At 67.7% G+C, this 225579-nt stretch carries 209 protein-coding genes and 1 pseudogene (2 of these 210 cut by a window edge); 74 read left to right on the top strand and 136 right to left on the bottom strand.

The window, feature by feature from the left end:
* On the bottom strand, positions 1-774 hold the 5' portion of the coding sequence (locus ACVN9Z_RS19545) for a Glu/Leu/Phe/Val family dehydrogenase (RefSeq protein WP_006385312.1). 516 nt of this gene lie to the left of the window's left edge; the window shows 774 of its 1290 coding nt (coding positions 1-774); its start codon is at positions 772-774; its stop codon lies beyond the left edge, outside the window.
* Between the two features lie 493 nt (positions 775-1267).
* Between ACVN9Z_RS19545 and ACVN9Z_RS19540 the strand changes: the two genes are divergently transcribed.
* Positions 1268-2941, top strand: a complete 1674-nt coding sequence (locus ACVN9Z_RS19540) for a BBE domain-containing protein (RefSeq protein WP_458212535.1) — start codon at positions 1268-1270, stop codon at positions 2939-2941.
* A 79-nt stretch (positions 2942-3020) separates the two neighbouring features.
* Here the strand turns inward: ACVN9Z_RS19540 and hutG are convergent, their stop codons facing one another.
* The 10 genes from hutG to mltG form a co-directional block, all read right to left on the bottom strand.
* A complete protein-coding gene (gene hutG, locus ACVN9Z_RS19535) occupies positions 3021-3971 on the bottom strand; it encodes a formimidoylglutamase (protein WP_024068666.1) in 951 nt (316 codons plus the stop codon).
* A complete protein-coding gene (locus tag ACVN9Z_RS19530; RefSeq protein ID WP_020927398.1) occupies positions 3968-4750 on the bottom strand; it encodes an amino acid ABC transporter ATP-binding protein in 783 nt (260 codons plus the stop codon). The genes hutG and ACVN9Z_RS19530 overlap by 4 nt, the downstream gene beginning before the upstream one ends.
* A complete protein-coding gene (locus ACVN9Z_RS19525) occupies positions 4747-5415 on the bottom strand; it encodes an amino acid ABC transporter permease (protein WP_006385307.1) in 669 nt (222 codons plus the stop codon). The genes ACVN9Z_RS19530 and ACVN9Z_RS19525 overlap by 4 nt, the downstream gene beginning before the upstream one ends.
* The gene (locus ACVN9Z_RS19520) at positions 5412-6155 is read right to left on the bottom strand and encodes a transporter substrate-binding domain-containing protein (RefSeq protein ID WP_458212534.1); all 744 of its coding nucleotides are present in this window, start codon (positions 6153-6155) and stop codon (positions 5412-5414) included. Before ACVN9Z_RS19520 ends, ACVN9Z_RS19525 begins: the two co-directional genes overlap by 4 nt.
* A gap of 122 nt (positions 6156-6277) precedes the next feature.
* Entirely contained in the window at positions 6278-7015 is a 738-nt protein-coding gene (locus ACVN9Z_RS19515) for an IclR family transcriptional regulator (RefSeq protein ID WP_006385305.1), read from the bottom strand.
* 261 nt (positions 7016-7276) lie between these two features.
* Positions 7277-8200, bottom strand: a complete 924-nt coding sequence (locus tag ACVN9Z_RS19510) for an ankyrin repeat domain-containing protein (protein ID WP_024068665.1) — start codon at positions 8198-8200, stop codon at positions 7277-7279.
* Positions 8201-8239: 39 nt separating this feature from the next.
* Positions 8240-9010, bottom strand: coding sequence for a TatD family hydrolase (locus ACVN9Z_RS19505; protein ID WP_006385303.1), 771 nt, complete (start codon positions 9008-9010; stop codon positions 8240-8242).
* 75 nt (positions 9011-9085) lie between these two features.
* Positions 9086-10135, bottom strand: coding sequence for a DNA polymerase III subunit delta' (gene holB, locus ACVN9Z_RS19500; RefSeq protein WP_020927395.1), 1050 nt, complete (start codon positions 10133-10135; stop codon positions 9086-9088).
* Entirely contained in the window at positions 10132-10755 is a 624-nt protein-coding gene (gene tmk / locus ACVN9Z_RS19495; protein WP_006384542.1) for a dTMP kinase, read from the bottom strand. The genes holB and tmk overlap by 4 nt, the downstream gene beginning before the upstream one ends.
* A gap of 5 nt (positions 10756-10760) precedes the next feature.
* Positions 10761-11864 (bottom strand): endolytic transglycosylase MltG, encoded by a 1104-nt coding sequence (gene mltG, locus ACVN9Z_RS19490; protein WP_458212533.1) that lies wholly within the window; start codon positions 11862-11864, stop codon positions 10761-10763.
* A gap of 157 nt (positions 11865-12021) precedes the next feature.
* On the opposite strand from mltG, the gene ygfZ reads away from it, so the two are divergent.
* Positions 12022-13020 (top strand): CAF17-like 4Fe-4S cluster assembly/insertion protein YgfZ, encoded by a 999-nt coding sequence (ygfZ, locus tag ACVN9Z_RS19485; RefSeq protein WP_038503390.1) that lies wholly within the window; start codon positions 12022-12024, stop codon positions 13018-13020.
* Positions 13021-13026: 6 nt separating this feature from the next.
* Here the strand turns inward: ygfZ and ACVN9Z_RS19480 are convergent, their stop codons facing one another.
* The 7 genes from ACVN9Z_RS19480 to ACVN9Z_RS19450 form a co-directional block, all read right to left on the bottom strand.
* Positions 13027-13716, bottom strand: a complete 690-nt coding sequence (locus ACVN9Z_RS19480; protein WP_024068661.1) for a VIT1/CCC1 transporter family protein — start codon at positions 13714-13716, stop codon at positions 13027-13029.
* Positions 13717-13773: 57 nt separating this feature from the next.
* Positions 13774-14211: a PaaI family thioesterase gene (locus tag ACVN9Z_RS19475; protein ID WP_020927391.1), complete on the bottom strand. Its 438-nt coding sequence runs from the start codon at positions 14209-14211 to the stop codon at positions 13774-13776.
* Position 14212: 1 nt separating this feature from the next.
* Entirely contained in the window at positions 14213-15103 is an 891-nt protein-coding gene (gene mmsB / locus ACVN9Z_RS19470) for a 3-hydroxyisobutyrate dehydrogenase (protein ID WP_047992735.1), read from the bottom strand.
* A gap of 80 nt (positions 15104-15183) precedes the next feature.
* Complete coding sequence (locus ACVN9Z_RS19465; protein WP_047992736.1) at positions 15184-16359, bottom strand: enoyl-CoA hydratase/isomerase family protein; 1176 nt, start codon at positions 16357-16359, stop codon at positions 15184-15186.
* Positions 16356-17510 carry an acyl-CoA dehydrogenase family protein gene (locus ACVN9Z_RS19460; protein ID WP_458212532.1) on the bottom strand — a complete coding sequence of 385 codons (1155 nt, stop codon included), beginning with the start codon at positions 17508-17510 and terminating at the stop codon, positions 16356-16358. The genes ACVN9Z_RS19465 and ACVN9Z_RS19460 overlap by 4 nt, the downstream gene beginning before the upstream one ends.
* Before the next feature lie 210 nt (positions 17511-17720).
* Complete coding sequence (locus tag ACVN9Z_RS19455; protein ID WP_020927387.1) at positions 17721-18068, bottom strand: RnfH family protein; 348 nt, start codon at positions 18066-18068, stop codon at positions 17721-17723.
* Positions 18058-18492, bottom strand: a complete 435-nt coding sequence (locus tag ACVN9Z_RS19450; RefSeq protein WP_458212531.1) for a type II toxin-antitoxin system RatA family toxin — start codon at positions 18490-18492, stop codon at positions 18058-18060. Before ACVN9Z_RS19450 ends, ACVN9Z_RS19455 begins: the two co-directional genes overlap by 11 nt.
* A 105-nt stretch (positions 18493-18597) precedes the next feature.
* Here ACVN9Z_RS19450 and smpB point away from each other — a divergent pair, with 105 nt between their 5' ends.
* A complete protein-coding gene (gene smpB / locus ACVN9Z_RS19445; RefSeq protein WP_006385177.1) occupies positions 18598-19065 on the top strand; it encodes an SsrA-binding protein SmpB in 468 nt (155 codons plus the stop codon).
* Positions 19066-19099: 34 nt separating this feature from the next.
* On the opposite strand, the gene ACVN9Z_RS19440 is transcribed toward smpB, so the two are convergent.
* The 3 genes from ACVN9Z_RS19440 to ACVN9Z_RS19430 form a co-directional block, all read right to left on the bottom strand.
* On the bottom strand, positions 19100-20290 hold the full coding sequence (locus tag ACVN9Z_RS19440; RefSeq protein WP_006385178.1) for a GGDEF domain-containing protein: 1191 nt from the start codon (positions 20288-20290) through the stop codon (positions 19100-19102).
* A 26-nt stretch (positions 20291-20316) separates the two neighbouring features.
* Positions 20317-21243 (bottom strand): SPFH domain-containing protein, encoded by a 927-nt coding sequence (locus ACVN9Z_RS19435; protein WP_006385179.1) that lies wholly within the window; start codon positions 21241-21243, stop codon positions 20317-20319.
* Positions 21244-21373: 130 nt separating this feature from the next.
* Positions 21374-21814 carry an NfeD family protein gene (locus tag ACVN9Z_RS19430; protein ID WP_006385180.1) on the bottom strand — a complete coding sequence of 147 codons (441 nt, stop codon included), beginning with the start codon at positions 21812-21814 and terminating at the stop codon, positions 21374-21376.
* Positions 21815-21981: 167 nt separating this feature from the next.
* Here ACVN9Z_RS19430 and ACVN9Z_RS19425 point away from each other — a divergent pair, with 167 nt between their 5' ends.
* Together ACVN9Z_RS19425 and ACVN9Z_RS19420 are read left to right on the top strand one after the other, a co-directional pair.
* On the top strand, positions 21982-22719 hold the full coding sequence (locus tag ACVN9Z_RS19425) for a glutamine amidotransferase (RefSeq protein ID WP_024068655.1): 738 nt from the start codon (positions 21982-21984) through the stop codon (positions 22717-22719).
* 93 nt (positions 22720-22812) lie between these two features.
* The gene (locus ACVN9Z_RS19420; protein ID WP_024068654.1) at positions 22813-23655 is read left to right on the top strand and encodes a bifunctional transcriptional activator/DNA repair enzyme AdaA; all 843 of its coding nucleotides are present in this window, start codon (positions 22813-22815) and stop codon (positions 23653-23655) included.
* Positions 23656-23745: 90 nt separating this feature from the next.
* On the opposite strand, the gene ppsA is transcribed toward ACVN9Z_RS19420, so the two are convergent.
* The gene (gene ppsA, locus ACVN9Z_RS19415; RefSeq protein WP_035181771.1) at positions 23746-26112 is read right to left on the bottom strand and encodes a phosphoenolpyruvate synthase; all 2367 of its coding nucleotides are present in this window, start codon (positions 26110-26112) and stop codon (positions 23746-23748) included.
* A gap of 191 nt (positions 26113-26303) precedes the next feature.
* Between ppsA and ppsR the strand changes: the two genes are divergently transcribed.
* Positions 26304-27131, top strand: a complete 828-nt coding sequence (ppsR, locus tag ACVN9Z_RS19410; RefSeq protein ID WP_006385184.1) for a posphoenolpyruvate synthetase regulatory kinase/phosphorylase PpsR — start codon at positions 26304-26306, stop codon at positions 27129-27131.
* 62 nt (positions 27132-27193) lie between these two features.
* On the opposite strand, the gene ACVN9Z_RS19405 is transcribed toward ppsR, so the two are convergent.
* From ACVN9Z_RS19405 to rpsB, 20 genes are all read right to left on the bottom strand, one after another.
* A complete protein-coding gene (locus tag ACVN9Z_RS19405; protein ID WP_242608173.1) occupies positions 27194-27568 on the bottom strand; it encodes a DUF2846 domain-containing protein in 375 nt (124 codons plus the stop codon).
* 125 nt (positions 27569-27693) lie between these two features.
* Positions 27694-28161 carry a DUF2846 domain-containing protein gene (locus ACVN9Z_RS19400; protein WP_109433516.1) on the bottom strand — a complete coding sequence of 156 codons (468 nt, stop codon included), beginning with the start codon at positions 28159-28161 and terminating at the stop codon, positions 27694-27696.
* Positions 28158-28553 carry a hypothetical protein gene (locus ACVN9Z_RS19395; protein WP_223821396.1) on the bottom strand — a complete coding sequence of 132 codons (396 nt, stop codon included), beginning with the start codon at positions 28551-28553 and terminating at the stop codon, positions 28158-28160. Before ACVN9Z_RS19395 ends, ACVN9Z_RS19400 begins: the two co-directional genes overlap by 4 nt.
* Positions 28554-28700: 147 nt before the next feature.
* Positions 28701-29162 (bottom strand): DUF2846 domain-containing protein, encoded by a 462-nt coding sequence (locus ACVN9Z_RS19390; protein WP_054497156.1) that lies wholly within the window; start codon positions 29160-29162, stop codon positions 28701-28703.
* Between the two features lie 118 nt (positions 29163-29280).
* Positions 29281-30069 (bottom strand): TrmH family RNA methyltransferase, encoded by a 789-nt coding sequence (locus ACVN9Z_RS19385; protein ID WP_054497157.1) that lies wholly within the window; start codon positions 30067-30069, stop codon positions 29281-29283.
* The gene (gene rnhB / locus ACVN9Z_RS19380; RefSeq protein ID WP_006385187.1) at positions 30066-30674 is read right to left on the bottom strand and encodes a ribonuclease HII; all 609 of its coding nucleotides are present in this window, start codon (positions 30672-30674) and stop codon (positions 30066-30068) included. The genes ACVN9Z_RS19385 and rnhB overlap by 4 nt, the downstream gene beginning before the upstream one ends.
* Positions 30661-31857: a lipid-A-disaccharide synthase gene (gene lpxB / locus ACVN9Z_RS19375; RefSeq protein ID WP_020927377.1), complete on the bottom strand. Its 1197-nt coding sequence runs from the start codon at positions 31855-31857 to the stop codon at positions 30661-30663. Before lpxB ends, rnhB begins: the two co-directional genes overlap by 14 nt.
* Entirely contained in the window at positions 31854-32648 is a 795-nt protein-coding gene (gene lpxA / locus ACVN9Z_RS19370) for an acyl-ACP--UDP-N-acetylglucosamine O-acyltransferase (protein WP_006385189.1), read from the bottom strand. Before lpxA ends, lpxB begins: the two co-directional genes overlap by 4 nt.
* Positions 32649-33104, bottom strand: a complete 456-nt coding sequence (gene fabZ, locus ACVN9Z_RS19365) for a 3-hydroxyacyl-ACP dehydratase FabZ (RefSeq protein ID WP_006385190.1) — start codon at positions 33102-33104, stop codon at positions 32649-32651. It lies immediately after the preceding gene.
* 72 nt (positions 33105-33176) lie between these two features.
* Entirely contained in the window at positions 33177-34274 is a 1098-nt protein-coding gene (gene lpxD / locus ACVN9Z_RS19360; RefSeq protein ID WP_054472212.1) for a UDP-3-O-(3-hydroxymyristoyl)glucosamine N-acyltransferase, read from the bottom strand.
* A 14-nt stretch (positions 34275-34288) separates the two neighbouring features.
* Entirely contained in the window at positions 34289-34849 is a 561-nt protein-coding gene (locus tag ACVN9Z_RS19355; protein ID WP_024068647.1) for an OmpH/Skp family outer membrane protein, read from the bottom strand.
* A gap of 107 nt (positions 34850-34956) precedes the next feature.
* Positions 34957-37302 carry an outer membrane protein assembly factor BamA gene (gene bamA / locus ACVN9Z_RS19350; protein ID WP_047992747.1) on the bottom strand — a complete coding sequence of 782 codons (2346 nt, stop codon included), beginning with the start codon at positions 37300-37302 and terminating at the stop codon, positions 34957-34959.
* 53 nt (positions 37303-37355) lie between these two features.
* Positions 37356-38687 (bottom strand): RIP metalloprotease RseP, encoded by a 1332-nt coding sequence (gene rseP, locus ACVN9Z_RS19345; RefSeq protein ID WP_006385194.1) that lies wholly within the window; start codon positions 38685-38687, stop codon positions 37356-37358.
* Positions 38688-38747: 60 nt separating this feature from the next.
* The gene (locus ACVN9Z_RS19340; RefSeq protein ID WP_458212530.1) at positions 38748-39947 is read right to left on the bottom strand and encodes a 1-deoxy-D-xylulose-5-phosphate reductoisomerase; all 1200 of its coding nucleotides are present in this window, start codon (positions 39945-39947) and stop codon (positions 38748-38750) included.
* On the bottom strand, positions 39944-40801 hold the full coding sequence (locus ACVN9Z_RS19335; RefSeq protein WP_006385196.1) for a phosphatidate cytidylyltransferase: 858 nt from the start codon (positions 40799-40801) through the stop codon (positions 39944-39946). The genes ACVN9Z_RS19340 and ACVN9Z_RS19335 overlap by 4 nt, the downstream gene beginning before the upstream one ends.
* 61 nt (positions 40802-40862) lie before the next feature.
* Positions 40863-41627 carry a polyprenyl diphosphate synthase gene (uppS, locus tag ACVN9Z_RS19330; protein ID WP_006385197.1) on the bottom strand — a complete coding sequence of 255 codons (765 nt, stop codon included), beginning with the start codon at positions 41625-41627 and terminating at the stop codon, positions 40863-40865.
* Positions 41628-41796: 169 nt separating this feature from the next.
* Positions 41797-42357 carry a ribosome recycling factor gene (gene frr, locus ACVN9Z_RS19325; protein ID WP_006385198.1) on the bottom strand — a complete coding sequence of 187 codons (561 nt, stop codon included), beginning with the start codon at positions 42355-42357 and terminating at the stop codon, positions 41797-41799.
* Between the two features lie 15 nt (positions 42358-42372).
* Complete coding sequence (pyrH, locus tag ACVN9Z_RS19320; protein ID WP_006385199.1) at positions 42373-43089, bottom strand: UMP kinase; 717 nt, start codon at positions 43087-43089, stop codon at positions 42373-42375.
* Positions 43090-43186: 97 nt separating this feature from the next.
* Positions 43187-44065: a translation elongation factor Ts gene (gene tsf / locus ACVN9Z_RS19315; RefSeq protein WP_006385200.1), complete on the bottom strand. Its 879-nt coding sequence runs from the start codon at positions 44063-44065 to the stop codon at positions 43187-43189.
* 182 nt (positions 44066-44247) lie between these two features.
* On the bottom strand, positions 44248-44997 hold the full coding sequence (rpsB, locus tag ACVN9Z_RS19310; RefSeq protein WP_006385201.1) for a 30S ribosomal protein S2: 750 nt from the start codon (positions 44995-44997) through the stop codon (positions 44248-44250).
* Positions 44998-45842: 845 nt separating this feature from the next.
* On the opposite strand from rpsB, the gene map reads away from it, so the two are divergent.
* The 5 genes from map to ACVN9Z_RS19285 all read left to right on the top strand — a co-directional run bounded on the left by map (position 45843) and on the right by ACVN9Z_RS19285 (position 51240).
* Positions 45843-46664 carry a type I methionyl aminopeptidase gene (gene map, locus ACVN9Z_RS19305; RefSeq protein ID WP_006385202.1) on the top strand — a complete coding sequence of 274 codons (822 nt, stop codon included), beginning with the start codon at positions 45843-45845 and terminating at the stop codon, positions 46662-46664.
* A 19-nt stretch (positions 46665-46683) separates the two neighbouring features.
* Positions 46684-49290 (top strand): [protein-PII] uridylyltransferase, encoded by a 2607-nt coding sequence (locus tag ACVN9Z_RS19300; RefSeq protein ID WP_006385203.1) that lies wholly within the window; start codon positions 46684-46686, stop codon positions 49288-49290.
* A gap of 74 nt (positions 49291-49364) precedes the next feature.
* Positions 49365-50078, top strand: a complete 714-nt coding sequence (locus ACVN9Z_RS19295; RefSeq protein WP_006385204.1) for a MarC family protein — start codon at positions 49365-49367, stop codon at positions 50076-50078.
* A 66-nt stretch (positions 50079-50144) separates the two neighbouring features.
* Positions 50145-50630 (top strand): disulfide bond formation protein B, encoded by a 486-nt coding sequence (locus ACVN9Z_RS19290; protein WP_458212529.1) that lies wholly within the window; start codon positions 50145-50147, stop codon positions 50628-50630.
* Positions 50631-50727: 97 nt separating this feature from the next.
* Complete coding sequence (locus ACVN9Z_RS19285) at positions 50728-51240, top strand: M48 metallopeptidase family protein (RefSeq protein ID WP_006385206.1); 513 nt, start codon at positions 50728-50730, stop codon at positions 51238-51240.
* A 77-nt stretch (positions 51241-51317) separates the two neighbouring features.
* Here the strand turns inward: ACVN9Z_RS19285 and purF are convergent, their stop codons facing one another.
* The 4 genes from purF to folC form a co-directional block, all read right to left on the bottom strand.
* Positions 51318-52838 (bottom strand): amidophosphoribosyltransferase, encoded by a 1521-nt coding sequence (purF, locus tag ACVN9Z_RS19280; protein ID WP_006385207.1) that lies wholly within the window; start codon positions 52836-52838, stop codon positions 51318-51320.
* A gap of 30 nt (positions 52839-52868) precedes the next feature.
* Complete coding sequence (locus ACVN9Z_RS19275; RefSeq protein WP_006385208.1) at positions 52869-53357, bottom strand: CvpA family protein; 489 nt, start codon at positions 53355-53357, stop codon at positions 52869-52871.
* Entirely contained in the window at positions 53357-54196 is an 840-nt protein-coding gene (locus tag ACVN9Z_RS19270; protein WP_054438308.1) for an SPOR domain-containing protein, read from the bottom strand. The genes ACVN9Z_RS19275 and ACVN9Z_RS19270 overlap by 1 nt, the downstream gene beginning before the upstream one ends.
* A gap of 91 nt (positions 54197-54287) precedes the next feature.
* Positions 54288-55598 carry a bifunctional tetrahydrofolate synthase/dihydrofolate synthase gene (folC, locus tag ACVN9Z_RS19265; protein ID WP_026385330.1) on the bottom strand — a complete coding sequence of 437 codons (1311 nt, stop codon included), beginning with the start codon at positions 55596-55598 and terminating at the stop codon, positions 54288-54290.
* 163 nt (positions 55599-55761) lie between these two features.
* On the opposite strand from folC, the gene ACVN9Z_RS19260 reads away from it, so the two are divergent.
* The 4 genes from ACVN9Z_RS19260 (at position 55762) to ACVN9Z_RS19245 (ending at position 59623) form a co-directional block, all read left to right on the top strand.
* Positions 55762-56178, top strand: a complete 417-nt coding sequence (locus tag ACVN9Z_RS19260; RefSeq protein WP_035181776.1) for a cupin domain-containing protein — start codon at positions 55762-55764, stop codon at positions 56176-56178.
* A 78-nt stretch (positions 56179-56256) separates the two neighbouring features.
* Positions 56257-57228, top strand: a complete 972-nt coding sequence (locus ACVN9Z_RS19255; RefSeq protein ID WP_006385212.1) for a Bug family tripartite tricarboxylate transporter substrate binding protein — start codon at positions 56257-56259, stop codon at positions 57226-57228.
* A 2-nt stretch (positions 57229-57230) separates the two neighbouring features.
* Entirely contained in the window at positions 57231-58457 is a 1227-nt protein-coding gene (locus tag ACVN9Z_RS19250; RefSeq protein ID WP_241064305.1) for a CaiB/BaiF CoA transferase family protein, read from the top strand.
* Entirely contained in the window at positions 58457-59623 is a 1167-nt protein-coding gene (locus ACVN9Z_RS19245) for an acyl-CoA dehydrogenase family protein (RefSeq protein WP_020927365.1), read from the top strand. The genes ACVN9Z_RS19250 and ACVN9Z_RS19245 overlap by 1 nt, the downstream gene beginning before the upstream one ends.
* 37 nt (positions 59624-59660) lie before the next feature.
* Here ACVN9Z_RS19245 and ACVN9Z_RS19240 read toward each other — a convergent pair whose 3' ends face one another.
* Positions 59661-60398 (bottom strand): IclR family transcriptional regulator, encoded by a 738-nt coding sequence (locus tag ACVN9Z_RS19240; protein ID WP_006385214.1) that lies wholly within the window; start codon positions 60396-60398, stop codon positions 59661-59663.
* 143 nt (positions 60399-60541) lie between these two features.
* On the opposite strand from ACVN9Z_RS19240, the gene ACVN9Z_RS19235 reads away from it, so the two are divergent.
* The 7 genes from ACVN9Z_RS19235 to ACVN9Z_RS19205 all read left to right on the top strand — a co-directional run bounded on the left by ACVN9Z_RS19235 (position 60542) and on the right by ACVN9Z_RS19205 (position 65788).
* A complete protein-coding gene (locus ACVN9Z_RS19235) occupies positions 60542-60919 on the top strand; it encodes a flagellar protein FlaG (protein ID WP_006385215.1) in 378 nt (125 codons plus the stop codon).
* A gap of 144 nt (positions 60920-61063) precedes the next feature.
* Positions 61064-62452, top strand: coding sequence for a flagellar filament capping protein FliD (fliD, locus tag ACVN9Z_RS19230; protein ID WP_006385216.1), 1389 nt, complete (start codon positions 61064-61066; stop codon positions 62450-62452).
* Between the two features lie 18 nt (positions 62453-62470).
* Complete coding sequence (gene fliS / locus ACVN9Z_RS19225) at positions 62471-62899, top strand: flagellar export chaperone FliS (RefSeq protein WP_006385217.1); 429 nt, start codon at positions 62471-62473, stop codon at positions 62897-62899.
* Between the two features lie 48 nt (positions 62900-62947).
* Positions 62948-63301 carry a flagellar protein FliT gene (locus tag ACVN9Z_RS19220; protein ID WP_006385218.1) on the top strand — a complete coding sequence of 118 codons (354 nt, stop codon included), beginning with the start codon at positions 62948-62950 and terminating at the stop codon, positions 63299-63301.
* The gene (locus ACVN9Z_RS19215; RefSeq protein ID WP_054443504.1) at positions 63298-64656 is read left to right on the top strand and encodes a flagellar hook-length control protein FliK; all 1359 of its coding nucleotides are present in this window, start codon (positions 63298-63300) and stop codon (positions 64654-64656) included. The genes ACVN9Z_RS19220 and ACVN9Z_RS19215 overlap by 4 nt, the downstream gene beginning before the upstream one ends.
* Positions 64656-64979 (top strand): EscU/YscU/HrcU family type III secretion system export apparatus switch protein, encoded by a 324-nt coding sequence (locus ACVN9Z_RS19210; protein ID WP_006385221.1) that lies wholly within the window; start codon positions 64656-64658, stop codon positions 64977-64979. The genes ACVN9Z_RS19215 and ACVN9Z_RS19210 overlap by 1 nt, the downstream gene beginning before the upstream one ends.
* An 11-nt stretch (positions 64980-64990) precedes the next feature.
* Positions 64991-65788 carry a flagellar brake protein gene (locus ACVN9Z_RS19205; RefSeq protein ID WP_049054048.1) on the top strand — a complete coding sequence of 266 codons (798 nt, stop codon included), beginning with the start codon at positions 64991-64993 and terminating at the stop codon, positions 65786-65788.
* A 136-nt stretch (positions 65789-65924) separates the two neighbouring features.
* Here the strand turns inward: ACVN9Z_RS19205 and fliE are convergent, their stop codons facing one another.
* Positions 65925-66257 carry a flagellar hook-basal body complex protein FliE gene (fliE, locus tag ACVN9Z_RS19200; protein WP_006385223.1) on the bottom strand — a complete coding sequence of 111 codons (333 nt, stop codon included), beginning with the start codon at positions 66255-66257 and terminating at the stop codon, positions 65925-65927.
* 348 nt (positions 66258-66605) lie between these two features.
* Between fliE and fliF the strand changes: the two genes are divergently transcribed.
* The 13 genes from fliF to fliR all read left to right on the top strand — a co-directional run bounded on the left by fliF (position 66606) and on the right by fliR (position 77909).
* Positions 66606-68282, top strand: coding sequence for a flagellar basal-body MS-ring/collar protein FliF (fliF, locus tag ACVN9Z_RS19195; RefSeq protein WP_458212528.1), 1677 nt, complete (start codon positions 66606-66608; stop codon positions 68280-68282).
* Positions 68272-69282, top strand: coding sequence for a flagellar motor switch protein FliG (fliG, locus tag ACVN9Z_RS19190; RefSeq protein WP_006385225.1), 1011 nt, complete (start codon positions 68272-68274; stop codon positions 69280-69282). The genes fliF and fliG overlap by 11 nt, the downstream gene beginning before the upstream one ends.
* Entirely contained in the window at positions 69275-70018 is a 744-nt protein-coding gene (gene fliH / locus ACVN9Z_RS19185; protein ID WP_006385226.1) for a flagellar assembly protein FliH, read from the top strand. The genes fliG and fliH overlap by 8 nt, the downstream gene beginning before the upstream one ends.
* Positions 70015-71490 (top strand): flagellar protein export ATPase FliI, encoded by a 1476-nt coding sequence (gene fliI / locus ACVN9Z_RS19180; RefSeq protein ID WP_020927356.1) that lies wholly within the window; start codon positions 70015-70017, stop codon positions 71488-71490. Before fliH ends, fliI begins: the two co-directional genes overlap by 4 nt.
* Positions 71483-71932: a flagellar export protein FliJ gene (gene fliJ / locus ACVN9Z_RS19175; RefSeq protein WP_006385228.1), complete on the top strand. Its 450-nt coding sequence runs from the start codon at positions 71483-71485 to the stop codon at positions 71930-71932. The genes fliI and fliJ overlap by 8 nt, the downstream gene beginning before the upstream one ends.
* A 20-nt stretch (positions 71933-71952) precedes the next feature.
* Complete coding sequence (locus ACVN9Z_RS19170; protein WP_020927355.1) at positions 71953-73323, top strand: flagellar hook-length control protein FliK; 1371 nt, start codon at positions 71953-71955, stop codon at positions 73321-73323.
* A 170-nt stretch (positions 73324-73493) separates the two neighbouring features.
* Positions 73494-74105: a flagellar basal body-associated FliL family protein gene (locus tag ACVN9Z_RS19165; RefSeq protein WP_026385346.1), complete on the top strand. Its 612-nt coding sequence runs from the start codon at positions 73494-73496 to the stop codon at positions 74103-74105.
* 2 nt (positions 74106-74107) lie between these two features.
* Positions 74108-75115 (top strand): flagellar motor switch protein FliM, encoded by a 1008-nt coding sequence (gene fliM, locus ACVN9Z_RS19160; RefSeq protein WP_006385231.1) that lies wholly within the window; start codon positions 74108-74110, stop codon positions 75113-75115.
* Entirely contained in the window at positions 75108-75665 is a 558-nt protein-coding gene (gene fliN / locus ACVN9Z_RS19155; protein WP_038503373.1) for a flagellar motor switch protein FliN, read from the top strand. The genes fliM and fliN overlap by 8 nt, the downstream gene beginning before the upstream one ends.
* Before the next feature lie 13 nt (positions 75666-75678).
* Positions 75679-76002: a flagellar biosynthetic protein FliO gene (fliO, locus tag ACVN9Z_RS19150; RefSeq protein ID WP_006384758.1), complete on the top strand. Its 324-nt coding sequence runs from the start codon at positions 75679-75681 to the stop codon at positions 76000-76002.
* 22 nt (positions 76003-76024) lie between these two features.
* A complete protein-coding gene (gene fliP, locus ACVN9Z_RS19145; protein WP_020927351.1) occupies positions 76025-76807 on the top strand; it encodes a flagellar type III secretion system pore protein FliP in 783 nt (260 codons plus the stop codon).
* 9 nt (positions 76808-76816) lie between these two features.
* A complete protein-coding gene (fliQ, locus tag ACVN9Z_RS19140) occupies positions 76817-77086 on the top strand; it encodes a flagellar biosynthesis protein FliQ (protein WP_006385233.1) in 270 nt (89 codons plus the stop codon).
* A gap of 34 nt (positions 77087-77120) precedes the next feature.
* Positions 77121-77909, top strand: coding sequence for a flagellar biosynthetic protein FliR (gene fliR, locus ACVN9Z_RS19135; RefSeq protein WP_006385234.1), 789 nt, complete (start codon positions 77121-77123; stop codon positions 77907-77909).
* Between the two features lie 103 nt (positions 77910-78012).
* Here the strand turns inward: fliR and ACVN9Z_RS19130 are convergent, their stop codons facing one another.
* The 16 genes from ACVN9Z_RS19130 to flgB all read right to left on the bottom strand — a co-directional run bounded on the left by ACVN9Z_RS19130 (position 78013) and on the right by flgB (position 97042).
* Positions 78013-79608: a methyl-accepting chemotaxis protein gene (locus ACVN9Z_RS19130; RefSeq protein ID WP_006385235.1), complete on the bottom strand. Its 1596-nt coding sequence runs from the start codon at positions 79606-79608 to the stop codon at positions 78013-78015.
* Positions 79609-79931: 323 nt separating this feature from the next.
* Positions 79932-81662, bottom strand: coding sequence for a methyl-accepting chemotaxis protein (locus ACVN9Z_RS19125; protein WP_006385236.1), 1731 nt, complete (start codon positions 81660-81662; stop codon positions 79932-79934).
* Positions 81663-81798: 136 nt separating this feature from the next.
* Positions 81799-82272 (bottom strand): hypothetical protein, encoded by a 474-nt coding sequence (locus ACVN9Z_RS19120; RefSeq protein WP_006385237.1) that lies wholly within the window; start codon positions 82270-82272, stop codon positions 81799-81801.
* Between the two features lie 29 nt (positions 82273-82301).
* On the bottom strand, positions 82302-84173 hold the full coding sequence (locus ACVN9Z_RS19115; RefSeq protein WP_458212527.1) for a methyl-accepting chemotaxis protein: 1872 nt from the start codon (positions 84171-84173) through the stop codon (positions 82302-82304).
* 114 nt (positions 84174-84287) lie between these two features.
* On the bottom strand, positions 84288-86204 hold the full coding sequence (locus tag ACVN9Z_RS19110; RefSeq protein ID WP_458212526.1) for a methyl-accepting chemotaxis protein: 1917 nt from the start codon (positions 86202-86204) through the stop codon (positions 84288-84290).
* Between the two features lie 140 nt (positions 86205-86344).
* Positions 86345-87604, bottom strand: a complete 1260-nt coding sequence (gene flgL, locus ACVN9Z_RS19105) for a flagellar hook-associated protein FlgL (protein ID WP_429928186.1) — start codon at positions 87602-87604, stop codon at positions 86345-86347.
* 48 nt (positions 87605-87652) lie between these two features.
* Positions 87653-89329 (bottom strand): flagellar hook-associated protein FlgK, encoded by a 1677-nt coding sequence (gene flgK / locus ACVN9Z_RS19100; protein WP_020927343.1) that lies wholly within the window; start codon positions 89327-89329, stop codon positions 87653-87655.
* Between the two features lie 73 nt (positions 89330-89402).
* Positions 89403-90386 carry a flagellar assembly peptidoglycan hydrolase FlgJ gene (flgJ, locus tag ACVN9Z_RS19095; RefSeq protein WP_054473800.1) on the bottom strand — a complete coding sequence of 328 codons (984 nt, stop codon included), beginning with the start codon at positions 90384-90386 and terminating at the stop codon, positions 89403-89405.
* Positions 90387-90391: 5 nt separating this feature from the next.
* Positions 90392-91528: a flagellar basal body P-ring protein FlgI gene (locus ACVN9Z_RS19090; protein WP_006385242.1), complete on the bottom strand. Its 1137-nt coding sequence runs from the start codon at positions 91526-91528 to the stop codon at positions 90392-90394.
* A gap of 2 nt (positions 91529-91530) precedes the next feature.
* The gene (locus ACVN9Z_RS19085; protein ID WP_006385243.1) at positions 91531-92223 is read right to left on the bottom strand and encodes a flagellar basal body L-ring protein FlgH; all 693 of its coding nucleotides are present in this window, start codon (positions 92221-92223) and stop codon (positions 91531-91533) included.
* On the bottom strand, positions 92223-93008 hold the full coding sequence (gene flgG, locus ACVN9Z_RS19080) for a flagellar basal-body rod protein FlgG (RefSeq protein ID WP_020927340.1): 786 nt from the start codon (positions 93006-93008) through the stop codon (positions 92223-92225). The genes ACVN9Z_RS19085 and flgG overlap by 1 nt, the downstream gene beginning before the upstream one ends.
* Positions 93009-93077: 69 nt before the next feature.
* Positions 93078-93839 carry a flagellar basal body rod protein FlgF gene (locus ACVN9Z_RS19075; protein ID WP_458212525.1) on the bottom strand — a complete coding sequence of 254 codons (762 nt, stop codon included), beginning with the start codon at positions 93837-93839 and terminating at the stop codon, positions 93078-93080.
* A 38-nt stretch (positions 93840-93877) separates the two neighbouring features.
* Positions 93878-95365 carry a flagellar hook-basal body complex protein gene (locus ACVN9Z_RS19070; protein ID WP_053499788.1) on the bottom strand — a complete coding sequence of 496 codons (1488 nt, stop codon included), beginning with the start codon at positions 95363-95365 and terminating at the stop codon, positions 93878-93880.
* A 71-nt stretch (positions 95366-95436) separates the two neighbouring features.
* Positions 95437-96132 carry a flagellar hook capping FlgD N-terminal domain-containing protein gene (locus ACVN9Z_RS19065; RefSeq protein ID WP_238878894.1) on the bottom strand — a complete coding sequence of 232 codons (696 nt, stop codon included), beginning with the start codon at positions 96130-96132 and terminating at the stop codon, positions 95437-95439.
* Between the two features lie 60 nt (positions 96133-96192).
* On the bottom strand, positions 96193-96612 hold the full coding sequence (gene flgC / locus ACVN9Z_RS19060; RefSeq protein ID WP_006385248.1) for a flagellar basal body rod protein FlgC: 420 nt from the start codon (positions 96610-96612) through the stop codon (positions 96193-96195).
* A 22-nt stretch (positions 96613-96634) separates the two neighbouring features.
* Positions 96635-97042, bottom strand: coding sequence for a flagellar basal body rod protein FlgB (gene flgB, locus ACVN9Z_RS19055; protein ID WP_006385249.1), 408 nt, complete (start codon positions 97040-97042; stop codon positions 96635-96637).
* Between the two features lie 168 nt (positions 97043-97210).
* Between flgB and flgA the strand changes: the two genes are divergently transcribed.
* The 3 genes from flgA (at position 97211) to ACVN9Z_RS19040 (ending at position 98858) form a co-directional block, all read left to right on the top strand.
* On the top strand, positions 97211-97924 hold the full coding sequence (flgA, locus tag ACVN9Z_RS19050; protein ID WP_241131865.1) for a flagellar basal body P-ring formation chaperone FlgA: 714 nt from the start codon (positions 97211-97213) through the stop codon (positions 97922-97924).
* Between the two features lie 127 nt (positions 97925-98051).
* Positions 98052-98345 carry a flagellar biosynthesis anti-sigma factor FlgM gene (gene flgM / locus ACVN9Z_RS19045; RefSeq protein ID WP_006385251.1) on the top strand — a complete coding sequence of 98 codons (294 nt, stop codon included), beginning with the start codon at positions 98052-98054 and terminating at the stop codon, positions 98343-98345.
* A 36-nt stretch (positions 98346-98381) separates the two neighbouring features.
* Positions 98382-98858, top strand: a complete 477-nt coding sequence (locus tag ACVN9Z_RS19040; protein WP_026385116.1) for a flagella synthesis protein FlgN — start codon at positions 98382-98384, stop codon at positions 98856-98858.
* Between the two features lie 81 nt (positions 98859-98939).
* Here ACVN9Z_RS19040 and flhF read toward each other — a convergent pair whose 3' ends face one another.
* From flhF to flhD, 16 genes are all read right to left on the bottom strand, one after another.
* Positions 98940-101717, bottom strand: coding sequence for a flagellar biosynthesis protein FlhF (gene flhF / locus ACVN9Z_RS19035; RefSeq protein WP_458212524.1), 2778 nt, complete (start codon positions 101715-101717; stop codon positions 98940-98942).
* Positions 101714-103834: a flagellar biosynthesis protein FlhA gene (gene flhA, locus ACVN9Z_RS19030; protein ID WP_006387521.1), complete on the bottom strand. Its 2121-nt coding sequence runs from the start codon at positions 103832-103834 to the stop codon at positions 101714-101716. The genes flhF and flhA overlap by 4 nt, the downstream gene beginning before the upstream one ends.
* Positions 103835-103837: 3 nt before the next feature.
* The gene (gene flhB, locus ACVN9Z_RS19025) at positions 103838-104992 is read right to left on the bottom strand and encodes a flagellar biosynthesis protein FlhB (RefSeq protein WP_006387520.1); all 1155 of its coding nucleotides are present in this window, start codon (positions 104990-104992) and stop codon (positions 103838-103840) included.
* Between the two features lie 196 nt (positions 104993-105188).
* A complete protein-coding gene (locus tag ACVN9Z_RS19020; RefSeq protein ID WP_223308555.1) occupies positions 105189-106736 on the bottom strand; it encodes a methyl-accepting chemotaxis protein in 1548 nt (515 codons plus the stop codon).
* A gap of 205 nt (positions 106737-106941) precedes the next feature.
* Entirely contained in the window at positions 106942-107574 is a 633-nt protein-coding gene (gene cheZ, locus ACVN9Z_RS19015; RefSeq protein WP_006387518.1) for a protein phosphatase CheZ, read from the bottom strand.
* A gap of 8 nt (positions 107575-107582) precedes the next feature.
* The gene (gene cheY, locus ACVN9Z_RS19010; RefSeq protein ID WP_006387517.1) at positions 107583-107972 is read right to left on the bottom strand and encodes a chemotaxis response regulator CheY; all 390 of its coding nucleotides are present in this window, start codon (positions 107970-107972) and stop codon (positions 107583-107585) included.
* Positions 107973-108022: 50 nt separating this feature from the next.
* Positions 108023-109081, bottom strand: coding sequence for a protein-glutamate methylesterase/protein-glutamine glutaminase (locus ACVN9Z_RS19005; protein ID WP_006387516.1), 1059 nt, complete (start codon positions 109079-109081; stop codon positions 108023-108025).
* A 45-nt stretch (positions 109082-109126) separates the two neighbouring features.
* Entirely contained in the window at positions 109127-109963 is an 837-nt protein-coding gene (locus tag ACVN9Z_RS19000) for a CheR family methyltransferase (RefSeq protein ID WP_020927331.1), read from the bottom strand.
* A 26-nt stretch (positions 109964-109989) separates the two neighbouring features.
* Entirely contained in the window at positions 109990-111696 is a 1707-nt protein-coding gene (locus ACVN9Z_RS18995) for a methyl-accepting chemotaxis protein (protein ID WP_458212523.1), read from the bottom strand.
* A gap of 137 nt (positions 111697-111833) precedes the next feature.
* The gene (cheW, locus tag ACVN9Z_RS18990; RefSeq protein ID WP_006387513.1) at positions 111834-112334 is read right to left on the bottom strand and encodes a chemotaxis protein CheW; all 501 of its coding nucleotides are present in this window, start codon (positions 112332-112334) and stop codon (positions 111834-111836) included.
* A gap of 15 nt (positions 112335-112349) precedes the next feature.
* Positions 112350-114491 carry a chemotaxis protein CheA gene (gene cheA, locus ACVN9Z_RS18985; protein ID WP_458212522.1) on the bottom strand — a complete coding sequence of 714 codons (2142 nt, stop codon included), beginning with the start codon at positions 114489-114491 and terminating at the stop codon, positions 112350-112352.
* Between the two features lie 29 nt (positions 114492-114520).
* Positions 114521-114901: a response regulator gene (locus ACVN9Z_RS18980; protein ID WP_006387511.1), complete on the bottom strand. Its 381-nt coding sequence runs from the start codon at positions 114899-114901 to the stop codon at positions 114521-114523.
* Between the two features lie 2 nt (positions 114902-114903).
* On the bottom strand, positions 114904-115893 hold the full coding sequence (gene motB / locus ACVN9Z_RS18975) for a flagellar motor protein MotB (RefSeq protein ID WP_006387510.1): 990 nt from the start codon (positions 115891-115893) through the stop codon (positions 114904-114906).
* An 11-nt stretch (positions 115894-115904) separates the two neighbouring features.
* Positions 115905-116774: a flagellar motor stator protein MotA gene (gene motA / locus ACVN9Z_RS18970; protein WP_006387509.1), complete on the bottom strand. Its 870-nt coding sequence runs from the start codon at positions 116772-116774 to the stop codon at positions 115905-115907.
* 117 nt (positions 116775-116891) lie between these two features.
* On the bottom strand, positions 116892-117473 hold the full coding sequence (gene flhC, locus ACVN9Z_RS18965; protein ID WP_006387508.1) for a flagellar transcriptional regulator FlhC: 582 nt from the start codon (positions 117471-117473) through the stop codon (positions 116892-116894).
* 31 nt (positions 117474-117504) lie between these two features.
* On the bottom strand, positions 117505-117828 hold the full coding sequence (gene flhD, locus ACVN9Z_RS18960; protein WP_006219025.1) for a flagellar transcriptional regulator FlhD: 324 nt from the start codon (positions 117826-117828) through the stop codon (positions 117505-117507).
* 431 nt (positions 117829-118259) lie between these two features.
* Here flhD and ACVN9Z_RS18955 point away from each other — a divergent pair, with 431 nt between their 5' ends.
* From ACVN9Z_RS18955 to ACVN9Z_RS18935, 5 genes are all read left to right on the top strand, one after another.
* Positions 118260-119021, top strand: coding sequence for an RNA polymerase sigma factor FliA (locus ACVN9Z_RS18955; RefSeq protein WP_006387507.1), 762 nt, complete (start codon positions 118260-118262; stop codon positions 119019-119021).
* A gap of 207 nt (positions 119022-119228) precedes the next feature.
* Positions 119229-120827, top strand: a complete 1599-nt coding sequence (locus ACVN9Z_RS18950; RefSeq protein WP_054448662.1) for a methyltransferase regulatory domain-containing protein — start codon at positions 119229-119231, stop codon at positions 120825-120827.
* Between the two features lie 215 nt (positions 120828-121042).
* Positions 121043-122704 (top strand): flagellin N-terminal helical domain-containing protein, encoded by a 1662-nt coding sequence (locus ACVN9Z_RS18945; RefSeq protein WP_368931842.1) that lies wholly within the window; start codon positions 121043-121045, stop codon positions 122702-122704.
* Between the two features lie 401 nt (positions 122705-123105).
* Complete coding sequence (locus ACVN9Z_RS18940) at positions 123106-123978, top strand: hypothetical protein (RefSeq protein WP_054471498.1); 873 nt, start codon at positions 123106-123108, stop codon at positions 123976-123978.
* Between the two features lie 113 nt (positions 123979-124091).
* Entirely contained in the window at positions 124092-124286 is a 195-nt protein-coding gene (locus ACVN9Z_RS18935) for a putative motility protein (RefSeq protein ID WP_006387491.1), read from the top strand.
* A gap of 126 nt (positions 124287-124412) precedes the next feature.
* On the opposite strand, the gene ACVN9Z_RS18930 is transcribed toward ACVN9Z_RS18935, so the two are convergent.
* The 5 genes from ACVN9Z_RS18930 to aceE all read right to left on the bottom strand — a co-directional run bounded on the left by ACVN9Z_RS18930 (position 124413) and on the right by aceE (position 132710).
* Entirely contained in the window at positions 124413-125321 is a 909-nt protein-coding gene (locus ACVN9Z_RS18930) for a LysR family transcriptional regulator (protein WP_006387490.1), read from the bottom strand.
* Positions 125322-125492: 171 nt separating this feature from the next.
* A complete protein-coding gene (locus tag ACVN9Z_RS18925) occupies positions 125493-126266 on the bottom strand; it encodes an SDR family oxidoreductase (protein WP_006387489.1) in 774 nt (257 codons plus the stop codon).
* 267 nt (positions 126267-126533) lie between these two features.
* Complete coding sequence (gene lpdA, locus ACVN9Z_RS18920) at positions 126534-128306, bottom strand: dihydrolipoyl dehydrogenase (protein ID WP_049055696.1); 1773 nt, start codon at positions 128304-128306, stop codon at positions 126534-126536.
* Positions 128307-128318: 12 nt separating this feature from the next.
* Complete coding sequence (aceF, locus tag ACVN9Z_RS18915) at positions 128319-129989, bottom strand: dihydrolipoyllysine-residue acetyltransferase (protein ID WP_054444260.1); 1671 nt, start codon at positions 129987-129989, stop codon at positions 128319-128321.
* Positions 129990-130001: 12 nt separating this feature from the next.
* Entirely contained in the window at positions 130002-132710 is a 2709-nt protein-coding gene (gene aceE / locus ACVN9Z_RS18910; RefSeq protein WP_054497833.1) for a pyruvate dehydrogenase (acetyl-transferring), homodimeric type, read from the bottom strand.
* A 432-nt stretch (positions 132711-133142) separates the two neighbouring features.
* Between aceE and ACVN9Z_RS18905 the strand changes: the two genes are divergently transcribed.
* The 4 genes from ACVN9Z_RS18905 to ACVN9Z_RS18890 all read left to right on the top strand — a co-directional run bounded on the left by ACVN9Z_RS18905 (position 133143) and on the right by ACVN9Z_RS18890 (position 138711).
* A complete protein-coding gene (locus ACVN9Z_RS18905) occupies positions 133143-134897 on the top strand; it encodes a PAS domain-containing sensor histidine kinase (protein WP_020927319.1) in 1755 nt (584 codons plus the stop codon).
* Complete coding sequence (locus ACVN9Z_RS18900) at positions 134894-135520, top strand: response regulator transcription factor (protein WP_006219003.1); 627 nt, start codon at positions 134894-134896, stop codon at positions 135518-135520. Before ACVN9Z_RS18905 ends, ACVN9Z_RS18900 begins: the two co-directional genes overlap by 4 nt.
* Positions 135521-135575: 55 nt before the next feature.
* On the top strand, positions 135576-136427 hold the full coding sequence (gene folD, locus ACVN9Z_RS18895) for a bifunctional methylenetetrahydrofolate dehydrogenase/methenyltetrahydrofolate cyclohydrolase FolD (RefSeq protein ID WP_020927317.1): 852 nt from the start codon (positions 135576-135578) through the stop codon (positions 136425-136427).
* A 217-nt stretch (positions 136428-136644) separates the two neighbouring features.
* Entirely contained in the window at positions 136645-138711 is a 2067-nt protein-coding gene (locus ACVN9Z_RS18890) for a M3 family metallopeptidase (protein ID WP_112957514.1), read from the top strand.
* Between the two features lie 59 nt (positions 138712-138770).
* Here ACVN9Z_RS18890 and ACVN9Z_RS18885 read toward each other — a convergent pair whose 3' ends face one another.
* The gene (locus ACVN9Z_RS18885; protein WP_081004612.1) at positions 138771-139502 is read right to left on the bottom strand and encodes a class I SAM-dependent methyltransferase; all 732 of its coding nucleotides are present in this window, start codon (positions 139500-139502) and stop codon (positions 138771-138773) included.
* A 222-nt stretch (positions 139503-139724) separates the two neighbouring features.
* Between ACVN9Z_RS18885 and ACVN9Z_RS18880 the strand changes: the two genes are divergently transcribed.
* Both ACVN9Z_RS18880 and ACVN9Z_RS18875 read left to right on the top strand, forming a co-directional pair.
* On the top strand, positions 139725-140339 hold the full coding sequence (locus tag ACVN9Z_RS18880; RefSeq protein ID WP_047992772.1) for an SCO family protein: 615 nt from the start codon (positions 139725-139727) through the stop codon (positions 140337-140339).
* Positions 140340-140482: 143 nt separating this feature from the next.
* Positions 140483-140734, top strand: coding sequence for a GlsB/YeaQ/YmgE family stress response membrane protein (locus ACVN9Z_RS18875; protein ID WP_006387478.1), 252 nt, complete (start codon positions 140483-140485; stop codon positions 140732-140734).
* Between the two features lie 79 nt (positions 140735-140813).
* Here the strand turns inward: ACVN9Z_RS18875 and adeC are convergent, their stop codons facing one another.
* From adeC to ACVN9Z_RS18860, 3 genes are read right to left on the bottom strand one after another with little or no spacing between them, the layout of a single operon-like run.
* Complete coding sequence (gene adeC / locus ACVN9Z_RS18870; RefSeq protein ID WP_458212521.1) at positions 140814-142304, bottom strand: AdeC/AdeK/OprM family multidrug efflux complex outer membrane factor; 1491 nt, start codon at positions 142302-142304, stop codon at positions 140814-140816.
* Positions 142301-145483 (bottom strand): efflux RND transporter permease subunit, encoded by a 3183-nt coding sequence (locus ACVN9Z_RS18865; protein WP_054438943.1) that lies wholly within the window; start codon positions 145481-145483, stop codon positions 142301-142303. The genes adeC and ACVN9Z_RS18865 overlap by 4 nt, the downstream gene beginning before the upstream one ends.
* A gap of 14 nt (positions 145484-145497) precedes the next feature.
* Positions 145498-146691 (bottom strand): efflux RND transporter periplasmic adaptor subunit, encoded by a 1194-nt coding sequence (locus ACVN9Z_RS18860; protein ID WP_458212520.1) that lies wholly within the window; start codon positions 146689-146691, stop codon positions 145498-145500.
* A gap of 315 nt (positions 146692-147006) precedes the next feature.
* Here ACVN9Z_RS18860 and ACVN9Z_RS18855 point away from each other — a divergent pair, with 315 nt between their 5' ends.
* The gene (locus ACVN9Z_RS18855; RefSeq protein ID WP_026382680.1) at positions 147007-147912 is read left to right on the top strand and encodes a LysR family transcriptional regulator; all 906 of its coding nucleotides are present in this window, start codon (positions 147007-147009) and stop codon (positions 147910-147912) included.
* A gap of 89 nt (positions 147913-148001) precedes the next feature.
* On the opposite strand, the gene ACVN9Z_RS18850 is transcribed toward ACVN9Z_RS18855, so the two are convergent.
* A complete protein-coding gene (locus ACVN9Z_RS18850; protein ID WP_020927307.1) occupies positions 148002-148733 on the bottom strand; it encodes a pseudouridine synthase in 732 nt (243 codons plus the stop codon).
* A 129-nt stretch (positions 148734-148862) separates the two neighbouring features.
* Here ACVN9Z_RS18850 and ACVN9Z_RS18845 point away from each other — a divergent pair, with 129 nt between their 5' ends.
* On the top strand, positions 148863-149483 hold the full coding sequence (locus ACVN9Z_RS18845; protein WP_038504796.1) for a chorismate--pyruvate lyase family protein: 621 nt from the start codon (positions 148863-148865) through the stop codon (positions 149481-149483).
* Between the two features lie 82 nt (positions 149484-149565).
* Here the strand turns inward: ACVN9Z_RS18845 and ACVN9Z_RS18840 are convergent, their stop codons facing one another.
* From ACVN9Z_RS18840 to ggt, 9 genes are all read right to left on the bottom strand, one after another.
* Positions 149566-150990: a DHA2 family efflux MFS transporter permease subunit gene (locus ACVN9Z_RS18840; RefSeq protein WP_054448714.1), complete on the bottom strand. Its 1425-nt coding sequence runs from the start codon at positions 150988-150990 to the stop codon at positions 149566-149568.
* Between the two features lie 56 nt (positions 150991-151046).
* The gene (locus tag ACVN9Z_RS18835) at positions 151047-151745 is read right to left on the bottom strand and encodes an SDR family oxidoreductase (RefSeq protein WP_054444257.1); all 699 of its coding nucleotides are present in this window, start codon (positions 151743-151745) and stop codon (positions 151047-151049) included.
* A 125-nt stretch (positions 151746-151870) separates the two neighbouring features.
* Positions 151871-152470, bottom strand: coding sequence for a TetR/AcrR family transcriptional regulator (locus ACVN9Z_RS18830; protein ID WP_053500795.1), 600 nt, complete (start codon positions 152468-152470; stop codon positions 151871-151873).
* A gap of 164 nt (positions 152471-152634) precedes the next feature.
* A complete protein-coding gene (locus ACVN9Z_RS18825) occupies positions 152635-153171 on the bottom strand; it encodes a YaeQ family protein (protein WP_006387468.1) in 537 nt (178 codons plus the stop codon).
* 122 nt (positions 153172-153293) lie between these two features.
* A complete protein-coding gene (locus tag ACVN9Z_RS18820; protein ID WP_109442100.1) occupies positions 153294-155153 on the bottom strand; it encodes a dipeptide ABC transporter ATP-binding protein in 1860 nt (619 codons plus the stop codon).
* A gap of 14 nt (positions 155154-155167) precedes the next feature.
* On the bottom strand, positions 155168-156046 hold the full coding sequence (locus ACVN9Z_RS18815) for an ABC transporter permease (protein WP_006387466.1): 879 nt from the start codon (positions 156044-156046) through the stop codon (positions 155168-155170).
* Complete coding sequence (locus ACVN9Z_RS18810; protein ID WP_006387465.1) at positions 156043-156987, bottom strand: ABC transporter permease; 945 nt, start codon at positions 156985-156987, stop codon at positions 156043-156045. Before ACVN9Z_RS18810 ends, ACVN9Z_RS18815 begins: the two co-directional genes overlap by 4 nt.
* A gap of 129 nt (positions 156988-157116) precedes the next feature.
* Positions 157117-158631: an ABC transporter substrate-binding protein gene (locus tag ACVN9Z_RS18805; protein WP_006387464.1), complete on the bottom strand. Its 1515-nt coding sequence runs from the start codon at positions 158629-158631 to the stop codon at positions 157117-157119.
* Positions 158632-158704: 73 nt separating this feature from the next.
* Entirely contained in the window at positions 158705-160333 is a 1629-nt protein-coding gene (gene ggt, locus ACVN9Z_RS18800; RefSeq protein ID WP_006387462.1) for a gamma-glutamyltransferase, read from the bottom strand.
* Between the two features lie 105 nt (positions 160334-160438).
* On the opposite strand from ggt, the gene ACVN9Z_RS18795 reads away from it, so the two are divergent.
* Entirely contained in the window at positions 160439-161353 is a 915-nt protein-coding gene (locus ACVN9Z_RS18795) for a LysR family transcriptional regulator (RefSeq protein WP_458212519.1), read from the top strand.
* A 90-nt stretch (positions 161354-161443) separates the two neighbouring features.
* On the opposite strand, the gene ACVN9Z_RS18790 is transcribed toward ACVN9Z_RS18795, so the two are convergent.
* The 3 genes from ACVN9Z_RS18790 to ACVN9Z_RS18780 are packed head-to-tail and all read right to left on the bottom strand — an operon-like array spanning position 161444 to position 165855.
* Positions 161444-163624 carry a phosphocholine-specific phospholipase C gene (locus ACVN9Z_RS18790; protein WP_458212518.1) on the bottom strand — a complete coding sequence of 727 codons (2181 nt, stop codon included), beginning with the start codon at positions 163622-163624 and terminating at the stop codon, positions 161444-161446.
* A gap of 36 nt (positions 163625-163660) precedes the next feature.
* Positions 163661-163840, bottom strand: a complete 180-nt coding sequence (locus ACVN9Z_RS18785; protein ID WP_020927293.1) for a hypothetical protein — start codon at positions 163838-163840, stop codon at positions 163661-163663.
* 20 nt (positions 163841-163860) lie between these two features.
* Positions 163861-165855, bottom strand: coding sequence for an alkaline phosphatase family protein (locus tag ACVN9Z_RS18780; protein ID WP_109442198.1), 1995 nt, complete (start codon positions 165853-165855; stop codon positions 163861-163863).
* Positions 165856-166104: 249 nt separating this feature from the next.
* Here ACVN9Z_RS18780 and ACVN9Z_RS18775 point away from each other — a divergent pair, with 249 nt between their 5' ends.
* The 11 genes from ACVN9Z_RS18775 to ACVN9Z_RS18725 all read left to right on the top strand — a co-directional run bounded on the left by ACVN9Z_RS18775 (position 166105) and on the right by ACVN9Z_RS18725 (position 174904).
* Positions 166105-166551: a general secretion pathway protein GspC gene (locus ACVN9Z_RS18775; RefSeq protein ID WP_047992781.1), complete on the top strand. Its 447-nt coding sequence runs from the start codon at positions 166105-166107 to the stop codon at positions 166549-166551.
* 132 nt (positions 166552-166683) lie between these two features.
* Positions 166684-167055: a type II secretion system major pseudopilin GspG gene (gene gspG, locus ACVN9Z_RS18770; protein WP_054418624.1), complete on the top strand. Its 372-nt coding sequence runs from the start codon at positions 166684-166686 to the stop codon at positions 167053-167055.
* The gene (gene gspH / locus ACVN9Z_RS18765; protein ID WP_006387454.1) at positions 167027-167515 is read left to right on the top strand and encodes a type II secretion system minor pseudopilin GspH; all 489 of its coding nucleotides are present in this window, start codon (positions 167027-167029) and stop codon (positions 167513-167515) included. The genes gspG and gspH overlap by 29 nt, the downstream gene beginning before the upstream one ends.
* The gene (gene gspI / locus ACVN9Z_RS18760; RefSeq protein ID WP_047992782.1) at positions 167502-167906 is read left to right on the top strand and encodes a type II secretion system minor pseudopilin GspI; all 405 of its coding nucleotides are present in this window, start codon (positions 167502-167504) and stop codon (positions 167904-167906) included. The genes gspH and gspI overlap by 14 nt, the downstream gene beginning before the upstream one ends.
* Positions 167903-168517, top strand: coding sequence for a prepilin-type N-terminal cleavage/methylation domain-containing protein (locus ACVN9Z_RS18755; protein ID WP_006387452.1), 615 nt, complete (start codon positions 167903-167905; stop codon positions 168515-168517). The genes gspI and ACVN9Z_RS18755 overlap by 4 nt, the downstream gene beginning before the upstream one ends.
* Positions 168514-169458 carry a type II secretion system minor pseudopilin GspK gene (gene gspK, locus ACVN9Z_RS18750; protein ID WP_409142740.1) on the top strand — a complete coding sequence of 315 codons (945 nt, stop codon included), beginning with the start codon at positions 168514-168516 and terminating at the stop codon, positions 169456-169458. Before ACVN9Z_RS18755 ends, gspK begins: the two co-directional genes overlap by 4 nt.
* The gene (gene gspL / locus ACVN9Z_RS18745) at positions 169455-170447 is read left to right on the top strand and encodes a type II secretion system protein GspL (RefSeq protein WP_148319437.1); all 993 of its coding nucleotides are present in this window, start codon (positions 169455-169457) and stop codon (positions 170445-170447) included. The genes gspK and gspL overlap by 4 nt, the downstream gene beginning before the upstream one ends.
* The gene (gene gspM / locus ACVN9Z_RS18740) at positions 170444-171031 is read left to right on the top strand and encodes a type II secretion system protein GspM (RefSeq protein ID WP_054438933.1); all 588 of its coding nucleotides are present in this window, start codon (positions 170444-170446) and stop codon (positions 171029-171031) included. The genes gspL and gspM overlap by 4 nt, the downstream gene beginning before the upstream one ends.
* Entirely contained in the window at positions 171031-171786 is a 756-nt protein-coding gene (gspN, locus tag ACVN9Z_RS18735) for a type II secretion system protein N (protein ID WP_038503329.1), read from the top strand. The genes gspM and gspN overlap by 1 nt, the downstream gene beginning before the upstream one ends.
* A 443-nt stretch (positions 171787-172229) precedes the next feature.
* A complete protein-coding gene (locus ACVN9Z_RS18730) occupies positions 172230-174383 on the top strand; it encodes a TonB-dependent receptor plug domain-containing protein (RefSeq protein ID WP_054444276.1) in 2154 nt (717 codons plus the stop codon).
* Positions 174383-174904, top strand: a complete 522-nt coding sequence (locus ACVN9Z_RS18725; protein ID WP_047992786.1) for a TlpA disulfide reductase family protein — start codon at positions 174383-174385, stop codon at positions 174902-174904. Before ACVN9Z_RS18730 ends, ACVN9Z_RS18725 begins: the two co-directional genes overlap by 1 nt.
* Positions 174905-174934: 30 nt before the next feature.
* On the opposite strand, the gene gspE is transcribed toward ACVN9Z_RS18725, so the two are convergent.
* Together gspE and gspD are read right to left on the bottom strand one after the other, a co-directional pair.
* Positions 174935-176362 (bottom strand): type II secretion system ATPase GspE, encoded by a 1428-nt coding sequence (gene gspE, locus ACVN9Z_RS18720; protein ID WP_020927279.1) that lies wholly within the window; start codon positions 176360-176362, stop codon positions 174935-174937.
* Complete coding sequence (gene gspD / locus ACVN9Z_RS18715; protein ID WP_054444248.1) at positions 176359-178971, bottom strand: type II secretion system secretin GspD; 2613 nt, start codon at positions 178969-178971, stop codon at positions 176359-176361. The genes gspE and gspD overlap by 4 nt, the downstream gene beginning before the upstream one ends.
* 173 nt (positions 178972-179144) lie before the next feature.
* Between gspD and gspF the strand changes: the two genes are divergently transcribed.
* The gene (gspF, locus tag ACVN9Z_RS18710; RefSeq protein WP_020927277.1) at positions 179145-180350 is read left to right on the top strand and encodes a type II secretion system inner membrane protein GspF; all 1206 of its coding nucleotides are present in this window, start codon (positions 179145-179147) and stop codon (positions 180348-180350) included.
* A 565-nt stretch (positions 180351-180915) separates the two neighbouring features.
* Here the strand turns inward: gspF and ACVN9Z_RS18705 are convergent.
* The 3 genes from ACVN9Z_RS18705 to ACVN9Z_RS18695 all read right to left on the bottom strand — a co-directional run bounded on the left by ACVN9Z_RS18705 (position 180916) and on the right by ACVN9Z_RS18695 (position 184884).
* Positions 180916-181254, bottom strand: coding sequence for a P-II family nitrogen regulator (locus ACVN9Z_RS18705; RefSeq protein ID WP_006386376.1), 339 nt, complete (start codon positions 181252-181254; stop codon positions 180916-180918).
* Between the two features lie 138 nt (positions 181255-181392).
* A complete protein-coding gene (locus tag ACVN9Z_RS18700; RefSeq protein WP_458213517.1) occupies positions 181393-183459 on the bottom strand; it encodes an NAD(+) synthase in 2067 nt (688 codons plus the stop codon).
* Positions 183460-183552: 93 nt separating this feature from the next.
* On the bottom strand, positions 183553-184884 hold the full coding sequence (locus ACVN9Z_RS18695; RefSeq protein WP_054448720.1) for a mechanosensitive ion channel family protein: 1332 nt from the start codon (positions 184882-184884) through the stop codon (positions 183553-183555).
* Between the two features lie 211 nt (positions 184885-185095).
* Between ACVN9Z_RS18695 and argH the strand changes: the two genes are divergently transcribed.
* A complete protein-coding gene (gene argH / locus ACVN9Z_RS18690) occupies positions 185096-186514 on the top strand; it encodes an argininosuccinate lyase (RefSeq protein WP_054482408.1) in 1419 nt (472 codons plus the stop codon).
* Positions 186515-186604: 90 nt separating this feature from the next.
* Here the strand turns inward: argH and ACVN9Z_RS18685 are convergent, their stop codons facing one another.
* Together ACVN9Z_RS18685 and ACVN9Z_RS18680 are read right to left on the bottom strand one after the other, a co-directional pair.
* On the bottom strand, positions 186605-187024 hold the full coding sequence (locus tag ACVN9Z_RS18685; protein ID WP_006386380.1) for a type II toxin-antitoxin system HicB family antitoxin: 420 nt from the start codon (positions 187022-187024) through the stop codon (positions 186605-186607).
* A 75-nt stretch (positions 187025-187099) separates the two neighbouring features.
* Complete coding sequence (locus ACVN9Z_RS18680) at positions 187100-187285, bottom strand: type II toxin-antitoxin system HicA family toxin (RefSeq protein WP_006386381.1); 186 nt, start codon at positions 187283-187285, stop codon at positions 187100-187102.
* A gap of 246 nt (positions 187286-187531) precedes the next feature.
* Between ACVN9Z_RS18680 and ACVN9Z_RS18675 the strand changes: the two genes are divergently transcribed.
* On the top strand, positions 187532-189571 hold the full coding sequence (locus ACVN9Z_RS18675) for a PEP/pyruvate-binding domain-containing protein (RefSeq protein ID WP_238876483.1): 2040 nt from the start codon (positions 187532-187534) through the stop codon (positions 189569-189571).
* Between the two features lie 174 nt (positions 189572-189745).
* On the opposite strand, the gene lpdA (ACVN9Z_RS18670) is transcribed toward ACVN9Z_RS18675, so the two are convergent.
* The 7 genes from lpdA (ACVN9Z_RS18670) to ACVN9Z_RS18640 form a co-directional block, all read right to left on the bottom strand.
* Positions 189746-191149, bottom strand: a complete 1404-nt coding sequence (gene lpdA, locus ACVN9Z_RS18670) for a dihydrolipoyl dehydrogenase (RefSeq protein ID WP_107316537.1) — start codon at positions 191147-191149, stop codon at positions 189746-189748.
* A gap of 2 nt (positions 191150-191151) precedes the next feature.
* The gene (locus tag ACVN9Z_RS18665; RefSeq protein ID WP_238876482.1) at positions 191152-192507 is read right to left on the bottom strand and encodes a dihydrolipoamide acetyltransferase family protein; all 1356 of its coding nucleotides are present in this window, start codon (positions 192505-192507) and stop codon (positions 191152-191154) included.
* 1 nt (position 192508) lies between these two features.
* Positions 192509-193552: an alpha-ketoacid dehydrogenase subunit beta gene (locus ACVN9Z_RS18660; RefSeq protein WP_020927269.1), complete on the bottom strand. Its 1044-nt coding sequence runs from the start codon at positions 193550-193552 to the stop codon at positions 192509-192511.
* A gap of 3 nt (positions 193553-193555) precedes the next feature.
* Positions 193556-194788, bottom strand: coding sequence for a 3-methyl-2-oxobutanoate dehydrogenase (2-methylpropanoyl-transferring) subunit alpha (locus tag ACVN9Z_RS18655; RefSeq protein ID WP_054432036.1), 1233 nt, complete (start codon positions 194786-194788; stop codon positions 193556-193558).
* Between the two features lie 241 nt (positions 194789-195029).
* The gene (locus ACVN9Z_RS18650) at positions 195030-197432 is read right to left on the bottom strand and encodes a TonB-dependent siderophore receptor (protein ID WP_458212517.1); all 2403 of its coding nucleotides are present in this window, start codon (positions 197430-197432) and stop codon (positions 195030-195032) included.
* 61 nt (positions 197433-197493) lie between these two features.
* Positions 197494-198465, bottom strand: a complete 972-nt coding sequence (locus ACVN9Z_RS18645; protein ID WP_054444273.1) for a FecR family protein — start codon at positions 198463-198465, stop codon at positions 197494-197496.
* Positions 198462-198974, bottom strand: a complete 513-nt coding sequence (locus ACVN9Z_RS18640) for a sigma-70 family RNA polymerase sigma factor (protein ID WP_458212516.1) — start codon at positions 198972-198974, stop codon at positions 198462-198464. The genes ACVN9Z_RS18645 and ACVN9Z_RS18640 overlap by 4 nt, the downstream gene beginning before the upstream one ends.
* A gap of 168 nt (positions 198975-199142) precedes the next feature.
* On the opposite strand from ACVN9Z_RS18640, the gene ACVN9Z_RS18635 reads away from it, so the two are divergent.
* Entirely contained in the window at positions 199143-199469 is a 327-nt protein-coding gene (locus ACVN9Z_RS18635) for a hypothetical protein (protein WP_024068585.1), read from the top strand.
* Between the two features lie 65 nt (positions 199470-199534).
* On the opposite strand, the gene ACVN9Z_RS18630 is transcribed toward ACVN9Z_RS18635, so the two are convergent.
* Positions 199535-200128, bottom strand: a complete 594-nt coding sequence (locus ACVN9Z_RS18630; RefSeq protein ID WP_006386391.1) for a nitroreductase family protein — start codon at positions 200126-200128, stop codon at positions 199535-199537.
* 125 nt (positions 200129-200253) lie between these two features.
* The gene (cadR, locus tag ACVN9Z_RS18625; RefSeq protein ID WP_024068584.1) at positions 200254-200688 is read right to left on the bottom strand and encodes a Cd(II)/Pb(II)-responsive transcriptional regulator; all 435 of its coding nucleotides are present in this window, start codon (positions 200686-200688) and stop codon (positions 200254-200256) included.
* A gap of 97 nt (positions 200689-200785) precedes the next feature.
* On the opposite strand from cadR, the gene ACVN9Z_RS18620 reads away from it, so the two are divergent.
* Positions 200786-203215 (top strand): heavy metal translocating P-type ATPase, encoded by a 2430-nt coding sequence (locus tag ACVN9Z_RS18620; protein ID WP_458212515.1) that lies wholly within the window; start codon positions 200786-200788, stop codon positions 203213-203215.
* 170 nt (positions 203216-203385) lie between these two features.
* Here ACVN9Z_RS18620 and speG read toward each other — a convergent pair whose 3' ends face one another.
* Together speG and ACVN9Z_RS18610 are read right to left on the bottom strand one after the other, a co-directional pair.
* On the bottom strand, positions 203386-203970 hold the full coding sequence (speG, locus tag ACVN9Z_RS18615) for a spermidine N1-acetyltransferase (RefSeq protein ID WP_006386394.1): 585 nt from the start codon (positions 203968-203970) through the stop codon (positions 203386-203388).
* Between the two features lie 226 nt (positions 203971-204196).
* On the bottom strand, positions 204197-205135 hold the full coding sequence (locus ACVN9Z_RS18610) for a LysR family transcriptional regulator (protein WP_373862798.1): 939 nt from the start codon (positions 205133-205135) through the stop codon (positions 204197-204199).
* 191 nt (positions 205136-205326) lie between these two features.
* On the opposite strand from ACVN9Z_RS18610, the gene ACVN9Z_RS18605 reads away from it, so the two are divergent.
* Together ACVN9Z_RS18605 and ACVN9Z_RS18600 are read left to right on the top strand one after the other, a co-directional pair.
* Positions 205327-206628: an MFS transporter gene (locus ACVN9Z_RS18605; RefSeq protein ID WP_054472504.1), complete on the top strand. Its 1302-nt coding sequence runs from the start codon at positions 205327-205329 to the stop codon at positions 206626-206628.
* Positions 206629-206646: 18 nt separating this feature from the next.
* Positions 206647-208140, top strand: coding sequence for a M81 family metallopeptidase (locus tag ACVN9Z_RS18600; RefSeq protein WP_006386397.1), 1494 nt, complete (start codon positions 206647-206649; stop codon positions 208138-208140).
* Between the two features lie 52 nt (positions 208141-208192).
* On the opposite strand, the gene ACVN9Z_RS18595 is transcribed toward ACVN9Z_RS18600, so the two are convergent.
* Positions 208193-208897: a riboflavin synthase gene (locus ACVN9Z_RS18595; RefSeq protein ID WP_006386398.1), complete on the bottom strand. Its 705-nt coding sequence runs from the start codon at positions 208895-208897 to the stop codon at positions 208193-208195.
* 110 nt (positions 208898-209007) lie between these two features.
* Entirely contained in the window at positions 209008-210441 is a 1434-nt protein-coding gene (locus tag ACVN9Z_RS18590; protein ID WP_006386399.1) for an aldehyde dehydrogenase family protein, read from the bottom strand.
* Between the two features lie 329 nt (positions 210442-210770).
* Here ACVN9Z_RS18590 and ACVN9Z_RS18585 point away from each other — a divergent pair, with 329 nt between their 5' ends.
* The 4 genes and pseudogenes from ACVN9Z_RS18585 to ACVN9Z_RS18570 all read left to right on the top strand — a co-directional run bounded on the left by ACVN9Z_RS18585 (position 210771) and on the right by ACVN9Z_RS18570 (position 214302).
* The gene (locus ACVN9Z_RS18585) at positions 210771-211574 is read left to right on the top strand and encodes a FadR/GntR family transcriptional regulator (RefSeq protein ID WP_020927258.1); all 804 of its coding nucleotides are present in this window, start codon (positions 210771-210773) and stop codon (positions 211572-211574) included.
* 106 nt (positions 211575-211680) lie between these two features.
* Positions 211681-212455, top strand: a pseudogene (locus tag ACVN9Z_RS18580) (3-oxoacyl-ACP reductase).
* 359 nt (positions 212456-212814) lie between these two features.
* Complete coding sequence (locus tag ACVN9Z_RS18575; RefSeq protein ID WP_458212514.1) at positions 212815-214071, top strand: tyrosine-type recombinase/integrase; 1257 nt, start codon at positions 212815-212817, stop codon at positions 214069-214071.
* Between the two features lie 12 nt (positions 214072-214083).
* A complete protein-coding gene (locus ACVN9Z_RS18570) occupies positions 214084-214302 on the top strand; it encodes a hypothetical protein (RefSeq protein WP_458212513.1) in 219 nt (72 codons plus the stop codon).
* Here ACVN9Z_RS18570 and lysC read toward each other — a convergent pair.
* The 14 genes from lysC to ACVN9Z_RS18500 all read right to left on the bottom strand — a co-directional run.
* Complete coding sequence (gene lysC / locus ACVN9Z_RS18565) at positions 214299-214478, bottom strand: Rz1-like lysis system protein LysC (protein ID WP_421429010.1); 180 nt, start codon at positions 214476-214478, stop codon at positions 214299-214301. The genes ACVN9Z_RS18570 and lysC overlap by 4 nt on opposite strands.
* Positions 214408-214800 carry a hypothetical protein gene (locus tag ACVN9Z_RS18560; RefSeq protein ID WP_458213531.1) on the bottom strand — a complete coding sequence of 131 codons (393 nt, stop codon included), beginning with the start codon at positions 214798-214800 and terminating at the stop codon, positions 214408-214410. Before ACVN9Z_RS18560 ends, lysC begins: the two co-directional genes overlap by 71 nt.
* Entirely contained in the window at positions 214797-215288 is a 492-nt protein-coding gene (locus tag ACVN9Z_RS18555) for a hypothetical protein (protein WP_458212512.1), read from the bottom strand. The genes ACVN9Z_RS18560 and ACVN9Z_RS18555 overlap by 4 nt, the downstream gene beginning before the upstream one ends.
* Entirely contained in the window at positions 215285-215563 is a 279-nt protein-coding gene (locus ACVN9Z_RS18550; protein ID WP_045952776.1) for a hypothetical protein, read from the bottom strand. Before ACVN9Z_RS18550 ends, ACVN9Z_RS18555 begins: the two co-directional genes overlap by 4 nt.
* A 2-nt stretch (positions 215564-215565) precedes the next feature.
* Positions 215566-215874, bottom strand: a complete 309-nt coding sequence (locus ACVN9Z_RS18545; RefSeq protein ID WP_458212511.1) for a hypothetical protein — start codon at positions 215872-215874, stop codon at positions 215566-215568.
* A gap of 63 nt (positions 215875-215937) precedes the next feature.
* Positions 215938-216327, bottom strand: a complete 390-nt coding sequence (locus tag ACVN9Z_RS18540; RefSeq protein ID WP_458212510.1) for a hypothetical protein — start codon at positions 216325-216327, stop codon at positions 215938-215940.
* On the bottom strand, positions 216328-217380 hold the full coding sequence (locus tag ACVN9Z_RS18535; protein ID WP_458212509.1) for a hypothetical protein: 1053 nt from the start codon (positions 217378-217380) through the stop codon (positions 216328-216330).
* A gap of 104 nt (positions 217381-217484) precedes the next feature.
* Positions 217485-220277 (bottom strand): lytic transglycosylase domain-containing protein, encoded by a 2793-nt coding sequence (locus ACVN9Z_RS18530; protein ID WP_458212508.1) that lies wholly within the window; start codon positions 220275-220277, stop codon positions 217485-217487.
* Positions 220277-221653 (bottom strand): hypothetical protein, encoded by a 1377-nt coding sequence (locus ACVN9Z_RS18525; RefSeq protein WP_458212507.1) that lies wholly within the window; start codon positions 221651-221653, stop codon positions 220277-220279. The genes ACVN9Z_RS18530 and ACVN9Z_RS18525 overlap by 1 nt, the downstream gene beginning before the upstream one ends.
* A gap of 1 nt (position 221654) precedes the next feature.
* Positions 221655-222425, bottom strand: coding sequence for a hypothetical protein (locus ACVN9Z_RS18520; protein WP_458212506.1), 771 nt, complete (start codon positions 222423-222425; stop codon positions 221655-221657).
* 9 nt (positions 222426-222434) lie between these two features.
* On the bottom strand, positions 222435-223472 hold the full coding sequence (locus ACVN9Z_RS18515; protein ID WP_458212505.1) for a hypothetical protein: 1038 nt from the start codon (positions 223470-223472) through the stop codon (positions 222435-222437).
* Positions 223469-223879 carry a hypothetical protein gene (locus tag ACVN9Z_RS18510; RefSeq protein WP_458212504.1) on the bottom strand — a complete coding sequence of 137 codons (411 nt, stop codon included), beginning with the start codon at positions 223877-223879 and terminating at the stop codon, positions 223469-223471. Before ACVN9Z_RS18510 ends, ACVN9Z_RS18515 begins: the two co-directional genes overlap by 4 nt.
* The gene (locus ACVN9Z_RS18505) at positions 223879-224205 is read right to left on the bottom strand and encodes a hypothetical protein (protein ID WP_458212503.1); all 327 of its coding nucleotides are present in this window, start codon (positions 224203-224205) and stop codon (positions 223879-223881) included. Before ACVN9Z_RS18505 ends, ACVN9Z_RS18510 begins: the two co-directional genes overlap by 1 nt.
* Positions 224202-225579: the 3' portion of a hypothetical protein gene (locus ACVN9Z_RS18500; RefSeq protein WP_458212502.1), read on the bottom strand. It continues 71 nt past the right edge of the window; the window shows 1378 of its 1449 coding nt (coding positions 72-1449); the start codon falls outside the window, past its right edge; the stop codon is at positions 224202-224204. Before ACVN9Z_RS18500 ends, ACVN9Z_RS18505 begins: the two co-directional genes overlap by 4 nt.

The raw sequence follows: 225579 nt of genomic DNA, 5'->3' as shown, positions 1-225579 counted from the left end.
GCCGGTGTGGTCCTGCGCCGCGATGACCTTGGCGCCGGCTTCATGGAACAGGCGGGCGGCGGTGCCACCCACGTTGCCGAAGCCCTGCACCACCACGCGCGCCTTGGACACGTCGATGTTCAGGTCGCGCGCGGCTTCGCAGCCGACCACGAACACGCCGCGGCCGGTGGCCTCGACGCGGCCCAGGCTGCCGCCCAGCGCGATCGGCTTGCCGGTCACGACGCCGGTGGCGGTCGAGCCTTCGTTCATGGAGTACGTGTCCATCATCCAGGCCATGGTCTGGGCGTTGGTGTTCACGTCAGGGGCGGGAATGTCCTTGGACGGGCCGATGATGACGCCGATTTCCGAGGTGTAGCGGCGCGTCATGCGCTCGATCTCGGACTGCGACAGCTTGCGCGGATCGACGCGGATGCCGCCCTTGGCGCCGCCGTACGGCAGGTTGACCGCGGCGTTCTTGACCGACATCCAGGCGGCCAGCGCCATCACTTCCGACAGCGTCACGTCCTGGTGGAAACGCACGCCGCCCTTGCCCGGACCGCGCGAGGTGTTGTGCTGCACGCGATAACCCTCGAAGTGGGCCACGCTGCCATTGTCCAGCTCGATCGGCACATCGACGATCAGCGAGCGCTTCGGACGCTTCAGGGTCTCGACCCAGCGCGCCAGCGAACCGAGGTACGGCGTGACCCGGTCGACTTGTTGCAGGTAATTACCCCAGGGGCCGAGTTCGTCGGCATTCAGATAAGACGGCAAGGCATGGGTGGGAGTTTGAGACATGAACATGCTCTCCTGACAAAGTTGCGCCATTTTATCCATATCCTTATTGTGTCCCCATATTTTATGGAAAAATATTAATTGGGGACGCAATATGGAAATGAAGACCGTGAGCGTCACCGAGCCTGCCGAAACGCTGCGCCTATCCTAGCCCCGCTCGTCGGCAGCGTCCACCCCGTGCGCGCCCGCTCCGCCCACTCGACTCGCCCGGCCCCAGCCCAGGCATCCGCGCCAGCAAGGCCCTGCGTACCGCGCCCCGGCCTCCCCCCTCCCCCTCTTGCTTGCGCCCCGACGCCACATCACATTCGCGTGTCAGTCCGGCCCGGGGCGCCTGTCGCACCTTGCTTGAAAGCGTCATCCAGTTGAATCAGAATCAACCGGCCCCGGTTTTAGCGGTACCCGGCACCGGCGGCTTCCAAAGCTTGTCATCCCGCGTTGCCGGCGGGCGCCCCCCGCTTGCATCCTGCACTTATGAAAATCAACCATAGAGGTGCGCATGTCGGATTTTTCCCTGATTGACAGCAATGACCCGCGTTACGCAACCCTGCAAAAGGGTTTCAACCTGCGCTTCCCCACCACGGGCCAGGGCGCCAACGCCATCTATGTCTGCAAGACCCCGCAGGACGTGCTGGACGCGGCCAACGCCGCGCTGGCCCAGGGCTGCCGCATCACGGTGCGCAGCGGCGGCCACTGCTACGAAGGTTTCGTCGCCAACAAACTGCCCGAGGACCACGGCCAGCCGCTGGCCATCATCGACCTGAGCCTGATGACCGGCCTGCGCTACCGCGAGGCCGGCGACATTGCCTCGCCCTGGAACCCCGCCGCCCGCTACCGTTTCGCGGCCGCGGCGGGCAACCAGAACTGGGACGGCTACCTGGACCTGTACAAGACCGCCAACCGCACCGTGCCCGGCGGCTCGTGCTATTCGGTCGGTTCGGGCGGTCACATCGTCGGCGGCGGCTACGGCCTGCTGTCGCGCCTGCATGGCCTGACGGTGGACTGGCTGTCGGGCGTGGACATCCTGGTGCCGCAGGGCCCGGGTTCGCGCAAGCTGGTGCCCAAGCATGTCAACCTGCACAGCGCCGGCGCCGACCGCGACCTGTTCATCGCCTGCCGCGGCGGCGGCGGCGGCAACTTCGGCATCATCCTGACCTACTACTACGCCGAACTGCCGGTCGCGCCGCAGGAGGCCTACTGGCTGTCGCTGTCCTATCCCTGGGCCAGCTTCGGCACCGGCACGGCCGGCCGCGCCAACTTCGCCCGCTTCATGCGCGCCTACTGGCAATGGTTCGCCGACCATGACGCGGACTGGAACAGCCCCGATCCGGCCAAGGCCAACGGCGGCCTGTTCACCTTGCTGAAGGTGCAGCACCGTTCCACCGGCGACGTGGTGCTCAGCATCCAGTACACGGGCAAGGACGGCAAGGTGGGCGGCGCGCGCGACCAGCCGTTCCTGGATTTCGTCGCCACCATGAACGCGGCGGCCGGCGCGGCGCCCGGCGTCAACCTGGCCACCAGCTGGCACGGCCCGTCGCACCGCATGGCCGAACCGGCCCCGCGCCTGCTGGCGCACGCCGTGAACGATGCGCAGAAGATGGACTGGCTGTGGCTGACGCAAAGCATCAACGGCTCGGGCAGCAACCAGCGCGGCAAGTACAAGTCCGCGTATCACAAGGCCAATTTCAGCGACGTCGAAATCATGGCCATGTGGGAGTACCTGAACGGCTCGGACGACCCGCGCCTGAACCAGGCGCTGGTGCAGATCGACTCGTACGGCGGCCGCATCAACCGCAACGACGAAGCCGCCAACCCGACCAGCGTATGCCAGCGCTCGTCGCTGCTGAAGTCGCAGTTTCAGGTGTACTGGACCGACCCGGCCCAGGACGCCTTCCACATCAAGTGGATCGCCGACCTGTACGACGAGTACTTCGCGCAGTACGGCGGCAAGCCCAGCAACCAGCCGGGCTCGCCGTTCGAGGGGTGCTACATCAACTACCCCGACACCGACATGAAGTACACCGACGCCAGCCACACCCAGGTCGACCCGCAATGGCTCGACCTGTACTACGGCAACAAGACCGCCGCGCTGATCGCCACCAAGCGCAACGTCGACCCCGACAATCTCTTCCATCACGAGATGTCGATCCCGCTGGTTGCGCCGCAGGCGTAAAAAGGCCCGCCGTCACGCTCGCCCCGGCGGGCATGACGGCGGGCCCGGATGCGCGGCGGACGTTGCGCCGCGCACCGTGTCATGCGGACAGCAGTTGCCAAGCCAGGCGCGCCGCCGCGCGGGCGCCATGGCCGTCGATGTCGAAGCGCGGGTTGTACTCGGCCATGTCGGCCAGGCGCAGCTTGCCGCTGGCCTTGACGCGCAGCACGATCTCCTCGATCACCGCCATCGGCACGCCATAGGGCGCCGGCGCCGACACGCCCGGCATCACCGCCGCCGGCAGCACGTCCAGGTCGATGGTCAGGTACACGTGGCGGGCCCGCGCCAGCAAGGCATCGACATTGGCCAGGCGCGCCGCCAGGTGGCGTTCCTGCATGTCGCGGTCCTCCACCCACACCGCGCCCACTTCCGCCGCGCGCGCATACAGCGCCGGCGTATTGGCCAGCCGCGACACGCCCAGGCAGGCGTATTGCAGCGCCAGCCCGTGCGCCTCGCAGTAATGCGCGATCTGGTCGAACGGCGTGCCGGAACTGCCCGGCCGGCCGGTGCGCAGATCGAAATGCGCGTCCAGGTTCAGCACCAGCACCGGGCCGTCGTCGCCGCGGTCGGCCAGCCAGCGCGCCAGGCCCTGGAAGCTGCCCCAGGCGATTTCGTGGCCGCCGCCCAGCACCAGCGGGCGGGCGCCCTGGCGCAGCAGGTCGGCCACCGCCAGGCCCAGGCGCTCCTGCGCGTCCTCCAACTGGTCCCCCTCGCAGGCCACGTCGCCCGCGTCCAGCAGGCGCGTCAGGCCGTGCGCCGGCAGGCCGGCCATGTACTTGCGGATGCCGGCCGGGCCGGCGGCCGCGCCGACGCGACCTTGGTTGCGGGCCACGCCCGCATCGCAGGCGAATCCCAGCAGCACCGGCTCGCCCGCGGCCGGCGCCTGGCCCGCGGCCGGCTCGACGATGTGCGCCAGGCGGCGCGTGTCGCCGCGCTCGGCGCTGTCGTCGCGCGCGGTCCACAGGCTCTTGTCGAATTGCGCCGCCGTCATGCCGCCCCCTGCCCCGCGCTCAGCACGGCCTGCAGGAATTCGCGGGTGCGGGCCTCGCGCGGCTGGCTGAAGATGACCTCGGGCGCGCCCGACTCCAGGATCACGCCGCCGTCCATCACCGCGACCACGTCGGCCACGTCGCGGGCAAAGCCCATTTCGTGGGTCACGACCATCATGGTCATGCCTTCGCGCGCCAGCAGCTTCATGACCTGCAGCACTTCGCCCACCAGCTCCGGATCCAGCGCCGAGGTCGGTTCGTCGAACAGCATGACCTTGGGCTGCATCGCCAGCGCGCGGGCGATCGCCACGCGCTGCTTCTGGCCGCCCGACAGGCTGGCCGGCATGGCCGACATCTTCTGCGCCAGGCCAACCTTGCGCAGCAGGTCCTCGGCCAGCGCGTTGGCCTCGTCGCGCCCCATGCCGCGCAGCTTGCGCGGCCCGACGGTGACGTTGTCCAGCACCGACAGGTGCGGGAACAGGTTGAAGCCCTGGAACACCATGCCGACCTGCATGCGCAGGCGGTTCAGTTCGGCCTCGGGCAACAGCTCGCCTTCGTTCTGCAACGTCTGGCCGCAGATCTCCACGGTGCCGCCCTGGGCCACTTCCAGCCCGTTGCAACAACGCAGCAAGGTGCTTTTGCCCGAACCGCTGGGGCCGATCACCACCACCACCTGCGAGGGCAGCACATCGAAGTCGATGCCGCGCAGCACGGCGTGGTCGCCGTAGGATTTCTGCAGGCCGCGGATGCGGATCATTTCTTTCGGATTCGCGGCGTTCATTGCACCATCCCCCCCGCGCGCAGGCGTTGCTCGATCCTGCGCAGTATCAACATGGCGGCCGTGGTCAGGACCAGGTAGATCAGCGCCACCACCAGATAGGTTTCCAGCGAGCGGTACGACACGCTGATGATCTTCTGCCCTTCGTGCATCAGGTCATGGATGGTCAACAGCGACACCAGCGCCGAATTCTTGATCAGCGCGATGAACTCGTTGCCCAGCGGCGGGATCATGCGCACCACCGCCTGCGGCAGGATGATGATGCGCATGGCCTGGCCCGACGACATGCCCAGCGAGCGGGCGGCCTCGGTCTGGCCGCGGTCGACCGACTGGATCGCGCCGCGCACGATTTCCGACACATAGGCGCCGGAATACATGCCCAGCCCCAGCACGCCGCAGGCGAACGCCGGCAGCGTCACGCCGAACTGCGGCAGGCCGAAGAACCAGATGAACAGCTGCACCAGCAGCGGCGTGCCGCGAAAGAACAGCAGGTAGACGCTGCACAGGTTGTAGATGATGCTGCGCTGCGGGTTGAGCCGGCCGACGCCGACCAGAAGGCCGATGACACAGCCCAGCAGCAAGGCACCGGCGGTCACCTCGATGGTGACCACCGCGCCGCGCACCAGCGCGTCGAAGTCGGCGAAGACGGGAGCAAAATCCAGGTTCATTTCGCGGGCGCCTCGAACCACTTGTTGACGATGGCCTGGTAGCTGCCATCGGCCTTGATCTTCTGCAGCGCCTCATTCAGGCCGCGCGTCAGTTCCGGCTTGTTCTTGGGCACGGCGATGCCGTAGTCCTCGGTGGTGATCTGGTCGGCCAGCACGGTCAGGTCGGTGGTGCTCTGGGCGAACAGCTTGGCGGCCGGCTTGCCGGTGACGGCGGCATCGGCGCGGCCGATCTGCACCAGGTTGAACATCTCCTGGTTCTTCTCGACCTCGACGCGCTGCACCGACGGGTAGTGTTCCTTCAGGTAGTTGACCGACTTGGTGCCGACCTGCACCGACACCTTGCGGCCGTCCAGGTCCTTCAGGGTCTTGACCAGGCCGTCCTTCTTGGTCAGCACCACCAGACCGCCGGCGTAGTACGGGTCGGTGAAGTCCACCACCTTGCTGCGCTCGGGCGTGATGTAGATGGCGGACACGGCGATGTCGGCGCGGCCGGCCTGCAGGGCGGGAATCAGGCCCTTGAAGTCGATGTCGATCCATTCGACCTTCTTGCCCATGGCGGCGGCCAGGGCCTCGACCAATTCGATGTCAAAGCCGGTGCGCTTGCCGTCCTTGACGAACTCCATGGGCGGGAAGGTGGCGTCGGTCACGGCGCGGATGGTTTCCTGGGCGTGGGCGGTGCCCATGCTCCAGGCCAGGCCCAGGGTCAGGGCGGCGGTCAACAGGGTGCGGCGAGTAGTCATGGCGAATCCTGAAAGAAAAAGTGGATGCGGATACGGCGATCGGAGCGGCGTAACGGGTGTGGCGGTGTCTAGAGATGAGGCGGGAATGGCGGGGACAACGAGGAATCCGGGTACGAAATAGGTCAGTGCGCCTGCAACTTGCCCGAGATGCGGCGGGCGGCGGCGACGGTCAGGTCGATGAAGGCCTGCGGCCGCTGGGCGGCGCGGGTGGACGGCGCCATCAGCGTGATGGAGGCCACCGCCTGGTTAGCGCGCTGGAAGATCGGCACGCTCACGCCCCAGACGCCGGCGTCGACTTCGCTGTCGGTCACGGCATAGCCCTGGGCGCGGATGGCCTCCAGTTCGTCGGCCAGGCGCGCCGGGTCCAGGCCCGATTCCCTGGCCAGCACGGCCAGCGCAGCCTGCAGCCGTGCCGCCGGCATGAACGCCAGCAGCGACTTGGCCGAGGCGCCCCGCGCCAGCGGCAGGCCGCGGCCCTTGGTGAAGGAGCACCGCAGCGGGTGCTGGCTTTCGACCATGTCCAGGCATACCGCCTGGTCCTTGACGGCCACCAGCAGGCCGATGGTCTCGCCCGACGCCGCCGCCAGGGCGGCCATGTCCGGCTGCGCTTCGTGGATCAGGAACGAAGACTGGTCGAAGCCCCAGGCCAGTTGCACGCACAGCGGGCCGGGGCCGTATTCACCCTCATGCTCGGCGACGAAGCCCCAGCGCTTGAGCAGCGCCACCTGGCGGTACAGGGTGCTCTGGGCCAGGCCGGTCTTTTCCGCCAGCGCGGCGATGCTCAGGGGGCCGTCGTGCCGGGCCAGCGTGGCCAACACGTACAGCACGCGGTCCGCGCCCGCCCCTACCGACTGATCCATCGAAAAGCACTCCAGATGTTGATGGCCGCCAGATTATCAATTTATGGTGTAAAAACGGCCAACATTTCCCACCCATTGAGAATAACAAGGGAAAACCCCGAACAAAGGATGCGAAAAATCCGACGCGGCACGGCTTGAGCCGTTCTCGCGGGGCCATGCGCGGGAGGCCGTCGATCCTCGCGCCCTCCCCGCGCACCGGCCGGACGGCCAAGAAAAAACCCGCCATCGGGCGGGTTTGCAAGGAAGCGGGACCGCAGGCGCTCAGGGCGCCGCAGGCTGGTCGTAGTTGTTCAACCGCACGCCCGACACGCCACCGACGCTGGGCGCGGACTTCGGGCTGGCGTCCTGCGCGGCGGGGGCTGGCGAGGACGCCTGCGCCGGCGCGGCGGGCGTTGCGTCCGTGGCAGCGGGCATCGCGGCGCCCGCGACGTCGCCGTCCGCGGCTCCCGGCACCGGCGCCTCGGGTTCGGGCGGCGTGCTGGCGCGGCGGGCCCGTTTGGCGTCCTCCTGCTGGGCGATCAGGGTCTTCAATTCCGCGGCCAGCTTGGCGGACTTGCCCGTGGTCGCCCAATCGGACGCGTCCTGGCCCTTGGTGTCGCGCGTGGTGACGTCGGCCCCTGCCTTCAACAGCAGGTCCACCATTGCCCTGTTGCCCGACAGCGCCGCCATCATCAACGGCGTCTCGCCGTTGGGCGCGGGTGCGTTCACCATGGCCTTGTTGTCCAGCAACAGCCGCGCCATCGCCAGCTGGCCCTTGGACGCGGCGTAGTGCAGCGGCGTCCAGCCCAGGCGATTGACCTGGGCCCCGCGCGCCATCAGGCTGCGGGCGCGGTCGACCTGGCCGGCGATGGCCAGGTACATCAGCGGGGTCTCGCCCGCCGGATTCTCGGCATTGACGTCGGTGCGCGGATTGGCCGCCAGCGCGTCGAAGACCTTCCAGGCGCCATCCACCACCGCCCGCATCAGGGCCGGCTGGCCGTTGCGGTAGCGCACGTTGGGATCGGCGCCCCGGGCCAGCAGTTCATTGATCTCGTCGGGGTAATCGTTGGCAACGTAGACCCACCAGTCCGAGGGATTGGCCGCCGCCTGGGCGGCCGGCGCCGCCACGGCGACACACAGCGCCAGCAGCGCGCCGCGGCAATGGGAAACAAGGCGGTGACGGGAGAACGCGTTGCGGGCAGCCATGGTCATCCTGATAAATTACTTTAGATATTTGACTTTAGATTATCTCTTTATCTTACTGAAAAGATTAAAGAAATTATCGGTTGACGCCCGCGCCACCTCGGCCACGCTGACACCCTTGAGCTCGGCGATCTTCTCGGCCACGTGGATCACCTTGGACGGATCGTTGAGCTTGCCCCGGTACGGCACCGGCGCCAGGTACGGCGAATCGGTCTCGATCAGCAGCCGGTCCAGCGGCACCTTGGCGGCGACCTCGTGCACCACGTGGGCGTTCTTGAAGGTCACGATGCCGGACAGGGAGATGAGGAAATTCTGGTCGAGCGCGGCCTGGGCCACTTCCCAGGTCTCGGTGAAACAGTGCATCACGCCGCCGACCTCGGCCGCGCGTTCCTCGCGCAGCATCCGCACCGTGTCCTCGGCCGAGGAACGCGTATGCACGATCAGCGGCAGCCCGGTGTCGCGCGCCGCGCGGATGTGGCGGCGGAAACGCTCGCGCTGCCAGTCCAGCGGCTCGGACAGGCGGTAATAGTCGAGCCCGGTCTCGCCGATCGCCACCACCTTGGGATGCGCCGACAGGCGCGCCAGTTCCTCCGGCTCCGGATCGGGCGTGTCTTCGTAGTCGGGATGCACCCCGACCGAAGCCCACAGGTTGGGCTGCGGCTCGACCAGCGACATCAGGCCGGGCCATTCGGGCATGTTGACGCTGACCACCAGCGCGTGGGTCACCTGGTTGGCGGCCATGCGATCGAGGATCGCGGGCAGGTCGGCCGCCAGCTCGGGAAAGTTCAAATGGCAGTGTGAATCGACGTACATGAGGCTTGGATCAGGGATGGCGCGACGCCGCCGCGGCCACCCGGGCGGGGTGGCAGGCGGCGGCGTCACGACGGGTTATGCCTGACAGGATAGCACCACGCGCTGCAGCGTCGCATGGGCGAAAAGCTTGCCGTTCAGGGGATGCGTGGCCAGCGCGCGCTGGCGCGTGAGCCAGCGCGCCGCTTCGGCGGCACGCGCGGTGTTCATGCGCCCCGCCACCTCGGCCACGGCCGCCGCCAGCGTCGGGAAATAACGCACCGGCGCCCCGGCGGCGGCCAGCATCAGATCGGTGTACAGGCGCTGCAAGGCGTCGATCCACTCGGCGGGCGCGGCCTTTTCCAGGGCCTCGGCCAGGGTGCCGACGTCCGGCGTCTGGCCCTTGGCCAGGGGGCCGACCAGTTGCGTCAGCCATGGCGGGCAGGCCGTTTCCGCATGCTGCGCCAGGCGCAGCGCCGCCAGCGGCGCGCCGCCCGCGGCGGCCAGCCATTCGCGCGCCGGCTCCACGTTCTGGTCGCGCAGCCATTGCAGCGCGGTGTCGGGATCGGGCGCCGGCAGCGGCAGGCGGCGGCAGCGCGACACCAGCGTCGGCAGCAGGCGATCAGGCGCGTCCGCCACCAGCAGGAACACGGTGTGCGGCGGCGGCTCTTCCAGCACCTTGAGCAGGGCATTGGCCGACACCACGTTCAGCGCGTGCGCCGGATACAGCAGCGCCACGCGCCAGCCGCCCCGGTGCGTGGCGGTGTTGAACCAGGATTCCAGCGAGCGGATCTGGTCGATGCGGATTTCCTTGGACGGCGCCTTCTTGGCCGCGCCGGCGGCGGGTTCGGCGTCTTCCGAGACCTCGGCGGCGTCGGCCCCCTCCTCGACCGCCACGGCCTCGGGCCGGATGCGGCGCAGGTCGGGGTGGTTGCCGCTGGCGAACCAGGCACAGGCGGCGCAATGGCCGCAGGCCAGGCCGTCCTGCGGCGTCTCGCACAGCAGGCTGGCGGCGGCGGCCACCGCGAAATCGAGCTTGCCGATGCCGGCCAGGCCATGCACCAGCCAGGCATGGGCGAAGCGCTCGCGGTTGCCGAGCCAGGCGCGCGCCGTCTCCATCTGCCAGGGCAGGAACTGGGGCGCGCTCATGGCCGGACCGCCACCAGTTCGCGCAGCCCGGCTTCGAGTTCGGCGCGGATCGCGGCAATCGCGCGGGTCGAATCGATCACGCGGATGCGGTCGGGCTCGGCCGCGGCGCGGGCCTGGTAGGCCGCGCGGGTGCGTTCGAAGAAGGCGGCGCCTTCGCGCTCGAAGCGGTCCGGCTCGCGGGCGTCGGCCAGGCGCGCGCGCGCCACCTCCAGCGGCACGTCGAACAGCCAGGTACGGTCGGGCCGGCCCGCCTGCATCCAGGTTTCCAGCGCGGCCACGCGTTCGGCGCCCAGGCCGCGGCCGCCGCCCTGGTAGGCGTAGGTGGCGTCGGTATAGCGGTCGCACACCACCCACGCGCCGCGCGCCAGCGCCGGCTCGATGACCTGGTGCAAGTGCTCGCAGCGGGCCGCGAACATCAGCAATGTTTCGGTGTCCAGGCCCATCGGGTCGGTCAGAACCAGCGCGCGCAGCTTTTCGCCCAGCGGCGTGCCGCCGGGTTCGCGCGTGGACACCACCTCCAGGCCCTGGCCGCGCAGGAACTCGGCGATCCACTCGGTGTGGGTGCTCTTGCCGGCGCCGTCCACTCCCTCCAGCGTGATGAAACGTCCGCGTGAGGTCATTGCTCTTATCCTTCTGCTGGCGCCGGATCGCTGTCCGGCGCGGGGGTGGATGCGGGTTCCGGGGCCGGTGGCTTGCCGGCGGGGGCCGGCCGCGCCGCCGGGGTCTGGCCCAGGATATAGCGGGAGACGTTGCGATTGTGCTCGGACAGGTTCACCGAGAACTCGCTGGTGCCATTGCCGCGCGACACGAAAAACAGGAATTTGTGCTGCTCGGGCTGCACCGCGGCCAGCAGCGCCGCGCGGCCGGCGGCCGCGATCGGCGTGGGCGGCAGGCCCGGACGCGTGTAGGTGTTCCAGGGCGTGTCGGTCTGCAGGTCGCGCTTGCGGATGCGGCCCTGGTAGGCATCGCCCATGCCGTAGATGACGGTGGGGTCGGTCTGCAGCAGCATGCCGATCTTCAGGCGGTTGGCGAACACGCCCGCGACCCGGCGGCGGTCCGGGCCATGGCCGGTTTCCTTCTCGATGATGGACGCCAGCACCAGCGCCTCGTACGGCGTGGACAGCGGCAGGCCGGACTGGCGCTTGGCCCAGGTGTCGTCCAGGATGCGCTGGCCTTCCTGGTAGGCGCGGCGCAGCAGGTCGTAATCGGTGCTGCCCGGCGTGAAGACGTAGGTATCAGGAAAGAACAGGCCTTCCGGATGCTTGATGTCCGAACCCAGGCGTTCCATCAGCGCCTCGTCGCTGATGTCGCCCAGCGTCTGCTTGACGTCCGGGTTCTCGCGCAGCGCCTGGCGGATCTGGCGGAAGGTCCAGCCCTCCAGGAAGGTGATCTGGCGCTGGGTCATGTCGCCGCGCGCCATGCGTTGCAGCAGCAGCCACGGCGTATCGCCGTTGATGGCCTGGTAGCCGCCCGCCTTGAGCAGCTTGTCCTGTTCCGACAGGCGCGCCATCCACACGAACCCCGGCTCCCAGACCGGCACGCCGGCCGCATTGAGCGCGCGCGCGACCGTGCGCGGGCTGCTGCCCGGGTCCACCACGAAATCGATCCTGTCGGCCGACAGGGGAATGGGTCGGTGCATCCAGTGCCAGGCCGCGCCGACAGCCGCGGCGGCGGCCAGCACGATGAGCAGGAAAGACCACAGGACGTAAAAACGGAGTCGCTTCTTCATAAGTGTGGGAAGTTTAATGGATCGCGCGCCCCTGTCGCTGCAAAACAAGGGCCGGAGCGCGTCACGCGCCCCTTTGCCCGTCGCGGGCATGGGCCTGCCGGAATGAGAACACAGCTATCATCAAGCCTTTGATGACGAGTCTCGGGCCTACCCAGCCATGCATGCTTTCTTTGCTTCGATCCCGGCGCGCGCCGAAGGTTGCGCCCAATGCGCCCCCCTGGAGGATTTCGCGGTTTTCGGCGCCAGCGGCGCCGACGCGCTGACCTTCCTGCACGGCCAGCTGACGCAGGACGTCACCGGCTTGCCGGCCGACGCCGCCCGCCTGGCCGGCTACTGCACGGCCAAGGGCCGCCTGCTGGCCACGCTGGTCATGTGGCGCGGCGCCGATCCGGCCGAAGACGCGCCGCGTCTCTACGGCCTGGTGCGCCAGGACCTGGCCGCGGCCCTGGTCAAGCGCCTGTCCATGTTCGTGCTGCGCGCCAAGGCCAGGTTGGCCCCGGCCGCCCTGCACGTCGCCGGCGTGCAGGCCGCGCCGGCCCAGGTGGCCGCGCTGGAAGCCGCCGCCGGCGCGCTGCCGCGCACCCCGTGGCAGCGCGCCGAGCTGCCCTCGGGCACCTGGATCGCCGCCCCCTCGGCCGACTCCGCGCTGCGCTGGTGGTGGATCGCCTCCGACGCGCAGCTGGCGGCGGCCGCGCCGCTGGCCGCCGTGCTCGGGCTGGCCCCGGCCGCCCAATGGCACGCCGCCGACCTGGCCGCCGGCATTCCCTGGATCACCACCGCCACCCAGGATGTCTTCATCCCGCAAACGGTCAACCTGGACCTGATCCAGGGCGTCAGCTTCACCAAGGGCTGTTATCCGGGCCAGGAAGTGGTGGCGCGCAGCCACTACCGCGGCACGGTCAAGCGCCGCATGGCCTTCGGCACCATTGCCGGCGCCGACCTGCCAGGCGCCGAGCTGGCCGGCAAGGACGTGTTCGACGCCACCCAGCCCGGCGAACCCGCCGGCCGCATCGTCGACGCTTCCCGCGCGCACGACACGGTATCGGTGCTGTTCGAAACCACGTTGGCCGCCCTGCCGGAAGGCGACCTGCGGCTGGGCGCGGTTGACGGCCCGCGCATCGCCACGGCGCCGCTGCCCTACGCCATCACGCCGTAACGGGCGTCAGACCACGGTGCCGAACAGGGCGCCGACGCCGGCGGTCACCGCCATCGCCAGCGCCCCCAGCACGGTCACGCGCAGCGCCGCCGGCGCCTTGGGCGCTCCCCCGGCCCCGGCGGCCAGGGCCCCCAGACAGGCCAGACAGGCCACCGACGCGGCGATCACCGAGCCGATCAGCGGCGCCCCCGGCACCAGCGCGGCCACCACCAGCGGCAACGCGGCGCCGCCGGCAAAGGAAGCCGCCGACGCCACCGCCGCCTGCACCGGCCGCGCGCGGTTGTGCATCGAAATGCCGAGCTCATCGCGCGCGTGGGCATCGAGCGCATCGTGGCGCGTCAACTGCCGCGCCACCTGTTCCGCCAGGTCGCGCGACAGGCCGCGTTCAACATAGATCTCGATCAGTTCCTCCAGCTCTTCGCCCGAATTGCGCTTGAGCGAACGCTGCTCCATACGCAGGTCGGCGGCCTCGATGTCCGATTGCGACCGCACCGAGACGTATTCACCGGCCGCCATCGACAGCGCGCCGGCCACCAGGCCGGCCAGGCCCGAGGTCAGCACCACCTCGTGCGCGGCCTGGGCGGCCGCCACGCCGGTGATGAGGCTGGCGGTGGACACGATGCCGTCGTTGGCGCCCAGCACGGCGGCGCGCAGCCAGTTGCTGCGGAAAATCCGATGGTGTTCTTTGGAAGGCATTGCCGTAGACCCGATCAAGGTGCGACAAGGCTTGCGGCGGCCCCCGCCGCAAGCGGCTCAACGCGGCGTCACGCGCACCGCGGTGAGCAAGCCTATCACGCAAAGCGTGGCCTGTTCGCCCTCGTAGGCATGCACTTCGACCTGGCAGATCGACAGGCGCTTGCCCGGCTTGACGACGCGGCCGCTGGCCACGTAGCGCTCGCCCTTGGCCGGCGCCAGGAAGTTCATCTTGAATTCCGAGGTCAGCACGTCCTCGCCCGGCTGGAACAGGCTGAAGGCGGCGTAGCCGCCGGCCGAATCGGCAATGGTGGTGGAGATGCCGGCATGCAGGAAGCCGTTCTGCTGGCACAGGTCGGCGCGGTACGGCAGGACGATGTCCACCCTGCCCGGCTCGACCACGTCCAGGCTGGCGCCGAGCAGCCGCATGATGCTCTGCCGCTCGAAGCTCGCCTGGACCCGCCCGGCCGGATCGGCGCAAGTGGCGGGCGTGGCCATGTCAGTCCTGGTCGCGCTTGACCAGGTTGACGATGCTGGAGAAATCCAGCCGGCCAGAGCCGCCCGCGCTGTGCAGCGAATACAGGTTGCGCGCCAGCTCGCCCAGCGGGATCGAGGCGCGCGCCGACAGCGCCGCCTCGGCCGCCAGGCCCAGGTCCTTGAGCATCAGGTCGACGCCGAAGCCGCCGGCATAGCCCTTGGAGGCCGGAGCATGCTCCATCACGCCGGGCCACGGGTTGTACAGCTCGGTGGCCCAGTTGCGGCCCGAGCTCTTGGCGATGATGTCCGACAGCACCTTGGGATCGAGGCCGTTGGCCACGCCCAGCGCCAGCGCCTCGGAAGTCCCGGCCATGAGGATGCCGAGCAGCATGTTGTTGCAGATCTTGGCGACCTGGCCGGCGCCCGCGGGGCCGGCATGGAAGATGTTCTTGCCCATCTTCTCCAGCACCGGGCGGGCGCGCTCCAGCGCCGCGGCCTGGCCGCCGACGATGAAGGTCAGCGTGCCGGCGGCGGCGCCGCCAGTGCCGCCCGAGACCGGCGCGTCGATCATGGCGATACCGCGCACCTCGGCCGCCTGGGCCACCTTGCGGGCCGAGTCCGGCGCGATGGTGCTGCACTCGATCACCAGCGCGCTGGACGGGATCTTGCCCAGCAGGTCCTGGTCCAGGTACAGGCCTTCGACGTGCTTGCTGGCCGGCAGCATCGAGATCACCACCTCGGCGCCCTTGACCGCCTCGGCGGCCGAGGCCGCCGACTTGGCGCCCGCGTCGGTCAGCACCTTGACCGCCGCCGGCACCAGGTCGAACACCGCCAGGCTGTGGCCGGCCTTGACCAGATTCAACGCCATGGGCGCGCCCATGTTGCCCAAACCGATAAACGCGATACTGCTCATAATGTCCTGTCTCCTGTTGCTATTGCTGTAGGTATGAAATCAGTGTTGCGACGCGATGCCGGCCCGCTTCGCGGCGGGCGTCAGCGGCCTTCCTTGCCCAGGTCGTCCAGCGGATGCGGCTGGCCCTCGGGCCAGGGCTCATCGAAGAACTTCTGCACCCAGGCCTCGGTGGCCATGTCCAGCACCGCGGGGTTCCAGCGCGGCTTCTTGTCCTTGTCGATCAGCAGCGCGCGGATGCCCTCGGCGAAATCGCCATGCGCGGTGCAATGCAGCGCGGCGATGTATTCGGCGCGGAACACGTCGTCCAGCGACCGCAGCCGCATGCGCTGCTGCAGCGCGAACGACAGCCGCAGCGAGCCGGGCGAGCCGGCCAGCATGGTGCTGGCGGCGCGCGCCAGCCACGGATCGGCGTGGTCCTTCAGGCCGGCCAGTTCCTCGTAGATCTCGTCCAGGCGGTTGCCGCTGCACAGGCTGTTGATCAGGAACGAATGCTGGCGCAGGTTGCCGCCTTCCAGCGGCGCCTGCGGCTCCAGCGCAGTCAGGGCCCGGCGCAGCAGGCCGTCGTTGATCGAACGCGGTGGAATCGCGTCCTCGGCGCCGCCGCTGGCCTGGCCGGCCCAGGGTTGCTCTTCGAGCGAGGCCAGCAGCTTGGGCCAGTCTTCGTGGTTCAGGCGGAAATCCGCCAGCCCGGCGAAGAACGCGTCGGCGGTGTTGATCTGCGCGCCCGTCAGCGCCAGGAACACGCCAGTGCGGCCCGGCATGCGGTTCAGCAGCCAGCTGCCGCCCACGTCCGGGAACAGGCCGATGGAGACCTCCGGCATCGCCAGCCGCGAGGTCTCGCTGACCACGCGGTGGCTGGCGCCCATCATCAGGCCGATGCCGCCGCCCATGACGATGCCATGGCCCCAGCACAGCACCGGCTTGGGGTAGCTGTGGATGCGGTAGTCCAGGCGGTATTCGTGTTCGAAGAAGCGGCGCGCGTAGGCATTGCCCCAGGCGCCCTTGCCGGCGTTCTCGGTCATGCTGCGGTACAGGCCGTGCAAGTCCCCGCCGGCGCAGAAGGCCTTTTCGCCGGCGCCCTGCAGCACCACCAGCGCCAGGCCCGGGTCACGCGCCCAGGCGTCCAGGCGCTCGGCCAGCAGGTCGACCATCTCCAGCGACAGGCCATTCAGGGTCTGCGGCGAATTCAGCGTCGCGATCCCGAAGCGCATTCCATTGGCGGCGGCCCTTTCTTCGAACAGCACCGGTGCATTCATCTTATGTCGGCTCCTTTTTCCAACAATTGGCGGGCGATGATCACGCGCATGATCTCGTTGGTCCCCTCCAGAATCTGATGTACGCGAGTATCGCGCACCAGACGCTCCAAGGGATAGTCCCGCAGGTACCCGTAGCCGCCATGGATCTGCTGCGCGTCCAGGCAGATCTGGAAACCCATGTCGGTGGCAAAGCGCTTGGCCATGGCGCAATAGGTGGCCGCGTCGGGCGCGCCCGCATCCAGCTTGCAGGCCGCCAGCCGCACCATCTGGCGCGCCGCCACCAGGTGGGTGGCCATGTCCGCCAGCTTGAACTGCAGCGCCTGGAATTCCGCCAGGCGGCGATTGAACTGGCGCCGCTCGTCCATGTAGCGGCGGGCCGCGTCGAGCGCGCCCTGGGCCGCGCCGACCGAGCACGTGCCGATGTTGATGCGGCCGCCGTCCAGGCCCTTCATGGCGATCTTGAAGCCCTCGCCTTCTTCACCCAGCAGGTTGCCGGCCGGCACGCGCACGTTCTCGAACACGATCGGGCGGGTGGACTGGCTGTTCCAGCCCATCTTCTCTTCCTTGCGGCCGTAGCTGATGCCCTCGCTGTCGGCCGGGACGGCAAAGGCGCTGATGCCGCCCGCGCCCTCGCCGCCGCTGCGCGCCATCACCACCAGCAGGTCGGTGTCGCCGCCGCCCGAGATGAAGGCCTTGGCGCCGTTGAGCACGTAGTGGTCGCCCTGGCGCTGCGCCCGGGTCAACAGCGAGGCGGCGTCGGAGCCGGCGCCCGGTTCGGTCAGGCAGTACGAGGCCAGCTTCTGGCCGCTGGCCAGCAGCGGCCCCCAGGCCTCGCGCAGGGCCGGCTGGCCCCACTTGCCGACCATCCAGGTGGCCATGTTGTGGATCGTCAGGAACGCGGTGGTCGACGGGTCGACGGCGGCCATTTCCTCGAACACCAGGGTGGCGTCCAGGCGCGGCAGCCCCAGGCCGCCGATGTCCTCGCTGGCGTAGATGGCGCAGAAGCCCATCTCGCCGGCGCGCGCGAACGCCTCCTTGGGGAAGATGCCCTCGGCGTCCCAGTGCGCCGCGTGCGGCGCCAGTTCGCCTTCGGCATAGTCGCGCGCGGCCTGCGCGAACGCGCGCTGCTCGTCGGTCAGTTCCAAGTCCACAGCCTGTCTCCTGATGTAATCGGTATTGTCTGTTGGCGTTGCTGCCGTCTCGTGAACGCCAGCCAGGCCATTTTGACATGACGTTGACGTAAACGTAAGTGTGCGGCGCAGTAAATCTTACGCCGGAAGCGCCGGCGCGATTTGTCCTATTGATGACAATGTGGCGGCGTCGACCTGCCGCCGCCGGGCACGGCCGCCCCGTCGCGCCGGCTACAGCAGCCCGGCCGGGCGCACTCGCCCGTTGCGGGCGGTCCTGGCGCGGCGGTGCTCGGCGCGGCGGCGCCGCGATTCCTTGGGATCGAAGCTCAGCCCGCGATAGATCTCGACCCGGTCGCCGTCACGCAGCGGCGTGCCGGCCTCGACCACGCGGCCGAACACGCCCACGCCCCGCTCCCAGGGCTGGACCACCGGGAAGGCCTGGGCAAAGCCGCTCTCGCGCAGGGCGTCGGCCACCGTCGCGCCCGCCGGCAAGCGCAGTTCGCGCAGCCAGACCTGGGCTGGCAAGGCATAGCAGACCGACACCGCGATCCGCCCGTCCGCGCACGCCTCATTCCCCATACTTGGCCTGCGCGCGCTTGGTGAAGGAATCGATGAAACTGGTGGCGATGCGGTTGAACACCGGCCCCACCACCATTTCCAGCGCCCGGTTGGAGAACGCGTATTCCATGGTGAACAGCACCTTGCAGGCGTCCTCGGCCAGCGGCTGGAACTCCCAGTGCCCCACCAGGCTGGAAAAAGGCCCGTCGACCAGTTCCAGGTCGATGCGGTTGGGGTAGACGTGCCGGTTGCGCGTGGTGAAGCGCTGCTTCATGCCCGCGAAGCTGATCAGGATGGACGCCTGCATGCCGTGCTCGTCGCGCGTCTGCACCTCGGCGCCGCCGCACCACGGCATGAACTCGGGGTACTTCTCCACGTCGGCCACCAGGTCGAACATCTGGGCGGCGCTGTAGGGCACCAGGACGGATCGCTGTACTTTGTGCATCGACTATCGCAAATGGCTAGAATGATAGGATTTTACCGGCACCGCGCCATCCGGGGCGCAAACGGGCACAAACGAAGAACAAACGGGCATATTGGGCCCCACAAGATGAGCATTATCGATAACCGCAAGGCCACGCACGACTACTTCATCGAAGACCGCTACGAAGCCGGCCTGGTTCTCCAGGGCTGGGAGGTCAAGGCGATCCGCGACGGCCGCGTGCAGCTCAAGGAAAGCTACGTCATCGTGCGCGATGGCGAACTGTTCCTGCTGGGCATGCACGTCAGCCCCCTGCCCACCGCTTCCACCCACATCCACCCCGACGCCATGCGCACGCGCAAGCTGCTGCTCAAGGCCGAGGAAATCAGCAAGCTGATCGGCAAGGTCGAGCAGCGCGGCTACACGCTGGTGCCGCTCAACCTGCACTACAAGAACGGCCGCATCAAGCTGGATTTCGCGCTCGGGCGCGGCAAGAAGCTGTTCGACAAGCGCGACACGGCGCGCGAGAAAGACTGGCAGCGCGAGAAAGAACGCATCATGAAGCACGATACGCGCGCCTCGCGCAAGGACAGCTGAACCGTATCGCCGCCCCGCCGGGCGCGACGCCAGGTCAGGCGGCCACCGGCAGCGGCGCGCGCTCGGCCTGGTGCATGCCCGGCCCCAGCACGCGATTGCGTCCGGCCTGCTTGGCCGCGTACAGCATGCGGTCGGCGCGCTCGAAGAATGCCTGCAGGTTCTCGCCCGGCAACCAGTCCACCACCCCGGCACTGAAGGTATACGCAATGGTACTGCCGCCGTGGGCGCAGGGCGTGCGCCGCACCGAATCCAGCAGCCGTTGCGCCACCTCCAGCACCGCGTCGCTGCGCATGTCGGCGAACAGCACGCTGAATTCCTCGCCCCCCACCCGGCCCAGGTGATCGCCGGTGCGCAGCGTGGCCGTTGCCAGCAGGCCGAAATGGCGCAGCACGGCGTCGCCGGCGGCGTGCCCGTGGGTGTCGTTGATGCGCTTGAAATGATCGATGTCCAGCAACAGCAGCGACAGCGGCCGCCGCGTACGCAGCGCCTGGGCGCAATAGCGTTCGGCCTGCAGCCACCAGGCCTTGCGCGACATCAGTCCGGTCAGGAAATCGGTGCTGGCCTCGTGCTCGCGATCGGCCAGCATGCGGTCATGGATGATCATGATGGTGCCCAGCGTCAGGCATGGCATCGCCAGCACGCCCAGCGTCATGAACACGATGTTCCAGGTGGTCGGTTGCAACAGGAAATCGGCCTGCGCCACGCCCGTCGCGAACAGTATCGAACGCAACGCGCAGGTCAGGCCCGAGATCATCGCCACCGACCAGACGAAGTAATAGCTGTAGCGTGAGCGGTTGGCCGGCACGCCGCGCGCCACCGCCACCGCCACGGCAAACATGAAGCCCATCTGCAACGTCGACATGGCGACGATGCGCGGCGCCACCTGGCTGTCCAGGTAGGTGTATCCCACCAGCGCCAGCCAGGCCGCGGCGCATGCCACGCCCATCAGGCGCCGCGGCACCCGTTGCCCCAGCAGGCGCCGCACGCCCGTGTAATAGGCGCACAACGCCAGGCTGATCAGCATATTGGGCAGGAGGATCGAAGCCCAGCGCGGCGCCTCGGTGGCCTGCAGCCCGAACAGAAAAAACGCCAACAGCGTGAGCAGGTTGGCGCGTATGGTCTCGCGGATGCCAGCCATGCCGCTGCGCGCCAGTGACCCCAGCACGCAAAGCGACAGCACTCCCGTCAGTACTGCGATCGACAGCAAATGCACGGGAGCGATCATGGGCGGTGCGCCTTGCGGCGCGCGGTTCAGCTGTTGCGGGTGGATTTGACGATGGTCATGGCCGAGGCGATCATGCCGCCCACATCCGACAGGTTGGCCGGCAGGATCAGCGTGTTGCCTTCCTTGGCCACGTTGCCGAAGGCCTCGACGTAGCGCTCGGCCACCTTCAGGTTGACCGCTTCCATGCCGCCCGGCTGGCGCACCGCGTCGGCCACCTGGGTGATGGCCTTGGCGGTGGCCTCGGCGATCGCCAGCACCGCCGCGGCCTCGCCCTGGGCCTGGTTGATCTGCGCCTGCTTCTCGCCTTCGGAGCGGGCGATGGCGGCTTCACGTTCGCCGGTGGCGATGTTGATCTGTTCCTGGCGGCGGCCTTCCGAAGCCGCGATCAGCGCGCGCTTCTCGCGTTCGGCGGTGATCTGCGCCTGCATCGAGCGCAGGATCTCGTTGGGCGGCGTCAGGTCCTTGATTTCGTAGCGCAGCACCTTCACGCCCCAGTTCAGCGCCGCCTCGTCCAGCGACGACACGATGGTGCTGTTGATGGCGTCGCGTTCCTCGAAGGTGCGGTCCAGTTCCATCTTGCCGATCACCGAACGCAGCGTGGTCTGCGCCAGCTGCGTGATGGCCGAGATGTAGTTGGACGAACCGTAGGACGCGCGCATCGGGTCGGTCACCTGGAAATACAGCACGCCGTCCACCTGCAACTGGGTGTTGTCGCGCGTGATGCAGACCTGGCTCGGCACGTCCAGCGGGATTTCCTTGAGCGAATGCTTGTACGACACGCGCTCGATGAACGGGATCACGAAACCGGCGCCCGGCGACAGCACGCGGTCGAACTTGCCCAGCCGCTCGACCACCCAGGCGTGCTGCTGGGGAACGATGGCGATCGCCTTGATGACGATCAGGATCGCCAGCGCGACGATGACGAGCAGGACGATAGTGGAAGTGTCCATCATGGTGTAGTGCCTCTTCTGGGTGAATGCGGTGACGCGCCTGCCCGCGAGAGCCAGGGCGCCTGCTGCGGCCGGCCCGCGTACCACCGGGCCGGGTCCTGCGCGGGGAATGCGAAGTCCGCTTCCCCTTTTGTCAGCGCGGGGCGCCGGCCGCGCCGCCCTTGGGCGTCAGGACCAGGCGCGTGCCGCGCAGTTCGGTAATCGTGTGTTCGCCGCCATGGGCCGGCTGACCGGCCGCCAGCTCGGCCTGCCAGTGCGCGCCGCGGTACCAGACGCGTGCCGTGCCGTTGTCGGCCCACGCCTCGACGTTGACCGTCTGGCCGATGTCCAGGTTGACGTCGGCATTGCTGGCCGCATCGACCTCGCGTTTTTTTAGCACGCGCGTCTTGCGCAGGACCAGCAGGCCCAGCAGCAGCACCGCGCCGCAAGCGACCAGTTGCCATTCCAGGCCCGCCAGCAACCACGCGGCGATGCCGCCGGCGGCCAGGCCGAGCGCCACCAGCAGCAGATAGAACGTTCCCGTCGCCAGTTCGCCGATGAGCGCCAGCGCGGCAAGCCCAAGCCAGATCCACATAGTTGAGTTTTACCTGAAAGGATGAGTCGGTCAGCGGATTGTACGTATTTCCATGACGCAGCGGTGACACCCGGCCCGCGCCTCGGACAATCGCCCTGGATTATGATGTGCCCTGGCATCCCGTCCGACCCGGTCGCGGCGCCCGGCATTTTCAACGCACATACCCCATGACCGCTGCAACATCCCCCGTCCGTCCCGTCCTCATCCTGCACACGGGAGACCCGGACGACACGCTCAAGAGCCAGTTCGGCGGCTATGCCGAACAACTGGCGCGGGCCTCGGGCCTGGCGCCGGACGACCTCGAAGTCGTCGCGGTGCACGCGGGCCAGCGTCCGCGCGCACCGGACCAATACCGCGCCGCCCTGATCACCGGCTCCCCGGCCATGGTCACCGACCTGGAACCCTGGAGCGAAGACACCGCCGCCTGGCTGCGCGAGGCCGCCGCCGCGGGCCTGCCCATGTTCGGCATCTGCTACGGCCACCAGCTGCTGGCCCATGCCATGGGCGGCAAGGTCGGCTACAACCCCGCCGGCCGCGAAGTCGGCACCCAGACGGTCGAACTGCTGCCCGCGGCCGCCGGCGACAAGCTGCTGGCCGGCCTGCCGCCCACCTTCCCGGCCCAGATGCTGCACGCGCAGACCGTGCTGCAGCCGCCGCCCGGCGCCGCCGTGCTGGCGCGTTCCGACCTCGACGCGCACCAGATGATCCGCATCGGCCGCAATATTTTCTCGACCCAGTTCCATCCCGAATTCGGCCCGGATTTCGTGCGCGCCCACCTGGAGCGCTTCGGCCGCCGCTACGCCGCCGAAAACCTCGACGTGCCGGGCCTGTCGGCCAACGTGCGCGCCACCCCGGTGTCCGGCGACCTGGTGCGGCGCTTCCTGGACGCCTACGCGCCCGCCTGAGGCGCGCGCCGGGCAAAAACCGGAGTGCGGCGGCGGCCGGTCCCTGAGAACATTGCCGAAAGCGCGCGAACCTGCGCGCCCCAGGAGCCAGACATGACCCACGCCGCCCCCCTGAGCAAACAGCACGCCGCCGCCGTCGAACGCGCCTGCCGGGCGCTGGAGGCCGAACAGCCGCCCGACCTGAACACCCTGGCCGAACAGGCCGGCATGAGCCGCTTCCACTTTCACCGCATCTTCAAAGCGGCCACCGGCATCACGCCCAAGGCCTACGCCAACGCGTTGCGCGCCGACCGCGCCCGCCAGCAGCTGCGCCAGAGCGCCAGCGTCACCGACGCCATGTACGGCGCCGGCTTCAATTCCAGTGGCCGCTTCTACGAAGCCGCCCCCGCCATCCTCGGCATGACGCCCACCGCCTTCCGCAAGGACGGCGAAGGCGTCGAGATCCGCTTCGCCGTGGGCCAGTGCGCGCTCGGCGCGCTGCTGGTCGCGGCCAGCGACACCGGCATCTGCGAAATCGCATTGCACGAGGATCCCGAACAGCTGGTGCGCAACCTGCAGGACCGCTTCAAGGCCGCCCGGCTGATCGGAGCCGACCGCGAATTCGAGCAATGGATGGCCGCGGTGGTCGGTTTCGTCGAAAACCCGTCGGTGGGCCTGCACTTGCCGCTGGACGTGCGCGGCACCGCGTTCCAGCGCCGCGTCTGGGAAGCGCTGCGCGAGATCCCCGTCGGCACCACCGCCACCTACACCGACATCGCCGAACGCATCGGCTCGCCGCGTTCGGTGCGCGCGGTGGCGCGGGCCTGCGCGACCAACAACATCGCGCTGGCCATCCCCTGCCATCGCGTGGTGCGCACCGACGGCTCGCTGGCCGGCTACCGCTGGGGCATCGAACGCAAGCGCGAACTGATCGAGCGCGAGGCCAAGGCGGCCTGACACCGCCTCCAGGCCCGCCGCCATCGCGGCGGCCCGAAAAAAAAGCCCGCGCCATCCCTGGCGCGGGCTTTTTGCGTCAACGCGGGCGACTTACTGCTTCGCCAGGCGCTGCCAGGTGTCGACCACGGTGTCCGGGTTCAGCGACATCGACAGGATGCCTTCGTCCTTGAGCCACTGCGCGAAATCCGGATGATCGCTGGGGCCCTGGCCGCAGATGCCGACGTACTTGTTGGCCGCCAGGCAGGCCTTGATCGCGCGGCGCAGCATGAACTTCACGGCGTCGTCGCGTTCGTCGAAATCGGCCGCCAGCAGTTCCATGCCGGAGTCGCGGTCCAGGCCCAGGGTCAGCTGGGTCATGTCGTTCGAACCGATCGAGAAGCCGTCGAAGTACTGCAGGAACTCGTCGGCCAGGATGGCGTTGGACGGCACCTCGCACATCATGATCAGCTTCAGGCCGTTCTCGCCGCGCGCCAGGCCGTGCTTGGCGAGCAGGTTGACCACCTTTTCCGCCTGGCCCAGGGTGCGCACGAACGGCACCATGATTTCGACGTTGGTCAGGCCCATTTCATCGCGCACCTTCTTGAGCGCTTCGCATTCCATGCGGAAGCACTCGGCGAAGTCGTCGGCGATGTAGCGCGAGGCGCCGCGGAAGCCCAGCATGGGGTTCTCTTCCTCGGGCTCGTAGCGCGAACCGCCGACCAGCTTGCGGTACTCGTTGGACTTGAAGTCCGACATGCGCACGATCACGGGCTTCGGGTAGAAGGCCGCCGCGATGGTGGCCACGCCTTCGGCCATCTTCTCGACGAAGAAGGCGCGCGGGCTGGCATGGCCGCGGGCGGCCGATTCCACGGCCTTCTTCAGCTCGCCGTCGACGTTCGGGTAGTCCAGCACCGCCTTCGGGTGGATGCCGATGTTGTTGTTGATGATGAATTCCAGGCGCGCCAGGCCGACGCCGCCGTTGGGGATCTGGGCGAAGTCGAACGCCAGCTGGGGGTTGCCCACGTTCATCATGATCTTCAGGTCGATGGCGGGCATCTCGCCACGGCGCACTTCCTCGACCTCGGTCTCGATCAGGCCGTCATAGATGCGGCCTTCGTCGCCCTCGGCGCACGACACGGTCACGGCCTGGCCTTCCTTGAGCAGGTCGGTGGCGTTGCCGCAACCCACCACGGCCGGAATGCCGAGTTCGCGCGCGATGATGGCCGCGTGGCAGGTACGGCCGCCACGGTTGGTCACGATCGCCGAGGCGCGCTTCATGACGGGTTCCCAGTTGGGGTCGGTCATGTCGGTGACCAGCACGTCGCCGGGCTGCACCTTGTCCATGTCGGAGATGTCGCCGACCACGCGCACCGGGCCCGAGCCGATCTTCTGGCCAATGGCGCGGCCGGTGATCAGGACCTGGCCGGTGGCCTTCAGGCGGTAGCGCTGCTGCACGTCGTTGGCGCCCTGCTGCGACTTCACCGTTTCCGGGCGCGCCTGCAGGATGTAGATCTTGCCGTCGACGCCGTCGCGGCCCCACTCGATGTCCATCGGACGGCCGTAGTGCTTCTCGATGATGACGGCGTAGCGCGCCAGTTCATTGACCTCGTCGTCGGTCAGCGAGTAGCGGTTGCGCTCGGACACCGGCACGTCGACCGTGCGCACGGCGCGGCCTTCCGGACGCTCGGGGTCGAATTCCATCTTGATCAGCTTGGAACCGATGCGGCGGCCGACGATGGGGAAATGGCCCTGGGCCAGCGTGGGCTTGAAGACGTAGAACTCGTCGGGGTTGACGGCGCCCTGCACCACCGTTTCGCCCAGGCCGTACGACGAGGTGATGAACACCACGTCCTGGAAGCCCGATTCGGTGTCGATGGTGAACATCACGCCGGCGCTGCCCTTGTCCGAGCGCACCATGCGCTGGATGCCGGCCGACAGGGCCACATCGGCGTGGGCATAGCCCTTGTGCACGCGGTAGGAGATGGCGCGGTCGTTGTAGAGCGAGGCGAACACGTGACGGATCTTGTCCAGCACGTCGTCGATGCCGACGACGTTCAGGAAGGTCTCCTGCTGGCCGGCGAACGAGGCGTCGGGCAGGTCTTCGGCGGTGGCGGACGAGCGCACGGCGAACGAGCCCTTGCCATCGGCGTCGAGCTTGGCGAAGGCGTCGCGGATCTGGGTTTCGAATTCGGCCGAGAACGGCGCCTCGACGATCCATTGGCGGATCTGCGCGCCGGCGTTGGCCAGCTCGCGCACGTCTTCGGGGTTCAGCGTGGTCAGGCGCTCGGCGATGCGCTTGTCCAGGCCCGAGGCCTTGAGAAAGTCGCGGAAGGCGTCAGCGGTCGTGGCAAAGCCGCCCGGCACGCGGACACCCGCGCCAGACAGCTGGCTGATCATTTCGCCTAATGATGCGTTCTTGCCTCCTACCGAGTCCACGTCCGTCATGCGGAGCTGCTCGAACAAAACAACATACGACATTGAAGTCACCTTTTACAATGGAATGAAAGCGAGTTTGGTCAATGCAGATTCGACGCCGGCTACCGCCTGGATTTCGCCGATCCGCCTGCGCTGACCAAACTGGCCTTGGACCGCCCTTGGGGTGACTTATAGGGGCCTGATTGTACTCGGAGGAGCACATCCGGCCATCCGCCTGGTTGGAATTTTTACATATGACATCTACCCCGATCGTACGCACGGTATACATCGTTTCCGACAGTACCGGCATCACTGCGGAAACCTTCAGCCAGTCGGTGCTTTCCCAGTTCGAGGAAGTCGATTTCAAGCCCGTGCGGCTGCCGTTTGTCGACACGCTGGAAAAAGCCGCCGAAGTGGCCATGCGCATCGACCGCAGCGCCCAGGAAGCCGGCGTCCCGCCGATCGTCTTCAGCACCCTGGTCAATCCCGACATCCTGGCGCGTGTTCGCCAGGCGAACGGGATTTTCCTGGACCTGTTCGGCACCTTCGTCAGCCATATCGAGCAGGCGCTGGGACTGAAATCCAGCCATTCCATCGGCCGCTCGCACATGCAGGCCAATTCTGAAAAGTACCGCAACCGGATCGACGCCATCAACTTCAGCCTGGCGCACGACGACGGCCAGTTCGTCAACCAGCTCGACCAGGCCGACGTCATCCTGGTGGGCGTGTCGCGCTGCGGCAAGACCCCGACCAGCCTGTACCTGGCCATGCAGTACGCCATCAAGGCCGCCAACTTCCCCCTGACGCCGGACGATTTCGAGCGCGGCACCCTGCCCTCGACCATCGCGCCGCACCGCGCCAAGCTGTTCGGCCTGTCGATCCAGCCCGAACGCCTGGCCGAGGTGCGCAACGAACGCCGTCCCAACAGCCGCTATGCGCAGCTGGAGCAGTGCCGTTACGAAGTGGCCGAGGCCGAGCGCATGATGCGCCGCGAGGGCATCTCGTGGCTGTCCACCACCACCAAGTCGATCGAGGAAATCTCGACCACGGTGCTGCAGGAAGTGGGCCTGGACCGCGGCTGAAAACGCCAAGGGCGCGCCACCGGCGCGCCCTTGTCTGGCGAAAAACGGGCCGCCCGCAGCGGTCAGCGGCGCAGCTTGACCCGCTCGCGCGAACCGGCGCCCCAGTACTTCAGCGACGCCATTTCCTGCTGCGCCAGCGTTTCCGAATCTTCCATGCGCATGACCTGGGTGCCAACGCTGGACGAATTGCCGCCGACGCCCTCGATGCTCAGACGCACGTAGCGCGTCTGTCCCGGCGCCAGGTCGAAGGTCACGAATTCGTTCTCGCGCATCGTGTCGACGCGATAGGTACCGGGCGGACGGTTGATGAAAAAGAAACTGCCCGGCTTGGAACGCCCCACCTTGGCGCCGTTGACCCGCAGGTAAGGTTGGCTCGACAGCACGCTGCCCGGCGCCGGCGGCTGGTAGAAGTAAATCCGGCCGGTATCCGGCACCATGATCGGAATGTTCGCCGCCACATCCCGGTAACGCGCGCCACCGCACCCCGCCAACAACCCTACCGCGATCGCGGCGCTGGCCAACATCCTGATGCCGCGCTTCATATCCTTCCTTGTTTTGAGATTTACAGGCCTGACACCTGCTCCGACGAGGCCGCGCCCCAATAACGCAACCGGCGCATTTCACGCTCGGCCATCTCGGGAGGATCGACCAGCTCCATCATCAGCTTGCCCGACGCGCTGGTGCTGCCGAGCGACTCGGCCACGATGCGCACGTAGCGCGTCTGCCCGGCATCCAGCATGAAGCTCACTCCATCGCCGGTCCAATACAGGTTGGTCACCGTGTAGCTGCCCGCCGGCCGGTCGACGAAGAAGAATGCGCCCGGCTTGTTGCGGCCCACCACCACCCCATTGACGCGCATCTTCTGCTGCACCGACGACATCATTTCGGGCTGCGGCTGATAGAAATAGATGCGGCCCTTGTCCTGCGGGACCGGCGGGAACCGCGTGACGGCGTTTTCGTACTTGGATCCGGCACACCCAACCAGGACCATTGCCGCCAGCATCATGGCGGCCATTCTCACCAGGCTCATTGGCGCATCTCCACCGGCAGGGTGACAGGGCGCGACAGCGCGATATAAGACCCCTCGCCGGGCAGGTAGAACCCCACCAGCTTGCCCGAAGAGGCCACCGGGTAGGCTTCGTTCTGCCGGCGTGTCTGGATCGTGAACAGGCGCCCCTGCGCACGGTAGACATCACCCTGCAATATGGCGCCGACTCGCTGCCATTGCGATCCCGACGGCAACGTCACCGCCCCCTCGTTGGGCAGCGTCGCGATCACCGCCCGCGACAGCTGGATCGTGCTGACAGGCTCCGAGGCGGCAACAGGCACCAGCGACACTCGTTCCGACCTCACGGCCATGCAGCCGCCCAGCACGATCACGCATGCGCCCACGACAAACCACACACGGACCATGTGGTCCATGTGGCCCAATATCCCGCCCTTGACCTGAGATGACGCCATGAATACCTCGAATGGCAAAAGCTCCGAGTATATATAAACGCGACATATTTTTACAGAATTTAGCGCCTCTTCCGACGGTGCAGTCGACAGCGAGCGCCCTACCCTACGTTAGTAGCGCAGCTTCTCGCGGTCGCGCCAGCCCGCGCCCCAATAGCGCAGGCCGCTCATGTCCTGCTGCGCCGTCTCGGCCGAGTCCTCCAGCCGCAGCACCTGAGTGCCGCTGACAATGTCCGTGCGCACATAGCGAGTCTGGCCGGCTTCCAGCGGCACCGGCAGCTCAGCCCTGCCCGCCCTCTTGTCGTGCGCTGTGGCGAGCGTGTGCGCTCCGGCCGGCCGGTCGACGAAGAAGAAGCGCCCCGGCTTGGAACGGCCGACCTTGCGGCCATCAACCAGGATTGGAGGCTCTGCCGCGCTGGGGCCATCGGCCTGGGCCGGCTGGTAGACGTAGATCCGTCCATTGCCGGCCTCGATCGCCGGGATCTGGGCCGCGATCTCACCGTAGCGCGGTCCGGCGCAGCCTGCCAGCAACAACGCGGCGGTCGACATCACAAGCATCCTTCCGATCTTCATGCGGGCTCCTGGGGCTGTCGTGTTCGGAAGCCGATAGCGGCATCCGCATCATGAATATCGCGAAAGTATATGCGGGGACGGGCCCCGTTAGCGGCGCCGCGGTGAAGGTGGGACGGTATCAGCGCGCGCTGGCCGCCAGCGCCTGGCGGCGCTGTTCGAACAGGCAGATGGCGGCGGCCGCGCCCACATTGAGCGATTCGACCGCGGTCATGTCGTGGGGAATGCACAGCTTGAGCCGCGCCGCCGCCAGCAGATCGGCCGCCACGCCCTGCCCTTCATGACCGAAAACCCAAGCGCAGCGCTCGGGCAGGCTTCCCGCGTACAGGTCCCGGGCCCCATCCAGCGCAGTCGCCACCAGCGGCACGCGCAGGAGCCGCAGCAGCGCCTGCAAGTCCACGTGCTCGTGGATCGCCAGCGCGAAATGCGCCCCCTGGCCGCTGCGCAGCACCTTGGGCGACCAGGCGGCCGCGGTGCCGGTGGCCAGGAACACGCGCTTGATGCCGGCCGCGGCGCAGGTGCGCAGCAAGGTGCCGACATTGCCGGGATCCTGGATGCGATCGAACAGCACGCAATTCTCGTCCACCGCGGCGGGCAGGGACAAGGGCGGCGGCGTCACCACGAAGGCAACGCCCTGCCCGCTTTCGACACTGGCCAGCGCCTGCATCAGGCGCGCATCCAGCGCCAGGCAGCGGGCGTCCGGCACGGCGGCCGCCAGCGCCGCGATATCGGGCTGGGCCAGCCGTTCGACGTCGAAGATGGCCTGGTCCGGCGCGCCATGATGCTGCAGCCAGGCCTGGCACAGGTGCACGCCGTCCAGCAGCACGGGCGCGCCGCGCTTGCCGGCGGTGCCGGCAAGCTTGACCAGCGCCTTGACCGCGGGATTGTCGCGGGAACTGATGTGCTTCATGGGACCAGGCCAAAGGCCTTGATGGGCGCGAAACTGCGGCGGTGCTCGGCGCAGGGGCCGTGTTCGCGCAGCATCTGCAGGTGCAAGGCGGTGCCGTAGCCCTTGTGCTGGTCGAACGCGTACTGCGGATACAGCGAATGCAGGCGCAGCAGGTCGGCGTCGCGCGCGGTCTTGGCCAGGATGGAGGCGGCCGAAATGGCGGGCACCAGGGCGTCGCCCTTGATCACGGTCTGCACCGTGCAGCCCAGCTTGGGCGCCTGGTTGCCATCCACCAGCGCCAGCTGGGGCGCCAGCGAAAGCCCCTCGACCGCGCGGCGCATGGCCAACAGGGTGGCGCGCAGGATGTTCAGGCTGTCGATCTCGGCCACGCTGGCGCTGGCCACGCACCAGGCCAGCGCGTGCGCCTGGATCTCCAGCGCCAACGCCTCGCGGGTGGCGGCCTTGAGCACCTTGGAATCGGCCAGTCCATCGATGGGCCGGGCCGGATCCAGGATCACCGCGGCGGCATACACGGCGCCGGCCAGGGGACCGCGGCCCGCCTCGTCGACACCGGCCGTCACCAAGGCCGGCTGGGCCGGCGCGGCAAACAGGTCAGGCTGCTCCACCCGCCACCTCCAGGATCGCCTGGGCCGCCAGCGCCGGCGTATCACGCAGCAGTTCCTGGTGCAGCGCCGTGAAGCGGGCTTCGATGCGGGCCGCCAAGGCCTCGTCGGTCAACGCCGTCCAGGTGGCTTCGGCCAGCTTTTCCGGCGTGGCGTCGTCCTGCAACAGTTCCGGCACCGCGAAATCGCGCAGCAGCACGTTGGGCAGGCCGACCCACGGCAGGTAGGGCCGTTCCTGCCCCGATTTCCACGCCATGATGCGCCGCATCAGCGGCGACAGCACATACGAGATCACCATGGGGCGCTTGTACAGCGCCGTCTCGAGGGTGGCGGTACCGCTGGCCACCAGCACCGCGGTGCTGGCTTCCATCACCGACCAGGCCACCGGGGCCTGGCGTTCGCCGCCTTCGCCATGCAGGTCCTGCGCGGTCACGCAGCGCAACCCCGGCACGGGATACTTGGCCAGGATCGCCTGGAATTCGGCGCGGCGCTGGTCGTTGACCATCGGCACCACGCATTGCAGCGCCGGATCGCGCTTCTGCAGCATCTGCGCGGCCTGCAGGAAGCGCGGCGCCAGCAGGCGAATCTCGGACGAACGGCTACCCGGCAGGATCGCCAGCACGCGCGCGTCCTGATCGATGCCCAGCCGCGCGCGCGCCGCCGCGCGGTCCGGCTGCATCGGCACCGCGCCGGCCAGCGGATGGCCGACATAGGTGACCGGAATGCCTTCCTTGCGGTAGATCTCTTCCTCGAACGGGAACAGCACCAGCATGTGCGACACCGAATCGCGGATCTTGTGGATGCGGTCGTAGCGCCATGCCCAGATCGACGGCCCGACGAAATGCACGGTGGGCGTGCCGGCCTGGCGCAGCTGGTGCTCCAGGCGCAGGTTGAAATCGGGCGCGTCGATGCCCACGAATACCGACGGCGGCTCGGCCAGCCAGCGCCGCGATACGTCGCGGTAGGTGCGCAGCAGGCTGGGCAGGCGCTTGAGTGCATCGACGTAGCCGAACACCGTCAACGCATGCATCGGATGCCAGGTATCGAAATCGCGGGCCTGCATCTGCGGGCCGCCGATGCCTTCGCACAGGACGCCCGGGGCGCGCTGCTGCAGACCGGCAATGATGCGGCCGGCCAGCAGATCGCCCGAGGGCTCGCCGGCCACCATGCCGATCCGCATGTTCATGGACGGATGATGCCGCGCGAAGCGACGTCGAGGAAATCCAGCAGCGTCTGCAGGTGCTCGGCGACTTCCGGTTCGGCCTGCTGGCGCGCGCGCAGCTCGGCGCGCGCGGCGTCCAGCGACAGGCCGCGGCGATAGATGATCTTGTACGCGTCGCGCAGCGCCGACACCTGCGCCGGCGTGAAGCCGCGGCGCTTGAGGCCTTCGACGTTGACTCCCACCGGACGGCAGGGATTGCCCGCGGCCAGCACGAACGGCGGCGTATCCTGCATCAGCGAGCTGTTGCCGCCCGTCATGCTGTGCGCGCCGATACGCGAGAACTGGTGCACGCCGGTCAGGCCGCCGACGATGGCCCAGTCGCCCACGTGGACGTGGCCGCCCAGCTGCACGGAATTGGCCAGGATGGTGTGGCTGCCCACGTGGCAATCGTGCGCCACGTGCACATAGGCCATGATCCAGTTGTCGTCGCCCAGCGTGGTGGCGCCCCCATCCTGCACCGTGCCGGTGTTGAGCGTGACGAACTCGCGCACCGTGTTACGGTCGCCGATCACCAGTCGGGTCGGCTCACCGTTGTACTTCTTGTCCTGCGGCATGCCGCCGATCGAGCAATACCGGTAGAACCGGTTGTCGCGCCCGATGGTGGTCACGCCATCGACCATGCAATACGGGCCAAGCTCGGTGCCGGCGCCGATCGTCACATCGGGTCCCACGACGCAAAAGGCGCCGATGACCACGCTGGGGTCGATTTTCGCCGCCGGATCGACGACGGCGGTAGGATGGATGTTTCCTGCCATTTACTCTTCCAGGCTGCGGATCGCGCACATGAGCTTGGCCGACGCCACTTCCTGACCGTCCACGGTGGCGCGCGCTTGGTATTTACAGATGCTGCGGCTCAGGCGTTCGGCTTCGACTTCGATGCGCAACTGGTCGCCCGGCACCACGGGACGGCGGAAACGCGCGCCGTCGATGCCCACCAGGTAGTACGCCGTCTTGGCGCCTTCGCACTTCAGGCCGCCGTTTTCGTCGGTGAACGAGAACAGCGCCGAGGCCTGCGCCATGGCTTCCACGATGAGCACGCCCGGCATCACCGGGTGGTGGGGAAAGTGGCCGTTGAAAAACGGTTCATTGATCGAGACATTCTTGATGGCGACGATGGACTTGCCAGGCACCATTTCGACGACGCGATCAATCAGCAGCATCGGGTAACGATGCGGCAGCCTCTCCATGATCCCCTTGATGTCGAGTTCCATTTTTCTGTGAATTCCTGCGAAATGAGATAAATCTTGCGGCGCCGGACGCGCCCAGGGCAACGAGGATGCGCCCTAGTCTTTTTCCAGCGTCCGCACGCGGCGGCGCAACTGCGCCAACTGTTGTATCACGGCGGCGTTGCGCTGCCATTCACCGTGATCCGCATACGGGTACACCCCGGTATAGCGTCCAGGTTTGGAAATATTCGACGTCACCGCGGTGCCGCCTGAAATATGCACGTCATCGGCCAGGGTCAGGTGCCCCGAGAGCATCGCCGCGCCGCCGATGGTGCAACGCTCGCCGATCGTGGTGGATCCGGCAACGCCCACGCAAGCCGCGATCGCGGTGTACTTGCCAATGCGCACGTTGTGACCCACCATGATCTGGTTGTCGAGCTTGACGCCGTCGGCCACCGTGGTGTCTTCGAGCGCGCCGCGGTCGATGGTGGTGTTGGCGCCGATTTCGACGTCGTCCCCCACCGACACCCCGCCCAGCTGCGGGATCTTGCCCCAGGCCCCCTGCCCCAGCGACGGGTCCGGCGCGAAGCCGAAACCGTCCGCGCCCAGCACCACGCCACTGTGGATGATGGCGCGGGCGCCGACCTTGACGCCCTCGTACAACGTGACGTGGGCATGCAGGCGGCTGTCGGGACCGATCGACGATCCGGCGCCAATCACGCAGCCTGCGCCCAGCACGCTGCCGCGGCCGATCCGCGCTCCCGACTCGATGACGCAATTCGGACCGATACGCACGTCGTCTTCGATGTGCGCGTCAGCCGCGACCACCGCCGAGGGGTGCGTGGCGGCCGGCAAGGCCGGACGCCGCGCGGCGTCGAACCACTGCGCCACCCGGGCGTACAGCAGATAGGGATGCTTGCACACGACCAGCGCGAAACGCGGCCGGTCGGCGCCGGCGGCCTCCAGCGCCTCGGCCACGTCGGCCGAGACGATCACCGCCCCCGCCTGGGTGGCGGCAAGCTGGCTCTGGTATTTGGGATTGGCCAGGAAACTGATTTCCTGGCCGCTGGCCGACGCCAGCGTGCCGATGCCGCGGACCCGCAAGGGATCGGCGCCGGCCGGCGCGCTGATGCGCCAGTCCATGCCCTGGGTATTGGCGGCGCTCAACAGCGCTTCAAGCGTCGGCGCGCGGGCAAGATCCAGTAGAACCGGCATACGGCGACTGCAGCTTATTTGCCCAGGCTCTGGATCACCTTGTCGGTGATGTCGATGCGCGGGTTGACCGTCACGGCGTCCTGGATGATCAGGTCGTAGTTTTCCTGCTCGGCGATGCGCTTGATGGCCTCGTTGGCCTTCGTCACGATGCTGGAAAACTCTTCGTTGCGGCGGCGGTTGAAGTCTTCCTGGAATTCACGGCGCTTGCGCTGCAGGTCCGTATCCAGGTTGGACAGTTCACGCTGGCGCTTGACGCGGTCGGATTCCGACAGCACCGGCGCGTCCTTGTCGAACTTTTCGGCTTGCGAGCGCAGGCTGGTGTTCAGGCGCTGCAGCTCGTCGTCGCGCTTCTTGAATTCGGCTTCGATCTTGCTTTGCGCCGTCTTGGCCGGACCGGACTCACGCAGGATCCGCTCGGTATTGACGAAGCCGATCTTGGTGTTCTGAGCCTGAGCGGGCACCGCCGCAACGGAACCGAGAATGAGCGCACCCACCAGGGCAATGGAGCCGCCCAGCTTGCCACGGCGCGTGGCGCGCAGCGAATTCGATGATTTAAGTGCGAAGTCAGACATCATGAAAATCTCACCTTCCAGTAAGGCAAAGCCAAAGTGTGTATTGTGCCACTAAACGGCAAAAGGGCCGGGCCGGCGGGCCCCTCCCTTGTTTTCAAGCGTAACGCCGATCAGAACCCGGTCCCGATCTGGAACTGGAAGCTCTGCTTGTCGTCGCCCGGCTTGGAATTGAGAGGACGGGCATACGACAGTTGCAGCGGCCCCATCGGCGACTGCCACGACAGGCCGATACCGGCCGAGAAACGCCAGCCGCAGGGATCCTCGACCTCGCTGCCCGGCTTGCCGTTGGTGCACGACAGGCCGCTGCCGGCGCTGACCTGGCCCGCATCGCTGAAGATGAACCAGCGCAGCGTGCGATCCTTGGATGCGCCCGGGAACGGCAGGTACAACTGGGCGTTGGCGACGATGCGGCGCGAACCACCCAGGTAGTCGCCCGTGACCGAGTCGCGCGGACCCAGCGACGAACCCTCGTAGCCGCGCACCGTGCCGATACCGCCGGCGTACACGTCCTTGATGATCGGGTAGTCCTTGCCGCCGTAGCTCTGGCCCCAATCGACCATGCCGTTCAGCGCCAGGGTGTACGAGTTGCCCAAGGGGATGAAGTACTGCTGCTGGCCGGTGAGCATGTAGTACTTCAGGTCGACCGTCGAGAAGTCGCTCTTCAGGCGGGTGTACGAACCCTTGGTCGGCGCCAGCGCGCTGTCGCGGGTGTCGTTGGACCAGCCGGCGGTGAAGATCACCGAGTTGGTCGCGTCGCCGTACTGGTCGACGAAATTGCGATAGGCGAGCGGCGAGTTCGAGAACAGGTCGATCTGGTTGCGCTCGAGATTGGCGCCCAGGAAGATCCGGTCGTATTCCGAGATCGGCACGCCGAAGTTCATGCCCAGGCCCATCGACTTGACGCGGTAGTCGCCGTCGTTGTTGTTCCAGGGCTCGGTCACGCGGTAATAGGCGGACGTGGTGCGGCTGATGCCGTCCTTGGTCCAATACGGATCGGTGTGCGACAGCACGATCGCGCGGTTGGTCTTGCTGGTGTTCAACTGCAGCGTCAGGTTGGTGCCGCTGCCGAACACGTTGTCTTCGCTGATGCCGGCCGACAGGATCGCTTTTTCGGACGAACCGTAACCCACACCCAGGTTGATCATGCCGGTGGGCTTTTCCTTCACGTCGACGTTGACGTCGACCTGATCGGGCGAACCCGGCACCGGATCGGTCTTGACGTTGACGTCGCTGAAGTAGCCCAGGCGGTCGACGCGGTCGCGCGAGGTCTTGATGTCCTTGGCGTCGTACCAGGCGGCTTCCTGCTGGCGCATTTCGCGGCGCACGACTTCGTCGCGCGTGCGGGTGTTGCCACCGATCTGGATGCGGCGCACGTACACGCGGCGGCTCGGGTCGACGTAGAACGTCAGGTCGGCCTCGTGCTTGGCGCGGTCCAGCTGCGGGTTGGGGTTGACGTTGGCGAACGCGTAGCCCAGTTCGCCCAGGTAGTCGGTGATCGCCTTGGCCGAGTCGTTGGCCTTGGCCGCCGAGAAGGTTTCGTCCGGCTTGATCTTGACCAGGTCGTTGATTTCCTTGTCCAGGCCGATCAGGTTGCCGGCCAGCTTGACGCTGCGCACCTTGTACGGCTCGCCTTCATGGACAGTGATGGTGATGCGGATGTCCTTGCGGTCCGGCGAGATCGTGACCTGCGGCGGTTCGACGGTGAATTCGAGGTAGCCGCGGTCGAGGTAGAACGAACGCAGGCGTTCGAGATCGCCCTCGAGCTTTTCGCGCGAATACTTGTCGGTATCGGTGTACCAGGTGAGCCAGCCCGGCGTGGTCAGCTTGAATTCGTCGAGCAGGTCGCTTTCGGAGAAGGCCTTGTTGCCGACGAAACGGATTTCCTGGATGCGGGCGACCGAGCCTTCGAACACGTCGAAGCTGACGCCGACGCGGTTGCGCGGCAGCGGCGTGACGGTGGAGGTCACTTCCACGCCATACTTGCCCTTGGACAGGTATTGCTGCTTGAGTTCGTATTCGGCACGCTCGAGCATCGAGCGGTCGAAAATACGGCCTTCGGCAAAACCCACCTGCCCCAGCGATTTGGTAATGGCCTTGGAATCGAATTCGCGCATGCCGTTGAAATTCACGGATGCGATCGTCGGGCGTTCCTGCACCACCACGACCACGACATTATTGTCGGTCTGGATCTGCACGTCGGTGAAAAAGCCGGTGCCATACAGGCGGCGGATCGCCTCGGTGGCTTCTTCCTCGGTGAATTTCTCGCCCACCTTGACCGGCAGATAACCGAAGACGGTGCCGGCGTCGGTGCGCTGGATCCCCTCTACGCGGATATCCCGCACGACAAAAGGGTCGAAGGCGTGAGCCATGCCTGGCAGCAGCAATGCGGCGATCAGACTCGGCACTACGCCCGGCAGTACACCCTTTTTGTGATGAAACATCCGGCGAAAAGACATCCTTGAGTATCCTCGGTCGTGCAAATGGCGGGGGATTTTATGCTAATTGGCGCTTAAGTAAACAGGCGCGTGAAATCATTGAACAGCGCAAGCCCCATCAGGCTTGCCAATAAACCAATGCCTGCGCGCTGTCCGATATCGATCCACCGTGCGGGCGGTGGACTGCCCCGCACAATTTCGACGAGATAGTACAGCAGATGCCCCCCGTCCAGCATAGGAATGGGCAGCAAATTTAGTACGCCCAGGCTGATACTGATCAACGCGATATAGGCGATGTACGCAACAATACCGATCCGGGCCGTCTGGCCGGCGTAATCGGCGATGGTCACCGGACCGCTGACATTGCGCCAGGAAACGTCGCCCGTCACCATCCGGCCCATCATGCGCAACGAAAACAGTGCCGTGTCCCAGGTGCGGACCGCCCCGCGCCAGAGGCTGTCGAACACCCCGTAGCGCACGGTCACCATGGGCACGTCGCCACCCAGCTGGACGCCGAGCCGGCCGATGACCTGGCCGTTGACCGTTTCGGCGCGCGGCGTGACGTTGATCGAGATCTGGGCGCCGTCGCGCGCCAGGGTCAGGGCCAGGGGCTTGCCGGCGCTTTCCTGGATCTGCTTGACCAGCGCGCCGGTATCGGGGGTGGGCTGGCCGTCGACGGCCAGGATCAGGTCGCCCTGGCGCAGGCCGGCCGCCTGCCCTTCGCCGCCGTCGTTGACGACGCGCACGGCGGGCTTGGGCTGGGCCAGGCGGATGCCGGCGGCCGCCAGCGGATCACCGCCAGCCGGATCCATGGCATTGGCCGGCAGGATCAGCTCGCGCTGCTGCGCGGAGCCGCCCGGCGTGCCGACCTCGACCAGCGCGCGGCCGCCCGTGGCCATCACGTCCATCAGGCGCCAGCGGGCATCGGACCACGACGCCACTTCCTGGCCATCGATGGCCAGGATGCGATCGCCAGCGACCAGGCCGGCGCGCGCGGCGGGCGTATCGGCCGCGGGCGGCGCGATCACGGCCACCGGCTCCTCGGTGCCCGCCATGTTCAGGCCGGCATAAAGGAAGACCGCGAGGATGAGATTGAAAATCGGACCGGCCGCCACGATGGCGATACGCTTGCCGACCGGCTTGTTGTTGAAGGCGCCCGCGGCTTGTTCGGCGGTGGCGCCGGCCGGGGCATCGTCCTGCATCTTGACGTAGCCGCCCAGCGGCAGGGCCGACAGGGCCCATTCGGTGCCGTGACGGTCGGTGCGGCGCAGGACGACCTTGCCAAAGCCCACCGAAAACCTCAGCACCTTCACGCCGCAAAGGCGCGCCACCCAGTAATGCCCCAACTCATGGAAAATGATCAGGGAGCCAAGCGCGACGGCAAAGGCCAGCAGGGTGAAAAGCATCGGGGTCAGGAAATCCAGGAATCAGGGACGACGTGGGACGCCGGGGTCATCCGCTCAGCGTCACGCCAGGCCAAGGTTGCCGGCGTAAACGCGCGCGGCGGCATCCAGCGCCAGCACATCGTCAAGACTGTTGAGCGTAACAGATGATTGCCCCCCCTGCCACTCCAGGGTCGCCTCGATGACGCGCGCAATCCAGGTGTAGGCCAGCCGCCCTCCCAGGAACGCCTCCACCGCCACTTCGTTGGCCGCGTTCAGCGCAATGCAGGCGGCCTGCCCGGCCCGCAGCGCCTCGAACGACAGAGCCAGGCACGGGAACCGCGCCAGGTCCGGTTTTTCAAAATCCAGCCGCCCCAGGCGCGTCAGGTCCAGTGGCCCCACGCCGCTGTTCAGGCGTTCGGGAAAACCCAACCCGTAGGCAATCGGCGTGCGCATGTCGGGCTGGCCCAGCTGCGCCAGGACTGACCCGTCGTCGTATTCGACCATCGAGTGCACCACGCTCTGCGGATGCACCACGACCTCGATACGGTCCGGCGGCATGGCGAACAGCCAGTGCGCCTCGATCACTTCCAGTCCCTTGTTCAGCATGGTGGCGGAATCGACCGAGATCTTGCGGCCCATGCTCCAGTTGGGATGGGCGCAGGCCTGCGCCGGCGTGACCTCATGCAGGTCCTCCAGGTCACGGCCACGGAACGGACCGCCGGACGCGGTCAGCAGCAGGCGGCGCACGCCCGGCGCGGGGGCAGCGGACGCGCCGGCGCGTCCGCCGTGCGGCATGCATTGGAAAATGGCGTTATGTTCGCTGTCGATCGGCAGCAATTCGGCGCCGTTGTCGCGTATTGCCTGCATGAACAGCGAGCCCGCCGCCACCAGCGCTTCTTTATTGGCCAGCAACACGCGCTTGCCCTTGCGGGCGGCCGCCAACGCGGCCGGCAGGCCGGCGGCGCCCACGATCGCCGCCATCACCGAATCACACTGCGGATCCGCGGCCGTGTCGGCCAGCGCTTGCGCGCCCACGCGGATTTCCGGCGGGGTTTCACCGGCGGGCCAGGCCGCCATGAACCTGGCACGCGCCTCGGTATCCGGCACCACCACCACCGCCGCACGACTGGCCAGCGCCTGTTCGGCCAGCCGCTGCATGCGGCTGTAGGCGGACAGCGCGTACACCGCCAGGCGATCCGGGTGGCGGGCGATGACATCCAGCGTGCTTTCGCCGATCGAACCGGTCGACCCCAGCACCACGACGCGTTGAAAAGCCGTCAAAACAACACTCCAGACAAAATGAATGCGAGCGGCGCAACCGGGAGGATCGCGTCGATCCGGTCATAGACCCCGCCATGGCCGGGCAGCAGCGCGCTGGAATCCTTGCGGCCGGCGCGGCGCTTGAGCAGGGACTCGAACAGGTCGCCGATGATCGACAGCACCCCCAGCAAGGCGGCGATCGGCAGGGCCAGCCAGAAGCTCCAGCGCGCGACCAGGGCATGGCCATAGGTGCCGTCCCAAAGACTGGACAGGCCGATCCAGATCACCGCGCCCAATACGCCGGCCACCGCGCCCGCCACTGTCTTGCCGGGGCTGACCCGCGGCGCCAGTTTACGCTTGCCGAACGCGCGGCCGGCAAAATAAGCGGCGATGTCGGCCACCCAGACCAGCGCCAGCAGCGACACCACGAAGCCGGCGCCATGGGTCATGAACATCTGCGCCAGCACCGCCCAGGCCGTGAAGGCGGCCGGCACGGAAAACAGCGACCAGGCCAGGCTGGCCGGCGCCGCGTCGGAACGGCCGCGCATCACCGCGGCGGTGGCGCCCAGCAGCCATACCGCGGCAACCAGCGGCGCCGCGTAGCGCAGGACCCAGGCGGGGTCGGTGACGCCTTCGCGTCCGCCCGAGAGCCAGGCCGACGTCAGTGCCAGCATGGCCGCGAACAACAGGATCGGGATACCGGCGGCGATCAGCGGCGACGGCGGCTGCGGCAACGTCAGGCGCAGCCACTCCCAATTGGCGCAGGCCGCGGCCAGCGCGAGCAGCGCCACGAACCACCAGGGATTGGCACTCATCATCGCCGCCGCCAGGATGGCGAGCAGGATGACGGCGGTAACGATACGCTGACCCAACATGTGACGGTCTCCTCGAGGTCGGCTCAGGGCCGCCGCGCGCCGCGCGGCTGGCGGCAAGCCGTTATTTGTCGCCGCTTGCGGCGAGCTGTGCGCTGGTGCGGCCGAAGCGGCGCTCGCGCGTGCGGTACCAGTCGAATGCCTCGCGCAACTCGTCGGCGCCAAAGTCGGGCCAGTAGCGGTCGGTGAAATAGAACTCGGCGTACGCCATCTGCCAGATCAGGAAATTGGAAATGCGCTGCTCGCCGCCGGTGCGGATGAACAGGTCAGGCTCAGGGGCCCAGGACATGGACAGGTGCCGCGCCAGCCGCTCTTCGTCGACCAGCTCAGGCTGCGTCGCCAGGGCCGGCTCGGCCGCCAGCATGGCGCGGGTGGCCTGCAGGATGTCCCAGCGGCCGCCGTAGTTGGCAGCCACCGTCAGGTGCAGGCGGTCATTGTGGGCGGTGCGGGCCTGGGCCGCGAAGATCAGTTCCTGCAGGCGCGGCTCGAAGGCCGACAGGTCGCCGATGACGTGCAACCGCACCCCCTGCTCTTCCAGCTTGCCGACCTCGCGCTCCAGCGCCTGCACGAACAGGCGCATCAGCAGCGACACTTCCTCGGCGGGCCGGCGCCAGTTCTCGGAACTGAAGGCGAACAGCGTCAGGTAACGCACCCCGGCGCGACCGCAGGCCTCGACCACGCGCCGCACCGCCTGCACGCCCTTGGCATGGCCCGCCGTGCGCGGCAGCAATCGCCGCGTCGCCCAGCGACCGTTGCCATCCATGATGATGGCCACGTGCTCCGGGATATCGCGGGTAGCGGGAACCGCCTGGGTAGAACTGGTTGCCATGGGTCTGGGGAGCGCCGTCGACCGGCGTAAAACAGGGAATACGGGAAAAATCCGCGCCGTCGATCCACTGCTGCGCCAGCGAGCTGCGAGGCAATGGATGGGACGGCGCGCGAAGGCAGCAATCCTGGCGCCGGGCGTGGCTAGCCGCCCCTGCCCGGCACTGCAAGGATTATACGGTCATGATTTCCGCTTCTTTTTGCGTGACCATCTTGTCGATGTCGGCCACGCTGCGGTCCGTCAGCTTCTGGACATCATCCTGCGCGCGACGCTCGTCGTCCTCGGAGATTTCCTTGTCCTTGACCAGCTTCTTCAGCCCTTCGTTGGCTTCGCGGCGCAGGTTGCGCACGGCCACCTTGGCGTCCTCGCCCTCGCTGCGCACGACCTTGGTCAGGTCGCGGCGGCGCTCTTCGGTCAGGGCCGGCATCGGCACGCGGATGCTGTCGCCCATGGACATCGGGTTCAGGCCCAGGTCCGATTCGCGGATGGCCTTCTCGATCGCGGCGGCCATGCTCTTTTCGTAGGGCTGGACGCTGATGGTGCGCGCGTCGATCAGGTTCACGTTGCCGACCTGGCTGATCGGCACGGGCGAACCGTAGTACTCGACCTGCACGTGGTCCAGGATGCCGGTGTGGGCGCGGCCCGTGCGGATCTTGGCCAGGTTGGTCTTGAGCGTGTCAAGCGACTTGGCCATCCTGGCTTCGGCGGATTTGCGGATTTCTGCGACGCTCATGGATTTTCCTTTTCTTTAAACGTGTACCAACGTGCCTTCGTCTTCGCCGCTGACGACGCGCTTGAGCGCGCCCGACTTATTGATCGAAAACACCTTGATCGGCAGCTTCTGGTCGCGGCACAGGGCGAACGCCGTGGCGTCCATCACTTCCAGGCGACGGACGATGGCCTCGTCGAAGCTGATGCGCGCATAGCGCGTGGCGGAAGGATCCTTGTTGGGATCCGCGCTGTAGATGCCGTCGACCTTGGTGGCCTTCAGCACGATCTCCGCGCCGATCTCGGCGCCACGCAGGGCGGCGGCGGTGTCGGTCGTGAAGAAGGGGTTGCCTGTACCCGCGGCGAAGATGACGACCTTGCCTTCTTCGAGGTAGCGCAGGGCCTTGGGGCGAATGTACGGTTCGACGACCTGGTCGATGTTCAGGGCCGATTGCACGCGGGTGTCGATACCCTTGTGCTTGAGCGCGTCCTGCAGGGCAAGGGCGTTCATGATGGTGGCCATCATGCCCATGTAGTCGGCGGTGGCGCGGTCCATGCCCTGCGCACCGGGCGCGACGCCACGGAAGATGTTGCCACCGCCGATGACGATGGCCAGCTCGACGCCGGTGGCGGCGACTTCGGCGATCTCATCGGTCATGCGGACGATGGTGGAGCGATTGATGCCGAATGCATCGTCGCCCATCAGCGCCTCGCCGGAAAGTTTGAGAAGAACCCGTTTGTATGATCTGCTGCTCATAGGTGATATCCCGAAGAACAATCCGACGAAAGTTTAAGACAAGAAATAGGCCGGACTAGAAAATATCTAGCGCCGGCCTGTAAGGACTACCCTGAGATCAGGCGCGGCCGGCGGCGGCGGCGGCAACCTCAGCGGCGAAGTCGCTGGTCTTCTTCTCGATACCTTCGCCGACGACGAACAGCACGAACTTGCTGATCGAGGCGCCCTTGGCCTTGAGCATCTGTTCGACGGTGTTCTTGTCGTCCTTGACGAACGGTTGCGACAGCAGCGTCACTTCCTTCAGGAACTTCTGCACCGAGCCTTCGACCATCTTGGCGACGATTTCAGCCGGCTTGCCCGATTCGGCGGCCTTCTGCTCGGCGACCGAGCGTTCGGCGGCGATGTCGGCCGGGTTCACGCCGTCGGCGTTCAGGGCCTTCGGCTTGGTCGCGGCGATGTGCATCGCCAGGTCCTTGCCCACTTCCTCGGCGCCGGCGTATTCCACCAGCACGCCGATCTTGCCGCCGTGCACGTAGCTGGCCAGGGCGTTCGGGGTCTGGATGCGCTCGAAGCGGCGGATCGAGATGTTTTCGCCGATCTTGCCGATCAGGGCGGTACGGGTCGATTCGATGGTGCCGTCGCCGTAGGGCAGCGCCGACAGGGCGGCCACGTCGGCGGGGTTCTGGGTGGCGACCAGCTCGGCCAGCTTGTTGACGAAGGCGACGAAGTCGTCGTTCTTGGCCACGAAGTCGGTTTCGCAGTTCACTTCGATGACGGCGCCTTGCTTGGCGTCGGCCGAGATGAACAGGCCGATCAGGCCTTCGGCGGTGACGCGGGCGGCAGCCTTGCTGGCCTTGTTGCCCAGCTTGACGCGCAGGATTTCCTCGGCGCGGGCCAGGTCGCCTTCGGCTTCCGTCAGGGCCTTCTTGCACTCCATCATGGGCGCATCGGTCTTTTCGCGCAGTTCCTTGACCAGGGCGGCGGTAATTTCAGCCATGTTAGCTCCAAATTTTGCTAAGACATGCCCCGGCGGGCCGGGGCATTGGTGTGATTCGATGAGACGTCCGCAAGCAGCGGATGAGGAAGGCGGGAGTCCGCCTTCGCACTGCCGGCGAGGCGGGGGCACGCCGCTTTCCGCGACCGCCCCCAGACACTAACCGCCGGACATGACAGCAGGCTTTAGGCCTGGTTATCCTGCACTTCGACGAACTCTTCCTGGCCTTCACCGATTTCCTCGACCAGACCGTTCAGGTTCTGTTCGCGGCCTTCCAGCACGGCGTCGGCGATGCCCTTGGCGTACAGCGCGATGGCCTTGGCCGAGTCGTCGTTGCCGGGGATCACGTAGTCGATGCCTTCGGGCGAGTGGTTGGTGTCAACCACGGCGACCACGGGGATGCCCAGGGTCTTGGCTTCGGCGATGGCGATCTTGTGGTAGCCGACGTCGATCACGAACATGGCATCGGGCAGGCCGTTCATGTCCTTGATGCCGCCGATCGACTTGTTCAGCTTTTCCAGTTCGCGCTGGAACAGCAGGCCTTCCTTCTTGATCATGCGCTCGGCGCCGCCTTCGGCGACCACGGCTTCCATGTCCTTCAGGCGCTTGACCGAGGTCTTGACCGTCTTGAAGTTGGTCAGCATGCCGCCGAGCCAGCGGGCGTCGACGAAAGGCATGCCGCAACGGGCGGCTTCGGCGGCGACCAGCTCGCGGGCGGCGCGCTTGGTGCCGACGAACAGGATGTTGCCACCGCGAGCAGCCAGCTGCTTCACGAACTTGGTGGCTTCCTGGTACTTATCAACCGTCTTTTCCAGGTTGATGATGTGAATCTTGTTGCGATGGCCGAAGATGAAGGGGGCCATCTTGGGGTTCCAGTAGCGGGTCTGGTGACCGAAGTGGACACCCGCTTCCAGCATTTCGCGCATCAAAGACATAACTTTCTCCAAGGGTTGATTTCTTGCGCCGCACCTGCATCAGCCTGTGGCTGACACCCTGGGTGGTGTTGCGCGCGATTTCCCGCACCTGCGGGATGAACAGAATTTTAACCGGGCCGGCCGATCACTGCCGCACTACTCCGACGTGCCGGGCATGTGCCCCGCGCGCCTTGCTGCCACGCTGCCGCGATAAACCCAGACGGCCGCCACGACGAAGCGCCTTGCCCCGCCTGCACGCATCGCGCCGTCCGACCCGCCAGGAAATCCCTGGCAGTTTCTTCCAGCGCACCCGGACCTGTTTTGTTGGCAGCGAAATCCAGTTCCCTCGCGTCCTGGTTTTCAACCAGGATCTTTCAACCCTGGTTTCAATCATCACGCGCATCAGTCGCCGGAGGCATTTCTTCAGGAAAACAGGGTTTCAAAACCCGGGTTTTCCAAGAACTTAAACCGGCAGCCACATCGAACCTGCATCGCTGCTCGAAAACATGACCGGGCTTGCGAGCACGCAGCGCCCCAGCCTGAGGGATGTACACGCCCGACCTTCCCGGCCCGCCGCCCTCGCCCGCCTGCCGCGCCGCCTCGCCCCCGGAATCTCGCGACTGGCCCGAATTCCCACCACAACCTTCGCTTGCGATGAAACTCCAGGACCCGCCACCGATCTCACAAGATGCGGTGCGACCCAACATGCAGGGTCGAACAACCAACCAGGTGGCCTGGATGATTCCATCCCCACCCGCCGGGATCGGCGCTTGCCGCTACCCAGATTGCTCCCCAAAATTTTAGGGAAGCCTATAATTCTACTATTCTTTCAAGCAGACATTCAAGCGAGATCCGTCAGTCATTCCATGGGCACCATTACCAATCCGGCCGACCTGGCCAAAATGCGCGCGGCCTGCCAGGACGCCGCCAAAGTCCTCGATTTCATCACTCCCTACGTCAAACCTGGCGTCACCACCGGGGAACTGGACCGCCTCTGCCTGGAATACCTGACCGACGAGCTCAAGGTGAAGTCCGCCACGGTGGGCTACGCCCCGCCCGGCTACCCGCCCTTCCCCGGCGCCATCTGCACCTCGGTCAATCACCAGGTGTGCCACGGCATCCCGGGCGACAAGGCGCTGAAAAACGGGGACTCCCTCAATATCGACGTCACCATCATCAAGGACGGCTGGTTCGGCGACACCAGCCGCATGTACGCCGTGGGCGAGCAGTCGATCCTGTCGCGCCGCCTGACCGACATCACCTTCGAGTGCATGTGGAAAGGCATCCAGCAGGTCAAAAACGGGGCCACATTGGGCGACGTCGGCAACGCCATCCAGAAGCACGCCGAGGCCAACGGCTTCTCGGTGGTGCGCGAATTCTGCGGCCACGGCATCGGCCAGCGCTTCCATGAAGACCCGCAGGTGCTGCATTATGGCAAGCCGGGCACCGGCGTGGAATTGGTGACGGGTATGTTGTTCACCATCGAGCCCATGATCAACGCCGGCCGCCGCGAGATCCGCCAGTTGTCCGACGGCTGGACGGTCGTGACGCGCGACCATAGCCTGTCGGCGCAATGGGAGCATGCTGTCTGCGTCACCGACACCGGCTACGAGGTCCTGACCCTGTCGCCCGGCATGCCCAAGCCGCCCGCCTTCATCACCGAACCGATCGTCATTCCCGCCGTCTGACCCCGGCCAGTCCGCCACCATGACCGCCGATATCCTCAGCACCCTGCGCGAACGCATTCAGGAATCCCGGCGGGCCGCGGTGGCCCAGTTCCGCGAACACGAGCGCCCCGACACCCTGCTGGGCGACCTGCGCCGCATCGTCGACGCGGCGCTACGCGACCTGGTCAAGCACACCCCCCTGCCGGCCGGCGCCACGCTGGCGGCGGTCGGCGGCTACGGCCGCGGCGAGCTGTACCCGCATTCGGACGTCGACCTGCTGATCCTGCTGCCGCACGCGCCCACCGCCGAAGACGAGTCCGCCATCGAGCGCCTGGTCGCCGCGCTCTGGGACCTGGGCCTGGAACCCGGCCATAGCGTGCGCACCATCGAGGACTGCGAACGCGAGGCCGACGCCGACATCACGGTCGAGACCGCGCTGCTCGAATCGCGCTGGCTGGCGGGCAGCCGCGCGCTGATGAAGAAGTTCGAAGCCGCCACCCAGTCGCGACTGGATGCGCGCGCCTTCTTCCGCGCCAAGCGCGTCGAGATGCAGCAGCGCCACGCGCGCTACCAGGACACGCCCTACGCGCTCGAACCCAACTGCAAGGAATCGCCCGGCGGCCTGCGCGACCTGCAAGTGATCCTGTGGATGGCGCGCGCGGCCGGTTTTGGCGAGAACTGGCGCGCGGTGGCGCAGGCCGGCCTGTTGACGCCGTCCGAGGCACGCGACCTGCGCAAGGCGGAACAGGCCTTCAAGCGCCTGCGCATCGAGCTGCACCTGCTGGCCAACCGGCGCGAGGACCGCGTGCTGTTCGACCTGCAACCGGCCCTGGCCGAGGTCTACGGCATCCACGCCACCGCCACGCGCCGCGGCAGCGAGCTGCTGATGCAGCGCTACTACTGGGCCGCGCGCCTGGTGACCCAGTTGAACGGCATCCTGGTGCAGAACATCGAGGAACGCCTGTTCCCGCGCCCGGACAGCGACGCGCGCGACATCGACGACGATTTCCGCAACCTGCGCGACCGCCTCGACATCATTCGCGACGATGGTTTCGAGCGCAATCCCACGCTGCTGCTGCGCGCCTTCCTGGTGATGCAGCAGCACCCCGAGCTGACCGGCATGTCGGCGCGCACGCTGCGCGCCATCTGGCATTCGCGCCATCGCATCGACGCGCAGTTCCGCCGCAATCCGGTCAACCGCAAGCTGTTCCTGCAGATCCTGCAGCAGCCGCGCGGCATCGTGCATGAACTGCGCCGCATGACCATGCTGAACATCCTGCCGCGCTACCTGCCGGTGTTCCGCCGCATCGTCGGCCAGATGCAGCACGACCTGTTCCACGCCTACACGGTGGACCAGCACACGCTGGCGGTGGTGCGCAACCTGCGCCGCTTCACCATGCCCGAGCATGCCCAGGAATATCCGCTGGCCAGCCAGTTGATCGCCGGCCTGGACCGCCATTGGCTGCTGTATGTGGCGGCGCTGTTCCACGACATTGCCAAGGGCCGCGGCGGCGACCATTCCGAGCTGGGCGCGCGCGAGGTGCGCAAGTTCGCCCACGACCACGGCATGGAACCCGAGGACACCAGGCTGGTGGAATTCCTGGTGCGCCAACACCTGCTGATGTCGGCCGTGGCGCAGAAGCGCGACCTGTCCGACCCGGCCGTGATCCAGGAATTTGCCGCCACGGTCAAGGACGAACGCCACCTGACGGCGCTCTACCTGCTGACGGTGGCCGATATCCGCGGCACCAGCCCCAAGGTCTGGAACGCCTGGAAGGGCAAGCTGCTCGAGGACCTGTACAAGCTGACCCTGGCCGCGCTGGGCGGCGCCCATGCCGACGCCCACACGGTGCTGACCGAGCGCAAGGAAGAGGCCGCGCGCCTGACGCGCCTGGCCGGCCTGCGCGACGACGCCCGCGAAGCCTTCTGGAACCAGCTCGACGTGGCGTATTTCCTGCGCCACGACGCTTCCGACATCGCCTGGCACACGCGCCATCTGTATCACCAGGTGACGCCGGCCCATGCGGTGGTGCGGGCCCGCCCCACCGAGCAGGGCGAAGGCCTGCAGATCATGGTCTATACGCGCGACGTGCCGGACCTGTTCGTGGCGATCTGCGGGTATTTCGACGCCAAGTCGCTGTCGGTGCAGGACGCCCGCATCCACACCACGCGCCACGGCTGGGCGCTGGACAGCTTCATCGTGCTGCTGCCCGAGGGCGCCAGCGACCTGCGCGCCCAGGCCACGCTGGTCGAACACGAACTGGCCGAGCGGCTCAAGGACATCCAGGCCGCCGCCCAGGCCACCACGGGGCGCGGCGGCTACTACGGCCGCGGGCGCCAGTCGCGCATGTCGCGCGTGTTTCCCATCATGCCGCAGGCGGAACTGCAACCCGACGAGCGCAGCACCTCCTGGCGGCTGTCGGTCACGGCGACCGACCGTCCCGGCCTGTTGCACGCCCTGGCGCGGGTCTTCGCCCAGCACGAAGTCAACCTGCTGATGGCCAAGATCATGACGCTGGGCGACCGGGTCGAAGACGTTTTCATCGTCGACGGCGCTGCGCTGGCGCGCCCGCGCAGCCAGATGCAGTTCGAGCGCGACATCCTGGACGCGCTGGCCGGCGACGAGGCCCGGCAACAGGCCGCCTGAGGCTCGCCCGCGGGCCGTCGCCAGACGGCCGCCGACCGCATACAATCCGGTTTTCGGCCTGGCGATACGGTGCGATGGAGCTAAACGAATACTTGCGGGTACTGGGGACCAGCTTCTTCTTCGCGCTGGCCACGCTGTTGCCGTTCCTGAATCCGCCCGCGATCGCCCCCATCTTCCTGTCGCTCACCGAAGGCGCCTCGTCGTCGACCCGCACGGTGCTGGCCAAGCGCGTCGCCATCAATGTCGGACTGATGCTGATCGTGGCGATGGTGGCGGGCAACGTGCTGCTGAGCTTTTTCGGCATCTCGCTGTCGATCGTGCGCGTGGGCGGCGGCATGCTGGTCATCGCCAGCGCCTGGCGGCTGGTCAATTCCCCCGACGCCGACACCGAGCGGGTCGCCCGCATGGCCGAATCGTTCACCCCGGAAATGGCCAAGACGCGGGCCTTCTACCCGCTCACATTCCCCATCAGCTGCGGCCCCGGCTCGATCGCGGCGGCCATCACCGTGGGCGTGTCGCTGCGCGACCAGAACCACGTGCTGAGCCTGCTGCGGCTGGGCGGCTCGATCCCCGGCATCGTGGTCGTTTCGCTGACTTTGTACGTCTGCCTGCGCTTTGCCGCGCAGATGCTGCATCGGCTGGGCGATAATGGCACCGCCGTGTTCATGCGCATGTCCGCCTTCATCATGCTGTGCCTGGGCGTGCAGATCTTCTGGGAAGGCTCGCGCGAACTGCTGCTCGGCGTGTTGCAGCAGGTCATGCAACCAATTCCGATTCCCAAGGCCTAACGCCTGGCGGCCGGACTGGCCATCCCCGGGGGCCGCGCCCCTGCGAACCCTTATCTTGCAACAACCATGACTTCTCGCTCAGAACGCCTGCTCCGCCTGATCGCCCTCTTCTGCTTCGGCGCCGTCGGCATCGCCCTGGTTTCCCAGTATGCCTTTGACATGCCGCCTTGCGCCTGGTGCGTGCTGCAGCGCCTGATCTACCTGGTGATCGGCGTCATCGCCCTGATCGGTGGTTTCGGCGGCGGCCGCGCGCTGACGCGCGTTTGCGCGTCCCTGGCCGCCCTGCTGTCGATCAGCGGCATCGCCGCGGCCTGGTACCAATACACCGTGGCCGCCAAGATGCTGTCGTGCGACCAGACTTTCGCCGACCGCTTCATGACCGGCATCGGCCTGGACGGCGGCGTGCCGTGGCTGTTCGGCATCTACGCCACCTGCATGGACGCGGTGGTGCCGGTGCTGGGCATCGAGTACGCCCTGTGGAGCCTGGCGCTGTTCGTGATCCTGCTGTTCATGGCCCTGCCCGCCGCCTTTGGCCGCGGCCGCGCCGCCTGAGCCGCGCCCCCGCCGTTGGACGGCCCCCACGCCAGACGCCTGCGCGCCACGGACGGCAACGGAAAATGGCCAGGCCCGCGCGGGCGGGCCTCGATCCATGCCTGACATCATGAAATACCTGACCGGTTATCCGGAATCGCTGCTGGCGCAGGCCCGCGCGCTGCTCGACCAGGGCAAGCTCGGGCCGGCGCTGCGCGCCCGCTATCCCGCCGGCGCGCACGACGTGCGCACCGACAAGGCGCTGTACGACTACGTGGTGGACCTGAAGAACACCTATATCCGCAACGGCGCGCCGCTCAGCAAGATTGCCTTCGACAGCAAGATCCACGTGATCCAGCACGCGCTGGGCCAGCACACCTTCATCTCGCGGGTGCAGGGCGGCAAGCTCAAGGCCAAGCACGAGATCCGCGTCGCCACGCTGTTCAAGGCGGTGCCGCGGGAATTCCTGAAGATGATCACGGTCCACGAACTGGCGCACCTGAAGGAAAAGGACCACAACAAGGCCTTCTACAACCTGTGCCGGTTGATGGAGCCGCAATACCACCAGTATGAATTCGACCTGCGGCTCTACCTGACCCACCTGGAGGCCACCGGCGAGAGCCTGTGGTGAAGCTCCCATCCGCGCGAGCCGACGGACAAAAAAAAGCCGCTCCCCAGGGAGCGGCTTTTGCATGGGGCGCGTCGACTTCAGGCGTCGTTGGCGGCGTAGCCCATGTTGAATTGCAGGCCGCTGGCGCCTTCGCCGTCGCCCGACTCCGCGCGCGACTGGCCCAGGCGCGCCAGGTATTCCGCGGTGATGTCGCCGGTGATGTACTCGCCATCGAAGCACGACGCCTCGAAGCGCGACAGCTTCGGGTTGAGGTCGCGCACCGCCTGCTGCATGTCGTGCAGGTCCTGGTAGACCAGGCTGTCGGCGCCGATCGCGCGGGCGATCTCCTCGTCGCTGCGGCCGGTGGCGATCAGTTCGCTCTGCGTCGGCATGTCGATGCCGTACACGTTGGGGAAGCGCACCGGAGGCGCGGCCGAGGCGAAGTACACCTTGTTGGCGCCGGCAGCGCGCGCCATGTCGACGATCTCGCGGCTGGTGGTGCCGCGCACGATGGAGTCGTCCACCAGCAGCACGTTCTTGCCCTTGAACTCCATGCCGATGGCATTGAGCTTCTGGCGCACCGATTTACGGCGCACGGCCTGGCCGGGCATGATGAAGGTGCGGCCGACGTAGCGGTTCTTGATCAGGCCTTCGCGGTAGTCCAGATTCAGGCGGGCGGCCAGCTGCATGGCGGCCGGACGCGAGGAATCGGGAATCGGCATGACCACGTCGATGTCGCCCAGGCGCATGTTGCGCGCGACCTTGTCGGCCAGGTATTCACCCATGCGCAGGCGCGCGTCGTACACCGACACGCCGTCGATCAGCGAATCGGGGCGGGCGAAGTAGACGTATTCGAAAATGCAGGGCACCAGCTGCGGATTGTCGGCGCACTGGCGGCTGACGAAGCGGCCGTCCAGGTCGACGAACACCGCTTCGCCCGGCTCGACGTCGCGCACGAAGGCGAAGCCGCTGCCTTCCAGCGCCACCGATTCCGAGGCCACCATCCACTCGACGCCTTCGTCGGTCTCCTGGCGGCCGATGCACAGCGGACGGATGCCGTTGGGATCGCGGAATGCCAGCAGGCCGTAGCCGGAAATCTGCGCCACCACCGCGTAGGCGCCGCGCACGCGCTTGTGCACGGCGGCGACGGCGCGGAACATCGCGTCGTCGTCGAGCGAGACGCCGCTGGCGGCCGACTGCAGCTCGTGGGCCAGCACGTTCAGCAGCACTTCCGAGTCGGAATTGGTGTTGATGTGGCGGCGGTCGACGCGGTAGAGCGATTCACGCAGCTCGCGCCAGTTGGTCAGGTTGCCGTTGTGGGCGAACATGATGCCGAACGGCGCGTTGACGTAGAACGGCTGGGCCTCTTCCTCGCTGGCGCTGGAGCCGGCGGTGGGATAGCGCACCTGGCCCACGCCCGAGGTACCCGGCAAGGCGCGCATGTTGCGCGTGCGGAATACGTCGCGCACCAGGCCATGCGCCTTGTACATATTGAACTGGTTGCCTTGCGACGTCGCGATGCCCGCGGCGTCCTGCCCGCGATGCTGCAACAGCAGCAAGCTGTCATAGAGCAGCTGGTTGACCGGCCCGCGCCCGATGACCCCTACGATTCCACACATGGTGAGATTTCCTGGTTGATGTAAAGCCAATCAATACGGCAGCCACGTCGCCAGGGATGGCGGCAGCCACGTCTTGATATGTTTGATGGCCTCGATGGCCGAATGCGAAAACATGGCGTCCTGCCACCACGGCTCCTGCGGCAGCGGCGTGTAGCCGGCGGCGGCGACCAGCGCCAGCACGATCAGCAGACCCCGGGCCAGCCCGAACATGCCGCCCAGGCCGTGATCGGCCGGGCTCAGTCCGGTGCTGCGGATCAAGGCGGCAAGCGTCATGTTGACCAACCCCACGCCGAGCAGCACGATAATGAAGACCACCGCGTACGAGACACCCATGCGCAGCAGCGTTGTTTCGATATAGGGCTCCAGCCAGGTATAGACCGTGGGCCCCCACCAGATCGCGGCCACGAAGGCCAGCAGATACGCGACCAGCGACAGCACTTCCTTGAGCAGGCCGCGCACCAGGCCCAGCACACCCGATACCACCAGGATGGCCAGCACGACGAAGTCGAAGCCGGTCACTACTGGGCGGCAATGAAACCGTTGTCATAGCCCAGGGTGCGCAACCGCGCCTGGGCCGCCTGCGCCGCCTCGCGCGAGGGGAACGGCCCCACCCGCAGACGGTACTGCTGCTTGCCTCCGATGGAAGCCTGCTCGACGAATGCGTTGGTCACCCCGGCCTGGTGCAGCTTGCTGCGCCGCGACTGGGCGTCCTCGGACGTGGTGTAGGCCGCGATCTGCAGCACGAAATTGCCCTTGGCGGCCTGCGGCTTGGGGGCCGGCGTGGCGGCGGGCGCCGAGCGGCCTTCCAGCAACGCCAGGGCGCGGGCGCCGTCATCCGAACGGGTCTCGGGCTTGGGCGTGGCCGGCTTGGGCTCGGGCTTGGGTTCCGGCTTGGGCGGCGTGGCCGGCTGCGTGCGCGGCGGCGTGGTGGCGGCGACCTGCGGCGGCGTGGCCGCGGGCGGCGTCGCGGCCGGCGGGGTGGCAGTGGCGGGCGGCGTGGTGGCCTGCGGCTGCGCCGGGGTGACCGGCGGCGGCGTCTGGACGGCGGCCGGATCGGTGGGCGCGGCGCCCGGGGCCGGCGTGGCGGCGGGCGCGGTGGCCTGCGGTTCGCTCACTTGCGGCTGGAACGGCGTGTTGCGCTCAGGCACCTTGATGGGAATGTTGTCGGCAACGGGCACCGGCTGCGAGTCCAGCACCATGGGCAGGATGATGACGGCGGCCAGCACCAGCGCGATGGCGCCGGCCAGCCGGCGCCGGGCGCGCCCGCGCAACTCCGCCGCCTGGACCTCGCTGGGCACCGCCGCTCGCTTGGAGGGCTGCGCCTGGTCGGCAGGATCTTTGCGTTTGAAAAAACCCATGGGAGAGAATTCCTTGCGGCGCCTTGCGGCGGGGCGGGTATGGCGGCGGACCGCCACGACGCTGCACCCGGTTTTGCTATGCCGCTTCTACCTACGCCTTGCGACCCAGAGACTGCAAAACCGAGGCCACGGTGAGAAATGATCCGAACACCACGATTCTATCATTCTCGCCCGCCCGTTCACGCGCCGCGGCGAAGGCCTGGGCGGGATCCGCGTAGGCCGAGACACCCGGCGCCTCGGCCCCGGCGGGCGCCGCCGGCAGCGCGGCAGCCACCTGCTCGGCCAGGCGTTCGCCCGTGCCGCCGCGCGGCCCCGGCAAGCCGGCGCAGAACCAGTGGTCGACCCGGGTGCCGAGCTTGGCCAGCACACCGGCCAGGTCCTTGTCGTTGAGCATGCCGAACACCGCATAGGTGTAGGGATGGAAACCCATGTTGTCCAGGTTCTGGGCCAGCACGGCGGCGGCGTGGGGGTTGTGGGCGACGTCCAGGATCACGGTGGGCTGGCCCGGCAGGATCTGGAATCGGCCCGGCAACGAGGCCTGCAGCAGCCCCTGGCGCACCGCCTGCTGCGGCACCGGCAGGCGGTCGCGCACCGATTCCAGCGCGGCCAGCGCGGCCGACGCGTTCAGCAGCTGGTTGGCGCCACGCAGCGCCGGATAGGCCAGCGCGCTGCGGCGCTGTTCGCGCCCGCCATAGGCCCATTGCTGGCGATCGCCCGAATAGTTGTAGTCGCGGCCGAACAGCCACAGGTCGGCGCCGATCTGCTCGACATGGTCCAGCAGCGATTGCGGCGGCACCGGGTCGGCGCACACGGCGGGCCGGCCGGGACGGTAGATATGGGCCTTCTCGAAGCCGATCTTCTCGCGCGTGTCGCCGAGATAGTCGATGTGGTCCAGGTCGACGCTGGTGACGATGGCACAGTCGGCGTCGACGATATTGACCGCGTCCAGGCGGCCGCCCAGGCCGACTTCCAGCACCACGGCGTCCAGCCGCGATTGCGAGAACAGGCGCAGGATCGCCAGCGTGGTGAATTCGAAGTACGTCAGCGAAGTGTCGCCGCGGGCGGCCTCGACCGCGGTGAACTGTTCGATCAGGGCCTCGTCCGAGGCGATCTGGCCGTTGACACGGGCGCGTTCGTTGAAATCGATGAGGTGCGGCGAGGTGTACAGGCCGACCTTGTAGCCCGCGGCCAGCAGGATGGCCTCGAGCATGGCGCAGGTCGAGCCCTTGCCGTTGGTGCCGCCGACCACGAACTTCACGCCGGGCAGTTCCAGATTCATGCGCGCCGCCACTTCCCGCACGCGCTCCAGGCCCATGTCGATCGCGACGGCGTGGATGGATTCCAGGTACTGGAGCCAATCGGACAGGGAGGCGCCGGCGGCAGGCTTGAGGGCAGAAGGCATGACGGGATCGCAAAGGTGGACAGCCCGTGATTTTAGCAGCGCGTGCCCGGTGTTTTCCCTAATCCCCCAGGGCGCGGCACGGGTTCTCCGGGAAAAACCGCTTGCCGATGTTTTTCTCATACGTAAAAATAAATTCACATATGAGAATTTAAAAGGAAGGAACATGATGCAGCAGAAGACCCCGGCCTGGCTGGTCCGCGAAGCCGACGTGCCCGGCTACCACCCGGCCAACCACACCGGCACCCTGAACCGCCGCCTGATCGGTCCCGACACCGTGGGCGCGCGCGGCGTGGAGGTGCTGCTGGGGGTGATCGACAAGGGCAAGGGGGCGCTGCCGCACGCCCACCCCGGCATCGAGCAGGTCTGTTACCTGCTTTCCGGCACGGCCCGCGCCCAGGTCCAGGACGAATGGGCCGACATGGGGCCGGGCGATTGCTGCTACTTCCCGCCGGACATCCCGCATGTGTTCACCGTCACCAGCGACGAGCCGGCGCGGCTGCTGGTGATCTACACGCCGCCGTACGAAGAATCGCCCGACCGCGTCATCCGCGGTTTTCCCGCGCCCGCAACCGGCGCCTGAGGCGCCGGGGCCACCGGCATCCCCGGGCAGCGGCCGCAGAAGCCGCGCCCGGTTTCCCACCATCTGGAGAGACAAACCATGCAACTTCACCGCCTGTTGCGCGCCGCCCTGCTCGGCGGCGCCAGCCTGCTGGCCTTGCCCGCGGCCCATGCCGCGGACTATCCGAACAAACCCATCACGCTGATCGTGCCGTTCCCGGCCGGCTCGGGCACCGACGCCGTCGGGCGCATCTTTGGCGCCGAGCTGTCGACCATCCTGGGACAGCAGATCGTGGTCGAGAACAAGCCCGGCGCCAACGCCACCATCGCCGCCAGCTACGTCGCGCGCGCCAAGCCGGACGGCTACACGCTGTTCGTCACCACCAACACCTCGCACTCGGCCGCGCCCTGGCTGATGAAGAACATTCCCTACGACCCGGTCAAGGACTTCACGCCCATCGCGCGCGGCGGCAACCTGCCCTTCATCCTGGTGGTCAACCCCAAGCGGCCCTGGAAGACCGTGGCCGACCTGGTGGCCGATGCGCGCCAGCACCCGGGCCGCATCACCTATGCCAGCGGCAACAGCACCGGCATCGTGGCCGGCGCCACGCTGGCCAACCGCGCCAGGATCGACATCCTGCACGTGCCCTACAAGGGCACGCCGCAAGGCCTGACCGACGTGGTCGGGGGCCAGGTCGACTTCATGTTCACCGACCTGGCATCCGGCCTGCCGTTCGTGCAGTCGGGCCAGTTGCGGGCGCTGGCGGTGTCCACCGCCGAGCGCAGCGCCATCGTGCCGGACCTGCCGTCCATGGCGGAGTCGGGCGTGCAGGATTTCGACCTGAATTCCTGGAACGGCTACTTCGGTCCGGCCGGCATGCCGCCCGAAGTGGTGGCCAGGCTCAACGACGCCATCAAGCAGGTGGTGGCCAAGCCCGACGTGCGCAAGCGCCTGGCCGGCCTGGGCTTTGACGCCTTCTCCAGTTCGCCCGAGGCCTTCGCGCAGTTCGTCAGCGAACAGCGCGACCTGTGGGGCAAGCTGATCCGCGACGCGGGGATCGAGCAGCAATGACGATGCCCCACGCAGCCCCCCCGCAGGCCGCCGGCCCCCTCGCCGGCGTGCGCATCCTGGACCTGAGCTCGGTCGTGATGGGTCCCTACGCCACCCAGGTGCTGGCCGACCTGGGCGCGGACGTCATCAAGGTGGAGTCGCCGGCGGGTGACAACATGCGCGCCGTCGGCCCCATGCGCAACCCGGGCATGGGACACCTGTACCTGCACCTGAACCGCAACAAGCGGTCGGTGGTACTGGACCTGAAGACGCCCGAGGGCCGCGAGGCCTGCCTGCGGCTGGCCGAGAGCTGCGACGCCCTGCTCTACAACATCCGCCCCCAGGCGATGGCGCGCCTGGGCCTGTCGTACGAGGCGGTGGCCGCGCGCAATCCGCGCATCGTCTACCTGGGCGCCTACGGCTTCGGCGAGACCGGCCCCTACGCCGGCCGCCCGGCCTACGACGACCTGATCCAGGGCCAGACCGGCATCGCCGCGCTGTCCGCGCAGCAAAGCGGCGACGTGCCGCGCTATGCGCCGCTGACGCTGGCGGACCGCGCGGTGGGCCTGCACGTGGGCATCGCCCTGGTCTCGGCGGTCCTTCACGCCCGCGCCAGCGGCCAGGGCCAACAGGTTGAAATCCCCATGTTCGAAGGCATGGCCCACCTGGTGCTGGGCGACCATCTGGGCGGCGCGACCTTCGAGCCGCCGCTGGGGCCCACCGGCTATGCGCGGCTGCTGGCGCCGCACCGCCGCCCGTACGCCACGGCCGACGGCTACATCTGCCTGCTGATCTACAACGACAAGCACTGGCGCAACTTCTTTGCCTTGATCGGCCAGCCCGAACTCGGCCAGGACCCGCGCTTCCACACCCACGGCGCGCGCGCGGCGCACATCGACGAGGTCTACGCCTTCGTCGCCGACGTGATCCGCGCCCGTCCCAGCCAGGACTGGCTGCGGGACCTGGCGCAAGCCGACATCCCCGCCTCGCAGCTCTACACGGTCGACGACCTGCTGGGGGACGAACACCTGGCGGCCACCGGCTTCGTGCAGCAGCAGGACCACCCCACCGAAGGCCGCCTGCGCACCCCCGCCCCCCTTGGCCGCTACCAGGGCACGCCGACCGCCATCCGCCGCCCGGCGCCCACGCTGGGCCAGCACAGCCGCGAAGTGCTGGCCGAGGCCGGCTACGACGACGCGGCCATCGACGCCCTCTTCTCCCATCGCATCACCCAGGACGGAACCCACTGATGGACTTCGAATTCACCCCCGACCAACTGGCCCTGCGCGACGCCGTGTCGCGCATCTGCGAACGCTATCCCGACGACTACTGGCTGGAACGCGACCGCGAGGGCGGTTTCCCCGAGCCGCTGCACGCCGACCTGGCGCGCGACGGCTGGCTCGGCATCGCCATGCCGCAGGAGCACGGCGGCGCCGGCCTGGGCATGACCGAGGCCGCCCTGATGATGCAGACCATTGCCGCCTCGGGCGCCGGCTTCACCGGCGCCTCGGCCGTGCACATGAACATCTTCGGCCTGAACCCGGTGGTGGTGTTCGGCAACGACGAGCAGCGCGCCCGCTGGTTGCCGCCGCTGATCTCGGGCCGCGAGAAGGCCTGCTTCGCCGTGACCGAGCCCGATGCCGGCCTGGACACCACCAAACTCGGCACCCGCGCCGTGCGCCAGGGCAACGAATACGTGGTGCATGGCCGCAAGATCTGGATCTCGACCGCCCAGGTGGCCGACAAGATGCTGCTGCTGGCGCGCACCACGCCGCTGGCGGACGTGGCCAAGCCCACCCAGGGGCTGTCGCTGTTCTATACGGACCTGGACCGGGCCAAGGTCGAGGTGCGCGAGATCGAGAAGATGGGCCGCAAGGCGGTGGACTCGAACATGCTGTTCATCGACGGCCTGCGGATTCCGGTCGCCGACCGCATCGGCGAGGAAGGCCGCGGCTTCGAATACATCCTGCACGGCCTGAATCCGGAACGCATCCTGATCGCCGCCGAGGCGGTCGGCATCGGCCGCGCCGCCCTGGAGCGGGCGGTGCGCTATGCCGGCGAGCGCAAGGTGTTCGGCCGGCCGATCGGCCAGAACCAGGGCATCCAGCATCCCCTGGCGCAGGCCTGGATGCAGTTGGAGGCGGCCGACCTGATGGTATTCAAGGCCGCCAGCCTGTACGACGCCGGCCAGCCCTGCGGCCCCGCCGCCAACGCCGCCAAGTACCTGGCGGCCGAAGCCGGCTACAACGCCTGCCAGACGGCGGTGATGACACTGGGCGGCATGGGCTACGCCAAGGAATACCACGTGGAACGGCTGCTGCGCGAGAGCTTCATCCCGCGCATCGCGCCGGTCAGCCCGCAGCTGATCATGTGCTTCATCGCGGAAAAAGTGCTGGGGCTGCCGAAGTCCTATTGAACCCGCGCCCGTCCGCGCCGGCCGGCCACGGCCGGGCTCAGGATTGCTGTTCCAGCCCGGTGCAGGCCGAACGCAAAATGCGGGCGTATTCCTCCTGGCACGGCTCGATGCGGTAGATCGGGCCGCCCACCGAGATGGCGTAGTGCTCGCCCGACAGCGTCACCGGCCAGGCGATGGCGCCGACGTCGGGAATCGACTCGCCGCTGTTCATGAACCAGCCGCGCTGGCGCGACCGGTCGATGTCCTGCAATACCGCGTCGCGGGTGACCAGCGTGCGCTCGTTGTAGCGCGTCAGCGGCGTGGCCGCCAGGAGCGCGTCGCGGGCCGGCTCGTCCATCAGCGACATGAGCGCTTTTCCCAGCGAATTGGCGTGTACGTCCTTGAACTCGCCGGCAACCGGCGCGTATCGGATCGTATGGGGCGAGTCCAGCACATCCAGGTAGACCACCCGGCCGTCCTGCGCCAGCTTGGCGAACACGACGGTTTCGCGGGTCGCGTCGCGCAGCTCGACCAGGCTGGGGTAGACCCGGTCCAGCACCGGATCGGCGCGGGCGATGCGCTGCGCCATCGCCAGCAGGCGGCCGGTCGGGTAGTACCCCTGGCGGCGGCCGGTTTCATAGAGATAGCCCAGCCCGGTCAGGGTGCGGATCAGCGCCAGGCAGCTGGATACCGGCACGTCCAGCAGCCGGGCCAGTTCCGACAGGGGCAATGCGCGCTTCTCCCGGGCGTAGGTTTCGATGATTTCTATGACTCGCAACGCCGTCTTGACACTCATTGCCCGATCCCAACTTGTTAGCACATGAAACATCCGTCCGCGCCCGGGCCTAAAGTTCCCTGCGGGACTGCCGTAATCGTAGCTGAGAATTCCCTGAAAACAGCGCGTTCCTCCGAGACGCCCACATCGCCGTTGGAGTGATCATGGCCGTAACCCCCTTAGCCCCCGCTACGTTCGCGCCGACGCCGGTCGCGCCCGTGCCGGTCGCCGTCGATCCGTCGGTCACCGTCGCGCCGCCGGTCGCCAGCAGCCAGAGCGGCGGCGCCGACACCGCCACGTCGGAGCAGTCGACTTCCCAGAAGCTGCCCCTGGAAAAGGCGCTCGATGAAATCAACGAGCAAATGAAGGCCTGGTCCACCCAGCTGCAGTTCGAGGTCGACCCCGACGTGCACCAGGTGGTGGTGTCCGTGGTTGACGCCGAATCAGGGGACGTCATACGCACCATCCCGAGTGAAGCCGTACTGAAGATCGCCAAAATGATCGTCAACATGCAAGGAAACGGCATCAAAACCACGGCTTGATATGGCACCCGATATTTTCTGCTGTGCCCGTTTTGGCGCCAATCGATGATGGAAGCATCGAATTAGGCCCGCCTTATGCCCTTACCCGGCCAATCGCCGGCACCCTATTTTTGACAGAATCGCATCGCTAGGAAGGAATTTCACATGGCCTCTATCACTAACCTCGGTTCGGTTTCCGGTCTGCCCCTGGAAAAGATCCTGTCCGACCTGCAGACCGCCGAGGATAAGAAGCTCTCGATCTACACCACCCGCGCCGAAAGCTACAAGACCCGCATCGACGCCTACGCGCAGTTGCAAAGCGCGCTGGAAGCCCTGCAGAAGTCGGCCGGCGTGCTGGGCAAGACCGAGACGATGGCTGCCATCAAGGGCAGCGTGACCGGCGGTAACGCCTTGACGGCCACCGTGGCCGCCGAGGGCGCCGTCGCGGGCCAGTACACCATCACCGTGAACAACCTGGCCCGTGCCCAGAGCCTGCAATCGGGCGCCGTGGCCGACCGCACCGCCAAGCACGGCGACACCGGCTCGTTCGAGATCGAACTGGCCGACGGCACCAAGCGCACCATCGACCTGAAGGGCGACACCTCGCTCAACGGCATCGTCAAGGCCATCAACGCCGACGACAAGTCCGGCCTGCGCGCCACCGTCATCAACGACGGCAACGGCAACAACTACCTGATGCTGACGGCCAAGGACACCGGCGTCCAGGCCTCGGTCAAGAACATCACCGTCACCGGCGACCAGTCGCTCAAGGACATCCTGTCCTTCAGCACCGCCGCCGACGGCACCACTACCGGCATGGCCAACACCAAGGCCGAAGACGCCGAAGTGGTCATCAACGGCATCACGGTCAAGAGCGGTTCGAACAACGTGTCCAAGGCCATCGACGGCGTCACGCTGAACCTGACCGAGAAAACCGAGGCCGGCAAGCCGATCACGCTCAAGCTCGAATCCGACACGTCGGTCGCCAACAAGGCCATCCAGGACTTCGTCAAGACCTACAACGCGCTGCAGACGACCATCAAGAACCTGACGGCCTTCGACGCAAAGGCCGCCACCAACCAGCCGCTGACCGGCGACGGCACCACGCGCTCGATCCAGTCGTCCGTGACCAACGCGCTGCAGGCCGTGCTGGGCGAAGGCACCGTCCGCTCGCTGGCCGACCTGGGCATCACCACCGACCCGCAGACGCGCCAGCTCAAGCTTGACCAGACCAAGCTGGACAAGGCGCTGACCGGCAACCCCGCCGACGTCACCAAGCTGCTGACCGGCGAACACGGCCTGGCCAAGAACTTCGAAGCCGCCTTCAAGGACGTGCTGGGCAGCACCGGTTCGCTGAAGACGCGCACCGACGGCCTGGCCAAGACGATGAGCGACCTGGACGCCCAGCAAAAGCGCGCCAAGGCCGCCAGCGACGCGGAAATCGACCAGATGCGCACGCGTTTCGTGGCGCTGGACAAGTTCTACATGCAGATGCAGACCACCGCCAACTACCTGACCCAACAATTTGCGGCGATGAACAAATCGAGCAAATAACCTGTAGAAGATGCATTAATGACTTACGCCGCCCGCCGCCCCACAGGGTCCCAATCCGTCCGCTCCTACGCCGATATTGGCCTGGAAACCCAGGTGCTGGGCGCGAGCCCCGAGCGGCTGATCACCCTGCTGTACCTGGGTGCCCGGGCAGCGATCGGGCAGGCGCGCATCCACCTGCAGGAAGGTCGGGTCGCCGAGCGCGGCGCGGCTATCTCGAAAGCGATCAAGATCGTCGATGAAGGCTTGAAGACCGGGTTGAACATGGAGGCCGGCGGCGACATCGCCGCCAACCTCGCCCGGCTCTACGATTACATCGTCCGCACCTTGCTGACGGCAAATCTGAAAGCGGATACCGAGCAACTCGATATCGCCGACCGCCTGCTGGCGGACCTGGCCGAGGCTTGGCAAACCTCCATCGACCGACCGGCTGGCATAGCGCAGCCCTGATGGCCCAGAAACACAAATCCAGCCAGCCATCGAACGCCCGAGATTTCCATGACGTCCCTTACCCAGTACTCATCCCCCATTCTGGAACACTACCAGGAGATCGCTCTCATCACGGGCGAGATGTTGACGGCCGCCCAGGCCGGCGACTGGGATACGGCGATGGCCCACGGGCAGCAATACTGCGAGCTGGTCGAACGCCTGCGCATCGCGGAACCGACCGCGCCGCTGGATGAGGCCGGCCGCGCCATGAAATACGACCTGCTGGTACGCATCCTGGAAAACGACGCCATGACGCGTGACCTGGCGCTGCCGCAACTGGCCCGGCTGGGCGAACTGCTGGGCCGCATGAAGCGCCAGCAGACCCTGCTCTCGGCCTACGGCTACCAGGCGCCTGAAGCATGAGCGTAGGTCCCGCGGCACTCGGCAATGTCCTAGTGCAGCGGTTGGACGCCGTGCTTGGCACGACGATGTCCGCCGCCAGCGCCAACCAGGTGTCCGGCGCGCGGCCGGATGCGGTCAGCCAGCCAGGCAACCTGGACAAGCCCGGCTCGGCCGACGGCTCCAATCGCGACCCCCGGCAAGGCATCCAGACCGGCGGCGCCCGCGGCGATCGCCCGGCCACCGTCATCGATGCCAAGACCGCGGCCGCCCTGGCGCTGGCCGCGCGCGGCCTGGTCACCAGCAGCGACACCACCGCCTCGGCGCCCACCACCCTCGGCACCACCGCACGCGCGATCCTCGCCCTGCTGGCCCAGTACCCCGAAGCCGCGCCCGCCGTGCAAGGCCGCGCCCCCCTCTGGACGGCGCCCCCCTCTGCGCAACCGACCGGCGCGCCGGCCCAGCAGGCCGGCCAACCCGCCAGCCAGCCGGGAGCCCCCGGACAACCCACGGCCGCCCCCGCTGCCGGACAGGCGGCAGCGCCCGCGCCTGCCCCCACCACCGCGGCGGCACTGGCCGCGGCTGCCGCGGCCAGTGCCGACCCCGCCGCCGAGACACCGTCCACCAACCGGCCCGCGCGCCCAGCCGGATCGGGCGAAGGCGCCACCGGCGCCAGGAACGCCGAAGCCACGACCCACGCCACCCTGGCTCCTGGCGCGCCGTCGGCCAAGATCCTGGGCCAGGCGTTACGCGCCGCGTTGCAGACTAGCGGCCTGTTCTACGAATCGCACCTGACCGACCTGGTCTTTGGCCGCAGCAACCCGTCCCAGCTGCAGCAGGAACCCCAGGCCCGGCTGACTCGCAGCGGAGTCCCCACGGACGCGGATACCGCGCGTCCGCGCGCCGAGTCCCAGGCCGGCGGCGGCCGCGCCGGCGACGCCAACGCGGCGCCCGGCAACACCAATGCCCCGGCGCCCGGCACGCCGGTCAGCGGCATCCACCAGGACCTCACCCTGCTGGTGCGCCAGCAACTGGACGTGCTCGCCAACCAGGCCCTGACCTGGCAAGGCGAGGCCTGGCCCGGCACGCCGATGGAATGGGAGGTGGAACGCGACCCCTACGGCGGCGATCCGGAATCGGCGGTGTCCACCTGGGCAACCCGCCTGAAACTCGATCTGCCGCGGCTGGGCCTGGTGGACGCGCGCTTGAACCTGGCCGGCGACCAGATCGTGCTGCAACTGGTCGCGCCCCATAGCGCCGCCGAAATCAACGACTCCTCGGACCAGCTGCGCTCACGCCTGCTGGCTGCCGGCCTCACGCTCAGCCACCTGGTGGTGAACGTGGTGGACCCGCGTCCCGTCATACCCGCGGATATCTGATGCGCACCGCTCCGCCCCCCGAACAGGGCCCCAACGCCAACCGCAACGCCGCGGTCGCCATCTCGTATGACGACAAGGACGCCGCCCCGCGGGTGGTGGCCAAGGGCTACGGCCAGCTGGCCGACACCATCGTGCGCGCCGCCGAAGAGAACGGGCTGTACGTGCACGAATCGCGTGAACTCGTCGGCCTGCTGATGCAGGTGGACCTGGACGCGCATATTCCTCCCCAACTCTACGTGGCGGTGGCAGAATTGCTGGCCTGGCTCTATCGCCTCGAATCGCGCGAACTCCCCGAGGCCGCGCCGCCCGCCCCCACTCTCTAAGGACAAGCACCGTGTTGGACGCCAGCGATCCGGAATTCCTGCTCACCCGGCCGGAAGACATGCGCGCCGCCCTCTTCGAACTGACGCACCCCGACAGCCACATCCTGGTGCGCGACGCCGCGGACCGCGAAATGGCCGTGCTGGTGCTGGGGGCGGACAAGCAGACGCGGCAGTTCTTCTGGCGTCCGCGCGACTATGCCGGCGCCGATTTCGAGCAGTCGGACAGCATGGGCCTGCTGAGCGGCACCACCTTCCATTTCAACGCCACCGCCTATGGCGGCGTACAGATCCGCTTCCGGGTCTCGCGCCCGGAGGTCATCCACTTCGATGACGGCAGCGCGGCGCTGATGTCGCCCTTCCCCGACCGCCTGGCGCGCATCCAGCGCCGCAAGATGTTCCGGGCCTCGCTGGTCTCCAGCGCCAGCCGCTGCCACGCCTCGTGGCGTCCGGCGCCCGCCGCGAAACCCATCAGTTTCTCGGTGCGCGACATTTCGGTGGATGGCGTCGGCCTGCGGGTGGAACTGGCGGTGCCGACGTTGCCGCAACGCGGCGCGGTACTCGAGGACGTGCAGCTCGACTTTGGCGAGCTGGGCAAGCTCAACGCGAACCTGGAAGTGCGCAATGTGTATCCGGTGTCGGGCCAACCCATGATCCAGGCCGCCAGTCCGGACGAACCCGCGCCAACGCATGTGTCGCTGACCGGCGAGCCGCCCCTGAGCCATGTGGGCGCGGTGTTCCTGAACCTGGATGCGCGGCAGGAAAACTGGCTGCAGCAGGTGGTCTGGCGCCTGGAGAAAAACGCCCGATAGGCGCACTGCGAGCCAGGAGCGCCGCCGGACGGTTGCTTGTGCCGGAACGGCTGAAGATGCGGCGGATCCAACGCCGCTGGCGGATCCGCTTGGCGGGGCTGCGGCATGATCCGCCACCCCGCTGTCCTGCCCGTGGTTACACGGCCATCGACGAGATTTCCTTGTAGGCCGCAACCAGCTTGTTGCGCACCTGCACGGCCGTCTGGAAGCCGATGCTGGCCTTCTGCAGGTCGATCATGACATCGTTGAGCGAGACGTCCGGCGCGCCCAGTTCGAAGGCCTTGGCCTGCGCGGTGGCGGCGTTCTGCGCCGAGGTGACGCGGCGGATGGAACGCTGCAGTTCGGCGGCGAAACCATCGGGCTGGGCCACGGCTTCGCCCGCGGCGAGATTGCCGGTTTCCGCCTTGGTCACCGCCACGCGCATCTGCTGGAGCATGCTCTCGATGCCGGACAAGCCTGATACAGCCATTACGTTATTCCTTGCTGGTAGGACGAGGGACTACGCCCAGGATGGATGCAGCGTAACCCGGCATCGTCCGCGCCATAGCGCCTAAAAGCCGCCAAAACACCCGATATTTCCGCGAATGCGGCGAGCCCGCCGGCACGGTCCGCGAGCCGCTCCGGGGGGCCGGCGCGCCCGCTTGTCGACATAGGGGATAAGTAACGCCAAAAAACCGCTGTTTTCGACGATTGGGTTTGCTAACTCAGCAGCAATAATCCAGGCTCTCCCCAGACCAGAAGCACGTTGCATGTGTAATCTGCCCTACCCGAACATGAAGTCATTTTCCCTGCTCCGCGAAGCCAGCGGGAGCCGCCAATGAATCAGCAGGCTACCCTGAGCGCGTCGCTTCTGGCGAAGTTTCCCGTGTTGGAAAAGATACGCGCCCTGCCCAAGCCGGTGCTGCTTGGCGCGGCCGCCGCGCTGGTCGCGCTGATCGTCGCCGTGGCGATGTGGAGCAGCGAGCCCAAGTACAAGGTGCTGTTCTCGAACCTGGACGACCGCGACGGCGGCGCCATCGTGACCGCCCTGGGCACCATGAACGTGCCCTACAAGTACAACGACACCGGCACCGCCCTGCTGGTGCCGGCCGACCGCGTCTACGACGCCCGCCTGCAGCTGGCCTCGCAAGGCCTGCCGCGCGGCGGCTCGGTCGGCTTCGAGCTGATGGACAACGCCCGTTTCGGCGCCAGCCAGTTCGCCGAGCAGATCAACTACCAGCGCGGCCTGGAAGGCGAGCTGGCGCGCTCGATCGAATCCATGCACACCGTGCAGCACGCCCGCGTGCATCTGGCCATGCCGCGCCAGTCGCTGTTCGTGCGTGAACGCCAGCCGCCGACCGCCTCGGTGCTGCTGAACGTCTACCCCGGCCGCAGCCTGAGCGATGCCCAGGTCTCGGCCATTTCCTGGCTGGTCGCTTCCAGCGTGCCGGAACTGACCGCCGAAAACGTCTCGATCGTCGACCAGAACGGCCGCCTGCTGTCCGCCCCCACTGGCGAAGGCCGGGGCATGGACGCCGACCAGATGCGCATGGTCCGCGAGACCGAGCAACGCACCGTCGAACGCATCCTCACCATCCTCAATCCGCTGGTCGGTCCGGGCAACGTGCACGCCCAGGCCAGCGCCGAAATGGACTTCTCGCGCCGCGAGGAAACGTCCGAGGTCTACCGCCCCAACCAGGAGCCCGGCCAGGCCGCCATCCGCAGCCAGCAGACCAGCGAATCGAACCAGCGCGGCATCAATCCCGCGCAGGGCGTGCCTGGCGCGCTGTCCAACCAGCCGCCGGCCAACGCCCAGGCGCCGATCGCCAATCCGCCGCAGACCCAACCGCCCCGCCCCGGCCAGCCGCAGCAGCAGGGCCAGCAGCAACAGCAACAGACCGCCACCGGCTCCGGCGCCCAGGGCGCCGGCGGCACCGTCAGCGATCGCCGCGACGCCACCACCAACTACGAAGTCGACCGCACCATCAGCCACATCAAGCAGCCTGTCGGCATGCTCAAGCGCCTGTCGGTGGCCGTGGTGGTCAATTACGTGCGCGACAAGGACGGCGAACCCCAGGCCTTGCCGCCCGAGGAACTGAGCAAGCTCACCAACCTGGTGCGCGAGGCGATGGGCTATTCCGAAAGCCGTGGCGATTCGCTGAACCTGGTCAACAGCCAGTTCAACGACGGCCCGCCGGCCGTGCCGATGTGGCGCGATCCGGAAATGATCTCGCTGTTCAAGACCATCCTGGCCTGGCTGGTGGGTGGCGTGCTGGCCCTGTGGCTGTACCGCAAGGTCCGCCGCTCGGTGGGCGACTACCTGTACCCGCCGGTCGATCCCGAAGTGGCCGAGGCCGAGCGCATCGAAGCCCAGCGCGAGGCCCAGGACCTGGCCCGCGCCAAGGAAACCGACCGTTACCAGGACAACCTGGAACGCGCCCGCACGATGGCGAACAAGGATCCGCGCGCCGTCGCGATGGTCCTGCGCACCTGGATGACCAAAGATGAAAAATGATTCCAAGCCCATGGACGGCATGACGCGCAGCGCCGTCCTGATGATGTCGCTGGGTGAAGACGCCGCGGCCGAGGTCTTCAAGTACCTCACCGCCCGCGAAGTCCAGCAGGTCGGCGCCGCCATGGCCAGCCTCAAGCAGGTCACCCGCAACGACGTGGCCGTGGTGCTGGAGGAATTCCGCCAGGAAGCCGACCAGTTCATGGCCGTCACGCTGGGTTCGGACGACTACATCCGCACCGTGCTGACCAAGGCGCTGGGCAGCGACCGCGCCGCCGGCCTGATCGAAGACATCCTGGAAGCCGGCGAAGGCGGCAGCGGCATCGACGCCCTGAACTGGCTCGATCCGCATACCGTGGCCGAGCTGATCGGCGACGAACACCCGCAGATCATCGCCACCATCCTGGTGCACCTGGAACGCGACCGCGCCGCCGGCGTGCTGGCGCTGCTGACCGACCGCCTGCGCAACGACGTCATGCTGCGTATCGCCACCTTCGGCGGCGTGCAGCCCGCGGCCCTGTCGGAACTGACCGAAGTGCTCAATTCCGTGCTGGCCGGCCAGGGCGCCAAGCGCAGCAAGATGGGTGGCGTGCGCACCGCGGCCGAGATTCTCAACATGATGAATTCGGCCGAAGAGGAAACCGTGGTCGCCAGCCTGCGCGAACGCGACAACGACCTGGCGCAGAAGATCATCGACGAGATGTTCGTGTTCGACAACCTGCTCGACATCGAAGACCGCGCGATCCAGCTCATCCTCAAGGAAATCGACAACGACACGCTCATGGTCGCGCTCAAGGGCGCCCAGGAAGAACTGCGCGCCAAGTTCCTGCGCAACATGTCCAGCCGCGCCGCCGAAATGCTGCGCGAGGACCTGGAAGCGCAAGGCCCGATCCGCATGTCAAAGGTCGAGACCGAGCAGAAGAAGATCCTGCAGATCGCCCGCCGCCTGGCCGAGAGCGGCCAGATCGTGCTGGGCAACTCCGGAGACGACGCGTATGTCTGAAGCGGATACCGGCCAGTCGACGCTCATCTCGCGCAGTGCCGCCTGGCGGCGCTGGCAGATGCTGTCGTTCGACGAGCCGCCGCCCGTCGAAGTCGAACCCGAGCCCGAACCCGACCCGGGCCCCGACCCGGAAGTGGTGATGGCCCAGTTGCGCGCCCAGGCCATCGCCGAAGGCCGCGAGGAAGGCTACGCGCAGGGCCATGCCGCCGGCCTGGAAGCCGGTCGCGCCGAAGGCCATGAAGCGGGCCTGGCCGCCGGCCGCGAAGCCGGCTACGCCGAGGGCCTGGCCCAGGCGCGCGAACAAGGCGCGCAGGAAGCGCAACACCTGCACGCGCTGGTGCAGGCCTGCGCCGAATCGGTCGGCTCGCTGGAAGAAAAGATGGGCCAGAGCCTGCTGACGCTGGCCCTGGACATCGCCCAGCAAGTCGTGCGCACCACCCTGGCCGAACAGCCCGAGACCGTCGCCAGCGCCGTGCGCGAAGTGCTGCACATCAATCCCACCGCCGGCGGCCAGATGCGCCTGTGGGCCAACCCCGCCGACATCGAACTGATCCGCCTGCACCTGGCCGACGAGCTCAAGGAAGGCCACTGGCGCGTGCTGGCCGACGAATCCATCGCCCGCGGCGGTTGCCGCGCCGAGACGCCGTTCGGCGACATCGACGCCACCCTGCAGACCCGCTGGCGCCGCGTCGCGGCCTCGCTGGGCCGCAACGTCAACTGGGAGGAGCCGGCGTGAGCGCCAATCCGGCCCCCGCGCAGCCCGGCCAACCGGCCGTGCCCGTGATCGACCGCTGGCAGACCCAGCTGCAGATCGGTTCGATCCGCGCCGCCTCGACCGACCCCTGGCTGGTCAGCGGCAAGATCACGCGCGCCACGGGCCTGGTGCTGCACGCCACCGGACTGCGCCTGCCCGTGGGGGCCGCTGCCCGCATCGAGATCGCGCGCGGCCACGACCACTGGGCCGATGCCGAAGTGGTCGGCTTCGACGGCCACACCCTCTACCTGATGCCGCAGGCCGACATTTCCGGCCTGCCGCCCGGCGCCCGCGTGGTGCCCGGCGAACCGCCGGTGCAGCGCCAGATCCCGCTGCCGCGCAAGGCCGAGCTGAACGGCAACGCCAAGCCGCAGCTGGGCCGCCACCTGCCGGTGGGCAACGCCCTGCTCGGCCGCGTGCTGGATGGCGCCGGCCGGCCGCTGGACGGCCTGGGCCCGCTGACCGGCGCCGAACTGGCGCCGCTCTCGGCCCAGCCGATCAATCCGCTGTCGCGCGCCCCGATCGACACCGTACTCGACACCGGCGTGCGCGCCATCAACGGCCTGCTCACCGTCGGCCGCGGCCAGCGCATGGGCCTGTTCGCCGGCTCCGGCGTGGGCAAGAGCGTGCTGCTGGGTATGATGGCCCGCTACACCAAGGCCGACATCATCGTGGTCGGCCTGATCGGCGAACGGGGCCGCGAAGTCAAGGAATTCATCGAGCACAACCTGGGCCCGGAAGGCCTGGCGCGCTCGGTGGTGGTGGCCGCCCCGGCCGACGTCTCGGCGCTGCTGCGCCTGCAGGGCGCAGCCTACGCCACGCGCCTGGCCGAACACTTCCGCGACCAGGGCCTGGACGTGCTGCTGATCATGGATTCGCTCACCCGCTACGCCATGGCGCAACGGGAAATCGCGCTGGCCATCGGCGAGCCGCCCGCCACCAAGGGCTATCCGCCTTCGGTGTTCGCCAAGCTGCCGACCCTGGTCGAACGCGCCGGCATGGGCGCGCCCGGCCCGAACGGCAAGGCCGGCTCGATCACCGCGTTCTATACCGTGCTGGCCGAAGGCGATGACCAGCAGGACCCGATCGCCGACTCGGCCCGCGCCATCCTGGACGGCCACGTGGTGCTGTCGCGCCACCTGGCCGAAGCCGGCCACTACCCCGCCATCGACATCGAGGCGTCGATCTCGCGCGCCATGACCTCGCTGATCACGCCGCAGCAGTTCTCGGTGGTGCGCCGCTTCAAGCAGACGCTGTCGCGCTACCAGCGCAACCGCGACCTGATCGCCGTGGGCGCCTACGCCGCCGGCAATGACCCGCAGCTGGACGATGCCATCGCGCGCTACCCGCGCCTGGAAGCCTTCCTGCAACAGGATATCGGCGAAAACGTCGGCTACGAGGATGCGGTGGAACAACTGCGCGCCAGTTTCGAATTGAGGGATACCTATGCCTAGCCAATTGCCCCTGGACATGCTGATCAACCTGGCCAAGGAAAGCACGGACGAAGCCGCGCGCCTGCTGGGCCGGCTCAGCACCGAGCGCACCAATGCCGAACGCCAGCTCGGCATGTTGCAGGACTACCGCCAGGACTACCTCGAACGCCTGCAGCAGGCCATGACGACCGGCATGTCGGCCAGCGACTGCCACAACTACCAGCGCTTCATCGGCACCCTGGACGATGCCATCGGCCAGCAGCAGAACGTGCTGCGCCAGGCCGACGAGAACCTGGCCAAGGGCCGTCTGTACTGGCAGCAGGAAAAGCGCAAGCTCAACTCGTACGACGCCCTGGCGCAGCGTGAATTGCGCGCCCAGGCCGTGGTGGAATCGCGCCGCGAGCAGCGCGCCAACGACGAATACTCCGCCCGCCTGGTCCAGCGCCAGGCCGGAATGCATTAATTGCCCACAGGAAGCCCGATATGACCGCTCCCCTGCCCACCCCCGCCATCGCGCCCGCCGCGCCGGTCTCGATCGCCGACACGCTCGGCGCCAAGTCCGCGGCCGCCTCGACCAAGAAGGGCCCGTCGTTCTCCGACGTGCTGGCCCAGCAGCGTCCCAACCCGTCCGCCGACGCGCGGCCGGCCAATAACAACGGCGCCAAGACGCCCGCGTCCGGCGGCAAGACCTCCGGCGATGCCGCGGGCAACGCCGAAGACGCCGCCGCCTCGGCCATCGACAACGCCGTGCAGACCGCGGCCCAGGCCGAGGCCGGCGCGCTTGCCGTCGCCGCCACGCAGCAACCGGCCACGCCGGTCGTGTTGCCGGAGCAGGCGCTCGAGATCGCCGCCCAGGCCGCCGAGCAGGTCCAGTTGGCGCGGGGCAATGCCCAGGCCGCCGCCACGGCCATCGGCAGCGGCGCCGCCGTGGTGCAGGCCGCGCTCACCGCCAACGATGCCATCGCAACGCCGCGCACGCCGGTGCCGGCCACCGCGCAGCAGGCCGAGGCCGCGGCCGCCCTGGCCAGCCGCGACGCCCAGGTCGCGCAGCCGGTGGTCACCGCCGCCGTCAAGGCGGGCTCCGCGCCCGCCGTCGAAGCGGCCCCCGTCAAGACTGCGCCGGCAGCCGAGCTGCCGCGTCCGGCGCCCGAAGCCGCCGCCCCGCGCGCGGCCAACCCGCGTGTCGCCGCGCCCGAAGCCGCGCCCGCCTTGCCGCAACACGCCCGCACCGAAGAAGACCCGGCCGCGCCGTTGCCCAGCACCGCGCAACAGTTCCAGCTGCCGCAGCACGCCACCAACGCCCAGGATCACCTGGCGCAGGCGATCGCCGCCGCCAGCCAGCGTCAGCAGCCGGCTCCCGTCTCCAACCCCGCCAGCGTCGCCGTGCCCAACGTGCCGGTCATGCTGCAGGTCGCCACGCCGGTCGGCGGCACCCATTGGGGCACCGAACTGGGCCAGCAGATGGTGGTGATGAGCAACAACGTGCGCCAGGGCACCCAGACCGCCGAACTGCGCCTGGACCCGCCCGACCTCGGCCCGCTGCGCGTCAGCATCAACCTGGCCGACGGCGTCGCCAGCGCTTCGTTCGTGTCGGCCCACGCCTCGGTGCGCCAGGCCATCGAAACCGCGATTCCGCAATTGCAGCAGGCGCTGGCCCAGGCCGGCATCTCGCTGGGCCAGACCAGCGTCGGCGAACAGGCCGCGCAGCAGGAATTCGCCCAGCACAATGGCGGCGGTTCGCAACGCCAGGGCGGCGGCAATGGCGCCGCGGTGGCCGATGCCGCGATCGATGGCCAGGCGGCCACCGTGACGGCTGCGCGCAACGCCAATGCGCTGGTCGACACCTTCGCGTAACAATCACGCGGCCCGCGGCTGGCAACGGTTGCGGGCGGTGCAGCAATAGCTTGAGATACACGGCTTTCGCCCTGTTTTTCGCCTCCAATCGGGGGCGCGATTTCGGGCAGAATGCTTTCATCCACTAAGAATCCGTTTTCATCAGCGGCAAAACACGCATCGACACCGAGATGGCGACTTCCAAACCCACAACCATGCCGCCGCGCGGCCCGCTTCCGACACGCTCCGGCGGCATAGGCCGCATTCTTCGTCCGCTGCTCATGATCCTGGTGCTGCTGCTGGTGGCCGCCGCCAGCGCCGGCGCGACCTGGTTCATCGCGCAGCGCATGCAGCCGCAAGGCGGTGGCGCGCCGGTGCAACTGGGCGTGGGCCAGACGGGCAACCAGCCGGGCCAGCCCGGCGCCGCCGGCCCGCAGGCCACGCCGACCACGTTCGTCGCCCCGCCCACGACGCCGGCCGCCGTGCCGGCGCCGATCTTCGTGCCGATCGAGGCCTTCACGGTCACGTTGCAGAACGCCGACACCGAACGCATCATGCACGTCGGCCTGACCCTGCGCGTGAGCGACGAACAGACCCGCATCCGCCTGGAAAAGTACATGCCCGAAGTGCGCAGCCGCATCCTGATGGTGCTGTCTTCGCAATCGCCCACCGGCGTGCAGACGCAACAGGGCAAGACCGACATGGCCAACGCCATCAAGCAAGCCGTCAATCGCCCGTTCGCGCCCCTGCCGGACGGCCAGTATGTCACCGACGTACTGTATACGGCGTTCGTGGTGCAATAAGCATGGCCTACGAGGCGTTTCTTTCGCAGGACGAAGTCGACGCGCTGCTGGCCGGCGTCACGGGCGAGAGCGACAGCAAAAAGGAATCCGCAGGCCCCAACGACGGCGCCCGCGCCTATGACCTGAGCTCGCCGGACCGCGTGGTGCGCCGGCGCATGCAGACGCTGGAGCTCATCAACGAACGTTTCGCGCGGCAGATGCGCAGCGTGCTGTTGAACTTCATGCGCCGCAGCGCCGACATCACCGTCGGTTCCATCAAGATCCAGAAGTACGCGGACTTCGAACGCAACCTGCCGGTTCCCAGCAACCTGAACATGGTGCAGATGAAGCCGCTGCGCGGCACCGCCCTGTTCACCTACGACCCGAACCTGGTGTTCCTGGTCATCGACAGCCTGTTCGGCGGCGATGGCCGCTACCACACGCGCGTCGAAGGCCGCGACTTCACCACCACCGAGCAGCGCATCATCCGGCGCCTGCTCAACCTGACCCTGGAAAGCTACGGCAAGTCCTGGGATCCCGTCTATCCGATCGAATTCGATTACGTGCGCTCGGAGATGCACACCAAGTTCGCCAGCATCACCGGCAACAATGAAGTGGTGGTGGTCACCTCCTTCCACATCGAATTCGGCGCGACCGGCGGCGACCTCAACATCTGCCTGCCCTACTCCATGATCGAGCCGGTGCGCGACCTGCTCACGCGGCCGCTGCAGGAAACCACGCTCGAGGAAGTCGACCAGCGCTGGTCGCAGCAGCTCTCGCGCCAGGTGCGCAGCGCCGACATCGACGTGGTCGCCGAATTCGCCCGCATTCCGTCCAGCATCCGCGAACTGATGCGCATGAAGGTCGGCGACATCCTGCCCGTGGATGTGCCGCAGACCGTCATCGCCCACGTCGACGGCGTGCCGCTGATGGAATGCGGCTACGGCGTCTTCAACGGCCAGTACGCCCTGCGCGTGCAAAACATGTTTACCCACGATACCGAATCAAACGAGGCCCCCGACCATGACTGACAAGAACGAGCCCGGCTCCGGCTCGTCCCCGGCCGACGACTGGGCCGACGCGCTCGCCGAACAATCCCGCGCCAATCCGCCCACCCAGGCGGACGGCCTGAAGCCCGCCCAGGACGACTGGGCCGCCGCCATGGCCGAGCAGACCGCGGCCACGCCGCCCGCGGCCGCCGCGCCGGCGCCCGCTGCTGCTGCTCCGGCCGCACCGGCCCCCGCCGCGCCTGCCGCCCAATCAGCCGCGCAATCGGTGTTCAAGCCGCTGGCCGGATCGGCCGCCGGCAATGGCACCGACATCGACCTGATCATGGACGTGCCCGTCCAGCTGACGGTGGAACTGGGCCGCACCCGCCTGACCATCAAGAACCTGCTGCAACTGGGCCAGGGCTCGGTGGTGGAGCTGGACGGCCTGGCCGGCGAACCGATGGACATCTTCGTCAACGGCTACCTGATCGCCCAGGGCGAAGTGGTGGTGGTGGAAGACAAGTACGGCATCCGCCTGACCGACATCATCACCCCGTCCGAACGCATCAACCGCCTCAACAACCGCCGTTGAAGCCACGCCCGTGATGAACGATTCCGCCCTGCTGCGCGTCATCATCGGCCTGGTGCTGGTGCTGGCGGCCATCCTGGCCGCGGCCTGGCTGGCGCGCCGCGCCGGCCTGACGCAGCGCGGCGGCGGCAACCTGCTCAAGCAGGTCGCCAGCCTGCCGATCGGCGCGCGGCAGAGCATCGTCGTCGTCGAGATCGAGAACACCTGGGTGGTCGTGGGCGTCAGCCCCGGCCAGCTCAACACCCTGCATACCCTGCCCGCCGGCGAACTGCCGCAGGCCGCGCCCTTGCCCACCGCCGCCTTCGCGGCCAAACTGGGCCAGGCGCTCAAGCGCCGCTAGCCGGCGCGCGCGTTTCCACACCATGAGCTTGCCCAACTCCCCTCGCGCCCGCCGCGGCGCGCTGCCCCTGCTGGGCGCCGCCGCCCTGCTGGGCCTGGCCCTGTTCCCCGCCGGCGTGGTGGCGCAGGCGACCCTGCCGGCCCTGACCGCGACGCCGGGCCCGGGCGGTTCCGAAACCTATTCGCTCAGCATGCAGACGCTGCTGCTGATGACGTCGCTGTCCTTCCTGCCCGCGGCGCTGCTGATGATGACCGGCTTCACCCGCATCATCATCGTGCTCGGCCTGCTGCGCAGCGCCATGGGCACGGCCATGTCGCCGCCCAACCACGTGCTGATCGGCCTGGCGCTGTTCCTGACCTTCTATACGATGTCGCCGGTGTTCGACAAGATCTACACCGACGCCTACAAGCCGCTGTCCGAGGGCTCGATCCAGTTCGAGGCCGCGGTCGAGCGCGCCGCCGGTCCGCTGCGCACCTTCATGCTGCACCAGACCCGCGAGAACGACCTGGCGCTGTTCGCCAACCTGGCCAAGCAGCCTGCGCTGGAGGATCCGTCGCAGGTGCCGCTGCGCATCCTGGTGCCGGCCTTCATCACCAGCGAACTCAAGACCGCCTTCCAGATCGGCTTCACCATCTTCATTCCGTTCCTGATCATCGACCTGGTGGTGGCCAGCGTGCTGATGGCGCTGGGCATGATGATGGTGCCGCCCGTCACCGTGGCGCTGCCGTTCAAGCTGATGCTGTTCGTGCTGGCCGACGGCTGGAACCTGCTGATGGGCTCGCTGGCCCAGAGCTTCTACCAATAGGGAATCGCCATGACCGCCGAAACCGTCATGACCATGACCTACCAGGCGATGAAGATCGCGCTGGCGATGGCGGGTCCGTTGCTGGTCATCACCCTGATCGTGGGCCTGGTGATCAGCATCTTCCAGGCGGCCACCCAAATCAACGAAATGACCCTGTCGTTCATCCCGAAGCTGCTGGCCATGTGCGGCGTGCTGGTGCTGCTGGGTCCGTGGCTGATCGGCATCATGGTCGACTACATCCGCCAGTTGATCGGGCAGATTCCCGGCCTGGTGTCGTAGCGGCGCGCGCCGCCGCACTCCGGGACGCGCCCGCATGTTTTCCTTCACCATCGAACAGCTCAATGGCTGGATCGGCCAGTTCCTCTGGCCGTTCGTGCGCATCCTGGCGCTGGTGGGCACCGCTCCCCTCTTCTCCGAATCCACCGTTCCCGTCAAGGTCAAGATCGGCCTGGCCTTCGTGCTGGCCGTGGCCGTCAGCCCTGCGCTCGACCCGGCGCCGCCGATCGCGCCCGGCTCGTTCGCGGGCCTGTGGATGGTGATGCAGCAGGTGCTGATCGGCATCGCCATGGGCTTCACGATGCGGCTGGTGTTCGCGGCGGTGCAGACCGCCGGCGAATTCGTCGGCCTGCAGATGGGCCTGTCGTTCGCCTCGTTCTTCGACCCCAGCACGGGCGCCAACACCGCCGTGCTGTCGCGCCTGTTCAACATCGTCGCCATGCTCACTTTCCTGGCGCTGGACGGCCACCTGCTGGTGCTGGCGGCCCTGGTACGGTCGTTCGACACGCTGCCGGTGGCCGCGATCCAGCTGCACCAGAACGGCTGGGGCGTGGTGGTGGAATGGGGCAAGACCGTGTTCGTATCCGGCCTGCTGCTGGCGCTGCCTCTGATCTGCGCGCTGCTGACCATCAACCTGGCCATGGGCATCCTGAACCGCGCCGCGCCGCAGCTGTCGGTGTTCTCGGTGGGTTTCCCCGTCAGCCTGATCGTCGGCGTGGTGCTGCTGACCGTGGTGCTGCCGAACTCCGGCCCCTTCCTGGAATCGTTGTTCGAATCCGGACTGTCGGCCATGAGCCGGGTGACCGACGCGCTGGCCGGACGCTAGCTTCCGGCGACACGCCGGCAAGTTCGACACGGATTCCCGGCCGCCTTGGCGGGCGCATAAAAAAAACGGCCCGCGCGGGCCGTTTTTTTCGATGGCGCAGACGTCACTGCTGTCCGGTCAGGCGGAACACCCGGATGGTCTCGCGCAACGCGCCCGACTGGTTGCCCAGTTGCAGCACCGCCCCGCCCAGCTCCTGCACCAGCGCCGTGTTCTGCACCGTCATCACGTCCATTTGCGACACGGCGCTGTCGACCTGCTCGATGCCGCTGGACTGCTCCTGCGAGGCCTGCGAGATCTCGCCGATGATGTCGGTGACGCGATGCACCGCATCGACGATCTCCTGCATCGTCGCGCCCGCCTGCTCGGCCTGCGCCGAGCCTTCGCTGACGCGCTCGACGGAGTCCTCGATCAGGCCCTTGATCTCCTTGGCGGCTTGCGCGCTCTTTTGCGCGAGGCTGCGGACTTCCCCTGCCACCACCGCGAAGCCCTTGCCGGATTCGCCGGCGCGCGCCGCTTCCACCGCCGCGTTCAGCGCCAGGATGTTGGTCTGGAAGGCGATGCCCTCGATGATGCTGACGATGTCGACGATCTTGCGCGAGCTGTCCGAAATGCCGTGCATGGTGTTGACCACCTGCCCCACCGCCACGCCGCCGCGCCGCGCCACGTCCATGCTGCTGGCGGCCAGTTGGTTGGCCTGCCGCGCATTGTCCGCGTTCTGCCGCACGGTGGAGGTCAGCTGTTCCATGCTCGCCGCCGTCTGTTGCAGCGAGGCGGCCTGGCCTTCGGTGCGGCCCGCCAGTTCCTGGTTGCCGCGGGCGATATGCACCGCCGCCTGCGTGGTGCCTTCGATGCCGCGGTACACGTCCTGGGCGATGCCCACCAGGCTCTTGCGCATGACTTCCAGCGAGAAATTCAGGCTGCCGATCTCGTCGTCGGACTCGGCCACGATCTGGGTGGTGAGGTTGCCCGCGGCAACCTGGCGCGCCATGTTCGCGGCCTCGACCATGGGATCCAGCAGCGACCGGCTCAGGCGCCAGCCCAGCGCGAAGATCCCGGCCACGCCCAGCGCCAGCAGTCCACAAGCCACCCCGGCGCCGGTCGCGTCCAGCGTATCCCAATTGGCCCGCAGGCCATAGACGCCCGCCGCCACCACGATACCCGAGGACAGCAGCGCGTGGCGGAACATGCGGCCGCGCACATTGCGCCGGAACGGGAAGGCCAGCAAGTCCAACCCGCGGCGCCAGCCCGCCCGCACCGGGCGGCCGCGCAGGATGCGCACGCCACGGGCGCGGCCTTCGCGTATGCGCGCGTAGAGTTCCTCGGCCATTTCGATCTGGGCGTCGCTGGGCCGCACCCGCACCGACGAATACGCCACCACCTCGCCGTTCTCGACGATCGGCGTGGCGTTGGCCAGCACCCAGTAGTAGCCGCCGTCCTTGCGGCGATTCTTGACCAGGCCCAGCCAGGATTCACCCGCCTGCAGGGTACGCCACAGGTCCGCATAGGCTTCCGGCGGCATGTCCGGATGGCGGACGACGTTGTGAGCCTTGCCGATCAGTTCCTCGCGCGAAAAGCCGCTGACTTCGATAAAGGCCGGATTCGCGTAGAGGATGCGACCCTTGGTATCGGTGCGTGAGATCAGGTATTGATCTTCGCGCAGCTTGGTTTCCACATCATTGACAGGAAGGTTCACACGCACAGCGGGTCTCCGTTACATCGTATGGGGCGGCGAACGGTCAGCCACGGCGGGCGTCGGGCCTGGCGCCCGGCCGCTATCCACCCGTCCGGCCTCGCGACGTGCGCATGCCGATGCCGTGCGGTCCTGCCGAAATTTTTCGCCGCCCGTATTTTGGGCGTTATGACTATGAACGGCAATATTTTCGAAAACTTAAGCCATCGAGGTATAAGGTCCGACCGGCGGACAGCATTCGACCCGGCGTCCGCGAACGGGCGTCGGGTCGGCTGGGGTGACGGCCGTTGCGGCCGCGCGCCTTGTCCGACGGGGCGCCGGCCCCGTCTGGATCAGTCTTGCGTCAGGGTCGGAGCCTGATAGCCGCCCAATTGCTGGGCCGGCACTTCGATGACCTCACCGGCGTTGATCTTGAACACGGCCACGGCTTCGGCCAGGCGCTGCGCCTGTTCCTGCAGCGAACCGGCCGCGGCCGCCGCCTCTTCCACCAGCGCCGCGTTCTGCTGCGTCACTTCGTCCATCTGCGACACCGCGCGGTTCACCTGGTCGATGCCGCTCGATTGCTCCTCGGACGCCGCCGAGATCTCGCCCATGATGTCCGTCACACGCTTGACCGACGCCACGATCTCCTGCATCGTCGCGCCCGCGCGCTCGACCTGTTGCGAACCGGCGCCCACCTTGCTCACCGAGTCCTCGATCAGGCCCTTGATCTCCTTGGCCGCCTGCGCGCTGCGCTGCGCCAGCGAGCGCACCTCGCCCGCCACCACCGCGAAGCCCTTGCCCTGCTCGCCGGCACGGGCCGCTTCCACCGCCGCGTTCAGCGCCAGAATGTTGGTCTGGAACGCGATGCCGTCGATCACCGACACGATTTCCGAGATCTTGCGCGAGCTGGCCGAAATGCCCTGCATCGTGTTCACCACCTCGGCCACCGCCGAACCGCCGCGCTCGGCAACGTCCGACGCGCTGGCCGCCAGCTGGTTGGCCTGGCGCGCGTTGTCGGCGTTCTGCTTGACCGTCGAGGCCAGCTCTTCCATCGAGGCCGCGGTTTCCTCCAGCGAGGCCGCCTGCTCTTCGGTGCGGCTGGACAGGTCGGTGTTGCCGGCCGAGATCTCACGCGAACCGACCGTGATTTCATCGACGCCGCGGCGCACCGTGGACACGGTGCGGGTCAGGCTTTCCTGCATGCGCTTGAGGGCCGCGAACAGCTGGCCGATTTCGTTGTGCGAACGCACCTCGACGCGGCTGGTCAGGTCGCCCGCGGCGATCTTGTCGAAATGCTGGCCAGCCTCGACCAGCGGGCGCACCACCAGGCGGCCAAATAGCACCCGGCAGAACACCATCAGCGCCAGTGCCAGCGCCACCGCAACCGCCACGGCAACCATGGCACGGTTGAAATTGGCCTCGGCCTGGTCGATCGTGGCCTGCTGCTGGGCGTCGATGTACTTGCTGAACTCGGCGATGGCCTCGATGAAGGCCGCGCTGCGGGGCGTACCGTACTCGTTGTTCACCATGTAGAAAGTGGAATAGTCCTCGCTGCGCAGCGCCTCGACCATGGTGTCGACGCCGTCATCGATATACGAGCGGTAGCGGCGGACCAGGTTCATCGACAGCTGGCGGCCGGTGTCGTCCTGCAGCATGTTCTTCTGGAATTCCGCGAAACGGCTGCGCACGCCCGTCAACAGATCGGTGGCGCCCTTGAGCGCGGCGGCGGCGTCGCGCGCCGAGTTCTCGCCACTGCCCCAGCCGGATTCCTGCAGGTGGCGGGCGGCGACCATCAGGCTGACGCGGGCGCGCAGCATGTCGCTGTTGATGACTTCAACCTGCTTGGCGCGTTCGGTCAGCTCATTGACCTGGCGGATCGATTCATAGTTGTGCTGCAGGAAGAAGGCAGCCAGTCCGCCCACAGCCGCGATCAACACGGCGAAGAACGCCATCACCCACAGCAGCATCGTGCCGACGCGGGCATCGCGCAGCCTCATCTTGCGTTTCACCTTGGGCGCGCGCGCGGCCTTTTTCTTACCGACCTTGCCGGACTTCGCTCCGGATTCCAGACTCGCTTCCATATTCTTTCCCCATCCCTCAGGTACAGCTCTGACCAAATGAAAAACCACCCTGGCGCGCCATCCTTGCGGAGCGGGCACGCTTCAGGGCGACGTACGCGCCGGCCCGGGGGCCGGCACGCTCTCCGCGGAACGGGGCCTATCGCCCCTGGCGCGTCGGTTCGGGCGGCGCAGCCGGCACCGGAATGACGATGGTTTCCACCTGGGGGGCCGGCGCCGGCTGCTGCGCCCATTCCTGACTGACGTCAGGCGCGGGCGCGGGGCCGAGCAGTTTCTGGCGTTCCCAGGGTTCCAGCAGAATATTGGTGCTGTCGACGAGGCGCATCAGGCGGCCGTCCGGGCCGAACTGCAGCAGCGCTTCCTTGCGGCTGTACAAGCCGTCGGCGACAAACGTGATCTTGAAGGACCAGAGGGCGAGGAAGGTGCCGTCGGTCTGTTTGTAGAACTTGTCAGGAGGCGCGGTAAGCGCCCGCGAGGCCTCTTCCAGCGTCGTCTGCCCGGGGGTCAGCGTCGACAGCTTGCCCGGGTCGAAATTGTGGCCCGTCGCCGCGCAGCCCGTGATCAGCGCCGTGATCGCCGCTGCTGCCAGAAGATGTTGTAGATAGCCTCGCATACTTGCCCATTTACCGGTTTCGACCGGCGTCAAAAAGATTCCCAGTCATCGTCGGCCGGCGCCTGGCGGCGGGTGGCCGCCGGCGCCGGCTTGGCGTCGTTGGCCGCCGCGCGGGGGGCCGGGCGGCGCGGCGGACGCGCCGCGCTGGCCGCTTCCGCCGTCGCCGTCTTGGCGCGCGGCGCGCTATGCGTCAGGCGCGCCGCGGGCGCGGTCTGGCGTGCCGCGGGTGCGGCGGCTGTCGGGGCCGGCGCCGGCGTCGGCGCAACCGTTTCAGCTTGCGGCGCGGCAACCCGCGGCGCACTGCGGTGCTGCGCCAGCTGGCGCGCCGGCACCTCGATCACGTCGCCCGCGTTGATCTTGAACACGGCCACCGCCTCGGCCAGGCGCTGCGCCTGTTCCTGCAGCGAACCGGCCGCGGCCGCCGCCTCTTCCACCAGCGCCGCGTTCTGCTGCGTCACTTCGTCCATCTGCGACACCGCGCGGTTCACCTGGTCGATGCCGCTCGATTGCTCCTCGGACGCCGCCGAGATCTCGCCCATGATGTCCGTCACCCGCTTGACCGACGCCACGATCTCCTGCATCGTCGCGCCCGCGCGCTCGACCTGCTGCGAACCGGCGCCCACCTTGCTCACCGAGTCCTCGATCAGACCCTTGATCTCCTTGGCCGCCTGCGCGCTGCGCTGCGCCAGCGAGCGCACTTCGCCCGCCACCACCGCGAAGCCCTTGCCCTGCTCGCCGGCGCGGGCCGCTTCCACCGCCGCGTTCAGCGCCAGGATGTTGGTCTGGAACGCGATGCCGTCGATCACCGACACGATTTCCGAGATCTTGCGCGAGCTGGCCGAGATGCCCTGCATCGTGTTGACCACTTCGGCCACCGCCGAACCGCCGCGCTCGGCAACGTCCGACGCGCTGGCCGCCAGCTGGTTCGCCTGGCGCGCGTTGTCGGCGTTCTGCTTGACCGTCGAGGCCAGCTCTTCCATCGAGGCCGCGGTTTCCTCCAGCGAGGCCGCCTGCTCTTCGGTGCGGCTGGACAGGTCGGTGTTGCCGGCCGAGATCTCGCGCGAACCGACGTTGATCTCGTCCACGCCGCGGCGCACGGTCGCCACGGTGCGCGCCAGGCTTTCCTGCATGCGCTTGACGGCAGCCATCAGCACGCCGATCTCGTTGGTCGACTGGACATCGACGCGCGTGGTCAGGTCACCGCCGGCGATCCGGTCGAAGCTCTCGCCGACCATACGCAACGGACGCAGCACCACGCGGTTCATGAACAGGAACGCGCCCAGCGAGACCGCCAGGATCACCAGCACCAGCGCCAGATACACATAGGTCATGACCGCGCCATTGGCGCGCGACGACGCCACCTGCTCTTCGCTGTAGGCGGTGATCGTGTTGGCGAATTCGGTCAGCTGCTTGGAGAACGCGCCGCTGGCCGCGGCGGTCTTGGTGTTCTTCAGCTTGAGGTATTCGGCATTGTCGCCGCGGTCCAGGGCGCCCAGCATGGCCTGCAGGCCTTCGGCAAAGCCATTGAACGACGCCAGCAGCTGCCCTTCGGCCTCGCGGCCGATATCGGTGGTTTTCGGAATGGCCTTGAAACGTTCGAGCTTGGCTTTGCCATCCGTCAGCAGTTGCTGCACGATGCGCGTGTTCTCGGCGGCCCCCGCCTTGTCACCGGCCGCCCGCTGGGCGGCGGCGATGTCGGCACGGATGGTGGCGCGCAGCATCTGCACGTAAGAGTCCTTGACCAGATTGCTCTGCTGGACACTCAGGCTATCCAAAGCGTTGATCGCTTCGGCGTTGGATCGCATGCTGCTCCAACCCAGGGTAATGGCAACCAGCGCGGCCACGGCAACTGCCAATTGGGCAAGCATCAAGCCCGTGCGCACCTTCAGATTGCTTAACATTTTCCGATATTTCCGGTAACCGTCGGGGCGACACGCTGTCGTCGCCCCGCCGTAAAAGGGATGTGTTTTCTACTGCCTATTCAATGCATTGCAATACGCTGGCGGATCACTCCGTCAGAAAGACTCCCAATCATCGTCGGCCGGCGGCGCGCGGCGGGCAGCCGCCGCTGCCGGTTTGACGGGTTTGACATCGGTGGCATCGGTGGTCTTGACGACCGGCCGGCGCAGGGGCCTGGCCGCCGTCGCGCCGCTGTTGGCCGTCGGCCGGGCACGGGCCGGCTGGGCCAGCCGCGGCGCCGGCGCCGCGGGCGGCGTCACCGGGGAATGATCCGGCTCTGCCGCGGATTCCGGCTTGGCAGCCGCCTGAACGGCAGGCTTGGCGGTCCTGGCCGCCGGAGCCGGTGCTTCGGTCTGCGCTGCGGCAACCCGCGGCGCACTGTGTTGCTGCGCCAGCTGGCGCGCCGGCACCTCGATCACGTCGCCCGCGTTGATCTTGAACACGGCCACCGCTTCGGCCAGGCGCTGCGCCTGCTCCTGCAGCGAACCGGCCGCGGCCGCCGCCTCTTCCACCAGCGCCGCGTTCTGCTGCGTCACTTCGTCCATCTGCGACACCGCGCGGTTCACCTGGTCGATGCCGCTCGATTGCTCCTCGGACGCCGCCGAGATCTCGCCCATGATGTCCGTCACGCGCTTGACCGACGCCACGATCTCCTGCATCGTCGCGCCCGCGCGCTCGACCTGCTGCGAACCGGCGCCCACCTTGCTCACCGAGTCCTCGATCAGGCCCTTGATCTCCTTGGCCGCCTGCGCGCTGCGCTGCGCCAGCGAGCGCACTTCGCCCGCCACCACCGCGAAGCCCTTGCCCTGCTCGCCCGCGCGGGCCGCTTCCACCGCCGCGTTCAGCGCCAGGATGTTGGTCTGGAACGCGATGCCGTCGATCACCGACACGATTTCCGAGATCTTGCGCGAGCTGGCCGAGATGCCCTGCATCGTGTTGACCACCTCGGCCACCGCCGAACCGCCGCGCTCGGCAACATCCGACGCGCTGGCCGCCAGCTGGTTCGCCTGGCGCGCGTTGTCGGCGTTCTGCTTGACCGTCGAGGCCAGCTCTTCCATCGAAGCCGCGGTTTCCTCCAGCGAAGCCGCCTGCTGCTCGGTACGGCTGGACAGGTCGGTGTTGCCGGCCGAGATCTCGCGCGAACCGACGTTGATCTCGTCCACGCCGCGGCGCACGATCGCCACGGTGCGGGTCAGGCTCTCCTGCATGCGTTTGATGGCGGCGAACAATTGGCCGATTTCATTGGTGCTGCGCACCTCGATACGGCCGGTGAAGTCGCCGCCCGAGATCTTCTCGAAATGATCACCCGCCTCGTGCAGGGGCTTGAGCACCGTGCGGTTGATGAATATCCAACAGCCGATCGCCAGCACCAATGCAATCACCAGCAAGGCGATGGTGACGCTGCGCGATACGCCGTGGTCGACCGCTGCCTGCGCCGCGAACTCGTCGGTGCGCTTGTCGATGAAGCTGAGGTAGTTGTCGACGGCTTCGCGGAACTTGGTATTGACGTTGCTGGCGGAGTCGTTCAGGTTCAGATAGTCCTGGATCGCCATATTGGACAACGCGGCCGCCTGCCCCTTGAGGACGGTGTCGTACTCCTTGAGCGCGGCTTCCAGCGCCTGGCCCAGCGCTTCCGTGCCCGCCAGCGGCGGCGCCTTGCGGAAGGCATCCATCATCTTGAAGGCGTCCTGCATCAGGCCTTCGGAACGCTTGGCCTGCGCGGCCGCCTGTTCGGTCTTGCCCTGTTGCATGTCCATCAACGACGTGGACAACAACAGGCGCGCGCGCAGGAACACGGTGTAGGCGCGGTTGAGCGGCACCGCCCGGTCCGTATAGGCGCTGTTGATCTGGTCCAGCTTGGTATTGCTGGAATTCAAGCCCATCCAGGCCACGCCATTGGACAGGAACATGGCACCCGTGAAGAGCAACAACACCAGAATGATGCAGGTGCGAACTTTCAAATTGACAAGCATGAAATACCCGACGTTATGCGAGGTGAAACGACAAAATTCCTATCCTGTACGCACACACGGACGCTCCGGTATCCACCGGAAGCGTCCGTAAGGGCGCGCAACATGCCGCGCCCATGGGCACGGCCTATGGACTCACCGCGTTATTTGCGGCTGAACAGACTGGATCCTTGAATGGTCATGAACGCGGCCGACGCGGCCTGCAAGGCCACCTGGCGCAGCGCCAGCTGGCTGGCGCCGGAGTAGTAGTCCAGGTCCTCGAGATCCGACAAGGACTTCGAATAGGACAGGCCCTTCTGCGTGCCGGTGGCATCCAGCGCGTCCAGTTCGTTCATGCGGGCGCCCACCGACGCCGCGACCGTCTGCACGTTGTCGTAGTTGGTGGACAGCTTCTTGTTGGCCGTGGCCAGTTCGTTGTTCAGCTTGGCCAGGGCGACCGGGTCGCCGGCAATCGGCGAATCCAGCGTCTTGATGAGGCTGTCCAGCGTATTGAACATGTCCACGTCGGCCGACTGCACGCTCTGCACGTCGATCACGTCGCCGTTCTGGGGCGTGCCCTTGATCACCACCGACACGCCGCCGAAATCGATGGCGGCATCCGGCGTGTACACCGTCGGCGCGGCCGGCGGCGCCGGCGTGGTGACGGGCGGCACCGGCGGGTTGGCGTTGGGATCGGTCGTGATGACGCGGTAGCCCATGTTGCCGGTGGCCGGATCCGATTCGAACTGCAGGCGGAAGTCCTTGCCGATGTTGGGGCTGCCCGGCGTCACCGACACGGTGCTGAACTGGGCGGTGCCGGTGTTGGCCTGCGCGGCGGTGCTGACATAGGCCTGCGACCCCGGGTTGGCGCGGTTGAAGATGTCGCTGCCGATGTCGCTGGTGGACATCTGGCGCGACTGGTCGACCTGCACGGTGCGTTCGCCCGTGGCGCCGCTGTAGACGATCTTGCCAGTGGTGTCCTGCGAATAGGGGACCACGCCGCCCTGGTAACCCGAGAACAGGTATTGGCCGTTGCCATCCGTGCTGTTGGCCAGGCCCAGCAGTGCGTCACGGGCGTTCTTCAGGGCGGTGGACAGCGCCTGGCGGTCGCTGTCGGCGAAGGTGCCGTTGCCGGCCTGCACCACGCGGGTACGCACGTCGGCCAACGCCGTCGTGATGGAATCCAGGACGTTGTTTTCCTGGCCAAGGTTGGTCTTCGCCGTGTTGCGGTTGAGCGCGTACGTCGAGTTCATGCTCTGCGTCTGCGCCACGTTGATCGCCAGCGAGGCGGACAGCGGATCGTCGGCCGGCGTCAGGAATTTCTTGCCGCTGCCCACCTGCTCGACCAGGCGGTTCATGTCGGATTCCTGAGCGAGGACGCCCTTCAGGCCGTTCGAATACATCATGGAGGTGCTCAGGCGCATGGGGAAGCTCCGATTTTTTCTTGATAGGTCACGATTTCAACGATCCGATCAGCCGCGCAGGCCCAGCAGCGTATCGAACAGCGTGCTGGCGACGTCGATGATGCGGGCGCTGGCCTGGTATTGCTCCTGGTAGAGCGACAGGCTCACGTATTCTTCGTTCAGGTTCACGCCGGAAACGGCCTGCTGCGCGGCGGTCTTCTGGGCGATGAGATTCTTCTGCGCGGTATTGGCCGATTGAATCTGCGCGGTCTGCACGCCGACGGTGTTGACCACCTGCCCGAACATCTCGGTGATGCTCATGGTGCCGTGGCCCAGCACCTTGGTGTTCTGCAATTGCGCCAGCTTGAGCGCGTTCTTGCCGTTGGCGTCACCGCCCTCGGTGTCGGCCGCGGCCACTTTCTCCGGATCGGTGATGATCACCTTGATGTCGCGCGCGGCATCGCGGGTGGGCGACAGCGCCCACTTGTCGCCGGCCTGCGGCGGCGAGTCGATCGTCAGCGTGACGCCCATCTCGGCGTTCAGGTCCAGGGTGGCGGTGGGCGGCGTGCCGGTGGCCGGGCCGTTGTAGACCTGGGTGCCTTCCGGCAGGCGCGTCACCATGTAGTTGGTGCCGTCGAAACTGATTTCGTAGTCTTTGGCGTTGATGTTGTTCACGTTGGTGAACTCGCCGCTGATCTGCGCGCCGCTCTTGTTGCCGGCGTTCGGCACGCCTTGCGGCTTGCCGATGCTGAAGAAATCGGTGCCGGGATTGCCGGCGGTGTCCAGGCCCTGGCGGTGCTGCTCGTTGAACGACAGCGCCAGGCCCACGGCCATCTGGCCCAGTTGCGCCTGCATGAAGTCCAGCGAGGTGGCGCGAAACTGCAGAAGGCCGCCCAGCTTGCCGCCGGTGACTTCGGCGTCGTTCAGCTCGACCGCCACGGTCTTGCCGCCGGAACCGGCCGGCAACGTATAGGCGATGACGGTGCGGCTGACGTCCTTGGCGGACGACACGGCCTGCAAGGGATAGACGGTGTCGCCCGACAGCAGCGCCTGCCCGCCCGAAGCCAGCGAGATGCTGAGCTTGTCGCCCTGCTCGTAAGTGGTGACGCCGATAAGCTGGTTCAGTTCCGACACGGCCTGGTCGCGCTGGTCCAGCAGGTCGTTGGGCGGATTGCCGCCGGCCTTGGCGCGGGCGGTGGAAATCTGGCTGTTCAGGTCGTTGATGCGGGTCAGGTAGCTGTTGACCTGTTCGACCGTGGTGGTGATCTGCGTGTTCAGGCCCAGGCGCTGGTTCTGCATTTCCTGGTAGGCCGAACGGATCTGGGTGGTCAGGCTGTTGGCCTTGCCCAGCAAGTCCTGGCGCGCGGCCGGATCCGCCGGCTTGCTGGCCACGGTATTCATGCTGGTGAAGAAATTGGTCAGCCCCGGGGCGATGCCCACGGTGCGGTCGGCGAACAGGTTGTTGACCTGCGACACCTGGTCGAGCTGCGCCTGCAGCTGGGCGCCGCTGCCCTGCGCGCCCACCAGTTGCTTGTACAGGAAGCTGTCGTAGCTGCGCACGACGGTGTCGACCTGGACGCCGCGGCCGATGTAGCCGTTGGTGGTGGCCTGGGCGCCGGCGGTCGAGATCATGACGCGCTGGCGGTTGTAGCCGACCGTGGTGGCATTGTTGATATTGTGGCCGGTGGTCGCCAGGCCTGCCTGGGACGCGTTCAGCCCGCCCAACGCCAATTTATACAGATTCATGCTGACAATGCCCCGTATGTAACCGCAACTGATATGTCTGGATACCCGGTTAACGGCAACCGGCCGTCCAAATTTAGAGTCCTTCCAACATCTGGCGCGAAATATCCACCTTGGCGGCGGCGCCACGCAGCTGGCTCATGACACCGATCAATTTCTGCGCATACTGCGGATCGGTGGCATAGCCGGCGCTCTGGATGCGGCGGGCCGCCTCGATCTCGTTGCGCGCCTGCGTCACGGCTTCGTAGCGCGGGCTGTTGCCGATCAGGCGGGCGTAGTCGGCGAACGATTCCTCGTAGGACGAATAGGCTCGGAAAGGTTGCGTCACTTTTTTCGCGACGCCGTCTTCGTATTCGGTGGTCAGCACGTTGACGACCTTGCCCTTCCAGCTGGGGCCGGCCTTGATGCCGAACAGGTTGTAGCTGGTGCGGCCATCCTCGTGCTTGATTTCGCGCTGGCCCCAGCCGGACTCCAGGGCCGCCTGGCCCATGATGAGGCGGGCCGGAACGCCGCTTTGCTGCGAGGCCAGCGTGGCCGCGCGCGACATTTTCGAGACGAAATTGATGACGTGCTCGGGCGCGCCTTCGGCCGCGGCCAGGGCGCGGTCGCTGGCGCGGTTGTTGCGCATCACGTCCATCAGCGCCGACACCTGCCGCGAGCCGCCGGTCTGGAAGTCCAGGTCGGTGCCCTGCCCCAGGCGCTGCACCGCCTCGGCCGGCAGATCGCCCGGCTTGCCCTGCTGCATCTGTGCCAGGATCGATTGCGACAGACCGATGCCGGGCGTGGCCAGGTGCAGCGCCAGCTGCTCATCGGCCATGGATTGCAGCATCTGCGTCTGCTGCGAGTCGAACAGCCCCTCTTTCGGGGTCGCCTCGCGCATGCGTTTGAGCATCATCTGCAGGAACAGCGCCTCGAACTGCTTGGCGACCTGCTTCTGCTGCTCGGTCCCGGGATTGGCCGGGTCCTTGGTCACATCGCGCTTCAGGTCCGACAGGCGCCCCATGTCGAACACGGAATCCTGGCGGCTGCCCAGGCGCGCGCTGTTGTTGGTGTACGCCATGGCGGTCAGATGATCTCGAGCTCGGCGCGCAAGGCGCCGGCGGTCTTCATGGCCTGCAGGATCGCCAGCAGGTCTTGCGGCGTGGCGCCCAGGGCGTTCAGGCCCTTGACCACGTCGGCCAGGTTGGCGCTGGTGGTGACGCGCTGCAGCGAGCCGTTGTCCTGGCGCACTTCGATCTGGGTATTCGGCACCACCACCGTCTGCCCTTCGGTGAACGGCGTGTCCGGCTGCGACACCTGGTTCTGGCGATTGATGATGACCGACAGGTTGCCGTGCGCCACGGCGGCCTCTTCGATCATGACCGTGCGGTTCATGACCACCGAGCCGGTGCGGGCATTGATGATGACCTTGGCCACGGTGGGCGCGCGCGTCACCTGAAGGTCCTCGACCTGCGACAGGAAGCGCGCCTGCGACGCCTGCTCCATCGGCGTGCGCACCTGCACCACCCGGCCATCCAGCGCGGTGGCGGTGCCCTGCCCGAACTTGCGGTTCAATGCGTTGACCACGTTCTGGGCGGTGCCGAAGTCGGTGTTGTTCATCTCCAGGTAGATGTAGCCGTCGCGCGCGAAGGTGGTCGGCACGCCGCGCTCGACGATCGCGCCGCCGCTGATGCGGCCGCCGTTGAGCTGGTTGATCTGCACGCTGGAACCGCCAGCCGAGGCGCCGGCGCCGCCCACCAGGATGTTGCCCTGGGCGATCGCGTAGACCTGGCTGTCGGCGCCCTTGAGCGGCGTCATCAGCAGCGTGCCGCCGCGCAGGCTCTTGGCGTTGCCCATAGACGACACCACCACGTCCAGCGTCTGGCCGGGCCGGGCGAAGGCCGGCAGGGTCGTCGTCACCATGACGGCCGCCACGTTCTTGAGCTGCATGTTGCTGCCGGCGGGCACGGTGATGCCCAGCTGCGACAGCATGTTGGTCAGGCTCTGCTGCGTAAACGGGGTCTGGCGCACCTGGTCGCCGCTGCCGTCCAGGCCCACCACCAGGCCATAACCGATCAACTGGTTGCCGCGCACGCCCTGGATGGAAGCCAGGTCCTTGAGCCGTTCGGCATGCGCCGCCGAAGCGCCGGCCAACAGCCCCGCCGCGACACAGACGCGCGCCAGCAGGGACAGCAAGGCGGAAATCGGAGTGGGTTGTTTCATGTTCAGAACGGCGAAGCGATCAGGAAGAAGCGTTGCAGCCAGCCCATGGTCTGGACCTCGTCCATGACGCCCTTGCTGCGGTATTCGATGCGGGCGTCGGCCACCTGGGTGGACGACACGGTGTTCGTCCCGGTGATCGAGCGCGGATCGACCACGCCCGAGAAGCGTACGTATTCGCTGCCGCGGTTGATGGCGATCTGCTTTTCACCGGCCACCTGCAGGTTGCCGTTGGACATCACGCCCACCACGGTGGTGGTGATGGTGCCGGTGAAGGCATTGTTGGCGGTGCTGTCGCCCTTGCCCTGCGCCACGTTGCCGCCCTTGGCGTCGGTGTTCAGGTTGGCATTGGCCCAGCTGTCCATGAAGGACGGCGCGGCCGTGATGCCCAGGCTGGCGCTGCCGCTGCGGTTGGTGTTGGTGGCGACGTTCTTGGAGGCGTTGGTCTTTTCGTTCAGCACGATGGTGACGATATCGCCAACATTGCGCGGACGACGGTCCTCGAACAACGGGTAATTGCCGTAAGTCGTGGGCTGGTAGATCGAACCGGTGGGCTGCGCCGCCGGCATCGGTGGCGGCGGCGGTGCCGCCGTCGTCGGCCCGGTCACGATGGGTTCGGGCGGGATCATGGCGCAACCGGCCACCAGCAAAGCCAGGGCAGCACTCGAAACCAGACGCAGGACAGACGACATGGGCATCACAGTTGGGTCAGGCGGGCCAGCATTTCGTCCGAGGTCTTGACGGCCTTGCTGTTCATTTCGTAGGCGCGCTGGGTCGTGATCATGTTGACCAGTTCCTCGGCGACGTTCACGTTGGAAGTTTCGACGTAGTTCTGCATGAACGTGCCGGCGCCGTCCACGCCGGGCTGCAACAGGTTGGCCGGACCCGAGGCGTCGGTTTCCAGGTACAGGTTCTCGCCCACGCTCTGCAGGCCCGTGGGGTTGATGAACGTGGCGATCTGCAACTGGCCGATCTGCACGTTGACGCCGGCCGCGCCCGGCTGCGTCACCGAGACGATGCCGTCCTTGCCGATGGAGATCGACAGGGCGTTGTCGGGCACGTTCATGGGCGGCTGGATCACGTAGCCGCTGACGGTGGTCAGCTGGCCGTTCTGGTCGCGCTGCAGCGCGCCGTCGCGCGTGTAGGCCTGGGTGCCATCGGGCAGCTCGACCTGCAGGAAGCCGCGGCCATTGATCGCCACGTCCAGCTCGCCGCCGGTGTTGTTCAGACCGCCGGTGGTGTGGATGCGCTCGGTGGCGGCCACGCGGGCGCCAGTGCCGAGCTGCAGGCCCGACGGCAGCTGCGTCGCGTCGCCGACCTGGGCGCCGGGCTGGCGCAGGGTCTGGTACATCAGGTCCTGGAACACGGCGCGGCCACGCTTGAAGCCGTTGGTCGAGACGTTGGCCAAGTTGTTGGAAATCACGTCCATCGAGGTCTGTTGACCTTCCAGGCCCGTCTTGGCAATCCACAGCGAACGCATCATGATGAAGTACTCCTGGTGCGGCGGCCCGGCCGCGCGCGAAAATTATTTGGTTCGGATCGGCTGACCGGATCAGGAAACCGAGAGGATGCCGTTGGCGCGCTCGGCGTTGCGGTCCGCCTGCTGCACCACCTGCATCTGCTGTTCGAAGCGACGGGCGTTTTCGATCATGCCCACCATCGCCGCCATGGGGTTGGTATTGCTGCCTTCCAACACGCCCGACAGCACCCGCAGACTGGGGTCGGCAGGCACCGGCGGGGCCGGCTGGCCGTTGACCGGCGCCAGGCGGAAGACGCCGTCGTCGCCATGCACCAGTTGCGCCTCGGGCGGGTTGGCCAGCTTGATGCGGCCCAGGTTGAGGATGTTGTTGGGCGCGTCGCCGGCGCCGATGGCGGTGATGGTGCCGTCCGAGGTGATCGTCAGCGCGGCCTGGTCGGGCACGTCGATGATGCCGTTCTGGTCGGACATCACCGGCTGGCCCAGCGAGGTCTGCAGCAGGCCGTTCACGCCCACCTGCAGGCTGCCGGCGCGGGTATAGGCCTCGCCCTGCGGGGTCTGCACCGCGATCCAGCCGTTGGAGCTGGCCAGGGCCACGTCCAGGTCGCGGCCGGTGGTCTGCATATTGCCCATTTGGAAGTTGTTGCGGGGCGTCGACGCCACCGTCGAGACACGCGTCGGCAGGCTCACGCCGTCATTCACCGGAACCGACCGGTACAGCGCGATCTGCTCGCGAAAGCCCGGCGTGTTCACGTTGGCCATGTTGTTGGAGAGCGCGGCCTGGTGCTCCGTGATCCGCGCTGCGCCATTCATGGCGGTGTAGATGATTCGATCCATTGCCTATTCCGTCGGTGTCGTCGCGTGCCCGTCAGGCATTACTTCAGGTTCATCAGGACTTGCATGATCTCGTCCTGGGTCTTGATGGTCTGCGAGTTGGCCTGGTAGGTGCGCTGGGCGATGATCATGTTGACCAGCTCCTTGCTCATGTCGACGTTGGACGACTCGGTCGCCTGGCCCACCACCTTGGACAGGCCGTTGCTGCCCGGCTGGCCGAGGATCGGCTGGCCCGACGTGGCGGTTTCCTTCCAGGCGTTGTTGCCCACCGGCTGCAGGCCCTGCAGGTTGGCGAAGTCGGCCAGCACGATGGTGCCGACGATCGAGGTCTCGCCGTTGGTGTACTGCGCCACCAGGCTGCCGTCGGCGCCGATGTTGATGCCGCGGAATTCACCCGAGGTGTAGCCGTCCGGCACGGCCTTGAGCGCGTAGGCGCTGCCGTACTGGGTGGTGCCGGCATAATTCACGGAGACAGCCAGCGGATCGGCCGGCGTGGTGCCGCCGCCCGGGGCCGCGAACGACAGGTTGACCGTGGTGGCGCTGGTCATCACGCCCGCCTTGTTGAAGGTGAACTGGGTCGGGTTGCCCCACACGCCGCCCGTCTCGGTGGTCGGCGCCATGGCCTGGCCGTCAATCGAGTAATAGACGTCGTAGACGCTGTTGCCCGCGGCGTCGGCGGCGCGCTTGACGAAATACTGCATCACCTGGTGCGAGTTGCCCAGCGAGTCGTAGACCGTCATGGGCGAGGCGTTGGTGTAGCTGGTGGTGACCTTGGGGTCGAACGGCTTGCCGACTTCGGTCACGGCGGCGGTGTAGTCCTTGTAGCCGGGCACCTGGGCCAGGTTGCCGGTCGTGACGGCGCCGGCGGCGTCGATCGTGATCAGGTTGGGCGCGGCGCCATAGGTGCCGGCCGGCGGCTGGTTCACCCAGACGATGTTGCCGGTTGCGTCGCGCGTGAAGTTGTATTGCGTAGCGGGCGACGGCGGCGTGGCGCCAGTCATCGTCACCGAGCCGTTCACGGCCGGCGCGGTCACCGTGTCGACCTGGTAGATGACCTTGGCGTTGGCGTCCAGGTTGGCGACCGTGGTGGCCGTGGTGGTGGCCTTGGGCGCGACGTTGGCGGTCGGCAACTGCAGTTCGACCGGGTTGGCGCCGATCGCGCCCGCCGGGTAGCCGGTCAGGCGATAGCCCTGCGCGTTGACGATGAAGTTGTTCTTGTCGACCAGGAATTCGCCGTTGCGCGTGTACATGATCGCGCCACTCTCGTCCGTGACGCGGAACATGCCCTTGGCGCCGTCGATGGCGATGTCATATTCGCCGCCACCGCCGTTGACCGTGCCCACCGTGAAACGCTGGGTGATGGCCGCCACCTTGGTGCCCAGGCCGACGCGCGAACTGGCGTAGACGTCGGCGAACGAGGCGGTCGACGACTTGAAGCCGACGGTGCCCGAGTTGGCGATGTTGTTGCCGATGACGTCCAGGTTCTGCGCCGCGGCGTTCAAGCCGCTCAATCCTTGTCCGAAGCCCATGTTTTCTCTCGCTGATCTCTAAATTTGGAAACCGCCGCCGTGGCGCCGGCTGATAATCAAACCGGCCCGCTTCAGCCGATCACCTTGCGCACGTCCAGCATGCTGGTCTGGCCGTCCAGGCCCATGTCCAGGCGCAGGCCGTTGGTGGAGTAAGCCACGCTCTTGACCTTGCCGTACTTCAGTACTTCGGCGGCCACCTTCTTGTCGTCGCCGTCCGTGGCCAGGACGGACACGGTGTACGCGCCCGCGTCCAGCGCCACGCCGGCGTCGTTCTTGCCGTCCCAGTCCAGCGTGTACACGCCAGCCTTCTGCTCGCCCAGTTCGATGGTGCGCACGACCGCGCCGTTGCTGTCGGCAATGCGCACCTGCACCTTGGCGGCATCCTTCTGCAGATCGATGCCGTAGGGCGTGACCACGCGCTCGGCGGGATTCTCGGCACTGACGCCCACCTTGACGTTCGAGCCAGGCACCAGCACCCCCTTGCCGATCATCGCCACGGCGTTCATCGACTGCGACACGTCGATCTGGCCGCTGATGGCCAGCATGGTGTTCTTGAGATTGGTGATACCTTCCACCGTCGAGATCTGCGCCAGCTGCGAAGTCAGCTCGGCGTTCTGCATCGGGTTCAGCGGGTCCTGGTTCTTGAGTTGCGTCACCAGCAGCTTCAGGAACTGGTCCTGCAGCCCCTGGGCGGTGCTCGAGCCGTTGGCGCCGACTTGCGCCAGGCCCAGGCCGGTCTTGCTGGTGGATTGGTCGACAGTGGTCATGGATTCACTTTGTCAGGAGTCATTTCCGCGCGGGCGGCGCGGGCGCGCAGAGTTCTTGAATCAGGATTGGCCGATGGTGAGCGTCTTCTGCATCAGGCTCTTGGCGGTGTTCAGCACCTCGACGTTGGCCTGGTACGACCGCGATGCCGCGATCATGTTGACGGTTTCCGCCACGGGGTCGACGTTGGGCATGCTGACATAGCCCTGGGCGTCGGCCAGCGGATGCTTGGGGTCGTAGACCTGCTTGAGCGGAGACTGGTCCACCACCACGCCGGCCACCCGCACGCCGCCGATCTCGCGGCCCAGCGCCTGGCCGGCCGGCGGATTGACCTGGAACACCACCTGGCGGGCGCGGTACGGCTGGCCGTCCGGGCCGACCACGCTGTCGGCGTTGGCCATGTTGCTGGCCGCCACGTTCATGCGCTGCGATTGCGCGCTCAGCGCCGAACCGGCGATATCGAAAATGCTCAACAAGGACATTGCCTGCGGTTCCCTATGAAAATCAATCCTGGATGGCGGCCATCATGGTGCGGATACGCCCCGACAGCAGCTGCATCGTGCTTTGGTAGTGCAAGGTGTTGTCGGCGAACTGGACCCGTTCGATGTCCATGTCGACCGTGTTGCCGTCCATGCTGGGCTGGTAGGGCAGCCGGTACAGCATCTGGGTCGGCCCTTCGGACACGGCCTTCGCCGGGATGTGGCGCGCCGAGGTCAGCGTCAGCGACGTGTCGGGCAGGCGCTTGGAGCCTTCCATGGCGTTCTGCATCGCCGCCTTGAAATCGAAATCGCGCGCCTTGTAGTTCGGCGTGTCGGCGTTGGCGATGTTCGAGGACAGCACTTCCTGGCGCTGCGCGCGCAGCCCCAGGGACTGCTGGAAGAAGCGGAAATCTTCGTTAAGCCGGTCTAGCATCGGGTCGCCTTCAATACGGATGAAACCCGGGACAGCGGACGCACCGTTATCCCATTGGATGACGGCATCATAGGGTCGGGTGGCACAACACAATCAGCCAAATAACCCGTCATTTCTCATCCAATTCACGTATTGCCAAGCGACGCGGCCTTCTACAATTCAGACATCATGAAATTCCCCGCAAACCTCCGCGCGCGCGCTGCCTGCCTGGCCGCCCTGCTGCTGGCGCCCGTCGCCTCGGCTCGGGCGCAAGAGGCCGCCGTCCAGGCGCCCGAGGCAATCACCATTGCCGCGCAGGCCTATTTGCTGGAACAACTGGCCGGCCTGCCCGGCGAGCCCTCGGTCGCCATCGACCCGCCCCGGGCCGAACGGCTGGCCCCTTGCGATGCATTGTCCCCATTTATACCGTCAGGCATGAAGCTCCGTTCGCGCATGACGGTGGGCGTGCGCTGCAACGGCCCCAAGGCCTGGACCACCTACGTGCAGGCCACGGTCAGCGTGCCGGGCCATTACTATGTCGCCTCGCGCATGATCGCGGCAGGCCAGGCCCTGACGCCCGCCGACCTCGCCCCGCGCGACGGCGACCTGGTGGCCCTGCCCCCTGGCGTCATCACCAATCCCCAGACCGTGGTCGGCATGACGGCGGCCTACCGCATCAATGCCGGCCAGCCGGTCAAGGGCGCCGCGCTGCGCAATGCCCAGTCGGTGGTGCGCGGCTCGAACGTGCGCATCAACGCCCGCGGCAAGGGTTTCGTGGTCAGCAGCGAAGGCCAGGCGCTGGACAATGCGGCGCCCGGCGCCACGGTCCAGGTGCGCACGGCCAGCGGACAGGTGGTCAGCGGCGTGGTGCGCAATGCGGGGTTGGTCGAAATACAACTATAGGTACTGTTACATATCGCGTTGCGGCAAGCCGCCGCCTACCCTAAAGTTCCTTCCGACCTTGTCGTTACAGAGGCATAAGTAGGCGGATCCGTCGCAAATCGACCCAGGACGCCCTGCGGAGAAAACCTTGAAAATCAATTCGACCACCAACCGGCCCATCTCGGCCGACGCCGTCAGCCCTCGCGCCGAATCCTCGGTCGCCCAGGCCTACGGCGCCGGCGGCGGCAGCGGCGCCAGCAGCTCGCAAGTCGCGCTGAGCTCGGCCTCGCGCAAAATGCTCGCCCTGCAGGACGGCTCGAACGACATCAACGTCGAACGTGTCGCGGCCATCCGGGCGGCCATCGCCTCGGGCCAGCTCAAGATCGACACCAGCCGCATCGCCGACGGCCTGATCGCCAGCGCCCGCGACCTGCTGAAGTAACCCCATCGCCTTCCGACCGTACGCCAGAGCATGACCATGAGCCCAGTCGAGTCCCTGCAAGCCTGCCTGCGGCAGGAAGACACCTTGATCACCGAGTTTTCTTCCATCCTCGAAGAAGAGACCAAAGTGCTGGTCGGGCCGGGCAACGTCGACGCGCTGCATGACATCACCGAACGCAAGAGCCAGGTCGCCCAGCAGCTGGTCGACCTGAGCCAGACGCGCGACGGCCTGCTGGCCGAGATCGGCCTGCCCGCCGGGCACGCCGGCACCGAACAGGCCGCCGTACTGCATCCGCAGCTGTCCGGCGTCTGGCAGGCCCTGCTGGCCAAGTCCGCCTCCGCCAACGAGATCAACCTGCGCAATGGCGCCCTGATCGACGTGCACCTGCGCTACACCCAGCAATCGCTGGACGCGCTGCGCAACCTGGGTGGCATGGGCGGCCCGTCCACCTACGACGCGCAGGGCCGCGGCGCCCGCGCCACGCCGGGCCGCAAGTCGATCGTCGCCGGCTAAGCCTCTCCCTGCTTCAAAAGCAAACAGCCCGCATCCGCGGGCTGTTTGCTTTCGAGGCCCCGCAGGGCATGCCGGAACCGTTCAGACGCCTCCGGCCATTTCCAGCATCGCGAACATCTTCAACAGGGCCACCGGCAATAGCCGGCCCGTGAGCTTGCGCTCCGGACTGACCACGCCCGACAAGGTGGCGCGCACGCCGTCCGCCGTCGGCGCGTGCGCCAGCTGCCAGCAGGCCGCGCCGAGCTGGCCCGCCATGAGCGACTGCCGCGCCAGGGTGTGGGCGCCGTCGACCGCGGGCAACGCCTGCCAGGCGTTGGCCATGTAGCGAAAGCCCGCGCGCGCCTCTTCCTGCAGCACCAGCCAGCGGGCCACCGTGGCGGCATCCGCCTGGCTGGCCGCAAGGTTGGTCAGGCCGAACAGCTGGCCCGCGACCTCGCCGCTGGCGGTATCGATCAGCCGCGCGCACACCAGGCGCAGGCGTGTTTCTTCGCCCCGGCCGGGCAGGCCGATCTCAGTGCCCGAGGCCCACAGCGCCAGCGGCGCCGGGCGGGCGCCCGGCACGGCCCGCAGGCCCGGCATGTCGCCCGGCTGCCCCACCGGCAGGTAGCCGACGCTCTTGCCGACCGCATTCAGGTTGGTCGGGCATTCATCCTGGATCACGCGCATGCCACCCGGACTGCGCGCCACCCATGAGGCCCCCTGCCCGCTCAGGCTCTGCCACAGGGCCGAGGTGCCCGCTTCCAGCATATGCACCAGCGGCAGGCGGGCCAGTTGCTCGCCCAGCCAGCGCACCCGCGCCTCCAGCGCCAAGGCCGTATCCGGCTGCGCGGCCGCCGCCGGCGCGAACGAGGACAGCATGCCGTGCGGCAGCACCAGTTGCTGCGCCGGCGCCGCCAAGGCCGCGCCCCGGTCGCTCATCAGCATCGCGCTGAGCAGCGTGCCACCGGGCAAGCCCTCGCCTTTCATGCTGGTCTTGCCGTGCATCGCCAGCAGATGCCGGCCGCAGGCCGTGGGGAACTCGCGCCGCGCCATCGCCAGCGGCGTTTCACCCAACGCCGACAGGCTGGAGCCGGCGCCGTCGCTGACGTATTCGCGCCAGGAAGCGCGCGCCTGCACGCAGGCCGGATCGCTATCGAGCCAGCCCAGGGTGTCGTCCAGATTCTGGGCGGCTTCGATCGAGCCCGCGCCGGCTTGCGGACGCAGGATGGCGGACGCCAGCAGTTGCCGCCGCCGCGCCGGATCGACGGCCTCGGTCTCCCGGGGCGTCGACCACAGCGACGCCATGTCGGCCTCGCTGGGCGCATACAGCGCGCGGGCGCGCTCGACCATGGCGAAGGCCCGGTCGATCAGTGCATCGGCGCGCGCCAATTCAAGGTGCTCGGGCACCTTCTGGCCGATCGACGAATAATGGATCGGCAGCCGGTGGCGGATCGCCGTGTCCAGCGCGGCGCCCAGGCGCGAGGCCTCGTCGAGCTTGGTGATGATGCAGCCGGCCACGTCCTCGCCCACGCCATTGCGGTAGGCATGCGCGACTTCGTCCAGCGTATCGCCCTGGCTGGCGGCATTGAGCACCAGCAGCCGGCGCACCGGCTTGCCGGCGTTGCACAGCATCGAGGCCTGCTCCGCCACCTGGCGATCGCGCTGGCTGATACCCGTGGTGTCGATCAGCACGATCTTGCGGTTGCCCAGTTCGCCGAGGATGCGGCGCAGTTCGCCCGCGTCGCGCACCGAATGCGCCGGCACGCCCATCAGGCGGCCATAGATCTGCAATTGCTCGAGGGCGCCGATCCGGAAATTGTCGGTGGTCAGCATCGCCACCTGTTCGCGGCCCTCGCGCGCCACGCAGCGCGCCGCCAGCTTGGCCAGCGTGGTGGTCTTGCCCACGCCGGTGGGGCCGACCAGCGCATACACGCCACCGCCCAGGAATTCATCTTCCGAACCCAGCACGGGCAGGTGCGTGACGAGTTCATTGCGGGCCCAGGCCAGCGCCGCCTCGGGCGTCGCGCCCGCCGGCATGCGCTCGACCAGCGTGCGCACCAGCTTGGTGCTGAAGCCGGCATCCAGTAGGCTGCGGAACAAGGCGGCGCCCGCCGGCTCGCGGCCAGGCCCCTGCCGGCCGCCCCAGAGCAGGCCGTCCATGCGGCTTTCCAGCGCGCCGCGCAACGCGCTGATGGCGTCCTGCAATCCGGCCGCCGCATCGTTGGGCAGGGCCGCGGGCGGCATCGCCGGGCCATTGCGCAACGGCGCGTCCGGCATGCGCGCCATGGGCGATGGCCCAACCGACGGCGCCGGGCGCGCCGGCGGCAAGGCCGGCATCTCCATCCGCACCGGCCCGGCGGGGGCCGGAGCCGCCACGACCTGCGCCGCCGGCGGCACGGCTGCGGGCGGCGCCTGGCGGGCGACGGGCTCCTGCAGGACTTCCTGCTCCGGCACGCCTGGCGTGGCGTAGGCCGACTGATAGGCGGCAATCGAGCGCGACGGCACGGCGTAACCGGGCTGCGGCGCGGCGGGCGGCGCGATCGACGCGTTATGGGGAGGAGGCGCCATGGCGGCATGCGCGCCCAGGCCATAGGACGCGGGCATGGCCGGCGGCGGTTGCAGGCGCGGCGCGGCCGGGGCCGGCGGGACCTGCGGGGCGGGCGTGCCGGCCGCGCGCGCGTAGCCGTCGGCGTAGCCGCGCGGCGCGGGTTCCTGCGCGTGCTGCTGCGCATCATCGAAAGCGCCTTCGACGGTGGCCAGCACTTCGATGCCGCCATCGACACTACGGTTCGACACGATCAGCGCGTCGGGTCCGAGCACCTGGCGCACCTGGCGCATCACGTCCCGGCTGTTGGCTCCAAAGAAGCGGCTTATTTTCATTGCCCATTACCTCCGCCGATGAGCGCGGTCACGCGGACCATGCGTTCATCGGGAATTTCCGTATTCGACAGCACGCCCAGCTGCGGCAGATGGTGGCGCAGGAAGCGCGACAACGGCGCGCGCAGCACCGGCGACACCAGCAGCACCGGCGCGTTGCCCTGCGACTCCTGGCGTTCGACCGCCGCCTGGGTTTCGCGCAGCAGCGTATCCGCCAGGCCTGGTTCGAGGCCGCCGCTGGTCGTCAGCGCCTGCGACAGCACGCGTTCGAGCTTGACGTCCAGGCCGATCACGCGCAACTCGCCCTCGCCCGGGAACCACTGCTGGGTGATGGCGCGGCCAAGCGAGCGGCGCGTCAGCGCGATCAGCTCGTTGATGTCGGGTTGGCCGCCCGAACCCGCCGCCAGCGCCGCCAGGCGCGGCCCATGCTCGGACAGCGTATCGATGATGGTGCGCATGTCGCGGATCGGCACTTCCTCGGCCAACAGACCCTGCAGCACCTTCTGCAGCGCCGTGAGCGACAGCGTCTTGGGCACCAGGTCCTCGACCAGCTTGGGCGCGTCGCGGCCGATGCGGTCCAGCAACTGCTGCACTTCCTGGCGGCCCAGCAGGTTGGAACCGTGGCGGTGCATCAGGTGGTTCAGGTGGGTGGCGACCACGGTACCGGCATCCACCACCGTGTAGCCCACCACCTGGGCCTGGTCGCGCAGGCTGCCGTCGATCCACAGCGCCGGCAGGCCGAAGGCCGGATCGGTGGTGGGCGTGCCCTTGATCTGCATGGTCACGCCGCCCGGGTCGATCGCCAGCCACTGGCCCGGCATGGCCACGCCGTGGCCGATCTCGACGCCGGACAGCAGGATGCGGTAGTCGTTGGGCTTGAGTTCCAGGTTGTCGCGGATGTGCACCACCGGCGGCAGGAAGCCGACGTCCTGGGCAAATTTCTTGCGCAGGCTGCGGATGCGGTGCAGCAGTTCGCCGTTCTGGGCGTGGTCGACCAGCGGGATCAGGCGGTAGCCGACTTCCAGTCCAAGCTGGTCCACCATCGAAACGTCATCCCAGCTGGCTTCGGCCGCTGCCGCCTGCGCCTGCGTCACGGCCTGCTGCGGCACCTCGCTGGCCGCCACCTCGGCGGCCTTGCGCCGCTTGTGCATGGCCCAGCCGCCCCAGGCCAGCGCGCCGGCCAGGGTCAGGAAGGCGATGTGCGGCATGTTGGGGATCAGGCCCATGATGCCGATGATGCCGGCGGTCAGGAACATCACGCTGGGGTTGGAGAACAGCTGGCTGATGATCTGCTGGCCGATGTCCTGGTCGGTCGACACGCGCGACACCACCACGCCGGCGGCGGTCGAGATCACCAGCGCCGGGATCTGCGCCACCAGGCCGTCGCCGATGGTCAGCAGCGTGTAGACGCGGGCCGAGTCGCTCATCGACATGTCGTGCTGGGCCACGCCCACGATCAGGCCGCCGATGATGTTGATGGCCATAATCAGCAGGCCGGCGATGGCGTCGCCGCGCACGAACTTGCTGGCGCCGTCCATCGAACCGAAGAAGTCGGATTCCTGCGACACCTCGGCGCGGCGCTTGCGCGCCTCGTCCTCGCCGATCAGGCCGGCATTCAGGTCGGCGTCGATGGCCATCTGCTTGCCGGGCATCGCGTCCAGCGTGAAGCGCGCGCCGACTTCGGCGATCCGCCCGGCGCCCTTGGTGATGACGATGAAGTTGATGATGGTCAGGATGATGAAGACGATGATGCCGACGGCGAAGTTGCCGCCCACCAGGAAGTGGCCGAAGGCCTCGATCACCTTGCCGGCCGCGTCCGGGCCGGTATGGCCGTGCAGCAGCACCACCCGGGTCGAGGCAACGTTCAGCGACAGGCGCAGCAGCGTGGCGAACAGCAGCACGGCCGGAAAGGCGGCGAAGTCCAGCGGCTTGCGGGTGAACATGGCCACCAGCAGGATCATCACCGACAGCGCGATGTTGAAGGTGAACAGCAGGTCCAGCAGGAAGGTGGGCAGCGGCAGCACCATCATGCCCAGCACCATCACGATCAGGATGGGGCCGGCCAGAAGCCGCGCGTGCGTGGCTCCGTTGCTTTTCAACATGGTGAGCAGAGCGCTCATTCCTTAAGCTCCTTGTGCTGCGGTTTTGGCCTGCGGGTCCAGCGCGGCCGGCACGGCCAGGGACGTCGGCGCCGTCGGTTCGGCCCCCCATCCCGAGCGCCACGAGCGCAACTGGAATACCCACGCCAGCACTTCCGCGACCGCGGTGTATAGCTCGGCCGGGATTTCCTGCCCCAGCTCGACGTGTTGATGCAGGGCGCGCGCCAGCGGCGGCGCCTCCAATGTGGGAATGCGATGTTCGGCGGCCAGTTCGCGGATCTTGGCGGCGATCAGCCCGGTGCCCTTGGCCAGCACCCGCGGCGCGCCGTTCTTGTCTTCCTCGTACTTCAGCGCCACGGCGTAGTGGGTCGGGTTGGTCACCACCACGTCGGCCTTGGGCACTTCGGACATCATGCGGCGGCGCGCGGCCTGGCGCTGCTGCTGGCGGATGCGGGCCTTGGTATGCGGGTCGCCTTCGCTTTCCTTGTGTTCCTGGCGCACGTCTTCCTTGGACATGCGCAGCTTCTTGAGGTGGCTCCAGATCTGCCATGGCACGTCCAGCAGCACGATCACCAGCAACGAGGCGACGATGAAGGCGCAGCACATCGCCACCAGGCTCAGCGCCTTGGTCAGCGCGGCCGATGGCGCCACGTGCATCAGGCCCAGCATGTCGTCGTGGTAGCGCCACAGGATCCACACCGCCACGCCACCCACCAGCATCGCCTTGGCCAGCGCCTTGATGAGCTCGACCACGGTCTGGGCCGAGAACATCCGCTTGAGTCCGGCGAACAGGCTCAGCTTGGAGAAATTCGGCGACAGCGGCTTGCCCGAGATGACGATCCCGCCCAGCAGCACGCTGGACAGCACCGCGATCACCGCCAGCAGGCCGAAGATCGGCAGGATCACCATCAGCGCATGGCCGAAGCCGTTGACGGCCTGTTCGACCATCACGCCCGGGTCGGCCACCACGCGCTGGTCGAACGCCAGCCCGTTGCGCAGCACCCCGCTCAGTCCCTTATAAATCGTGCCGCCGCCGGCCCAGATCGCCCCGACACCGACGGCCAGCATCATGAACGTGCCCAATTCCCGGGAACGCGCAATCTGCCCCTCCTCGCGCGCCTTTTCCAGGCGCCTGGGAGAGGCGGCTTCGGTTTTCTCGAGGTCGCTTTCTTCGGCCATGCTCTGCGGTATCGTTGCGGCTCGCGGATTTTCGGATTACGAGCTGCCCGCCGAGATTCTAGGAGGCCTGGCCCTTTGGCGATAAGCCAAGAAACGGGGGGAAAGCGGCGCTATTCCCGGATGCGCCAGGCCTGGCCCCGGCCCGGGCGCCGGCGGACTCGTCCGCCCCACCCCGCCCGTCCCGCAACGGCGCCGCTCAGCCGGCCGCCGCCACCGCGCCGCGGGGCGCCGCGCCGGCCTCCAGCGCGGCCTGGAAACGCACGTAATCCAGCCCGATGCGCACCGCGCCCCAATGTTCCCCGTCCAGATACAAAGGCATGGAAATATCGTTGACGATCTCCCCCGTGTCACGGGAGTAGGTCTGAAACAGCAGGGTTTCCGTGTTCGCGGCCAGGCGCGCCCCGACCGGATCGTCGAAGATCCGCTTGTGCCGCACCCGCGCGATATCCTGCGCCGGATCGCCGCTGGGAGGGTGCGAATAGCGGCTGTTGTGGGCCGGCGCATAGCCCCGCGCATCCACCAGCAGCGCGTAGCTGCCGCCAGGCACCGCCTCCAGCACGCTGTCCAGCAACTGTGTCAGCGCCTCGTCGATGCCGCGGTCATAGGCCGTGTGGTAGCGCGGCGGCTCGCTGCCCGCGATCCGCTGGTAGTGGCGATCGAACACATCCAGGCCGCGCGCCCGAGCCTGTTCCAGCAGCCGGGTCGCGGCCGCCCGGAAGGCGTCCAGCGCCTCGGACAGGCGGTCGAACGCGGTATTGCCGGTCCGCATGTCCGACAGCACCTCCTGCACGCTTTCGGTCTGGCGCCGGATCCGATCGATCTCACCGGACATGCTCGCCACCCGCTCGCGCACGTCGGCGCTCAGCGCCGCGATACGGCTCACGTCCTGGCTCATTCCGTGGTTGGTGGCATCGACCTCGCCGATGGCCTGCACCACCTCGCCCACCTGGCGATTCATGCTGTCGAAATCCCGCACGAAATGCTGGAAATCCTGGCGCGTCTTGTCCAGCACCGCGCCCGAGGCGTCCACATCCTCGCGCAGCGTGCCGGTCTGGCGCTGGGTCGAATCGACCAGTTCCAGCATTTCACCGGTATGGCGGCCGATATCGCTGGTGGCCGCATTGACCCGTTCGGCCAGGCGGCCGACCTCGCTGGCCACCACGGCGAAGCCGCGGCCGGCGTCGCCGGCGCGGGCCGCCTCGACCCCCGCGTTCAGGGCCAGCAACTGCGTCTGCAACGCGATGTCCTTGATCAGCTTGCTGATATCTCCCACCGACCGGGCCCGATCGGTCAGCTGGCCCACCACATCGGTGAAGGCGGCCATCTCCCGGGTCATACGGTCGACCCGCTCCTTGACCTCGGACAGCTCCGCCAGCGCCTGCTCGGCGGCGCGCAGGTTCTGGCCGGACACATCGGCGATCTCGCGGGCGTGGGTGGACGTGGATGCTGACAGCGCCGCGATCTGCGCGCCGCTGGCCGCCAACGCCTCGGCCGCCCGCGCCTGTTCCTGCGCCAGCTGCGCGCAGCGGCCGGCCTGGAATTGGGTCCGGGCGGTATTCAAGGCGATCTCGATGCTGGATTGCCGCACCGTGGCGATCCGGCCGCGGATGCCGGCCAGGAAGCGATACAACGGCCATGCGGCCGGACTGAACGACAGCGGGCGTTCCGAGAGCGTGGCGCGGCCGTGGTTGAGCCGGCGCAACAAACCCCAGATGCCTCCGAATCGGAATGTGGATCTGGCCAAGATGGCACCTCCTTGTGCGGCCCGGATCGTCTTCTATGGACATCCGTTGCCTGGGCGCGCGCGCCCGTCTCCTACTGCAGGGCCCCGATTCTTATTGTTTTGCAGTCTACCCAAGGGCGCCGCTTCGCACCCTTAGGGAATACGTCCATGCCCGGCCTCGCGGCGGTGGCTGGCGGGCCCTGGCGGCCCGCCCTCGCCCGCCGGATCAGAAGCCCAGGCTGGCCAGCAGGTCGTCGACCTGGTCCTGGCTGGTAACCACGTCGGTCTTGCCCTGCGGGCTGACCTGCGGGCCGTTGAGCAGGCTGTTGGCCTCGTCGCGGCGTTCCTGCGGCACGTTGTCCAGCAGCACCTGCAACAGCTCGCGCTCGATCGCGCCGACCACGTCCATCATGCGCATGATGACCTGGCCGGTCAGGTCCTGGAAGTCCTGGGCCATGATGATTTCCATCAGCTTGGACTGGGTCTGCTGCGTCTGCTTGGGCACGTCCTGCAGGAACGCGCGCGTGTCCTTGACCAGTTCACGGGCCTCGGGCAGTTCCAGCGGCTGGTCGTACCATTGCTGCCAGCGGCCATCGAGCGCCTGCGCCGAGCGCGACATGCCGTCCTGGATCGGGCCCGCGGCCTCGGTCGCGTTCAAGACCCGGTTGGCGGCCTGCTCGGTCATCTGCGCCACGTAGCGCAGGCGGTCGCGGGCATCGGGAATCGCGTTGGCGGCGTCCTTGATCGCCTGGTCCAGGCCCAGTTCGCGCATGCTGTCGCGCAGCATGCGCGTCAGCGAGGCGATACGGTGAATCAGGTCGGGCGATTCGGTCGAGTCATCATTCTGCGTCGTGCTCATTGCACACCTCAGCCGCCAATTTTCTCGAAGATCTTGACCAGCTTCTCTTCCAGCGTCGCCGCGGTGAAAGGCTTGACCACGTAACCGTTGGCGCCGGCCTGGGCCGCCGCGACGATGTTCTCCTTCTTGGCCTCGGCCGTCACCATCAGCACCGGCAGCGAGGCCAGGCTGGCGTCGGCGCGGATCTGCTTGAGCATTTCCAGGCCGTCCAGGTTGGGCATGTTCCAGTCGGACACCACGAACTGGAAGCCGCCGTTGCGCAGCTTCTCCAGGCCGATCGCGCCGTCCTCGGCCTCGTCCACGTTCTCGAAACCGAGTTCCTTGAGCAGGTTGCGGATGATCCGCCGCATGGTGGGGAAGTCATCCACCACCAGAATCTTTATGCCCTTGTCTACCATCTTTTACTCCAGAAGAAATTTGCTTGAGATCGATCGGGACCGCATCCGCGTCACACGCGGTGCCCCCGGTCGCCCAGGCGAGTCAGAATGCGCTCACTCATCGCCGACAGCGGCACTACTTCGTCAGCCGCACCGATTGCGATGGCCTCCCGGGGCATGCCGAAGACCACGCAACTGGCTTCATCCTGCGCGATGGTATGGGCGCCGGCGCGGTGCATGGCCAGCATGCCGGCCGCCCCGTCCTTGCCCATCCCGGTCAGGATGACACCGATGGCGTTCTTGCCCGCCGCCACGGCGGCGGAATTGAACAACACGTCCACCGACGGGCGGTGGCGATTGACCGGTTCGCTGGCCTCCAGCTCGATCACGTAGTTGGCGCCGCTGCGCCCCAGGCGCATGTGCGTGTCGCCGCCCGGCGCCAGGTAAACGTGGCCCGGCAGCACGCGTTCGCCATGCACTGCCTCGCGGACGGTGACGGCACAGAGCGCGTCCAGCCGCTGCGCGAACGAACGGGTGAAGCCCGCCGGCATGTGCTGCGTGATGAGAATCGCCGGGCTGTCCGGCGGCAGCGGTTGCAACACCTCGCGGATGGCCTCGGTGCCGCCCGTGGAAGCGCCCACGATCACCAGCTTTTCCGAGCTGGACAGCGGGCGGCGCAACATCGGCGCGGGCGCCGCGGCCGGCGCGTGCGGGCTGGGCGCGCGCAGCTTGGCGCGCGAGGCCGCGCGGATCTTGTCGGCGATGATCTCGGTGTATTCGAGCAGGCCGTCGCGGATGCCCAGCTTGGGCTTGGTCACGAAGTCGATGGCGCCCAGTTCCAGCGCGCGCAGCGTGATTTCGCCGCCGCGCTCGGTCAGCGACGACACCATCACCACCGGCATCGGCCGCAGGCGCATCAGCTTTTCGAGGAAATCCAGCCCGTCCATGCGGGGCATTTCCACGTCCAGCGTCAGCACGTCGGGATTGTGCTTCTTGATCAACTCGCGCGCCACCAGGGGGTCGGGCGCGGTCGCAACCACTTCCATATCGGGCTGGCTGTTGATGATCTCGGTCATCAGTCCGCGCACGAGCGCGGAATCATCCACACATAAGACTCTGATTTTCTGCATTTTTTACCGCCTAAGTCTGGCCGCAAGCTCGCCGCAGGGGCGCGCCTAGGCCTTACCTGCGCATTCGTAGACTGTCTGCCCGCGCAGACGGAAATCCCGACTGATATAGGTGAAGTTCTCGGAATGGCCCGCAAACAGCAGCCCGCCCGGCTTGAGCAACGGTACGAACCGCTCAAGGATCTTCGCCTGGGTCGGCTTGTCGAAATAAATCATGACGTTGCGGCAGAAGATCACGTCGAACTTCTCGCTGATCGGCCAGGACGGCGCCAGCAGGTTCAACGTTTCATACCGCACCATGTCGGCAATCTCGGGGCGCACCCTGACCTGCCCGGCATTGGCGCCGCGGCCCTTCAGGAAGAAGCGCTTGAGCCGGCTTTCCTCCATCTTGGCCACGCGTTCGGCCGGATAGACGGCGGTGCGCGCCCGGTTCAGCACATTGGTGTCGATGTCGGTCGCCAGCACCGAGCAGGCGCTGGCCCGCGGTCCCAGCGCTTCGGCCAGCGTGATGGCGATGGAGTACGGCTCTTCGCCCGTCGAAGCGGCGCAGCACCACACCGACACCGGACCGCCGCGCTTCTGCGCGAAATCGGCCAGGATCGGAAAGTGATGCGACTCGCGGAAAAACGCTGTCAGGTTGGTCGTCAGGGCGTTGACGAAATCTTCCCATTCAGCCGCGTCGGGCTCGTTTTCGAGCTGGTCCAGGTAGCTGCCGAAGTCCTGCCGCCCCAGCGCGCGCAGGCGCCGCGCCAGGCGGCTGTAGACCATTTCCCGCTTGTGCGCGCCCAGCGAAATGCCGGCGCGCGCGTGGATCATCTTGCGGACGCGGGTGAAGTCCGCATCCCGGAAATCGAATTGGCGGTCCACCGGAATGGACGGCGCCATGTTTGCCGCTGTTGCCACCGCCGCCCTCAGTGTCCAAGGGCAAGCGCGTCAGGCGCTTGCAGCCGCGAGTCATCGGCGGCGGAGGATCGGCCCGAGGCCAGGCGCTGGGCCGGCACCTCGATGACTTCACCGGCGTTGATCTTGAACACCGCCACCGCCTCGGCCAGGCGCTGCGCCTGTTCCTGCAGCGAACCGGCCGCGGCCGCCGCCTCTTCCACCAGCGCCGCGTTCTGCTGCGTCACTTCGTCCATCTGCGACACCGCGCGGTTCACCTGGTCGATGCCGCTCGATTGCTCCTCGGACGCCGCCGAGATCTCGCCCATGATGTCCGTCACGCGCTTGACCGACGCCACGATCTCCTGCATCGTCGCGCCCGCGCGCTCGACCTGCTGCGAACCGGCGCCCACCTTGCTCACCGAGTCCTCGATCAGACCCTTGATCTCCTTGGCCGCCTGCGCGCTGCGCTGCGCCAGCGAGCGCACTTCGCCCGCCACCACCGCGAAACCCTTGCCCTGCTCGCCGGCGCGGGCCGCTTCCACCGCCGCGTTCAGCGCCAGGATGTTGGTCTGGAACGCGATGCCGTCGATCACCGACACGATTTCCGAGATCTTGCGCGAGCTGGCCGAGATGCCCTGCATCGTGTTGACCACCTCGGCCACCGCCGAACCGCCGCGCTCGGCAACATCCGACGCGCTGGCCGCCAGCTGGTTCGCCTGGCGCGCGTTGTCGGCGTTCTGCTTGACCGTCGAGGCCAGCTCTTCCATCGAAGCCGCGGTTTCCTCCAGCGAAGCCGCTTGCTGCTCGGTGCGGCTGGACAGGTCGGTGTTGCCGGCCGCGATCTCGTGCGAACCGGTATTGATTTCGTCAACGCCTCGGCGCACCGAAGAAACCGTGCGGGTCAGGCTTTCCTGCATGCGCTTGAGGGCCGCGAACAACTGGCCGATCTCGTTGGTGTTGCGAACCTCGACACGGGCGGTCAGGTCGCCGCCGGCAATGCGGTCGAAATGATGGCCGGCGTCCTTGAGCGGCTGCAACACGCGGCGGCGCAGGAACACGTAGGTGGCGAAAACCAGCAACGCGGCGATCACGCCGCCCGCCCCGACCGCCATCAACACGAACTGGTAGCGCACCTGGGCCACTTCGAAAGCGTCCAGCATCTTGCTGGCGCGCCAGAAATCGAAACCTTCGACGGCGCGGGCGAAACGCCCTTCGAGCGCGTCCTGCACCTTCTGCACCTGCGTCTGGTAGGCCGGCATGTCGGCCTTTTCCAGCGCCGCCGTCAGCGGCAACAGGCCTTGCTGGACCAGCGCGCCGTAGGACTCCTCGACTTCCTTGAGCGAGTCGGCCGCCTCGGCCGGCTTGGGCAAGGTCTTGAAATAATCGAACTCGGCCTGGCCCTTGTTCTGCGACGCCTTGGCCCGCTCGAGCAGCCCGGCGGCCTCGCTCGACAGGCCCTGGGCCAGCAGCGTCGGCTGGCCGACGCTGCGCACGATATCGGCGTAGTTGGCCGACGCCGCGCGCCCCAGCCCGTTCAGGCTGTCCTTGTAGCTGGACACGACGCGGCCGAGCGCGTCGTTCAGTTCTTGCGATTGCTTGATTTCCGCCAGTGTCGTGTTGCTGATACGCAACGACAGCACGCCCAGCGCCGCTCCAATCACCAACATGAATGAGAAAAACGCCAGCACCCACAACAGGCTGCTGCGTATCGTCATGTTCGCGAAAAACTTGCGCATCACAAGCACCACTCCAGACAGAAATCGTTAACAAAAGCGCCATATCGAATCCAATATGGCGCGCCCATCTTCCTGGGGTGCGCAGCCGCCATGGCCTCTCGCCTGGCCGGCCGCGCGCCCGGACCCCGCAGCTCCGATCAGGAGGCGACCTTCTCCACCAGGGCCATTTCATCGCTGGTCATCATCTTTTCGATGTCGACCAGGATCAGCATGCGTTCGTCGACCGTGCCCAGGCCGGTCAGGTATTCGGTGGACAGGGTGGCGCCGAACTCCGGCGCCGGACGGATCTGGCCGGCGTTGAGCATCAGCACGTCAGACACGCCGTCGACCACGATGCCGACCACGCGGCGATCGAGGTTGAGGATGATGACGACGGTCTGCTCGTTGTATTCGACGCTGCCCAGGTTGAACTTGATGCGCAGGTCCACGATCGGCACGATGATGCCGCGCAGGTTGGTCACGCCCTTGATGAACGGCGGAACATTGGCGATACGGGTCACCGTGTCGGCGTCGTAGCCGCGGATTTCCTGCACCTTCAGGATGTCGATGCCGTACTCTTCATCGCCCAGCGTGAACACCAGGAACTCGTTGCCGACATCTTCATTGCGCGCGGCTTGCGCTTGCGGTTTGGCTGCCATGGGGCTATTTCTCCATCAATTCAGAATGGCTTCGGGCTGCGACCAACGCTCGCGGTTGGCGCGCGCAAGCGCAAATACGTCGACGATCAGCGCCACGCTGCCATCGCCCAGGATGGTGGCGGCGGAGATGCCGGGGACCTTGCGGTAATTCGACTCGAGATTCTTGACCACCACCTGGTGCTGACCAATCAGGTGATCCACCAATAGTGCAAAGCGGCGGTCCTCGGCCTGCATGATGACGGCAATGGCCTGCGTGGGATCGGTCTGCGCATCGCTGACCGAGAACACGCGATGCATTTCCACCAGCGGCAGGTATTCGCCGCGCACGTGCATGACGCGCTCGTTGCCGGCCACCGAGTAGATCTGGTCGTTGGTCGGCTGCAGCGATTCGGTCACGTGGTTCAGGGGCAGGATGAAGGTTTCCTCGCCCACCCGCACCGACATGCCGTCCAGGATCGCCAGCGTCAGCGGCAGCACGATGCGCGTGGTGGTGCCATTGCCCGGCTCGCACGAGAGCTGCACGTGGCCGCCCATGTCCTGGATGTTCCGGCGCACCACGTCCATGCCGACACCGCGGCCGGAAATGTCGGTGACCTTTTCAGCCGTGGAGAAGCCCGGCGCGAAGATCAGCTGCCAGATTTCGTCGTCGGGGGAATTCTCGTTGACCGGCAAGCCCTGGGCCATGGCCTTCTTGAGGATCTTCTCGCGGTTCAGGCCGGCGCCGTCGTCACTGACCTCGATCACGATGTTGCCGCCGTTGTGCTGGGCCGACAGCACCAGTTGGCCGACCGGGTCCTTGCCGGCGGCGACACGCTTCTCGGGCGTCTCGATACCGTGGTCCAGGCTGTTGCGCACCAGGTGCGTCAACGGGTCGATGATGCGTTCGATCAGGCTCTTGTCCAGTTCGGTGGCGCGGCCGTAGGTCTGCAGTTCGATCTGCTTGCCCATCTTGCCGGCGATGTCGCGCACCAGGCGGGGGAAGCGGCTGAACACGTAGTCCATGGGCATCATGCGGATGGACATGACGGCTTCCTGCAGGTCGCGCGCGTTGCGCTCGAGCTGCTCCATGCCGTTGAGCAGACGGTCGTGCAGCACCGGATCCAGCGTCGACGCGGTCTGCGCCAGCATGGCCTGGGTGATGACCAGCTCGCCCACCAGGTTGATGACCTGGTCGACCTTTTCCACGCCCACGCGGATCGAGGTGGACTCCTTGTCGGCGTGGGCCGGTGCGGCGGCGGCGCGGCTGGTGCGCGCGGCCTGCGAGATGGCCTCGGCGGCGGCGGCGGACTCGGCCACGGCGGGCGCGGCCGCGACCGGCGCGGCCTCGGGTGCCGCGGCGACCGGCGCAGCGGCCACGGCGGGCGCCGCCGCGGCAGGTTCGTCCGCGGCGGCCGGAGGCGCTTCGCGCGCAATGCTGAGCTGGTCGGCGTCGACGATGAAGCAGCAGACAGCCTCGATGTCATCCGGGGTGCAGGTGCTGTCGACCCAGACGGTCAGCACGCCGTTGGCGCGCTCGCTGGCCTTGACCTGCCCCAGGTTGCCCATTTCCTCGAGCAGCGAGGCTGCGTCCTTGTCGGACACCTTGGTGATGCGCACGCGCAGCGGCAGGCCGGCGGTGTCGGCGGACTCGGCCACCGGAGCTGCCTCGGCCACGGGCGCGGGCGTCGCCACCGGCTCGGGTTCGGGCGCGACCTGCGCCACCGGAGCAGGCGCGGGGGTGGGGGCCGGCGCCGGCGCGGACGCCGCGGCGGGGTCCTTGTGCTCCAGGGCGAGCTGTCTCAACACCGCGCAGATACGCTCAAACACGGCTTCATCGGGCTCTTCGGAGGCCCGGTAGGCATCCAGTTGGCTTTTGAGCACGTCTTTCGTTTCCAAGAAAATATCAATCATGTCCGTGCGCAGCGCCATTTCGCCGCGACGGATCGCATCCAGCAGGTTTTCAAGCAGGTGGGTGGTGCCCGCCAGCTGGTTGAAACAGCCGAACGTCGCCGCGCCGCCCTTGATGGAGTGCGCCGCGCGGAAGATGGCATTGAGCTGTTCGATGTCGGGCGCGCCCACGTCGAGCTCGAGCAGAAGCTGCTCCATTTGCGCGAGCAGCTCGTCCGCCTCGTCGAAAAAGGTCTCGTAAAACTGACTGAGGTCCAATCCAGAACTCATGACCCGTACGCCTTCATAAATGAACTCGCCTATGCGCCGGACTGCTCGTCGAGCAGTTCAGACGCCAATTCCACCAGCACATCGGGATCGACCGGCTTCGAGAGCCAGCCGCATACGCCCAGATCCCGCGCGGCCATCTTGCTGTCCACGTCGTCCTCGGTGGTCAACACCAGCACCGGCACATCCAGGTACTGTTCCTGTTCGCGCAGGCCCTGGATCAGCTGCAGTCCGCCCATCACGGGCATGTTCCAGTCGCTCACCACCAGGTCGACGGGATGGCTTTTCGCCACTTCCAGCGCCTCCTGGCCGTTGCCGGCCGTCAACACCTTCCATCCCGCGCCCGTCAGCGTGGCCTGGACGATCATTCGCATCGTCGCCGAATCGTCCGCCACCAAAATCGTTGCCGCCATTGCTATCGAGCCCCTTCGGCCGCCGGCGTCGCCGCCGGTTCGCCTTGCTTGGTTGCCGTCGTGGCCTGGGCGGCGGCATTCACCGCCTCCACGGCCGTCCCAACCTCGCGGGCATCCTTGGCGCTGACGTCCGCGGCCGCGGCGTTCTCGTTTTCGATGCGCCGCTGGGTGCTCTGATTGAGCACCACCAGGCTGATACGTCTATTAACGGCCGCATACGGATCATCTTTAACCAGGCTCATGCTCGATGACAGGCCCTGGATGCGCATGACCTTGCTTTCGTTCATGCCGCCGGCCACCAGTTCCTGGCGCGAGGCATTGGCACGATCGGCCGAGAGTTCCCAGTTGCTGTAGGCGCGTTCACCGCGCGCATACTGCGACGCGTCGGTGTGGCCCGAGATGCTGACCTTGTTGGGCAACTCGTTCAGAACCGGCCCCAATTCCCGCAGGATGTCGCGCATGTACGGCTGCACTTCGGCGCGGCCGGTGGCGAACATGGGGCGGTTCTGGTTGTCGATGATCTGGATCCGCAGGCCTTCGGTGGTCATGTCGATCAGCAATTGGGGCCGGAAGCTTTTCAGCACCGGACTGTTCTCGATGACGTTTTCCAGCCGCTTCTTGAGGTTTTCCAGCCGATGCTGGTCGCGCCGCTCGGCGTCGCCCTTGGGCTGGGCCTCGACCCGGTTGCCCTGGGCGCGGCGCTCGTCGCCGTCGTTGCGCAGGGGGTCGCGTCCGCCGCCGGGAACCGCGCTGGTCTCGGCCGAGCTGCTGGGGCCGCCGGTCAGCGCCACGCGCAGGGGCATGCGGAAGTACTCGGCAATGCCCTTCAGTTCCTCGCGCGGCACGATGCTGATCAGCCACATCACCAGGAAGAACGCCATCATCGCCGTGATGAAGTCGGCGTAGGCGATCTTCCAGCTGCCGCCGTGGTGCCCGCCGCCGTGGACCTTCTTGCGGCGGATCACCACACGGTGGTTGTTTACCGTGCTCATGGCCCGCTCCGTCAGGCCTTGGCGGTGGACTTGGTCTGCCGGACGTGCTCTTCCAGCTCACCGAAAGTCGGACGCACCGACGAGTACAGCACCTTGCGGCCGAATTCCACCGCCAGCTGGGGCGGATAGCCGTTCATGCTGGCCAACAGCGTGGTCTTGATGCATTCCAGCACCTTCATGGCCTCGTCGGTGCGGCGCTCGATGCGCGAGGCCAGCGGGCCGACGAAGCCGTAGGCCAGCAGGATGCCCAGGAAGGTGCCGACCATGGCCTTGGAGATCAGGTCGCCGAGAATCGCGGGCGGCTGGTCCACGGCGGCCAGCGCCTTGATCACGCCCAGCACCGCGGCCACGATACCGAACGCGGGCAGGCCGTCGGCCATCTGCCGGATCATGCTGGCAGGCACTTCACGTTCGTGGCGGTAGGTTTCGATTTCCTCGTCCATGAGCGTTTCGATCTCGAACGAGCTCATGTTGCCGCTGATCATGATGCGCAGGTAGTCCGTGATGAACTCCATGAGCTTCTCGTCCTTGGCGATGCGCGGATACTCGCTGAAGATCGGACTGGAGGCCGGATCCTCGATGTGCGATTCGATCGCCATCAGGCCTTCGCGGCGCGCCTTGTTCAGCAACACGTACAGGAGCGCCATGAGCTCCATGTAGACGTCCTTGCCGTAGCGCGAGCTTTTCAGCGTGTCGGGCAGTGCCTTCTTGACGAGCATCAGCGATTTCTTGCTGTTGCCGGCCAGGAAGGCGCCGAAGGCCGCGCCGAAGATCAGCGTCAACTCGAACGGCTGGTAGAGCGCGCCCATGTGGCCGCCCAGCGCTACGAAGCTGCCGATGACCGACACGATCACCACTAGAAAACCGATAACAATCAACACATCAGGCCCCTGCCAACGAAGTCTAAAACCGGCGTCAATGATCCCCTGTTCCCCCCGTCCCAAAAAGGCGGGTTACGGGGAGTTTTCCAGGGCTTTTGATGTATTTGGACGCGCCGCTCAGGAACGGGCGGCGTCTACGGCTGGCACGGATCGGCTGCCCGCGCGCGCCTTGGCGGCGGCGCGGGTCTTGCCGGCCCGGGGTGGCGGACGGCAGATCGCGCACACGAAATCCGACTGGGGATCATGCGCATGCGCGATGAAATGCCCACCGCACTGGCGGCAGGCGGAAAGTTGCAACATGCCGCTGTCGAAAAATCGCACCAGCATCCAGGCGCGGGTGAAACTGAGCACCGGCTCGGCCGATTCGGCGTTGTCGACGCCGGCGTTCTCGAGATACAAGCGGTAGGCGTCGATGATGGCGCGGATACCCTTGCTGCTGGTACGCGCGTTCAGGAACGAATACACGTTGTAGAACAACGACGAATGAATGTTCGGCAACCAGGTCATGAACCAGTCGACCGAAAAAGGCAGCATGCCCTTCGGTGGCGAGCAGCCGCGGATTTCGCGGTAGAGACGGGCCAGGCGGTCATGGCTGAGGCTGGTTTCCGCCTCCAGCACCTGCAGCCGCGCGCCCAGGGTGATCATGGAGCTGGCTAGCAGGATGTCATCCGCTTCCTGCGAAACGCTCTTGGTGGCCATTGCACGTATCCGAGTGGGAGTCGACCGGCCGTCAGGCCAGTTCTTCAACAGGTTGCTTGGCCAGCAGGATCGTCGCGTGCGCTTGCTGCAGCGCACCACCCAGCACGTCGTGCGTCAGGGCAGACAGCAGGCTGTAGTCATCGAAACGGAAGCGGCACAGGAGCGAGCTGGAGCTGGCCAGCTTCACCAGCTGGGCCGGAGAAAGACGCATCAGGATATCGGCAACCTCGTTGCTGAAACCCAGGCGGAACATCGATGCAGCATAGTCATCGCGCAGCATGCGCTGCGCGAGAAGTAGATAGGACAGATTCACTTCACGGATATCTGCCAGCAAAGAATTTTCGACTTGTTGCACGCCCGACTCCCTATTCCCTATCCCACCGAAGGGGCTTGATAACCAAAAGCATTTGGCAACATCTGTTGCACCCTGCCCGCTGCATCCTGTTTTAATGCGAAATGTATCATTTGTTCGCAATTTAAGTAAAATTTACCACAGGTCATGTCATTTTCTATGACTTATATGACAAATCTTTGTTGATATTGCGCAACTTGAGACTTTAGATACACCTTGACATAGAAAGTCCTCACAAATGTACGTCAATTTGGCAAATAAGCATTCAAAACGTTGCGTGCTTTAAGGAATGAAATACCGTCTTTTACCGACAATGACACCTTGCCGATGACAGAATCTTGCTAGCTTTAGCGCAGCCGCGCGTTTGTCGACAATGTCGCAAATTGACAACAACCGACAATGCGTCACGATGGACACCGCCTGACACTCCCGCAATGCCCCACGCAGATGACAGCTTGGTCGAATATGCCCCGCTAGTGCGGAAGCTGGCCCTGCAATTGCTCGCCCGGCTGCCCGCCAGCGTCGAACTGGACGACCTGATCCAGGCCGGCATGATCGGCCTGCTGGACGCCGTGCGGCGTTACCAGGAAACGGCCGACGCGCAGTTCGAGACCTACGCCACCACCCGCATCCGCGGCGCCATGCTCGATGAGCTGCGCGGCCAGGATTGGCTGCCGCGCAGCGTGCGCGCCAAGGCCCGCAAGATCGAACAGGCCATCCAGTCGCTGGAACAGCGACTGATGCGCGCGCCCACGGAAGCCGAGATCGCCCAGCAGATGGAGATCCCGCTGAACGAATATCAGACGCTTCTGCACGACGCGCAGGGTGTGCAGATCGTCCACTACGAGGATTTCGCGACCGAACCCGATACGGGCTCGGGCTCCGGCCAGTCCGACTGGACCGCCACGCTGAACCACGGCGCGGCCAGCGGCAATCCGCTCGATTCCCTGCTGGCCGGTGATTTCCGCCAGGCGCTGATCCACGCCATCGACTCGCTGCCCGACCGCGAGAAGCTGTTGTTGTCGTTGTGCTACGAGCAAGGCCTGAACCTGAAGGAAATCGGCGCGATCATGAACGTGACCGAGGCCCGCGTCTGCCAGCTGCGCTCGCAGGCCACCGCCCGCATCCGCGCCAAGCTGCGCGAACAGGCCTGGCAGGACCTGCCCCAGGAAGGGCAGATCGCGCAGATCATCTGAGGCCGCGCACGTTCGTGCTGCCGTGGCCCGTACAAGTCCGGGACCAGTCTGGATCGAACTCCGACCCGACGAAACCCGGGATCTTTCCGCCCTTTTTCAAGCCTTCCGCATCCACCATCGGCTGATAGGCTGTCGCCTGCACAATGCCTTTGCCTACGCGCGCGACCAAGCGGCCAAAGTTGCGGCCGCCTCGACACGGACTCCAAGATGACCGAACCCGATCTGTTGAACCAGGCGATTTCCGACGCCTACGACGAAACGCCCTACCTTTCCAACGCCTTGCTCCAAACCGCGCCAGGCCACCTGCGGGCGGTAGCGCGTCTGTATGGATTGGATTCGGCGCCGCTGGCGGGCGCCCGCGTCCTGGAATTGGGCTGCGCCGCCGGCGGCAACCTGATCCCGTTCGCCGTGGCCCACCCGAACGCGCAGGTCATCGGCATCGACCTGTCACCGGAACAGGTCAACGCGGGACGCGAAGTGGTGGAAAAACTCGGCCTGCGCAACCTGGACCTGCGGGCCTTGAGCATCACCGATATTGACGACAGCCTGGGCAAGTTCGACTACATCATCTGCCATGGCGTCTTCAGCTGGGTGCCGCCTGTCGTGCGCGAGGCCATCCTGCGCGTCTGCCGCGACAACCTGGCGCCCGAGGGCATCGCCTTCATCAGCTACAACGTCTACCCCGGCTGGAAAACGTCGGATATCTTGCGCGACGCCATGCAGCTCAACAGTTTCTCGGCCACCACGCCAGCGGAAAAGCTGAAGAAGGCCAAGGAAATGCTGGGCCTGCTCCAACATGGGCTATCAACCAATAACCTGATGCGCGAGGCGATCAGCAAGGCCGCACACACCCTGAGCCAGCAGCCGGATCATTATCTTTTCCACGAATACCTGGAAATGATCAATTCGCCCTGCTATTTCCTGGAGTTCATCGCCAGCATCCAGCAAGCCGGCCTGGCTTATGTCAGCGATGTCCAGCCCGAAGGCTCGTTCCCCTCCAGCTACGGCGAGGCCACGGCGAACGCGCTCGCCGCCATGTCCGGCGATGCCGATCGCGTCATGCGCGAGCAATATCTGGATTTCGCGGTGGGCCGGCCATTCCGCCAGAGTCTGCTGGTCCATGCCGAGCGTGCCGACCAGATCCTGGAACGGCCCGAAGCCAGCCACTTCTCTTCCATGCTGCTCTCCGCCCAACTGCGGCCGGATGCGGAACGCGATCGGGCCCAACCAGGCCGCCGGCATTTCCGCACGCCCGGCAACGCCGGCCTGGCGACGCAGGATCCATCGCTGGTCGCGCTGATCGAGGTGCTGCAGGAACACTGGCCCGCTCCGATTGCGTTCGAACAAGCCCAACGCGTCGTCGCAAGCCACTCGCCCCATACCGGCGACGCCCTGGAACACGCCACGTTGTTGCATCTGATTACGCTGTTCAACTGCGGCGGGCTGCGTTACCGATGCGAGCCGATCGGCTATGGCAACGATTCGACCAAACCCCGACTCATCCCCGGCGCCCGGGAATTGATCACCGCCAGCAGCGAGAAAGCGCTGCAGGTGGGCCTGTACAACCTTTGGCATCAACACGTGAACCTGAGTATCGACCCGGCCACCCGCTACGTTGCCACCTTGCTGGACGGATCCCGGACCCAGGCCGAAATGCGCACGCAACTGCGTGACGCCCTCACTGCCGGCCACATTCCTCATCCGGACGGCCGGGCGCTCAAGGGTGCCCGCAATGCCGATCCGATTGCCCAGGAACTGCTGGTACGCATCTTGGCCGCGTTTCGGTCGAGCGGCTTTCTGCTCTGACCCCCAGCTCTCCACCCCCGCCGGGATTAGCCTGGCCCGGCGGGGAAATGAAAAAAAGCGAAAACTCAAAAAAACTCCTAAAGATTGTTTTTGGCCTGCCGTAATCCTGGCAACGGAGAAATTCGAGGACGCAAGGATTCGGATTCTTCCCGTTACAACGATGGGCGGCCCCGCTGCCCGGTTTGAAGAAGCCTTTCTCTCTTGGGAGCCTGAACATGGCTGCAGTTATCAACACCAACTACTTGTCGCTGGTTGCTCAGAACAACCTGAACAAGTCGCAATCCGCCCTGGGTACCGCCATCGAGCGTCTGTCGTCCGGCCTGCGCATCAACAGCGCCAAGGATGACGCCGCCGGTATGGCCATTGCCAACCGCTTCACCGCGAACGTCAAGGGCCTGACCCAAGCCGCGCGCAACGCCAACGACGGCATCTCGCTGGCCCAGACGACGGAAGGCGCCGCCTCCGAAATCAACACCCACCTGCAGCGCGTTCGCGAACTGTCGGTGCAGGCCGCCAACGGCAGCTACTCGCAAGAGCAGCTCAACTCGATGCAGGACGAAATCAACCAGCGTCTGTCGGACATCGACCGCATCTCGCAACAAACCGACTTCAACGGCGTGAAGGTCCTGTCGGGCAACGCCAAGCCGCTGACGCTGCAAGTCGGCGCCAACGACGGTGAAACCATCACCCTGAACCTGACCGAAATCAGCGTCAAGACGCTGGGCCTGGACGGCTTCAACGTGAACGGCAAGGGCGTGACGCAAAACCGCACCGCCACCGTGTCCGACCTGCAAGCTGCTGGCGGCGTCCCCGCCGGTAACGACTGGACCGTGACCACGAACCACGCTGCCGCCACTGCCGAGCAAGCTTTCGGCAAGCTGGAAAACGGCAATACCGTCGTTGTGGGCGGCACGACCTACACGTACGATGCCGCCAACGGCAACTTCACGTTCCAGAACAAGACCGCTGACGCCGCCGCCCTGACCAAGCTGGCCACGTCGCTGACCCCGGCCACCGGCACCGCCACCGGCACCTACGCCAACAACGCCTCGGCCTCGACGACCTTCGAAGTCGACGCGACCGGCAACCTGACCATCGGTGGCAAGGCTGCGTACCTGGCCGCCACCGGCGAACTGTCGACCAACAACCCCGGCGGCGGCGCGCAAGCTACGCTGAACGACGTCCTGACGGCCACCAGCAAGGCAGCCGTGGGCGGCGCCAGCGTGTCGATCGGCGGCAAGACGTTCAACAGCAGCGGCACCGCCGGCGTCGTCACGTACACCGACACGGTCGCCAAGGACGCCCTGCTGGCCACGTTCAAGGCCGGCGCCGCTGGCAGCGAGATCAATCTGGGTCAAGGTATCACCGCCGCGAAGCTGACCTTCACCACCGGCACGTCGACCGACACGTGGGTTGACGCTTCGGGCAGCTTCACCCGCACCCAGAAGTACGACACGACCTACACCGTCGACCCCAACACGGGCAAGGCCACGGTCAAGAGCGGCACGGGCACCGGCGACTACGCTCCGAAGGTCGGCGCTACCGCCTACGTCAACGCCTCGGGCAAGCTGACCACGGAAACGACCAGCAAGGGCGACAAGACGACCGATCCGCTGAAGACGCTGGACGCCGCCTTCACCAAGCTGGACAAGCTGACGGGCGAACTGGGCGCTGTGCAGAACCGCCTGGAATCGACCATCGCCAACCTGAACAACGTCGTGAACAACCTGTCGTCGGCCCGCTCGCGCATTCAAGACGCGGACTACGCCACGGAAGTGTCGAACATGTCGAAGGCTCAGATCCTGCAACAGGCTGGCACCTCGGTTCTGGCGCAAGCCAACCAAGTGCCGCAAACCGTTCTGTCGCTGCTGCGTTAATCACGCCGCAACGCCTGACGGTTGGGCAAGGCGGGCCGCAAGGCACGCCCTGCCCGCCTCCCGCGCCGGGTGCCTCGCACCCGGCCGCACAACAAGCCGGCGCAAGCCGGCTTGTTTGCATTTACGCCTCCCCAAGGTCCCGCCCCAAGGCCGGCGGCAACGCGCCATCGGGCCGCGGTTTGCACGCTTTCGGCGCTTCATTCCCCGCACCTCCTTCGTCCCGGCCGCGCTTGCGCCGTTGCCCGCGCGCGTGGATTGCCGCTGCGCACCGGGCCCGCGAATCGCCCGGATTTCCAAGCGATCGTGGAAGGTGGCTTTTTGCCACCTTCTCGCTTTTTTGAGACACGCCACGGGCCTTCATAATTGCCCTCGCACGCTTTTGTATCTATATTTTTCGTAATATGACCACCACGCCTCCCGATCCACTCGCTACGCGGCATGACGGCACCACGGATCAAGACGACCAGGCGCCGGTGGACCCCCACACCCAGCGCCTGCGCGAAGAGAACCGCGCCTTGCGCGAACTGCTGGCCGCGCAGGTCCAGGCTTCGATCCCGCGCCCTCCCGGCCCGCTCAAGCGGCTGGGCTGGTGGCTGATCAGCGCGCCCGGCGCCGCCCTGGTCGGCTGGCGCAGCCTGCTGGGGCGTGAAGACGCCACGCCGATCACCGGCAAACGGGTGGGCTACGCCACGCTGACGGTGCTCTACACCCTGGCGATCTATGGCGCGCTGGTGCTGCTGGTGGTTTCCTGGAGCACGCCCGATGCCGGGCGCACGGGCGCATCCGCCGCCGGTCCGGTGCGCGTACCCCTGGGCGCGCCGCCGGGCGTGGGACCGGAGGCCGCCCGGCCGTCGGACCCGCGCTCGCCCGCGGCTCCCATTGCGCCGCGCACCGCCGATGCGCCCCCGCCGCAGCCGGGCGCCACGGACAGCGTCCCCCCTTCCGCCGCGCCGTCGCCTGACGACGCCGCGCCGACGCCGCACACCCAGGGCCAGTCCGCCGCGAGCGCGGCGCCCGCCGCAGCCGCCATCCCCGCCCGCGAAGGCGCCGCTCCGCACGCGGACAGCCCCGCCATGCCCAAGCCCACGTTGCGCATCACCGAGATCCCCGCCGAGAATCCGCATGCCTGGGTCGACAACCTGAAAGCCGAACTGGCGCGCTGCGCCACGCTGGGTTTTTTCGAACGCCCCGATTGCGCCTGGGCGGCGCGCAAGCAGTATTGCGGCCCGAACCAGGGCTGGGGCGCCGTCAAGGAATGTCCGGCCCAACCCTGACCCTGCGCAATCTTCGTCCGAGAATTTCACCGCGAGACGTTGAAGTACGCAATAATCACGCATAATCCATCTGTCCCGGACGCCGTCCGGCAAGCCTCACAGGACTCCCCACCATGGATCTTTCCGTCAGCAACACCGTGAACACCGGCCTGGCCATGCGTGATGCGCAGCTGATGCAGGAAGTCCAGGCCCGCGTCACCAAGAAAGCCATCAACGCCCAGGCCGACACGGTCGCCACGCTGATGCAGTCCCTGCCGGTCGTCGCCATCGACGGCAAGATCGGCACCCGCATCAATACCCAGGCATAAATCGCCCTGGCGCGCGGCAACGATTGCCGCGCTCCCTTCGCTTTGGCGCGCTCTTCGTGCGCCGCCCTTTCGTGCAGCCTTTTCGCGCCGCCCTTTCGCCTCCCCTGTCAGCCCCGGCTCACGCCGTCAGGCCTCCAGGTGCCTGCGCATCAATTCCTCGAACCACTCCAGGAACACCGCCAACCGGCGCGAACGCTGCCGCCGGTGCGGATACAGCAATGCCACCGGCATGGGCGCGGCGCGATGCGCCGGCATGACTTCCACCAATTCGCCCGCTTCCAGCAGGTCCTGCACGTCGAAGCGCGGAATCTGGATCAGCCCCAGGCCCGCCAGGCAGCAGGCGATATAGCTTTCGGCGTTGTTCACCACCACCCGGCTGGGCACCGCGATGAGCCGGCGGCCGCCGTCGTCGGCCACCACCTCCCAGGGTAGTTCGCGCCCCGTGGTGGGCGAGGCGTAGCCCACCATCCAATGCCCCGCCGGCAATTCGTCCGGCGCATGGGGCACGCCCTGGTCGCGCAGATAGGCGGGACTGGCGCAATTGACCAGGCCGATATTGCCCAGCGGCCGCGACACCAGGCTGCTGTCGTGCAGCGCGCCGACGCGCACCGCGCAGTCGACGCCTTCCTGGATCAGGTCGATGGCGCGGTCGCTGGACCCCAGCGCCAGTTGCAACCGGGGGTGGCGCCGCAGCAGGCCCGGCAGCGCCGGCGCCACCAGGCGGCGCGCGATGCGGCTGGGCACGTCGACGTTGAGCCGGCCGGACACCTGGCGCTGGCTTTGCTGGAACAGGTGGTCGATGTCCTCGACTTCGGACAGCAGCGGCCGCAAGCGCTCCAGCAACTGGGCGCCATCGGCGGTCAGGCGCACCTGGCGCGTGGTCCGGTGCAGCAGTCGCGCGCCAAGTTGCGCTTCCAGCTGCTGGACGGCGGCCGAGACGGAAGCGCGCGGCAGTTCCAGCGCGTTGGCGGCCTTGATGAAACTGCCCATCTCCGCCACTTGCGCGAAGACGCGATACTGTTCGAACCTGTCCATGCTCCCCCGGTTTGCGGCAGTGCCGGCGGCACCCCGCCGCCCGTGACAGCATAGCCGCTCCGGCAGCCGTCGCGGGCATCCGACGGCGGCTTCGCCCAGCACGCGTCGCCCAGCACGCGTCGCCAGGCACGCTCCAAACCGGCGCGTAAGCGGCGGCCCGGGGCTCGATGGTTACTTGGTGGTGTAGCCGCCGTTGATCAGGATGGTCTGGCCAGTGATCCACCAACCGTCGCTGACCAGGTGGCGGATGAACGGCACCACGTCCTCGATGTCGGTCAGGCCGGTCTTGGAGAACGGCGACAGCGCGGCGGCGGTCTTGTGGTACGCCACCGCGTCGGCGCCTTCGGCCGGATAGAAGAACGGCGTATCCATCGGGCCCGGCCCGACCGCCGTGACCGAAATGCCGCGCGCGCCGAACTCCTTGGAGGCCGCGCGGGTGTAGTGCTCGACCGGCGCCTTGGTGCCGGCATAGGCGGCGTAGAACGGCGTGAACGCGCCCAGCAGCGAGGTCACCAGGGTGCAGACCTTGCCGTTGTCGTTGACGTGGCGGCCAGCCTCTTTCAGGAAGAAGAAGGCCGTCTTGGCGTTGACCGCGCTCATCTCGTCGTACTCGGCCTCGCTGATCTCGGTCAGCGGCTTCTTCAAGACCTTGCCGACGGTATTGATGGCGATGTCGGGCCGGCCCACCGCCGCCACCGCGTCGGCGAACAGCTTCTCGACCGCGCCGGCGGTGGTCAGGTCGGCCTGCAGCGCCACCGCCTTGGCGCCGGCGGCCTGGATCGCGGCCACGGTGGCGTCGGCGTCTGCCTTGGACGCCGCGCTGTTGTAGTGGATGGCGACGGCCTTGGCGCCGTGCTGCGCCAGGTCGCGGGCGATCAGGCCGCCCAGGTTCTTGGCGCCCCCGGCGATCAGTACGACTTTGCCCTTGATGGAATGGTCTGCCATGGAAAATCTCCCGCATGTGTCGATGGAGATTCGATTCTAGGCAGCCGCGCGGGCCGGATCAGCCGGGTGCGACCGGATAGATTATCCAGAAAACCGTACCAATCATGGCCCGGCCGGCGGGTGGTTCGCGGCTCGCGCCTCGCCCTGCACGCAGTGATCGCGGGCGTCACGGCAAGGGGACGCCAATGAAAACAGCCCGAAGGCCGTTGGGCGCTTCGGGCTGCGGTGCCGGCGTCCGGATCCGAAGATCCGGCAAGCCCCGGCGATCTACTTCTTCTTCATCGGCGGCAGGTCGGTGCACACGCCTTCGGCCACTTCGGCCGCCATGCCCACCGATTCGCCCAGGGTCGGGTGCGGGTGGATGGTCTTGGCGATGTCGATGACGTCCGCGCCCATTTCCACGGCCAGCGCCACTTCGCTGATCAGGTCGCCGGCATGGGTGCCGACGATGCCGCCGCCCAGGATGCGGTGCGTCTCGGCGTCGAACAGCAGCTTGGTGAAGCCTTCGTCGCGGCCGTTGGCGATGGCGCGGCCGGAAGCGGCCCACGGGAACACGCCCTTCTCGACCTTGATGCCCTGCTTCTTGGCTTCGTCTTCGGTCAGGCCGACCCACGCCACTTCCGGATCGGTGTAGGCCACCGACGGAATCACGCGGGCGTCGAAGAACGACTTCTGGCCGGCGGCGGCTTCGGCCGCCACGTGGCCTTCATGCACCGCCTTGTGCGCCAGCATCGGCTGGCCGACGATGTCGCCGATGGCGAAGATGTGCGGCACGTTGGTGCGCATCTGGCGATCGACCTCGATGAAACCGCGGTCGGTCACGGCCACGCCCGCCTTGTCGGCGCCGATCTTCTTGCCGTTGGGGCTGCGGCCCACGGCCTGGAGCACCAGGTCGTAGCGCTGCGGTTCCTTCGGCGCGCCCTCGCCCTCGAAGGTGACGTAGATGCCGTCTTTCCTGGCTTCCGCGCCGACCGTCTTGGTCTTGAGCATGATGTTGTCGAAGCGGCCGGCGTTCTTCTTCTGCCAGACCTTGACCAGGTCGCGGTCGGCGCCCTGCATCAGGCCGTCCAGCATTTCCACCACGTCCAGGCGCGCGCCCAGCGTGGAGTACACCGTGCCCATTTCCAGGCCGATGATGCCGCCGCCGATGATCAGCATCTTCTTGGGGATTTCACGCAGCAGCAAGGCGCCGGTGGAATCGACGATGCGCTCGTCCTGCGGCAGGAACGGCAGCTTCACCGACTGGCTGCCGGCGGCGATGATGGCCTGCTTGAAGCGGATGGTCTGCGACTTGCCGTCGGCGCCCTTGACCGCCAGGTGGTTGGCATCGGCGAATTCGCCCACGCCGGTCACCACGGTGACCTTGCGCGCCTTGGCCATGCCGGCCAGGCCGCCGGTCAGCTTGGCGACCACGCTGTCCTTGTAGCCGCGCAGCTTGTCCAGGTCGATCTTGGGCTCGCCGAAGCTGATGCCGTGGGCGGCCAGCTCGCGCGCCTCGTCGATGATGGCGGCGTTGTGCAGCAGCGCCTTGGACGGAATGCAGCCCACGTTCAGGCAGACGCCGCCCAGCGTGGCGTAGCGTTCGACCAGCACCACGGACAGGCCGAGGTCGGCGGCGCGGAAGGCGGCCGAATAGCCGCCGGGGCCCGCGCCCAGCACCAGCATGTCGTATTCGGCGTCGGCCGAGCCCTTGAAGGTCGCGGCGGCGGGGGCCGCTGCGGCCGGCTTGGCCTCGGCCTTGGGGGCTTCGGCCTTCGGCGCGTCAGCCTTGGGCGCTTGCTTGGCGGCCGGCGCGGCGTCGGACGCCTCGACTTCCAGGACCACCGAGCCTTCGGCGACCTTGTCGCCGACCTTGACGTTGATGGACTTGACCACGCCGCCCGTGGAGGCGGGAATTTCCATCGAGGCCTTGTCGGACTCGACCGTGATCAGGCTCTGCTCGGCCTTGATCGTATCGCCCACGGCGACCAGCACCTCGATGACCTCGACTTCCTTGAAGTCACCGATGTCCGGCACTTTGATTTGAACGGTATTGCTCATGGGGCTCCCCGTTTACAGCGCGATGCGGCGGAAGTCGGCCAGCAAGGCGCCCAGATAGGCGTTGAAGCGGGCAGCGGCGGCGCCGTCGATGACGCGGTGATCATAGGACAGCGACAGCGGCACGATCAGGCGCGGCACGAACTGCTTGCCGTCCCAGACGGGCTTGTGCGACGAACGCGACACGCCCAGGATGGCCACTTCGGGCGCATTGATGATGGGCGTGAACGACGTGCCGCCGATACCGCCCAGCGACGAGATCGAGAAGCAGCCGCCCTGCATTTCGGCGGGCGAGATCTTGCCTTCGCGCGCCTTCTTGGACAGGTCGGTCATTTCCTGGGCGATCTGCAGGATGCCCTTCTTGTCGGCATCGCGGATCACCGGCACCACCAGCCCGTTGGGCGTATCGGCGGCAAAGCCGATGTGGTAGTACTGCTTGAGCACCAGGTTGTCGCCGTCCAGCGAGGCGTTGAACTCGGGGAACTTCTTCAGGGCCGCGACCACGGCCTTGATCAGGAAGGCCAGCATCGTGACCTTGATGCCCGACTTCTCGTTTTCCTTGTTCAGCGTGACGCGCAGCGCTTCCAGGTCGGTGATGTCCGCTTCGTCGTTGTTGGTGACGTGCGGGATCATGACCCAGTTGCGGTGCAGGTTCGCGCCGGAGATCTTCTTGATGCGCGACAGCGGCTTGGCTTCGATCGGGCCGAACTTGGTGAAGTCGACCTTGGGCCACGGCAGCAGGCCCAGCGCGGCGCCATCGGCCGAACCGCCGGCGGCGGCCGGGGCGGCGCCCGAGGCCAGCGCGGTCTTGACGAAACCGCGCACGTCGTCGGCGGTGATGCGGTCCTTGGGACCGGTGCCCTTGACCTTGCTCAGGTTCACGCCCAGTTCGCGGGCGAACTTGCGCACCGACGGCGAGGCGTGCGGCAGCTGGCCGGGCTTGAGGTTGGCGTCTTCCAGCGCGGCGGCCGGGGCCGGGCGCGAGCCGACGGCGGGCGTGGCCGGGGCCGCGGGCGCTTCCGCCTTGGCGGCCGGGGCTTCCGACCTGGCCGGCGCGGCTTCGGCCTTGGCGGCCGGCGCGGCCGCGGCGGCGGGCGCGCTGCCTTCAACCACGACCACGACCGAGCCCTTGGCGACCTTGTCGCCGACCTTGACCTTCACTTCCTTGACCACCCCGCCCTGCGAGGCCGGGATCTCCATCGAGGCCTTGTCGGACTCGACGGTGATCAGGCTCTGCTCGGCCTTGATCGTGTCGCCCACGGCGACCATGACTTCGATGACTTCCACTTCCTTGAAGTCGCCGATGTCCGGCACTTCGATCTCGACCGGACCGCTGCTGGCGGCCGGCGCGGCGGCCTCGGCCTTGGCGGCGGGCGCGGCGGCGGCAGCCTGCCTGGGCGCCTCGGCCTTGGGTTCTTCCTTGGCGGCCGGGGCAGCGGCGGCGTCGGCCGCTTCCACCTCGAGCACCACGGCGCCTTCGGCGACCTTGTCGCCGACCTTGACCGCGATCGACTTCACCACCCCGCCCTGCGAGGCGGGGATTTCCATCGAGGCCTTGTCGGATTCGACGGTAATCAGGCTCTGCTCGGCCTTGATCGTGTCGCCCACCGCCACCAGCACTTCAATGACTTCCACTTCCTTGAAGTCGCCGATGTCGGGAACCTTGATTTGCACGACGTTGCTCATGTCTCTTTACCCTCAGGCGTATTGCGGGTTGGCTTTGTTCGGGTTGATGCCGTACTTCTTGATGGCTTCGGCCACCTTGGCAACCGGCACCTTGCCTTCGTCGGCCAGCGCGCGCAGCGCGGCGACCACGACGAAGTGGCGGTCCACTTCGAAGTGCTCGCGCAGCTTGGCGCGGAAATCCGAACGGCCGAAACCGTCGGTGCCCAGCACCTTGTATTCGCGGCCCTTGGGCACGAACGGACGGATCTGGTCCGCAAACAGCTTCATGTAGTCGGTCGACGCGATGATCGGGCCTTCCGTCTTGGCCAGCTGTTCCGTGACGTAGGCCACCTGCGGCTTCTTCTCGTCGGGGTGCAGCATGTTGTGGCGCTCGGCGTCCAGGCCGTTGCGGCGCAGTTCGGTGAAGCTGGTGACGCTCCACAGGTCCGAGGCCACGCCCCAGTCGGCTTCCAGCAGTTCCTGGGCCGCCATGACTTCGCGCAGGATCGTGCCCGAGCCCATCAGCTGCACGCGGTTCTTGCCCTTGCCGTGCGACTTGAGCTTGTACATGCCCTTGATGATGCCTTCCTCGTCGCCGGCGGTCAGGCCAGGCTGCGGGTAGTTTTCGTTCATCACCGTCAGGTAGTAGTAGACGTTTTCCTGGTCTTCCACCATGCGCTTGAGGCCATGCTGGATGATCACGGCCAGTTCGTGGCCGAAGGTCGGGTCGTACGAGACGCAGTTGGGGATGGTCGAAGCCAGGATGTGGCTGTGGCCGTCTTCGTGCTGCAGGCCTTCGCCGTTGAGCGTGGTGCGCCCGGCGGTGCCGCCCAAGAGGAAGCCGCGCGCCTGCATGTCGCCGGCCGCCCAGGCCAGGTCGCCGATGCGCTGGAACCCGAACATCGAGTAGTAGATGAAGAACGGGATCATGATGCGGTTGTTCGAGGAGTACGACGTGGCCGCCGCGATCCACGAGCTCATCGCGCCCGCTTCGTTGATGCCTTCCTGCAGGAGCTGGCCGTCGGCCGCTTCCTTGTAGTACATGACCTGGTCCTTGTCGACCGGGGTGTACTTCTGGCCTTCCGGCGCGTAGATGCCGATCTGGCGGAACAGGCCTTCCATGCCGAAGGTGCGCGATTCGTCGGCCAGGATCGGCACGACGCGCGGACCCAGCTGCTTGTCGCGCAGCACCTGGTTCAGGATGCGCACGAAGGCCTGGGTGGTGGAGATCTCACGGCCTTCGGCGGTGGGTTCCAACACGGCCTTGAAGGCGTCCAGCGCCGGCGCCTTGAGCTGTTCGTCGGCCTTGGCGCGGCGGCGCGGCAGGTAGCCGCCCAGCGCGGCGCGGCGCTCGTGCAGGTACTTCATTTCGGGCGAGTCGTCGGCCGGCTTGAAGTACGGCAGGTCGGCCAGCTTGTCGTCCGGGATGGGGATGCCGAAGCGGTCGCGGAATTCGCGGATCGAGTCCAGTTCCAGCTTCTTCTGCTGGTGGGTCGGGTTCTTGGCCTGGCCCACGTGGCCCATGCCGTAGCCCTTGATGGTCTTGGCCAGGATCACGGTCGGCTGGCCTTCATGCTTGGAGGCGGCGTCGAACGCGGCGTAGACCTTGTGCGGATCGTGGCCGCCACGGTTCAGGCGCCAGATGTCTTCGTCGCTCATGCGCGACACGGCTTCCAGCAGCTTGGGGTGCTTGCCGAAGAAATGCTCGCGCACGAACTTGCCGTCGTTGGCCTTGTACGCCTGGTACTCGCCGTCGACGGTTTCTTCCATGATCTTGCGCAGGATGCCTTCCTTGTCGTGCGCCAGCAGCGGATCCCAGTAGCCGCCCCAGATCAGCTTGATCACGTTCCAGCCCGAACCGCGGAAGTCGCCTTCCAGTTCCTGGATGATCTTGCCGTTGCCGCGCACCGGGCCGTCCAGGCGCTGCAGGTTGCAGTTGATGACGAAGATCAGGTTGTCGAGCTTTTCACGGGCCGCCAGGGCGATGGCGCCGAGCGACTCGGGTTCGTCCATTTCGCCGTCGCCGCAGAACACCCAGACCTTGCGCTTACTCGTGTCGGCGATGCCGCGGGCGTGCAGGTACTTGAGGAAACGGGCCTGGTAGATGGCCATCAGCGGGCCCAGGCCCATCGACACCGTGGGGAACTGCCAGAAGTCCGGCATCAGCTTCGGATGCGGGTACGAGGACAGGCCCTTGCCGTCCACTTCCTGGCGGAAGTGGTTCAGTTGGTCTTCGGTCAGGCGGCCTTCGAGGTAGGCGCGGCCGTACATGCCGGGCGAGGTGTGGCCCTGGAAGTAGACCAGGTCGCCGCCGTGGTTTTCGTTCTCGGCGTGCCAGAAGTGGTTCTGGCCGCAGCCGATCATGGTGGCCAGAGAGGCGAACGAGGCGATGTGGCCGCCCAGGTCGCCGCCGTCCGGCGGATTGTGCTTGTTGGCCTTGACCACCATGGCCATGGCGTTCCAGCGCACGTACGAGCGGATGCGCGATTCCAGTTCCAGGTTGCCCGGGTGCGCCGGCTCCAGGCCGGGCGGAATCGTGTTGACGTAAGCGGTATTCGGCGAGAACGGGATGTGGGCGCCGGAACGACGGGCTTCGTCGATCAGGCGTTCCAGCAGGTAGTGCGCGCGCTGCGGTCCTTCGCGATCAAGGACTGCCGCCAGGGCTTCGAGCCACTCCTGGGTTTCTAGGGTGTCTTCGTCGTTGGCAGCCTGCACGGCGCCAGCCTGGGCGAAAGAGGACATCGTGTGTCTCCTGTTGGGGTTCGTTCGTGACCGCACCCGCTTATTTATCTACTCGCGGACATGCCATGGTAGTCGGGATCATCCGGGCTACCATGCCATGCATGGGTCGGGGTGTTGTGCTAGAGACCAGCTACTCGGGAGCGGTTTCCCTATCAGCCGGCATTCTAAGAAAGAAGATTAACCGGTCGCAAGGAAAATTTCATGTTGCGGTACGGCATTTCATAATGCGAAAACATGAACAGAAGCTTAAAGCGATATTCCCCACTTTTTTAGCCGATCATCCGCCTGTCCGGCTTGATTCCCGGCAATTCCGTTCCGACACGCATTAAAATGCCCCCCACGCCGCGCCTTCGGCTTGCAGCCCCGCGGGGCCGTTTTCATCTTGAGGCGGCCCGGCGATGAAAAATGCCCGGCCTATCCGGCCCGAACTCCATGTCCAGCGCGCCCAAGTCCAATATACCCACGCCGTTCCACGACCACGCCCGCACGCGCCGACGCGGGGTGTACTGGGTCACGCCCGCGATGGTGCTGATCCTCTATATCTGTGTGATGGGGGTGTTCTTCTGGTTGCAGCGCATCCATGACGACAGCGTCATGTTCGTGACCATCGACCAGGAAATGCGGCAGCAGCGCCTGATCTGGGTGGTGCTGGCGCTGTCTTGCGTGATCGTCATCAGCCTGCTGATGCTGTGGCGCTATACACGCTTCCGTTCCGCCGCCGAGGCCGCCCTGATCGCCGAGACCGGCTTTCGCCGCGCCATGGAGAACTCCATGTCGACCGGCATGCGCGTGCTGGACATGGAAGGCCGCATCGCCTACGTCAATCCGGCCTTCTGCCGCATGATCGGCTGGAACGAGGCCGACCTGATCGGCCGCAGCCCGCCCTTCCCCTACTGGGTGCCGGGCCGCCATGAACAGCACCAGCACACCCTGGACGTGCTGATGTCCGGCAAGACGCCCAGCAGCGGCCTGGAAGTCGAGGCCCAGCGCCGCGACGGCTCGCGCTTCACGGCGCGCATGTACGTATCGCCGCTGCTGGACCCCAACGGCAACCAGATCGGCTGGATGACGTCGATGACCGACATCACCGAGCCCAAGCGCATCCGCGAGGCCCTGACCGCCGCGCACGAGCGCTTCATGACGGTGCTGGAAGGCCTGGACGACGCCATCTCGGTCACCGCCGACACCCACGACGGCCTGGAGCTGCTGTTCGCCAACCGCACCTACCGCCGCGTGTTCGGCGCCCAGACCGGCGGCCATGACGAGCTGCTGGCCGGCCGCCGCGGCCGCTTCACGGATGAATCCGTGGAAGTCTTCGCGCCCTCGGTGCAGCGCTGGTTCGAAGTGCACCACCGCATGCTGGCCTGGACCGACGGCCGCCGCGTGCGCATGCAGGTGGCGCGCGACATCACCGAGCGCCGCACCCACGAAGAAGCCTCGCGCGTGCAGCAGGAAAAGATCCAGCTCACCAGCCGCCTGACCACCATGGGCGAGATGGCCTCGTCGCTGGCGCACGAACTGAACCAGCCGCTGACCGCCATCGCCAACTACAGCATGGGCGCGGTGGCCCTGGTCAAGGCCGGCCACACCAGCCCCAACATGCTGCTGCCGGCGCTGGAGAAGGCCGCCTCGCAGGCCGAGCGCGCCGGCAAGATCATCAGCCGCATCCGCGAATTCGTGAAGCGCAGCGAGCCGCGCCGCCAGCGCGTGGCGATCGGCCGCATCGTCGACAACGCCATCGGTTTCGCCGAGATCGACGCCCGCAAGCGCCGCATCCGCATCGACAGCTTCGTGCCGTCGAATGCGCCGGACGTGCTGGCCGACCCGATCCTGATCGAACAGGTGCTGCTGAACCTGCTCAAGAACGGCCTGGAAGCCATGGAAAAGAGCGAGTCCGACGAGCTCAAGGTGGCCGTGATCCTGCACGAGCAGCACATCGAGGTGGCGGTGGTCGACCGTGGCCACGGCCTGGCCGAGCCGGAACGCCTGTTCGAACCCTTCTTCAGCACCAAGACCCAGGGCCTGGGCATGGGGCTGAATATCTGCCGTACCATTATCGAATCGCACCACGGCCGCCTGTGGGCGGACCCGAACCCCGCCGGCGGTACTATTTTCCGCTTTACCCTGCCCTGCGCTGCGTCCCAGACGCAGGCCCAGAATGACCAGTCAGAGGAGTTGCACGCATGAACACGCCCCACCTGTCGAGCACGGTATTCATTGTTGATGACGACGAAGCGGTCCGCGATTCGCTGCGCTGGCTGCTTGAAGCCAACGGCTACCGCGTCCGCGCCTACGCCAGCGGCGAGTCGTTCCTGGAAGACTACGACGCCAGCCAGATCGGCGTGCTGATCGCCGACGTGCGCATGCCCGGCATGAGCGGCCTGGAGCTGCAGGAACAGCTGATCGCCCGCAACGCCCCCCTGCCCATCGTCTTCATCACCGGCCACGGCGACGTGCCGATGGCCGTGTCGACCATGAAGAAGGGCGCCGTCGACTTCCTCGAGAAGCCGTTCAACGAATCCGATCTGCGCGAAATCGTGGCGCGCATGCTGGAGCAGGCCACGCAGCGCGTGAGCAAGCACCAGGCCCAGAAAGACCACGAAGCCATGCTGGCGCGCCTGACCGCGCGCGAGCAGCAGGTGCTGGAGCGCATCGTCGCCGGCCGCTTGAACAAGCAGATCGCCGACGACCTGGGCATCAGCATCAAGACCGTCGAGGCGCACCGCGCCAATATCATGGAAAAACTTGAAGTGACCACCGTTGCCGATCTGATGAAAGTGGCCCTGGCCAAACCCGAGGCACACGCATGAGCCGCCGGGCCGTTCCCAAGGCGAATACCGTAGCGCACCGCGCGGAGGTTGCCTGATGTCCGCCAGGATCATTGACGGCGCCGCCCTGTCGCAGCGCATTCGCGAAGAAGTCGCCCAACGCGTCGCCGCGCTGGCCGCCAAGGGCACCCGCCCCGGCCTGGCCGTGGTGCTGGTGGGCGAAGACCCCGCCTCCCAGGTGTACGTGCGCAACAAGGTCGCGGCGTGCGAAAAGGCCGGCCTGCATTCCGTCAAGGAGCAGTACCCCGCCGACATGACCGAGGCCGAACTGCTGGCCCGCATCGACAAGCTGAACCGCGATCCGTCCATCCACGGCATCCTGGTGCAGCTGCCGCTGCCCAAGCACATGGACGCGCACAAGGTCATCGAGGCCATCGCCGCCGAGAAGGACGTGGACGGCTTCCACGTCAGCAACGCCGGCCTGCTGATGACCGGCCAGCCGCTGTTCCGCCCCTGCACGCCCTATGGCGTCATGAAGATGCTGGAATCGGAAGGCGTGGCCCTGCGCGGCGCCGAGGCCGTGATCGTCGGCGCCAGCAACATCGTCGGCAAGCCCATGGCCATGCTGCTGCTGGCCGCCGGCGCCACCATCACCATCTGCAACTCCAAGACGCGCGACCTGGCGGCCCAGACCCGCCGCGCCGACGTGCTGGTGGTGGCCACCGGCAAGCCCGGCATGATCGACGGCTCGATGATCAAGCCCGGCGCGGTCGTCATCGACGTGGGCATCAACCGCGGCGCCGACGGCAAGCTGTGCGGCGACGTCGACTTCGCCTCCGCCAGCCAGGTGGCCGGCGCCATCACGCCCGTGCCGGGCGGTGTCGGCCCCATGACCATCGCCATGCTGCTGGTCAACACCGTCGAAGCGGCGGAACGGGCCGCGGCCTGAAGACCGGTCCCGCGCCCCGCCGTGGCACCCTTGTGGGTTTGCCCCGCGCCCTTCCGGGGGACGGGGGCAAACCCACAGTCGTCTCTGGGCGTGGTGCGCGAGACCGGGCGCGCCCAGGGCCTGCCCTTGCTTTTCGGCCTGCCGCCCCAACCTGATCCTTATGCCTGCCGGCGCGCTCGCGTGCTGCCCGCCCTCCTCTCACGCTATTGGTAACACCATGACCCAGAATCCCCTGCTCGCCCCCGTCTCAGAACTGGTCGACTACCAGGCGGTCAAGCCCGCCCACGTGGTGCCCGCCATCGAGGAACTGCTGGGCATCGCCCGCCAGGCCGTGGACCGCGCCGCCGATCCGGCGCTGGCGCCCACCTGGGAAGCCGTGGTCGAGCCGCTGGATACCGCGTCCGAGCGGCTGTGGCGCGCCTGGTCGGTGGCCGGTCACCTGAACGCCGTGGTCAACACGCCCGAACTGCGCGAGGCCTACAACGCCGCGCTGCCGCTGGTGACCGAATTCTCGACCTGGGTCGGCCTGCACGAAGGCCTGTACCAGCAGTACCAGCGCCTGGCCGCCGCGCCCGATTTCGCGTCGTGGTCGCCGGTGCGCCGCCGCATCGTCGAGATGGCCCTGCGCGACTTCCGCCTGAGCGGCGTCGAACTGCGCGGCGCCGACCGCGAGCGCTACGCCGCCATTTCCGACCGCGAGGCGCAGGCCTCGCAGAAATTCTCCGAGAACGTGCTGGACGCCATCGACGCCTGGTCGCTGCTGATCGAGGACGAGGCCCGCCTGGCCGGCATTCCCGCCGACGTGCGGGCCGCCGCCCGCGCCGCCGCCGAGGAAGACGGCAAGCCGGGCTGGAAGCTGACGCTGAAGATGCCCTGCTACCTGCCCGTCATGCAGTACGCGCAGGACCGCTCGCTGCGCGAGGCGCTGTACCGCGGCTACGGCACGGTGGCGTCGGAACAGGGCGACGCCCGGTTCGACAACTCGCCCCTGATCGAGGAACTGCTGTCGCTGCGCGCAGAGGAATCCGCCCTGCTGGGCCTGGGCACCTTCGCCGCGCTGCGGCTGCAGACGCGCATGGCGCGCGACGCCAAGGAAGTCACCACCTTCCTGCGCGACCTGGCCGCGCGCGCCAAGCCGTATGCCCAGCGCGACCTGGCCGAGCTGAAGGCCTACGCCGCCGCCGAACTCGGCCTGGCCGAGCTGCAACCCTGGGACGTGGCCTATGCCTCCGAGCGCCTGCGCGAATCGCGCTACGCCTATTCCGAAGACGAGGTGAAGCAATACTTCACCGAGCCGCGCGTGCTGTCCGGCCTGTTCGAGGTCATCGAAACGCTGTTCGACGTGCGCCTGGCGGAAACGCCGGTGTCGTCGTGGCATGCCGACGTGCGCGGCGTGCGCGTCGAAAGCCCCAAGGGCGACTTGATCGGCTACCTCTACCTGGACCTGTACGCCCGCGCCGGCAAGCAGAGCGGCGCCTGGGTCGACAGCGAGCGCACCCGCCGCGTGGTCGCCGGCCGCGTGCAGACGCCGATCGCCTACCTGACCTGCAATTTCTCGCGCCCCAACGGCGACCGCGCCGCCGTGCTGACGCACGATGACGTCATCACCCTGTTCCACGAAACCGGCCACGCCCTGCACGCGCTGCTGTCGGAAGTGGACGAGCCCGGCGCCGCCGCCTTCGCCAGCGTCGAATGGGACGCCATCGAACTGCCCTCGCAATTCATGGAAAACTTCTGCTGGGAATGGGCCGTGGTGCAGAAGCTGTCGGCCCACGTCGACAGCGGCGAACCGCTGCCGCGCGCGCTCTACGACCGCCTGGTCGCGGCCCGCAACTACCAGAGCGGCATGCAGACCGTGCGCCAGATCGAGTTCGCGCTGTTCGACATGCTGATGCACGACCGCGCCAAGGGCGCCAGCATCAGCGAAGTGCTGGCCCTGCTGCAGGAAGTGCGCGCCGAGGTCGCGGTGCTGTTCCCGCCCGCCTGGCACCGCCTGCCGCATGCCTTCTCGCACCTGTTCGCGGGCGGCTACGGCGCCGGCTACTACAGCTACAAGTGGGCCGAGGTGCTGTCCGCCGACGCCTACGAGGCATTTGAAGAAGCCGCGGCAAGGCAGGCCGGCAACGCCCTGGGCACGCTCGATCCGGCCACCGGCGCGCGTTTCCGCCGCGAAGTGCTGGCCGTCGGCGGCTCGCGCCCCGCCGCCGAGTCGTTCGCCGCCTTCCGTGGCCGCGCCCCGCGCATCGACGCGCTGCTGCGCCACAGTGGCATGAGCGCGAGCTGATCGATTCGCGCATGATCCAGGGCCCGCTTGCGAGCGGGCCATTTTTTTGGCTGGCCGCGCTAGCGCTCCCCCGGCCGGCGCGCCGATACCACCAGCCAGTTCCCATGCACCGACGGTTCCGAACCGGCCTGGCGCCAGAAGTGGCGGCTGTCCTCGTCCTGCGCGTGTTTCAGGCGCGCCTGGCAATAGCGCCGCGCGGGCCAGGCCAGCAGATGATCGAGCCAGCGCCCTTGCCTGGTTTCGACCACGGAATGCAGGGTGATGTCGTGGAATCCATGATGCGCCAGCAATTGATGCAGCTGGGCAAAACCCAGGGGGAACAGCGCGCCTTCCGTGCGCGCCGCGGCGCTCCAGGGATCGACATGCACACCGCGCAGCAGCGCCCGCAGGCGGACCCGCACGCGGCCCGCGTTGGGCGTGGTCAGCACCAGCGTGCCGCCCGGGCGCAGCGCGTCATGAAAGCCGCGCACCAGCAGGCCGGGGTTGGACGCCAGGTGGATCGCTTCGCTGCAGACCACGGCGTCGTAGGGCGCGGCCGCGGGCAGCGGCGTTTCGAGGTCATGCACGGTCAGGCGCCGGTAGCCATTGGCCGAGGCCGGCAACCCGGCCGGACCGATGCCATCGAGTTCGACATCGCGTCCGGTCGCCGGGCGCACCATGTCGCCCAGCCAGCCGCGATTGCAAGGCGCGTCCAGCACACGCCCCGCCAGGCGGCTGCGCAGGATGTCGAGCACCACGGGGTAGTACGGGAAATAGGGATAGCCCAGCGCGTGGCTGGCCGCGGTGTTCATAGGGTGGCACCTCGCCGGTAACTGACAATATCCTGACTGTAGCTGTCAACAACCGTTCGCATGGCCCGATTTGCCACTTCTCCAACAATATTTCGACAAAGCTTCACAAGTGCGCCGCGCGCGCCTTGCGCCGGGACAAACCGCACCGTTGGCGGCGCGCGGCCAGCGCGCCGCCAACGGGTAGAATCGACGGGTTTATCCCTCCAACCGGCGATGGAACCCATGCGACACCTGCTTACCGGACGCGCCTGGCGCGGTCTCTTCCTGGCCCTGTGCATGCTGCTTGCCGCCTGCGGCGACCGCAATGTCGATTGGACGCTCTACAACGTCAAGGGCCACCTGCCCGACCTGAAGTTCTCGCTACCGGGCGCCGGCGGCAAGACCGTCAGCAGCGATGACCTCAAGGGCAAGACCGTGCTGCTGTTCTTCGGCTACGCCAGTTGTCCCGACATCTGCCCCACCACCATGGCGCAGTTGACGGCGGTGCTGCAGAACCTGGGCGACAAGGCGCGCGACGTGCGCATCGTGTTCGTCAGCGTCGATCCGCATCGCGACACCCCGGACATCCTGCAGGCCTACGTCAATGCGTTCAACAGCCAGGCCATCGGCGTCACCGGCAATGAAAAGCAGGTGGCCGACCTGGCGCGCCGCTACCGCGTGGCCTACCAGATCGAAAAGCCCCGGCCCGGCGACGACGCCGACCAGTACGAGGTGACGCACAGCCGCGGGGTGTACATTTTCGACAATCAGGGCCGCGCCCGTCTGCTGGCTTCGGACACCGACAGCATCGAGGCGATGACCAAGGACCTGCGCCAGCTCATCGACCTGACCTCTTAGGGGCGCCTTGCAACATTGCTGCACGGACGACGCGGCGCAGCATGTTGCGTGCTTGCCCCACACACCAGTTGTTACAGCCCCGGCGGCACGCGCGTGAGTAATATCAGGGCACATCGCCCTTTACCCTCGCAAGGAGTACGCGCATGAGCATCATCATCATGATCATCGTCGGCTTCATCGTCGGGCTGATAGCCCGCGCGATCATGCCCGGAGACCAGAACATGGGGATCATCATGACCACCATACTGGGCATCGTGGGCGCGGTCGTGGCCGGCTTCCTCGGCCAGAACCTGGGCTGGTATGCCCCGGGCGAACCGGCCGGCTGGATCGGCTCGGTGGTCGGCGCGATCATCGTGCTGTTCGTGGTCGGCCTCATCGCCAAGAAGCGCGGCTGACGCGCTGGCGCGCGCCACGCAAAGCGGGCCGATCGAAAGATCGGCCCGCTTTTTTTGCCACTATCGAAACGCCGCGAGCTCAGCCCGGCTGGCCGCCAGACGCGGCCGTCGCGTCCGATGCCGGCTGCGCCGCCGTAACGGTGCGCTCGGTCCAGCCACCGCCCAGCACCTTGTACAAGGTGACCAGGTTGGACAGGCGCGACAGGCGCGTATCGACCAGCGCCTGCTGCGCGGTGTAGAGCGAACGCTGCGAATCGAGCACCGTCAGGTAGTCGTCGATGCCCTGGCGGAAGCGCTGCTCGGACAGGTCATAGGCGCGCTGGTTGGCGGCCACCAGCAGTTGCTGGGCCTGGATCTGTTCGTCCAGCGTGCCGCGGCCCGCGAGCGCGTCGGCGACTTCGCGGAAACCGGTCTGGATCGTCTTCTCGTACTGCGCGACCTGGATGTTCTTCTGCACCTTGGCCAGGTCCAACCCAGCCAGCAGCGAGCCGCCGGCGAAGATCGGCACCGTGATCTGGGGCACGAAACTCCAGGCGCCCGAGCCCGCGTCGAACAGCCCGCCCAGGCTGGCGCTGGCGGTGCCGGCGTTGCCCGTCAGGCTGATGGTCGGGAAGAACGCGGCGCGGGCCGCGCCGATGTTGGCGTTGGCGCCCTTGAGCTGGTGCTCGGCCGCGCGGATGTCCGGGCGGCGCGCCAGCAGTTCGGACGGCAGACCGGCCGGCAGCGCGGTCGGCAGCATGCCGTCGTCGAGCTTGACGGCGTTGTCCAGCGCCGCCGAGATTTCCGGCGACAGCGGCTGGCCCACCAGCAGCACCAGCGCGTTGCGGTCCTGCGCGGCCTGGCGCGTGTACTGCGACAGGTTGCGCTGGGCGGTGCGCAGCGACACTTCGGCCTGGCTCAGGTCGAGCGCCGTGGACAGGCCCTGGTCGTAGCTCTGCTTGGTGAGCTTGTAGGAGTCGTCCTGGCTCTTGAGCGTGTCGCGCGTCAGGCTCAGCAGCTCCTGGTCGGCGCGCAGCGTCAGGTAGGCGTTGGCCACTTCGGCGATCAGCGTCAACTGGGTCGCGGTGCGGGTCTCGTCCAGCGCCAGGTACGATTCCAGCGCCTTGTCGCTCAGGCTGCGGATGCGGCCGAACAGGTCCAGTTCCCACGAGGACAGCGCGGCGCCGACCTGGTAGTTGTGGCTGGTGCTGGCCTGGCCGCTGGGCGACAGGTCGGCCGGCGTGCGCTGGGCGGTTTCCTTGCCGGCGATGCCGACGCTGGGCAGCAGGTCGGCGCGCTGGATGCGGTACTGCGCCCGCGCCGCCTCGACGTTCAGGGCCGCCACGCGCAGGTCGCGGTTGTTGGCCAGCGACTGCTCGATCAGTTGCTGGAGCAGCGGATCGGCGAAGAAATCACGCCAGCCGATGTCGGCCGTGGCCACGGCGCCGACGGCGTCGGCCTTGTAGGCCGGGCCGCTCGGATAGGCCGACGAGACCGGCGCGTCGGGCCGTTCGTAGGTCGGGGCCAGCGAGCAGCCCGCCAGGGCCGCCGCCAGGGAAAGGGAAACCAGGGTTCTCATCTGCAGCTTCATTGCGGTTTTCCTTCGACGGACACGTCCTGCGCATCGTTGGCGCTGGGGTCGTGCGGATCGCGCCGCGCGCTCATGCGTTCCACCTTGAACAGGCGCAGCATGATCACGAAGAACGCGGGGACGAAGAAGATGGCCAGGAAGGTCGCGGTCAGCATGCCGCCGATCACGCCCGTGCCGATGGCGTTCTGGCTGCCCGAACCGGCGCCCGAGGAGATCGCGAGCGGCACCACGCCCAGGATGAACGCCAGCGACGTCATCAGGATCGGGCGCAGGCGCTGGCGGGCGGCGTGGATCGCCGACTCCGTCAGGCTCGCCCCAGCCTCGTAGTGCTCCTTGGCGAACTCCACGATCAGGATGGCGTTCTTGGCCGCCAGGCCGATGGTCGTGAGCAGGCCCACCTGGAAGTACACGTCGTTGGACAGGCCGCGCAGCATGGTCGCGCCCAGCGCCCCGATGATGCCCAGCGGCACCACCAGCATGACCGCGGACGGGATCGTCCAGCTTTCATACAGCGCCGCCAGGCACAGGAACACCACGATCAGCGAAATCGCGTACAGCGCCGGCGCCTGGGCGCCCGACAGGCGTTCTTCGAACGACATGCCGGTCCATTCGAAGCCCACGCCCACCGGCAGCTTGCTGGCGATGCGTTCCATTTCCTCCATCGCCGCGCCCGAGCTGTAGCCCGGCGCCGCCTGGCCCTGGATGTTGTAGGACGGCACGCCGTTGTAGCGGTTCAGCTTCTGCGGGCCGAAGCTCCAGGTGGCCTTGGCGAACGCCGAGAACGGCACCATGTCGCCATCCTTGTTGCGCACGTACCATTTGTCCAGGTCTTCGGGCAGCATGCGGGCCGAGGCCTCGCCCTGCGCGAACACCTTCTTGACGCGGCCGCGGTCGATGAAGTCGTTGACGTACGACGAGCCCCAGGCGGTGGACAGCGTGCTGTTGATGTCCGACACGGCCACGCCCAGCGCCCGCGCTTTCTCGCGGTCGATGTCGAGCTGGTACTGCGGCGCGTCCTCGATGCCGTTGGGGCGCACGCCCTGCAGGATCTTGCTTTGCGCCGCCTCGCCCAGCAGCTGGTTGCGCGCGGCCAGCAGTTTTTCATGGCCCACGCCGGCGCGGTCCATCAGCTGGAAGTCGAAACCATCGACGTTGCCCAGTTCCATCACCGAGGGCGGCGGCACCACGAACAGCATGGCGTCGCGCTCGGTCTTCCTGAAGTGGGCATTGGCGCGCGCCGCCACGGCGGCCGCCTTGAGCTTGGCGTCGCCGCGGTCTTCCCAGTCGCGCAGCTTGATGAACAGGATCGAGGCGTTCTGGCCGCGGCCGCCGAAGTTGAAGCCATTGACCGCGAACACCGAGGTGACCGCGTCCTTTTCTTCGGTCAGCAGGTAGTTGGTGGCCTCGTCGATGACGGCCTTGGTGCGCTCGGCGGTGGCGCCGGCGGGCGTCTGAATCTGGGCGAACAGGATGCCCTGGTCCTCGGCCGGCAGGAACGCGGTGGGAATGCGGGTGAACATCCAGCCCATGGCGATGACGATGGCCAGGTAGACCACCATCAGGCGCTTGGTGCGGCCCAGGCCGCGCGCCACGGTATTGGCGTAGCCATGGCTGCTGCGGTCGAAGGCGCGGTTGAACCAGCCGAAGAAGCCGCGCTTGGTGCCGTGGTGGCCCTTGGGAATCGGCTTGAGCAGCGTGGCGCACAGCGCCGGCGTGAAGACGATGGCGACGATCACCGACAGCACCATCGAGGACACGATGGTGATGGAGAACTGGCGATAGATCACGCCGGTCGAGCCGCCGAAGAACGCCATCGGGATGAACACGGCGGCCAGCACCATGGCGATGCCGATCAGCGCGCCGGTGATCTGGCTCATGGACTTGCGGGTGGCCTGCTTGGGCGTCAGGCCCTCTTCGGCCATCACCCGCTCGACGTTTTCGACCACCACGATGGCGTCGTCCACCAGCAGGCCGATGGCCAGCACCATGCCGAACATCGTCAAGGTGTTGATGGAATAGCCGAACGCGGCCAGCACGCCGAAGGTGCCCAGCAGCACCACCGGCACCGCCAGCGTCGGGATCAACGTGGCGCGGAAGTTCTGCAGGAACAGGTACATCACCAGGAACACCAGGATGATGGCTTCCACCAGCGTCTTGAACACTTCCTCGATCGACAGGCTGACGAACGGCGTGGTGTCGTACGGATAGACCACGTCCATGCCCGGCGGGAAGTACGGCTTCAGGTTATTGATGGTGTCGCGCACCGCCTGCGCCGTGTCGAGCGCGTTGGCGCCCGGGGCCAGCTTGATCGCCAGGCCCGAGGCGGGCTTGCCGTTGTAGTAGCTGTCGATGGCGTAGGTCTGGCCGCCCAGTTCGATGCGGGCGACGTTGGCCAGGCGCACCTGGGAGCCGTCGGCATTGACCTTGAGCAGGATGCGGCCGAAGTCTTCCGGCTTTTCCAGGCGCGAGGGGCCGATGATGGTGGCGTTCAACTGCTGGCCGCGCACCGCGGGCAGGCCGCCCAACTGGCCGGACGAGACCTGGACGTTCTGTTCCTTGATGGCGTTGACCACGTCGACCGTGGTCAGGCCGTAGTTCACCAGCTTGGCCGGATCCAGCCAGATGCGCATGGCGTACTGCGAACCGAACAGCTGGAAGTCGCCCACGCCCTGCGTGCGGCTGATGGGATCCTGGACGTACGAGGCGACGTAGTCGGCCAGGTCGTCCTTGGTCATCGTGCCGTCGGTGGACACGAAGCCCGCCACGATCAGGAAGTTCTTGGTGGCCTTGGTGACGCGGATGCCCTGCTGCTGCACTTCCTGCGGCAAGAGCGGCTGCGCCAGCGACAGCTTGTTCTGCACCTGCACCTGGGCGGTGTCGGGGTTGGTGCCCTGGCGGAACGTCAGCGTGATGGACATGCTGCCGTCGGAGTTGCTTTCCGAGGAAATGTACTCCAGGCCGTCAAGGCCGTTCATCTGCTGCTCGATCACCTGCACCACGGTGTCCTGCACCGTCTGCGCCGAGGCGCCCGGATAGGTCACCGCGATGCCGATGGCCGGCGGCGCGATGTTCGGATACTGCGAAACCGGCAGCTTCAGGATGGACAGCGCGCCGGCCATCATCAGCACGATCGCGATCACCCACGCGAAAACCGGTCTATCGATAAAAAACTTTGCCATGCAAGGCTCCCTGACTACTGCTTGGCCGCCGCGGCGCCCGCTTGCGGTTGCTGCGCCGGCTTGGCGCTGGCTTCAGTGGCAACCACCTCGACACCCGGACGCACCATCTGCACGCCTTCCACGATGACCTTCTCACCGGCCTTCAGGCCGTCGGTGACCAGCCACTGGTCGCCGATGGCGCGGTCGGTCTTGATTTCACGCAGTTCGACTTTGTTCTCTGCATTGACCACCAGCGCCGTCGGCAGGCCGCGCTGGTTGCGCGTCACGCCGCGTTGCGGCACCAGCAGGCCGTCGGCGGCAACGCCGTCGACCAGGCGGGCGCGCACGAACATGCCCGGCAACAGGCGGCGATCCGGGTTGGGGAACACCGCGCGCAACGTGACCGAGCCGGTGCCCGGGTCGACCGTGACTTCGGAGAACTGCAGCTTGCCCTGCTGGGTGTATTGCGAGCCGTCTTCCAGCGTCAGCGTGACCAGCGCGGCCTGCTCGCCCTCGGCCTTCTTGAGCTGGCCGCTGGAGAGCGCGTTCTGCAGGCGCAGCAGCTGCACGCTGGACTGCGTCACGTCGACGTAGATCGGGTCGATCTGCTGCACGGCGGCCAGGGCCGTGGCCTGGTTGGCCGTGACCAGCGCGCCTTCGGTGACCGAGGAACGGCCGATGATGCCGCTGATCGGCGACAGCACCTTGGTGTAGACCAGGTTGATGCGCGCGGTGTCGAGCGCGGCCTTGGCCGACAGCACGTCGGCGACGGCCTGGTCGCGCGCGGCCACGGCGTTGTCATAGGTCTGTTGGCTGACGGCGCGGGTGGCCACCAGCGGCTTGTAGCGCTCGGCCAGCAGCGCGGCGGTCTTCTGCTGCGCCTGGGCGCGCGCCAGGGCGGCCTTCTGGCTGTCGAAGCTGGCCTGGTAGAGCGCGGGGTCGATCTGGTAGAGCTGCTCGCCCGCCTTGACCCCGCCGCCCTCGGTGAACAGGCGCTTCTGCACGATGCCGTTGACCTGCGGCCGCACTTCGGCGACGCGGAACGGCGAGGTGCGGCCCGGCAATTCAGTGGTCAGGGAAACCGGCTTGGTGGTGAGCGTGACGACCGTCACCTGCGGCTTGCCCGCCTGGGGTGCTTCCTGCTTCTTGCCGCAAGCGGCCAACGTCAGGGCCGATGCCGTCAGCGTGACCACCGCCGCGCCGCGCCACATAGCGCTTTTCTTGTTCATAGATTGCATTCCCGATTTCCAACTAAAAAGGTAGCCCTCACACCCGCCCACCGGGGCCTGCGCCCGCCGGGATTCCGGCGACAACGACGGCGCAAGCCGAACCATGCATCGGTTCGGCTCGTGAGGATTGACTGGGGTGGTTTCGCCTCAGACATTCAGGCAGGGCTTCGACGCTTTGCTGCATTGCAGAATCGGCATTTTGCGTTATCCCGCCCGAGAAACAAAGAGGCATATTACGAAAACATCATTCCAGATATGGGACAATAATTCGCCCCGCCATGTGACAGAATTCCTTCCATGAAACGCTTACAAGGCATGGAGCTCTTCGTGGAGGTCGCCAAGACGCACAGTTTTAGCCGTGCGGCGGCCGCCCTGGGAGTGCCCAAATCAACACTGTCTCGCCAGGTGGCCGAACTGGAACGGTCGGTCGGCCTGCGCCTGCTCAGCCGCACCACCCGCAAGGTCGAACTGACCGACGCCGGCCGGCTGTACTTCGAACGCTGCCAGCGCATCGTGGCCGAGGCCCAGATCGCCCACGAGGAGCTGCAGAAGCTGGTCGACACGCCGTCGGGGCCGCTGCGGGTGAACATGCCGGCGGATTTCGGCACGGACTTCCTGGCTGAATCGTTCATGGAGTTCTCGCGCCGCTATCCCGACGTCACCTTTTTCCTGGACCTGGCCAATCCCGACCACGCGCAGCGCGTGTTCCAGACCAGCGATATTTCCATCGAGATCGGCGAACTGCCCGATTCGACGCAGATCGCAAGGCTGCTGGGCATGCTGCCGGCCCATTTGTACGCCTCGCGCGAATACCTGGAGAAGCACGGGGAGCCGAAGCACCCCAGTGACCTGACCCGCCACGAGTGCATCGAGTTCCGCGCCGAAGGCGCCGGCCGCGTGACCCGCTGGCCGCTCAACAGCGGCGACCAGCACATCCAGTTCACGCCCGGCAACCGCTTTTCCGTCAATGGCGTGGCGATGGCCCGGCGCCTGGCGATGCTGGGCGCGGGGATCACCGTGCTGGTCGGAGGCCAGACGGCCGAACAGAAATCGGGTCAGCTGCGACGGGTGCTGCCGGACTGGCAACTGGGCCCGTTCCCGGTCTATGCCGTCACGGAAACCCGGTTGTTGCCCGCCAAGACCCGGATCTTCATCGAGTTCCTGATGGAGCGCCTGGGCGGCGACGGGCAGGCGAAGGATACCGCGCCCTTCATGAAATGAAAGACAGCCGGAAACACACTGAAAAATCTGTACGCGGCCGGTAGGCGCCGGCGCGGCGGGCGTGCGGCGGCATTGCGCCGCCCCGCCCGTCAGAAGCGTTCGTCGTCGCGCAGGTAGCGCCACTGGCCCAGCGGCAGGTCGCCCAGGGCCACGCGGCCGATGCGCACGCGCTTCAGGCCCACCACTTTCAGTCCCACCAGTTCGCACATGCGGCGGATCTGGCGCTTCTTTCCTTCGCGCAGCACGAAGCGCAACTGGTCGTGATTCTGCCAGCGCACCTGGGCCGGCTTGAGCGCCTTGCCATCGAGCGACAGGCCGTGGTTGAGCAGCGCCAGGCCGTTCTCGGACAGGTCGCCCTGCACCCGCACCAGATATTCCTTGTCGATGCTGGAGTCCTCGCCGATCAGCAGCTTGGCCACGCGGCCGTCCTGCGTCAGCACCAGCAGGCCCTGCGAATCGATGTCCAGCCGCCCGGCCACGGCCAGACCGTCCAGGTGGCCGCGCTCGAAGCGCTGCGGGCTGCGGTCGCCGGCAAAGCGCGAACGCGCGTCGATCAGCGCGACCGCGGGGGTATAGCCTTTTTCCGCCTGGCCCGAGACGTAGCCGACCGGCTTGTTGATGAGGATGGTGACGCGGGAAGTCTGGCGCGCCTGCGCGGCGCGTTCCAGCGTGATGACCTGGTTGGGGAAGGCGCGCGCGCCCAGTTCGGACACCACTTCGCCGTCGACCCGCACCCAGCCGCGTTCGATATAGCTGTCGGCCTCGCGGCGCGAACAGAGTCCACGCTCGGACATGAGCTTGGAGATTCGTACTTTTTCCATGGGCGGTATTGTATGCGCAGGCCCCGCCGGCGCCCCCGCCTCGGGGCCTGCGCCGGCGCGCCTGCGGCAATCGGCCACAGGGCATCGCGCCCGGACGGCGCGCCGGCCTTGGCATAATACGCAGCCATGATGAATCTAGCCGCAGCACATCACCCTCCCCTCGCCGCGGGCTGGCTGGCCAGCGCGCCGCCCGTCCTGACACTCACGCAGCGCCACTGGCTGTTCCGCCCGGGCGCCCTGACCGCCGGCCTGCGCCAGGTCGGACAGGTGCGCCTGCGGGTGCTGGCCGAATATGCGGACGGCGCCCCCGCCGACGAGGCCCATGCCATGCGCATCGCGCCCGGCGCGCCCGTATGGGTGCGCGAAGTCCTGATGTCGGTCGACGGCATCGACAGCGTGCCGGCGCGCAGCCTGACGCCCTTGCGCGCTTCGCACGGCGCTTGGCAGGGCATGCGGCGGCTGCTGACGCGACCGCTGGCCGACATGCTGTACCACGACAGCACGGTGATCCGTTCGCCTTTCGCCTGTCGCCGCCTTGCCTCGCCGGTGCCGTTCCACGCCACCGCCCTGGGCGCCCTCGCGGCCAATGGCAAGGCGCGCGAGGCTGGCCGCGTGTGGGCGCGGCGCTCGGTATTCTGGCGCCAGGGCCAGCCGCTGCTGGTGGCCGAGTGTTTCCTGCCGGACTTCTGGAAGCTGCTGGCGGGCCGCGCGGCGCCGCCGCTGGTGCCGCACCAGCGCACGCCGCGCTAGGCGCGGCGCAATGCCGCGGGCGCGGCCGCCCGCGCGCCATCCCACGCCATGCAATCCCGCGCCCTTGCCCCCGGGCCGCCGGTCACGCATGGGCCGGCGCCGGACGCGGCCGCGTGTCCACCGCCAGGCACAGCAAGCCCGTCAGCAACGCCAGGCCAACGTGGCCGATGTACAGCGGGTCGAAATCCGCGTGACTCAGCGCGCCCTTGCCCAGCAGCAGCACCGTCAACGCCACGCCAAGCACCGCGCCGATCTGGCGCGTGGCCTGGTTGACCGCGCTGCCCACCGCATAGTGCTGCGGCGGCAGCCGGTTGACCGCGGCGCCAGCCAGCGAGGGCAGCACCATGCCCACGCCCAGCCCGCTCAGCAGCAGTCCCGGCAGCCAATGCGCCAGGTAGGCGGGCTCGGCGCCGGGCACCAGCAGGAACCACAGGCCGCTGGCGGCATAGACCAGCGCGCCGCCCACCAGGAACGGCCGATGCCCCATGCGCGCGGCCAGCTTGCCGGTGATGATCGCGGTCGGCATCACCAGCAGCGGACCCGGCGTGACCGCCAGGCCGGCGCGCGGCAGGCTGTAGTGCCAGACGCCCGTCATGTAGAAGAAGAAAGCGAAGAACATCATCGCGAAGGCAATGCCGAAGCTGAGCGTGGCCAGGTTCACGTAGCGATAGGTGCGATGCTTGAACAGCGCCAGGTCGACCAGCGGATGCGGCGTGCTGCGGGCCCAGCCCACGAAGGCCGCCAGCGACACCAGCCCCACGGCCGCCACCATCCACAGCTCGCCGCTGCTCCAGTGCGGCGATTCCGACTGCACGATGGCCAGCGCCAGCGCGCCCACGCCCACCATCAGCAGCGCCATGCCGACGCCATCGACGCGCCGGCGCGCTTCGGGCCGCACCGATTCCACGAGGCGGGCGGCGCCGAACCACAGCGACAGCGCGCCCAGCGGCAGGTTGATGTAGAAGGCCCAGGGCCAGCCGGCGGCATCGACCACGAACGCGCCCAGGCTGGGGCCGACCGCGGCGGCAAGCGCCGCCACGGCGCCCCACAGGCTCACCGCCACCGAGCGCTGCGCGGCCGGGAACGCCGCCAGCACGATGGACAGCGAGGCCGGCGTCAGCAACGCCGCGCCGACCGCCTGCGCCACGCGCGCCGCGATCAGCCAGCCGACGGTGCCGGCCAGGCCGCAGGCGGCCGAGGCCGCCAGGAACAGCAGCACGCCGATCATGAACATGCGCTTGCGCCCGTGCGTGTCGGCCAGCCCGCCGGACGGGATCAGCATGGCCGCATAGACCACCGTGTAGGCGTTCAGCACCCAGGACATGTCGGCGGCCGAGGCCTCGGGAAAGCCGGCGCGCATGGCGCCGAACGCGGCGTAGAGCATGGTCGCGTCGAGGGAAACCAGGAACACGGCCACGCTGGCGATCCAGAAGATCGGCCAGGGGGATTCGGCCGCGGACGGCGCGGCGGCGGCTTGGTGAGCCGCGGGGGTGGCATTGGAATGCATGTCGATCGGACTCGGAAATGGCGTCGGGAAGGTCGCGAAGGCGTGGCGCCCGCGGTTCATGCCTGCAGGTAGACAGGCGGCTCGGCCGCCAGGCCTTGCTTGACCTGGCGCGTGGCGTCGTCGGCCAGCACTTCCTCGGCGCCGGCTTCCAACGCGTCGAAGGCCTGGCGCACCACCGATTCGGGCGTGCTCTTGGGCGCGTCCAGGCCGCGCGTCAGGTCGGTATCGACAAAGCCCATGTGCAGGCCCAGCACCTGGGTGCCCTGCTCGCGCAGTTCATGGCGCAGGCCGTTGGTCAGGGCCCAGGCGGCCGACTTGCTCATGCCGTACACGCCCAGCAGCGGCCGGTTGATCCAGCTCGCGATCGACAGCACGTTCAGCAGCGCGCCGCCGCCGTTGGCGGCCAGCACCGGCGCGAACGCCTGCGCCACGCGCAGCGGGCCCAGCAGGTTGGTCTCCAGGTGCCGGCGGGCCGATTCGATGCTGTCGTCGGCCAGGAAGCCGCCGGTCGCGGCAATGCCGGCGTTGTTGATGACCAGCGTCACGTCCTTGGCCAGCGCGGCCGCGGCGGCCACGTCCTCGTCGCTGGTGACGTCGAGCTTGATGGCCTGCAGGCCCGGCAGCGAGATGCTGGCCGGATCGCGCACGCCGGCGTAGACCTTGCGCGCGCCACGGGCCAGCGCCTCGCGGGCGAAGGCCAGGCCGATGCCCCGGTTGGCGCCGGTGATGAGGACGGTAGCGTTCTTCAGTTCCATGATGTCTTTCCTTGGGTGCTGCGTTCTGGCTGTGGCCGGTGACACCGGCCGGTTATATAAATATGATGATCATCATATTTATGGGATGAAGAAAGGCCGCGCAATGCGGCCCGAAAAAGGGGGCTTCAGTGGGCGGCCTGGCGGCCCTCGCTGTCGTACTGGTCGAGAATGGACTGGCGCGCGGCCGCCAACATGGCGTGGCCCCGCGCGTTGTCGCCGAGCGCGCGGGCCAGTTGCATGGCGCCCACCAGGCTGCTGGTGATCGCCATCGCGGCGTGCGGGCCGGCGTCGGCCGGCAGCGCCTGTTGCACCACGCCGACCAGCCCGGTCACCCGGCTGGCCGAGATGTCCCGCACCTCGGGCGACTGGCGCGGCATCTCCGAGGCCAGCGCCGAAATCGGGCAGCCCCCTTCGCAACCGACCAGGTGGCCCTCTGACAGATAGCTCTCGACCAGGGCGCGCAGCGGGCTGGCGCCTTCGGCGCGGCGCCGCGCCATGCCCTGCGCCATGCGGGCGGCGCCATCGCGGCCGGCGCGTTCCATCGCCGCCACCAGCATGGCGTCGCGCGACGGGAAATGCGCATAGAAGCCGCCGTGCGTGAGCCCGGCCTCTTTCATGACGTCCGCCACGCCCACGCCGGCATAGCCTTCCCGGCGAATCGCTCGCGCGGCCGCTTCCACGATGCGGTCATGGGAGAGCTCTTTGCGGGAAGCGGGGCCGGCCATGGTCGGGACTCCTGAATATGATGACCATAATATAAACCCGCCCCGGACGCTTTGCACGCTTTTTTTGTTGCGGCGCACTACAGCGTCGCGATCACCCGCGACAGCAGGCGTTGCGCGCCTCGCGGCCCGAACGAACGGGCATCAAAAGGGGACGGGTCTGGCCATCAGCGCCAGATTTCGGGCTCGATGCTGACTTCGCCCTTGTCGGCCGAGAAATACACCACCCCGTCCGAGATATTGGCATTCAGCTGCATGGTGCGCTCGGCCAGGTTGGCGAGGGCGCGGGTCTGCTCGGATGGCAGGTTGATGACCTTGAGGTTGCGGGTGCGCTCCAGCTTGTTGCGCACGCCGTCCCACCAGATCTTGCTGGCGGAACCGCCGTAGCAGTAGACGATGACCTGCTCGGCGCGGCCGCAGGCGCGCAGGATGCGGCGTTCTTCGGGTTGGCCGACTTCGATCCACAGGGTGATGGCGCCGGTCAGGTCCTTGACCCACAGGTCCGGCTCGTCGGTGTCGCTCAGGCCCTTGGTGAAGGCCAGTTCTTCCTGGGCCTGCAGCGCGTAGGCCACCAGGCGCACCATCATGCGCTCGTCGGTTTCGGAGGGATGGCGGGCGACCGTCAGCGAGTGGCTGCCGTAGTAGTGCCGATCGGTGTCGGCCACGTTGAGGTCGGCCTTGTAGATAGTGGCGCGCAGGGCCATGGCGAGAAAATCCGTTGAATGGGGCGAATGACTGAAGGCCGCCATGATACCGCCTGTGGCGCGGCCGGCCCCGCGCAACGGCCGCCGCCCGCCGCCGATGCGGCGGGCGATCAGGCAGTGGCTCAGTACACGCCGACGGAATGGCGCGCGACGTAGTGCCCTTCCCCGACCCGCACCAGCGGCTCGACCAGCGGATCGTCGCCCAGTTTGCGCATCGGGCTGGGGATTTCGTCGACCAGCAGCGAGCGCTCGCGGTGGCGGCGCTGCGGATCGGCGATCGGCACCGCCGCCATCAGCTTCTTCGTGTAGGGATGCTGCGGGTTCTCGAAGATGGCGCGGCGCGGACCGATCTCGACGATCTGGCCCAGGTACATCACCGCCACGCGGTGGCTGACGCGCTCGACCACCGCCATGTCGTGCGAAATGAACAGGAACGACACGCCCAGCTCGCGCTGCAGGTCGAGCAGCAGGTTGACGATCTGCGCCTGGATCGACACGTCCAGGGCCGACACCGATTCATCGGCGATCACCACCTTGGGGTTCAGCGCCAGGGCGCGCGCGATGCAGATGCGCTGGCGCTGGCCGCCCGAGAACTCATGCGGATAACGGTCGATCATCTCGGGCGCGAGGCCGCACTTGTCCATCAGCCAGCGCACCCGTTCCTGGGCCTTGGCGCCGCTGGCCACGCGGTGGATCAGCAGGGGTTCCATGATGGAATAGCCGACCGTCATGCGTGGGTCGAGCGAGGCGAACGGATCCTGGAAGATGAACTGGATGTGGCGGCGCAGCGTCTGCATGGCGCTGCCGCGCAGCGCGCCGATGTTCTGGCCGTCGAACTCGATCGTGCCGCTCTTGCTCTTTACCAGTTGCAGCAGCGAACGGCCGGTGGTGGTCTTGCCGCAGCCGGATTCGCCCACCAGCGACAAGGTCTCGCCCGGATACAGGTCGAAGCTGACCTTCTCGACCGCATGCACGCGCTTTTGCACCCGGCCGAAGATGCCGCCGGTGATGTCGAAGCTGGTGGTCAGGTCGCGCACCTTCAGCACCGGGCCGTTGTCGCGGCGCACGGTGGACGGCTGCGCCACCGGGGCGGCGGCCGGCTCGGCCTGGCGCGCGGCCTCTTCGACCTTGAGCAGCGGGAACGGCGCCGGCTCGTCGGTGCCATGCATGGCGCCCAGGCGCGGCACGGCCGACAGCAGCGCGCGGGTGTAGGCATGGCGGGGACGGGCGAAGACGTCGTCGGAACCGCCCTCCTCGACCTTGTCGCCGCGGTACATGACCAGCACGCGGTCGGCCACTTCGGCCACCACGCCCATGTCGTGGGTGATGAAGATGACGCCCATGTCCATTTCTTCCTGCAACTGGCGGATCAGTTGCAGGATCTGGGCCTGGATGGTGACGTCCAGGGCCGTGGTGGGTTCGTCGGCGATCAGCAGCTGCGGCTTGCAGGACAGCGCCATCGCGATCATGACGCGCTGGCGCATGCCGCCGGACAACTGGTGCGGATAACGGTCGAGAATGGCGCGGGCCTCGGGGATGCGCACGCGTTCGAGCATGCGCAGCGTTTCGGCGCGCGCCGCGGCCGCGTCCAGCCCCTGGTGCAGTTGCAGCGCCTCGGCGATCTGGTTGCCGGCCGTGAAGCTGGGGTTGAGCGAGGTCATCGGCTCCTGGAAGATCATGGCCACGTCGGCGCCGCGCACGCGTTGCAGCGTGCTGTCGGGCGCGTTGACCAGGTCCAGCACGTCGCCGTTGCGCCGGCGCAGCAGCATGCCGCCGTTGACGATGCGGCCGCCGCCGTATTCCACCAGGCGCATCAGCGCCAGCGAGGTGACCGACTTGCCCGAGCCGGACTCGCCCACGATCGCCAGGGTTTCGCCGCGATCGACGTGGAACGACACGCTGCGCACCGCTTCGACGACGCGTTCGGGGGTTTTGAAGCGCACGGTCAGGTCGTTGACCTGGACGACGCGTTTGGGGTCCATGGTTGCCATGATGATTACTTGTCCTGACGGGGATCCAGCGCGTCGCGCAGCCCGTCGCCCAGCAGATTGAAGCCCAGCACCACCAGGAAAATGGCCGATCCGGGGAAGATCGACATCCAGGGCGCCTGGGTCATGAAGTTCTTGGCGGTGTTCAGCATCGAGCCCCACGATGGGTTCGGCGGCTGCAGGCCCAGGCCCAGGAACGACAGGCTGGCCTCGGCGATGATGGCCGTGGCGATGGTAATGGTGGCCTGCACGATCAGCGGCGGCATGACGTTCGGGAAGACGTGGCGGCAGATGATGCGCAGGTCCGAGGCGCCCAGCGCGCGGGCGCTCTGCACGTAGTCCTCGCTCTTGACCGCCAGCACCTGCCCGCGCGTGAGCCGGATGAACTTGGGCGCGGCCGACACGCCGATGGCGATCATGGCGTTGGTCAGGCTGGGGCCGAGGAAGGCGGCCAGCGCGATGGCCAGGATCAGGAACGGGATCGCCAGCAGCGCCTCGGTGGCGCGCGAGATGCAGCTGTCGGTCCAGCCGCCGAAGTAACCGGCGGCCAGCCCGAACGGCACGCCCACCACCAGCGCGATCAGCACCGACACCAGGCCGGCCATGAGCGAGGCGCGGGCGCCATAGACCATGCGGCTGAAGATGTCGCGGCCAAGCTCGTCGGTGCCCAGCCAGTAGGAGGCCGACGGCGCCTTGCGGATGGTGGTGAAGCTGGTCTGGAACGGGTCGTGGTTGGCGACCAGCGGCGCCACAAGCGCCACCAGCACGAAAAACAGCACGATGCCCAGGCCCAGCATGGCGACGTGGTTGCGTTTGAACTTGGCCCAGGCGCGGCTGCGGCTGCGGGGCGGCGTGACGGCGGCGGCCGTTGCGGGAAGTGCGCTCATGCGTGCCTCAGACGGGGATTGACCAGGATGTACAGGATGTCGGCCAGCAGGTTCATCAGGATGAAGCCCACCGCGACGCAGAGCACCACGCCCTGCACCACCGCGTAGTCACGCGTGAAGACGGCGTCGACCACCAGCTTGCCGAAGCCCGGGATGGTGAAGACCTGTTCGGTCAGCACGGCGCCGGCCATCAGTTCCCCGAACAGCAGCGTCACCAGCGTGACGATCGGCATCAGGGCATTGCGCAACGCATGGCGCAGCACCACGCGGCGCGGCGACACGCCTTTGGCGCGCGCGGTGCGCACGTAGTCGGCCGACAGGGCCTCGAGCATGGCCGAGCGGGTGTGGCGCATCAGGTAGGCGGCGATCGCCGTGGACAGCACCAGCGCCGGCATCAGCATGGTCTTGATCGACAGCCAGAAGTCCTCGGTCGGCGACACGTAGCCGGATGCCGGCAGCAGCTTCCACTGCACCGACACCACCATGATCAGGATGATGCCGAGCCAGAAATTGGGTATCGACATGCCGGACAGCGCCGCGATGTTGGCGCCCATCTCGACCGGCTTGCCCTTGCGCACCGCCGCGACGATGCCCATGGGAATGCCGATCAGCAGCGCGAAGAACATCGCCATGGCGGCCAGTTGCAGCGTGACCGGCAGCTTCTGGCCGATCAGGGTGGTCACCGGCACGTCGGTGCGCAGCGACTTGCCCAGGTCGCCCTGCACCACCTGGGTGGCCCAGGCGACGTACTGCACCGGCAGCGGGTCGTTGAGGCGGTATTTTTCGCGCAGGTAGTCCAGCACGGCCGGGTCGCGCTCTTCGCCGGCCATGGTCAGCACCGCGTCACCGGGCAGGATTTTCTGCAGCATGAAGACGATCATCGACACCAGTATCAGGGTCGGTATCGCGACGATCACGCGGCGCAAGATGAGTTTGAGCATGAGGGAAAACCGTAGAACGAAAGCGGCGGACGGAGCCGGCCCGTCAGGGCACGGCGCGCGGCCGCCGCGGGAAACGACCGGCCGCGTTCAGGCAGCCGGCGGGCGCGGCGGCGAACCGCCGCGCCGCGATCACTTCTGCGCGAACGTCACGCCCTTCAGGCGGATCATGCCGTCCGGGTACGGCACGAAGCCCTTGACCTTCTTGGCCAGCGCGAACGGCCATGGCTGGTAGTAGTTATACACGCCGGGCAGCTCGTCCTGGATGATCGCCTGCGCCTGGTCGTAGATGGCGCGGCGCTTGGTTTCATCGGGCACCGTGCGGGCCTCGTTGAGCAGCTTGTCGACGTCCGGGTTGCAGTAGTGGCCGTCGTTGAGCGCGCCCTTGCAGGTCACGAAGCTGTGGATGTTGCCGTCCGGATCGACCCGGCCCGACCAGCCCAGCATCACCACCTGGAAGTTGCCGCCCGCGGATTCCTTCTGCAACGCGGCGTACTCGGTGGGCCGCAGCGACAGGTCGAAGCCGGCCTCGGAGGCCATGGCCTGGACCATCTCGGCCACCGACGAGGTGGTGGTGTTGTTGCCGAACATGACCTCGGCCTTGACGCGCTCGAAGCCGGCCTGCTTGAGCAGCGCGCGGGCCTTGGCCACGTCGCGCTTGGTCACCGGGAACTTGTCGCTGTGGTAGGGGCTGGCGGGCGGGAACGGCTGTTGCGCCGGCTCGAAGATGCCGCCGCCGGCCACTTCGTTGATGGCGTTGCGGTCGATGGCCAGCTGGAATGCCTGGCGCACCAGCTTGTTCTTGAAGGGATTGTCCTCGGCGCGCTTGCCGTTGGCGACGTTGAACATGAACTGCTGGAAGCCCAGGCCGGCCACCGGCGCGAAGGTCAGGCTGGCGTCGCCCTTGACCTGCGCCGCGTCGGACGGGTTCAGGCGCTCGAGCAGGTCCAGGTCGCCGGCGCGCAGGTTCGACAGGCGCACGGTGGTGTCCGGGATCGGCAGGAAGGTGATGCGCTTGAAGGCGTAGTCCTTGGCGTCGTAGTACTGGTCGAATTTCTCCAGCACGACGCGGTCGTTCTGGATGCGCTCGACGAACTTGTACGGACCCGAGCAGATCGGCTTGCGGCCGACCGAGGCCACGTCGGCGTCGGCGAACGACTTGGGCGACAGCATCATGCCGGCGCGGTCGGACAGCTGCGCCAGCAGCGTGGCGTCGGGCTGCTTGAGGGTCAGCACCAGCGTCGCGGCGTCGGGCGCCTCGACTTTCTCGACCGAGGCCAGCTCGCCCTTGCGCAGGCTGTCGGGCAGCGTCATGGCGCGTTCCAGGTTGGCCTTGGCGGCGGCGGCGTCGAACTTGCTGCCGTCATGGAACAGCGCGTCTTCGCGCAGCTTGAAGGTCAGCACCTTGTTGTCCGGGCTGAACGACCACGAGGTGGCCAGTTGCGGCACGAAGTGCAGCTTGGGATCGATGTCCACCAGCTTGTCGCACAGCGAGGTGAAGACGATGCGGCCGACGTAGGTGCGGGCGCGGTGCGGGTCCAGCACGTCCGGATCTTCCTGCAGGCCGATGCGGATGTTCTGGGCGCACGCGGCGCCGGCGGCCAGCGCCAGCACGCTGGCGCCGAAGGTCATGGTCAAGCGTTTCATTGTGTTTATTCCCCTTGTGGCTGCAATGCCCGGCTGCAAGGCCGGGCCGCGATGCGTGACAGCAATGCCCGCGTCAGAAACCCACGGCCTGGCCGTCACGGCGACTGTCGCTGGCGGCGACGTAGCCGAGCTCGTTGTCGCTTTCGGACATGCGCCAGATGAATTGGCCGGCGCCGAAATCCATGTACGGATCGTCCACGGATTTCAAAGCATGCCCCAGGTCTTTCAGGCCCGCAATAGTGGAAGCCTTCATATTGGTCTCGATGTCCAGCGAGAAATCGCGGTTGACCTTCCAGCGCGGCGCGCAGCAGGCGGCCTGCGGGTTCTGGTGGTAGTCGATCATGCGCACCACGGTCTGCAGGTGGCCCTGCGGTTGCATGTCGCCGCCCATCACGCCGAAGCTCATGACCGGCTTGCCGCCGCGCGTCAGGAAGCCCGGGATGATGGTGTGGAACGGCCGCTTGCCACCCTCGACCACGTTGGCCGACTTGGGATCCATCGAGAAGCCGACGCCGCGGTTCTGCAGGCTGATGCCGGTGCCCGGCACCACCACGCCCGAACCGAAGCCCATGTAGTTGGACTGGATGAACGAAATCATCATGCCGTTCTCGTCCGCTGCGGTCAGGTAGATGGTGCCGCCGGCGGCCGGGCGGCCGGCGCTGAAATGGGTGGCGCCGTCCAGGCGGATCAGCTTGGCGCGGCTGTCCAGGTAGTCATCCGACAGCATCTGCTCGGGCGTGACCTCCATCGAGCGCGGGTCGGCCACGTACTTGTAGAGGTCGGCGAAGGCCAGCTTCATGGCCTCGATCTGCACGTGCTGCGACTGCACCGAGTCGACCGGCATGTCGGCGATGTTGAAGCGCTCGACGATGCCCAGCGCGATCAGCGCGGCGATGCCCTGCCCGTTCGGCGGGATCTCGTGCAGCTCGTAGCCGCGATAGGACCGCGAGATCGGCTTGACCCATTCCGGGCGGTAGCCGCGCAGGTCTTCCAGCGTCATGGCGGCGCCGCATTCCTGGCTGAAGGCGGCGATGCGCTCGGCCAGCTCGCCTTCGTAGAAATCACGGCCCTTGGTGGCGGCGATGCGTCGCAGCGTGTAGGCGGCGTCCGGAAAGCGGAAGTGCTCGCCGACCTTGGGCGCGCGGCCCTCGGGCATGAAGGCCTGGGCGTAGCCCGGCTGGCTGCTCAGTTCATTGGCGGCGGCGGCCCATTTGTGCGCCACCACCGGCGGCACGGCGTAGCCGCGCTCGGCGATCTCGATGGCCGGCTCGAACAGTTGTTCGAAGGGCAGCTTGCCGAGCTTTTCGTGCAGCGCGGACCAGCCGGCCACCACGCCCGGCACCGTGACCGCGTCCCAGCCGCGCTTGGGCTGGATCGCCAGGCCGTCGGCGCCGACGCCGTATTTGCGCTTGAAGTATTCGACATTCCAGGCGGCCGGGGCCACGCCCGAGGAATTCAGGCCATGCAGTTCCTTGCCGTCCCAGACGATGGCGAAACAGTCGCCGCCCAGGCCGCAGGAGACCGGCTCGACCAGCACGATGGTGGCGGCCGCGGCGATAGCGGCGTCGACCGCGTTGCCGCCCTTGAGCAGCATGCGCAGGCCGGCCTGGGCGGCCAGCGGGTGCGAAGTCGACACCACATTGCGCGCGAACAGCGGGATGCGGATGGAGGGATACGGGTTGACCCAGTCGAAGGATTTCATGGCGCTTGTCTCATAGAGGTAAGCAGGCGAAGGTACTCCCGTGATCTAATTAAATCAATTTGATTTTTTGTTCGGTAATAAAAGAAATTTTTTTGAATTGATCCCATGAGCACCATCCGATTCCTGCGCACTTTCCTGGCCGTGGCGCACCATGGTTCGTTCTCGGAGGCGGCCGAACAGGTGGCCCTGACGCAGGCCGCCGTCAGCTTCCAGATGCGCTCGCTGGAGGCGGAATTGGGGCGCGAGCTGTTCGATCGCAGCGGGCGGTTGGCCATCCTGAACGCGGCGGGCCGGGAATTGCTGCCGGAAATCAAGCACTTGCTGGATTTATACGACCGCATGAGGCTGCCGCGCACGATGCCGGGCGAACTGGCCGGGTCGGTCTCGGTGGGTAGCATCGTGTCCTGCATGGGCACCTTGTCCAAGGTGGTGTCGGGCATGAAGAAGTCGCATCCCAAGCTGGACGTGCGCATCCTGTCGGGCAAGGCCAGCGAGCTGGCCGGCAAGGTCGAGGACGGCGAACTGGACGCGGCCTTCCTGGTGGAGGCTGGCCGCAAGATGGCAAGCACCCGCTGGACCCCGCTGTATGAAGAACCGCTGGTGGTGATCGCCCCGCCCTCGGCCGCCGGGCGCGACGCGCGCCAGGTGCTGGCGGGCAACCCCTTCCTGCGCTTTGACCGCACCCAGCGCACCGGACTGCAGATCGACCGGCTGCTGCGGCGGCTGGCCGTGCCGCTGGACGAGTTCCTGGAACTGAACGCGATCGAGACCCTGGTCGAGCTGGTGCGCCAGGAGGTTGGCGTGACGCTGCTGCCGCTGATCAACGGCTCGAACTGGAGCGACAGCCCGCAGTTGCGCATCCTGCCCCTGCCCGACGACCTGGGGCCGGCGGCGCGCGCCATCGGCATGCTGGAGCGGCGCGAGCACGCCCGCCAGGGCATCACGACGGCCATCTGCGAAGCCTGCGCCGCGGCCTTCCGGGCGCGTGACGCGCAAGAGCCGGCGCAGGTCCGCCTCTAACGACAACGCCCCGCGTCGTCTCCCGGGCGGAAGCGACACGAGGCGTTGCGCCGGGCGCGGCCATTGCCGGCCGCACCCGCGCGGCGGACCTTACTGGCCCATCGCCGGATCGGTGACCGAGGCCTTGCCCGTCTCCACCCGGCCGGCAAAGCGGCGGATGTAGGCCGGGTCCTCGTTCAGGCGCGCCGTGAAGTCGTACCAGTTGCCGCTGGCCTTGAGCGACCACGACTGCTCGACCTGGCTGCCCGCCGGCACCGTGATCGTCCACTTCTCATTGTTGGTGTAGTAGGCGTTCGGCGTGATGACGAAGGTGCAGGGCCTGGCGCCGCTATTGATGAAGCTGGTGTAGACGTCGCCGTTGGCGATGTCGTAGCAGACACGGATTTCCGCGCCCAGCCCTTCGGTGCGGGCCAGCGCCAGGTCGCCGGCGAAATGGCGCAGGTAGCCGTTCGGACCCATCACCCACAGGTCGTACTTGCCGCCGTCGGCGGCCACGTCCCAGCTGCCTTCCAGCTGCTTGTTGGGCTCGACCGCGTAGCGGCGCGGCAGGCGGTCCAGGTGCAGGCGGTCGTATACGTGGAACACGCCGGCGGCGCTGCCGGTGTTGGCGAACACCAGCCACATGGCGCTGCTGCCGGGCTGGGCGCGGCCGCTGGTGTGCATCTCGTAGGGCAAGGCGCGCGACGGACGCACGCCGGTTTCCTGCCTGGGCTTGGCCTGGGTGGTGGTGTCGGGCAGCGGCACCTGGGCCAGCGCCTGCTGGTCGGCGCGGGCCTGGTCCGCCGTGGCCTTGGTCCACATGGTCAGGTCGGGCAACTGCTCGCTGTTGGGCGTGACGAAGTTGAAGGCCGAGGTCAGGTCGCCCAGCACCGCGCGGCGGTAATCGCTGATGTTGGTTTCCTTGACGCCGAAGCGCGCTTCCAGGAAACGCAGCACCGACGTGTGGTCGAAGGCCTGCGAATTGACCCAGCCGCCGCGGCTCCAGGGCGAGACGACGTACATCGGCACGCGCGGACCGGGGCCGTAGACGCGCTTGTCGGCCGCATCCTGCAGCGACGGCTTGATGTGGCGCTCCAGGTCGGTGTTGATGGTGGATGCGCCCGCCATCGAACCGTCCGGGTTGAGCGACGGCGCGGCCGGCGACGGCACGTGGTCGAAGAAGCCGTCGTTCTCGTCGAAGTTGATCAGCAGCACGGTCTTGCTCCAGACGTCCGGATTGGCCGTCAGGGCGTTGAGCGTTTCCTGGATGTACCAGGCGCCCTGCACCGGGCTCGACGGGCCGGGGTGCTCGGAATAGTTGGCCGGCGCCACGATCCAGGACACCTGCGGCAACGAGCCGTTCAGCACGTCGTCGCGGAACGACTGCAGCAGGCCGTTGTCGCCGGCCATGGTGTTGGCCACGCCCTTGTACAGCGGATTGCCGCTGTCGGCCGCGGGCGTCCAGGCGGGCGGATTGGGGTTGCTGGCGGTCGGGTCGTTGCCGGACAGCTCATAGGCCTTGCGGAACTGGCGGAAGCCCGCCAGCGGGTTGTCGGTGAAGTTGTCGGGCAGGTTCTGGTAGACCTTCCAGCTGACGCCGTTCTCCTGCAGCTTCTCGGGGTAGGTCTTCCAGGTCCAGCCGATGGTCGAGGCGCCCAGGCCGTCCCACTGGTTGCGGGTCGAAGGGCCGTTGCCCTGCGCCAGCGGATCGTTGGTGCCGGTCCAGTGGAACAGGCGGTTGGTGTTGGTGCCGCCGTGCGAGGAGCAGTGGTAGGCGTCGCACAGCGTGAAGGCCTCGGCCAGCGCGAACTGGAACGGCAGCTCCTGGCGGGTGTAGTAGCCCATCGACTGGTTCTGCTTATAGCGCGGCCATTGGTACAGGCGGCCGCCGTCCCAGGCGTTCTGCGCATCCGGGTAGTCGTGCGGCGTGCCGGACACGCGCTGGGCGTTGCCCTTGGTGCTGTCCAGGTGGTACGGCAGCACCACGCGGGTGCCGTTGGTCTGTTCCCAGACCGAGCGGTTCTGCGGCAGCGGCACGGTGATGCGGTCGCCGAAACCGCGCACGCCCTTGAACGTGCCGAAGTACATGTCGAACGAGCGGTTTTCCTGCATCAGGATGACCACGTGCTCGACGTCGTTGATGGTGCCGGTGCGGTTGTTGGCGGGGATGGCCAGCGCGCGGCGGATGGCGGGCGGGAACATCGACAAGGCGGTCAGGCCGGCGGTCGAGGCGGCGGCGTTGCGCAGGAAGCGGCGCTTGCCGGCGTGGATCGGGTCTTTGGCGGACGTCACGGATACTATTCCTTGGATTCTGGAGAAGGCGCGGCGTCAGGGCGCGCAACGCAACTGAGGCTTGGCCGGCTGGGTCGGCGTTTCGGGCTGGTTGCCGGGGTTGCCGGCATCGTCGTCGTCATCCTTGTCGCCGCCGCAGGCGGTCAGGACGGCGGCCACCATCAGGGCGGCGCCCATGCGCAGGCAGGCGCGCAGGATCGGGTTGGCGGTATTCATGGGGTGTCTATCCTCGGACATCAGGGAATCAATTCGGAAACGGACTTGCCGGACATGGCCAGCGACTTGACCTCGGCTTCGGTCAGGGCGCGCGACCAGAAGGCCAGGTCGTCGAAATACATGGTGTAGGGCCCCTTGGTGCCGGCGCAGCACACGCCGTAGGTGCCTTTGCCGTCTTCGTTCAGTCCCAGGTGCGGACCGAACAGGCCGGCGATCTGGGCGAAGTTGACGGTGCCGGTGGAGATCGAGCGGCTGAACCAGCCCATTTCGGTGTCGTAGACGTAGGCGGCCATGGTCTTGGCGGTCTTGTTGACGACCATCGCCACGTAGACCGGCTTGTTGGCCGTGAACTTGACGCCGTTGATGTCCACGCGGCTGCCGCCGGCCAGGTTGAAGCGCAGCTCGGGGCCGGCCCACTGGGCGATGGTGATGCCCGGGTTGGCGCCGGAGTTGTAGTCCTTGTTGCCCAGGATGGAGCGGTCGTTGGCGGTGCCGTCGGACTGGTACCAAAAGCCGATGGTGAACGCCTGGACGCTGTCGAGCAGGCCCGCCGGGTAGTCCAGCTTGAAGGCGCCGATGGGATCGCCGCCGCGCTCGTTGCGGAACATCTTGCCGAACACGCCCTTGTCGGCGAACGCCGGCGCCTGCACGCCGTCATAGGGCGTGATCACGCCGCCGCCGGCGGCCTTGTCGGTCAGGTTGCCTTCGAACGGGAACAGCATCGTCAGGCCGGAACTCAGCGACGGCAGCAGCGGCACCGGCGCGGTGTAGACCACCGTGGCGCGCACCGCCGTGACGGCGCCGCCCACCGCGATGGCGTAGTTCAGCTCGTGCACGCCTTCGGTGGTGAAGGTGAAGCCGGTGTCGACGTAGTCCGTGGCGGTGCCCGGCAGGCGCGCGATTTCCTTGGCGTCGCGCGTGATCACGATCTCGCCGGTGGGCGTGCCCACGCGGCTCCAGCTGAGCGACACGCTCTTGTTGTCCATCGAGGTGCGGCTGGCGCCGCGGCGCAGCGCCACCGCTTCGAACAGCGAGGTGCCGGCCATGTCGTACTGGCCCGGGGCCGGCAGCGCGCCCAGGTGCGCCAGCAGCGTCGGCGCCGCGTCGGCCGCGCTCGGCAGGCCGTACCACGCGGTGTCCCAGACGCCGTCGACCGCGGCATCGTCGGCGCTGCCGCCGAGCAACGGCGCGCGGTTCAGCGCCAGCAACGTGGTCTTGTTCAGCGACAGCGGCAGGCCGTCACTGCCGCCGGTGCGATCCAGGCCGTGGCTGGAAGCCACCACCACCAGCCAGTTCTCATCCGGATGGGCGGCGCGGCGGTCCGCGACCTGCTTGAGCAAGGCGCCGATGGCGCTGTCGGCCTGCCGCAGGGTGGCGCGATAGCCCTCGCCGAAACCGGCGCTGGCGGCCGCGCGCTCGGCGGCGCCGAACTGCGCCACCACCACGTCATAGCCTTCGGTGATGCGGTCGCGCGCCTGGCTGGCGACGCAATCGTCGACGCCGGCACAATCGGTCAGGCTTTGCAGGTAGCCGGCATCGCGATCGCCGCCCACCAGGCCCGCCAGCAGCGACGAATTGAAGGCCGCCGCGGCGCGCGTGGCCGGCCTGGCGGCCTTGATGCGCTGGAACAGCGTGGCCGACTTGGGCGCCTGGCCCGGCGCGTTGCTGCGCACGCCGTGCTGGTCGGCCCATTGGCCGGTCAGCAGCGTGGCCCAGCCCGGCGCCAGCAGCGTCGGTTGCTGCGTCACGCCGCCAATGACCCCGCCGGTCCAGGAACGGGTCGCCGTCAACTGGGCCAGGTTGGGCAGGGACTTGTCCGTCATGCCCTGGCGGTAGGCATCGTAAGTGATGCCATCCATGCCGATGAACAGCACCTTGGCGTTCGCGCCGCTGCCCGGTTGCACGGTCGGCGGCGCCGCCGTGTCGTCGTCCTTGTCGTCGTCGCCGCCACAGCCGGCCAGCGCGCCCAGGGCCGCCAGCGCGGCGCACCAGCGCTTCCACTTCAATAACTGCATGCTCTTTCCCTTTCGAAACCCGCTTTGTGGGTGGCCCACATAGTGGCGACGCAAGGTGAAAGACCCATGAAGCGAAGAAAGGAATCGTTGATCGATGGATCAGGTTTTTTTTCTGCAGCGCTACAGACCGCAACAGGAAGGTGCCTGCCTGCGCCTGGCCGAAGCGCCCGATGCGGCGCGCCATCGCGCGGTTGTCATGATCGGCTGCTAGAGTCGGGCGCATTCCCGCCGTACCGCCATCGCCCGACCATGCCCCTGTCTTTGCGCCCGTCCCTGCCCGCCGCCCCCGCCGCGTTCCGTGTCCTTGCCATCCTGGCACTGGCCGCCGGCCTGGGGGTGTGGGGCGCGATACTGTTGGCGCCCGCGCCGGCCGCCCTGCCCGCCGCGGTCTCGGCGCCCGCCCCGCGCGCCGCCGACAACACGCCGGTGGCGCTGTGGTTCGGCCGCGATGAAGCGCTGCGCACGCAGATCAGCGTGCTGGGCGTGATCGCGGCCGGCCCCGACGGCGCCGCGGTCTTCAGCGTCGACGGGGGTCCGCCGCTGGCCTGGCGCGTCGGCGACGAGGTCGCGCCCGGCATCGTGCTCAAGGACATCGGCGCCGACGCCGTCACCGTCGAGCAAGGCGGCCGCGCCAGCCGCCTGGCCACGCCGGCCTCGCCCGCGCCCGATGGCGGCATCGCGCGCGCCGCGCCGTGAGCCGCGCGCCTCATATTGCTGTCATATTTCATGTCCACAATCGCACGCTTCTCACTGAAATACCGGAGTCGTGAAGTGCGCCAGTCATCGCGTGGGCTCGCCCGCCAGCAGGGTTTCACCCTGATCGAGATCATGGTGGTCATCGTGATCATGGGGATTCTTGCCGCCCTGATCGTGCCGCGCGTGCTCGATCGCCCCGACCAGGCGCGCCAGGTCGCCGCGCGCCAGGACATCGGCGGCATCATGCAGGCGCTCAAGCTGTATCGACTGGACAACGGCCGCTATCCGACCACCGCGCAAGGCCTGCGCGCGCTGGTGGAAAAGCCCGAAGGCGCCTCCAACTGGCGCGGCTACCTGGACAAGCTGCCCAACGACCCCTGGGGCCACCCCTACCAATACCTGAGCCCCGGCGTCAAAGGCGAAATCGACGTGTTCTCGTTCGGCGCCGACAACAAGCCCGGGGGAGAAGGCGGCGATGCCGACATCGGTTCGTGGGAACTCTGAGCGCGGTTTCACGCTAGTCGAAGTCATGGTGGTGCTGGTGATCGTCGCCATCGCCGCCAGCATGGTCAGCCTGTCCGTCGGCAAGGGCGCCGATCCGTTGCGCGACGATGCCCAGCGGCTGCTCGACGCCTTCACCGTGGCCGAAGGCGAGGCCCGCAGCGACGGCCGCGCCCTGCGCTGGTCGCCGGCCAGCGGCGGCTGGTCGTTCGAACGCGCCGGCCGCTCCGATGCGCCGACCGCGCAGGACGACAGGCCCCTGCCCATGGACCGGCTGGAACACGACGCGGCCCTGCGCCCGCAGTCCTGGCGCGCCGGCCAGGTGCAGTGGCGCCTGGATCCCGACCGCCCGCTGGTCTTCAACACCGAATGGGTCGCCGATCCATTCAGCCTGCGGCTGCGCGCGGGCGACTCGCATGTGACGCTGACGCGCGACGCCGCCGGACACTATGACATCCGCTGAATTGCCGCCCCTTCCCGCGCGCCGGCGCGGCCGCCAACGCGGCTTCACCCTGATCGAAGTGCTGGTGGCGCTGGCCATCATCGCCGTGGCGATGGGCGCCGCCCTGCGCGCAACCGGCGTCATGGCGGCCAACAACCGCGCCTTGCAGGACAAGACCCTGGCGCTGCTGGCGGCGCAGAATGCGCTGACCCAGCTGCGCCTGGAACAGACGCTGCCGCGGGCCGGCTCCCAGACCGTGGCCTGCCCGCAGGGCGGCCTGGCGCTGCAATGCGAACTGGTGTTCACCAACTCGCTGAACCGCAGCTTCCGCCAGGTCTCCGTCAAAGTGCGCGACGGCGCCAACGGCGCATCCCTGCTACAGCTGGACGGCCTCCTGTCGAGCCTGCGATGACACCTCGCCGCGTTGCCTCCCACGCCCAGGCCGGCTTCACCCTGATCGAAGTGCTGGTGGCGCTGGCGCTGATGGCGCTGGTCAGCCTGATGGCCTGGCGCGGCCTGGACAGCGTCTCCAGCGCGCGCGACTGGATCGCGCGGCAGGCCGACGACACCGATGCCATCGTCCGCGCGCTCGGCCAGATGGGGCGTGACGTGGAGATGGCCTACAACGGCCCCTCGTTCGCCGCCCCCGGCATCGACGCGCGGGTATTCACGTCCGGCGTGCGCCTGCTGCGCGGCGCGGCCGGCACGCAGATCCTTGAAATCCTGCGCCCCGACCCGGACGGCGACGGCCGCTGGCAACGGGTACAGTGGTCGGTGCGCCAGGACGGCCTGTGGCGCGCCAGCGGCGTGCCGGCCGAACAGGGGCCCCTGCCGCCGGTCAACGAGGGCGTGCTGCTGCTGTCCGGCGTGCGCGCGCTGACGCTGCGCGGCTGGGTAACAGGCACGGGCTGGTTGGACACGCGCGCGCCCTTCCCCGCCACGCCGGCCGGCATCGAGATCACCCTCGAGCGCGGCCCGGCCGGCGACCTGCGGCGCTACAGCCGCATCCTGGAGCTGCCATGAGGCCGTCCCTGCCGCGCGAACGCGGCGCCGCGGTGGTCAGCGTGCTGATCATCGTCGCCATCGTCGCCGCCTTGACCACCAGCCTGTTCCAGCGCCAGACCGCCAGCACCCGGCGCATCGAGAACGAAATGGCGCGCGTCCAGGCGCGCATGCTGCTGGCCGGCGGCATCGACTGGGCGCGCCTGGTGATACGCGACCATGGCCGGCGCGAATCCACCACCCGCGGCGACCAGATCTGGGCCACGCCGGTGCTGGACACCCGTATCGAGCGCCCGGGCGACGATCGCGTGGCGGTGTTCTCCGGCAAGGTGGAGGATGAACAGGGCAAGTACAACCTCGGCAACCTGGCCAGCCACGGCGCGCCCCAGCCCGAGCAGGAAAAGGTGCTGCGGCGCCTGCTGGGCGTGATGGGCCTGCCCGATACGCTCGCCGGCCGCATCATCGACATCATCGCCGCCAGCCAGCCGCCGGCGCCAACCGCCGGCGCGCCCACGCCGGCCCAGGGCGGCCAGACGCCGGACGCGCGCGCGCCGCAACCGCGCGGCATCGACGACGTCGCCGCCCTGCTGGGCCTCGAGCCGGCAGTGCGCGGCGAACTGCGACGCACCATGACGGTGCTGCCGGTCGCCACCAGCGTCAACGTCAATACGGCGCCGCCCGAAGTCATCGCCGCGCTGGTGCCGGGCCTGTCGCTCAGCCAGGCGCGCGCCCTGGCTGGCGAACGGGACCGCGGCAACTGGTTCAACAACAGCGGCGATTTCGCCAACCGGCTCGCCGCCACCGGCGTCAAGACGCCGGCGCCCGCGGTCGCCACCGCCAGCGGCTGGTTCCTGGCCAGCGGCGCCGTGGTCTACGAACGGGCCCGGGTATCGATGCAGGCCTTGATACGCAGCGCCCCGCCCACTGCGCCCGACACCATCTGGACGAGAGAGAACCCTTGAAAAATTCCTTGCGCATCGCGCTGGCCCCGCTCGCCGAACTCGGTCCCGGCTCGCCGCTGCCCTACGCCTGGTTCGACCGCCGCGGGCGCTGCGCGCGCCAGGGCGAATTGACGCTGCAGGCCCTGGGGCAGGCCTACCCCCAGGCCGCCTGTGAAGCCGTGCTGCATCCGAGCGACGTGATCGCCACCACGGTGCAACTTCCCGCCGTCGCCAAGGCGCGCTTGAATGCCGCCGTGCTCGGCGCGCTCGAACCGCTGGTGTTGAGCGACCTGGACGACCTGGCGATCGGCCACGGCCCGCGCGGCGCCGATGGCAATGTGGCAGTGGCCTGGGCCCCGCGCGAGCCCGTGCGCCGGGCCTGGAGCCTGCTGCACGCGCAGGGGCTGCGCGCCCACGCCCTGGTCGCGCCCCAGGCGCTGGCGCCACACGAGGCCACGCCACTGCGCGACCCCGCGGACCCGCGCTGGCTGGCGCCGTCGCCATCCTGGTCGCTGGCCATGCCGCAACTGGCGCCTGCGCGCGTATCGCGCTGGCGCCCTGCCTGGCGCTGGAGCGCGATCGCCGCGGCGGTGTGGATCGGCGGACTGAACCTGCATGCGGCGCAATTGCGCGGCGAGGCCCAGGCCTTGCGCGACGGAATGCGCCGGCAAGTGCTGGCGGCCTTTCCCGAAGTGCCGGTGGTGCTCGACCCCGCCCGGCAGGCGCAACAGGGACTCGAGGCGCTGCAAAGCCGCCGCGGCGGCGCCCATGCCGGCGATTTCCTGCCGCTGGCGCGGGCCGCCGCCAAGACCCTGCCGTTTGCCGCCGACAACGTGGCGCAACTGGGCTACGCCGACCAGGCGCTGACGCTGCAATTGGCCGACAGCGGCGCCCAGGCGCAGCGCGTGGCCGAAACGCCCGCCTTGGTCAAGCAGGCGGCCGCCCAGGGCCTGAAGCTCGAGCGCGGCGACACCGACAACACCTGGCGCATCACGCGCACGCAACCATGAAGCCCATCGAACGCCTGAGCGCCGGCTGGCGCGCCGCCGTCCTTCCCCTGGCCCCCGCCGCCCGGCGCGCGCGCCAACGCTACCAGGCATTGGCCCCGCGCGAGCGGCTGCTGGTCAATGGCGCCGCCGCCCTGCTGGGCGCGGCCCTGGTGTTCACGGTGCTGATCGAACCGGCGCTGGATTCGGTGCGCAAGCTGCGCGACGAACTGCCGCGCCTGCGCGGCCAGGCCGCCATGGTGGCCGACCTGACCACGCAGGCCGCGACGCTGCGCGGCAAACGCACGGGCCCGGCCGCGACCCTGCCGACCGCGGCGGATATCGGCGCCAGCCTGGATCGCGCCGGGTTGCCGGCCGACCATTGGAAAGTAGCGCAGCCCGGTCCGGGCGACAGCATCACCGTGGCCGTGACCGAGATCCCGTCGTCGGCGCTGCTGCGGTGGCTGGAAAACACCGCCGGCGACTGGGGCCTGATGGTCAAGACGGTAGCCCTGACCCGCGCCACCAATGCCAACGGCCGTCCTTTGCCCGGCCTGGTGAACGGCAGCGTGACACTGGCCTTGCCCGGCCCGCAGGCGCGTTCCTGATGCGCCTGCCCCGCCTGCCCAAGCGCGCCGGCCTGGCGCTGGCCTGCGCCGCCAGCGCCCTGGTTTTCGGTGGCGCCGTACTGCCGGCCCGCTGGCTGCTGGCCCTGCAGCCGGACGATGCCCCGCTGGTCCTGGCGGATGCCGCCGGCACCCTCTGGAACGGCGCCGCCTGGATCGCGCTGGGTCCGCCCGGCGCGCGCCGCATGCTGCCGCAACCGCTGCATTGGCAATGGCGCTGGTCGTCGCTGACGCTGGAGCTGTCGCATCCGTGGCTGCAGGGGCCGCTACGCGCCGGCCTGGGCTGGGACGGCGTGGCCGTGTCGGCGCAATCGCTGCGGCTGCCGGCCACGGTGTTGCCGGCATTGGGCGCGCCCTGGAATACGCTGGCGCCCGAGGGCACGCTGGAAATCAGCTGGCAGGCATTGCGCCTGGGCGCCGCCCTGCCGCAAGCGCCCCTGGCCGAGTTGCGCTGGCGCGATGCGGCCACCGCCCTGTCGCCGGTGGCGCCCGTGGGCACCTATGTGCTGCGGGTGCGCGGCGACGGCCGCGCCGGCGCCACGCTGGCGCTCAGCACCGACAGCGGCCCGCTGGCGGTCACCGGCCAGGGCAGCCTCAACGCCCGTGGCGTGCGCTTCCAGGGCCAGGCCACCTTTGCCGCCGGCGCCACCGAGGCCGAACGCGGCGCGCTCGACGGCCTCATGTCCGCGCTGGGGCGGCGCAGCGACGACACGGTGGTCTTCGGCACCGGCAAATAGCACCGGCATAGCCCCGGGCGCCGGCCGCCGCGTTGCGCGCCGGCCACGTCGCGCCCAATACCGGACCGACTCACGTGCCGTCGCGCGCTCCCGCCACGGCCCTCGCGCAGTCGGCGCCACGCCCACCTGCCGGCAGGCAGCCGGCCCGCGCGGCCATCCCGCGGCCACACCCTAATCTCGGACCGGCTCGCGATTGACGCAAAAATTCATAAAACATAACGTTTTGAATTGTTTTTACCTTCGCCGTGTTGCGTCGCTTGCGCCATGCCATATTCCCCCGCGTCTCCCGCCGACATCCGCTGCACCCCTCTTTCGCCCGGCGCCGCGGCGCGCGGTCTCGCAACGGCCGGTTCCTGTATCAACTGACGCGCCATGGCCCGGGCTCGTCGCCCGTGGCGCCTGGCGCGTCGCTCCTGGAACCTGCCCATCAGATGCCCTGCGCCATGCCTTCCGTCTTTGCCCCCCGTACGCCGCTGCGCCTCGCCGTGCTGGCGGCGTCCCTGACCACCGCCTGGACCGCCCAGGCGCAGAATGTTGGAACCGCTGGCGTCCCTGCCCCCACACTGGCCCCGATCACCGTCATTGACCGCTCCAACCAGGGCTCGATGCGCCCCGGCGCATTGCGCGACGAACTGGTCAAGACCGAATCCATCAGCGAACGCGCCATCGCCAAGGCAGGCGCCACCAACGTCAACGAAGCGCTCGACAAGAATCCCGGCATCGCCGTCCAGGTCGAATGCTCGATCTGCAACGTACGCAACATCCTGCTCAACAACCTGCCGGGCCGCTACACCACGCTGATGATCGACGGCGTGCCGATCTTCTCCTCGGTGTCCTCGGCCTACGGACTGGACAGTGTCAGCGTCTATGGCGTCGAACGCATCGACGTGGCGCGCGGCGCCGGCGCCAGCCTGATCGCGCCCGAGGCGCTGTCCGGCTCGGTCAACATCGTCACCAAGCGCCCCACCGAGGCCGAGAACCGCGCCCGCGCGCAGATCGGCAGCTACGGCTCGCGCCAGGGCGACGCCTACCTGGCGCGGCCATTCGAAGGCGGCGCCATCACCGCCACGCTCAACTACAACAAACACGATTCCGTCGACGCCGACCACAACGGCATCTCCGAATACACCGGCTACGACCGCCGGCTGGGCGGCATCGGCTTCTTCCTGGACGACGCCGGCGGCTTCAAGGTGCGCGGCCGGCTCGACGTGGTCAACGAAAAACGCGGCGGCGGCGCGCTCGGCACGGACTACTCCGCCATCAAGCACAGCACCACGGGCAATCCCTTCGACTGGCGCGGCGGCGTGCACGGCTCGCCCGACCGCGACGGCTGGGTCAATCCGGCGGACGGCAGCGTCATGGCCTACGACGACGGCCGCGGCGGCATGTCCGAGATCATCTTCACCGACCGCGTGCAGTTCATCTCCACCGGCGAAAAGCGCTTTGGCGACAGCCTGCTGCGGCTGGCGGTGGGCGCGGCCGAGCACAAGCAGGACAGCTTCTACGAGCTGGCCACCTACATCGCCCGCCAGAAGCAGTACTACGCCGAGGCCAGCTGGCAGACGCCCATCGCGGGCTGGTTGACCACCCTGGGCACCAACTTCCGCTACGAAGATTTGAGAAGCCACGGCAGCATGGAAGACGGCACGCCGGTACGCGGCGTCGACGACTACACCTACCGGACCCCGGCGCTGTTCCTGCAAGCCTATCGTTCCCTGTTCGATGACGCGCTTGAAATCAATGGCTCGGTGCGCTACGACCGCCACAACGTCTTCGGCGGCATCACCTCGCCGCGCCTGAACGCCCTATGGCACCACACCGAGCGGCTCTCCAGCCGCTTCAGCGTCGGCAAGGGGTTCCGCGCGCCCACCAGCTTCTTCGAGCAGGAACATGGCATCCTCAACACGATCCGCATCGATCGCCAGATCAGCAAGCCCGAGGAATCGCTCAACGCCAGCTATGCGCTGAACTACGCCGACGACCGGCTGGCCGTGACCGGGTCGTACAACTACAACCACATCAAGAATTTCGCGACGCTCGATCCCGACCAGACCGACGCCGACGGCAAGCCGATCACGGTGTTCGGCAGCGCCAGGCAGCCCGTCATCGTACAGGGTGTCGACGTGACGCTGTCCTACCTGGTCACGCCGGCGCTGACGGTCATGGCCGCCGCCGAGGGCTTCAACTACAGATTCCCCGCAGGCACGCTGATCTTCGCCCGTCCCAACGCCAAGGCCTATCTTGGCCTGGACTACGACCGCGGCGATCTCGACCTGAACGCCAAGCTGGTCTGGACTGGCCCGATGAACCTGCGCAAGTTCCACGACGACGGCTCGGGCCAGCAGGATCGCTACAACCTCGACGGCACGCCCAAGCGGGACAAGAGCCCGGGCTTCTTCACCCTGGATGTGCGCGGCGAGTACGCCATCAACAAGCATTTCACGGTCTACGCCGGGGTCGACAACGTGTTCGACTACAAGCAGTCGGACAAGGAAAGCCCGCTTTTCGTCAATGGCGACGGCGGCTTCGACGTGACCCAGCTGTGGGGGCCGAGCCGCGGGCGCTACCTGTACGCCGGCACCAAGCTGAGCTTCTGATGCGTCGATTGCTGCTGTGGCCATGCCTGGCGCTATGCGCCCCGCCCATCCTGGCGGGCGCCCAGCCGGCCGGCCGCCCGCAGGCGGGCCTGGCCTGGGACTTCTCGCTGCCGGCGCTGGACGGCGGCCGCTTCGTGCGGCTGTCGGACCAGCAAGGCCCGGTCCTGGTGAATTTCTGGAGCCGCGACTGCCCGCCCTGCGTCACCGAGTTGCCGCGCCTGCAAGCATTCGCCGACGCCCATCCCACGTGGACGGTGTTGCTGGTCAGCACCGATACCCCGGCCGCCGCCACCGAATTCGTCCGCGCCCATGCGATCACGCTGCCGGTGCTACGCCCCGGCGGCAATGTCGCGGCCCTGATGCGCAGCGCCGGCAACCGCGTCGGCGCCCTACCCTTCACCGTGGCGACCCGGGCGGCCCGCGTCTGCGACGGACAGTTGGGCGCGCTGTCAGCCACAGACCTGCGGCGCATCGCCGGCGCCTGCGCGGACGCGCAGGCGCCGGCCAAAGCGACGCCCTGAGCGCGCGCGATCACGCTCCGCCGCGCGCGGCTACGCGTCGCGGGTCACGCGCAGGATTTCCTCGGGCGAAGTCTCGCCGCTTTCCACCCAGCGCGCGCCGTCCTCGCGCATGCTGAGCATGCCGGCGGCGCTGGCGGCGCGGCGCAGTTCGCGCTCGTCGCTGCCTTCGTGGATCAAGCGGCGCGCCTCGTCGTCGACCGTGAACAATTCGTGGATGCCGGAACGACCCGCGTAGCCGGTGTGATTGCAGGCCTCGCAGCCCACCGGCTGGAACACCCGCGCGCCATCCTGCGTCGCCGGCTTCTTGCAGGCGGGGCACAGCTTGCGCACCAGCCGCTGCGCCAGCACGCCGAGCAGCGAGGACGACAGCAGGAACGGCTCCACCCCCATGTCGGTCAGGCGCGTCACCGCCGACACCGCGTCATTGGTATGCAGCGTGGCCAGCACCAGGTGGCCGGTGAGCGAGGCCTGCACCGCGATCTGCGCGGTTTCGAGGTCGCGGATTTCACCGATCATGATGACGTCCGGGTCCTGCCGCAGGATCGCGCGCAGCGCCAGCGCGAAACTCATGTCGATCTTGGCGTTGACCTGCGTCTGGCTGATGCCAGCCAGGTCGTACTCGATGGGATCCTCGACGGTCAGGATATTGGTGGTGGCGGCGTCCAGCCGGCTCAACGCCGCATACAGCGTGGTGGTCTTGCCGCTGCCGGTGGGTCCGGTCACCAGCACGATGCCGTGCGGCTGGCGGATCAGGCGATCGAGCTGGCGCAGCACGCCCGGCGCCATGCCCAGCTTTTCCAGCTGCAGCCGGCCGGCCTCCTTGTCCAGCAGGCGCAGCACCGCCCGTTCGCCGTGGCCGGTCGGCAGGGTCGACACGCGCACGTCGATCGGACGGCCGCCCACCCGCAACGCGATGCGGCCATCCTGCGGCAGGCGCTTTTCGGCGATGTCCAGGTGCGCCATGATCTTGATGCGCGAAATCAACGCCGCATGCAGCGCCTTGCGCGGCGACACCACGTCGCGCAGCGTGCCGTCGACGCGGTAGCGCACCACCGAATGGGTCTCGAACGGTTCGATGTGGATATCGCTGGCGCCATCGCGCGCGGCCTGGGCGAACAGCGCGTTGATCATGCGGATCACCGGCGCGTCGTCCTGCGCGTCCAGCAGGTCGGCCACCTCCGGCATGTCCTGCAGCAGGCGGTCCAGGTCGATCTCGTTTTCGGCCACGCCCATCACCGAGGCGGCGTCCTCGGCGTGGCTGTAGGCCGCCGCCAGCAATGTCTCAAGCGCCTCGTCGTCCACCTGCGCCACGGCGATGTCGCCGTGGCAGCGCCGGATCTCGCGCACCGCCCATTCCGGCGTGCGCGGGCTCACGGTCAGTTGCGCATGGCCGGCGCGCAGCGACAGCACCGCCCGCTGCGCCCGCGCCCACGCGTACGGCAAGGGATGCGCGCTCATAGGTGCGACACCAGCTCGCCCTTGAAGCCCAGCTCGCGCAGCAGCGCGGTGGCCGTGGAGATGGTGCCGGGGTCCTTGGACACCTGGCTGCGCACCACATAGCCCATGCCGCCTGGACCGGTCTGCACATAGGCCTGCAGGCCGCTGGCCTGGACCCGCTGGGCAATGCGATCGGCTTCGCCGCGGGTCTTGACCGAGGCGAACTGCAGGGTCGCGCTGGTGGTGTCGGCTTCGCCGTAGAGCGAGGCGGGATCGCGCGCCACGCTCACGCCCAGCGGCAGGTTGGCGCGGATCGGCAGCGACGGATCGCTGGTCTGGGGCGCCGCCGGATACTGGCGCACCGCGAACGACTCGACCGTGGTGGGCGGCGGCCGCCGCATCGTTTCGGCCAGTTGCTCGGGCCGCATGTCATAGACGTTGTTGGACACCGACGGCGCCGAGCCCGGCGGCGGCAGCATCGGCGCCTGCATGTTGGGCAGCAGCCAATGATTGCCCGGCTGCGCGCCGCCCTGGGCGCGGCGCATGTAGTCGTAGCGGTCCATCGTCACGCTGGCGCTCTGGCGCGCGTCGCGCACCACGTAGGGACGCAGGAACACCATCAGGTTGGTCTTGGTGCGCTTGCGGCTGTCGTACTTGAACAGCGAACCCAGCACCGGAATCGAGCTCAGGCCCGGCACGTTGTTGGAGGTCAGCGTCACGTTGTCTTCGAGCAGGCCGCCCAGCACGATGATCTGGCCGTCATCGATCAGCACGCTGGTATCGATGGCGCGCTTGTTGGTGACGATGCCCGTGGTGGCCGACGAACGGCTCTCGTCGATGCTGCTGACTTCCTGGTAGATGTCGAGCTTGACCGCGCCGCCCTCGGAGATCTGCGGCCGGATGTTCAGCTTCAGGCCGACGTCCTCGCGCTGGATGGTCTGGAACGGGTTGTTGTTGTTGCCGCCGTTGGTGACGTACTGGCCGGTCACGAACGGCACCGTCTTGCCCACCAGGATGCTGGCGGACTGGTTGTCCAGCGTCAGCAGGTTCGGCGTGGACAGGATGTTGGCCTCGCCGGTGTTCTGCATCGCGCGCGCCAGCACCCCCAGGTTGATGACCTTGTTGCCCAGCACGTCCACCGTGCCCTTGACCACGCCCAGGCTCAGGCCGCTGCCGAGCGCGTCGATCGAGGTGGGGCCGGTGCCCGTCAGGCCGCTGCCGCCCAGGTTGGTGCCGCCGATGAAGCTGGTGCCGCCACTGTTGATGTTGCCGGCGCCGGTCATCCACTGGATGCCGAATTCGGCCGCCGCCTGCTCGCTGACCTCGACGATCAGGCTTTCCACCAGCACCTGCGCGCGGCGCTGGTCGAGCTGGTCGATCACTTCGCGCAGGCTGCGGTACAGCGGCTCCGGCGCGGCAATGATCAGCGAGTTGGTGGCCGGATCGGCCTGGATGGTGGCGCCGCCCGCGGAATACGACACCGCCTGGTTGCCGGAATCGTCGCGCGCGATGCGCTCCTGGTCGCCCGACAGGCCGCCCTTGGCGTTGCCGGACGCATTCGTCGAGCTGGACATGCCCAGGCCGGTGCCGGTATTGCCGCCGGAACCCTGGGGCGACCGGTTGCCGCCGGCCTGGCCGGGACCGCCGCCAGCGCCGCCCGAGGGATTGGCTCCCGGCGCCGAATTGGCCTGGCCAGCCAGCAAGCCGCCCAAGACTTCGGCGATGCGGGTGGCCTGCGCGTTGCGCATGTAGACCACGTGCAGGTTGCCCGCGCGGTTCTGCTGCGCGTCCAGCTTCATGATCAGGTCCCGCGCCAGCCGGGTGCGCGCCGGGCTGCCCGCGCGGATCAGGACGCTGTTGCTGCGCGGGTCCGCCACCACCGCGATGCGCTGCGTCGGATCGCTGCTCTGCGTATCCAGCAGCTGCGAGGCCAGGATGGCGATGTCGGACGCGATGCCCGAACGGATCGGCACCACATCGGTGTCGATCGAACTGGGCACATCGATACGGGCGATCACCGCCGCGATGCGGTCCAGGTTGTCGGCGTAGTCGGTCACCACCAGCGTGTTGTTGCCCGGATACGCATTGATCGGGTTGTTGGGCGGCACCATCGGGCGCAGCACCGGCACCAGGTTGGCCGCGTTCTCGTACTTCAGCGGGAATACGCGCGTCAGCATCTCGCCGCTGTTGCCCGATGCGCCACGCGCGAACGCCGCCACCGGCACCGGCCCCTTGGCCGCGCCGGCCGGGGTGGCCGCCGGGCGCGGATCGCCCACCACCGCGCTGCCCTGCAGCTTGGCATCGGCCTCCGGCACCACCCGCGTCACGCCGTCCACCTCGACGATCGCAAAGCCCTGCAGCCGCAGCGCGCCGGTAAGCATCGACAGCGCCTGGCCGCTATCGACCGGCCGGTCGGACACCAGCGTGAGCTTGCCCTTCACGCGCGGATCCACCAGGAAATTGCGCTTGGTGAACAACGACAGCGCACGCAGCACGGCGGGGATGTCCGTGTCGACGAAGTTCAGGCTGACGCGATTGTCCGCCTGTTGAGCATGGGCCTGGTTGGCCGCGGGTCCGAGTTGGCTTGCCGCGAGCAAAACCGCTAGGCTGAGTTGCGCGATATGACGCATGACGGGATGTGCCTGAGACGTGAAGTCGTGTGAAAAAACGTGAAAGCGCGTCGGAGTATACGGGGTGACACTGCAACACTACGGTCATAATCCAAAGGCAAGGTGACGGGCTGCAAAGCCTTGATTTACGGGCCTTTGCGCCGATCGGCGCGGAGCCCGAACCACCTCCCACCATGCCATCCTTTCGTTACGAAGCGACTGACGCGCTCGGCAAAATCGTGCACGGCACGATCGACGCCGACAGCGAGCGCGGCGCCCGCAACCAGCTGCGCGGCCGCGGCCTGCTGCCCCTGTCGACCTCTCCCGCCGCGCGCGCCGAAGGCCTGGGCGCCGCCCTGCGCACGCGCCTGTCCGACGCCGACCTGGCCTGGCTCACGCGCCAGCTCGCCAGCCTGCTCGCCGCCCGCCTGCCGCTGGACGCCGCGCTCGGCGCCACGCTCGAACAGGCCGAGAAGAAACACATCGCCGCCACGCTCGAAGGCGTGCGCGACGATGTGCGCGCCGGCCATCGCCTGTCCACCGCGCTGGCCTCGCGTCCGCGCGACTTCCCCGAGATCTACCGCGCCCTGATCGGCGCCGGCGAGGAATCCGGCGACCTGGCGCAGGTCATGGAAAAACTGGCCGACTACATCGAGGAACGCAATACGCTGCGCAGCAAAGTCATGACGGCGTTCATCTACCCCGCCGTGGTCGCCTGCGTCTCCGTCATCATCGTGGTCTTCCTGCTGGGCTACGTGGTGCCGCAGGTGGTGTCCGCCTTCAACCACGCCAAGCAGCAGCTGCCGCTGCTGACCCGCATCATGCTGGCGCTGTCCGACTACGTGCGCGAATGGGGCCTGGCCACCGGCGCCGTCATCGCGCTGGCCATCGTGCTGTGGCGTTACTCCCTGCGCGTGCCCGCCGCCCGCCGCGCCTGGCACGCCCGCGTCCTGCGCCTGCCCCTGGCCGGCCGCTTCGTGCTCGGCGTCAACGCCGCCCGCTTCGCCTCGACCCTGGCCATCCTCTGCGGCAGCGGCGTCGCCCTGCTCACCGCCCTCGAAGCCGCCCGCCGCACCCTCGGCAACGACGTCCTGCGCGGCGCCGTCGACGAAGCCGCGGCCCGCGTGCGCGAAGGCGCCTCGCTATCGGCCTCGCTGGCCGCGCAAAAAGCCTTCCCCTCGCTCCTCATCCACCTCATCGCCAGCGGCGAAAAGACCGGCCAGCTCCCCGAATTGCTGGACCGCGGCGCCCAGAACCTGTCCCGCGACCTCGAACGCCGCGCCATGGCCATGACCGCCCTGCTCGAACCCGCTCTCATCCTGCTGATGGGCGGCTTCGTCCTGCTGATCGTGCTGGCCGTGATGATGCCGATCCTGGAAATGAACCAGCTGATCCGCTAGACGCACAAAAGGAAAAGGCCCGCGTCCACCCGCGGGCCTCGGAGAGTCGATGACGGACGCCAACAGGGGCGGCGACCAACCGCTAAACATTCACGACGAACAACACGCAAACCATCAGGCAAAACGCGCATCAAAGACGCCGCCAGTCAAAGCCGCAGCCACTCCCCCTCTCTACCCCAGCGCGAAGCGACACCGGTCGACGCCTGCCACCGCGTATGCCCGAGGCGGCCGCCCGCGCGGCCGTCTCGGGCGGGCCCCGCAAGTCCTCCGCAGGCAGCCGCCGCAGCAGCGCTTCATTTCTCAAAGGTGCGAGCCCGGCGCGCTGGCGTGACGGGTGCGGGCGCCGTCGATGCGCCCGAGGGAATCTGAAGGCAGTCGCCGCAGGCGACAACGAAGATGACGAAGGGGCAGTCCGGAGCGAACGCTCCGGACCGCAATCGTTGGCGCCCGCACCCGTCGCGTCAGCGCGCCGGGCGGCCCAAGAACACAACACCTGCCAAAAAAACTTCGGGGAGACCATAACGATCCCCCCGACAGCCAACCCAAAACCGAATCCAGCGCAAATTCAAAGCGCCTCTTCGTCGCTCTCCCCCGTCCGAATCCGGATGGCCTGTTCCACCGGCGTCACGAAGATCTTGCCATCCCCGATCTTGCCGGTACGGGCCGCCTTCACCACCGCCTCGATCGCTGCCTCGACCTGGTCATCCGGCAGCACCACCTCGACGCGGATCTTCGGCAGGAAATCCACCACGTATTCCGCCCCGCGGTAAAGCTCGGTATGCCCCTTCTGGCGCCCGAACCCCTTCACTTCGGTCACGGTCAGCCCGCTGACGCCGACCTCGGCCAGCGCTTCGCGGACTTCGTCGAGCTTGAAGGGTTTGATGATGGCGGTGACTTGTTTCACGTTGGTCGTCCTGATTGTTCGATCTGTTGCGGCGCCCCGGGGTACATATCGGACCAGGGCACGATGATTGAGAGAATACCACCGGCGCCCGGCCCGCCAAGCCCGGCGCCTGGCCTGCCGGGAAAACCCGCAGACCGGTCAGGCCGGCGGCGTCTGGTCGGGAATCCGGTCGGCGTCGCGCATCCACACCACCGACTCGGAATCGCTCGGCGCGCGCCAGTCGCCACGCGGCGACAGCGACCCGCCCGAGCCCACCTTGGGCGCGTTCGGCACGCAAGTGCGCTTGAACTGGCTGAGACGGAAGAACCGGTCCAGGAAGATCTTCAGGTTGCGCTTGATGGCCGCCAGGTCGTACTGGTTGCGCGCCACGTGGCCGCCTTCCGGCCAGGCGCCGGCATCGCGGTCGCGCCAGGCCGCCAGCGCCAGGAACGCCACCTTGGTCGGCGCGAAACCGTAGCGCAGCGTGTAGTACAGGTTGAAATCCTGCAGCTCGTAGGGCCCGATCGTGTCTTCGCTCTTCTGGGTCGGCTTGCCGTCGTCGCCGCCCGGCACCAGTTCGGGGCTGACATCCGTGCCCAGCACGTCCAGCAGCACCGCCGCGCCCGCCTCGCCCAGGCGGCCGGATTCGGCCACCCAGCGCACCAGGTGCGTGATCAGTGTCTTGGGCACGCTGGCGTTGACGCTGTAATGCGACATGTGGTCGCCCACGCCATAGGTGCACCAGCCCAGCGCCAGCTCGCTCAGGTCGCCCGTGCCGATGACGATGGCGTTGTTGAAATTGGCGATGCGGAACAGGTGGTTGGTGCGCTCGCCGGCCTGCACATTCTCGAACGTGATGTCGTACACCGGCTGGCCGTCGGCATAGGGATGGCCGAGGTCCTTGAGCATCTGCAGGCAGCTGGGGCGGATGTCGACCTCGGAGGCCGTGCAGCCCACCACCGCCATCAGCTGGCGCGCCTGCTGCAGGGTGCGCGTGCTGGTGGCAAAACCCGGCATGGTCACGGCCAGGATGTTGGCGCGCGGCAGCCCCAGCGTGTCCATGGCCTGGGCGCAGACCAGCAGCGCGTGGGTCGAATCCAGCCCACCCGAGATGCCGATGACCACCTTGGACATGCCGCTGGCCGAGAGCCTCTGCGCCAGCGCCTGCACCTGGATGTTGTAGACCTCCTTGCAGCGCTCGTCGCGGCGCCGGGGGTCGGCCGGCACGTACGGAAAGCGCGGCACGCGCCGCTCCAGCGGCAGCTCGGCGTCCTCCAGCGGCGCCGCGACCGGCACCAGCACCTGGCGGAACTTGCGCACTTCATCGCGGTGGCGCCGCGCCGACTGGCCGAAGGTGGTCTGGTGCATGCGCTCGCGCGACAGGCGCTCCAGGTCGACGTCGGCAAACAGCAGGTGCGACTCGTTCAGAAAGCGCTCGGACTCGCCCAGCAGCTCGCCGTTTTCGTAGATCAGCGCCTGGCCGTCCCAGGCCAGGTCGGTGGACGACTCGCCGCGGCCAGCCGAGGTGTACATGTAGGCCGCCAGGCAGCGCGCCGACTGCTGCGCCACCAACTGGTGGCGGTAGGCCGACTTGCCGACCACGATGTTCGAGGCCGACAGGTTCACCAGCACCGTGGCGCCGGCCAGCGCCGCGAACGAGGACGGCGGAATCGGCACCCAGACGTCTTCGCAGATCTCGACGTGGAACTGGAACAGCGGCAGCTTTTCCATCTGGAACAGCAGCTCGGGGCCGAACGGCACCGTCTGGTCCAGCAGGCGGATCTCGGTGGCGACGGCGCAATCGGCCGCGCTGAACTGGCGCGCTTCGTAGAATTCGCTGTAGTTGGGCAGGAAACTCTTGGGCACCACGCCCAGGATGCGGCCGCCGGCAATGACCACGGCGCAGTTGTACAGCTGGTGCGCCACCCGCAGCGGCGCGCCGACGATGACGGCGATATCCAGCTCGGCCGTGGCCCGCGCCACCTGGTCCAGCGCCGCCTCGCAGGCGTCCAGGAGGGCCTTCTGGTGGAACAGGTCGTCGCAGGTATAGGCCGACAGGCCCAGTTCGGGGAACGCCACCAGCACGGCGCCGCCCTGGGCCGCCTGCTGCGCCAGCGCGATGGTCTGCGCGGCGTTGAAGGCCGGGTCCGCGACCTTGCACTCGGGCACGCCCACGGCGACCCGGGCGAAGCCATGGGAATACAGGTTGAAGAACGGGTTCGACATCGGATCCATCGCCTGGGGCGCCTTGATACGGAACTGCACGAAACGGGCCTGCTGCAGGCCCTGGGAATCCTACCGGGCGATTATCTCACGGCGTCATGCGCCGGACGGCGGCGCCAAGCGCTCAGGATCGCCGCGGTGATGCGCGCCTTCGGCAGCCATCGCGGCCTGGACGGCGCCCTCGCGCAGGTAGCTGCCCATGGCGCCGATGTCCGCGCCAGACGGCTGCTGGTACAGCCGCAGGCCCAGTTCCGGCAGGATCGCCAGCAGATGATCGAAGATGTCGCCCTGGATGCGCTCGTACTCGACCCAGGCGGTGACGGCGGTGAAGCAATAGACCTCGACCGGGATGCCGTCGGCGGTGGGTTCCATCATGCGCACCATCATCGCCATGTCCTGGCGCACCTCGGGGTTCTGCTTCAGGTAGGCCAGGCCGTAGGCGCGGAAGGTGCCGATGTTGGTCAGGCGGCGGCGGTTGGCCGGCACGCTGGCCAGCTCGCCCATGGTCTGGTTGGCCTGGGCGATGTCCTGCGTCTTGACCCGCAGGTAGTCGTGCAGCAGCCGGAAGCGCATCAGCCGCTGGGCCTCGTCGTCGGTCAGAAAGCGCACGCTGCTGGCGTCGATGCGCAGGGTGCGCTTGATGCGCCGGCCGCCCGACTCGAACATGTGGCGGTAGTTGCGGTAGCTTTCCGAGAACAGCTTGTAGGTCGGCACGGTGGTGACGGTGTTGTCCCAGTTCTGCACCTTGACCGTATGCAGGGCGATGTCCTTGACGAAGCCGTCGGCGTTGGACTGCGGCATCTCGATCCAGTCGCCGATGCGCAGCATGTCGTTGCTGGTGAGCTGCGTGCTGGCCACCAGCGACAGCAGCGTGTCCTTGAACACCAGCAGCAGCACCGCCGACAGCGCGCCCAGGCCGGAGATCATCCACAGCGGCGAGCGGTCGATCAGGATCGACAGCACCAACACGGTGCACACCGCCATCAGGATCAGCTTGCTGATCTGGATATAGCCCTTGATCGAGCGCGTCTGCGCCCGGGTGGTGGCCGAATAGGTGTCCTGCCAGGCGCTCAGCACCCCGGAAAACGCCACGAACACGCAGATCCAGGCGCCGGCGTGGGCCAGCCGCCCGACCAGCGTGACGGCCTTCTCGACGTGCGGCACCAGGTCGATGCCCACCGACACTACCGCGAACGGCACCGCGTACCACAGGTTCTGGTAGGCGCGGCGGCGCTGCAGGGCCTTGTCCCAGTCTTCGTGGCCGCTGACCACCAGCAGCCGGTGCGCCAGCAGCAGCACCACCCGCGCGACCACCCACTGGACGAACAACGCCGTCAGGATCAGCACGCCGATGCCGACCAGCGTTTGCGCCCACGGCTGGTGCGGCATATAGGTATCGAGTTCGGTGGCCAGCTGTTCCCATTCCATGGGCATAGGTCGTGTGCTCTCTTCTAACAACGTGGGGACGTTTTCATCTTGAGGCGGCTCGGCGATGAAAAAACGCCGTAGACCGCCGGATATGACCCTGAATTATCCGACAACTCGCGCCGCCGCGAGTTTCCAGCCGCAACAGCGGGGCGTCCCTGCCTCGCACCGGATTCGTCAGGCGCCCGGGGCAGGCCCTATAATCCCCGCCATCATGGCAAACACTCCCTCCCCCGATCAAAACCAGTTCGCCAACAAGGCGCAGGCCTGGTCCGCCCGGTTCTCGGAACCGGTTTCCGAACTCGTCAAACGCTACACGGCGTCCGTGGACTTCGACAAGCGCCTGGCGCGCGTCGACATCCAGGGTTCGCTGGCGCACGCCGACATGCTGGCGGCCCAGGGCATCATCGGCGCCCAGGACCTGGCCGACATCCAGCGCGGCATGACCCAGATCCTGTCGGAAATCGACGCCGGCAGCTTCCAGTGGCTGCTCGACCTCGAAGACGTGCACCTGAACATCGAGAAGCGCCTGGTCGAGCTGGTCGGCGATGCCGGCAAGCGCCTGCACACCGGCCGTTCGCGCAACGACCAGGTGGCCACCGACATCCGCCTGTGGCTGCGCGACGAAATCGACACCCTGATCGACCTGCTGCGCCAGCTGCGCCACGCGCTGGCCACGGTGGCGCTGGACAACGCCGCCACCATCATGCCGGGCTTCACCCACCTGCAGGTGGCCCAGCCCGTCACGTTCGGCCACCACCTGCTGGCCTACGCCGAGATGTTCGGCCGCGACGCCGAGCGCCTGGCCGACTGCCGCCGCCGCGTCAACCGCCTGCCGCTGGGCGCCGCCGCCCTGGCCGGCACCTCGTTCCCGATCGACCGCGAACGCGTCGCCAAGACCCTGGGCTTTGACGGCGTCTGCCGCAATTCGCTCGACGCCGTCTCCGACCGCGACTTCGCCATCGAGTTCTGCGCCGCCGGCGCGCTGATCATGACGCACGTCTCGCGCCTGTCCGAAGAACTGGTGCTGTGGATGAGCCCGCGCGTCGGCTTCATCGACCTGGCCGACCGCTTCTGCACCGGCAGCTCGATCATGCCGCAGAAGAAGAACCCCGACGTGCCTGAACTGGCGCGTGGCAAGACCGGCCGCGTCAACGGCAACCTGGTCGCCCTGCTGACCCTGATGAAGGGCCAGCCCCTGGCCTACAACAAGGACAACCAGGAAGACAAGGAAGGCCTGTTCGACACCGTCGACACCGTGCGCGACACGCTGACGATCTTCGCCGACATGGCCGCCGGCATCAAGGTCAAGGCCGACAACATGCGCGCCGCCGCGCTGCAGGGCTTCGCCACCGCCACCGACCTGGCCGACTACCTGGTCAAGCGCGGCGTGCCGTTCCGCGACGCCCACGAAGTGGTGGCCCACGCCGTGCGCGACTGCGAACAGCGCGGCTGCGACCTGGCCGACCTGTCGCTGGATGAGCTCAAGGCCTATCACCCGACCATCGGCGACGACGTGCACCAGGTGCTGACGCTGGAAGGCTCGGTCGCCGCGCGCAAGCACGTGGGCGGCACCGCCCCCGAACGCGTGGCCGAGGAAGCCCGCCGCGTGCTGCAGGAGACGGCGGCGTAACACGCCGGCGATTCCCTGGCGGGAAAACAAGCGGCCCCGGATTTCCGGGGCCGTTTTTCATGGGTGGATACGCTCGCGTGACGAACGCAATCAGGCCAGCGACACCTCCAGGCGCCGCCCAAGCTGCTCCAACGCCGACTCGACCTGCTCGATCCGGGATGCATGCCGCACATCCAGCAGACGATCCACTTGCGGCATGTGCACGCCCATGCGGCGAGCCAACTCCGCCTTGCGCACACCTTGCTGGATCATCTCGTTGGACAGGAACACCTTGCTGGTGATCAGTGCCGGCAAGGTCACCGACGCCTGCCCCGCCGATACGGGCGACGGCAGCGGAATGGGGCGGCGCGCGTCAAAGTAGATTTCCAGCGCAGCCTCAAGCGCTTCCCTGGCGTTGATCGCGGCCTCTTGCTCGTCGTCACCAACCGTCAACGCTTCCGGAATATCTGGAAATCGAACGAGCCAGGTGCGATTGGAATCAAGCGTCAGGGTGAACGGATAGGTCAGCATGTAAGCCTCCCGGTTACCGAACTGGGGAAAAGTGCAGAGCACAGGGCGTGAGCGTCGATCGCATTGAATCCGTCATTATTTCAATCCGAGCTGCTTCTTGATTTCATGTTCAAGGTGTTTACCCATTTCCTTGGAGCCATGGTACGGAAAGATCGTCGTGGCGCCGTTCAACGTGACCCGAAAATGGCTGCTTCCGGAACGATGCGCAACAAAAACCGCTCCTTGCCGCTCAAGCCATTTTTTGAATTCGCTGTATTTCATGGCCCGCGCGTCGTGCAGACAAGCTTAAACAATAAAGTTGTCTAAGAAAACATAAATGTTGTCTCCGCCAGATGTTGCCATGACGGACTGTCGGAGCGTATCCCCTGGCAAGGCATCCAAGAAGATTGGGCGCCGTTTAGCGGAACAAATTACCTGTCACGGCGTGTCATTCCTCGTTTCCGATCTCGCACGAGCGGCGGGGACGGGTTCGCTATGATGGGCGCTTTTCCACTCAGCCCCTCCCCCATGCCAGCCCTGCGCGCGTCTTGGTTCCAGTCGCCCCTGTCCCGTCCGGCCATCCTGACGGCCGCCTGCCTGCTGGCGCTTGCCGCCCTTCCCGCCGCCCAGGCGCAGACGGCGCGCAAGCCGTCGCCGTACGAAAACAACGTCATCGAACCCCTCAAGCCCCCCCGGCCGCTCACCCCCGAGGAGATCGCGGCGCGCAAGGCCGAGGATGCGCGACGCGGCGGCCCGGCCTTCATGGCCCGGGTCGAAAACGAAGCCGCGTTCCGCCAGCTGGCCCGGGTCTACAACGCCGGCACGCCGCTGGAAATCCCGCACGTACTGTTCGTGATCGACCGCCAGCGCGGCAATCGCATCCATTACCTGGACACGCCGCGCTACGGCCTGCACGAGACCTTCGCGCGCGAGCGGCGCCTGCTGCCCGGCAAGGACAAGGCCGTGCTGATCGCGCAGTACAAGGACCCCAACCGCCGCCTGCTGTTCGGCACCCTCAGCTGGCAGCGTGACCTGCCGGGATATACCTATGAATTCTGGGAAGGCGACCGCCTCACCCCCGAGCTGTTGAAGCTGGCCGACGAGGTGGTCGCCAAGAGCTTTTACGCCCCGGTCCGCTTCAAGACCAACTCGACCCTGCACGAACAGGCCGCCACCACGGCCGGCCTGACCTTCGTGACCCAGGAAGCGCTGCTGCGCGAACAGGCCTTCCTGCCGCTGAATCCCGGCAGCGCGCAGGGCCGGCTGCGCATCGTGGCCTCGATCGAGGCCTCGCCCGACCTCAAGCGCGACGACATCGTGGTGCTGGACGAAGTGCCGATCGCCATCCCGCCCGTGGCCGGCCTGATCACGCAGCGGCCGTCCACGCTGCTGTCGCACGTCAACCTGCTGGCCAAGGGCTGGGGCATTCCCAACGCCTACGTGCGCGACGCCACCACCGCGCTGCGCCAGTACGACGGCCAATGGGTCACCTTGACCGTCAGCGGCAACGACTACCACGTGCGGCCCAGCGACAAGCCCGCCAGCCAATCGCCGGCCACGCCGCCCAAGCCGCGCGCGCAACTGCCCAAGCCCGACCTTAGCGTGCAGGCGCTCAAGCCGCTGGATGCCCTGGCCGTGCGCGACAGCCGCCATTGCGGCGTCAAGGCCGCCAACCTGGGCGCGCTCCGGTCCGCATTGCCGCCGGCCGCCAGCGTGCCCGACGGCTTCTGCATCCCGTTCGCCCAGTACGCCGCGTTCATGAAGCGGCTGAATGTGGCGCAGCGCATGGCCGCGCTGGAACAGCGCCCGGACTTCATCGCCGACGCCGAGGTGCGGCGCAAGGAACTGGCCGCCCTGCGCCAGGACATCATGCAAGCCGCCGTCGACCCGGCGCAGGCCGAATCCTGGCGCGCGCTGTGGCAATCGCGCCTGAAGGGCGCGGGCGTGTTCGTGCGCAGCTCGTCCAATTCCGAGGACCTGCCCGGCTTCAGCGGCGCCGGGCTGTACACCACCGTGCCCAACGTCACCCAGCCCGACGCGCTGGCCAAGGCGGTGCAGACGGTATGGGCCTCGGTCTACAACTTCGACGCCTACGAAGCGCGGCGCGCGGCCGGGATTCCCCAGGACGCGGTGGTGATGGCCGTGCTGGTGCAGCTGGCGGCGCCGTCCGACAGCTCCGGCGTCATGATCACGCGCGATCCGTTCGACGCCAGCCGCCGCTACGTGACCTACATCTCGGCCAAGCGCGGCCTGGGCATCAAGGTGGTGGAAGGCAAGCGCCAGGCCGAGCAAGTGATGTATTCGAGCTGGTCCAAGGCGGTGCAAGTGCTGAGCCGCTCGGCCGAGGACACGCAATTGGTGGCGGACGCCGGCGGCGGCGTGCGCGAAGTGCCGATCGCGCCGGACGCGCGCCAGGTGCTGAACGACGCGCTGGTGGCGCGGCTGGCGGCCGTGGGCCGGCAGGTCAAGCAGCGCCTGGGCAAGGTCGACCAGGACATCGAATGGGCGGTGGTCGGCGACAAGATCATCATCCTGCAGGCGCGGCCCTACATCGACCCGCGCCGCTAGCGAGCACGAACGCGGGCGTTCAAGGCCTGTTGCCTTGAACGCGCGTGCCGCGCCGCGTGTCCTGCGCGCATCACGGGCAACCCATGCCGTCCGGCAACCGGGCCCACACAGGAAAAAGCCGCGGCGGCGGGCAGGATGCCCACCACCACGGCTTCGGATACACCACGACAGCTTCTAGATGTGCAGCGCGTGCCCCAGCGCCTTGAGCGCGGCTTCCTGCACCGCTTCGCCCAGGGTCGGATGGGCGTGGATCGTGCCCGCCACGTCCTCCAGCGTCGCGCCCATTTCGAGCGACTGGCCGAACGCTGCGGACAGTTCCGACACCCCGCGCCCCACCGCCTGCCAACCCACGATCAGGTGGTTGTCGCGGCGCGCCACCACCCGCACGAAACCGTCGGTGGATTCCAGCGTCATGGCGCGGCCGTTGGCGGCGAACGGGAACGACGCCGCCAGGCAGTCCAGCCCGGCCGCCTCGGCCTCGGCCGGCGACAGGCCGGCCACCACGACTTCGGGATCGGTGAAGCACACGGCCGGGATCGCGGCCGGCTGGAAGTGGCGGCGTTTGCCCGCCACCAGCTCGGCCACCATCTCGCCCTGCGCCATGGCGCGGTGCGCCAGCATCGGTTCGCCGGCGATGTCGCCGATGGCCCAGACGTCGCGCATGGAAGTGCGGCACTGGTCGTCGATGCGCAGCGCGTTGCCCTTGCGGTCCAGTTGCAGGTTTTCCAGGCCCCAGCCCTGCGTGCGCGGACGCCGGCCAACGGCGATCAGCACCCGGTCGGCGGGCAGCGCGGTCTCGGCGCCGCTGGCGTCCTGGATCCGCACCGCCGTGCCGGCGCCATTCAGCCCCAGCACCTTGCGGCCCAGGTGCAGCTCGACGCCCAGCCTGGCCAGCGCGGCGGCCACGGGCTTGGTCAGCTCGGCGTCATAGGTCGGCAGGATGCGGTCCTGCGCCTCGACCACGGCCACCTCGGCGCCCAGCTTGCGGTACACCGTGCCCAGTTCCAGGCCGATGTAGCCGCCGCCCACCACCACCAGCTTCTTCGGGATGTCGGCCGGCGACAGCGCCTCGGTCGAGGACACCACCATGCCGCCGAACGGCACCGACGGCAGCGGCGTCGGCTCGGAGCCGGCCGCCAGCAGCAGGTGCTCGCACTGGATGCGCTGGCGGCTGCCGTCGGCGCTCTCGACCTCGACGGTCTTGCCGTCCAGCAGGCTGGCCCAGCCCTGCACCACCTGCACGCCGTTCTTCTTGAGCAGCGCGCCGACGCCGCCGGTCAGCTTGCCGACGATGCCGTCCTTCCAGGCCACGGTGCGGCCAATGTCGATGGCGGGCGCCGACACCGAGATGCCCAGCGCCGACTGGCCGGCGTAGTGCCGCGCCTTGTCGAATTCCTCGGCCGCGTGGATCAGCGCCTTGGATGGAATGCAGCCGATGTTCAGGCAGGTGCCGCCCAGCCGGTCGCCCTCGACCAGGATGGTGGGCACGCCCAGTTGCCCGGCGCGGATCGCGGCCACGTAGCCGCCAGGCCCGCCGCCGATCACCAGCAGGGTTGTCGTCTTGGTAGTCTGGCTCATGCTTACTCCACGAAAAGCAGCGCGGGTTGTTCCAGCAGCGCGCGCACGGCCTGGATGAAGCGGGCCGCGTCCATGCCGTCGACCACGCGGTGGTCGAACGAGGACGACAGGTTCATCAGTTTGCGCGCCACCACGGCGCCATTGCGGAAGGCCGGCCGCTCGACGATGCGGTTCACGCCCACGATGCCGACCTCGGGATGGTTGATGACCGGCGTGGTGACGATGCCGCCCAGCGGCCCCAGGCTGGTGATGGTGATGGTCGAGCCGGACAGCTCGTCGCGTCCGGCGCTGCCGGCGCGCACCGCCTGCGCCAGCCGGCCGATCTCGGCCGCCATCGACCACAGGTCGCGGGTTTCGGCGTGGCGCATCACCGGCACCATCAGGCCGCCGTCGCTCTGCGTGGCGATGCCGATGTGCACCGCGCCATAGCGCGTCACCTGGCCGGCCTCGTCGTCATAGCGGGCGTTGATCTGCGGGAAGTCGCGCAGGGCGATCACCATGGCGCGCGCCAGCAGCGGCAGCAGCGTCAGCTTGCCGCGCGACTCGCCGAACTTCGCGTTCAGGCTGGCGCGCAGGTCCTCGAGCTCGGTGACGTCGATTTCCTCCACGTAGCTGAAGTGCGGAATGCGGCGCTTGGACTCGGCCATCTTCTGCGCGATCTTGCGGCGCAGGCCGATCACCGGCACCTGCTCTTCGTCGTTGCGCTCGGCGTAGGCCGGGCCGCGCGCGGCGGTGACCGCGCCCTGCCCTTGCAGATAGGCGTCCAGGTCCTCGTGCATGACGCGGCCGGCCGGGCCGCTGCCGTGCACGTAGCGCAGCTCGATGCCCAGGTCCCAGGCGCGCTTGCGCACCGCCGGCGAGGCCAGCGGCTTCTCGCCGGGTTGGCGGGCCGCGGCGGGGGACTGGCGCGCGGCGGCCGGACGGCTGGGCGGCGCGGATGGCGCTTGCGGCGCGGCGGCGGCAGGTTGCAGCGACGCGGCGATCTGGCCGGCAACGCCGCCGGCCGGGGTCTTGTCGGCCTTGGCCGGCGTCGGCGCGGCGGCCGGCGCGCTTGCCGCCGGCGCGGGCGCGGCCTGCGGTTTCTGCGCCGCCACGTCACCCTTGACGTTGCCTTCGCCTTCCACTTCCAGGCGGATCAATTCGCCGCCCACGGCCATCACCTGGCCGACTTCCCCGCCCAGCGCGACCACGCGACCGACCACGGGCGACGGGATCTCGACCGTGGCCTTGTCGGTCATGACGTCGGCCAGCGGCTGGTCCTCGGCGACCGTGTCGCCCACCTTGACGTGCCAGCCCACCAGTTCGACCTCGGCAATGCCTTCGCCGATGTCGGGCATCTTGATGACATGAATACCCATCTCACACCTCCATCGCGCGCTTGAACGCTTCGCCGACCCGGCGCGGGCCGGGGAAATACGCCCATTCCTGCGCGTGCGGATACGGAGTGTCCCAACCGGTCACGCGCTCGACGGGCGCTTCGAGGTGATGGAAGCAGTGTTCTTGCACCAGCGCGATCAGCTCGGCGCCATAGCCGCAGGTGCGCGTGGCTTCATGCACCACGACGCAGCGGCCGGTCTTCCTGACCGAGTTGACGATGGTCTCCAGATCCAGCGGCCACAGGCTGCGCAGGTCGATGACCTCGGCGTCGATGCCGGTTTCCTCGGCCGCGGTCAGCGACACGTGCACCGTGGTGCCGTAGGTCAGCACCGTCAGCGCGTTGCCGGGCCGCACGATGGCGGCGGTGTCCAGCGGCACGGTGTAGTAGCCGGTCGGCACCACGCTGCCCGGGCGTCCGGTCCACGGCGTCACGGGACGGTCGTGGTGGCCGTCGAACGGACCGTTGTACAGGCGTTTAGGCTCCAGGAAGATGACCGGATCGTCGTTCTCGATGGACGCGATCAGCAGGCCCTTGGCGTCGTAGGGGTTGGACGGCATCACCGTGCGCAGCCCGCACACTTGGGTGAACATCGCCTCGGGGCTCTGGCTGTGGGTCTGGCCGCCGTAGATGCCGCCGCCGCAAGGCATGCGGATGGTCATGGGCGCGATGAATTCGCCCACCGAGCGGTAGCGCAGGCGCGCCGCTTCCGACACGATCTGGTCGGAGGCCGGATAGAAATAGTCGGCGAACTGGATCTCGCACACCGGCCGCAGGCCGTAGGCGCCCATGCCCACCGCCACGCCGACGATGCCGCCTTCGGAGATCGGCGTGTCGAACACGCGCGAGCTGCCGTACTTGGCCTGCAGGCCCTCGGTGCAGCGGAACACGCCGCCGAAATAGCCCACGTCCTGGCCGAACACCACCACGTTGCCGTCGCGCTCCAGCATCACATCCATGGCCGAGCGCAAAGCCTGGATCATGGTCATCGGCGCGGACGCCGGACCAGCATTGTTATCGATAGCCATGACTCACACTCCGAGCTGCTGACGTTGCCGGCGCAGGTGCTCCGGCATGTCCTTGTAGACGTCTTCAAAGATGCTGGCGGCGCTGGGGACGTGGCCGTCCACCAGGGTGCCGTAGCTTTCCGCTTCCTTCTGCGCCGCCTGGATCTCGGCGTCGAGCTCGGCGCGCACCGCGTCGTGCTCGGCCTCGGACCAGATGCCGCGCAGGATCAGGTGCTTCTTGAAGCGCTCGATCGGGTCGCCCAGCGGGAAGTGGCTCCAGTCGTCGCCGGGGCGGTACTTGGAGGGGTCGTCAGAGGTGGAGTGCGGGCCCGCGCGGTAGGTCACCCATTCGATCAGGGTGGGGCCGAGGTTGCTGCGCGCGCGCTCGGCGGCCCAGCGCGAGGCGGCGTAGACCGCCAGGAAATCGTTGCCGTCGACCCGCAGCGAGGCGATGCCGCAGCCCACGCCGCGGCCGGCGAAGGTGGCGCCCTCGCCCCCGGCGATGGCCTGGAAGGTCGAGATGGCCCACTGGTTGTTGACCACGTTCAGGATCACCGGCGCGCGGTACACGTGCGCGAAGGTCAGCGCGGTATGGAAGTCCGCCTCGGCGGTGGCGCCGTCGCCGATCCAGCCCGATGCGATACGCGTGTCGCCCTTGATGGCCGAGGCCATGCCCCAGCCCACCGCCTGGATGAACTGCGTGGCCAGGTTGCCCGAGATGGTGAAGAAGCCGTTCTCGCGGTCGGAATACATGACCGGCAGCTGGCGCCCCTTGAGCGGGTCGCGCTCGTTGGACATGAGCTGGCACATCATGGTCACCAGCGACACGTCGCGCGCCAGCAGGATGCTCTGCTGGCGGTAGGTCGGGAAACACATGTCGCCCTGCTCCAGCGCCAGCGCGTGGGCCGAGCCGATGGCCTCTTCGCCCAGGCTCTGCATGTAGAAGGAGATCTTCTTCTTGCGCTGGGCGGTCAGCATGCGGCCGTCGAAGATGCGCGTCTTGAGCATGGTGCGCATGCCTCGGCGCAACAGCTCGTCGCTGATCTCCGGCGCCCACGGGCCGACGGCGCGGCCGTCGTCGTCGATGACCCGCACCAGGCTGTAGGCCAGGCTGCCGGTGTCGATCGCGGCGACATCAATGGGGGGTTTGGGCACCTCGCCGGGCGGCGACAGGCGCAGGTAGGAAAAGTCGGTCTTGCAACCCGGACGCCCGGTAGGCTCGGGGACGTGCAACTTCAGCGGCCCATATTGGCTCATGAATTGTCTCCACGCTTGATCGTGTCATGCGCATTCTTCTTACCAAGACACTGCCCAGGGGGGTGACCTCGGACATTGCCATCGTCGGCCTGTGCAAAGGGATAAACATGCACGGCCGGGAGCCAGAGTAGCACAGGGCGCGGCCCCGAGACAGGGGCCGCGCCAGGCCTCGCTCGCCGCACAGGCCCAGGGCCGGCCGGCGCGCGCGGCGGGAGGTTTTCCCCCTCCTGCCCGTCCGGTTTTACCAGCGGTAGGTCGCCGTGCCGATCACCCGCCGCGGCTCGCCGTAGAAGCAACCGTAGGTGCAACTGCCGATGTAGGTCTTGTCGGCCAGGTTGGTGGCGTTGAGCGCGAATTTCCACGGCCCGGTGGTGTAACTCACCATGGCATCGAACAGCGTGAAGGACGGTACCTCGACCGCCGTGCCGTGCGCCAGGCCGCGCGTGCTGCCGACGTAGCGCACCCCCGCGCCGACCCGCAGCCCCGGCAGGCCGAAGGCGCCGAAGCCGTAGTCGCCCCAGACCGAGAACTGGTTGAACGGCACCGAGTTCAGGCGCTTGCCGACCTCGTCCGGTTGCAGCGGGCTGGCCTTGAGGGTGCGCGCATCGGTGTAGGCATAGGCGGCGATCAGGTTGGCATGGCGGCCGACGCGGGTGCGCGCCTCCAGCTCCAGCCCGCGGGTGCGCGCCTGGCCGGCCTGGATTTCGTAGTTGGTATCGAACGGGTCGGCCACGTTCACGTTCTTGCGCGTCAGTTGGTACACCGCCGCCGACAGCATGGTGTCCGACCCGGCCGGCTGGTAACGCAGCCCGGCTTCGTACTGCTCGCCGGTGGTGGGCTTGAAGCGGCTGCCCTGGCGATCCTGGCCGCTGGTCGGCTCGAACGATTCGCTGTAGCTCAGGAACGGCGCCAGGCCGTTGTCGGCCAGATAGACGACGCCGGCGCGGCCGGTGAAGGCCTGGCTCTTTTCGTTGTCCGCGATCTTTTCGCCGGTGAAGAAATTGCGTTCGTTGACCGTGACCCAATCGTGCCGGCCGCCCAGCAGCAGCACCCACTTATCGGCGATCTTGACCTGATCCTGCAGGTAGACCCCCAGGCGCTTCATGTCGGTTTTCGAGGACGACCACGGGAACGGCGTAGCCGGTCCCAGCGGGACGCCATAGACGGGGTCATAGAGATCGATGTTGGTGTTGCCGCGCAGGTAGCGCTCGGTCTCGTGCCTGGGCAGCGAGTAGTCCAGGCCCGCCAGCAGCGTGTGGCGCAGCGGGCCGGTGGTGGCGCCGTACTGCAGCGATGTATCGGCCACAACCGCCGAAGACCGGTCCCAGCGCGGCATCGCGCCGCGATCGGCGGTGTGGCGCTGGTCGGCCTGCAACTGCCAGATGTCGGTGGAGAAATAAGTGCTGTCCGCGTGGAAGTAGCGCACGCTGTTGCGCAGCTTGAACTGGTCCGTGAACGCGTGTTCGAACAGGTAGCCGATCGAATAGCGCTTCATGATGAACTTGTCGAAGCCCGGTTCGCCCGTGAAGCGATTGCGCGGAATCCTGCCATTGGGATTGGGCAGCACCGTGCCCTGGCCAGGCAGGCCGTAGACGTAGACCGTGCGGTCCTCCTGGTACTCCGCCAGCAGGGTCAGCGAAGTGGCGTCGCTGGGTTGCCACTTGAGGGCCGGGGCCACGTAGGTCCGATCGTCCGGCACGTGATCGATGAAGGTATCGCTGTCGCGCTTCAGGGCGGTCAGGCGGTACGACCATTTTCCCTCGTCATCGAGCGCGCCGCCGAAGTCGCCGGAGATCTGCTTGCGGCGGAAGTTGCCCGCCTCGACATTCAGTTCATGCAACGGCTCGGTGGTGGGACGCTTGCTGACCGTATTGATGACGCCCCCCGGCGGCGCCGCGCCGTAGAGCACCGAGGCCGCGCCCTTGAGGAACTCGACCCGTTCCAGCCCGTACAGTTCCTGCCGTCCGTTGTAGATGTTCACGGTGTACAGCGTGCCATCGCGATAGTAGCTGCCCTGGGTGCCGCGAAAGCCGCGCAGGAACAGGCTGTCGGACGTGCGGTCCTGGCCCTCGGCGCGGCTCACGCCCGCCACGTAGCCCAACGCGTCCTGCAGGCTCTGCGCCTTGAGCGTCTCGATTTCCTCGGTGCCGACCACCGTGATCGACTGCGGCGTCTCGATGATGGGCGTATCGGTCTTGGTGCCGGTGGCGCTGACATGGGCGGCGTAGCCATGCAACGGGCCTGTGGCCGATTCCGCCGCGCCGGTCACGCGCACCGGCTCCAGCAGGGCCGCCCCGCCCGTCTGCGGCAGGGGCCGCGCGCTGAAGGTGCCGTTGGCGGTGATGCGCAATTCCAGGCCGCTGCCCGCCAGCGCCTGGCGCAAGGCCTGCTCGGTCGTGTAGGTGCCGGCCACGGCTGGCGCCTGGCGGCCCGCCACCAGCGCCGGATCGACCGACACCGCGCGGCCGCTCTGGCGCGCGATGCGGGTCAGGGTCTCGGCCAGCGGCGCGGCGGGCAGATCGTAGCGCTGCGCCAGGGACGCGCCCGATTGGGCGCCCGCCTGCGCCTGGGCGATAGCGGCCGGCGCGGCCAGGGCAATGAGGAACGCGGCCGCCAGCTGCGGCGCGGGACGAACGGGGAACATGGAATCTCCTGCGACAAGGGGGTGCTTCAGGAGGTATGTCCAGCGAGCCCGCCGCAAGCGATCATTTTTTTTCGGCGGCATCGGCGCGCAGGTCGATGCTGACCAGCCAGCCGCCCAGCCCGCCGACCTCGATCGGCAGGGTCTGGCGCAGGGATTCCAGTACCCGATCGGTATCGTCCAGCGGAAAGGCGCCCAGCACCCGCAACCGCGCGGCCTCGGGTGAAATGCGCAGGAAGCCGCGCCGGTAGGGCCGCAACGCCGCCACCACCGCGCCCAGCGGCTGGTCGCGCACCACCAGCATGCCGTCGTGCCAGGCCGCGGTTTCGGCCAGCGCGGCATCCGACGCGCCGATGCCATCCGCCCCGAAGCGCGCGCCCTCTCCCGCCGCCAGGACGCGCCGCTGGCCCGCCGCGCGGACTTCGACGCTGTGCTCGATCACACAGGCGACGCTGCCCTGCTCGTCGCGCGCCACGCCGAACACCGTGCCCAGCGCCTGCACCTCGCCATCGGGACTGGCGACGATGAAGGGCCGCGCGGCGTCGGCCGCGACCCGCACGTACACCGCGCCCGCGCGCAGCCGCAGCACGCGGGCGCGGCCGCCGAACGCCAGGTCGACGGCCGAACGCGCGTTCAGCGTGACCTCGCTGCCGTCCGGCAGCGGATAGGTATGGCGTTCGCCCGTCCCGGTGCGCAGGTCGGCGGCCAGGGTCCGCAACGGCGTCTGGCGGTCGACCAGGGCAGCGAGTCCGCCGGCCGCCAGCGCCAGCAGCAGGGCATTGCGCAGCGCGCGGCGACGCGAGACCGGCGCCAGCAGCGCCGCGCCCGCGGCCTGGATCGAGGCGCCGTCGCCCAGCGGTGCAAAAGTGGTTTTGACGGCGCCGGCAACCGTCTGCCAGGCGGCGGCGTGACGGGGATCGGCCTGGAGCCAGGCCTCGAAGCGGACGCGATCGGCCTCGGCCGCCTCGCCCGACGACAGCAGCACCATCCAGTCGACCGCAGCCTCGACGACGGCCGGCAGCGCGGGCACGCTCATGCGGCCAGGCGCGCCGCCACGCACAGCGTGATGGCCTGCTTCATGCCGCGGCGGACGGTGATGGCGGATACGCCAAGGCGTTCGGCGATCTGCGGATAGGTCAGCTCATGCAACTGGCTCAGGAGAAAGATCTGCCGGACGCGCGCCGGCAGGCGCTGCAAGGCCCGGTCGATCTGCATCAGGGCCTCGACCACCAAGGCGCGCTGCTCTTCGCTGGGAACGCTGGCACGCGGCAGGGCCTCGAGGCTGTCAAGATAGGCGCGCTCGAGTTCGCGGCGGCGCCAGAACGTGTACAGCGTGCGTTGCGCCAGCGTGGTCAGGAACGCGCGGGGTTCGTGGATCGGCTCGGTCGGGCGGCCGGCCAGTACCCGCACGAAAGTGTCGTGCGCCAGGTCGGCGGCATCATGGCGGCAACCCAGCCGGCGACGCAGCCATTCCAGCAACCACGGATGATGGGCCTCGTACAGCTGGGCGGCGGTGTGCGGCGTCGGCTGCGCAGGATGGGACATGGAGGGAATGGGAGGGCGGGCTAATCAACAATAAGAATTATTGTCATTTATTGATGGCTGCGCAAGCCTGCTCCGTGAAGCCGGACGGCGAGCAACGCCGACCGGGGTCGACGGCCTGCGCCTGGGCGACCTCTATACTTGCACCTTCCGATTTCCCAGGAAACCGACGTGCCTCGATTGACCGCCTCGAAATGGTTCAGCTGGACCGGCATCGTGTTTGCCGCGCTTTACCTCGCCGTCGTCATCCTTTGCATCGCCGGCGCGCTGTCGGCCGACGGCGACGACAAGGGCCGCTTCATTCTGCTGCAACTGCCCTTGGCCTTGCAGCTTGCGCTGCTGCACGACCTGAACCTGGACCGGCTGCTGGGCGACCTGTCGTGGACCGGCGGCTACCTGCTGATCGGGCTGCCCACGCTGGCCCTCTTCTATTTCGTGGGCTGGGGCCTGGAGAAACTGGTGCGCGCGGCCTTCCGGCCCATCGCGTCGCAACGGTAGGCCACGCCGCTCGCAACACGAAAAAACCGGCCAGCGGCCGGTTTTTTATCGAACCACGACGCGCCTCAGGCCGGACCGGTCCACTCGGTGACGAACTCGCGGTAGTCCGGGCGGTTGGCCGGCGGCACCGCGCACGCCGGGGTGCCGATCGCCAGGAAGCCGAGGAAGCGGTAGTCGAGCGAATCCAGGCCCAGCGCCGCCTGCACGTCTTCGACGTAGGTGCCGATGCCGGTGCTCCAGAACGCGCCATAGCCCAGCATGTGGGCGGCATTCAGGATGTTCATGGTGGCGCAGCCAGTGGCCAGCAGTTGCTCGGCCTCGGGGATCTTGGTGTTGTCGTGGGCGATCTTCTGCGCCACGGCGACGAACAGCGGCACGCCGGCCATCCACTCGCGCACCGACTTTTCCTTTTCCGGCGTCATGCGCGGGTCGCCGCTGCGCTTGACGGCTTCCAGCGCCACGTCGGCCAGCTTGCCGATGGCCTCGCCTTTGATCACCACGAAACGCCAGGGACGCAGCGCGCCGTGGTCGGGGGCCGACATGGCGGCCTGCAGGATCTGTTCGAGTTCGTCGGGCTTGGGCGCCGGCGCCCGCAGGAACTTGACGGAACGGCGCGAGGTGATGGCGTGCAGGGGCGTGGCGGTGGCGGTCTGGGTCATGGAGGCAGGCACAAGTTACGGAATTCTGGCGGTTTCCCAAATGGGAAAGAGAAGGGTTCTCATATTACGCCATGGCCGCGCCGGGGACGGCTATCCCCCTGCCCGGCGCATGGCGACTAGGACGTTCAACCCAGGTGGGTATGGCGCTCCTGGCGTTCCTCGACCTGCATTTCCGACAGGCCATGCAGGATGCCGCAGTCTTCCGTATCGGGCCGCGCCGACAGGCAGCGCTGGCGCAGATCGGTCAATTGCGTCTTCAACTGGGTCAGCTCGGCGATGCGCTCGTCCACGTGGGAAATGTGTTCGTCGAACAGTTCATTGATGGGGCCGCATCCTGCCTGGTGATTGTCGGCCAGCGACAGGATCGCGCGGATCTCGTCCTGGGTCATGTCCAGCGCGCGGCAGTTGCGGATCAGCCGCAGGCGCTCCAGGTGGGGCTGGCCGTAGCTGCGGTAGTTGTTCAGTCCCCGTTCCGGGGCGGGCAGCAGCCCTTCCTTCTCATAATACCTGACGGTTTCGACCGTGGTGCCGGCCGCCGTGGCCAATTCGCCGATACGCATCGTGCCTCCCGGACGCATCCGATGGATTTAGGGGGTTGACCCTATAGTAACTCCAAGGTGTGCAATGCGGTCAATGGCTTACGAAAAGGCAACGAGAATGTCTTCAGCATCGACCCGACACCCCGAACACTCCGCCACCGCCGGCGCCTGCTGCGGTGGACACGCGCCCGCCGCCAAGCGCGCCGGCCCGGGCTGCGGCCACGACCATGGCCAGGCCCAGGGCCACGATCACGACCATGGTCAAGGTCACGACCACCGCCACGATCACGACCATGGTCAAGACCACGACCACGGCCACGGCCACGCGCACGACCATGGGCATGGCCACGCCGCCACGGCCTGCTGCAGCCACGACGCCGGCGCCATCCGCATGTCGGGCGGCGCGGCCGCGCTGCAGGCCGGCCCGGGCCAGTTGCTGGCGCGCCTGCGCATCGGCCAGATGGACTGCCCGACCGAGGAAACGCTGATCCGCAAAAAGCTCGACGGCGTCGCCGGCGTGCACGCGCTGGACTTCAACCTGATGCAACGCATCCTGACCGTGGTGCACGCCGAAGGCGCGCTGGACCGCATCACGGCGGCCATCAAGTCGCTGGGCATGACACCCGAGCCTTTGGCCGACGACGCGCCGCGCACGCCCGCCCCGGCCGCCGCGCCCGTGAACTGGTGGGCCATCGGCGGCGCCGGCGTGCTCGCCGCGCTGTCCGAAGCATCGCACTTCGCCGGCATGCACTGGGGCGTCACCGCCGCGCTGGCGGTGGCCGCCATCCTGGCCTGCGGCATCAGCACCTACCGCAAGGGCTGGATCGCCGTGCGCAACGGCAACCTGAACATCAACGCGCTGATGAGCATCGCCGTCACCGGCGCGGTGCTGATCGGCCAGTGGCCGGAAGCGGCCATGGTGATGTTCCTGTTCAATGTGGCCGAACTGATCGAGGCCCGTTCGCTGGACCGCGCCCGCAACGCCATCCGCGGCCTGCTCGACCTGGCGCCCGAAACCGCCACCGTGCGCCAGGCCAACGGCGCCTGGAAACAGGTGCCGGCGGCACAATTGCAGATCGACGATGTGGTGCGGGTGCGACCGGGCGAACGCATCGCCGCCGACGGCATCATCGTCAGCGGCCGTTCGGCGGTGGACCAGTCCCCCATCACCGGCGAAAGCCTGCCGGTGGAAAAGGCCGAGGGCGACCAGGTCTACGCGGCCACCGTCAACACGGCCGGCTCGTTCGACTACCGCGTCACCGCCGCCGCCGGCAACACCACGCTGGCGCGCATCATCCACGCGGTCGAACAGGCCCAGGGCGCGCGCGCGCCGACCCAGCGCTTCATCGACCGTTTCTCGCGCATCTACACGCCCGCCGTGGTCGGCGTGGCGCTGCTGGTGGCCGTCGTGCCGCCGCTGCTGTGGGACCAACCCTGGTTCGACGCGATCTACCGCGCGCTGGCGCTGCTGATCATCGCCTGCCCCTGCGCCCTGGTGATCTCCACGCCGGTCAGCATCGTCAGTGGCCTGACGGCGGCCTCGCGCCGCGGCATCCTGGTCAAGGGCGGCGTGTACCTGGAGGAGGGCCGCAACCTGAAGTGGCTGGCGCTGGACAAGACCGGCACGCTGACCCACGGCAAGCCGGTGCAGACCGACCTGCAGGACTGGGACGTCTCCGACCTGGCGCGCCAGCCCGCGGCGCAGGTCGCCGCCAGCCTGGCGGCCCGCTCCGACCACCCGGTGTCGCTGGCCGTGGCCAACGCCGCGCGCGACGCCGGCCAGGCCCTGCTGGAAGTGGACGACTTCACCGCCCTGCCCGGCCGCGGCGTCAGCGGCAAGGTGGACGGCGTGCTGTTCCAGTTGGGCAACCGCCGCCTGATGCGCGAGCTGGGCGTGTCGGACGAAAAGCTGGAAGCCCGCTTCGACGAACTGGAACAGCAGGGCAAGAGCGCTATCGCGCTCAGCGATGGCCAGCGCGTGCTGGCGCTGGCGGCGGTGGCCGACACGGTCAAGCCCACCAGCGCGGCCGCCATCGCCGACCTGCACGCGCTGGGCGTGCGCACCCTGATGCTGACGGGCGACAACACGCCCACCGCGCAAGCCATCGCGCGCCAGGTCGGCATCGACGAAGCGCGCGGCGACCAGCTGCCGGAGGACAAGCTGGCCGCCATCGAAAGCAAGCTGGCGCCCGCCGGCAAGGTCGGCATGGTCGGCGACGGCATCAACGACGCCCCGGCCCTGGCCCGCGCCGATATCGGCTTCGCCATGGGCGCGGCCGGCACCGGCACCGCCATCGAAACGGCCGACGTGGCGCTGATGGACGACGACCTGCGCAAGATCGGCACCTTCCTGCGCCTGTCGCGCGCCACCCACCGCGTGCTGGTGCAGAACATCGCGCTGGCGCTCGGCATCAAGGTGGTGTTCCTGGCGCTGGCGATGACCGGCAACGCCACGCTGTGGATGGCGGTGTTCGCCGACGTCGGCGCCAGCCTGCTGGTGGTGGCCAACGGCTTGCGGCTGCTGCGGGCCGCCCCGGCGGCGAACTGAAGCGCCGCCCTGATGCAAAACGCCCCGGCGGGAATCTCCTGCCGGGGCGTTTTTCCACATCGGCGCGGCGTCGCGCTTTCGCGCCGTCCGATCGTTCAAGGCGCGCTGCCCGGGAAGGCGGGCACGGCCGCCTCGATCATGCGGGGATGCAACGCCGAATGCGCCGCGCGTCAGCCGGTCTGCTCTTCCTGCGGCCAGTCGCGCAGCACCGGCGCGTCCGGCGCTCCCGGGCCGACTTCGCGCAGGTGATCGTGCTGCAGCAGCGCCATGCGGTAGGCGTCGCGGTAGGCGCCGTTGGAAAAGAACTCTTCCTTGAGCAGCCCTTCGATCTGGAAGCCGCAGCGCTCGTAGATGTGCACGGCGGCGCTGTTGTCCTTGTCCACCACCAGGTAGACCTTGTGCAGGTTCAGCACGCGGAAGGCGTAGCCCACCGCGATGCGGGTGGCGGCCTTGGCGTAGCCGCGGCCCTGGTAGCTGGGCGCGATGATGATCTGGAATTCGGCGCGGCGGTGGATGTAGTCGATTTCTACCAGTTCCACCAGGCCGGCCGGCTGGCCGGTGTCGTGCTCGATGATGAAGCGCCGCTCGTTCTGGTCGTGCAAGTGGCGGTCATAGAGGGCAACCAGTTCGTCGTAGGCCTCGTAAGGCTCTTCGAACCAATAACGCATGATGACGTCGTTATTGTTGATCTTGTGGACGAAGTGCAGGTCGCCGCGCTCCAGGGGGCGTATTTTGATATCGGATATTACCGACATAGAAACCTCCGAAAGTGCCGCCATTGTAGCTGACATCGCCCTGAAAAGCCCATTGCATGGAGATTTCACTAGAAGAATGGCTTGTTTATTGACCTACAGCAGAAAAATGGCTGAAAAAGCGCATGAATACTGGAACTTTCAATATTCACGCTCCGCCATCCGTAACGAAATCCACCCACAGCCCCGGCCGGGCATTGCCCCCCTACCCTCGGCACACATGCCGCCATTACAGCGCCGAGAATGCCGGCAGGCGCTGCTCGATGCGGCGCACCACTTCGTTGGCGGCCGATGACAGCGGCCGCCCCAGGCGCAGCAGCATCTGGCATTCGGGCGCGCTCAGGATCGGATGCGCGATCGGCAGCGCCACCAGTTCGCCGCTGGCCAATTCGTGGTGCACGCCCAGGTTCGGCATCAGCGTCACCCCGGCGCCGCTGATGGCGTACTGCTTGAGCACCCGCAGCGAATTGGTGGTCAGGCTCGGCGTCAGGTGGATGCGTTCGGTGAACTCCAGCAGGTCGACCGCCTGGCGCAACCCGTAAGGCGCGGACATCAGCGCGAACGGATACGGCAGGATGTCGGCAATGGTGAGCGGGGCGCGATGACGCGCCAGCGCATGGCCGGGCACCGCCAGCAGGCAGACCGGATGCTTGCGGCTGGCGCGGCAGCGCAGCCGCGGATCGACCGGCGGGTTGTAGGCCAGGCCGATGTGCGCGGCATCCGTGGCCACCGCCTCGACCACCTCGTTGACCGAGCCGACGTTGACGCTGACGTTGATGCGCGGGTGTTCGATGCAGAACGGCCCGACCACGTGCTCCATCAGGCTGTCGATGAAGCCTTCGCTGATCATCAGATGGACGTTGCCGCGCCGCATGCCGCGCAGTTCCTGCAGGCGCGTGTTCAGGTGTTCCTGCTGCGCGCGGCAGGCGCGGTGGTATTCCAGCAGCATGTCGGCGGCCTCGGTCGGCGTCAGGCCGCGCGCGCGCCGTTCGAACAGCGCCACGCCCAGTTCCTTTTCCAGCAACTGGATCTGGCGGCTGATGACCGAGGGCGCGGTGCCGAGCTTGTCGGCGGCGCCGCGGATCGAGCCACAGGCCACGACCTCGTTGAAGTATTTCAGCCGCGTCTGGCTGATTTCGGCCATCGCTCCCCCTGTATGTTTTGTCATGGACGCCCAGACGCCGCAGCATGACCGGCGCGTCGCTTTTCCGTTGCCCTGAAGGCAACGATAATTTATCACCCAGGTCATTGTTTCGAACACTGCGTGCTCGCAATATGGACGCCGCGCGGACCCGCCCCGGAACCGCCGCCATCCCAACCACCGCGGCGGGCGCAGACCCGCCCGCGAGGAGACACGCAATGCCCCATCAGGCCACGCCAGGCGCCGATCCGCGCCTGGCTCCGCTATACCGCAAGATCACCTGGCGGCTGCTGCCGTTCCTGCTGCTCTGTTATGTGTTCGCCTACCTGGACCGCATCAACATCGGCTTCGCCAAGCTGCAGATGCAACAGGACATCGGCATCTCGGACGCCGTCTACGGCCTGGGCGCCGGCATCTTCTTTCTCGGCTACGTGATGTTCGAGGTGCCCAGCAACCTGCTGCTGACGCGCATCGGCGCGCGCCGCACCATCAGCCGCATCATGGTGCTATGGGGCCTGACCTCGGCCTCGATGCTGTTCGTGCAGGGCGAATGGAGCTTCTACGTCCTGCGCTTCATGCTGGGCGTGTTCGAGGCCGGCTTCGCCCCCGGCATGATCTTCTACCTGACGTACTGGTATTCGCAGTCGCGCATGGCCGGCGTCATGGCGGTGGTGATGCTGGCCGGCCCGATCGGCGGCATCGTCGGCGGCCCGGTCTCCGCCTGGATCATGACGGCCTTCTCCGGCGCGCATGGCCTGGACGGCTGGCAATGGATGTTCCTGCTGGAAGGCCTGCCCTGTGTGCTGCTGGGCGTCATCGCCTTCCGCTACCTGGACGACAAGCCGGCCGAGGCGCGCTGGTTGAGCGCCGAGGAAAAGGCGCTGCTGGCCGCCGACCTGGACAGCCGCGGCGCGCACAAGAAGCACGCCTTCGCCCAGGTGCTGCGCGATCCGGCCATCTACGGCATGGCGCTGACCTACTTCTGCCTGATCTGCGGCATCTATGCCGTCAGCTTCTGGCTGCCGACGCTGCTGAAGCTGGCCGGGGTGCAGGACACCATGCAGATCGGCCTGTACTCGGCGATCCCCTACGTGGCGGCGGCGGTCTTCATGCTGTGGTTCGCGCGCAGCTCCGACCGCCTGCGCGAACGCCGCTGGCACACGCTGGTGCCCGCCCTGCTGGCCGGCGTGGCGCTGTGCATCGCCACCGCGGCGCCGACGCAATTCGCGCTATCCCTGACGGCCATCACGCTGGCCACCGGCTTCATGTGGGCCGCCTACACGGTATTCTGGGCGATTCCGTCGCAGTACCTGCAAGGGGAAGCCGCGGCGGGCGGCATCGCGCTGATCAACAGCATCGGCTTGCTGGGCGGCTTTCTCAGCCCGTCCATCATCGGCTGGGTCAAGGAATCCACCGGCAGCCTGGCCGGCGGCCTGTACGCGATCTCCGCCCTGCTGGTGGCCGGCGCCCTGCTGCTGCTGGTGAACCGTCCTGCCCAATCCGCGCCCGCGCGCGCCTGACGCTCAAAGGAATCGATCATGCACATTCTGGTGGCTGGCTTCCAGCACGAGACCAATACCTTCGCGCCGTCCAAGGCGGCCTACGAGAACTTCGTGCGCGGCGAGGGCTTTCCCGCCATGGTGCGCGGCGAGGACATGCTGGCGCTGCGCGAGGTCAACATCCCCGCCGGCGGCTTCATCAACGCCGCGCTGGCGCAGGGCCACACCGTGCGCACGGTGATCTGGGCCGGCGCCAGCCCGTCGGCCCACGTCACCCGCGACGCCTACGAACGCATCGCCGGCGAGATCGTCGACGCGGCGCGCGCCGGCGGCTTCGATGCCATCTACCTGGACCTGCACGGCGCCATGGTGGCCGAACACCTGGACGACGGCGAAGGCGAGCTGCTGGCGCGGGTGCGCGCGCTGGTCGGCCCCGGCGTGCCGGTGGTCGGCAGCCTGGACCTGCACGCCAACGTCACCGCGCGGATGCTGCGCGAGGCCGATGGCCTGGCCGCCTTCCGCACCTATCCGCACGTGGACATGGCGGTGACCGGCGAGCACGCCGCGCGCCTGCTGGCCGCGCGCGTCGCGGCCGGCGACAAGTGGGTGCGCGCCGAACGCCGCCTGCCCTTTCTGATCCCCATCAACGGCATGTGCACGATGCTGCAGCCTTCGCAAGGGGTGTATGAAGAACTGGAGCGCCTGGAACGGACGCCGGGCGTGGCCTCGATCTCGTTCGCGCCGGGCTTTCCGGCGGCGGACTTTCCCGAATGCGGCCCGGTGGTGTGGGCCTACGGCACCGACGCCGACGCGGTCGAACGCGTGACCGAAGCGCTTTACCAGCGCGTGCTGGAACTGGAACCTCAGTGGTCGCCCGACTTCCTGGCGCCGGCCGACGCGGTCAAGCGGGCCCAGGCGCTGGCGGCCGGCGCCTCGCGCCCCGTGGTCATCGCCGACACCCAGGACAACCCGGGCGCGGGCGGCGACGCCAACACCACCGGCATGCTGCGCGCGCTGGTCGAGGCCGACGCGCAGAACGCCGCGCTGGGCCTGTTCTACGATCCCGAGGCCGTGCGGCAGGCGACCGCCGCCGGCATCGGCGGCAAGGTGAAGCTGCGCCTGGGCGGCCAGTCCGGCGTGGCCGGCGACGCGCCGTTCGAGGGCGAATTCGTGGTCGAGACGCTGTCGCCGGGCAAGCTGCGCTTCGATGGCCCGATGATGAACGGCATGGACGTGGACCTGGAGGCGGTGGCCGGGCTGCGCCTGGGCGGCGTGCGCGTGGTGGTCAGCGCCACCAAGTCGCAGATGCTGGACCGCAACCTGTTCCGCGTCGGCGGCGTGCAGCCCGAGGAGATGGCGATCCTGGTGGTGAAAAGCTCGGTGCACTTCCGCGCCGACTTCCAGCCGATCGCGCATGAGGTGCTGGTGGCCAAGGCCCCGGGCCCGATGCAGGCCGATCCCGCCGACCTGCCCTGGACCCGGCTGCAACCGGGCATCCGCATCAAGCCGCTGGGGCCGGCATTCGCGGCTTGAATTCGCGGCCTGGTCTTGAACGGAACGCGGATGGAAGGCGGACGGCCGCGTCCTACTTGAGCTTGCCCTGCGGGCTGACGAAATCTTCCAGCGTCAGCCCTTTTTCCTTGAGGATGGCTTCCAGCAGCGGCTGCAGCTTGCCCAGGCTTTCCTGGACGGTCTCGCGCACCGTGTCCACCACCACCTGGGTGCTGCGCTCGATCTCGATGTTGACGTGGTCGCCCACCTGCTTGTCCTCGAACACCGTCATGCGGCGGGTCTCGGGGATCAGCCAGACTTCGAACCAGCCCTCGGCGCGGTTCACCTCGGACACGGTCAGGCTGGCGCCGTTGATGGCGATGTAGCCCTTGGCGAACACGTACTTGCGGAACGCCTCGGGGATGCTGAAGCGCATCAGGCGATTGGTGTCCGACGACTTCACCATCACCACTTCCGAGGTGAAATCGACGTGGCCGGACAGCGGATGGCCGCCGATCTCGGCGCCATCCCTGGCGGCGCGCTCGACGTTGGCGCGATCGCCTTCCTGGTAGCTGCCCAGCGTGGTAATCGCCAGGCTTTGCAGCATGACGTCGAAGGTGGCGTGGTTGGCGTCGAGGATTTCGGTGACCGTCAGGCAGACGCCGTCGGTCGAGACGCTGGCGCCAATCGCCAGGTCCTTGCAGAAGCCGTCGGGAAACGCCAGCGTAAACGTGCGCAGGCCTTCGCGGTCCGCGATGTTCGCGATCTTCGCGGTGCCTTGGACAATACCGGTGAACATGCTGATCCTGGATACGGGGCGTGGCGCCCCTGGCAAAACATCAAAGGTAACCGATATTTTGCCACCGGGCGCCCGCCCCTGCCGGGGCGGCACGCCCGGCCGCCGCCGGATCAGTGGCGGATGGCGATGGTCTTCAGGGTGGTGAAGCCATACAGCGCCTCGAAGCCCTTTTCACGGCCGTAGCCCGACTGGCGCGAACCGCCGAACGGCAGTTCCACGCCGCCGCCGGCGCCGTAGTTGTTGACGAACACCTGGCCGGCGCGCAGCTTGCGCGCCAGGCGCAGCTGGCGGCCGCCGTCGCGGGTCCAGACGCCGGCCACCAGGCCGTAGAGCGTGCCATTGGCGATCTCCAGCGCCTCTTCCTCGGTGTCGAACACCATGGCGGCCAGCACCGGGCCGAACACTTCTTCCTGCGCCAGGCGGCTCTTGGGCGGCACGTCGCGGAACAGCACCGGCGGCTGGTAGAAGCCGCTGTCGGGCGCGCCGTCCTTGAGCTGGCCGCGCGCCGCGACCTTCAGGCCCTCGGCTTCGGCCTCGGCCAGGAAACCGCGCACGCGGTCGTGCTGGCGGGCGCTGATCAGGGGGCCGACGTCCAGGTCCTGCGCGGCGGGGCCGGTGACGGTGGCCGCGAACGCCTCGCCCAGGCGCGCCAGCACTTTCTCGTAGACGCCGCGCTGGATCAGCACACGGCTGCCGGCCGAGCAGGTCTGGCCCGCGTTCTGGATGATGGCGGCCAGCAGCACCGGCATGGCGGCGTCCAGGTCGGCGTCGTCGAACACGATCTGCGGCGACTTGCCGCCCAGCTCCAGCGTCACCGGCACGTGGTTCTCGGCGGCGGCGTGCGCCACCATCTTGCCGGTCTGCGGCGAGCCGGTGAACGAGATGTGGTCGATGCCGGGATGCGCCGACAGCGCCGCGCCGGCCTCGTGGCCATAGCCCGTGCAGATGTTCAGCGCGCCGGCGGGCAGGCCCACCTCGGCGGCGATCTCGGCCAGCTTGAGCAGCGACAGGCAGGCGTCCTCGGCCGGCTTGACCACGCAGGCGTTGCCCGCGGCCAGCGCCGCGCCGACGCTGCGGCCGAAGATCTGCAGCGGGTAGTTCCAGGGCACGATGTGGCCGGTCACGCCATGCGCTTCGCGCACGGTCAGCACGGTGAAGCCCGGGGTGTAGGGAATGGTCTCGCCGTGCAGCTTGTCGACCGCGCCGGCATAGAACTCGAAATAGCGCGCCACGGCGGCGGCGTCGGCGCGGGCCTGCTTGATCGGCTTGCCGGTGTCGGCGGACTCCAGCTGCGCCAGTTCTTCCTGGCGGTCGAGCAGCGCGAAGGCGATGCGCATCAGCAGGCGGCTGCGGGCGGCCGGGGCCATCTGCCCCCACTCGCCCTCGAAGGCCTGGCGCGCGGCCGCCACGGCGCGATCCACGTCCGCCTCGCCCGAGCGCGCGATGGCCTCGAACACCTTGCCATCGGACGGGTTCAGCACGGGGATGGTTTCGCCGCTGGCGGCGGGCACCCATTGATTGGCGATAAAGTTCTTCTGAGTCACGGTGTGCGGAGTAAAGTAGCGGCCGGTTGGCCGGTTGCGGAACGCGCGGATGCGGGGGTCTCCTGGCGCGCCCGGTGCAGCCGGATCGCGCCACCCGGGCGTCGATGGCGCGCGGTGTGGTTATAGGGATTCGTCCAAGGTAAGGGAGCGCCTCGCAACTTGTCAATTGAATTGACAGCTTTTATCCCAAGCTTCAGGATATTTTGATGCCGACTCGGGTTATCCCTAGGATCCCACGCCATGCCGCCATGCACTCCAACGCCGGCAGCCGTTTTCCGATTTGTCATGACCATTAACAAACCCGGCGTTCGCGCCATGGGAGCAAGGCAATGAGCAAGGTGCGCGATCCGCAACTGGACAAGCTGCTCACCGCGGCCAGCCGGCCGCGGCCCGAGCTGGACGTCCTGGCCGAAGTGGCCTCGGGCCTGGGCTACGTGCGCGCCGAACGCTTCGCCGAGCGGGTCTACGAAAGCCTGTTCTACGCCATCGCCACCGGCAAGATCGCGCCCGGAGCCAAGCTGCCGACCGAACTGGAACTGGCCGCGCTGTTCGAAGTATCGCGGCCGGTGGTGCGCCAGGCGCTGGACCGCTTGCGCGAAGACCAGCTGGTCGAGTCGATGCGCGGTTCGGGCAGCTACGTGCGGGCCAAGCCCGACCTGATGGGCGGCATGCCCGCGGTCGACCCGGCGCGCCGCGTCGGCCACATCCTGGAAGGCCTGGAACTGCGCATGGTGATCGAACCGGAATGCGCCTATCTGGCCGCCCTGCGCCGCACCGACGACGACCTGGCCGAAATGGACCGCATGCTGGCTGGCTACGAGGCCGCCGATGCGGCCGGCGCCATCGCCCACCACCACGACTACGGTTTTCACCGCGCCATCGCGGCGGCCACCGGCAACCAGCGTTTCGTGCAGGTGCTCAAATCGCTGGAGTACGACGTCAGCCATGCCGTCAACGTGATGCGCCACCTGGTGCACAGCGAACCCTGGAAGCGCACCCGCGCCGCCATCGACGAGCACCGCCAGATCTATCGGCTGATCCGCGAACAGGACGCCGAGGGCGCCCGCAACATCATGCGCGCCCACATCGAGAAGGCCCGCAGCCGCATGCTCAACAGCGGCTCGGAACAGTGAACCACCCTTCTTGCGACGTCGCGCCGGGATAGCCGTCCGGCGCTGGCCCTTTCCGCTTCACCCTGTCCATCGGATTCATCCCCCGTTTTCCTGCCTGATCACCGCCATGCCCAGCACCGCCCTCCCCCTGGACCAGCAACTCGTCATCGTCACCGGCGCCAGCCGCGGCCTGGGCGCGGCCATCGCGCGCGCCTTCCTGCGCGAAGGCGCGCGGGTCGTCGTCAACTACCTGAACAGCGAAGCCGCGGCGCGCGAACTGGCGGCCACCGCCCCGGACCGCCCTGGCCGCGCGGGCCGACGTGCGCGACGCCGACGCGGTGGCCGCCATGGTGGCGCGCGCCAGCGAGCACTTCGGCCTGCCGGTCGGCACGGTAGTCAACAACGCCCTGCCCGCCTTCCGCTTCGACGGCGACGCCCGCCCGCATGCCGACACGCTCGACTGGGCCCGCATGAACGCGCAGTTCGAAGGCAGCGTGCGCGCCGCCCTCAACACCACCCAGGCCGCGCTGCCGTCGATGCGCGCGGCCGGCGGCGGCCGCATCATCAACATCGGCACCAACCTGGTCCAGAATCCGGTGGTGCCGTACCACGACTACACCGCCGCCAAGGCTGCCCTGCTGGCCTTCACGCGCACGCTGTCGCACGAACTGGGCGCCGACGGCATCACCGTCAACATGGTGTCCGGCGGCCTGCTGCGCACTACCGACGCCTCGGCCGCCACGCCCGACGAGGTGTTCGACCTGATCGCCGCCGGCACGCCGCTGCGCGAAGTGACCACGCCGGAACAGTTCGCCGACGCGGTGCTGTTCTTCGCCAGCCCGTGGTCGCGCGCGGTGACGGGGCAGAATTTGATAGTGGATGGCGGATTGGTGAAGGGGTGATGCCGGAGCCGCGCGGCGCGCGCGCCGGGCACGGTATCATCTGGCCCAGATAACGGCGCTTTCCCGGATCGGATTTCGATGGGACGCCGCCACGCGCCGTCCGCCAGCGCGACGCCATGCGTCCGGCACGGCCAGCCACAACAATATTCGGGCAGACACGCAACATGAAACTCGCCACCTGCAAGCTGCATGCAGGTGTCAGACCGTTTCCCACCGAACACCCACCTCCCCGCCAGCCCGCATAAACGCGGGCTGTTTTGTTTCTGAGCGTGCCATGTAGTACTTTGCTGGCGACAGTTCAATGAGTAGCCAGATGAGTAGCTAGGGCCCCAGCTACTCAAAATGAGTGGGAGACCAGTGTGGCAAAGCGTGGATCGAACCTGCTGGACGATATCCAGTTGCGGCGGTGGATCGCCGCCGGCGAGCGCATCGCGCGCAGCGACGGCGACGGCCTGACGTTCACCCTGTCAGCGGCCGGTACGGCCACCTGGGTGCTGCGCTATCGCCTTGGCGGCCCGCAGAAAGAGGTGACCATCGGGAACTACCCGGACGTCACGCTGGCCGAGGCCAGGAAGACGGCCAGGAAGCTGCGCGCCGCGATCGACCGCGGCGATGATCCAGCGGTGGAGAAGCGCCAGGAAAAGGCCCGCGTCACCAAGATCGCCACGGTGCGGCAGCTGGTCGAGGACTTCAAGGGAAAGAAGCTGGGCGGCCTGGCAGTCGACACGGTGCGCTACCGCATCTGGGATCTGGACAAGATCATCCTGCCCAAGCTGGGGTCGTTGCCCGTCGACCAGGTGCAGCCGGCCGACGTCGTGCACATGATCGAGACGGCAAACCGCACCTGGACGATCTCCAAGCGCATCCTCACCAGCGCCAAGATGCTGTTCGCCCACGCCTGCGGCCTACGGCTGATCAACGTCAACCCAGTGGTCGGCATTGACTTGGTTGCGCTGCGCGGCCCCCGGCCGCCGGTCCGTCGGCGCGTCATGCTCACCGAGCCGGAACTGCGCACGCTGCTGGCCGGCATCGAGGATATCGGCACCGAGAACGCGCTGGCCCTGCGGATTCTCCTGGCCACGTGCGTGCGATCGACCGAACTGGCCACGGCGCGGTGGGAGTATGTCGACCTCGAGGCTGGCCGCTGGATCGTGCCAGAGGAAAACGTCAAGGTCCGGCGCGCCTTCATGGTGCCGCTCACCCCTACCGTGGTGGGCTGGTTCCGGCAGCTACAGGAGCTGGCCGGAACGTCCGAATGGGTGCTGCCTGCACGCCAGGAACGGCGCCGGCGCAACCAGGGCGGCGACACCCACGTGGGCAAAACCACCCTGTGGGCAGCCATCCAGCGCGCGTTCGCGCGCGGCGACATCGACATCCGGCGGTTTACCCCGCACGACACCCGCAGCACGGCCAAAGGCCACATGCGAAACCTCGGCGTCAGCAACGAGGTGTCAGAACTGGCGCTGAACCACAAGCTCAAGGGGATGGAGGGGATCTACGATGTCCGGGAGGACATCCCCGAGCGGCGCGTGGCGCTGGAACTGTGGGCGGCCTTCCTGGACAGCTGCGCCAGTGGCACCGCCTGGAACGTGACGCCGCTTCGCGCTGCGTCCTGATAGGAGACGACCATGGAAGACAACGGAATCCTGGAACAGGTCCCCGGCCAGTACGTGGCCCAGGCCGCCCTCACCCTGCCGCCGGCGGCCAGCGCCGAGGACCGCGACTACCCGGTCGAGGTCGACGCCGGCCACGCCGGCCTGGTGCGCATCACCTTCCGGCGCCAGAAGGCCAGGCGCAACAAGACCAGTCACTGGTTCTGGCTGGCGCAGCGGGCGGACGCGGTCTAGGGCTTGGCCCAGGCATCCACGACCGCCTGGTGGCGGGCGGCACACTCGGCATATTGGAACGCCAGCGCCACGTGCGCCTGCGCCAGGTCGTCCCAGGATGAGGAATCAACGCGCGGGACCGGCGGGCACGGGGCGCTGAGGTTGACGGGCAGCGTTGGCCGCGTCGATACCGTCATTGGTTGCGCGCACCCGGCCAGGGTCGCGCACGCAGTCAGCAGGCAAAGGACGCTGAACGATTTCACGGGTGTACCTCTCGATGACCTGCGGCCGCGTCGCGGCGAGTTGGTCGATAAGGGCCTGAATGCCGCCGGACAGCCCGGTCAGCCGTTCAGCCTCGGTTTTGAAGCCCTCCAGCTCGGCTACGCGATGGGCTTCTTGGCACTCTGCCCGGCCAGCGACTCGCTGCGAATGCCCATACAGCACCACGCCGGCGCCCAGCACCATCACCACCGCCGCGCCGCCGATCCATGGAAGCGCCATGCGCAGGAAGGGATTCACGGCTGCACCTGCGCGGCAGCCTGGCGGTAGAGATCCGGCCAGCTATCCGGCTTGGGCTTGCCCGGGCGCCAGGTGCGCAAGTACAGCGCCCAGCCGGCGTCCGCATCGCCGACCGGCGGCAGCGCCTTCGGGTCCGTCCAGAGCAGCAGCCGCGCCACGCCGGCGGCCAGCACGTCGTCGTACTCCAGCGCCGCGTAGATCGCGTCCGGGTCGCAGGTGACGCTACGGGCCTTGCACAGCGCCGCCAGGCGGTCCTTGCTGGCCTGGTGCAGGTACACGCCCCACACGCCGCCGCGGCTCGCCCTCGTGCCCTTCTCGAACTGCCAGAAGCCGCGGGCCGGGCCGCCGATCTGGCGCCGGTGCACGAAGCGGCTTTCCTGCAGGCCGATGGCCAGCAGCATCACCCGCGCCTCGGGCGTATCCATCCGCGCCGGCAGCAGCGCCAGCGCCGGGGTGATGGCGTCGGCAACGATGGTATCAAGGGTCATAGCGTGGGCTTCCTGATGTGCTTTGCCGTCACCGCGGCAACGTAGAAGGCGGCCGACGCGGCAAGCGCGGCATCGCCAGCGCTGGCCCAGCCGGCCATGAAGATCCGGCACGCGGCGCCGGTGGCGGTCAGGCTGACGGCGGCCAGGCCGATCCGCTCGAAGGTGGTGTCCTTGATGGCGCGGGAGAACACCGCCAGCACCGCGCCGCCGGCGACGATGAGCCAGCTCACGAACGCCAGCACGGCCCAGAGCGTCAAGTAGATGGTGCTGTCCATGGTCATGCCCCTTTGCCGCGCACGCGGTCAATCACTGCCTGCCACAGCGCGCCGATGGGCGCCGCCTGCACGGCCTCCCACCCGCGCGACACGATGGCCATGCCGAACATGCCGGTCAGGAAGCCCGCCAGGCCTTCCGGGATGCCCAGCAGCAGGGAGAGGTAGGGCGAGGCGTAATAGGCCACCAGCGAGCCGCTGGCGGCCATGCTCAGGCGTGCGGGCCACGATCCCTGCAGGTAGCGCATGGACACGGCCGCGCCCAGCACGCCGGCGAACTTTGCCGCGAAGGCGTCGAAGTCTTGGATGTTCAAGCGGGTCCCCTAGAGGCGAAAAAAAGCCCGCACGCGGCGGGCCATGGTCAGGTGCAGGAGCAATCAGGCCACGATCAGCGCGGCCTCTTCGAACAGCGCATCCCGCTGCGCTTCAGAGATGCCAGCCTTGTCCGCCAGGAAGTTGAACGCCGCGCTGCTGCGGTTCCATTCCGTGGCCTTATCGAACGCCCATTTCACCTCGGCCGGCGTGTCGGGCGCATTGGCAGCAGCCTGCACTGCCTCCATGAGCCCCGCGCGGATCAGCGCGATGCCACCTTGCGCTGCCGTAACAACCTGCACGGGAGCCGCCACGGGCGGGTCGAAGGGCAACGGCGTATTGCCGTCGGCAACCCAGGCGAGATATGCCACGTAGTCGAGGTTGTCCAGACTGAACGGGATATAGGCGTTATCCGCCAAGCGCAAGACGATCGAATCGGATATGAGTTTGTACATTTACAGTCCCGCGTCTAGGATTACGCGGCAGCCGATCGGGGTCCGAGCGAGCATAGTGCCCGACGCCGGGGCGCCTGCAGGAGTAGCCCAGGAAATCTGTAACTGGTTATCGACAACAACCACACTCACAACGTTCATCGTGACCCAGACGCCGCCAATAAACGCTTGCCAACTCGCTGCATCTATGGACGCGGTGGGTTGAGCAATTCGCATCCGATCCCCCATCGGATACATCATGAGGACGCCCCCGCCGGAGGGAGTCATCACGATCTGCCAGTTGTTGGCCTTGAACGTGTCCAACCGGTAATACCATCGCGCCGCCCTCAGTTCGACGTCCATCGGGCGCACCTCGAACATGTTCGGCGTTGATCCAGCCTCGAGCTGCGGCAGAGACAGCGTACCCGTGCCGAACTCGACCGAGGCATTCACCCCACCGACCAACGTGGCCACAACCGGAGCGGCAGCGAATGACCCCGCGTTGATGCGCGCCTGCGCCGTTCCCTGCCATGACAGCACATGGTCGCCGCTAAGGATCGACGAGCCTTCCACCACTTGAACCAGCGTGCCGGCGGTGATGTTCAGTGTGGTCACGCCGTTGGCGGTGGAGAAGGTGTAGGTGCAACCGCCGCTGCCGGCTTTGAACATGTCATGTCCATAGGCCCCCGCCGCCAGCGTTACCGTCCCGGAAGCTGCTCGCTGATTGATCGCGAGCAACCCGTTGATCAGCTTGTTGCGGAAGCCGCCCGTAGGCAGCAGGCCGGTGGCGCCATCTGCCGCGTACAAGGGGCGGTCCAGGATCTTCCCCGCATCGACCCAGCCGGTGTTGTCGGCTTTGCGTCGAAACGTCTTTCCGGTCGACGGTTGCGCCCAGGTCATGTAGGCGAACGGGTTCGCCGGCTCGCTGTCGCTGACAAAGTCGGTGGCGACCTGCCGCGTGAAGGCGAACCCCGCGCGCAGATAATCATCCAGATTCGGGCCGACCGTTTCATTGCCCGTGGGGCTGTTCGCCGCCGGGTTGGGGTTCAGGTCCCCGACGTTGGAAGGTACAGGCATATCGTCACCAATAAAAATGCCGCCATGCGGCGGCGGTTTGACCGTAGAATTTGCGGATGAACTTTGATCCGATCCTGTTGGGCTATCTGGCGGCCGCCATCATCCTAGGGGCCATTGACGCCTGGCGCCGCAAGTAGGCCGCCCGCAGCGGCTGCGCCGGGCAGCAGGAACGGCGCGCTCACGCTTCCCTGACGTTTCATCTCTTCGGCCAGCAGCCCCGGCAGCACGTTCTGGGCGCCGCGCTGGCGCAGCGAAATTTCAATGTTCCGTAGCGGGGTCAGCAGCGCTGATTCACCGAACGGGATCTTCCCCAGCGCTCCTTTCAGCAAGTCATAGCCGCGGCCGGCCAGCAGCGCGCCCGAATTGCTGTTGTTCACGGCCGACCCGACCGGCTGGGCCTGCATGTAGCTGCCTACCCGGCCCACCGCGCGCAACTGCTCGATTTCAGCCGGGCTGAAGAACTGCGACAGCTTGCGGTTACCGATGGCATTCAGGGCCTTGTTGTAGGCCGCCGCGCTGAACTTCCCGACCTCGTCGGATGCGCCGTTCAGCGCCTTGCCCTTGAGATAGTCGACCAGGTGGTCGCGCACGGCGCCGATCGCGTACTGGTTGTTGCCCAGCCCGCGGCGCAGCGCGGCAACGTCGGCGGCAGTCGCATTTTTCCCCAGAATGTAACGGCCGACGAACTGGTCGGGCGTAGCCGTACCCTCGAATACCGCCTTCAGCGCTGGGCTGGACTCCACGGACTGCATCATGGAGCGATTGGCGGCGCGAGCCTGGTTGAACGCGGCAATGGCCTCTTCGCCCAGCTGGGGGTTATTCGCCACCGCCGGCAGATTGCCCGGGTTCACCGCGCGCGCGCCGGCAGCGCCCGTCTGCTGGCCCAAGCCCAGAACCGGCGTGTTGTCCAGCTCGTTGCGCACCACCCCCAGAGCCATTCGGACCTGGCCATCAGAAGAAGCCCGCTGCAAATTCCCCATGGCCGTTTTCAGCTGCTCGGCATAGTCGACCGTGAAAGGCACCTCCCCCCGCGCAATGCGGTTCAGGTGGCTTCGCACGTCGGCCGGCAGCGCAGCGCCCAGCAAACGGTCGTCCAACGCCTGCCCCACCCGGTTGGTGAAAGATGCGCCGTCCAGCGGGAAGCTGCGCCCGGCGCTGTCGCGCGCGTTCGAATACAGGTTATTCACGTTGGTGCGCTGCGCATCCAGATTGCGCGCCAGCGCGCCGATGGCGGCCTCGCCGGCGTCGATCGCCTCCGGCGCGCGCGCGGCGCCCGCCTCGTTCAGGTTGGCGATCAGGCGCGCGTTGTTCTCGTTCTGCATGCGCGGCAGGCCGGCCAGTTGGTCGTCAGCGCTGTTGGCGGCGATCTTGGCCAGGTTCTGCTCGCGCGTGAGCTGCACCGGGTCCAGCGTGATCGAGCCGCGCGTCGGCGTCGCGCCCACGGTCCGGAAATCCGCCAGGCGCCGGACGGCGTCCGGTCGCAATTCGCGGCCGGTGCGCAGCGCGGCCTCCATCTCTGCGCGCAGCCCGCGCGCCACGGTCTCGGGGATCTTCGACAGATCGACGCCCGCCTCATCCATGAGCCGGTTGAAGCGGATATCCAGATCGCCCGGCTTGGCCGTCATGCGCTGGGCCACGTTTCGCGCGTTCTGCGCGATGCTGTTGGTGGCCATGACCGCGCCACCGGCCAGCAGGCCCCCGGCCAGAGACGCACCGAACTGCCCAAGCGCGCCGGCCCCATTCTCGCGCGCCATGCCGCCCAGAGTCCCCGCGCCGACCGCCGAACCCAACTGCACGCCCGGATTGGCGGCCAGGCCGGCCGCGACGCTCTGCCCCAGCCCGGTGGTGCTGGCCGTGGGCAGAAGGCCGCCAGCAGCCTGCGCGCCGCCGCTGGCCGCACCCATCAGGCCCATCATGCCACCGCTGCCAGCCATCAGGCGCGCGGCATCGCCCACGATACGCTCCTGCCGCGTTTCGGGCGAAGGCAGGCCCAGGGTATCCGCCAGCGCTGCCATCGTGCCGCCGGACGACGTAGCGGGCGGCAAACCCACCAGATCGGCGGCAGGGTTGACGACGTACCGGCGCAAGGGCTCGGTCACGAGCTGGGCAGCCTGGCCCAGCCCCTCCAGCCCGTAGCGCGCGGTGAGCCCCGCCTGACGGGCCCATTCGGATGGCGAGCCGATGCCGTCGAGAAAGCCCTTTTTCTCCGGAGCGGCCGGCTGAAGCTCCGGCGGAAGGCGAGCGTTGCCGCCCAGATCTCGCAGCGGCATGCCATTGGGCACACGAGAAGCGGGCGCCGCGGCGTCCGTGCCGCCCCATTCCAGGCGCATGGCGCCGTCCGGGCTGCGGCTGGTCAGCACCTCGCCGGCGGCGGGTTGCTCGGTGCGCGGCCGTTGCTGTTGCTGCTGGGCAGGCGCCGCAGGCATCGCAAACTGCTGGTTCAACTGCTCCCAGGGGTCGGCCTCCTGCCGCGCCGGCGCCGCGCTTTGCTGGGAGAACTGGCGGTTCAGATCTTCCCAGGGGTCGTTTTGTTGTGCCATGCCTGCCCTCACCTTCTGGATGTAGCCCCGGGTTTCATCCGGGGCCCTATCGATGCCTTTGCGCTGCAGGTTGCCGATGCCCCAGTTGTACGCGGCCAGCGCGCTGTCCAGGTCTCCCGTCTGGTCGATCATGTCGCGGTACATCCGCGCCGCGCCGCGGGCTGCCTGCGGCAAGTCGTTGGGGTCGGTCACACCGTACTGGGCTGCGGTCTCTGGCATGAACCCGAAATGCCCCTGCGCGCCCTTCGGCGACAGCATGTTCTGCCCGCGGCTCGACTCGGCCGACCAGACGCTATCCAGCAGGCCAGCCGGCAGCCGATACTTCTCTTCAAGCGCGGCAAACAGGGGCTGAGCCATTACCGACGCTCCTGCGTGCGGTACTGCGCCATGATCGGGTCGTTCCAGAGCGAGCCCTGGATCTTGCGCCATTCCCGATCCACCCGCGACAGGTCGCCGGCGCGCTGGGCCAGCGGCAGGGCCGCCTCGTAGTACTGGGCCTTGCGCATGCGCTGGTTGGCCTGCGCCTGCGCGAAATCGACGATGAACTGGTTCGCGGCGGCCGGATTGGACAGCTGCGCAAAGGTCTGCGCCGCGCGCTGCGCATCGCCCTCGGTCTGCGGGCCTTTCTGTAACATCAGCGCGTTCTGCAGGCGCTCCATGGCGATCGACTGGAATTTCTTCGCGTCCGTAGCGTATTGCTGCACGGATTCCGGCGCGATGCCCAAGCTCGTCAGCAGGTTGGCGGCGGCCGCCTTCGTTTCGGTGCCCCAACCCGTATCCAGTGGGATGGTGCGCCATGCCGCCAGGCTGTTGGACAGGTCCGACGCGGCCTTGCCATCGTCCAGCGCCGGCCGATAGCTGTTCGACAGCCAGTCGCTGTTGATGCTCTTGGCCGCGTCCTGCGCGACCGGGCCCGGGGTGTAGCCGATGGCACCCGGGCGGGGAGGCATCCCGCCGCCGGTGCTCATGCCTTGGCCGGGCAGACCTTGAAGCAGCGCAGCCGCCTGTGCGCGCGTTCCTTTGAACGTACCGCCAGCGCCGTCTGGGATGTCCACGAGATCGAGGCCGGCGGCCGTGGTTTGCTGATCGCGGTTCTGGGCGATGTTGAAAGGCAGCTGGGCCGCGGCGACGGCGCCGGCCCGCGCACCCTCGGCGCCGGCATTCGCCGAGCTGTACCCTGGAATGGGGCGTACCATAGGCTCGCCATTGGCACCGTAGACCAGCTGCATGCCCTCGCCAACCTTCGGCGTGAATTCCAGCATCCCCGTGATCGGATTGCGGTACGTGGCGCCGGCCTCGCGCTTGGCGCCCTCGTTGGCATACTTGAGCTGGTCCAGCAGGTCCGGGCCGCCCATGGCCTTGAGCATCGTGACGTCCTGCAAGCTCAGCGGAAACCCGCCGGCGCCCGGGCCAGCGCCGCGCACGGCACCACCTTGGCCGCCCGGCGCCCCACCGCCAAAGCGGGAGGAAAGCAGCGTTTGAATGCCCCGCTGCTTCGTTGCGTCCTGCGTCAATTTCTCGATCTGGGCCTGGCGGTACGCGTTCTGCAGCTCGGAATCCCGCGCATGCTGCATGCCTTGCGCGGCTCCCATCATCCCCGAGGCCAGCGCCGGCCCGAAGGCGCCATAGTTCCCGTTTGCACCAGCAAGCAGGCCCGCGCCCATGCCAAGCAGGCCCATCGACAACGGGTTGTTACCGTCGTTCGCATAGAGAGAGTCAAAAAGGCCGGCCATATCAAAGCCCCCCGATGATTTTGTCCAACAGCCCAGACGTGCGGCTGACCTGGCGCGGCGCCACCTGTGGAATGAACTGGGAGAACAGGCCGCGCATGTTCGCACCACCACCGCCGCCGCCGCCCATCATGGGCATTTGCTGCGGTTGCTGCTGCTGGCGCTGCTGCTGGCCGAACATGTTCTGCCCCATCTGCATGGCGTCCATGGCCGAGAATGGGCTGGCCGCCGCAGCGCCGCCGCCGAGCGTGGCCGCGCTGGTGCCAGTAGCCCCCATGCCTGTACCTGCGGTGCCGGTGCCCAGCCCCTGCATCAGGGGGCTGGCGTAGGCGCCCATGGTGTTGAAGGTGCCCGTGCCGAGCGCACCCATGCCGCCGAGCCCGCCGCCAGCGCTGCCCGCTGCCCCGGCGCCCGCGCCACCTGCACCACCGGCGCCAGCAGCACCGGCAACTGCAGGCGCGGCGAAATAGCCACCCAGCGCAATTCCCACGGCATCCCCGGGCTTGTCGCGGATGACGTCGCCCACCCGGTCCACGATCGGGATCTGCCGCACGGGGTTGATCGTCTCGTCGATGCGATCAAACGGGGTCATGACCTTGGAGCCCACCCGGTTCGTCATTTCCGGGATCTTGTGGCTGGTGAGGTCGACCCACTTGTCGCCCAGGCCACCGGGCAGCCACGCCATGGGGTCGGTCCACTTCTGGATGGGCGCGCCGATCGCGCCGAGAATCGATTCGTGGTTGCCCGAATCGAACAGTCCGTCAAAAAGTCCCATTTCCGCCCCTTAGCCGAACAGGCCGCCCAGCAAGCCCAGACCGCCGCCAATGGCGGTCCCCCAGGGGCCGAACATCGACCCCATGCCAGCGCCGCCCAGCGCGCCGCCCAGCGCACCGGCCGTGCGGTTGACCTGGTTCGGGTTCGGGCCGACCTGGTTGCGCGCGATGCCGCCGCCCGTGGCGCCCGTGATGCCATTGGCCAGGATTTCCATCTGCTGGTAAGGCTGGCTCACCTGCTGCTGCCAACGCGTCAGCGCATCGTTGAGCTGGCTCTGGCTGTACTCGCGCTGGATGTCGCCGATTCCCAGCAGCGCCTGGTAGTTCTGGTAGTCGGTGTTGGCGAGGCTCGGCGCCAGGCCCATGGCCTGCATCTGGCGCTGCCGCTCGGAATTCCACAGCGCGTCATCGCGCTGCAGATCCTGGGCCGCAATCTGCCGCTGAATGTCGTAGTCCTGCATTCGCATGCCGCTGCTGGCGTTGGCCAGCGTATCGCCCAGCGCGCGGTTCTGCATGTCCTGCGTCTCTTGCATCGCCGAGCCGCCGAATGCGCCGGAATTGCGGAACTGGGCCAGCGTCTGCGCGCCCGTGCCGGCGGCGTAGTTCCGCGCAATGTCGCCCTGCGTCTTCTGGATGGCCTGGTCCAGGTATGGATTGTCCCCGGCATACGGATTTTTCTCCGCGCCGCGCATGTACTGGCCCTGCAGGGTCGCGGTCAGGCCCTGGCGCGCTGCGTTGATATCGGCCGAGCCATTGAGCGCGCGCGACCGGATTGCATTCATCGCCGTGAGCTGGTCCTGATTCAGCCCCGCAGTCAGCTGGCCCCCATACACAGGCGTCGGCGTCTGCGAAAGGTTGTAAGACCAGTCCATCAGGCGTTCGGCATAGGGCTGCACATACCCCGGCAATTCCACCTTGGTGGTCTGCGTCGTGCTACCGCCGCCTCCCCCCTTGAACGCTGGCCGGCTGCGACCAAAAGAAAAGCCCCGATTGCCGGGGCCCTTGTCGGACGGGTCGTAAAACCCGCCATCGTCACGATATCGACTCATAGGTCACACCTCACCACTTGATACGCTACATGGAAGCCCAGGCGGCCCCACAACCTTGCCACCGCTGGCGGGCAATAGCCTTGGATCTTGCTGGCGCCACGGTCCTTGAGCCACGTTTTCAACTGCGCCACGTCGGCTTCACACGCGAATAGCCGCCGGCCGCCCGTCGCGATAAAGCTGGCGACGCGATAATTCGGGTATTGGATAAATTCAATGGCCAGGGCACCGACCAAGGAATCCCCCTCGTGCACCAGCACCAGGTCAGCCTGGCGCGCAGTGATCAGCATGCGCAGTTGGGACAAATCCAGCTCGCCCTCGCCTTTTTCGAGCGCCGCGGCCAGCAGCGGCGCGACATCGGGCCAGATCCTGTCCAGCTGGGCCGGGTCGAAGTGCATGAGCGTGCGCATCAGTTCCCCGTCAGTACTCGCTGCTCGCGCCACGTGCCGGGGTTCCCGCTGGCCACGCAGATCCAACCGGTGACCACGTACCGCGCCCCGGCTGTGCCCGCCTCCACCGGCGCGACGTTGCGGATGACATCGCCCTGCTTGAAATCCCCGGTCGTGGGGGGTGCCGCGAGCGCGTTGTAGGACGCCTCGACGCGGCCCTCGGCCATGTTGTTGACCTGGATTGCCATGCCCGACCACAGCCGGGAAATGGCGAAGGTCAACTGCTGCAGGTAGCTGACGCCGTCCTTGGCGGCCGGCAGATTGGCATCCGGTGGAATCTTCATCATCGTTCCCCGTCCGCCTGCATACGTGGCTCGAAGCCGATCAGTTCCATGTTGCCGGTGAAGGTCATCTGCGCACGATGAAACCGCGCCGAGCGCAGCACATCGAATTTCCCATCCGCCAGCACCGAAGCGACGCCGATCTCGAGCGGTGTACCGACGCCGCTATGGTGGAATGTCTGGCATGCCCCGGTGGCGGGGTTCTGGGCGAAGCGCACGCGCACACCCTGGAGCGTTGAATACTGCCAGTCGTCGCCGAAATCCCCGGTCATGGCCATGGAGTCCTCGCCGTCTCCAGTCAGGGACGCCACCTTGTGATCCACGCCCACGATCGCCGGCACCACCGAAGCCGACAGCCAGAAGGGCGAGTCGTAGGGGATCTGCGGAAGATCTTCGTAGGTCGCGTACAGGTCACCCAGCGAGTCGTAGGTGATCTGGGCCGAGGCGTAGTCTATGACCGCCTCGATACGGCGGTTCGCACGGCCCCACTGGTTGCGGCGGTAGTTGTAAACGATGGCTGAGTCGATCGAGCCGTCCGTGCTCGAATTCGAAGGGTAGTACCAGATGACCAGGCCGCTGATAGCGTCGTGCTGGCCGATGACCCGATAGCGGTAGGTCTGGTTCAGGTCGCGGAAGAACCACGATTTCACCGAGTCGCCAATGGCCTGCGGCCGCGTGCCGTCGAAGATGTAGAAGTTGTCCCAGCCGATGAACACGTGCGCCGTGCCAATCGACACCACGCACTCCTGATTCGTCGCGCCAATCTCGCCCGGCACCATCTGCCAGGCCCACACAACCGGCGGCCCTTGATAGCGGCCGATGTACATGGACCGCTCCTTGTACGCGATCATGTCGCTGCCCAGGGCCCGCCCGGCCCGGATCTCGCCCGGCGAGTCCAGGAGCCGTCCACTCGCGCACTGCGAGGCAATCGAGGGCGTCCAGACAGTGTGATCGTAGATACCCGAGCACCACCAGCGGTCGGGGCTGTCTCCGAACGTGGCGTCATCGGTGTTGAACGCGAAGACGAAGCCCTGCGTCACTTCGATGATCTGCGCTTTCGGCGCGCCGGCGATATCGGAAAATGCTCCGGATACGCTCTGCTGGATCGGGTCGGCGCTGTTGCTGGCCAGCGTGGCATTCCCGAACTGGGCGAAGCGCCACCGGTTATCCGTGATCGTCGAATAGCCGCCGGCGCGCGAGACGTCGGACCAGGCGAGCGACACGCGCTCATACAGCCGGTTGTTCGTCCCGACAATGAGCCGCTTGGCGTTGTCCAGCCGCGTCACCGCGGCAGCGCCGTGCACCGCCCCAGGAAGCGCAGGCAGGCCCGAATCCACCGATTTCGGCGCAGCGCGCATACCCTTCGTTCCCGGGACCAGC

The sequence above is a fragment of the Achromobacter sp. KK8 genome (assembly GCF_054188005.1).
This window is presented reverse-complemented; position numbering and strand designations above follow the sequence as displayed.

Excerpts from the sequence above, each read along its gene's own strand:
- ACVN9Z_RS19540 (WP_458212535.1), top strand. The coding sequence starts at position 1,268 with ATGTCGGATTTTTCCCTGATTGACAGCAATGACCCGCGTTACGCAACC.
- hutG (WP_024068666.1), bottom strand. The coding sequence starts at position 3,971 with ATGACGGCGGCGCAATTCGACAAGAGCCTGTGGACCGCGCGCGACGAC.
- ACVN9Z_RS19530 (WP_020927398.1), bottom strand. The coding sequence starts at position 4,750 with ATGAACGCCGCGAATCCGAAAGAAATGATCCGCATCCGCGGCCTGCAG.
- ACVN9Z_RS19525 (WP_006385307.1), bottom strand. The coding sequence starts at position 5,415 with ATGAACCTGGATTTTGCTCCCGTCTTCGCCGACTTCGACGCGCTGGTG.
- ACVN9Z_RS19520 (WP_458212534.1), bottom strand. The coding sequence starts at position 6,155 with ATGACTACTCGCCGCACCCTGTTGACCGCCGCCCTGACCCTGGGCCTG.
- ACVN9Z_RS19515 (WP_006385305.1), bottom strand. The coding sequence starts at position 7,015 with ATGGATCAGTCGGTAGGGGCGGGCGCGGACCGCGTGCTGTACGTGTTG.
- ACVN9Z_RS19510 (WP_024068665.1), bottom strand. The coding sequence starts at position 8,200 with ATGGCTGCCCGCAACGCGTTCTCCCGTCACCGCCTTGTTTCCCATTGC.
- ACVN9Z_RS19505 (WP_006385303.1), bottom strand. The coding sequence starts at position 9,010 with ATGTACGTCGATTCACACTGCCATTTGAACTTTCCCGAGCTGGCGGCC.
- holB (WP_020927395.1), bottom strand. The coding sequence starts at position 10,135 with ATGAGCGCGCCCCAGTTCCTGCCCTGGCAGATGGAGACGGCGCGCGCC.
- tmk (WP_006384542.1), bottom strand. The coding sequence starts at position 10,755 with ATGACCTCACGCGGACGTTTCATCACGCTGGAGGGAGTGGACGGCGCC.
- mltG (WP_458212533.1), bottom strand. The coding sequence starts at position 11,864 with ATGAAGAAGCGACTCCGTTTTTACGTCCTGTGGTCTTTCCTGCTCATC.
- ygfZ (WP_038503390.1), top strand. The coding sequence starts at position 12,022 with ATGCATGCTTTCTTTGCTTCGATCCCGGCGCGCGCCGAAGGTTGCGCC.
- ACVN9Z_RS19480 (WP_024068661.1), bottom strand. The coding sequence starts at position 13,716 with ATGCCTTCCAAAGAACACCATCGGATTTTCCGCAGCAACTGGCTGCGC.
- ACVN9Z_RS19475 (WP_020927391.1), bottom strand. The coding sequence starts at position 14,211 with ATGGCCACGCCCGCCACTTGCGCCGATCCGGCCGGGCGGGTCCAGGCG.
- mmsB (WP_047992735.1), bottom strand. The coding sequence starts at position 15,103 with ATGAGCAGTATCGCGTTTATCGGTTTGGGCAACATGGGCGCGCCCATG.
- ACVN9Z_RS19465 (WP_047992736.1), bottom strand. The coding sequence starts at position 16,359 with ATGAATGCACCGGTGCTGTTCGAAGAAAGGGCCGCCGCCAATGGAATG.
- ACVN9Z_RS19455 (WP_020927387.1), bottom strand. The coding sequence starts at position 18,068 with ATGGGGAATGAGGCGTGCGCGGACGGGCGGATCGCGGTGTCGGTCTGC.
- ACVN9Z_RS19450 (WP_458212531.1), bottom strand. The coding sequence starts at position 18,492 with ATGCACAAAGTACAGCGATCCGTCCTGGTGCCCTACAGCGCCGCCCAG.
- smpB (WP_006385177.1), top strand. The coding sequence starts at position 18,598 with ATGAGCATTATCGATAACCGCAAGGCCACGCACGACTACTTCATCGAA.
- ACVN9Z_RS19440 (WP_006385178.1), bottom strand. The coding sequence starts at position 20,290 with ATGATCGCTCCCGTGCATTTGCTGTCGATCGCAGTACTGACGGGAGTG.
- ACVN9Z_RS19435 (WP_006385179.1), bottom strand. The coding sequence starts at position 21,243 with ATGATGGACACTTCCACTATCGTCCTGCTCGTCATCGTCGCGCTGGCG.
- ACVN9Z_RS19430 (WP_006385180.1), bottom strand. The coding sequence starts at position 21,814 with ATGTGGATCTGGCTTGGGCTTGCCGCGCTGGCGCTCATCGGCGAACTG.
- ACVN9Z_RS19425 (WP_024068655.1), top strand. The coding sequence starts at position 21,982 with ATGACCGCTGCAACATCCCCCGTCCGTCCCGTCCTCATCCTGCACACG.
- ACVN9Z_RS19420 (WP_024068654.1), top strand. The coding sequence starts at position 22,813 with ATGACCCACGCCGCCCCCCTGAGCAAACAGCACGCCGCCGCCGTCGAA.
- ppsA (WP_035181771.1), bottom strand. The coding sequence starts at position 26,112 with ATGTCGTATGTTGTTTTGTTCGAGCAGCTCCGCATGACGGACGTGGAC.
- ppsR (WP_006385184.1), top strand. The coding sequence starts at position 26,304 with ATGACATCTACCCCGATCGTACGCACGGTATACATCGTTTCCGACAGT.
- ACVN9Z_RS19405 (WP_242608173.1), bottom strand. The coding sequence starts at position 27,568 with ATGGTGCCGGATACCGGCCGGATTTACTTCTACCAGCCGCCGGCGCCG.
- ACVN9Z_RS19400 (WP_109433516.1), bottom strand. The coding sequence starts at position 28,161 with ATGAGCCTGGTGAGAATGGCCGCCATGATGCTGGCGGCAATGGTCCTG.
- ACVN9Z_RS19395 (WP_223821396.1), bottom strand. The coding sequence starts at position 28,553 with ATGGACCACATGGTCCGTGTGTGGTTTGTCGTGGGCGCATGCGTGATC.
- ACVN9Z_RS19390 (WP_054497156.1), bottom strand. The coding sequence starts at position 29,162 with ATGAAGATCGGAAGGATGCTTGTGATGTCGACCGCCGCGTTGTTGCTG.
- ACVN9Z_RS19385 (WP_054497157.1), bottom strand. The coding sequence starts at position 30,069 with ATGAAGCACATCAGTTCCCGCGACAATCCCGCGGTCAAGGCGCTGGTC.
- lpxB (WP_020927377.1), bottom strand. The coding sequence starts at position 31,857 with ATGAACATGCGGATCGGCATGGTGGCCGGCGAGCCCTCGGGCGATCTG.
- lpxA (WP_006385189.1), bottom strand. The coding sequence starts at position 32,648 with ATGGCAGGAAACATCCATCCTACCGCCGTCGTCGATCCGGCGGCGAAA.
- fabZ (WP_006385190.1), bottom strand. The coding sequence starts at position 33,104 with ATGGAACTCGACATCAAGGGGATCATGGAGAGGCTGCCGCATCGTTAC.
- lpxD (WP_054472212.1), bottom strand. The coding sequence starts at position 34,274 with ATGCCGGTTCTACTGGATCTTGCCCGCGCGCCGACGCTTGAAGCGCTG.
- ACVN9Z_RS19355 (WP_024068647.1), bottom strand. The coding sequence starts at position 34,849 with ATGATGTCTGACTTCGCACTTAAATCATCGAATTCGCTGCGCGCCACG.
- bamA (WP_047992747.1), bottom strand. The coding sequence starts at position 37,302 with ATGTCTTTTCGCCGGATGTTTCATCACAAAAAGGGTGTACTGCCGGGC.
- rseP (WP_006385194.1), bottom strand. The coding sequence starts at position 38,687 with ATGCTTTTCACCCTGCTGGCCTTTGCCGTCGCGCTTGGCTCCCTGATC.
- ACVN9Z_RS19335 (WP_006385196.1), bottom strand. The coding sequence starts at position 40,801 with ATGTTGGGTCAGCGTATCGTTACCGCCGTCATCCTGCTCGCCATCCTG.
- uppS (WP_006385197.1), bottom strand. The coding sequence starts at position 41,627 with ATGGCAACCAGTTCTACCCAGGCGGTTCCCGCTACCCGCGATATCCCG.
- frr (WP_006385198.1), bottom strand. The coding sequence starts at position 42,357 with ATGAGCGTCGCAGAAATCCGCAAATCCGCCGAAGCCAGGATGGCCAAG.
- pyrH (WP_006385199.1), bottom strand. The coding sequence starts at position 43,089 with ATGAGCAGCAGATCATACAAACGGGTTCTTCTCAAACTTTCCGGCGAG.
- tsf (WP_006385200.1), bottom strand. The coding sequence starts at position 44,065 with ATGGCTGAAATTACCGCCGCCCTGGTCAAGGAACTGCGCGAAAAGACC.
- rpsB (WP_006385201.1), bottom strand. The coding sequence starts at position 44,997 with ATGTCTTTGATGCGCGAAATGCTGGAAGCGGGTGTCCACTTCGGTCAC.
- map (WP_006385202.1), top strand. The coding sequence starts at position 45,843 with ATGGGCACCATTACCAATCCGGCCGACCTGGCCAAAATGCGCGCGGCC.
- ACVN9Z_RS19300 (WP_006385203.1), top strand. The coding sequence starts at position 46,684 with ATGACCGCCGATATCCTCAGCACCCTGCGCGAACGCATTCAGGAATCC.
- ACVN9Z_RS19295 (WP_006385204.1), top strand. The coding sequence starts at position 49,365 with ATGGAGCTAAACGAATACTTGCGGGTACTGGGGACCAGCTTCTTCTTC.
- ACVN9Z_RS19290 (WP_458212529.1), top strand. The coding sequence starts at position 50,145 with ATGACTTCTCGCTCAGAACGCCTGCTCCGCCTGATCGCCCTCTTCTGC.
- ACVN9Z_RS19285 (WP_006385206.1), top strand. The coding sequence starts at position 50,728 with ATGCCTGACATCATGAAATACCTGACCGGTTATCCGGAATCGCTGCTG.
- purF (WP_006385207.1), bottom strand. The coding sequence starts at position 52,838 with ATGTGTGGAATCGTAGGGGTCATCGGGCGCGGGCCGGTCAACCAGCTG.
- ACVN9Z_RS19270 (WP_054438308.1), bottom strand. The coding sequence starts at position 54,196 with ATGGGTTTTTTCAAACGCAAAGATCCTGCCGACCAGGCGCAGCCCTCC.
- folC (WP_026385330.1), bottom strand. The coding sequence starts at position 55,598 with ATGCCTTCTGCCCTCAAGCCTGCCGCCGGCGCCTCCCTGTCCGATTGG.
- ACVN9Z_RS19260 (WP_035181776.1), top strand. The coding sequence starts at position 55,762 with ATGATGCAGCAGAAGACCCCGGCCTGGCTGGTCCGCGAAGCCGACGTG.
- ACVN9Z_RS19255 (WP_006385212.1), top strand. The coding sequence starts at position 56,257 with ATGCAACTTCACCGCCTGTTGCGCGCCGCCCTGCTCGGCGGCGCCAGC.
- ACVN9Z_RS19250 (WP_241064305.1), top strand. The coding sequence starts at position 57,231 with ATGCCCCACGCAGCCCCCCCGCAGGCCGCCGGCCCCCTCGCCGGCGTG.
- ACVN9Z_RS19245 (WP_020927365.1), top strand. The coding sequence starts at position 58,457 with ATGGACTTCGAATTCACCCCCGACCAACTGGCCCTGCGCGACGCCGTG.
- ACVN9Z_RS19240 (WP_006385214.1), bottom strand. The coding sequence starts at position 60,398 with ATGAGTGTCAAGACGGCGTTGCGAGTCATAGAAATCATCGAAACCTAC.
- ACVN9Z_RS19235 (WP_006385215.1), top strand. The coding sequence starts at position 60,542 with ATGGCCGTAACCCCCTTAGCCCCCGCTACGTTCGCGCCGACGCCGGTC.
- fliD (WP_006385216.1), top strand. The coding sequence starts at position 61,064 with ATGGCCTCTATCACTAACCTCGGTTCGGTTTCCGGTCTGCCCCTGGAA.
- fliS (WP_006385217.1), top strand. The coding sequence starts at position 62,471 with ATGACTTACGCCGCCCGCCGCCCCACAGGGTCCCAATCCGTCCGCTCC.
- ACVN9Z_RS19220 (WP_006385218.1), top strand. The coding sequence starts at position 62,948 with ATGACGTCCCTTACCCAGTACTCATCCCCCATTCTGGAACACTACCAG.
- ACVN9Z_RS19215 (WP_054443504.1), top strand. The coding sequence starts at position 63,298 with ATGAGCGTAGGTCCCGCGGCACTCGGCAATGTCCTAGTGCAGCGGTTG.
- ACVN9Z_RS19210 (WP_006385221.1), top strand. The coding sequence starts at position 64,656 with ATGCGCACCGCTCCGCCCCCCGAACAGGGCCCCAACGCCAACCGCAAC.
- fliE (WP_006385223.1), bottom strand. The coding sequence starts at position 66,257 with ATGGCTGTATCAGGCTTGTCCGGCATCGAGAGCATGCTCCAGCAGATG.
- fliF (WP_458212528.1), top strand. The coding sequence starts at position 66,606 with ATGAATCAGCAGGCTACCCTGAGCGCGTCGCTTCTGGCGAAGTTTCCC.
- fliG (WP_006385225.1), top strand. The coding sequence starts at position 68,272 with ATGAAAAATGATTCCAAGCCCATGGACGGCATGACGCGCAGCGCCGTC.
- fliH (WP_006385226.1), top strand. The coding sequence starts at position 69,275 with ATGTCTGAAGCGGATACCGGCCAGTCGACGCTCATCTCGCGCAGTGCC.
- fliJ (WP_006385228.1), top strand. The coding sequence starts at position 71,483 with ATGCCTAGCCAATTGCCCCTGGACATGCTGATCAACCTGGCCAAGGAA.
- ACVN9Z_RS19170 (WP_020927355.1), top strand. The coding sequence starts at position 71,953 with ATGACCGCTCCCCTGCCCACCCCCGCCATCGCGCCCGCCGCGCCGGTC.
- ACVN9Z_RS19165 (WP_026385346.1), top strand. The coding sequence starts at position 73,494 with ATGGCGACTTCCAAACCCACAACCATGCCGCCGCGCGGCCCGCTTCCG.
- fliM (WP_006385231.1), top strand. The coding sequence starts at position 74,108 with ATGGCCTACGAGGCGTTTCTTTCGCAGGACGAAGTCGACGCGCTGCTG.
- fliN (WP_038503373.1), top strand. The coding sequence starts at position 75,108 with ATGACTGACAAGAACGAGCCCGGCTCCGGCTCGTCCCCGGCCGACGAC.
- fliO (WP_006384758.1), top strand. The coding sequence starts at position 75,679 with ATGAACGATTCCGCCCTGCTGCGCGTCATCATCGGCCTGGTGCTGGTG.
- fliP (WP_020927351.1), top strand. The coding sequence starts at position 76,025 with ATGAGCTTGCCCAACTCCCCTCGCGCCCGCCGCGGCGCGCTGCCCCTG.
- fliQ (WP_006385233.1), top strand. The coding sequence starts at position 76,817 with ATGACCGCCGAAACCGTCATGACCATGACCTACCAGGCGATGAAGATC.
- fliR (WP_006385234.1), top strand. The coding sequence starts at position 77,121 with ATGTTTTCCTTCACCATCGAACAGCTCAATGGCTGGATCGGCCAGTTC.
- ACVN9Z_RS19125 (WP_006385236.1), bottom strand. The coding sequence starts at position 81,662 with ATGGAAGCGAGTCTGGAATCCGGAGCGAAGTCCGGCAAGGTCGGTAAG.
- ACVN9Z_RS19120 (WP_006385237.1), bottom strand. The coding sequence starts at position 82,272 with ATGCGAGGCTATCTACAACATCTTCTGGCAGCAGCGGCGATCACGGCG.
- ACVN9Z_RS19115 (WP_458212527.1), bottom strand. The coding sequence starts at position 84,173 with ATGTTAAGCAATCTGAAGGTGCGCACGGGCTTGATGCTTGCCCAATTG.
- ACVN9Z_RS19110 (WP_458212526.1), bottom strand. The coding sequence starts at position 86,204 with ATGCTTGTCAATTTGAAAGTTCGCACCTGCATCATTCTGGTGTTGTTG.
- flgL (WP_429928186.1), bottom strand. The coding sequence starts at position 87,604 with ATGCGCCTGAGCACCTCCATGATGTATTCGAACGGCCTGAAGGGCGTC.
- flgK (WP_020927343.1), bottom strand. The coding sequence starts at position 89,329 with ATGAATCTGTATAAATTGGCGTTGGGCGGGCTGAACGCGTCCCAGGCA.
- flgJ (WP_054473800.1), bottom strand. The coding sequence starts at position 90,386 with ATGGCGTACACCAACAACAGCGCGCGCCTGGGCAGCCGCCAGGATTCC.
- ACVN9Z_RS19090 (WP_006385242.1), bottom strand. The coding sequence starts at position 91,528 with ATGAAACAACCCACTCCGATTTCCGCCTTGCTGTCCCTGCTGGCGCGC.
- ACVN9Z_RS19085 (WP_006385243.1), bottom strand. The coding sequence starts at position 92,223 with ATGCCCATGTCGTCTGTCCTGCGTCTGGTTTCGAGTGCTGCCCTGGCT.
- flgG (WP_020927340.1), bottom strand. The coding sequence starts at position 93,008 with ATGATGCGTTCGCTGTGGATTGCCAAGACGGGCCTGGAAGGTCAACAG.
- ACVN9Z_RS19075 (WP_458212525.1), bottom strand. The coding sequence starts at position 93,839 with ATGGATCGAATCATCTACACCGCCATGAATGGCGCAGCGCGGATCACG.
- ACVN9Z_RS19070 (WP_053499788.1), bottom strand. The coding sequence starts at position 95,365 with ATGGGCTTCGGACAAGGATTGAGCGGCTTGAACGCCGCGGCGCAGAAC.
- ACVN9Z_RS19065 (WP_238878894.1), bottom strand. The coding sequence starts at position 96,132 with ATGACCACTGTCGACCAATCCACCAGCAAGACCGGCCTGGGCCTGGCG.
- flgC (WP_006385248.1), bottom strand. The coding sequence starts at position 96,612 with ATGTCCTTGTTGAGCATTTTCGATATCGCCGGTTCGGCGCTGAGCGCG.
- flgB (WP_006385249.1), bottom strand. The coding sequence starts at position 97,042 with ATGCTAGACCGGCTTAACGAAGATTTCCGCTTCTTCCAGCAGTCCCTG.
- flgA (WP_241131865.1), top strand. The coding sequence starts at position 97,211 with ATGAAATTCCCCGCAAACCTCCGCGCGCGCGCTGCCTGCCTGGCCGCC.
- ACVN9Z_RS19040 (WP_026385116.1), top strand. The coding sequence starts at position 98,382 with ATGAGCCCAGTCGAGTCCCTGCAAGCCTGCCTGCGGCAGGAAGACACC.
- flhF (WP_458212524.1), bottom strand. The coding sequence starts at position 101,717 with ATGAAAATAAGCCGCTTCTTTGGAGCCAACAGCCGGGACGTGATGCGC.
- flhA (WP_006387521.1), bottom strand. The coding sequence starts at position 103,834 with ATGAGCGCTCTGCTCACCATGTTGAAAAGCAACGGAGCCACGCACGCG.
- flhB (WP_006387520.1), bottom strand. The coding sequence starts at position 104,992 with ATGGCCGAAGAAAGCGACCTCGAGAAAACCGAAGCCGCCTCTCCCAGG.
- cheZ (WP_006387518.1), bottom strand. The coding sequence starts at position 107,574 with ATGAGCACGACGCAGAATGATGACTCGACCGAATCGCCCGACCTGATT.
- cheY (WP_006387517.1), bottom strand. The coding sequence starts at position 107,972 with ATGGTAGACAAGGGCATAAAGATTCTGGTGGTGGATGACTTCCCCACC.
- ACVN9Z_RS19005 (WP_006387516.1), bottom strand. The coding sequence starts at position 109,081 with ATGCAGAAAATCAGAGTCTTATGTGTGGATGATTCCGCGCTCGTGCGC.
- ACVN9Z_RS19000 (WP_020927331.1), bottom strand. The coding sequence starts at position 109,963 with ATGGCGCCGTCCATTCCGGTGGACCGCCAATTCGATTTCCGGGATGCG.
- ACVN9Z_RS18995 (WP_458212523.1), bottom strand. The coding sequence starts at position 111,696 with ATGCGCAAGTTTTTCGCGAACATGACGATACGCAGCAGCCTGTTGTGG.
- cheW (WP_006387513.1), bottom strand. The coding sequence starts at position 112,334 with ATGGCAGCCAAACCGCAAGCGCAAGCCGCGCGCAATGAAGATGTCGGC.
- cheA (WP_458212522.1), bottom strand. The coding sequence starts at position 114,491 with ATGAGTTCTGGATTGGACCTCAGTCAGTTTTACGAGACCTTTTTCGAC.
- ACVN9Z_RS18980 (WP_006387511.1), bottom strand. The coding sequence starts at position 114,901 with ATGGCGGCAACGATTTTGGTGGCGGACGATTCGGCGACGATGCGAATG.
- motB (WP_006387510.1), bottom strand. The coding sequence starts at position 115,893 with ATGAGCACGGTAAACAACCACCGTGTGGTGATCCGCCGCAAGAAGGTC.
- flhC (WP_006387508.1), bottom strand. The coding sequence starts at position 117,473 with ATGGCCACCAAGAGCGTTTCGCAGGAAGCGGATGACATCCTGCTAGCC.
- ACVN9Z_RS18955 (WP_006387507.1), top strand. The coding sequence starts at position 118,260 with ATGCCCCACGCAGATGACAGCTTGGTCGAATATGCCCCGCTAGTGCGG.
- ACVN9Z_RS18950 (WP_054448662.1), top strand. The coding sequence starts at position 119,229 with ATGACCGAACCCGATCTGTTGAACCAGGCGATTTCCGACGCCTACGAC.
- ACVN9Z_RS18945 (WP_368931842.1), top strand. The coding sequence starts at position 121,043 with ATGGCTGCAGTTATCAACACCAACTACTTGTCGCTGGTTGCTCAGAAC.
- ACVN9Z_RS18940 (WP_054471498.1), top strand. The coding sequence starts at position 123,106 with ATGACCACCACGCCTCCCGATCCACTCGCTACGCGGCATGACGGCACC.
- ACVN9Z_RS18935 (WP_006387491.1), top strand. The coding sequence starts at position 124,092 with ATGGATCTTTCCGTCAGCAACACCGTGAACACCGGCCTGGCCATGCGT.
- ACVN9Z_RS18930 (WP_006387490.1), bottom strand. The coding sequence starts at position 125,321 with ATGGACAGGTTCGAACAGTATCGCGTCTTCGCGCAAGTGGCGGAGATG.
- ACVN9Z_RS18925 (WP_006387489.1), bottom strand. The coding sequence starts at position 126,266 with ATGGCAGACCATTCCATCAAGGGCAAAGTCGTACTGATCGCCGGGGGC.
- lpdA (WP_049055696.1), bottom strand. The coding sequence starts at position 128,306 with ATGAGCAATACCGTTCAAATCAAAGTGCCGGACATCGGTGACTTCAAG.
- aceF (WP_054444260.1), bottom strand. The coding sequence starts at position 129,989 with ATGAGCAACGTCGTGCAAATCAAGGTTCCCGACATCGGCGACTTCAAG.
- aceE (WP_054497833.1), bottom strand. The coding sequence starts at position 132,710 with ATGTCCTCTTTCGCCCAGGCTGGCGCCGTGCAGGCTGCCAACGACGAA.
- ACVN9Z_RS18905 (WP_020927319.1), top strand. The coding sequence starts at position 133,143 with ATGTCCAGCGCGCCCAAGTCCAATATACCCACGCCGTTCCACGACCAC.
- ACVN9Z_RS18900 (WP_006219003.1), top strand. The coding sequence starts at position 134,894 with ATGAACACGCCCCACCTGTCGAGCACGGTATTCATTGTTGATGACGAC.
- folD (WP_020927317.1), top strand. The coding sequence starts at position 135,576 with ATGTCCGCCAGGATCATTGACGGCGCCGCCCTGTCGCAGCGCATTCGC.
- ACVN9Z_RS18890 (WP_112957514.1), top strand. The coding sequence starts at position 136,645 with ATGACCCAGAATCCCCTGCTCGCCCCCGTCTCAGAACTGGTCGACTAC.
- ACVN9Z_RS18885 (WP_081004612.1), bottom strand. The coding sequence starts at position 139,502 with ATGAACACCGCGGCCAGCCACGCGCTGGGCTATCCCTATTTCCCGTAC.
- ACVN9Z_RS18880 (WP_047992772.1), top strand. The coding sequence starts at position 139,725 with ATGCGACACCTGCTTACCGGACGCGCCTGGCGCGGTCTCTTCCTGGCC.
- ACVN9Z_RS18875 (WP_006387478.1), top strand. The coding sequence starts at position 140,483 with ATGAGCATCATCATCATGATCATCGTCGGCTTCATCGTCGGGCTGATA.
- adeC (WP_458212521.1), bottom strand. The coding sequence starts at position 142,304 with ATGAAGCTGCAGATGAGAACCCTGGTTTCCCTTTCCCTGGCGGCGGCC.
- ACVN9Z_RS18865 (WP_054438943.1), bottom strand. The coding sequence starts at position 145,483 with ATGGCAAAGTTTTTTATCGATAGACCGGTTTTCGCGTGGGTGATCGCG.
- ACVN9Z_RS18860 (WP_458212520.1), bottom strand. The coding sequence starts at position 146,691 with ATGAACAAGAAAAGCGCTATGTGGCGCGGCGCGGCGGTGGTCACGCTG.
- ACVN9Z_RS18855 (WP_026382680.1), top strand. The coding sequence starts at position 147,007 with ATGGAGCTCTTCGTGGAGGTCGCCAAGACGCACAGTTTTAGCCGTGCG.
- ACVN9Z_RS18850 (WP_020927307.1), bottom strand. The coding sequence starts at position 148,733 with ATGGAAAAAGTACGAATCTCCAAGCTCATGTCCGAGCGTGGACTCTGT.
- ACVN9Z_RS18845 (WP_038504796.1), top strand. The coding sequence starts at position 148,863 with ATGAATCTAGCCGCAGCACATCACCCTCCCCTCGCCGCGGGCTGGCTG.
- ACVN9Z_RS18840 (WP_054448714.1), bottom strand. The coding sequence starts at position 150,990 with ATGCATTCCAATGCCACCCCCGCGGCTCACCAAGCCGCCGCCGCGCCG.
- ACVN9Z_RS18835 (WP_054444257.1), bottom strand. The coding sequence starts at position 151,745 with ATGGAACTGAAGAACGCTACCGTCCTCATCACCGGCGCCAACCGGGGC.
- ACVN9Z_RS18830 (WP_053500795.1), bottom strand. The coding sequence starts at position 152,470 with ATGGCCGGCCCCGCTTCCCGCAAAGAGCTCTCCCATGACCGCATCGTG.
- ACVN9Z_RS18825 (WP_006387468.1), bottom strand. The coding sequence starts at position 153,171 with ATGGCCCTGCGCGCCACTATCTACAAGGCCGACCTCAACGTGGCCGAC.
- ACVN9Z_RS18820 (WP_109442100.1), bottom strand. The coding sequence starts at position 155,153 with ATGGACCCCAAACGCGTCGTCCAGGTCAACGACCTGACCGTGCGCTTC.
- ACVN9Z_RS18815 (WP_006387466.1), bottom strand. The coding sequence starts at position 156,046 with ATGAGCGCACTTCCCGCAACGGCCGCCGCCGTCACGCCGCCCCGCAGC.
- ACVN9Z_RS18810 (WP_006387465.1), bottom strand. The coding sequence starts at position 156,987 with ATGCTCAAACTCATCTTGCGCCGCGTGATCGTCGCGATACCGACCCTG.
- ACVN9Z_RS18805 (WP_006387464.1), bottom strand. The coding sequence starts at position 158,631 with ATGAAACGCTTGACCATGACCTTCGGCGCCAGCGTGCTGGCGCTGGCC.
- ggt (WP_006387462.1), bottom strand. The coding sequence starts at position 160,333 with ATGAAATCCTTCGACTGGGTCAACCCGTATCCCTCCATCCGCATCCCG.
- ACVN9Z_RS18795 (WP_458212519.1), top strand. The coding sequence starts at position 160,439 with ATGAGCACCATCCGATTCCTGCGCACTTTCCTGGCCGTGGCGCACCAT.
- ACVN9Z_RS18785 (WP_020927293.1), bottom strand. The coding sequence starts at position 163,840 with ATGAATACCGCCAACCCGATCCTGCGCGCCTGCCTGCGCATGGGCGCC.
- ACVN9Z_RS18780 (WP_109442198.1), bottom strand. The coding sequence starts at position 165,855 with ATGCAGTTATTGAAGTGGAAGCGCTGGTGCGCCGCGCTGGCGGCCCTG.
- ACVN9Z_RS18775 (WP_047992781.1), top strand. The coding sequence starts at position 166,105 with ATGCCCCTGTCTTTGCGCCCGTCCCTGCCCGCCGCCCCCGCCGCGTTC.
- gspG (WP_054418624.1), top strand. The coding sequence starts at position 166,684 with ATGGTGGTCATCGTGATCATGGGGATTCTTGCCGCCCTGATCGTGCCG.
- gspH (WP_006387454.1), top strand. The coding sequence starts at position 167,027 with ATGCCGACATCGGTTCGTGGGAACTCTGAGCGCGGTTTCACGCTAGTC.
- gspI (WP_047992782.1), top strand. The coding sequence starts at position 167,502 with ATGACATCCGCTGAATTGCCGCCCCTTCCCGCGCGCCGGCGCGGCCGC.
- ACVN9Z_RS18755 (WP_006387452.1), top strand. The coding sequence starts at position 167,903 with ATGACACCTCGCCGCGTTGCCTCCCACGCCCAGGCCGGCTTCACCCTG.
- gspK (WP_409142740.1), top strand. The coding sequence starts at position 168,514 with ATGAGGCCGTCCCTGCCGCGCGAACGCGGCGCCGCGGTGGTCAGCGTG.
- gspM (WP_054438933.1), top strand. The coding sequence starts at position 170,444 with ATGAAGCCCATCGAACGCCTGAGCGCCGGCTGGCGCGCCGCCGTCCTT.
- gspN (WP_038503329.1), top strand. The coding sequence starts at position 171,031 with ATGCGCCTGCCCCGCCTGCCCAAGCGCGCCGGCCTGGCGCTGGCCTGC.
- ACVN9Z_RS18730 (WP_054444276.1), top strand. The coding sequence starts at position 172,230 with ATGCCTTCCGTCTTTGCCCCCCGTACGCCGCTGCGCCTCGCCGTGCTG.
- ACVN9Z_RS18725 (WP_047992786.1), top strand. The coding sequence starts at position 174,383 with ATGCGTCGATTGCTGCTGTGGCCATGCCTGGCGCTATGCGCCCCGCCC.
- gspE (WP_020927279.1), bottom strand. The coding sequence starts at position 176,362 with ATGAGCGCGCATCCCTTGCCGTACGCGTGGGCGCGGGCGCAGCGGGCG.
- gspD (WP_054444248.1), bottom strand. The coding sequence starts at position 178,971 with ATGCGTCATATCGCGCAACTCAGCCTAGCGGTTTTGCTCGCGGCAAGC.
- gspF (WP_020927277.1), top strand. The coding sequence starts at position 179,145 with ATGCCATCCTTTCGTTACGAAGCGACTGACGCGCTCGGCAAAATCGTG.
- ACVN9Z_RS18700 (WP_458213517.1), bottom strand. The coding sequence starts at position 183,459 with ATGTCGAACCCGTTCTTCAACCTGTATTCCCATGGCTTCGCCCGGGTC.
- ACVN9Z_RS18695 (WP_054448720.1), bottom strand. The coding sequence starts at position 184,884 with ATGGAATGGGAACAGCTGGCCACCGAACTCGATACCTATATGCCGCAC.
- argH (WP_054482408.1), top strand. The coding sequence starts at position 185,096 with ATGGCAAACACTCCCTCCCCCGATCAAAACCAGTTCGCCAACAAGGCG.
- ACVN9Z_RS18685 (WP_006386380.1), bottom strand. The coding sequence starts at position 187,024 with ATGCTGACCTATCCGTTCACCCTGACGCTTGATTCCAATCGCACCTGG.
- ACVN9Z_RS18680 (WP_006386381.1), bottom strand. The coding sequence starts at position 187,285 with ATGAAATACAGCGAATTCAAAAAATGGCTTGAGCGGCAAGGAGCGGTT.
- ACVN9Z_RS18675 (WP_238876483.1), top strand. The coding sequence starts at position 187,532 with ATGCCAGCCCTGCGCGCGTCTTGGTTCCAGTCGCCCCTGTCCCGTCCG.
- lpdA (WP_107316537.1), bottom strand. The coding sequence starts at position 191,149 with ATGAGCCAGACTACCAAGACGACAACCCTGCTGGTGATCGGCGGCGGG.
- ACVN9Z_RS18665 (WP_238876482.1), bottom strand. The coding sequence starts at position 192,507 with ATGGGTATTCATGTCATCAAGATGCCCGACATCGGCGAAGGCATTGCC.
- ACVN9Z_RS18660 (WP_020927269.1), bottom strand. The coding sequence starts at position 193,552 with ATGGCTATCGATAACAATGCTGGTCCGGCGTCCGCGCCGATGACCATG.
- ACVN9Z_RS18655 (WP_054432036.1), bottom strand. The coding sequence starts at position 194,788 with ATGAGCCAATATGGGCCGCTGAAGTTGCACGTCCCCGAGCCTACCGGG.
- ACVN9Z_RS18650 (WP_458212517.1), bottom strand. The coding sequence starts at position 197,432 with ATGTTCCCCGTTCGTCCCGCGCCGCAGCTGGCGGCCGCGTTCCTCATT.
- ACVN9Z_RS18645 (WP_054444273.1), bottom strand. The coding sequence starts at position 198,465 with ATGAGCGTGCCCGCGCTGCCGGCCGTCGTCGAGGCTGCGGTCGACTGG.
- ACVN9Z_RS18640 (WP_458212516.1), bottom strand. The coding sequence starts at position 198,974 with ATGTCCCATCCTGCGCAGCCGACGCCGCACACCGCCGCCCAGCTGTAC.
- ACVN9Z_RS18630 (WP_006386391.1), bottom strand. The coding sequence starts at position 200,128 with ATGACCCAGACCGCCACCGCCACGCCCCTGCACGCCATCACCTCGCGC.
- cadR (WP_024068584.1), bottom strand. The coding sequence starts at position 200,688 with ATGCGTATCGGCGAATTGGCCACGGCGGCCGGCACCACGGTCGAAACC.
- ACVN9Z_RS18620 (WP_458212515.1), top strand. The coding sequence starts at position 200,786 with ATGTCTTCAGCATCGACCCGACACCCCGAACACTCCGCCACCGCCGGC.
- speG (WP_006386394.1), bottom strand. The coding sequence starts at position 203,970 with ATGTCGGTAATATCCGATATCAAAATACGCCCCCTGGAGCGCGGCGAC.
- ACVN9Z_RS18610 (WP_373862798.1), bottom strand. The coding sequence starts at position 205,135 with ATGACAAAACATACAGGGGGAGCGATGGCCGAAATCAGCCAGACGCGG.
- ACVN9Z_RS18605 (WP_054472504.1), top strand. The coding sequence starts at position 205,327 with ATGCCCCATCAGGCCACGCCAGGCGCCGATCCGCGCCTGGCTCCGCTA.
- ACVN9Z_RS18600 (WP_006386397.1), top strand. The coding sequence starts at position 206,647 with ATGCACATTCTGGTGGCTGGCTTCCAGCACGAGACCAATACCTTCGCG.
- ACVN9Z_RS18595 (WP_006386398.1), bottom strand. The coding sequence starts at position 208,897 with ATGTTCACCGGTATTGTCCAAGGCACCGCGAAGATCGCGAACATCGCG.
- ACVN9Z_RS18585 (WP_020927258.1), top strand. The coding sequence starts at position 210,771 with ATGAGCAAGGTGCGCGATCCGCAACTGGACAAGCTGCTCACCGCGGCC.
- ACVN9Z_RS18570 (WP_458212513.1), top strand. The coding sequence starts at position 214,084 with ATGGAAGACAACGGAATCCTGGAACAGGTCCCCGGCCAGTACGTGGCC.
- lysC (WP_421429010.1), bottom strand. The coding sequence starts at position 214,478 with ATGACGGTATCGACGCGGCCAACGCTGCCCGTCAACCTCAGCGCCCCG.
- ACVN9Z_RS18555 (WP_458212512.1), bottom strand. The coding sequence starts at position 215,288 with ATGACCCTTGATACCATCGTTGCCGACGCCATCACCCCGGCGCTGGCG.
- ACVN9Z_RS18550 (WP_045952776.1), bottom strand. The coding sequence starts at position 215,563 with ATGGACAGCACCATCTACTTGACGCTCTGGGCCGTGCTGGCGTTCGTG.
- ACVN9Z_RS18540 (WP_458212510.1), bottom strand. The coding sequence starts at position 216,327 with ATGTACAAACTCATATCCGATTCGATCGTCTTGCGCTTGGCGGATAAC.
- ACVN9Z_RS18535 (WP_458212509.1), bottom strand. The coding sequence starts at position 217,380 with ATGCCTGTACCTTCCAACGTCGGGGACCTGAACCCCAACCCGGCGGCG.
- ACVN9Z_RS18530 (WP_458212508.1), bottom strand. The coding sequence starts at position 220,277 with ATGGCTCAGCCCCTGTTTGCCGCGCTTGAAGAGAAGTATCGGCTGCCG.
- ACVN9Z_RS18525 (WP_458212507.1), bottom strand. The coding sequence starts at position 221,653 with ATGGCCGGCCTTTTTGACTCTCTCTATGCGAACGACGGTAACAACCCG.
- ACVN9Z_RS18520 (WP_458212506.1), bottom strand. The coding sequence starts at position 222,425 with ATGGGACTTTTTGACGGACTGTTCGATTCGGGCAACCACGAATCGATT.
- ACVN9Z_RS18515 (WP_458212505.1), bottom strand. The coding sequence starts at position 223,472 with ATGAGTCGATATCGTGACGATGGCGGGTTTTACGACCCGTCCGACAAG.
- ACVN9Z_RS18510 (WP_458212504.1), bottom strand. The coding sequence starts at position 223,879 with ATGCGCACGCTCATGCACTTCGACCCGGCCCAGCTGGACAGGATCTGG.
- ACVN9Z_RS18505 (WP_458212503.1), bottom strand. The coding sequence starts at position 224,205 with ATGATGAAGATTCCACCGGATGCCAATCTGCCGGCCGCCAAGGACGGC.